Here is a 230,686-nt window from a genome sequence, read left to right as displayed (position 1 = left end):
TGCTTGAGGAACCGCGCCACGCGCGCCAGGCCCTTCTCGTCCTTCACCTTCGCCAGCGCGTTCTCCACGGTGTAGACGGCGTTGTAGTAGGTGAAGTCGAGCTCGGCGAAGGTGTCGGACTTCTTCGCCTTATACAGGATGTGCTTCTTCTCGGCGGGGCCGTGGAACACGATGTCGCGCTCCTTGGGCGTGAGCTGGTTGAACGGCACGTCGGTGCGCACGCCCATCTCGCGCGCAACCTGCTTCATGAGGTCCCACATGAGCGTGCCCCACGACGCCACCGCGCCCTCGTCGATGGTGAGCGACTCGTCGGGCACAAGGGAGCTTTCGTCCACGGTGCGCACGATGCCGGTGCCGTCGCATTCGGGACAGGCGCCGTCGCCGTTGAAGGCCAGAGCCTCGGCGCTCGGGCCGAAGAACTCCACGCCGCAGACGGGGCACGTGATGGGGCGCTCGGCAGCCACGTTCAGCGTGGGCGGCACGCGGTGGCCGTTGGGACACACATGGCTGCCCACGCGCGAGAACAGGAGTCGGAGGCTGTTCAAGAGCTCGGTGGAGGTGCCGAACGTGCTGCGCACCCCGGGCACGGCGGGTCGCTGGTGCAGCGCGAGGGCGGCGGGCACGTGCAGCACCTCGTCCACGTCGGCGCGCCCTGCCTGCGTGAGACGGCGGCGCGTGTAGGTGGAGAGAGCCTCGAGGTAGCGCCGCGAGCCCTCCGCGTACAGCACCCCGAGCGCGAGCGACGACTTTCCCGAGCCCGACACGCCCGCGATGCCCACGAGCTGGTTCAGCGGGATGTCCACGTCGAGGTTCTTCAGGTTGTGCACGCGGGCGCCGCGCACCTGGATGTGGTCGGGCGCATACGGAGCGGGCGGTTGGATGTTTCGAGAAGTATCCATTCCGCTATTGTAGCGCTCGGCCCGTTTCGTCGCGAGATGCCTGCTCTTCTCCACCTGCGCCTTACAAAGAAGTAAGCGCGCCGTAAGCGACAGGCAAGGCCGACGCAAGGAGGCTGCACCATACTGGAACCCGCGCGCGGGACAACGGGGAAAGGAGGAGGAGATGGGATACCTTGCGCAGTTCCTCGGACGATTCAGCGAGAGCTTCGCGGCGGCGGTGGCGCTTTGGCCGCTCGCATCGATGGTGCTCACGCTGCCCATCCTCGCCTACCTGTACCATCGGGACGGGCGATTGCGCGCGGCTTCGGCGGTATCGGCCTACCTCGCCGTGCTCTACGTGCTGGGACTCGGGTGCTTCACGCTCTATCCGCTGCCCGACGGCGCTTCCGGCCCCGGCATCACCTACGGCATCGAGCCGCGGTTCAATCCGCTCGGCTTCTTGGACGACCTCGCGAAAGACGGCGTCCGCGCCTTGCCGGACATGGTGGCGAACGTGGCGTTCTTCGTCCCGCTCGGCTTCATCGCAGGGCGCCTGCTGCGCTGGCGGTTCGCACCGACGCTCGCCTTGGGCTTCGGCGCCTCTCTGCTGATTGAGACGGCGCAGCTCACCGGCTTGTTCGGCCTGTATCCCTATGCGTACCGGATGTTCGACGTGCTGGACCTGTTCTGCAACACGATGGGCGCTGCTTTCGGGTGGTCCGGCACCGTGCTCGCCGGGCGCCTGCTGCCGCCGAGCGAGTCGGCCCGGGAGGGACGCGTGACTGACCGGCCCGGCTTCGTGCGTCGCGCTGTCGCGTACTGGATCGACCTGACCGTCATGGGGGCCGTCCTTGTCGTCCTGCTCGCCGCCGCGAGCGTCGTGCTGCATGCGGCGGGGGACTCCTCGTGGACCGACGGCGGCTGGTGGGAGCGAGCGGCCGCAATTGCGGTGTTCGTCGTGTTCGAGGGCGTTGTCCCGTGGCTTCGGCAGGGCCGCACGCTCGGAGGCGGCTTCGTGCGCATGACGTGCGAGACGCGCCCCCGCGCAGGCTGGCAGCGGCTCGCCTTCTACGTGGCGCGGGTGCTGACGCTGGCTGCCGCCGTAGCGCTCCCGCCGCTCGTTGCCATGGCACTGCTCCTGTTCTACGCCTTCGCCCGCCGCATGCCCTATGACTACCTATGACGGGGGACGGGCGGCTACCGCCCCCTTACGCCTTTCCCTTCACCATGGAGAGCGAGATCTTGCCGCGGTCCTTGTCGATGGCGGTGACCCAGACGGTGACAGTGTCGCCCACGGCCACGACCTCGCTCGGGTGCTTGACGAAGCGGTCGGCCAGCTTGGAGACGTGCACGAGCCCGTCCTGCTTGACGCCCACGTCCACGAACGCGCCGAAGTCCACCACGTTGCGCACGGTGCCGGTGAGCTCCATGCCGGGCACGAGGTCGTCGAAGGAGCGGATGCCCTTGCTGAACACCACCTCCGGCGCGCCGTCGCGGGGGTCGCGCCCCGGCTTCTCCAGCTCGGCCACGATGTCGCGCAGGGTGGGCAGGCCCACTCCCAGCTCGGCCGCGAGGGCGGGCAGGTCGCCGAGGCGACCTGCGATGTCGGGGACGCCGCCGCGCGCGAGCGCTTCCGGCCTCACCTTCGCGCGCTTCAGCAGCTCGCGCGCCACGGGATAGCTCTCGGGATGGACGCTCGTGGCATCGAGCGGGTTCGCGCCGCCGGTCACGCGCAGGAAGCCGGCGCAGTTCTGGTAGGCCTTGGCGCCGAGCTTCGGTACTTTCTTGAGCTCCCGCCGGTCGGAGATGCGCCCGTGCTCCTCGCGGTAGGCCACGATGTTCTTCGCCACGGCGGCGCTCACGCCCGACACGTAGCCCAGCAGGCTCGCGCTGGCCGTGTTGAGGTCGACGCCCACGCGGTTCACGACGCGCTCCACCACGCCCGCGAGTGCGCGGCCGAGTTCCGCCTGGTTGAGGTCGTGCTGGTACTGACCCACGCCGATGGACTGCGGCGGTATCTTCACCAGCTCGGCGAGCGGGTCCTGAAGGCGGCGGCCCAGGCTCATGGCGCCGCGCGTGGTGACGTCGAGGTCGGGGTACTCCTCGCTGGCCAGCTGGGAGGCCGAGTACACCGACGCGCCGGCCTCGTTCACGATGGTGTAGCGCAGGGGCGCGTCCGACTTGGCGATGAGGTCGGCCACCACCTCCTCCGTCTCGCTGCTGCCCGTGCCGTTGCCGATGACGATGGTGTTGGCGCGGTGGCGCTTCACGAACCCGGCCAGCTTGTCCTGCGTCTTGCGCACCTCGCTGCGCGGCGGGGTGGGGTAGACGGTGGTGAAGTCGAGCAGCTTGCCGTACTCGTCGAGCACCGCCACCTTGCAGCCGGTGCGGTAGCCCGGGTCGATGGCGATGACGCGCGCGCCGCGCACGGGGCGCTGCGAAAGCAGGCTCTCGGTGTTCTTGGCGAACACCTTGATGGCGTCGGTCTGCGCGCGCTCGGTGAGGAGGCTGCGCATCTCGCGGTCGAGCGCGGGGGCCATGAGGCGCTTGTAGCCGTCGGCCGCGGCCTCGCGCAGCACGGGGGCGAAGGGGCTTGCCGGGTTCCTGACCACGCGGCGCTCGAGTTGTTCGATGGCGGCGTCTGCGTCCACGCGCACCTTCGCGCGCAGCTTGCCCTCCTTCTCGCCGCGGTTCACGGCGAGCACGCGGTGGTTGGGGATGCGCGAGAGCGGCTCCGAGAAGTCGTAGTACGCCTCGTAGACGGTCTTCTCTTGCGGGTCGACCGCTTCCACGGCCAGCGCGCCGGTGCGCTTGGTGAAGCTGCGCAGGGCCTCGATGTGCTCGGCGTCGTCGGCGATGACCTCGGCCACGATGTCCTGGGCGCCCTGCAGCGCCGCCTCGGGCGTGGGGAAGCCGGCCTCGGCGTTCACGAGCCCGGCCGCGAGGTCGAGCGGCGTTTTGTCGGAGCGGCCCTGCGCCAGGATGAGCAGCGCAAGGGGCTCCAGCCCCGCATCGCGCGCCTTCGACGCCCGGGTGGCGCGTTTCTTCTTGTATGGCTTGTACAGGTCCTCCACGCGCTGCATGACCGCGGCGTTCTCGATCTTCGCGCGCAGTTCGGGTGTGAGCTTGCCCTGCTCGTCGATGGCGCGCAGCACCTCGTCCTTGCGGGCCTCGAGGTTGCGCAGATAGGCTAGGCGCTCGTCGAACGCGCGCAGTTGGGCGTCGTCCATGCCGCCCGTGGCCTCCTTGCGGTAGCGGGCGATGAATGGGATGGTGTTGCCCTCGTCGACCAGGGCGATAACGGCCGCGACCTGCGCCGCGGTCAGGTTGAGCTCGCACGCGAGCGTGGTTTGGATGGTGGGCATGGAGCGAACTCCTGAGGTCTCGAGCGGCTGATTCGTCGGCCTTGCATTATAGCGCGACTCTCCCCGCTACCTCTGCGTGGGATTGGACGAGCTTGGCTGCGCTGTCTGGCACCCCGTGTTGGGGTCCTTCGCAGAATCGCGGGCTTCTGGTCACAGTTTTGGCCGCTCTGAAGCTTTTCGGCGGTTAGCAGGTGCTTCGGCGCAATTCGCGACCTGCGCAAACACGCAGAGGACAGCCGTCCGGCCGTCGAAACCGAACTCTGCGCGCACGAAAAGGCTTCAGAGCGGCCAAAACTGTGACTAGAAGCCCGTATCGGCGCTAAGGCAAGATCGACATGTTGTCATGCCGAGCAAGCGGAGCGACCGCAGTAGCCACCCTAATAGAAAGTGCCGTGCTCGCGTCCCCATTCGCACATGGCCTCCATCAGGGGGTAGAGCGACTTGCCCTTCTCGGAGAGGCGGTATTCCACCTTCGGCGGGATCTGGGGGTACTCGGTGCGCACGACAAGCCCGTCGGCTTCCATGGCCTTGAGCTGGCTGCTGAGCGTCTTGTCGGTGATGCGGCCGATCTTGCGCTTGAGCTCGTTGAAGCGCATGGTCTCGCATTCCACGAGCCAGTACATGATTACGAGCCGCCACTTCCCGCCGATCATCGACAGCGTGTAGCCGAACGGCGTGTCGGCGAGCGACGAGAGGCTTCCCTCGTAGGGCTCCATGCTCATAGCGCTTCCTTTCGGGATAGTACCTGTTCTAAAAGACCGTACTTCCTTTGCGGTCGTCCCATACAGTATAACGAGAGGCGGCAAAGAAAGGACGATGTTCGCGAAAGGATGCGCCATGTCCATGACCAAGGTGAGGATCACCGTTTTGAAGGCCACGTTCGACGAGGAGCTGGCTGCCGAGTACGGCGCCGAGGGGCTCGCGCCGTGCCCCATGATGAAGGCCGGGCAGGTCTTCCTCGCCGACTACGCCAAGCCCAAGGACTTCTGCGACGAGGCGTGGAAGGCCGTCTACCAGTACGTGTTCGCGCTTGCCCATGGCGGCGGCGACTTCACGTTCTACTTCGACGACTGGATGCGCGTGCCCGGATGCGCCATCGTCAGCTGCAACGACGGCCTGCGCCCCGTCATCATGAAGCTCGAGGCCACCGACATTCCCGCCGAGTTGAACTACGATCCGGTGCGCTAGAGGCGCATCCTCAAATACACCATGTCCATGAGCTTGTGGCCGTCCTCGTACATGGGATGGTCGTAGTTGTCGACGAAGAAGTTCTCCACGACATGCGAGCGCTCGAACCCGCACCGCTCGTAGAAGCGCAGGATGCCGGGCACGTCGCCCGTGCCGACGAGGAGCCAGCCCCCTCGGTTCCGGTAACGCTCGGCGACAAGCGCGATGAGCCGCCGCCCGTAGCCCTTGCGCCGGTGCTCGGGCACGGTGACGATGTTCTTGATCTCGAACACGTCGGGCTCTTCCTGCGTCACCACGCAGAGCGCCCGCGCCTCATCGTCCTCGATGAGGGCCAGCAGATCGCCGCGGTGCAGGTACCGCTCGATCATGTCCGCCGACTCGTCGGCGATGAGCAGCAGGTCGAGGTGCCTCTCTTTGTCGGCTTCGGGGATTTCGACGAGTTCCATGCGCGGCTTCCCTTCGTGACTTAAAATCTTAGGTGGAGTGTTTCGAGAAACAGTATAAGCGCGGTCGAGCGGGAAGGCGAAGGCGATGAACATCCAGGTGTTCGGCAGCTCAATTGAAATCAGAATTGCAAAGCCGTTGCAATAAGTCTTTCAACGTAGGGCATCGCGAACGGCAAGGCGGGAAAGCGACCGCAAGGCGAGCCATGCCGCGGTCGAAAGACGAGGGCCTGGGTCAGGAGCCGGCGGGCCTGACACGCTCGATCGAGAGCCCGCCGCCGTCGCCTATCGAGACGACGACCTCTCCCTCGTCGGGGACGCCGTCCAGCATGGCCCGGATCTCGCCGGCGCTCGCGAGGACGCTCCTCCCGCCGTCCAGCACGGCGAGCATCCGCTCTATCTGGTCCTGGATAGGCTCGGAGGCCTTGGAGTGCCCCTGTTCGAGACGAAGGAGGGAGAAGAAGCTCCCCGGCCTCGCCAGCTGCAGCGTGGCGGCCCTGCCGTAGCCCTCGGCCATGGCGATGTCGATCGCCGTCTGCGAGAGGTTGTACTCCGAGGGCCTCCCCTCTATCCCCGCTCGCCTGAAGGCGCCGTTGATTATCACCGATATCGACACGTCGGTGAGCCTGGTGCCGCGATGCGAGTTCGAGCATGCGGCCACGAGAGGGTCTTCCGGGCCCGCTTTCCTGAAAGCCGTGTAGCGGGCGACCGCCGAGGCCGCCGTAGGGGGCAGGTAGGCGACGGTTCCGGGCCGGCTGGCCGAACCTCGAAGCCTGATCAATGCGAAGTCGCGGACGTAGGACACGTCTCCCACGTCGGCTCGGTACAGCTCGCATTGGCGCAAGGTCCCGAGCAGCATGAGCTTGACGACCATGGAGTCTCTAAGCGAGACCTCCTCGCCCGGCTGGTCCCCCGCGGCGTCGATGACCCGCCGCGCGTCGTCGACGCCGAGCGGGGCGCGAGGGGTCGAGTTCCTCTTGGCTGCAGGCGCGGTCAGATTGCGGGCGGCATCGTCGCAGTACCCTTTGGCCTCAAGCCAGCGATAGAAGCATTTGACCCCTCCCGCTATGGTGGATATGGAGTTCGCCGAATAAGCCTCTTCCGCCCATGCCATGAAGCGTTTAAGGGTAGCGGGGCTCACCTTGTCGAAGGAGACGCCCGTATCTTGCAGGTACCGGGAGAAGATCCTCACGGCGTTAAGGTAGGGCCTCGGATTGTAGCCTTGCGACCTGCGCTCCATCTCGAAGGACTCCATGATCTGGAGGTCGATTGACCCGAAGCGGCCCCTTCGCTCGCCTCGCGGCGCATCTCCTTTGGCGGACTTCATCGAGCGGCGGGTGTTCGGCCCGTGGCCGCCGCGCCGCCCGACCCTTCCCGCGGCATCGGCGAGGATTCCCTCGGACTCTAACCACCTGAAGAAGGATCTGACCGCCGAGCGGACGTTCTCGCAGGAGTGCTGCCCGCTACTCCTCGCCAGCCTCTTGAGAAAGGACTCGAGCAAATCCGGCGTGACGTCGTCCAGCCCGATCCCCTTCGCCTCGAGGTCGCGCACGAACCTCAGCGCGTTGTTGGCGTAGGCGTACGATACGGCGCTCGTCAAGCCGCTGTCCTTGCGGAAGCGCATGACAAGGGCCTCCGGATCCTCCAGGCTGTCCGCCATCGCCGCATGCCCCCTTCCTCGCTACTCCCGTTGCCCGCAGTTCATCCGTAGTGTAGCATCTGCGTAACCGCTCGGGCTCGGAAGGGGGTGATCGAGCATGCCCGACACAGGAAGAAACGCTCAGATCGGCATCGACGACAGGCTGCATATCGAACGGGGGATTGCGAGAAAGGACTCGATGTCGAAGATCGCGAGGGAGATCGGCGCTTCCCCCTCCAGCGTGATCAGGGAAATCAAGCGGAACCGCGTTCCGGAGTCCTCGAGGTACCTCGTGGCGCAGGCCAGGAACATCTGCCTTCGCGCCCGCCTGTGCAAAAAGGCCGGGCTATGCGATAACGGCTGCATGATGTTCTGCAGGAACTGCCAGGGTGGCAAATGCAACGAGCTGTGCTCCGACTTCCTGGCGGACCCGTGCCCGATGCTGGAAAAGCCGCCGTACTGCTGCAACGAATGCGCCAACCGCTACGGGCACGGGTGCGATCACCCCTACATGTTCTACGATCCTTACATGGCAAACGAGCTTGCCAAGAAGCGGAGGTCCGAATCGCGGGCGGGAATCGACTGCACTGAGGAGGAGCTGGAGCGCATCAACTTCATTGTGACCCCCCTGGTCCACCAGGGACAGAGCCCCGAGCACGTCTGGGCCTCCCATGCCCAGGAGCTTTCGATAACCCCCCGCACCTATCGCAACTACGTCGAGGCCGGGATCGTGGACGTCATCAACTTCCACCTTCCTAAACGCAACCGCTACAAGCCCCGCAAGAAGAAGGACGGGCCGAAGGAAGAAGCGCCCAGCATGGAAGGACATCTGTACGAGGACTTCCTCGCCCTGCCGGAGGAGAAGCGCGCCAAGGCGGTGCAGATGGACTGCGTCGAGGGGAGGCAGGGAGAGGTGCCGGCGATATTGACGCTCACGTTCCCCTTGCTGGAGTTCCAGGTGCTGATGTACCTGGAGCGCAAAGACCAGATCCATGTGAAACTGGCGATCGACCAGATTCAATCGCTGCTGGGGGACTCGTTCGCCGAGCTCTTCGAGGTCATCCTCACGGATCGCGGGAGCGAGTTCAAAGACCATCAGAAGATCGAATACGGGAAGAACGGCGTGAAGCGCTGCAGCGTCTACTACTGCGATCCGCAACGCTCCGATCAGAAAGGCTTCTGCGAGCGAAACCATGCCGAGCTGAGGCGTATCATCCCGAAGGGGACCTCGCTCAGGAAGTTCGAGAAGACGGACATGGCCGTGCTGGGCTCGCACCTCAACTCGTACCTGAGGCCACGGCTCAACTACACGTCTCCCATCTCCAATGCCAGGAAGGCAGGGCTGGGTGAGCTGGTGGACGGTCTCAGCTACGCGCTCCTCGAACCCGACGAAGTGGTCATGAGGCCTTATCTGATCAAGGACATACTGGCCCGATAGGACAAGGAAAGCAACTGCCAAGCCGCCCGAGCGGGGGGACAACCGAATAGGAACATCTGCGCCGTCCTGCGGAATAATCGTTGCATTAAGTCTTACGATTTTATAACAGGGGGTCTAAACAGGTATGTCTATATTCGAAAGAGTCTTCACAATCGAAAGCAAAAAAAACGACTTTGGAAATAGTAAACGCAAAAACGAAACTGCCTCTTTCCACGAAGTCGAATAACTAAACGCAAAATACCTGTTCATCTACACAATTCATTGCTTTACAAAATTCAATTAACCCAGGTGTTCGGCACCAAGAAGAGCTTCGACACGAAGAAGGCGCAGCGCTACTTCAAGGATCGGCGGGTGAAGCTCCAGTTCATCGACCTGGCGGAGAAGGGGATGAGCAAGGGCGAGCTGGAGTCGGTGCGCCGCGCGGTGGGCGGCATCGACGCGCTCGTCGACCCCAAGGCGAAGGACCAGGACACGGTGGCGCTGCTCGCGTACCTCGCGCCCGACCAGAAGTTCGACAAGCTGCTGGAGAACCAGCACGTGCTGGCCGAGCCCATCGTGCGCAACGGCAAGCAGGCCACGGTGGGCTACGCGCCCGACGTGTGGAAAGGGTGGGAGTAGCCCGCCGGAGCAGTAGCACGGCGGCGACACGCCGTGCGCGTCGCTCGCGTGATCTTCGTTACGTTGTCCGGGTGCCGTCCGGGAGTCGGACTTCAGCGCTTCCGTCGAATAATCGCGCCGTTTCGGTGTCGCTTCGCCCGGTGTGGGCCTGATGCGGGTACCATAGGGCCGTGCAAGCGCGGCAACACCCACAAGGAGGCCCTACATGGATGCGATGGAAAAGCGGTACCTGGAACTTCTCTCGCGGTCGTTCCCCACCGCCGCCAAGGCTTCGGCGGAGATCATCAACCTGAGCGCCATCTTGAACCTGCCGAAGGGCACCGAGTTCTTCGCCTCGGACATTCACGGCGAGTACGAGGCGTTCTCGCATATCCTGCGCAACGGCTCGGGCTCCATCAGGCTCAAGATCGACGACGTGTTCGGCGACACGCTGAGCGCGGCCGAGAAGCGCTCGCTGGCCACGCTCATCTACTACCCGCGCGAGAAGATGGAGCTGGTGCTGTCCCAAGTGGACGACCCGCAGGCATGGTACGAGACCGTGCTGCCGCGCCTCGTGGCCGTGTGCAAGCGCGCCGCGCAGAAGTACACGCGCTCCCGCGTGCGCAAGGCGCTGCCGCGCGATTTCGCGTACATCATCGAGGAGCTGATGACCGAGAACAGCCAGGGCGCCGACAAGAAGGCCTACTACGCGGCCATCATCGACGCCGTCATCCGCACCGACCGCGTGGGCGCGCTCATCGAGGCGCTGTGCCTGCTCATCCAGCGTCTGGCCATCGACCATCTGCACATCATCGGCGACATCTACGATCGCGGGCCGTACCCCGACGTCATCATGGACACGCTCATGGGCTACCACTCGCTCGACATCCAATGGGGCAACCACGACATCGTGTGGATGGGCGCCGCGCTCGGCCAGCGCGGCTGCATCGCGCACGTGGTGCGCAACTGCGCGCGCTACGGCAACCTGTCCATACTGGAGGACGCCTACGGCATCAACATCCTGCCGCTCGCGGCGTTCGCGACGAGCGCCTACGCCGACGACCCGTGCGTCGCGTTCGGCCTCAAGGGCAACCCGGACCTGCCGCCGCAGGAGCTGGAGATGAACGTGAAGATCCAGAAGGCCATGGCCATCATCCAGTTCAAGGTGGAGGCGCAGCTCATCGACGAGAATCCCGGATTCGGCCTTGCAGACCGCAAGCTCTTGGACAAGATCGACCACGAGCGTGGCACGGTCATGCTGGACGGCGTGGAGTACGCGCTCACCGACACGGTGTTCCCCACGGTGAACCCGGACGACCCCTACCGCCTCACGCCCGAGGAGGAAGAGGTCATGCAGCGCTTGGAGCAGGCGTTCACGGGCTGCGAGAAGCTGCAGCGCCACATGCGTTTCTTCCTGGAGGCCGGCAGCCTCTACAAGGTGTACAACGGCAGCCTGCTGTTCCACGCCTGCGTGCCGCTGAACGCCGACGGCTCGCTTAGGGAGACGGACGTGTTCGGCCGGAAGTACAAGGGGCGCGCGCTCTACGACGTCATGGAGCGCTACGTGCGCGCGGCGTTCTACGACCCCGACCCCGAGATGCGCAAGCGCGGCCGCGACCTGCTGTGGTATATGTGGCTGGGCGAGGGGTCGCCCCTGTTCGCGAAGAGCAAGATGGCCACGTTCGAGCTGTATCTCATAGCCGAGAAGGAGGCGCGCAAGGAGGTCAAGAACCCGTTCTACACCTACCTTGACGACGAGCGCGTGATGGCCGGCGTCTTCGAGGACTTCGGGATGGACCCCGAGACCTCGCGCATCGTGTGCGGCCATATTCCCGTGAAGGTGAAGGACGGCGAGGATCCGGTGAAGTGCGGGGGCAAGGTGCTCACCATCGACGGCGGCTTCTCGAAAGCCTACCAGCCCACCACGGGCATCGCCGGCTACACGCTCATCTCGAACTCGTACGGCTTCGTGCTGGCCGCCCATGAGCCGCTCTCGTCGGCGCGCGCCGCCGTGGTGAACGAGCTGGACATCCACTCGTCGCGCAGCGTGGTGGAGCAGCCGGACAAGCGCACGCTCGTGGCCGACACCGACAACGGAGCCGAGCTCAAACGGCAGATCGCGGAGCTTGAACGATTGCTGGAGGCGTATCGCACCGGCGAGATCGCAGAAGGCGCCATGTAGGGGAGCGGCGCGCAGCAGGGGGCGTCGTGCGTATTGGCGCCGTCGCGCACCCCCCCCCTCCCTGACCCCGTTTCTCGTCGCCCTGCGTCTGCCTATAGGGGATTTGCCAGGTATTCCTCGAGGATCCTCCTGAGCTTCGCCGTGTCGATGGGCTTGGTCATGAAGCCGTTCATGCCGGCTGCGAGGGCACGCTCTCGGTCCTCGTTGAAGGCGTTGGCCGTCATGGCCACGATGGGAACGGGCTTTCGCCCGACCTCGCGCTCCTGCTCGCGTATGGCGCGGGTTGCCTCGATGCCGCCCATGACGGGCATCTGCACGTCCATGAACACGAGGTCGTAATACCCTTCGGGAGCGTTCGCCATGGCATCTACGGCCTTCTGCCCGTCGCTCGCCTGGTGGACTTCGGCGCCGATGCGCCGAATAAGCTCCGAGGCTATCTCGAGGTTCAGCTGGTTGTCCTCTACGAGCAGCACGCGTCCCTCAACATGCGCCTCGGCTGGCTCGCAGGAGTCCTCGGCCGGGTCGTCCGGGTGGGAGAAATGCTTCAGAACGCGATGTAAGCGCGATTTGAACAGGGGTTTCGATACAAAAGCCGACACGCCTGCGGCGCGTGCGTCATCTTCTATCTCGTGCCAATCGTAGGCTGTCAGCAATACGATGGGCGTGGAGTCTCCCACTTCCGAGCGGATGCGCCGGATGGTCTCGATGCCGTCCATGCCCGGCATGACCCAGTCGACGATGATGAAGCGGTAGTCCCTCCCCTCGCGATGGGCACGTGCAACCAGCGGCACGGCGTCGAGGCCCGAAGAGGCTGCGTCGCCGCAAAGGCCGAGCTCGTCTAGGATGAGCAGCGTTCCTTCGACCACATCCCGGTCGTCGTCTACCAGGAGGACGCGTGCAGACTCCAGCCCTGCGAGCGAGAAGTCCTCCTCCTCGTCGATCGGGGCGAGGGGGACCGTCATGGTGAAGGTCGATCCCTTGCCCAAAGCGCTCTCCACCTCGATGGAGCCGCCCATCATATCCACGACGTTCTTCGTGATGGCCATGCCCAGGCCGGTGCCCTCGATCCGCTCCGTCATGTCGCTTTCCTCCCGCTCGAAGGGGTCGAACAGGCGCTCGATGAACTCCGGTGACATGCCCAGGCCCGTGTCCTGCACCACGAAGCGGTAGTCACGACAGCCGGGGCGGCGGGACGGCCCCTCGCTTAGGGAAAGGCGCACCGATCCGCCGTCGGGCGTGTATTTCAAGGCGTTGCTGACAAGGTTGATGAGCGCCTGGTTCATCCTCATGGAGTCGCCGATCACGGTTTCCTGCTGGATGGTGCCCACGGTGATGTCGAGCGACAGGTTCTTCGCGCGGGCCTGGGGCTGGACGATGGCGATAACGCCGTTGACGAATTCGGGAAAGCTGAAGCGGTCCTCGTTCAGCACGATCTTGCCGCTTTCGATCTTGCCCATATCGAGCACGTCGTTTATCAGGCTCAGAAGGTGCTGTGAGGAGGACTGGATGCGGTCGAGGCAGGCGGCTATGCGGTCAGGTTCGTGCAGGTGGGTTTTGGCGATGGCGGTGAGTCCGACGATGGCGTTCATAGGGGTGCGGATGTCGTGGGACATGTTGGAGAGGAACTGCGATTTCGCCGCGCTGGCGGACTGCGCGAGGGCGAGCGCCTCCTGCAGGTCGGCCTTGAGGCGGCCTTCCCGCATGCGGTTGCGGTACATGAGCGTGAGGTACACCGCCAGCGACACGGTTACTCCTGCCATGAGCACCACCGCCCAGCCTACCGTCTGCCGCCCCCTTTCTTTCACGATGCTATAGAGCTGCTCCACCGACTCGGTCGACTCGTCCAAGATGCCGGCGTCTATGCGCAGAAGCTCTTCGACGGCGGGGTCGATGATCCCGTCCACATAGGCCTCGATCTCCTCGTCAGTTACATCGGCGTTGCGGCACAAGGCGACGTATTCCCGTTGCGCGACGTCGAGCGATTCATAGCCCTGCTCAAGCTTGCGGGCGGCTTCGGGGTCGGACTCGTGTGCCGTTGCCATAAAGGACAGCTTCTCGCGCAAATCGGCGTCAGCTACGGCGTAGGAGCGCTCGATGTCGTTGATGGCGCTGTCCGTGCGCGTGAACAGCGGCCGGTCTGCAAGGGTCCGGCACTGCACGAGCAGCGTTTCCACGCGCCCTGCTGCCACGGACACGGGGTAGGGGCCGTTCTTTGTCCGGTCCGTTTCGGCGCCGAGGGTCATCGTGTTGTTTATGGTGATCGCGAAGAACAGCGTCATCAGAGCGGCTAGGATAACGGCGATTGCCCTCGGCAGCCAGACCGATGCGTTCGCGTTCTGCTTCATAGCATTGTCCCCTCTACGCGCGCGTTCAGGTGCGGAGGCACGCGCTTCCGCGTTTGAGATCGATCACGTTATCATGATTGGCTAGATTATGAATACATGGTAGCACGCGCATCGTCCCCTCGAAGGTTTCGATGAGGATTTCGTTCGCCTTGATGCTGCCCGTTGGCGATCTTGCCAGCGAGTCCGCTCCTCTTGATGGCGGCCCGCCTCGTCATCTGGAATTGCCGAAATCTGGATGCGCGTTAGGGGAGAAGCTACGGCAGCGAGGCCCTGGCTTTTCCTTTTGCCCTCCCTTCCTCGTCGAGCAGCTGGCGCGCGTACGCTATGGCGTCGTCGATGTTGCTGCGGAAGTGATCCTCGCCCACAAGGCCCACGAAGCCTGCGCGGCGCATGGTCTTCATCGGCTGCTCGTTCGCGTGCGAGAAGATGAGGCTGACGCCGTTCTCGCGACAGTACTCGTAGAGGTTCTCGAGCGCGTTCATGCCCGTCGAGTCGAGCGAAGGCACGCCGCGCATGCGAATGATCAGGTACTTCGTGAACTCCTTCACCGAGATGTCGGAGATGCGGTCCGACATGCCGAAGAACATGGGGCCGTTGATCTCGTACACGCGCACGCTTGCGGGCAGCTCGCGCAGGTGCGTGACCTCGGAGTCCTCGTCGCAGTAATATTTCCAGCCGCGCACCTCGGTCTCCTCGCTCACCGTCTTCATGAACAGGACGACCGTGATCAGCATGCCCACGCCTATGGCCACCACCAGGTCGAACACGATGGTCAGCCCGAAGGTGAGCAGCAGCGTGGCAACGGCGCCGCGCGAGGCCGTTTTGCATAGGTGCACGAAGTTGCGCCAGCCGGACATGTTGTAGGCCACGTGCAGCAGGATGGCCGCGATGGTGGGCATGGGGATGAGGGCGGCGTAGGGCATGAAGAACACCAGGACCACGAGCAGCACCAGCGCGTGGGTCATGCCGGCAACGGGCGTGCGCCCGCCGTTCTTGACGTTTGCCGCGGTGCGCGCGATGGCGCCGGTGGCCGGGATGCCGCCGAAAAGCGCCGAGCCGATGTTGCCCACGCCCTGCGCCACCAGCTCCATGTTGCTGCGGTGGTGCGAGCTGATCATGCTGTCGGCCACGACGCAGGACAGGAGCGACTCGATGGCCGCCAGGATGGCGATGGTGATGCCGTTCGGCAGCTGGTCGCTTAGCAGCTCCACGCTTAGCTGGGGAACGTGGAGCGTGGGCAGGCTGCTGCCGATGGTGTACAGGTCGCCGATGGTGCTCGCCTGCATCCCAAGGCAGCTTACCATGCCGATTCCCACGATGAGCGCCACCAGGGATCCGGGGATCCTCTCGCTCACCTTGGGCCAGAGGAAGAGGATGGCAAGGCACACCGCGCCCACGGCGAGGGCCTGCCAGTTCGCCGTGCCGATATTCTGGGCGACGGCTTGCAGCTTGTCCATGGTCTCGACGGTGGGGGTGCCGGTGGGGAATGCCAGGCCGGCGAAGTCCTTGACCTGCCCGATGACAAGGGTCACGGCGATGCCCGCCGTGAAGCCCGTGGTGATGGTGTAGGGGACGAAGCGGATGAGGGATCCCAGCTTGAAGAAGCCCATCAGCACGAGCAGCACGCCGGCGATGACGGTGGCCGCGGCCAGGCCGTCGATGCCATCGGTTGCCACGATGCCCGCCACGATGGTGGCGAACGCCGCCGTGGGCCCCGAGATCTGCACGCGGCTGCCGCCGAGGAAGGCGATGAGGAACCCGGCGACGATGGCCGTGTAGAGCCCCTGTTCGGGGTTCACGCCCGAGGCGATGGCGAGCGCGATGGAGAGGGGCAGCGCCACCACGGCCACCATGACGCCCGAGAGAACGTCCTTGGGCAGCTGCCGCTTGAGCTCTTCTTTGCTGGAGTGCTTGATGATGCTGAAAAGTATCGGTTTGATCTTGTCGCGTTGCATGCCCTGCTCTTCTTGGTGTCGGTCCGTCCGGCGCGCGCGAAAAAGCGCTCCGTCCAGGTTGGAGGCCCGGACGGAGCGCGAGCGAATTCTATGCGGTTGGGTGCGGTGTTCGGTCTTTTCGCGTCCATTATACCGTCAGATAACGGGTAGGTTGCAAAATGAGCAGAAATAGGGACTTCGGTGAAGAGGTGGATACCAGGGGCGGTTGCAGGATCCGCAGACTTCAATGTGCCGACGGATCTGCAGGATGCATGCGTATGCGCTAGCATGTTCTGGACACGCAATCGAAGCGAAAGGCGGCCTGCGATGGAAGCGACGGCTATGGTCTTGGAGAACGATGCGCTTGCGGTGCGCATATCGAGCAAGGGCGCGGAGCTGCAGAGCGTCGTGTGCGAGGGGATCGAGCGGATGTGGTCGGGCGACCCTGCGGTATGGGGCCGTCGGGCGCCGCTCCTGTTCCCGCTGATCGGGCGCTTGCGCGACGGCTGGTACGCGAACGGCGGCGAGCGCGTGGACGCTCCCATGCACGGATTCTGCCGCGACCGCGCGTTCGCGGCCGAGCAGGTGTCGGGCACGCATGCGCGCTTCGAGACAACCTCCGACGAGGGGACGCGGGCGGTCTTTCCCTTCGACTTCCTCCTGCGCGTGGATTTCTCGCTCGAGGGTGCAACCATCGTGAAGACGCACACCGTGGAGAACGCGGGCGAGGTTCCGATGCCGTTCGAGCTGGGCGGCCACGAGGCGTACGAGACGCGCCTGCTGCCGGGCGAGCGCATGGCCGACTACTACGTGCGTTTCGAGGGGGCCGACGCGCTCGGGATGTTCGACATGGACGAGGAGGGTATCCTCGCACTGCCGAAGATCGAGGTGCCGCTCGAGGACGGGCGCCTGACGAAGACCCCCGAGCAGCTGGGCATCGACACCGTCGTGCTGGAGAACGTGCCCGGCGGCAGGGTCGTGCTCGCCAGCGCCGCGAATCCGCATGAGGTGGAGGTGGAGTTCCCGGACTTCCCCTACCTGGGCATATGGACGAAGGCGGGTCAGGCCGATGCCCGCTACCTGTGCCTGGAACCGTGGTCGGCGCTGCCCGACGCGCTTTTCTCCCCGCGCGAGCTCGCCGAGAAGCCCGGCGTGCGCGTGCTCGCGCCGGGCGAGCGTGCGACGCTTGCGTACCGGATGACGTTTCGCTAGGAGGCTCAGTGGAGGAGCGGACTAGGTGCTCGTGGGCGGGCGACACGCCGATCTACGTTGACTACCATGACAACGAGTGGGGAAGACCCACCCATGACGACCGCGAGCTGTTCGAGCTGCTGGTTCTGGAGGGCGCGCAGGCGGGCCTGTCGTGGCTTACGATCCTCAAGAAGCGGGAGGCGTACCGCGAGGCCTTCGACGGCTTCGATCCCGCCAAAGTGGCGCGCTACGACGAGGCGAAGGTCGAGGAGCTCATGGCGAACGCAGGGATCGTTCGCAACCGCCGCAAGATCGAGGCGGCCGTGGCCAATGCGGGGCTGTTCTTGGATGTGGCTCGAGAGTTCGGCAGCTTCGACGCGTTCATCTGGGGGTACGTGGACGGCGAGCCTATCGTGAACCATTGGAAGACCCAAGCGGATGTGCCGGCCACCACGCCGCTGTCCGACCGTATCAGCAAGGACCTCAAGAAGCGCGGCTTCAAATTCGTCGGCTCCACCATCGTGTATGCCTATATGCAGTCCATCGGCATGGTGAACGACCACGTGGCGGATTGCTTCGTGCGGAGGGAGATGGTAGGAAAGTCTTCCGATGGGGGGATCAGCTGAACCTATGTCGAGGGGCGGCAAGGTCGACCGTCGCCGACCCGTAGCTCCCTTCGGCGTCGCGCGTGAACGCGCACTTTGCGGTCTGGCAAAAGCGCAACGTTGGCTTGTCGGATGGCGTTTCGGTAGATGCCGCAAGGGCAGCGGACTGGCTCTGCGGCTTTTAGCGCGGTAAACGGCGCGCTTACCCCCTGCTCGCCTTTGCGTCACGGTTCATCGCGCCCGCGGGGGCCTCGAATGCCTCGATCTATCATCGAGTTGCAGAGATTCCCATCCGCGAACACGAGGGTGCTCGATGAACGTGAAGGCCGGTACGCATAGACGCATGGTGCAGAAGGCATCGGTGCACCAGGGAGGCGACAAGCGCCATGCGAGGCCCATCGCTATAGTGGGGCGCATAGCCTCGGTGCTGTCGGTGTGTATGTACGTCTCCTACATTCCGCAGATCATGGACAACCTGGCCGGGCACCCCGGCAATCCTGTGCAGCCCCTGGCAGCGTTCTTCAACTGCCTGTTCTGGACCATCTACGGCCTCTTCAAGAAGGAGCGGGACTGGCCGATCGTGGTGGCCAACGTGCCGGGAATCTTTCTCGCGGCCGCCGCGTTCTTGACCGCCGTCTTCTAATGCCGCTCCGGATGCTCTCCCGTGCGCAGGAAGCTGCTCGCACGGATGGCGAGCGACAGCGGGAGTTGCGTAGTTCGAAAGCGGGTATAGCAAGCCTGTACAGCGGGGGCTGCGCGTCGCAAGGTACGCAGCCCCCGTTTTTCGCATCGATGGCTCGTGATCGTTTATCGGACTCGGTGGGAGGCTCCGATATCTCGCTATCAGAGCTCTATGCGGTCGAACTTCGCGAGGATCTCCGTGGCTGCGGAGCATGCCTCGCAATCGCAGTACTTCGCACCCGCCTCCTTGCGTTGCTGTTGGGCTGCAAGCGCGCTTGCAGCCGCGTCTTCGCCAAGCATCTCGATTGCCGGCCCTTGCAGGAAGGCTATCACGCCGTCGATCGTCGTCGGGCGCCCTTCGAGGACGTCGAGCAGGTCGTTCGTTGCCGTGTCGATAGCAGCGTCGCTCGAATCGGCTGCTACCGCATCCCTCCATGCCTGTGCAGCATCCTTCGTCACCTGCGTGCTGAATTCGGAATCCTCGAGCGCGTCCACGCGCTCGGCCACGTAATCGAACGTCTCCTTGTTCATGACAACTCCTTTCAGCGATTCTTCTATTCCCACTCAATCGTCCCGATCGGCTTCGGCGTGAGGTCGTAGACCACGCGGCAGATGCCGGGGACTTCGGCGAGGATCCTCGCGGTGATCTTCTTGAGCAGCGCCCAATCCAGCTCGGGGACCTCGGCGGTCATGGCATCCACCGTGTTCACCGCGCGGATGATGGCGGGCCACTCGAACGCGCGCACGCCGTCGCGGACGCCGGTGGCGCGGAAGTCGGGGACGCTCACGAAGTACTGCCACACCTTGCCCTCGAGGCCGGCCGCGGCGAACTCGTCGCGCAGGATGGCGTCGGCCTCGCGCAGCGCCTCCAAGCGGTCGCGCGTGATGGCGCCGAGGCAGCGCACGCCCAGGCCCGGGCCCGGGAACGGCTGGCGCTCGACCATGCCCTCGGGGAGCCCCAGCTCGCGGCCGATGACGCGCACCTCGTCCTTGTACAGCAGCTTCACGGGCTCGCACAGCTCGAACTGCAGATCGTCGGGCAGGCCGCCCACGTTGTGGTGCGCCTTCACGCCGTCGGACTCCAGGATGTCGGGGTAGATGGTGCCCTGCGCGAGGAAGCTCACCTCGTCGCCCACCTTGCGGGCCTCCTCCTCGAACACGCGGATGAACTCGGCACCGATGATCTTGCGCTTCGCCTCGGGCTCTGCCACGCCGTCGAGCAGCGCGAGGAAGCGGTCCGTGGCATCGACGTACACGAGGTTCGCGTCGAGCTGGTTCTGGAACACGTCCACCACCTGCTCGCTCTCGCCCTTGCGCATGAGGCCGTGGTTCACGTGCACGCAGATGAGCTGCTTGCCGATGGCCTTGATCAAGAGCGCCGCCACCACGGACGAGTCCACGCCGCCGGACAGCGCCAGCAGCGCCTTCTGGTCGCCGATCTGGGCGCGGATGGCCTCCACTTGCTCGTCGATGAACGCGTTCGCCAGCTCAGGCGTGGTGATTCGCTCCATGTCCTCGGGGCGCTTGTTGGGATCCATGCGGCATCCTCCTCGTTCTCGGTGATGTTCTGGGGAGATTATACGTGAAACGGCGCGCGCGTCCATGCAGGTCGCGCGTTCTTTTCCGGAAACGCCTAATAGCCCATCTCGCGCAGGCGCGCGTCGTCGATGCCGAAGTAGTGGCCTATCTCGTGCACCACCGTCTTGCCGATCTCCGCCACCAGTTCCGCGCGCGAGCCGAAGCAGCGCTCATGCGGTCCCTTGAACACGGTGATCACGTCGGGCAGGTCGCCGTCGTAGCCGTCGGCGCGGCCGGGGAGGGACACGCCGTCGTACAGGCCCAGTAGCTCGTCGCCGCGTATCGACGCGCCCCGGCATTCGGGCTCGTCAAGGATATCGAAATGGTAGTCGTCGGGCTCGTCCTCCACCACCACCGCCACGTTCTCCAGCGCCTCGAGGAACCGCTCGGGAATGCTCTCCAGGGCCTCTTCGACCGCGGCCTCGAACTCCTCGTCCGTCATGCGGGGCATGGCTGCCTCCTGTCGCTTGTTCGCGAATTCCATCGCCTCCGAGTATAGCCGAAGGCGTGGGCATGCGGTCTGTACGGCAAAACGGCCTTAACTGTCAAAAACGAGCCGTTTTGGCAATCGGCCGAGAGCGCCGATTGGCAGGCTGGGAAGCGATGCGGGGCTGCGATCTGGAGAAACCATGACCTGTGATCGCGAGGGCCATCTTCGCGATTGCGCGCAAAGGGCCTGAAAACCCATCGTGATTGCCAAACCGGCTCGTTTTTGGCAGTTGGGCCGATAAAACGCGACAGGCGCCCCTAAGCTGCCCGCAGGGTGCCCTGAAGTTGTCCGCAGGGTGCCCCAAATCGTCCGCGGGCGTCCGCAGATGCTCCGAAGTTGCGTGCAGGGCGCCCCTAAGCTGCTCGCAGGCGCCCGGGGCGCCCGAAATCCCTCGGCTGCAGTTCCTTTTACTGTGCGCCACACACTACTGTGCAATATATGTTATAGTGTGCAACACACAGTAAGCGAGAGGAGGGGGCATGGGACACGACGACGTGGTGTCGAGCATGGTGCTGGAGCTGCGCCGCGGCACGCTGGTCATGTTGGTGCTTGGCCAGCTGCGTGAGCCGGCCTACGGCTATGCGCTGGTGAAATCGCTGGCCGACCACGGCATTCCCATCGAGGCGAACACGCTTTACCCGCTCATGCGGCGGCTCGAGTCGCAGGGGCTGCTGCAAAGCGAATGGGACAACGGCGGCTCGAAGCCGCGCAAGTACTACCGAACCACTGACGAAGGCCTGCGCGTGCTGCGCGAGGTCGAAGCCCAGTGGCGCGCGCTCTGCGGCGGGGTGGACAAGCTGTTGGAAGCCGGAGAGCGCGAGGGAGACGCGGCCGCTCTGGCCGAAGGAGAGGAACGGGACCATGTTGAACGATAACGACCTGATCGAGCGCTACTTGTACGCCATCACGCGCCGGCTGCCCGCCAAGCAGCGCGCCGACGTGGCCGAGGAGCTGCGCACGCTCATCTCCGACATGCTCGACGAGCGCTGCGGGAACCTGCCGCCCACGGCGAAGGACGTGCGCGTCGTGCTCACCGAGCTGGGAACCCCCGGCGAGGTGGTGCGCAAGTACACCGCCGACGAGGACGCGTGCCTCATCGGCCAGCCGTACTACGCGCAGTACCTCTACGTGCTGAAGATCGTGCTGGCCTGCGTGGCCGGCGGCATGCTCGTGGCCGGCGCGCTGTCGCTGGCGACGGGCGCGGAGGGCGGCGTGCTCGGAAGCGTGCTCGAAGCGGTCGGCTCGCTGATCGCGGCGCTCGTCTTCGCCTTCGCGTTCGTCACCTTGCTGTTCGCCTTCTTCTCGCGTCGCGGCGTCGACGTGGAGGTGATGGGCTCGCTCGACGATCTGCCGCCCGTGCCGCGCGAGTCGAAGAACCCGGCGCGCGGCGACGCGGTGGCTGGGATCGTGTTTTCCATCGTGGGCGCCATCGTGTTCCTGCTGTTCCCCGACGTGCTGAACGCGCTCAGCCATCGCGGAGACGGCGTGCCGTTCGACCCCTTCAACACCGAGGCCATCCGCTCGTCGGCATGGGTCATCATCGCCTGGACGGTCGTGTGCATCGGGGCCGAGAGCTTCAAGCTGGTGGAGGGCCGCTACACACCGCGCCTGCTGGTTGTCACGCTCGCGAGCGACCTCGTGGTCGCGGCGCTCGCCGTCTTCTGGCTGACGAATTTCCAGCTGGTCGACAGCCAGGCGATCCTCCAGGCGATGCAGGCGTCGGGCGCTGCGCCGAACGGGCCTGTGCTCTGGGCGGTGTCGAACGCGCAGACCGCGTTCTGCGGCTTCATCGTGCTCGCGCTCGCCATCGACGCCGTCGACTCCATCGTGAAAACGGTGAAGGCGAGCCGCTGAGAGGGGACAGGCGCGACGGCGGGCGTGCGCGACGGTTCCCGACGCCGGAAAAGGAGCGGCTTGCTGCCCGGCTGGGCGCCGTGCGCCGCACAGCCCGGCCAAACTCCGCGTGTCGTGCCGCCGGCCAGACGCCGCGCGCCGCGTGCGCCTTCCGACGGGAAAGCAGGACGCTTTCCCCCGTTGCCGCATCCGACGGGCCTTTCTTGTAGCATAATATCGAAGGTTTGCGCGCGCCCGCGGCCGGGAGGCGGCGCCGCGCGCAGGGGAGCGATACGAGAGGGGTTTTGCCGATGAGCAAGGATCGACCGGTACCGACCATGGGAGCCAAGGACAGCCCGGACGCGGTGTATGACGCGCGCCCGCTCGGGGTGCCGAAGATGGGCGTGTTCGGCCTGCAGCATATGTTCGCCATGTTCGGGGCCACGGTGCTCGTGCCGGCGCTCACGGGGCTTTCCGTGTCGGCGACGCTCCTGTTCGCGGGCTTGGGCACGCTGCTGTTCCATTTCCTGGCGAAGGGGAAGGTGCCGGCGTTCCTAGGTTCCTCGTTCGCGTTCATCGCCGGCTATGCGGCCATCGCGCCGAACGGCGAGGCGAACCTTTTGCCCTACGCGTGCCTGGGCGTCGCGTGTGCGGGCCTTCTGTACCTGGTGCTGTCGGCGCTGTTCCGCGTGTTCGGGCCCGACCGGGTCATGCGGTTCTTCCCGCCGGTGGTCACGGGGCCTATCGTCATCTGCATCGGGCTCATCCTGGCTTCCTCGGCCATCACGAACGCCTCGTCGAACTGGCTCATTGCCGTGGTGGCCATCGCGGTCATCGTGGTGTGCAACATCTGGGGCAAGGGCATGGTGAAGATCGTCCCCATCCTGCTGGGCGTGATCGTGTCGTATGCCGTGGCGGCGTTTGCGGGCGAGGTGGACTTCTCCACCGTGGCGGCGGCCCCGTGGGTCGGGCTTCCGGTGGCGTGGGACAACACGGTGTTCTCGCTGTTCGGTGAAACGTTCGACGCGGGGCTCGCCATCACGGCCATCATCACCATCATGCCGCTCGCGTTCGCCACGATGATCGAGCACATCGGCGACATGTCGGCCATCAGCTCCACCTGCAACCGCAACTACATCGCCGAGCCGGGGCTGCACCGCACGCTCTTGGGCGACGGCCTGGCCACCATCATCGCATCGCTGTTCGGCGCACCGGCGAACACCACGTACGGCGAGAACACCGGCGTTTTGGCGCTGACGAAGGTGTTCGACCCGCGCGTGATCCGCATTGCGGCCCTCTTCGCCATCGTGTTCTCGTTCTCGCCGAAGTTCGCGGCGCTCGTGGCGGCCATGCCGGCGTGCGTGGTGGGCGGCGTGTCGCTCGTGCTGTACGGCATGATATCGGCCGTGGGCATCCGCAACCTGGTTGAGAACCACGTGGACTTCATGAAGAGCCGCAACGTGCTGATCACGGCGTTGATCCTGGTGCTGTCGCTGGGCATTGCCTACAGCGCGGCGGGCGCTATCGTGCTGCCGATGGGCGGCATCACCATCTCGCTGTCGGGCCTGGCCGTGGGGTCGATCGTGGGTATCCTGATGAACGTGATTCTGCCGGGCCACGAGGAGGCTGTCGGCGCGCCGCGCGAGCCCGAGGAGATGCCGGACGTGCCCATGCCGCTGGAGGATATCCGCCCGGCGAACGGGTAGGGCAGCCGGCAGGGCTGCAGCCGTCTCGCTTGCGCGAAGCGCCTCTCCCGCCCGCTGCGGGGGAGGCGCTTTTGCGTGCTGGGGGGCTAGAACGTCGTGCCCTTGTAGAGGTCCTCCACCTTCTTGCGGGCCCACGGGGTTCTGCGGAGGAACTTGAGCGAGCTCTTGATGCTGGGATCCTTCGCGAAGCAGTTGATGCGGATGCGGCGGGCCAGCTCGTCCCAGCCGTACTTGTCCACCAGGCGGGTGAGCATGGCTTCCAGCGTCACGCCGTGCAGCGGGTCTTTGGGGTGCGGGCGCTCGGCGGGGTTGTCGTTCGGCATGGGTGCGGTCCTCCTCGGTTCGTTCGTCGGCTCTCATGATGCCACAGTTGGGCGTCGAGCGGTGCGGCGGATCGGCGAGGATCGGCTGCACCGTGCCCGCGCCGTGGGCGATCCGCCGGTTGGTGGGCGGCGCCCGAGCAGGTTCGGGACGGAGGTTGCGGGCCGTGCTATACTCGCGCGTGCGAAGATAAAAACACGACCCCGTCGGGTAGTCGGGGTGCGGCAGGGCGGCGCGCGGCCGTCCGGAGCGCGCGGCCGGTTGGCAAAGCGCCCCGGCGCGCGTCTCCCTGCTGCCAGTAACCTGCCTCCTGGTTGTCCCTTCTTCGTTCGTTCACAACGACATAAGGAGGAATCATGCAGGTCAGCATCTCATCGACGTTGACGATACTTCACGACGGCCAATTCTGGATAGGCATATGCGAGCGGCGCGACGGCGCGCTCTACGGCGCGTGCCGCTTCGTGTTCGGCCCCGAGCCGGCCGACGAGGACGTGCTCGCCTTCGTGTGCGGCCAATGGGGCCGGCTCGACTTCAGGATGTGCGCGGACGGCGGGGAGGAGGCCGGTGCGTCGGCCGCGTCGGCCGTGGCTGCGGGCGGCCGCAATCCGAAGCGCGCCCAGCGCGAGGCGCGCAAGACGCTGGAGGCCGCACGCCACGGCGTGGGAACGAAGGCCCAGCAGGCGCTCGCCGCCGCCTACGAGGAGCGTAAGGAAGAGCGCCGCGCCGACGCCCGCACGCGCCGCGAGGCCGAGGCCCGCCGCGTCTTCGAGCTGCGCACCGCCAAGCGCAAGCGGAAGCACCGCGGCCGCTAAGGAGGCGATCAAGCGGGAGGGGGGACCTCTGTCGGCGGATGCCGGGCCGCTGGAATGGTCCGGCCCGTCAACGGACGCCTGACGCAGCCGAAACGGCTTGCCCTACGATGGCGCGCCCGGGGACTGCTCCCGTGCGACAACCCATACCATAACCGGATAGCATATCGGTTGCGGCTAAGGAGTTGCATGAAACGGGTAATCGTGGTGGGGGCGGGCGCCGCCGGGTTGGCGGCGGCCGTCCGGTTGCGGCATGCCGGGTACGACGTGGCGCTGTACGAGAAGGAGCCGCAGGTAGGCGGCAAGATGAGCCGCATCGTCGGCGACGGGTTCACCTTCGACGTGGGTCCCACCATCGTGATGATGCCCGCGCTGTATCGCGAGGTGTTCGAGCTTGCCGGCCGCGATCCTGACGACTACATCCCCCTGCAGAAGGTCGAGCCGCTCATGGAGATATCCTTCGGCCCAGGCGAGCGCGTGCGGCTGTCGAACGACCTGTCCGACCTGACGGCCACGCTCGAGGGCGTGAGCGAGGCCGACGCGCAGGGCTACTTCGAGTACCTGGCGCTGCTTTACAAGCGCTTCCGCATTGCCAAGGACAACTTCCTGCAGCGCCCGTTCCGCAAGCCGACCGACTTCTACAACCCGAAGAGCCTGATCGCCGGCTTCCGCCTGCACACGCTGGGCGACGCGTACTCGTCGGTGTCGCGCTACGTGTCCGACGATCGGCTGCGCAAGGCGCTGGCGTTCCAGACGCTCTACATCGGCATCTCGCCGTACGAGGGGCCCTCGCTGTACATGATCATCCCGCTGATCGAGCTCCTGTACGGCGTGTGGTTCATGCCGGGCGGCATGTACGCCATGGCCGAGGGTATGGCGCGCCTGTTCGAGGAGATGGGCGGCGAGCTGCACACGTCGGCGCCCGTGGAGCACATCGCGGTGGAGGGCGGCCGCGCCGTCGGCGTGGTGGCAGGCGGCGAGCTGGTGCGCGCGGACTACGTGGTGTGCGACGCCGATTTCCCCTACGCCATGGAGAACCTGCTGGCCGACGAGGCCCGTGGGCGCTACACCGACGAGAAGCTCGAGGGCATGGAGTACTCGTGCTCGTGCTTCATCCTGTACCTGGGCCTGGACAAGCGCTACCCGGCGGAGGCGGTGCACTCCATCCGGTTCGCGCCCGACTTCGAGCGCAACATCGCCGACATCTTCGACGACGGGCGCTTCCCCGACGACCCCTCGTTCTACTGCTACGCGCCGTGCTCGCTCGATGCGTCGCTCGCACCCGAGGGCTGCCAGACGCTCTATGTGCTGGTGCCGGTGCCGCCGCTGGCGGAGGGCGGCCCCGCATGGGGTGCGGAAGAGGTGGCCGCGTACCGCGAGCAGGTGCTCGACCTGGTGGAGCGGGAGACGGTGTACGAGGACGTGCGCGACCACATAGCGTTCGAGCGCGTCTTCACGCCGAACGACTTCGCCGAGCGGTTCAACGCCGCCCGGGGCGCCACGTTCGGGCTGCGGCCCACGTTGCGGCAGAGCAACTACTGGCGGCCGCACAACAAGGCCGAGGCGTGCGACAACCTGTACTTCTGCGGCAGCAGCACGCATCCGGGGGCCGGCGTGCCCATCGTGCTCTTGAGCGCGCGGCTGGCGGCCGAGGAGCTCCTGCGCGACGACGCCGAGGCCGCCTCGGCCGAGCGCGAGGTGGCCGGCCAGGTGGCCGTGGTGGCCGCGCGCGGTGCCGCCGCCGAGGCCGCGGCAGGCGGCTCGGTGGCGCCGGGAGGCGCGCCGGGCGCCGCGACCCGCGCGGTGCCCGGCGATGCGGAAGGCGGTGCGTGATGTACGCCGCACGCGACCCGTTCGAGGAGCACGCGGACGACTTCGCCTGGTGCGAAGATGTGATCAGGCGAAACTCGCACAGCTTCTACCGCGCGTTCTCGCTTTTGCCCCCGCGCAAGCGCAAGGGCGTGTATGCCGTGTACGCGTTCTGCCGCGCAGCCGACGACTGCGTGGATGTGGAGGCCAGCCGGGAGCGGCTGGACGGCCTGCAGCGCGACCTGGAGCGGTTCGACGCCGGCGGCATGCCGCACGGGCCGCTGTGGCAGGCTCTGGGCGTGGTGTTCGGCGCCTTCGACGAGGACACGGCCCCTTTCTTCGATATGCTGGAGGGGCAGCGGCGCGACCTGTCGTTCCGCCAACCCGCCGATCTGGGGGAGCTGGAGGACTACGGCTACTACGTGGCGGGTTCGGTGGGTCTCATGCTGCTGCCGCTGCTGCGCGCCGGGCGGCCCGTCGACGACGCGCTGCGGGCGGATGCCGTGGCGCTGGGCGTGGCCATGCAGCTCACGAACATCCTGCGCGACGTGGGCGAGGATTGGGACGCCGGCCGCGTCTACCTGCCTGCCGCCGTAATGGAGGAGGCCGGCCTCACGCGCGACGATCTGGCGGCGCACCGGGCGAATGCCGCCTTCCGCAGCGCATGGGAGCGCGTGGCGCGGAGGTCCGAGGAACTGTACCTGCCCCTGCAACGCGATATCCTGCGGCTGGACGAGGACAGCCGGCTGCCTGCGCTCTCGTCGCTGTTCCTGTACCGGGGCATCATGGACCAGGTGCGCGCCGACGGCTATAGCTGCCTCGAGCGGCGAAGCGCGGTGACGAAGGAGCGCGCGGCCGCGCTCGTGGACGAGGCCCGGGCGCTGCTCGCGCGGGACGAGAAGGCGGCGCTGGCCGCGGAAGGCAGGTGACGGTCATGCAGAACGCCGTGGGGATGGGGCTGTCCCTCGTGTACGTCTTGGCGGTGCTGGCGGCTTCGAGCCTGCTCGCACGGCGCGGGATGGGCGAGGAGGGTACGCGCAAGCTCGTGCACATAGCGCTGGGCGGCTGGTGGGTGGTCGCGGCCCTGTCCTTCACCTCGCCCTGGTGGGCGGCTGCGCTGCCGGCCGCGTTCATCGTGGTGAACGCGCTGGCCTGGCGCAGGCAGAAGCTCGCCTTCACGGCGCGCGGCGAGGGGGAGGACACGCCGGGAACCGTGTACTACGCCGTGTCGCTCACATTGCTCGCGCTGTTCTCGTTCGGCCTGGGCGCACCGTACGCAGGCGCGCTCGGCGTGTTCTGCATGGCGTTCGGCGACGGCCTTGCAGCCGTGCTGGGCAGGCGCTTCGGTAGCCGCCCGCTGCCGGGCGCGGGCGACGGGAAGTCGCTTGCGGGCAGCGCCGCCATGCTGGGGGTGAGCTTCGTCTCGTGCGCAGGCGTGCTGTTGGCGGCTGCCGCGGCGGGCTGGGAGGGCGCGGTGCCATGGTTCGCGGCGGGCCCGGCGGCGGGCGCGGGCCTGACGCCGGGCGTTGCGGCGGCGTCCGTGCTCGCCGCGTTGGGGCTGGCCGTTGCCGCTACGGCGCTGGAGGCTGTGTCGCCGGCGGGGCTCGACAACCTGAGCGTGCCGTTGGGCGTGACGGGGCTGTACGCGGTGCTGTTCCTGCCCGCGAGCCCCTTCACGCCGGCGCTTGCGGGCTTGCTCCTGTCCGGCGCTGTGGCGCTGGCCGCGTTGCGGCTCGGGCTGCTCACCGTGCCGGGGACGCTGGGAGCCGTGGTCGTGGGCGTGCTCGCCTTCGTGTTCGGCGGCTGGCCGCTGTGGCTTCTGCTCATGTGGTTCTTCGGCAGCTCGAACGTGGCTTCGAAGCTCATACGGCGGGTGCGCGGGGCGCATCCGGCCGAGAAGGGCGGCGGCCCGCGCAAGCTGCGCCAGGTGCTGGCGAACAGCGTGCCGTTTCTCGCGTGCGCGCTGGCGTACGCGGCCACCGGCGAGGCATGGTTCCTCATCGTGTCGGCCGGTGCGCTGGCCGCGAGCACGGCTGACACGTGGGCGTCCGAGGTGGGCATGTACAGCCGCAAGCCGCCGGTGAACATAGTCACGCGCGAGCCTATGCAGCGCGGCCTTTCGGGCGGCGTGAGCCCCCTTGGGCTGGCGGCCACGGCCGTGGGCGCCGTGAGCTCGGGGTTCTTGGCCATGCTGCTGTTCCATGCGTTCGGCTTCGCGGTGCCTGCGGGGCCGACAGCGTTCCTGTTCGTCATCGCATGCGGCATCGTGGGCTCGGTGGTGGACAGCTACCTGGGCGTGCTGCTGCAGGCGAAGTACCGCGTGCCGGGCGGCTCGGGCGCGGGCGGCCCGGCCGGCGACGGCGGCGGCCCCGGCGCGGCCGTCGAGGCCGGGTCACTGTCCGGCGCCGGCGCCGCGGCCCTCGCCGCCGACGGGGCGCTCGTGGAGGCCGCGCCCGCGCGCGGGGCAGCAGGCTACACGCTGGTGTCCGGTTACGCCTGGGTCACGAACGACGCCGTGAACCTGTTGAGCGGCATTGCCGTGGTGGTTCTGGGCCTGCTGGTGGCGCTGCCGTAAGGAGGTCGAAGGTTGTCGCGCGCCTTTCACGCCGCCGATTACTATCATTAACAATAGAAATTAATTTTGATAGTCTCTCTTCCTCATAGTATACTATCAAATAGTAAATCTAACATTAATGAGAGTGATTGCCTATGAGCGCTCTGGACATAATCGACTTCTCCCAATTCGAACGTGGCGCAATAAACTACGGCGGGTCAGAGCGCAAGGAGTCTGTCCGCGTTCCCAATGGGGATGGAACGTTTAGCGAGTACATGATAAAGTTCCGAAAAAGAACGCCGTTCGGCGCACGGTTCAACCATGTTTCGGAATACCTTGGATCTCATATTTTCGAATTGCTCGGGTTCGATGTGCAGAAAACTTTCCTCGGTACGTTCGCGGGTGAGGAGGTGGTTGCCTGCAAGAGTTTCGTTGGGATCGGGGAGCAGTTCGTCCCCTTCAACGAGGTGGGTGAGAGCACGCTCGATCAGGACAAGGAGCGGTACCAGTACGAATATGCCGACATCATGCAGATGCTCCGCGACAACTCCAAGCTCACCGACGTATCCGGAACCATAAGCATGTTTTGGGAGATGTTCGTCGTCGATGCCTTGGTTGGCAACTTCGACCGCCATGGCTCGAATTGGGGGTTTATCAAGCAAGGCGGCGCTTATTCGCTCGCGCCCGTTTTCGACAACGGGTCGTGCCTCTTTCCCAGCCTTGTCGACGAGGACGAGATGGCGCACATCATGGATTCGGAAGATGAGACGGCCAAACGGGTGTACCGGTTCCCCACAAGCCAAATTCGACTGCGAGGTCGGAAAAGCTCGTATTACGACGTTATAGCGAGTCTGGAATTCGACGAGTGCAATCGCGCTTTGCAGAGCGTCTTGGGGCGGGTTGACCGCAGCTCGATCCATCGGCTGATAGCATCGGTGCCGGGTATAAGCGATCGCCGAAGAGACTTTTACAACCATATCATCGAAGCGCGTCTTGAGCTCATTCTCGAAACGTCCTATGCGGCGCTTGCGGGGAGGAAGGTATGAAGGAAAAAACGACGAAGGGCACGATAAGTCTGGACGGGCCGGGAGGCTTGGTTTATGACGTGGGAACGATAGCGTGCACGGTGCGCGAGGACGAGACGTTCCGATACGTCTTTGTGCCCAATTGGGCGGTTATCGACTTGCTGCAACCGCCGGATTTCCAGGGCGTTCCGGGATTCGATCTCTCGTTGCGCAAGGAAGAATATGTTCGCGAAAACCTGACTCCGACATTCGTGAGCGAGCGGGCTCCTTCGGAGAATCGCGAAGATCTCTGGCGGCTTCTCGATGCATTGGATATGGAGTACCTTGACAAAATCGAGTGGCTTATCAGGACGGATACACGCTACATCGGAGACGGTCTTTACGTTCGAGAGGCTCGCGAAGACGGCGGCGCGGCTTGCGTCGACGTATCGGGATCGATCGGGCGTGCGGTGAGCTCCGAGCAGGCTCTCAGGGTGCTGCTCGTTGCGCTGTGCCGAGGTGACGGACTTGTTTTGGATGGCGAGGACGTCTCCGCTGAAGGTCGGGCGGCGCTGCATGGAGTGCTCTTGCCCCTGTACGAGAAGGCCTACCGCTACCGGGAAAAGGCTCGTGTTTCGGGCGTGCAGGCTGCTGCCGAGCGAGGCGCCTATCATGGTCGTAAGCGCAAGCCGATCGATGAGCTGGTGCTACGCGAAACGATAGCCTCGTATGAGGCGCGCGAGGCGAGCGCCGAAGAGGCCGCAGCGCAGCTCGGTATCAGCGTCTCGACGTTTTTCCGAAGGCTAAGGGAACTGAGAGACAAGGAGTAGCCGGGCAACCGTCTGCGCAGGGCGTATAATGGCCGGCAGCACAAGGCATCGCCCCCGCCCCCTGCGCTTGCCGCAGGGGGCGGGGCTGTCGGCCGCCTGCACGAGCCGGGCGTCCAAGGAGGGGGTTCCATGGTTGTTCTCATCGTTCTGGCGGCGGCGGTCGCCGTCTTGGCGGTCGTCCTCGTGGCGAACGCCGCCCGACTCAAGCCAACGCCCGTGCCCGATCCGCTGCCGCCGTCCGCGGCGGCGGGCGACGACGCCGCGGTCGAGCGCTTCCGCGCGTTGCTGCGCATCCCCACGGTGTGGGACCTGCGCAACCCCGATGCCGACCGCACGGCCTTCGACGGGTTCGTGCCCGCGCTGCGCCGGCTGTACCCGGCCGTGTTCGAAGCCTGCGAGCTGGAGCTGATCGACGGCCGCGGCATCTCGCTTCTGTGGAAGGGCGCCAACTGCGAGCTCGCGCCCATCGTGCTCATGGCGCATCACGACGTGGTGGACGCAGACCCCGTGGGCTGGACGCACGAGCCGTTCGCGGCGGACATCGACGACGGCCGCATCTACGCGCGCGGCGCGGTGGACACGAAGTGCGTGTGGGCCGGCCTCATGGAGGCTGCCGAGCGCCTGATAGCCGAGGGGTTCACGCCCCCGCGCGACGTGTACTTCTTCTCGTCGAACACCGAGGAGGACGGCGGCGACACGGCGCCCCACATGGTGGAGCACCTGCAGCGCATCGGGCGCGTGCCGTACATGGTGGTGGACGAGGGCGGCGCGGTCATCGACAACCCGCCGCTCGGCGTGGACATCCCGTTCGCCGTGGTGGGCGTGTCCGAGAAGGGCGTGTTCAACGCGAGCATAACCACGAACGCCGACGGCGGCCATGCGGCCACGCCCACGCTCCAGGACGCCACGGCGAAGCTCGTGTCGGGGCTGGACGCGCTGCAGAAGAACCCGCCGCGCGCGGCGCTGTCGGCCCCGGTGGCGGCCATGCTGCGGGAGCTGGCCTCGCACGGCAGCTTCGCGCTGCGCATCGTGTTCGGCAACCTCTGGCTCTTCCGCCGCCTGGTGGTGCGCATCATGAAGGGCAACCCCGAGACGGCGGCCATGGTGCGCACCACCTACGCGCTCACGCAGCTCGCGGGGGCGCCGGCGCACAACATCATCCCCAAGCAGGCCAAGGCCACGGTGAACGTGCGCGTGGACCCCGGCGAGGGCGTGGCGGCGGCCCTCGCGCGCATCGAGGAGCGCTTCGACGGCCGCACGGAGTTCTCGACCTTCGAGGTGAGCGAGCCGTCGCCCGTGTCGCCGTTCGAGGGCGACGCCGCCTTCGACTACCTGCGCCGCGCGATAAACGCCGTGTACCCCGAGGCCGGTATCGCGCCCTACGTGCAGTCCAGCTGCAGCGACGCGCGCCACTTCGCGCGCGTCTGCCCGCGCACGTACCGCTTCGCAGGCTTCCTGTTCAAGGGCGACCAGCGAGCCCGCATCCACGGCCAGGACGAGAACCTGGACGTGGACAGCTTCAAGCGCGGGGTGGGGTTCTACGTGGAGTTCATACGGCATCTCGACCAGTTGGGGAAATGAGGAACCATGGCCGATCAGGGGCGTAAACAGGGGAAGTTCTTCTACGGGTGGTGGATCGTCATCGGCGGCCTGCTGATCATGGCCACCTGCTACACGGTGTTCGTGAACTGCATCCCGCTGTTCCAGACGCACATCGTGGAGGACCTGGGCCTCACGGTGGGGCAGTTCAACACGGGCGTGTCCATCACCACCGTGGTGGCGGTGTTCGCGTCGCTTGTCATCGGCAAGCTCACGGACAAGTGCTCCGCGCGGGTGCTGGGGGCGGTCACGGTGCTCACGAGCTCGGTGGTGCTCGTGGGATTGTCGCAGATCACCGCCGTGTGGCAGCTGTACGCGCTGTGCGTGGTGGCGGGCATGGTGGTGGTGGCCGGCACGCGCCTTCTGGTGTCGGTGATCATCTCGAACTGGTTCACGCTGAAGCGCGGGCTGGCCGTGTCCATCGCGCTTTCGGGGTCGGGCATCGGCGGCGTGATACTCTCGCCGGCCACGAGCGCGATGATCGAGGCGTCCGGCTGGCGCGCGGCGTTCCTGCTGCTGGCCGTGGTGTGCCTCGTGGCGGCCCTGCCGCTGGCGGTGGCGGCGTTCCGCACGCGCCCGAGCGAGAAGGGCCTCGAGCCCTACGGTGCCGGGCAGACCGAGCAGGCCAAGGCCGACCGCTCGCCCGATGCGCCCGTCACGGTGTCGGTGGGATGGAAGCCGCTGCGCAAGAGCGCCGCGTTCTGGCTTTTGGTGGTGGGGTTCGTGGCCATGGGCATCACGAACGGGTGCATCATCACGAACTCCATCGCCAACATGACGAGCGTGACCGTGGGCGGCACCGAGGTGGTGACCGGCGGGCACTCCACCCTGTGGGCGGGCTCGGTGTGGTCGTTCTACCTGGCCGTGGTCATCGTGGCGAAGGTGGCGCTCGGCGCCATCTACGACCGCTGGGGCATGCGCATGGGCACCATCCTGGGCACGATCACGTCGGTTTTGGCCGGCGTCATGCTGCTGTTCCCGGCAACGGACTGGGGCCCTATTCTTGCCTGCCTGTTCTTCGGGTTCGCCACGTGCATGGGCACGGTGGCGCCGCCCATCATGGTGGTGAAGGAGTACGGCAAGAAGGATCTGGGCACGGTCACGGGCATCGTGACGGCGTTCGAGCTGTTGGGCGCGGCCGTGGGCGCGGTGTTGTCGGGCGTGATGTTCGATGCGTACCTGTCGTTCGCGCCGGTGTGGATCATGGTGATCGCGGCGAGCGTGGTCATGGGGCTCGCGCTGCTGGCGTCCATCCCCGCCGCGCGGCGCCTGGTTGAGCGCCGCCGGGCCGAGGGCGCGCCGGAGCTGGACGCGGAGGGCTTCGAGATCGCTGTGTAGGGAGTGTTCTGCGGAGAACGCGTCGGCTGCGGCTGCGCTGCGGGCCTGGCTGCGAGATGCGGGTATGGCTGCGCGGGCGCACGTCGGGGGGGGGGTGGATGCCGCCCCCCCCACCTCGCTTCTGCAGTAGGCGTTTGGGCGCGTCCTAAGGTTTCGCAACGGCCGGGGCGGCCGGGCGCCTCGCACGGTGCATATGCGGTAAGATGGGCAGGACCGTACGACGATAGCCGGAAGGGGGCGACGGGCTGCCATGGACGATGGGAACCGTGCCGAGGACGAGGCCGCGGGCGCCGCTGCAGCGGGTGCGGACGATGGGGCCCGCCCGTCTCCGGACGCCCTCATGCGGTTCTCCGAAGCCGTGCGCGGGTGGTTCCTCGACGCGTTTCCGGCTGGCCCCACGCCCGTGCAGGAGCAGGCTTGGGAGGCGGTGGAGGGCGGCGAGAGCGCGCTCGTCATCGCGCCCACCGGGTCGGGCAAGACGCTGGCAGCGTTCCTGTTCGCGCTCGACGCGCTCATGCGAGAGAAGGCGCGCCCCGCTGCCACGAAGCCGCCGCGGGGCGTGCGCGTGCTGTACGTGTCGCCGCTCAAGGCGCTCGGGGCGGATGTGGAGCGCAACCTGCAGGCGCCGCTCGCGGGCATCGCGCGGCGGCTCGCCGACGAAGGCGCCCCCGCGCCGGCCGTGCGCACGGGCATGCGCACCGGCGACACCACGCCCGACCAGCGCCGGGCCATCCAGCGCAACCCGCCGGACATCCTCATCACCACGCCCGAGTCGCTTTACCTCATGCTCACGTCCAAGGCGCGCGAGGTGCTGCGCGGCGTGGAGACCGTCATCGTGGACGAGGTGCACGCGCTCGCCGGCAACAAGCGCGGCGCGCACCTGGCGCTTAGCTTGGAGCGGTTGGACGACCTGCTGGAACGCCCGGCGCAGCGCATCGGGCTCTCGGCCACGGTTCGCCCACGCGAGGAGGTGGCGCGCTTCCTGGGCGGGCCGCACCCCGTGCGCGTGATCGCTGCTGAGGGGCGGCCCGACCTGGACGTGCGCGTGGTGGTGCCCGTGCGCGACATGACGGCCATCCCGGCCTTCCCCGGCGCCGACGCCGGCGGGCTGCGCGCCGGCCGGGGCGGCGGGCCGCGCCGCGCGCCGGCCGAGGAGGCGTGGAAGTCCGACCGGGCGCTGCGCTCGCTCATGGCCGGCGACAAGCCCCGGGGAGCCACGCCCGACAGCCGTGCGGGCACGTCGTCCATTTGGCCGCTCATCGAGGCGTCCATCCTTGACGAGGTGCTGGCGCACCGCACCACCATCGTGTTCGTGAACTCGCGCGGGCTGTGCGAGAAGCTCACCGCGCGGCTGAACGAGCTGTACGCGAAGCGCGAGGGCCTCATGGCGCCCGGCGGCCAGGCGGACGGCGGGCCGTCGTCGCACCTGCGCTCGGACCTGGGGTCCACGAGCGAGCTCGCGCAGGGCGCGCCCGAGATCATCGCGAAGGCCCACCACGGCTCGGTGTCGAAGGAGAAGCGCCTGCAGGTGGAGCGCGAGCTGAAGGCCGGGGAGCTGCCCTGCGTGGTGGCCACGTCCTCGCTCGAGCTGGGCATTGACATGGGGTCGATCGACCTCGTGCTGCAGGTGGCCGCCCCGACGTCGGTGGCGAGCGGCTTGCAGCGCATCGGGCGCGCGAACCACCAGGTGGGCGGCCGGTCGACAGGCTCCATCTATCCGCGCACGCGCACGGAGGTCATCGACGCGGCCGTGGTGGCCGAGGGCATGCGCGCCGGCGCCATCGAGGCCACCGCGCTCGTGCGCAACCCGCTGGACGTGCTGGCGCAGCAGACGGTGGCCGCCGTGGCCATGGGCGGCGCCACCGCCGACGGCTGGTACGCCACGGTGCGCCGGGCGGCGCCGTTCTCGGAGCTGCCGCGTCGCGCGTTCGACGGGGTGCTGGACATGCTGTCCGGGCGCTATGCCTCGGCCGACCTGGCCGAGTTCGCGCCGCGCATCGTGTGGGACCGCGAGAGCGGGGAGCTCTCGCCGCGGCCCGCCGCCCAGCGGCTGGCCGTGACGGCGGCGGGCACGATCCCCGACCGCGGCATGTTCTCGGTGGTGCTGCCCGAGGGCGACGGCAACGAGGGCCGTCGCCGCGTGGGCGAGCTGGACGAGGAGATGGTGTACGAGTCGCGCGTGGGCGACATCATCGCGCTGGGCACCAGCTCGTGGCGCATCAGCGAGATCACGCGCGACCGCGTCATTGTGGAACCCGCGCCGGGCCGCTCTGCGCGTTTGCCGTTCTGGCACGGCGAGGGCGTGGGCCGCCCCGCCGAGACCGGGCGTGCGCGCGGGGCGTTTTTGCGCGCCGTGGCCGCCGGCCTGGACGAGGGGGCCGGGGGCGGGGAACTTGGGGACGGAGCCGCCGCCGGGGCGGACAAGGCGCTCGCAGGGGCGGCGGGTGCGGCTGCAGCCGGCGCGGACTTGCTCGCCGATGCGGCTTCGCGCCTCGACCCCGCCCTGCGCGAGCGGCTGACGGCTGCAGGCCTCGACGAGGACGCGCAGAACAACCTGGCCGCGCTCGTGTGCGCGCAGCGCGAGGCTACCGGCGTCGTGCCGGACGATAAGACGCTCGTGGTGGAGCGCTGCGAGGACGAGACGGGCGACTGGCGCGTCATGCTGCATTCGCCCTACGGCCGGCAGGTGCACGAGCCGTGGGCCATGGCGGTGCAGGATCGCGTGGAGCGCACGCTCGGCTTCGATCCGCAGGCCATGGCCGCCGACGACGGCATTCTGCTGCGCGTGCCCATGACCGAGACGCGCCTGCCGGGGGCGGAGCTGTTCGCGTTCGACCCCGACGAGCTCGTGCGCATCGTACGCGACCGGGTGGACAAGACGGCGCTCTTCGCCGCGCGGTTCCGCGAGTGCGCGGCGCGCGCCCTGCTCATGTCGCCCACGCAGCCGGGCAAGCGCGCCCCCTTGTGGCAGCAGCGCCTCAAGGCGGGCCAGTTGCTGGAGGCGGCACGCGGCGAGCGCGACTTCCCGATACTGCTGGAGACGGCGCGCGAGTGCCTGCAGGATGTGTACGACCTGGATGCGCTCCACGAGCTCATGGAGGGGCTTGCGGAGGGCACCGTGCGCATGGTGGAGGCGCAGACGAGCATCCCGTCGCCCTTCGCCGGCCCGCTCCTGTTCGGCTACGTGGGCGAGCACCTGTACCAGGGCGACCTGCCGCACGCGGAGCGCCAGGCGTCGCTGCTGTCGCTGGACCCGGCGCTCTTGGGCGAGCTCTTGGGCTCGGCCGACCTGGGCGAGCTGCTGGACCCGCAGGTGGTGGCCCAGGTAGAGGCGCAGCTGCAGCGCCTGGCGCCCGACCGGCGCGCCCGCGGCGCGGAGGGCGCGGCCGACCTGCTGCGCGTGCTGGGCCCGCTCACGGCGGAAGAGGTGGCCGCGCGGCTGGAGGCGCCGGGGGGATCGCCTGGACCCGGGCAAGAAGACGAGTGCGATGCCGATGCTTCCGGCCGCCTCGCCGGGCGGGAGCGCCCATGGGACGCCGCGGCCGAAGACTCAAACGCCTCGCCAGCTGAAACCTGCGAAGGCGCGGCAGCCGCTCCCACGCCTTCGCGTTCTGCCACCCCTGCCGAGGCCCGCACCCTGCTGGAGGAGCTGCGCGACGCGAAGCGCGCCTTCCCGGCCATGATAGGCGGCGTGGAGCGCTGGGCGGCCGTGGAGGATGCGGGGCGCCTGCACGAGGCGCTGGGGACGGAGGCGCCCGCGTGGGTTCCCGCAGCGTTCCTCGAGGTGCCGGACGCGGGCGACGGCCCGGGACCGCTGGACGGCCTCGTCGCGCGCTACGCCCGCACGCACGGTCCCTTCGGGGAGGCGGAGGTGGCGGCACGCCTCGGCATCGGGCCTTCGGTGGCGCGCGAGAGCCTGCGCCGCCTAGTCGCGGCCGGCAAGGTCGTGCAGGGCCGGTTCGGCTGCGCGGACGGGCCGGGGCCTGCGGGCGTCGGGGCCGTGGCTGCGATCACGGGGGCCGAGCGCACTTGGGTGTCGGCGGAGGTGTTCCGCCGCCTGCGCTCGCGCTCGCTCGCGAAGGCGCGCGCCGCCGTGCGCGCGGTGCCTGCGAGCGCCTATGCGCGCTACGTGCTGGATCTTCAGGGAGCGGGCACGGGCGGGGGAACGCTCGAGGGGACGGAAGGGGTAGCCCAGGTCATCTCCCAGTTCGAGGGCGTGTTCCTGCCGGCCGCGGCTTGGGAGGGCCACGTGTTCCCCAGCCGGGTGCGCGACTACCGGCCTTCGATGCTCGACGAGCTCGTCGCCGCAGGCGAGGTGGTGTGGGCGGCGAGACGCCGCGAGGACGGCGCCCCGCCGGCGGACGGGGGCCCGCGGGCGCGCAAGGCGGGGAAGGCTGCCGCGGCGCCTGCGCTCGTGGCCTTCTACCCCACGGATTCGCCGCTCGCGCCCGTGCAGGCCGATGCGGCGTTGGCCGGAGCGGAGGACGTGGAGCCGGCCGTGCGCCCGTCGGTGGAGGAGGCCGTCGTGGAGGCGCTCGCCAGCGGCTACGGGCTGTTCTTCCGCCAGATAGCCGATGCGGTGCGGCGCCGGATGGAGCCCGAGCGCGTCGACGAGGCGTCCATCGCCGCGGCGCTGCAGGAGCTGGTGTGGAGCGGGCGCGCCACGAACGACACGTTCGCGCCGGTGCGCGCGGCCGAGGCGGCGGCCTCGGGCACGCGTCCGCGCCCCGCGCCGAAGCGCCGCGCAGGCAGCCGGCGCTCGCGCTACCGCGGCGCTGCGGCCGGCGGGCTGCGGGCCGAGGCCGCGGAGCGCGCCTCCGTGGTGGGTGTCGGCTCCGCAGGCGCGGCGCTCTCGGGCCGTTGGTCGCTGCTCGCGCCGTCGCCGGAGAACGATACCGTGCGCGCCGTGGCGCTGGTGGAGTCGATCCTCGACCGTTACGGCGTGCTCGCGCGCGACGTGGCCCTGCTCTCCGGCGTACCCGGCGGCCTGGGCGCCCTCATGCCGGTGCTGCGGTCGATGGAGGACGCCGGCGACCTTCTGCGCGGCATGTTCGTGAAGGGCCTCGGCCCGGCGCAGTTCGCCGCCCGCGAGACGGTGGACCTGCTGCGCACCTATGCGGCCGAAGGGGATGCGCGGGACGGCCGCTCCGGTGCCGGAGGATGCGTGGTGCTGGCGGCCGACGACCCTGCGTGCCTGTTCGGAGCCGGCCTGCCGTGGCCGCCCCTCTCGGGCGGCGATGCTCCTGCATCTGAAGCCCCTGCTAGCGGCGATGCTACCGCGCCTACGGCTCCTTCCGGCGCCGCTTCCTCTGCCTCGCCTGACGGCATGCCCTCGGTTGCGCGCCCCGCGCGCCGGCCGGGGAGCCTCGTGGCCATGCGCGACGGCGTGCCGGTGCTCTACGCCGCGGCGGGCCTGCGCTCCGTGTTGGCCTTCACCGCGGACGAGGTGGCGCTCGAAGAGGCCGCTCGCGCCCTCGTCGCCCACGCGGCGCGTGCGGTGCGGCGCGACGGGGCGGAGGGCTCCCGCAAGAAGGTGGTGGTGGAATCGTTCAACGGCCGGCCCGTGCTGGACACGCCGTTCGCCGACGTCCTCCAGCGGGCGGGCCTCGTCCGCCTGCCCGACGGCATGCGGCTCTACGTGGACCCGTTTTAGGCACCGTCGGGGGGCGGCTTGCTGGGGCGGCGCCTACAGCCCCAGCACGCAGTGGGAAATGATGTTGTCGAGCCGATGGATATCGAGGCCCTTCTTCAGGTTGACCTTGATGTGGCCCGCACGTGTCCAGAACTCCATCTCGGTGTTGAGGTCGAGGTGCCCGGCCGTCTCCGACGACCACATGTCCACGGACTTCCACGGCAGCGAGTAGATTTCCACCTTCTTGCCCGTCATACCCTGGGCGTCGCGCACGATCAAGCGCTTCGTGGTGAAGATGGCCGAATCCCGCAGCGTCTTGTACGCGGCGATGGGCTGCTCGCCCTGCACGAGCACGTTCGCCACATCCTGGGGGATAGGGCATTCCGACACGAGCGTCCATTCGAGCAAGCTTGCTTCCATGTGCTTTCCTTTCCCTAGGTTGCGATTCTACGCGGGCCGAGCAGTACCCCTCCCGCCTTTCGCATGATACCAGTCGCGCGCCTTTGCCAGCTGAGGACAAGCGAAAGCGGTGCATGTTCTGTGGCGTGCTGATAACGATTGGATGGAGTGCGCGAGGGTTCCACAGGCGTGCGGTATGTTCGGATGGGGTGAGGGCCCCGGAACGGACGCGAGGCGAACAGGAGGTTGCGGCATGGCGCGAGATGCGGGCGGCGGGAAGGCGAAGAGGGGCAGGCTGTTCGACGACCTGTCGGTGGCGCAGGTCGTAGCCGGTGCGCTGGCGGCCGTCACCTCCATGCTGCTGGCCTCGCAAATAGGCATCTACGGCTCCGTGATCGGCGTGGGCGTGGGCTCCGTCGTGTCGGCGGTGGCATCGCAGCTGTACAAGAAGTTCTTCACCGCGTCGGCCGAGAAGCTGCGCGAGCTGAAGCCGGGCGAGACCGGCTACGTGCCTCCCGCAAAGGGCGCCTCGGACGATGCGGGGGCGGAAGGGCCGGACCCGTCGGGGTGGACCGCCGCCCGGCATGCTGCCGGATCGGCGGGGAGGACGGCAACCCTCCCGCAGTCGGAGAAGACGGCGCGCCTCTCGCCGCAGGACTCCATCGAGTCGCGCGAGGCGGCGCGGCGCTCGCGCACGCCGCGCGCCGACGATGCCGGCCTGCGCGACGACCCCACGGTGCAGCGGGCGCGCGAGCGCCGCGAACACAGGAAGAAGCTGCAGCGACGTGTGGTGGCGGTGTCCATCGCGTCCGCTATCGTGGCCGTCGCGCTGTCCGCCCTCGTCATCGACCTCGTCACCACCGGGCAGGGCGTGGGCGCGAAGACGCAGCCCCTCATCCCCTCGTCATCGCAGGCCCAGAAGTCGGACTCCTCGGGAAGCGGGGATGCTTCGGATGAGCCGGCGGACAAGGGAACGTCGTCGGGCTCGAACGATTCCTCCACGACCGACCCTTCGAAGGACACGGCGCCGAACGGGTCCTCGGGCTCGTCGGGCGACAACTCGTCGTCGGGCGGAGATCAAGGGGCATCGGGCGGTTCGGGGTCTTCGGGCTCGTCGGGTTCCTCGGGCGACTCTTCGGGCTCGTCGGGCTCGTCGGACGGCTCCGGCAGCGGCAGCACGGGCGACAGCAGCGGGTCGGGCGGCAGCGGGCAGTCCGGCAGCGGCTCGCACGATTCCGCCACGCAGCCGAATTCGGGCGGCTCGTCCTCCAGTTCGACCCAAAGCTCGGCGACCCAAAGCTCGGGCAGCGCCGCGGTTGCCGTAACCCGGTGAGCGGCGGGAACGAGGGCGCCCTGCGCGAGAGATCGCTGCGGGGGCGCCCCTGCTCGGGTTCGCCCGCTGCCTAAAGGTACTTCTCGCGCAGGTACGCCAGGCACTCGTCGTTGCCGTTGACGAGTCGCTCGCCGTCCCACAGGTAGGGGATGAGGTCGGCGTTGCCGCCCAGCTCGAGGAGCTCCTGGTAGGGGGCCTCCTGCTCCACGTCGCGCTTGTCGAGCTCTATGCCGTGCTCTTCGGCGAAATGGGTCAGGACGGAGCAGGTGGGGCACGGGGCCCAGTAATACAGAATCGGCTTCTCCATGGTAGCGTTTCCTCTCTCATCTCGTTCGGCTACGCCGCGGTATCGCATCCCCCAGGAGAGCCCGCGGCACGGCTATAATACTCCCATGGGCACCCTGACGGCCAACATATCCGACGTCGCGCTCGTCATCGAGGGCGGCGGCATGCGCGCCAGCTACACGGCGGGCGCCATGGTCACGCTGCTGGAGCGCCAGCTGCACTTCGGGCGCGTGTACGGCATCTCCGCCGGCTCGAGCCACGCGGTGAACTACGTGTCGCGCGACATCGCACGCACGAAGGCGTCGTTCGTCGATCTCGTGCGCGACCCGCGCTTCGGCGGTGTTGGCAGCTTCCTGCGCGGGCATGGCTACTTCAACGCGCCGTATCTGTACGAGGGCGTTGCCGAGGAGCTGGCGGGAACGGACGCCGTGATGGCGTTCGACTTCGACACGTTCGCAGCCAGCGACGCCGACGTGCACATCGAGGGCTTCGACTGGGACACCGGCGAGACGGTGGCCTGGACGAAGGCCGACTGCCCCACGCTTCGCGACATGATGCTGCGGGTACGGGCCAGCTCCACCATGCCCCTGTTCATGCCGCCTACGGTAATCGATGGGCGCACGTTCATGGACGGCGGCCTGGGCGAGAGCCGGGGCATCCTGCTGGACGCGGCGCGCCGCGACGGGTTCGAACGGTTCTTTATCATCCGCTCGCAGCCGCGCGGCTATCGCAAGAAGCCGCCGCGGCCGGCCGCGGCGGCGCTGTTCCGCACCGCCTTCCGGGCCCATCCGCAGGTGGCCGAGCGCACCATCGAGCGCTGGCGGCCCTACAACGCCCTCTGCGACGAGGTAGACCGCCTGGAGCGCGAGGGCGCCGCCTGCGTGTTCCACCCCGACGAGATGCCGGTATCGAACCGGGAGACGGATCACGCGAAGCTGTCCCGCTCCTACGACCAAGGCTACGCCCAGGCCCAACGCGAGGCCGACGCCTGGGAAGCGTGGCTGCAGCGCGGCTGAGGCGCTGCGGGAAAGGAGGAGGCGGAGCGGTGCAGCTGGGCATCACCATACCGTTGCAGCGGCATCTGCGGCTTGCGCGGCCGCCTTACGGCGAGCCGGAGGAGCCGCTCTTCTGCTGGGAGGCGCACCGTGTGGCGCTCGGCGGGGCCGACGTGCTGCTGCTGGCGAACGCGTGCAACCGGTTCGCGGCCTTCGCGTGCATGCAGCCGGGGGATTGGCGCGATTGGGAGGCCGTCGCGCTCGCAGCGTTGCGCGCCTCGCTTGCCGCCTCGGGGTTCGACGAGGACGCGATCGGGGCGTACCGGTTCCTCGCCGGCGCGGCCGAGGTCACGCGCACGCACGGCCGGCGTTCCGTCGCGTTCATGAACGTGCTGGTGGACAAGCTGCTGGCGCTCCCGCTCGCGCTCGACGCGGCGGCCGATCCGTTTCCGGCGGAGCTGTGCCGCCTGGCGAACGAGCGAATGCCCTGTAAGGCGGCCGGCTTCGAGGGCCTCGGCCTGCCCGTCGAGCGCTTCGTCGCCGACCTTGCGCGCTTGGGGATAGGCGCGCAGACGTAATCCGCGGAGGCATCTTCGCTATAAAACTCGCGCCTCGGTGGCTGAATCGTTTTTTTGAGGCGAAGATGGGCTCTCGGCGGCTTTTCGGACGGTCGGCCACCCTGCGGTGCTACCATGGTCGCCGACAGAAAGGAAGCGCATGACGGCAACCGGCGACACCGCCACCTCGAAACTCGAACTGATCATGGGGCGCGACGGTCTGGCGCGGCTCGCGGATTCCACCGTCATGGTGCTCGGCGTGGGCGGCGTGGGCTCGAACTGCGTGGAAGCGCTTGCGCGCGGCGGCGTGGGCCGGCTGGTCGTGGTCGACCACGACGTGGTGCAGGCCAGCAACATCAACCGGCAGGCCATCGCGTTCCACAGCACCATCGGGCACAAGAAGGTGGACGTGGCGCGCGCGATGGTGGCCGACATCAACCCTGCGGCGCAGGTGGAGGCGATCGACGAGTTCCTGCTGGCCGAGAACGTGCCGGCGTTCATCGCCGCGCATGCCGGCGGCGTGGACTACGTGGTGGACGCCATCGACACGATATCGGCGAAGCTCGCCATCGCGCAGTACGCCGACGAGCGCGGGCTTCGCCTGATCAGCAGCATGGGCGCGGCGAACAAGCTGCGCCCCGAGTGCTTCCGCGTGGCGGACGTGTACGACACGGTGAACTGCCCGCTCTGCCGCATCATGCGCAAGGAGGGGCGCAAGCGCGGCATCCGGAGCCTGCGCGTGCTGTACTCGTGCGAGCAGCCGGTGGACGTGCCCGTGCGCGAGGGCGCCGCGCGCCGCGAGCGGTCGAACCTCGGCACGGCGTCGTACGTGCCGCCCATCATGGGCCAGATGATCGCCGGCGAGGTGATCTGCACGCTGGCTGGGATTGGGCGCGCATGAGGTATCGCCTGTTCGATATGCACTGCCACCTGGACTTCGACGCCGATCCGCGCGCGCTTGCGGACGGGTTGGCGGCATGCGGGACGGTCGCGCTCTCGATGACGGTGACGCCTGCGGGCTTCGACCGGGCCGCGCGGCTGCTCGCGCCGTGCCCCAACGTGCGCGTGGGGGCGGGGCTGCATCCCTGGTGGGTGGAAGAAGGGCCGGCGGGCGAGGCGGCCGCCGAGCGCGCCGCCGCGAACGCAGGCGCGTCGCGCTACGTGGGCGAGGTGGGACTCGACTTCAGCCCCAAGCACGTGGCGACGCGCGGGGCGCAGGTGGCGGCGTTCGACCGTATCGCCGCAGCCTGCGCGGCGGAAGGCGGCAAGGTGCTCTCGATCCACGCCGTGCGCTCGGCGGGAACCGTGCTCGACGTCCTCGAGCGCCACGGCGTCCTCGACGGCGGCGCCTGCCTCTTCCACTGGTTCTCCGGCACGTCCGACGAGCTGCAGCGTGCCGCGAAGCTCGGCTGCTTCTTCTCCGTGGGCCCGCACATGCTGGCCTCGAAGCGCGGCCGCGCCTACGCGCAGGCCATCCCGCGAGACCGCTTGCTGCTGGAAACCGACGAGCCGCCCGAGGCCGGCCCGGCCGTGCCGGCGGGGGAGTTCGCCCGCCGGCTGGAAGGCGCCCTCGACGAGATCGCCCGCCTGCGCCGCGAGGATCCCGAAACCCTTGCGGAGCGCATTGCGCACTCGAGCCGCGACCTGCTCGGTCTCTAGCCGTCGTGTTCGACTCCGCTATTGCCCGGCGCCTGCTCCTCGATGATCGAGGTACCAGCCGAGCAATCTCCATTGAGCCAACGCCATGTTTCGCGAAGCCGCAGGCGGCCGTCGGGCAGCTTCTGCGGAATGCTGTTGCATTCGCCTGCCCGCAGCTCTCCTGCGGTATTCAGGTGATGATAGAGGAAATGCAAGCGACCATCTTCATCCGTCGTGCCCACAAGGTGGCCGCGCACTATATCGCCGCCCGCATAATCGGCCTATACGCTGAAGCCGTTTTGGTGATAGGCGAATCGCGTCCGTTCGTCTACTTCGCCGTTCTCCGTGTTTTCGAGTGATACGAACACGCGGCCGTCGTAGTTCGGCATGGGCATGGCGCTCCTTCGCTGTCGCGTGGGTTTTCGCAATTCATCTTATCATCGGCACGAAGCGAACGCGCACTGAATCTGTGCCGTGCACGCAGGGCGGCGTGGGCTCCTGCGGGCTTGCGGTGACCACGGGGGTGTGACGAATGCGTCCGTGAGTGCGTACCATCTTGCAGGCGCTTCTATAGTGGCTCAAAAAGAGCTTGCGAAAAGGAGGAGCCATGGAGCTCGGGTCGCTGCCGGAGTGGTTCACGGCGTGCGCAGAGGTGCTGGCCGTGTGCACGGCGCTGTTCCTGCCGCAGTACCGGGCGTACCGCGACCGAAAGGAGAGCCTTGCGCGCATGCGGCGCGTGACGAAGGGCATGCTGGCCGCCCTCGTGGACGAGCGGCAGGCCCGCCCCTCGGCCGACCCCGCGCAGCTGGAAAGCGCCCAAGAACTCGAGCTGTACCTGCGCGTGTCGTTCTTCGTGCTGAGCGAGGCGCGCGAGATAGCGCTGCGCGGCCAGGTGGAGCGCCTGTACCGCCGCCTCGTGGGCCCGGCGCCCGACCTCGCCGCGCTCCGCCGCGAGGTCGCGGCGCTGTGAGGCGCGCAGGCACTGTTCCGGCGACGGGAAGAAGGGAGGGCGGCCCGATGGAGAGCACGGTGCGCGACGTTGCCCTCATCTTCGAGGGCGGCGGGATGCGGAACTCGTACTCGGCCGGGGCGCTTGCGGTCATGTTGGAGAACGGGCTGTTCTTCGACGACGTGTACGGGCTCTCCGCGGGGGCGACGAACACGATCGACTACCTGTCGCGCGACGTGCGGCGGGCGGAGGCGTCGTTCACCGCATCGCTCGACGACCTGTCGCTGCGCTGGTGGATAGCGCCGTTCGCGGGCGCGGACGGCGTGCGCGCGGCCCTGCACGGCCATGCGCTCGCACGTCCCGGGTACGCGCTTCCGTTCGACTTCGCAGCCTTCCAGGCGAACCCGGCGCGCGCCACGCTGCAGGCCATCGACCGCGACAGCGGCGCCACGGCTTACTTCACGCGCCGGGACTTCCCCGACGAGCGGGCGCTCATGGAGCGCGTGCGCGCCTCCACGAGCTACCCTGTCATCCTGCCTCCCACCTGGATAGGCGGACGGGCGCTGTACGATGGCGGCATCGGCGACGGCGCCGGCATCATGCTTCCGCGCGCGGAAGCCGACGGGTTGCGGCGCTTCTTCGTCGTGTGCACGCGCCCTCGCGGTTTCCGGCGCCGGACGCGCCCCCAGCGCCTCTACGACGTGTTCTTCTGGCGGCGTCCCGCCATGCGCGCGGCTCTGGACACCTGGGCGCGTCGTTACAACGCCGAGCTCGACCGCCTCGCACGTCTGGAGGCGGAGGGCCGCGCCTACGTGTTCTACGCGAACGACCAGGGCGTGGCCAACACCGAGCGCGACCGGGCGAGGCTCCAGGCGAACTTCCGGCGCGGCCGCGCGCAGGCGCAGGCGGAGCTGCCCGCCTGGGAGCGCTTCCTCGGGCGGTAGCGCGCACGCGCCACGCTCGCGTTCGGCATGCAGATGAGCGGATCATGGCCTGCCTTCCTCGGAGGCTGGCTGCTCACGCTGGCCGTGCTGGCAGCGGTGGTCGTGGCGTGCACGGCGGTGGCGGTTCGGTTCTTCCGGTGGGAATAGGGCAAAAACGGTCGAGCGCCCGCGCGTGCGTCCGGTAGAGTGGACGGGTGCAGGCGTCGGGTGGTGGAAAGCGAACGGCGGAGAGGGGCGTGCGGCGTGAACGAGCAGGTGCAGGCAGTGCAGCGGATGCAGGACTACCTTGAGGAGCACGTGGAGGACGAGGTGACCCTTGAGGACCTCGCTGCCGTGTCGTTGTTCTCGCCGTGGCATTCCTACCGGCTGTTCCGTCGGCTCACGGGCATGACCCCCGCCGACTACCAGCGCCGGATGCGCCTCACGCATTCGGCCGCGCGGCTGCGCGAGGAGGGCCGGCGCGTGGCCGACGTGGCCTTCGAGTCGGGGTTCGGCAGCGTGGACGGCTACCAGCGGGCGTTTCGCCGCGAGTTCGGCTGCAACCCCGGCGCCTACGCGGCCGACCCGGTCCCCATAGGCCTGTTCGTGCCTTACGGCGTGAAGTTCGACGAGCTGCGCCGCGCCCACGTGCCCGCCCCTGCGAACGCGGCGAGAAACGTGCTGGTGCAGACGATCGAGAAGCCGGCGCGCCGCGTGGTGCTGAAGCGCGGCGTGTCGGCGCACGACTACTTCTCGTACGGCGAGGAGGTGGGATGCCAGGTGTGGGGCCTTGTCACCAGCATGGAGCAGCTGGGCGGCGAGCCGGTGAGCCTGTGGCTGCCGCCGCGCTTCCGCCCCGCCGGCACGTCGGTGTACGTGCAGGGCGCGGAGATGCCCGCCGGCTTCGAGGGACCCGTGCCCAACGGCTTCGACGTGGTCGACCTGCCCGCCGCCACGTACCTCTCGTTCCAGGGCGAGCCCTTCCGCGAGGAGGACTTCGTGGACGCCATGGAGTCCGTGCAGCGCGCCATGGACCGCTACGACCCGGCCGTCATCGGCTATGCCTGGGACGACGACCACCCCCGCGTGCAGTACGAGCCCGATCCTGCGGCCGGCTACCGTGAGATGCGCGCCGTGAGGCCGCTCGCAACGGGGGAGCGGCCCGCTTGCGCCGCCCCTACCGGCCCTGCCCCTGCTCCCAGCGCTTGAGGTGGGGAAGCAGCGCGCCCATGAACGACACGGCCTCGTCGCGCGATATGCGGCAGGCGGCGGCCATGTGGGGGGCGGCCTCCTCGATGAGCTCCTCCATGGTCTCGTCGCGGACGAACGCGCCGTCCTCGTAGCACATCGAGCAGAAGTCGCGCGAACGGCCGCCGCCTGCCTCGCTGCCGTGGTCGGCCTCCTGGTAGAACGGCATGCCGCAGCTTTGGCAGTAGTCTCCGTCGGGCATCTCCAGCAGCTCCATGAGCGGCATGTCGAACGTGGCGGCGATGAGCTTGCACATGTCCACGCCCGGCTCGGTCTCGCCGGTCTCCCAGCGCGAGACGGCTTGGCGGGTGACGTAGAGCCTGCGCGCCACGTCCTCCTGCGTGAGGTTGCGCTCGCGGCGCATGCGGGCAAGCGTCTCTCCAACACTCATGCGGCATCCTTTCATCGGGGCAGGCGGCCTTCCCGCCGTGCACCCATTGAACCATGCGCCGCGCCACGCGTAAAGCAACGAATCATTGCGCGTGGGGAAGGGCTTCCGACCGAGCGTGGCGGCCGCGGAGCGCGCCAGCTTCTCGAGTGTTGCGAAACTCGGTATCGCTGCTCCTTCGTTTCACGCGTTCGTGTGAAATATGCTCGCATTACTACAAATTCATGCGAACGCGTGAATCAAGGAAGGCTGTTGAAGCGTCACGGCGAAAGCGATCCGTCCGTCCGCCGTTACCCGCCCGGGGCGCCTTACTCCGGGGCGGCCACCCCGGAGTCGAAGGCGAGCAGGCGGCGGTAGCGCTCGCTCGTGCGCTCGAGCTCGGCAGGCGAGCCCTCCATCTCTATGCGGCCGTCCTCCACAAACACGACGCGGTCCATGGCGGACACGCCCTGCAGGTGGTGGGTGACCATGATGAGCGTCCTGCCCTCCGCGTTCTCGATGAACGTCTTCAGCAGCGCGCGCTCAGTGGCGGGGTCGAGGCCCACGGTGGGCTCGTCCAGCAGTATGACGGGCGTGTCCTGCAAGAGCACGCGGGCGAGCGCGATGCGGTGGCGCTCGCCGCCCGAGAAGCGCATCCCGGCTTCGTCCACCATGGTGTCGAGCCCCTCGGGCAGACGCTCTACCAGGTTGGACAGACCCACGTGCGCCAGCACCTCCCGGATCTCGTCGTCGGTGGCGGCGGGGTTGCCGATGCGCAGGTTCTCGCGCAGCGTCATGTTGAAGAGGTACGTCTGCTGCTGGATCACGCCGATGCAGCGCGCCACGCCGTCGCCGAAGCTGCTGGTGGGCACGCCGTTCAGCGTCACGCTGCCGGATGCAGGCGCCAGATCGCCGCGGATGAGGGAGGCGAGCGTGCTCTTGCCCGAGCCGCTGCGCCCCAGGATGGCGACCTTCTGGCCTTGCGGGATGGTCAAGCTCACGCCGTCGAGCACGGCGCGCGCGGAGCCGGGGTAGCGAAACGCCACGTCCTCCACGGCCAGGGTGAGGGGCGCCTCCACCGTTGGCGCGGGGCCCTCTTCCGGCGCGGGCTGGGGCAGCTCGTTCAGCCGGCGGATGGAGTCGCGGTAGACGCCCGTCTCGGCCGCGGCCGCGGGCAGGGGCGCGAAGGCGTCGATGAGCGGGAAGAACCCGAGCACGAACGCGGCGATCCAGTTCGCCGCCTCGCCTGGTTGGCCGCCGAAGTAGCCGCCGGCCCACACGAGGAGCAGGGCCGCCGCAATGCCGAACACGGCCGTGGACGCGAGGTCGCGCCGCCGCGCGAAGCGGTTCAGCCGCGCCTCGATGTCGTGCCGGGCCTGCTCGGCGGCCTGGTAACGCGACAGGTACTCGTCGCCGCGTCGCGCGAAGATCCAGTCCGAGGCGCCCAGCACGTTGTCGGTGAGCTCGCCGTACAGCTCGTTCTTCAGCGTCTTGCGGCGCTCGATGCGCGCCCGGTTAGCGAGTGCGGACACGAGCGGCACCAGGAACACCTCCACGCCCAAAACGAGCGCGAGCGCCAGCGCGAACCACGCGTCGAAGAACCCGAGCACCGCCACGCCCAGCGCGTACACGAGCCAGGCCACCACGGTGGGGAACACGGCGCGCAAGTACAGGTTCTGCAAGTGCCCGATGTCTTCGGCCAGAAGCCCCAGGATATCGCCCGTGCGGTGGCTGTGGCGGAAGAACACGGCGTCGTGCTCCAGCGCTTCGTAGAGCTTGAGGCGCAGGCCGCTCGTCATGCGCAGCACCCAGTCGTGGCTGGTGAGACGCTCGAGGTACTGCAGGATGGGCTTGCCGATGCCGAAGATGCGCACGAAGAGCGTGGGCAGGTGGATCATGAGGATGCTGCCCGGCAGGGCCGCCGCCGCGCTGATGAGGTAGCCGGACGTCACCATGAGCCCGCTCGCGAACCCGAACGTGGCCACGCCTAAGAACAGCGCCAGCGCGAGCGCCTTCCAGTACCGCTTGAAGAAGGGCGAGACCCAACGGTCGGCCTCGCGGGGGCTTCGGCGGTTGGCCCGGTGTCCGCCGGCCTGCGTCGCAGGGACCGCTTCCCGCCGCCCGCCGTCGTTGCGGCTCATAGCGCACCCCCTTCCAGCTGGGCGGCAAGGCGTGCGAACGCGCCGCCGCCGGCGCGCAGCTCCTCCGGCGCACCTTGCTCGGCCACGCGCCCGCCCTCCATGACCACCACGAGGTCCATGTCGTCCACCCAATGCAGCCGATGCGTGGCGAAGAACACCAGGCGCCCCTCCATGAGCGGCAGCATGCGCTCCTTCAGCTCCATCTCCGTCTCGATGTCCAGGTGCGCCGTGGGCTCGTCGAACAGCAGGATGCGCCGCGAGCGGTCGAGGAACGCCCGCGCGAGCGCGATACGCTGCGCCTGCCCGCCCGAGAGCGGCCGCGCCCCCTCGCCAATGCGCGTGTCCAGCCCGCGGGGCAGCTCGTCCACGAGCCCCTCGAGCCCCATCACCTCCACAGCGCGCGCCACCTCGTCGTCGGTCGCGTCGGGGCAGTAGAACACGAGGTTCTCGCGCAGCGTGGCGTGGAAGAGGTAGGGGTCCTGCGGGATGTAGGCCACCTGGCTCTGCCAGGCCGCCTGGCGCAGGCTTCCCGCCCGCACGCCGTCCACGTCGATCTCGCCCTCGTCGGGCGAGGCGAAGCCGCCGAGCAGGCTCACGAGCGTGCTCTTGCCCGAGCCGCTTGCGCCCACGATGCCCACCTTCTGGAACCCCTCGGCTGCAAGCGTCACGCCCTCGAGCGCCTTGAACCCCAGGTACGAGAAGCCCACGCCCTCGAGCCCGAGGCGCGCATCGGCGTGCCAGGCGGGCAGCGGCAGCTCCGCAGGCGGCTCGTCGGGCGCGTCCACGAGCGCCTGGATGGACGCGAGCGCGTTCTTGCCGTCGAGCGAGGCGTGGTAGTCGGCCGCGAACTCGCGGATGGGGCGGAAATACTCGGGGGCTATCACGAGCAGCGCGAGCGCCGGGAACAGCGTGACCGAGCCGTCGATCAGGCGGAATCCCAGCATGAACGCCACGGCCGCCACCGAGAGCGTCGCGAACGTGTCCAGCACCAGGCTCGAGAGGTTCGCCACCTTGAGCGTGCGCATGGTGGCCTCGCGGAAGCGCTCGGACACCTCGTAGATGCTCTTCCCGTAGCGCTTGGACACGCCGAACAGCTTGAGCGTGTCGATGCCGCGCAGCGTGTCGATGAAGTGGTTCGACATGATCTCGAACGTGCGGTGCTGCCGCGACGCCTTCTCCTTGGCCGTGTGGCCCATGATGACCATGTACAGGATGATGAACGGGAACGCCACGAACATGATGAGCCCCGACACCCAGTCGAGCGCGAACGAGGCCGCCAGCAGGATGGCGGGGATGAGGGCGATGCCCGTGACCTTGGGCAGGATGAGCTTGAAGTACGTTTCCACCTGGTCGGCGCCCTCGAGCACGGCGGCGGTCACGCTGCCGGTGCCGTGGTCCTGCACGAGCCGGGCGTTCGTGGTGAATATCTTCTCGAGCAGTGAGCGGCGCAGCGCGTTCGCCTGCTCGTAGGCGTAGGCGTCGAGCAGGGCGGACTGTGCGCAGAGCACGCCCTGCCGCCCGATGAAGCATACGAGGAACACGGCCACGAGCAGGGCCTGGTCGACCACCGCGCCGCCCAGCCACAGGTTCGTGATGGCCGTGGACAGCGACCACGCCTGACCCAGCACCGCGAGCGCCTGCAGCGCCGCGGACGCCACGAGCAGCCCGAGGATGCGCCCCACCCCCGGAAGCGCGAAGATGGCCTTGTCGATCATGGCTCGCTTCCCTTGCGATCCGGGGCCCGCGGCGGCTCCGCGCTGCTGCCCTGCCGTTAAATGATACTACTATAGTAACATAAAGGGAGGGGGCGTGCCAGCCGATCTGCGTGGGCGCGCCTGCGGGCGCCGGGGCCCGTTGACGGCGCTGCGGCCTTCAACGCGGGCGGCGCGGCGGTCCGCTACGGGCCGGTCGACGGTCGGCACGACCCCTCCGGGCGCGCCCTTCCACATGGGGCGCGTGCCGCACGGCCGCTGCCCTGCCGCCCGGGGCGCGTGCCGCGCGGCTGCCGCCCTGCTGCACGGGCGCCGCCTTGCCGCACAGGCGCCGGGCGGCACCTCCCTTAGCGCCAGTCTTCCTCGTCGGCGGACTCCCATCCCAGAAGCGCATCGCCTATCAGGCGGAACGTGAAGGGGAGCGGCTTTGCCAGCGCGCCCTCGTCGATGAGCACCGCGATGCCCTCCAACTCGTCGAGCAGGTCGAAGAACGACACCTCCTCGAGCGACGGCATGCCGGCGGCTATCTCGTCCGCCGAGATGGTCATGATCGCGAGGACGATGTCCAGGTAGCCGTCCAGCCGGTCGTTGCTGGCGCGCAGCGCCTCCACGTCGTCCTTGCCGAAGAACGACTCCTCCACGCAGTACCAGCCGATGACGCCCTCGTCGTCGGCCTCCTCGTCGTCCAGAAGGTCGCTCGGCACGATGCCGTTCGGCGCGAGGTCGTCCACGGAGAAGCACGCCGAGGCCAGCAGCTCGGGCGTCACAAGGGGCTCCTCGCTGTCGTCCAGGTCGCTCATCACGTACACCACGCGCGCGACCAGCCCGTTCTCCATCACGTTGAGCGACACCCCGAAATGGTACCCCGGCATCGCCTGGCGCGTGCCCCAGTACAATTCGCCGCTGTGCTCGATAAGGGTCTTGACGGTAGCGGCCATGCGGCCTCCTTCGCATCGGATGGATCGGTTGGGAAGAGTATAGGGCAAACGGGGCCCGGGCGATGCGCTAGAATGGGCGGAAACGCCGAATACGGAAGGAAGCGCTCATGGACGTTGTCGAGACGAAGGAGGCCCCCGCGGCCATCGGGCCCTATTCCCAGGGGGTCGTGGCGGGAGGGCTGCTGTTCGCCTCGGGGCAGATCTCGCTCGACCCGGCCACGGGCGAGCTCGTGGGCGACACGGCTGCCGAGCAGGCCGAGCAGGTCATGCGCAACGTGGGCGCGCTGCTCGCGGCCGCCGGCACCGATTTCGAACACGTGGCGAAGGCCACGTGCTTCCTCGCCGATCTGGGCGACTTCGCGGCGGTGAACGAGGTGTACGCCCGCTCGTTCGGCGCTCATTTGCCCGCGCGCTCGGCGGTGCAGGTGGCGGGCCTGCCGAAGGGCGCGCTCGTGGAGGTGGAAGTGGTGGCCGAGGTGCCGGGCGCGTAGCCGGCGGCCGCGCATGATGCCGGCGCGGGCAAAGCCTCGCGCGCTTGACGTCGCACGTGGTGGGAGAAGGGGCGGCTTGGCTGCCGCCGCTTCCCGGCGCGCGCATCCGGGCGACGAAACGACCGGGCGCGACGTGGCGGAACCGGGCCGGCTCGGGTATGCTGTAAGCCGCATCCGGCGGACGTGCGGGAGGCGTTCGGGAAACGTTCGAGAAGAGGGGTTGTACCTATGTATGTGACCTGCCTTGACCTGGAGGGCGTGCTCGTGCCCGAGATATGGATCGCGTTCGCTGAGGCGAGCGGCATCCCCGAGCTCAAGCGCACGACGCGCGACGAGCCCGACTACGACAAGCTCATGGCCTTCCGCCTGGACACGCTCGCAGAGCACGGCCTGGGCCTTCCCGAGATCCAGCGCACCATCGCCGCCATCGACCCGCTGCCGGGCGCGAGGGAGTTCTTGGACGAGCTGCGCTCGCAGATGCAGGTCATCATCATCAGCGACACGTTCACCCAGTTCGCGAGCCCGCTCATGGAGAAGCTGGGGTGGCCGACCATCTTCTGCAACGAGCTGGACATGACCGCCGACGGCCGGATCGCCGGCATCCGCATGCGCTGCCCCGAGTCCAAGCTCACCACGGTGCGCGCGCTGCAGTCATGCGGCTTCGACACCATCGCCGCCGGCGACAGCTTCAACGACCTGGGGATGATCCGTGCGAGCAAGGCCGGCTTCCTGTTCCGCAGCACCGACGCCATCAAGGCCGACAACCCCGACCTGCCGGCCTTCGAGGAGTTCGGCGACCTGCTGGCCGCCATCAAGCAGGCCGCCGCATAGGGAGAGGGCGACCTGTGCCGATCATCCATCTCGACGGGTTGGACGACCCGCGGCTCGCGGTGTACTCGGGCATGACCGACTCCCAGCTGCGCGACTGCCCCGACAGCGCGAACGGCCTGTTCATCGGCGAATCGCGCAAGGTGATCGAGCGCGCGCTGGCGACCGGCGTGCACATGTGCTCGCTGTTCATGGAGGAGAAGTGGCTCGACCAGACCATGCCGGTCGTCGAGCGCGCGCTCGCGGCCGACCCGGATATGCCCGTGTTCGTGGCCACGCGCGAGCAGTTCCACGCGCTCACCGGCTACGAGGTGACGCGCGGGGCGCTCGCGGCGTTCGAGCGTCCCGCGCTGCCGAGCGTGGAGGAGCTGTTGGCAGGCGCGCGCCGCGTGGCCGTGCTCGAGGACGTGGTGAACTACACGAACATCGGGGCCGTCTTCCGCTCGGCGGCGACGCTCGGCATCGACGCGGTGCTGGTCACGCCGTCGTGCCACGACCCGCTGTACCGCCGCGCCGCGCGCGTGTCGATGGGGACGGTGTTCCAGGTGCCATGGACACGCATCGGCAGCGTGCGCGACTGGGCGGCCGAGGGCGTGCCGCTGCTGCGCTCGCTCGGCTTCGTGACGGCCGCGCTCGCGCTGTCCGACGACGCCATCTACCTGCACGATGCACGCCTGCGCGACTGCGAGCGCCTGGCGCTGGTTCTCGGCACCGAGGGCGACGGCCTGGCCGCCTCCACGATAGCCGCCTGCGACTACACCGTGAAGATACCCATGGACCACGACGTGGACTCCCTCAACGTGGCCGCCGCCAGCGCCGTTGCGTTTTGGGAGCTGAGGACGAAGTGGCGATGAACGGCCCGTCTGGGCGGAGCGCCCCGGGCGCGGAGTCGAAGGAGTCCGTGCGACGACAGCCGTGATATTCCCAGCTGCTCCCGTGCGCCATCCGAACGAATGCGTTCCGCTCGCCCAGGCCGTCGCCTCCCTTGCTGCAAATTCGCCGAATTCGGCGGTTTGTGCCCTGTCTGAAGCCGATCTCGGAAGGTCGCCTGTGAGAAACGCCTGTTCACGGTAATTAGCCTTCAGGCTGGCTCGTTCGATATTGCCGAATTAGGTGAATTTGTAGCAAGATGACGTCTTTCATGTTGGCTATGGGCGTGTGCGGCGGTAGCGTCGCCTCAATCCAACGAGCATGCCTCGCTTGTGCGGAAAGGCGACGCTGTTCTAGTCCAGATTCAAGTCCAACCCGCCGATGATCCCCTGCAGCGTATTCGCGGACGCATGCAGCCTTGCCAGCTCGTCGTCGGAGAGCGGGCAAGGCACCTGGTACTCGATGCCGTCTTTGCCCACCACGGCGGGCATCGACAGCACCACGTCGTGCAGGCCGTGTACGCCGTGCTGGAAGTTCGACACGGGCAGGATGGGCTTCTCGTCGCGCACGATGGCCTCGCAGATGCGCTTCACCGACATGGCGATGCCGTAGTAGGTGGCCTTCTTCTTCGCGATGATCTCGTAGGCGCTGTTCTTCACGTCCTCGGCGATGCGCTGCATGGACTCGTCGTGGTCGAAATGGCCGCGCAGCTCGCAGAAGTCGTTCACGGGGATGCCGGAGACGTTCGCCGTGCTCCAGGCCGCGATCTCGCTGTCGCCGTGCTCGCCGATGATGCGCGCGTGCACGTTGCGCGGGTCCACGCCGAGGTGCTCGCCGAGGATGTACTTGAAGCGCGCGGTGTCCAGCACGGTACCCGAGCCGATCACGCGGTTCTCCGGCATGCCCGAGAGCTTCAGCGCCACGTGCGTGAGGATGTCCACCGGGTTCGACACTACCAGCAGGATGCCCTGGTAGTCGCGTCGGGCGATCTCGGGGATGATGGACTTGAAGATGCGCACGTTCTTGTGCACGAGGTCGAGGCGCGTCTCGCCGGGCTGCTGGTTCGCGCCGGCCGTGACGATGATGATGGCCGCGTCCGCCGCGTCGTCGTAGTCGCCCGCGTAGATGTTCATGGGTCCGGCGAAGGGCATGCCGTGCGCGATGTCGAGCGCCTCGCCCTCGGCTCGGTCGCGGTCGACGTCGATGAGCACCATCTCGGTGAACAGCTCGCTCTGCATGAGCGCGAACGCCGTGGCCGATCCCACGAACCCGCATCCGACGATGGCGACTTTCCGGTTGTTGGCGGCTTTGGCCATGTGAAGCCTCTCCCTAGTGTGGCGGTAGCGTATGAGCTCGAACCTACTGCAACGACGTGCCGGCGTCAAGGCCTCAAGGGTTTCGCCAAGGTTTCCCCGTTTGACAAAGCGCTGCGGGCGGGGGTATGATGCCAGCCAGTTTGAACCAAACCGTTGAGGTGGAAGTCAAAGCAGCTGTGCACGCACAGAGAGCCCGGGGTGCTGGGAACCGGGTCGGACGCAGGTTGCCAAATGGGCCACGGAGGGCGCGGTGAACGGTGGCGGGGTATCCCGGCCGCCCAGTATCTTGCGACGTGGGGGCATACGTCAGTTGCCGGAGATATGAGGGTATCTCGCAAAGCGCACGGCAGGACCGTGAAACAAGGTGGCACCGCGGGCTACAAGCTCGTCCTTGGCAAAGCAGACGCTTGTCGGGACGGGCTTTTTTCATGCCCTTCCGACGAAGAGGGCGACGCGGCGACGCGCCCCGCACTTGGGAAGGAACGGCGTGAGGCCGGCAGACTTGGGGCTGGTCGGCGCGCTGCAGACGGAGAGGGCAAGGAGGAGAGGCCATGGCCAAGGGAAGGTTCGGCATCCACGGGGGCCAGTACATCCCCGAGCTGCTGATGAGCGCCGTGGGCGAGCTGGAGGAAGCCTACGAGGACTGCAAGCGGGATCCCGCGTTCAACCGCGAGCTCGCCGACTTGCTGAACAACTACGCGGGGCGCCCGTCGCGCCTCTGCTTCGCCCGCCGCATGACGGAGGATCTGGGCGGCGCGAAGGTATACCTGAAGCGCGAGGACCTGAACCATACGGGCTCGCACAAGATCAACAACGTGCTGGGCCAGGCGCTGCTGGCAAAGCGGATGGGGAAGACCCGCCTCATCGCCGAGACGGGCGCCGGCCAGCACGGAGTGGCCACCGCCACGGCGGCGGCGCTCATGGGCATGGAGTGCGAGGTGTTCATGGGCCGCGAGGACACCGAGCGCCAGGCGCTCAACGTGTACCGCATGCGCCTCTTGGGCGCGCGCGTGCACGCGGTGGACGAGGGCACGGCCACGCTCAAGGACGCCGTGTCGGCCACGTTCCGCGAGTGGACGCAGCGCATCGACGACACGCACTACGTGCTGGGCTCCGTCATGGGCCCGCACCCGTTCCCCACGATCGTGCGCGACTTCCAGGCGGTCATCTCGCGCGAGATCAAGCAGCAGCTGGCCGAGGCCGAGGGTCGGCTGCCCGACGCAGTGCTGGCGTGCGTGGGCGGCGGGTCGAACGCCATCGGGGCGTTCTACCACTTCATCGACGAGCCGTCGGTGCGGCTTGTGGGCTGCGAGGCCGCCGGGCGCGGCGTGGACGGCTTCGAGACAGCCGCCACCGTCACCACGGGCAAGCTGGGCATCTTCCACGGCATGAAGAGCTACTTCTGCCAGGACGACCAGGGGCAGATCGCACCTGTGTACTCTATCTCCGCCGGGCTGGACTACCCGGGCGTGGGACCCGAGCACGCGGCCCTGCACGACGCCGGGCGCGCCGAGTACGTGGCCGTGACCGATGACGAGGCCGTGGACGCGTTCGAGTACCTGAGCCGCACGGAGGGTATCATCCCGGCCATCGAGTCGGCCCACGCGGTGGCGCACGCGCGCGTGCTCGCGCCTACCATGGGCCGGGATCAGATACTGGTGGTGAACGTATCCGGGCGCGGCGACAAGGACTGCGCCGCCATCGCCCGCTATCGAGGGGAGAACCTCCATGAGTAGCATCGAAACGGCATCTGCGCCTTCGACTGTCGCATCTGCTTCGGCATCGGTTGAGCTTTCGACCGCGGCGGGCACCGCTTCTGCTGCATCGTCGGCCGTATCCGCCGCCACGGGCGTCGCCCGCATCGCGCGCGCCCTCGAGGGCGGCGAGGCGCTTGTGCCGTTCGTCACCTGCGGCGACCCGGACCTGGAAACTACCGAGGAACTGGTGGTCGCCCTCGCCGGGGCAGGAGCGGCCCTGGTGGAGCTGGGCATCCCGTTCTCCGATCCCACGGCCGAGGGGCCCGAGGTGCGGTGCGACCGTCGATAAGGCATTCCAGCTGGTGAAGCGCGTGCGGGAGCGCACGGACGTGCCGCTCGCGTTCGTGACGTACGCCAACGTGGTGTTCTGCCATGGCGTGGAGCGGTTCGCGCGCCGCATGGCCGAGGCGGGGGTGGACGCGCTCGTCCTGCCCGACATCCCCTTCGAGGAGAAGGAGGAGTTCGCCGGCCCCTGCCGTGCGGCGGGCGTGGCGTTCGCCTCGATGGTGGCGCCTACGTCGGGAGACCGCGTGCAAGCGATCGCGCAGGGAGCGGACGGGCTCGTGTGCTGCGCCTTGTCGCTGGGGGCGGTGGGCGCGCAGGGGGATCCCGCCGAGGCCAAGGACCTGGTGGAGCGGGTACGGCGGGCGAACCCGGACGTCCCGTGCCTCGTGGACGCCGGTACCGCCACGCCCGAGGACGCCGCAGCGCTGGCGGCCGTGGCGGACGGCATCGTGGTGGGCGGCGCCATCGTGCGCCTGGCGGCCGAGCACGGCCGCGCGAGCGCGGGCCCGGCGGCGGAGTGTTTACGCACCCTGAAGGCGGCTATCGCAGAGGCTGCGGGCCGGGCGTAGGCTCTGAGCTCGTCCCGGCGAGGGCGCCCGCTCCCGGGCGGCACCTATCCGCCGCCCGTCGAAATTCCCGTGGGGTTTGCGGTTCCCGACGCGGCGGCGGCCGGGCGCGCGGCTGCTCTGCTATGATGCGGAGGTGTGATGGCGAAGCGAGCGGGGGAGGGTCATTGGCAAGGTTATCGGTGGCGCCCGGGGCGAAGGACGACGGGCGCATCGCCGCCTTTATAGAGAAGTACGCGCGGCGCGTGGAGGCCATGCCGCCGGGCACGTGCCCGGTCGTGGTGCAGCAGGCGCTTCTGCAGGCGGCTGCGGCGCAGACGTGTGGGAAGTGCGTGCCGTGCCGCGACGGGCTGCCGCGTCTGGCGGCTCTCGTCGGGCGCGTGGCGGACTGCGAGGCGGACGCGGGGACGCTTGCCGAGGTCCGCGCGCTGGCCGAGATGGTGCGCGGCACGTCGGACTGCGCCATCGGCTTCGAGGCGGCGAACGCCCTGCTCGAGGGCTTGGACGACTTCGCCGACGAGTTCGCGCGCCACGTGGGTGCGCGCTCTTGCGCCGCAGGCGTGGGCCAGACGGTCCCCTGCGAGACGCTCTGCCCGGCGCACGTGGACGTGCCCGGCTACATCGGCCTCGTGGCGGCCGGCGACTATGCCGGCGCCGTGAACCTGGTGCGCAAGGACAACCCGTTCCCCACGGCCTGCGCGTTCGTGTGCGAGCACCCTTGCGAGGCCCGGTGCCGCCGCACGCTCATCGACGCTCCGGTGAACATCCGCGGCATCAAGCGGTTCGCCGTGGACCAGGCGCCCGCCGACCAGGTGGCACCGCCGCCGCACAGTGTGGACACCGCGCGGAACATCGCCGTGGTGGGGGGCGGCCCGAGCGGGCTCACCTGCGCGTACTTCCTTGCGCTCATGGGGCACCGCGTGACGGTGTTCGAGGCGCGCAGCCAGCTGGGCGGCATGCTGCGTTACGGCATACCCGCCTACCGCCTTCCGCGCGAGCGCCTGGACGAGGACCTGCGCGGCATCCTCTCTGCCGGCTCCATCACGGCGCTCTGCGACACGCCGGTGGGCGCGCGCGAGATGGCCGAGATCGCCGAGAACTACTATGCGGTGTACGTGGCCGTGGGCGCGCAGGCGGGCAAGACGCTTGCGTTGCCGAACGCGGACGCCGCGGGCGTCATGTCGGCCGTTGAGCTGTTGGGCGCCATCGGCGATGGCGACTACCCCGACTTCACGGGCAAGAGGGTGGCCGTGGTGGGCGGCGGCAACGTGGCCATGGACTGCGCGCGCACGGCGGTGCGTGCTGGCGCCGAGGAGGTGTCCGTGGTGTACCGCCGCCGCAAGGAGGATATGACGGCGCTTCCGGCCGAGGTGGAGAGCGCCGTGGCCGAGGGCGTGGAGTTGGTGGTGCTGCAGGCGCCCGTGGGCATCGAGGTGGACGGCGAAGGGCGCTGCACGGCGCTCGCCACGCAGCCCCAGATGATCGGAGCCGTGCGCGCAGGCCGCCCTGCGCCCGTGGCGGCCGACAAGCCGCAGGAGCGCATCGCGGCGGACATCGTGCTCATAGCGGTGGGGCAGGGCATCGAGACGGAGCCGTTCGAGGAGTTCGGCATGGAGACCGTCCGGGGCTGCTTCGACGCCGACGAGGGCTTGGCGGCCGCGGGGTATGACAACGTGTTCGTGGGCGGCGACTGCCAAACGGGGCCGGCCACGGTCATCCGCGCCATCGCGGCGGGCAAGGTGGCCGCGCGCAACATCGATGCGTACCTGGGCTGCTCGCACAAGCTGGCCTGCGAGGCCTCGGCCCCGCAGGCCCCGCCCAACGACCGCACGCCCAAGGGTCGCGTGGAGCTGGTGGAACGGCCGGCGCGCGAGCGCAAGCGCGATTTCCAAGACGTCGAGTGCGGTATGAGCCGCGAGGAGGTCGAGCAGGAGTGCGGCCGCTGCCTGCGTTGCGACGTGTTCGGCTGCGGCTCGACCGAGGAAGGCAGGGAACAGTATGCCTAGCGTCACGATAGACGGCATCGCGCGCGAGGTGCCTGCGGGCACGACCGTGCTGGAGGCGGCGCGGGAGGCGGGCATCCGCATCCCGACGCTCTGCTACTTGAAGGATGTGAGCGCCGTCGGCTCGTGCCGCGTGTGCGTGGTGGACGTGGAAGGCCTCGACCACCCGGTGCCGTCGTGCTCGACGGCCGTATGGGACGGCATGGCCGTGACCACCGACTCGCCGCGCCTTGCGGCCTACCGCCGCATCGCGCTCGAGCTGATCATCGCCGACCACGGGCAGGGCGCGGGCGCCCCGTGCTTCTCGTGTGACAAAAACGGCGCCTGCGAGCTGGCCGACCTCTGCCGCGAGTATGGCGTGGAAGGCCCGGCGCACCCGGCGCCGCGCGCGCCGGAGCCCGTGGTTGAGGGCAACCCGTTTTTGCGCTACGACCCGAACCTGTGCATCCGCTGCCAGCGCTGCGTGGGCGCCTGCAACGCCGCCGCGCGCAACCATGCGCTGCGCACGGGCAAGCGCGGAACGCGCACGACCGTCGAGGCCCCGTTCGGGCCGGACTGGCGCGCGAGCGCCTGCGAGTCGTGCGGCAACTGCGCGCAGGCGTGCCCTACAGGCGCGCTCGTGGAGAAGCGCCGCGGTGCCTACCGCTCGTGGGAGACGGAGCGCGTGCGCACCACCTGCCCGCACTGCGGCGTGGGCTGCCAGCTGGACCTCGTGGTGAAGGACGGCCGCATCGTTGATGCGGAGGGCGCGCCGGGGCCGTCGAACAAGGGGCTGCTGTGCGTGAAGGGCCGCTCCGGCAGCTTCGACTTCGTCGATGCGCCCGACCGCTTGACCGCGCCGCTCGTGCGCAATGCCGCCACGGGCGAGCTCGAGCCTGCCAGCTGGGACGACGCGCTCGACCTGGTGGCGCGCCGCTTCGCCGAGCTGCGCGACGAGTACGGCGGGGAGGCGCTTGCGGCCTTCGCCTGCTCGCGGTCCACCAACGAGGACATCTACCTGTTCCAGAAGATGGCACGCATCAGCCTCCACACGAACAACGTGGACTGCTGCGCGCGTGTTTGACACGCTCCCACCGTCGCCGGTCTGGCGACCATGCTTGGCTCGGGAGCGATGACGAACTCCATCGACGACGTGTGCCGGAAGGCGGACGTGGTCATGCTCGTGGGGTCGAACCCCGAGGAGGCCCATCCGGTCATCGGCATGCAGCTGCGCGCCGCCGTGGAGCGGGGCTGCCGCCTCATCGTGGTGGACCCGCGCGACATCGGGCTGGCCGCGCAGGCGGACCTCCATTTGAAGCTGCGGCCCGGCACGAACGTGGCGTTCGCGAACGGCATTGTGAACGTCCTTTTGGCCGAGGGCCTCTACGATGCCGAGTTCGTGCGCGAGCGCACGGAGGGCATCGAGGTGCTGGCCGCCACGGTGCGCGACTACACGCCCGCGCGCGTGGCCGAGATCTGCGGCATCGACCAGCGCGACCTCGTGTCCGCCGCGAAGATGTACGGAGGGGCGGGCGCGGCCGCCATCGTGTACTGCCTGGGCGTGACCGAGCACTCCACCGGCACCGACGGCGTGATGGCGCTCTCGAACATCGCCATGATCACGGGCAACCTCGGCAAGCCCGGCGGCGGCGTGAACCCGCTGCGCGGGCAGAACAACGTGCAGGGAGCCTGCGACATGGGTGCCGGCCCGGACGACCTGCCGGGCTACCAGAAGGTGGCCGACCCCGAGGTGCTGCGCCGCTTCGAGCGCGCCTGGGGCGCGAGCCTGCCGCGAGAGCGCGGACTCAAGGCTACCGAATGCTTCCCCGCCATGCTGGAGGGGCGTGTGCGCGGCCTGTACCTGTTCGGCGAGGACCCGGTGCGCACCGACCCGGACACGGGGCACGTGCTGCGGGCGCTCGCGGCGCTCGACTTCCTCGTGGTGCAGGACCTGTTCCTCACCGAGACGGCGAAGCTGGCCGACGTCGTGCTTCCCGGCCGCAGCTACGCGGAGAAGGAGGGCACGTTCACGAACACCGAGCGCCGCGTGCAGCGCGTGCGCAAGGCCGTGGAGGGGCCGGCGGGGCCGCGGCTGGACACCGACGTGTTCACGGAGGTCATGAACCGCATGGGCTACGGGCAGCCGCGTTTGACCGCCGCGGAGGTCATGGAAGAGATAGCCTCGGTCACGCCGTCGTACGGCGGCGTGGGCCATGTGCGCCTCGACGGCGACGAGGTGGCCGGGCGGGGCCTTCAGTGGCCGTGCCCGCACGCGGGGCACCCCGGCACGCCCATCCTGCACCGGCACGAGTTCGCGCAGGGGGTGGGCGCGTTCTCCACGCCGGACTACCGGCCGTCGGCAGAGCTTCCCGACGAGGAATACCCGCTGGCCATGATGACGGGCCGCGTGCTCGCCCAGTACAACGCCTGCGCGATGACCGGGCGCACCGAGGGCCTGGGCGCGCTGTCCGGCAGCTCGTTCATCGAGCTGAACGATGCCGACGCCGCCGCTCTCGGCATCGCCGACGGCGACCGGGTGCGCGTGACGTCGCGCCGCGGCTCCCTCAAGACCACGGCCCATGTGTCGGACAAGACTAACCCCGGCCAGACGTGGATGCCCTTCCACTTCCAGGACGGAAACAGCAACTGGCTCACCATCGCCGCCCTCGACCCCGTGTCGAAGGCTCCCGAGTACAAGGTGTGCGCCGTGCGGGTGGAGAAGGCATAGAAAAGCGGCGGCCGAAGGGCCGCCGCTCGCGTTGCGGGGAGATGGGGTAGGCTTGGACCGCCCCTTGCTCGCTTTCGCCTAGTCGCGGGTGAGCTTGCGGTGGAGGCGGTGGGGCTTGGAGGCCTCGGGGCCCAGGCGCTCCAGGCGGTTCTCCTGGTAGGCCTCGAAGTTGCCCTCGAACCACGTCCAGTTGCCGGGGTTCTCGTCGGTGCCCTCCCAGGCCAGGATGTGCGTGGCCACGCGGTCGAGGAACCAGCGGTCGTGGGACGTCACCACGGCGCAGCCAGGGAACGCCAGCAGCGCCTCTTCCAGGCTGGCCAGCGTCTCGGTGTCCAGGTCGTTCGTGGGCTCGTCGAGCAAAAGCAGGTTGCCGCCCTTCTTGAGCGTGAGCGCCAAGTTCAGGCGGTTGCGCTCGCCGCCGGAGAGCACGCCGGCCGGCTTCTGCTGGTCGGAGCCCTTGAAGCCGAAGCTGGCCACGTAGGCGCGGCTGGGGATCTCCGTGTCGCCCACGATCATGAAGTCGTTGCCGCCGGAGACGACTTCCCACAGCTTCGTGTTCGGGTCGATGCCCTCGCGGTTCTGGTCGACGTAGCTGATCACCACGGATTCGCCGATGTCGAGCGTGCCGCCGTCGACCGGTTCCAGGCCCATGATCATCTTGAACAGGGTGGACTTGCCCACGCCGTTCGGGCCGATGACGCCCACGATGCCGTTCGGGGGCAGGTCGAACGACAGGTCGTCGATGAGCACGCGGTCGCCGAAGGCCTTGTGCAGGTGGCTCGCCTCGATGACCTTCGCGCCCAGGCGGGGCGGCACGGGGATCTGGATCTCGTTGTAGTCGAGCTTCTTGTTCGCGCGCGCCTCGGCGGCCATCTGCTCGTAGGCGGCCAGGCGCGCCTTGCTCTTGGCCTGGCGGGCCTTGGGGCTCGAGCGCACCCACTCCAGCTCCTTCTTCAGCTTCTTCGCTAGCTTCTCCTGGCTCTGGCCCTGCGCCTCGATGCGGGCGGCCTTCGTCTCCAGGTAGGTGGAGTAGTTGCCCTTGTAGGGGAAGAGGCTGCCGCGGTCCACCTCGCAGATCCACTCGGCCACGTGGTCGAGGAAGTAGCGGTCGTGCGTGACCGCCAGCACCGCGCCGGGGTAGTTCCGCAGGAACTGCTCAAGCCAGAGCACCGATTCCGCGTCCAGGTGGTTCGTGGGCTCGTCGAGCAAGAGCAGGTCGGGCGCTTCCAGAAGCAGGCGGCAGAGCGCCACGCGGCGCCGCTCGCCGCCGGAGAGGTGGTCGACCTTTTCATCGGGGTCGGGGCACTGCAGCGCGTCCATGGCCTGGGAGAGCTGGCTGTCCAGGTCCCAGCCGTTCGCGGCGTCGATCTCGGTCTGGAGCTGGCCCATTTCCTCCATGAGCGCGTCGAAGTCGGCGTCGGGCTCGGCCATCTCCATGCCGATGGCGTTGAAGCGCTCCACCTTCGCGAAGATGTCGCCGAAGGCCTGCTTGATGTTCTCGAGGACCGTCTTATCCTCGTCGAGGGGCGGTTCTTGGAGCAGGATGCCCACGGAGTAGCCCGGCGTGAGGCGCGCCTCGCCGTTCGTGACCTCCTCGATGCCGGCCATGATCTTGAGTAGGGTGGACTTGCCCATGCCGTTCGGCCCCACGACGCCGATCTTCGCGCCGGGGTAGAACGACAGCGTCACGTCGTCGAGGATGACCTTGTCGCCGTGCGCCTTGCGGGCCTGATGCATCTGGTAAATGAATTCTGGCATGTCGAGCTTTCTGGGTCGGGGTTCGTTCGTGCACGCGCTATTGTCGCACGAGCGCGTGCGTTTGGCCACGTGCGCGCACAGATTCCGCACCGTCTCCGGTGGACGCCCTGCTCCCTGGAGAGGGCGTCTCCCGTGTTTTTTGCAAGGATGTACCGAAAAGGGGATAGATAGGCTATACTGGCAACCTGCCGGTCCGAAGACGGGCCGCACCGCATCGCTCGAAGGAGGAACCCTATGGCCGTCAACCGCCAGAAGCTCAAGCTCCTGTACCTTATGCGGATGCTCGAGGAGGAGACCGACGCTGAGCAGGGCCTCACGATGTCGCAGATCCTCGAGCGGCTGGAGGCGCAGGGCATCACGGCCGAGCGCAAAGGCATCTACCGCGACATCGAGGCGCTGCGCGAGTTCGGCCTGGACGTGCGCACCTACCAGCGCGCGCCGGTGGAGTATGCGCTGGAACGGCGCGACTTCGCCTTCCATGAGCTGTTGCTGCTGGTGGACGCCGTGCAGAGCTCGCGCTTCCTCACGCAGCGCAAGAGCGACGCGCTGGTCGAGGCCGTGAAGAGGCTCGCGTCCGCCCGCCAGTGCGCGCTGCTCGACAAGCGCCTGCATGTGGAGGGCCGCATCAAGATGCAGAACGAGTCGGTGTTCCACAGTGTCGACCGCATCCAGGAGGCCATCGCGCAGAAACGGCAGATCTCGTTCGTCTACTTCAAATACGACGCGGCCAAGGAGAAGGTGCTCCAGCACGGCGGCGAGCGCTATGTCGAGACGCCCGTGCAGCTCGTGTACGCCGAGGGTTACTACTACCTGGTCGTGTTCAACGAGAAGCACGACGACTTCGCCACCTACCGCGTCGACCGCATGGATCGCATCAAGATCACGGACGCGCCCGCCGTGAAGAACGAGCGCATCGCCACGTTCGACGCCCAGGAACTCGAGGGCCGCGCGTTCGGCATGTATTCGGGCGAGTCCGTGGCGGCTACCCTCCTGGTGAGCGGCGAGGCCATGGGGGCGATCATCGACCGGTTCGGCAAGGACGTCGAGTCCCTGCCGGCGGGCGAGGGCTGGGCGCGCGTGTACGCCACGGTCATGAAAAGCCCCGTGCTGTTCGGCTGGCTCGCGCAGTTCGGCGACCGGGTGCACATCGAGAAGCCCGCCTCGCTCGCGGCCGAGTATCGCGACTACCTGGCGGGCATCGTCGCCTCGTACGGGGAGTGACGCCTCGGCGCGGCCGCAGCTAGACCGCGTGGGCGAGCGGCCATGCGTCGCGGTTGCCCAGGAACAGCCGTCCTCCATCGTCGAGCACGACCTCCACGTCCTCGAGCAGGCCGCCTCGGCCGGTGACGAGCACGAGGTCGGCCACCGTCCGCCCGATGGCGTACGAGCAGGGGCGGAAGCTCTCCCAACGTAGGCCCGTCACGGGGGCGTCCGTGGCGATGCAGCCGGAATACAGGGCGATGCACGGCTCCCTCATGGCGAACGCTGCGAGGTCGCCCGACTCGAGCCGCAGGATGGTCGGCGCGTTCGGCAGCCATGACCGCTCCCGCTCATTCCAGAGCGTCACCACGTCGGCCACGCATGCGCCGATCGCGCCCCGTGCTTGCCGACGGTTGGCCTCCGCGAGGCCGCGGGCATCGTCGAACCAGCGCTGGTACAGGTTCGCGAACGCCGTCGCGGCCTCCACCGGCATGCTCATCGCGCGTCCTTCACGAAGGTCTCCCTGCGCATCTTGCTTTGCGGGGCGTGACGGTTCGTCCACGGTGCCTCCTAGGTCTCGGTTTTCGCCTGTATCGCCATCATACGCGCGCGGCTCGGAGCGGCTGTCCTTCCTATGGGACAGCTCCGCACATTTCTCGCGCGGCGGCCGACCCTCTCGGCCGCCAAGGTTTCCAACGTGTTTCGATGCGATGGGGCTTTCTTGGAGTTGACCTGCGCGCATTGACGGGATGGGCGCAGTTCGTGGATGATCGTTGCAACACGTACGGACACTTTGGCAAGGAGCGGAACTATGGCGAAGACGCGCATCGGCATTTACGGATACGGCAACCTGGGGCGTGGCGTGGAGCTGGCCTGCCGGCAGAACGAGGACCTGGAGCTTACGGCGCTGTTCACGCGGCGCGATCCGGCGAGCGTGCAGCCGCTGACCGCCGGCGTGCCCGTGTACGCGGCCGATGACCTGGCGGCGCACACGGGCGACGTGGACGTGCTCGTGCTGTGCGGTGGCAGCGCGCGCGACCTGCCCGAGCAGACGCCCGCTTGCGCGAGCCTGTTCAACGTGGTGGACTCGTTCGACACGCACGCGAACATCCCCGCCCACTTCGCCGACGTGGACGTGGAGGCGAAGGCGGGCGGCAAGGTAGCCTTGATCTCCGGCGGCTGGGATCCGGGCATGTTCTCGCTCGCGCGCCTGTACGCCACGAGCATCCTGCCCGAGGGGCACGACTACACGTTCTGGGGCCGCGGCGTGTCCCAGGGCCACAGCGACGCCATCCGCCGCATCGAGGGCGTGGCCGACGCACGCCAGTACACCGTTCCCGTGCCCGCGGCGCTCGAGGCCGTGCGCGCCGGCGAGAATCCCGAGCTCACCACCCGCCAGAAGCATACGCGCGAGTGCTTCGTCGTGGCGGAGGAGGGCGCCGACACGGCCGCCATCGAGCGCGCCATCGTGGAGATGCCGAACTACTTCGCCGACTACGACACCACGGTGACGTTCGTGTCGCAGGAGGAGCTCGACCGCGACCACGCCGGCATCCCGCACGGCGGTTCCGTGATCCGCTCGGGCGTGACCGGCCAGGACGGCGAGCACGGCCACGTGGTGGAGTACTCGCTGAAGCTGGATTCGAACCCCGAGTTCACCGGCAGCGTGCTGGCGGCCTGTGCCCGTGCGGTGCACCGCCTGTCCGTCGAGGGGCAGACGGGCTGCAAGACGCTGTTCGACGTCCCGCCCGCGTATCTGTCGCCCTTGAGCGCCGAGGAGCTGCGCGCGAGCATGCTGTAGGTTTCGCGCAGCAGAACGGCGAGAGGCTGGCAAACGAGCTGCGCGGCCATGGGGCCGCGAGAACAACCTTGGACGGGCGGGCTGCGCAAGCGGTCCGCCCGTTCTCGTCTCAGAGCAGGATCGTTGCCAACGCCGCGGCCGCGAACAGGATGCCGGCCCCGGTGGCGAACGTGCGCTCGCGGGCGGTCAGCCCGAACGCGGTGCCTTGCAGGCAAAGGGCCGTGCGCGCTGCGTGGGCGGGGGACGGGAAGTCCGGGCGGCAGGTGTCTTTCGGCCGGGCCGCCGCCTCGCGGCTTGCAGCGGGAAGCGCCGCCGCCGGCAAGGCGCGCGCATGCTGCGGCAGACGGCCTGCGCCGCCGGGGCAGGCGATCACGCGGATGGCGGGGGCATCCTGCCCGGTGCGCGCATGCGCTCCGCGGACGGTGGCGCCGTGCGAGGGCGCTTCGGCAAGGGGGAAATTCGTGGCAAGGGCGGCGTTGGCGACCATGGTGCCTCCTGGGGTCGTGCGTTGGATGGTGGCCCCATCATACGCGCCGCCGCCTGCTTGCTTGTCCTACTACCGGGACGGTTGATGTAAATCCTCTCGTTTCCGCGCATAAAAAAGCGGCGCGCAGGTTTCTGCGCGCCGCCGTGGCCGAAAACCTATTCCTTGCCCGACCAGCAGTACGTGCATACCTTCTCGCGGTCGATGCCGATGGCCTCCAGCATGCCGTCGAGCGACTGGTAGCCCAGCGAGTCGAAGCCCATCTTCTCGCAGATGGACTTCAGCATGCACTGGCCGCGCTCGGTGGAGCTGTCGGCATACTCGTCGAGGTGCTTCTGCCCTTCGTCGCCTTCAAGCTCCTGCACCACGCGGCGCGCGATGAGCTCCATCTCGGAGCGGCTGCGCGAGAAGCTCAGGTACTTGCAGCCGAACATGATGGGCGGGCAGGCCGAGCGCATGTGCACCTCGGTTGCGCCGCATTCGTGCAGGTAGTTCACTGTGCCCTGCAGCTGCGTGCCGCGCACGATGGAGTCGTCCACGAACAGGAGCCGCTTGCCGTTGATGAGCTCGGGCACGGGGATGAGCTTCATCTTCGCCACGCGGTTGCGCACGTCCTGGTTCGCGGGCATGAACGAGCGCGGCCAGGTTGGGGTGTACTTGATGAACGGGCGGCCGAAGGGGGCCTTGCTCTCGGTGGAGTAGCCGATGGCATGCGGCACGCCCGAGTCGGGCACGCCGGCCACGTAGTCCACGTCGGGCACGCCGCCCGCCGCCGCCTCGTCGCGCGCCATGATCGCGCCGTTGCGGTAGCGCATGACCTCTACGTTCACGCCCTCGTAGTTGGAGTTGGGGTAGCCGTAGTAGACCCACAGGAAGGCGCAGATCTTCATCTGCGTGCCAGCGGGGGAGATGGTCTCGTAGCCGTCCGCGTCCACGCGCACGATCTCGCCCGGCCCCAGCTCGTACTCGTCGTGATAGCCCAGCTTGTGGTAGGCGAACGATTCGAACGAGATGCAGAAGCCCTCGCCGTCCTTTCCGATGAGCACCGGCAGGCGCCCCATGCTGTCGCGTGCGGCGATGATCGTCCCGTCGCTCGTCATGATGAGCAGGGTGAGCGAGCCCTCGATCTCTTTCTGGGCGTGCTTGATGCCCTCCACGAAATTGTCCTTCTGGTTTATAAGCGCGGCCACCAGCTCCGTGGTGTTCACGGCTCCCGAGCTCATGGCCATGAACTGTCGGCTGCCGCTGGAGAAGTAGCGCTCCACCAGCTGCTCGGCATTGTTGATGGCGCCTACGGTGGTGATGCCGAACGTGCCCAGGTGCGAGCGCACGAGCAGCGGCTGCGGGTCGGTGTCGCTGATGCAGCCGATACCGCTCATGCCCTTGAATCCGGGAAGATCGTCCTCGAAGCGGGTGCGGAAGGGCGTGTTCTCTATCGAGTGGATCTCGCGCTGGAAGCCCACTTCCTCGTCGTGGAAGATCATGCCTGCGCGCCGTGTCCCCAGATGCGAGTGGTAGTCCACCCCGAAAAATACGTCCAGCACCACATCGTGATGCGATGCAGCCCCGAAGAATCCGCCCATTGGTTTGCCTTTCGTCTTGCCCGTAGCCTGCAGTGCCAACAAAGGTACCAGTATAAGGCTCCCGGCGCGCGTCTGGGGCGAGGCGGGCAGGCGATTCGCGGTTTCTGCACGAGAAGCCCCGAGAGCGGCCGGGCGGTCGCGGCGGGTCGGCCGCGGCGTGGGCTGCCCGCTAGCCGCCGAGGTGCGTCGTGTGAAGGGGCTTGTAGACGGCGCCGGTGCGTTCGAGGGTGCTCTTGCAGAGGGTGACGGCGGCGGCCCGGTCGTCGCGGGGGAAGGCGAGCGGCGGCAGGCTCGCCTTGGGGATGCGGGCGCGGCGGGCGAGGGTGATGTGCGGCTTGAAGGGCTTCGCGTCGAAGGGCACGCTGCGGGAGGCCAGCTCGTCGCGCAGGCGCTCGGCAAGATCGTCCAGCTCGCGGGTGGGGGCGATGCCGAGCCAGAGCGTCGCGTCGCTCGCGCGCCCGAACTTGCCCAGGCCGTCGCTCGCCAGCGCGACGGGGGCCGTGTTCGCGCACGCGGCGTCGAGGGCGTCAGCCGCGCGGGCCGCCTGCGCCTCGTCGACCTCGCCGAGGAAGGCGAGCGTGAGGTGGTAGGTCGAGCGCGGCAGGAAGCGGCCCTCCACAGCGGCTCCCAGCTGGCGGGCAAGTGCGGCGACGTCGTCGGCGAAGTCCGGCGGCAAATCGAGCGCGACGAACGTCCTCATGAGGTTTCCTTTCCGAAGCCGTCGAGCAGCGGCGTGAGCGGGCCCTTCGCCAGCACGTCGACGCGGCGGGTGGCGCGCGAGATGGTGGTGTAGAGGCGGCGGCGCGAGAGGTCGTCGCCGGGGAAGACGCGCGCCGAGGCGTCCGGCACGACGACGTGGTCGAACTCGAGGCCCTTCGCCAGCTTGAGCGTGATGAGCACGACGCCGCTCGCGGGGAGCTCGTCGTGCTCGTCCAAAAGCGGCGGCGCGTCCTCGCCGAGCAGCTGCTGGAGCCGTTTGGCCTCGTGCTTCCACGGCACGATGACGGCGTCGAGCCCCTCGCCTGCGCGCGCCCCGGCCACGGCGGCGCGCAGGGCGTCCGCGTAGGCGGCGGCGTCGTCGAAGGCGCGGAGGGCCGGCGGCTCGTCGGCGCGCTGGATGGAGGAGACCTGGAGCTGCTCCTCGGGCGGCAGCAGGCTCGCGAACAGGGCGGTGATCTCGGGCGTCGAGCGGTAGCTCGTCATGAGGCGGCATTCCTCCACCGCGCCGCGCGCGGCCTGGAACACCTCGCGCACCTCGTCGAACGAGGCCGTGTCGGGTGCGATGGCCTGGTTCGGGTCGCCCAAGAGCAGGAAGTTCGCGCGGCGGAAGTAGCGCGCGAGCACGGCCAGCTGGGCGGCGGTGTAGTCCTGCACCTCGTCCACCATCACGTACTTCGCGTCCGGGTTGCCGAGGCCCGTGAGCGCCATCTTCAGGTAGAGCCACTCGAGCGGCGCGAGGCCGTCGGTTTCGAGAAGGCGCATGCCGATGCGGTCGATGCGCAGCCAGTCGTCGTTCTCCACGGCGGCGAAGGCGTCGGCATAGTGATCGGTCAGGTAGCGCAGGGCGAGCGCGCGCTCCTCCTGCTCGTCGGTCGGCGCGATGAGCTCGCCGAAGATGCGCAGCTGCTCGTCGGCCTCGAGGGCCTCCAGCTCGTCGAGCGCCTCGTCGGTTCCGGCCATCTGCTTGAGGCGGCTCTCCAGGCGCGCGTGCAGCTCCTCGCGCATGAGCGTGATGCGATGCGGGCCGGCGGGGATGCGGCCGAGCTTGTCGGCCAGCTTGCGGATCTGGTCGGCGGCGATGAGGCGCTTGTCCTCCACGCGGACGTCCTTGAAGTCGTTCGCGTCGAACTCGAACGATTCGACGGCCCTATCGATGCGCGCGAGCGCGGCGAGCGGCACGTCCACGCGGCCGCTGCCGCGGTCGGGCGGCAGCAGGCGGCGCGCGAACTCGTCCCAGGTGAGGCTTTCCGGGTTGCGCTCGCCCAGGTCGGGGAGGACGCTCGCGATGTAGTGGCTGAACACCGGGTTCGGCGAGACGAGGAAGACCTCGCTCGGGTCCAGGCTGCCGCGCTGCTGGTAGAAGAGGTAGGCGATGCGTTGCAGCAGCACCGACGTCTTCCCGCTGCCCGCGATGCCGCTCACCAGCAGCACCGGCACGTCCTCGTGGCGCACGACGGTGTTCTGCTCCTTCTGGATGGTGGCCGTGATGGCCTTCATCTGCGCGGTGCGCTGCTTCGAGAGCGACGCCAGGAGGAGCGAGTCCTGGATGGCGACCGTGGTGTCGAAGTAGGCGTTCAGGCGGTCTTCCTCGATGTCGAACTGGCGGCGCAGTTTGAGATCGGCCGTGATGGTGCGGCCGTCGGCCACGTAGGAGGTGCGGCCGTTGTCCTGGTTGTAGTAGGTCTCGGCCACGGGCGAGCGCCAGTCCACCACGAGGCGGTGGTAGTTCTCGTCCGAGATGCCGGCCGTGCCGATGTAGAGCTCCTTGGGCTCCTGCCCGGGCTTGAACTGCAGGGCGACCTTGGCGAAGTAGGGCTGCTTCAGGAGCAGCTCCACCTTGGCGAGCTCGGCGGCGTCGGCGTCCTGCGCGAGGTTGTACCCGTCGATCACGCGGTTCATGGCCGCGAAGTCGGCGTAGGTCTCCATCGCGTCGGCGTAGGTGGCGAAGTTGGGCGCGAGCTCCTCGGCCATCGCCTTCTTGTCGGCCGCCGCCTCGCGCTGCGCGCGCTCCATCTTGCGCACGAGGGCGCGCCCGATCTGCTGGAGCTTCGCGTAGGTGCCGGCGAGGTGCTGTTGCTCCTGGTCGAAAACGGGGTCGGCGCTGTTGTCGGCAGGGTTCTGGAAGGGTTCGGTCGGCACGGGTTCTCCTTGCGGCGCGCATCGGTCAGGTTGAAAAGTTCGCCGAAACATTCTACCGGATTCGGCCGCACGAATGCAGGCTGTCAGCGATTCGTGGAGAGGGGGAGGCTCGAGTGAGCGGAGCCGTCTCTGTCGCCTATGGGAGCGTCGGTCAGATCAAAATGCCGTTGCAGTGGTCGATCTCGTGCTGGATGATCTGCGCGGTGAAGCCGGTGAACGTTTGCTCGCGCGGTTGGAAGTCTCGGTCCTCGAAACGCACCTTGATGGTGCGGTGGCGCGTCGCGCGGCGGCTGCCAGGAAGCGACAGGCAGCCCTCCTCGGCCTCGTACGCGCCAGAGCGGCTGACGATTTCCGGGTTGAACATGACGCGCTGTGTGCCCCCGTCGTCGAAGACGATGATGCGCTTGGCCGTGCCGATCATGTTGGCCGCCATGCCGACGCATTCGTGGGCGTGTGCCGCGAGCGTGTCGAGCAGGTCCTGCGCCGTCTGCGCGTCGGCCGCCGTGGCGGCCGATGAGGGCAGCGAGAGGAACATCCGATTCGTCATGATGGGCCTGATCATAGTCAAAAGCCTCCTGTTGTGTTTCGGGCGCACGACGAAGCTTGAGCTACGTCAGCTCGCTCCACCATGGTTCGTGCGCAATATCCCTGACTTCCGGCAGCGAAGGGAAATCAACGCCAAGGGTCTTCGCCATTTTCTTGAGAGCCACGCGGAATATGCCCGCCATCGTGGCTGCGTTGAAATATGGCTGCCCATAGTGAATACTTGCTTCTTGGGTTGCCCTATCGAGATGGTCGTTGAAAAGCTTTTGTGCCAAAGGGGAATCCACGGGGATTCCCGCAGATTCCAATATGGCCTCCGCCTCTTTCAGTACACTGTGCCTGTATATGAAGCGGTATTCCTTCATTCCGACGATTTTCCAAAACGTGCCATAGTATGAAACACCGTAAGCTTTCAGCCAGTCCCACATGATTTCCGGGTCGTTGACGTTTGGTCCTTCTGCATGGCATCGGTGGCAGAGAAGAACTATGTTCGATGGTTCGTCTTTTCCACCTAGGGCGTGGGGCACAATATGACATCGCTCCAGGTTTCTCTTGCAGCCACACCTCCAACAGTGAGTTTCAGCTTCGCTCCAGTCTACGCTCAGTCCGCATTCGTTTACATGTCCCGACCAATAGTCTATCGACTCCTGAACGGTTGTCTTTATGCGTTGTCTATCATTCATGAGACGATCTTTTCCGAGGGAGCTCTCGTATTTTTGCGCGGATAACGCGTCCCCTCATTTCATCAAATTGCGTTGATTGAGCGAGAAGGCGAGCGTAGACATTGGCTGATAATTCAGGAGAACAAGGCTTAAAGGGATCTCCTGTTGCTCATATCCTCAGACCAGCTTGCCCTTGCAGTGGTCGATCATGTGCTGGATGAGCTCGGCGGTCCAGCCGGTGAAGTCGCGCTTGCGGCTGACCAGGGCGCCGTCCACCAGCTCGTCGTAGACCACCTTGACGCGCTCGTAGCGGGTGACCTTGGACTCGGCCTCCAAGGTGAGGCAGCCCTCGACCGTCTTGTACGCGCCGAGCGCCTGCTTGAGAACCGGGTTGTACATGACGTGCGGCTGTTCGTCCTCGTCGTGGTAGACGACGACGGCCTTCGCCACGCCTATCTGGTTGGCCGCCAGGCACGCCGCCTCGTCGAGCGAGGCGAGGGTGTCGAGCAGGTCCTGCGCCACGGCGGCGTCCTCGGCGGTGGCGGGCTCGCACGGCTGCGAGAGGATGGCTTCGTCGGTCACGAGTTCTTTGATCATGATGCGGTTGCTCCGTCCGGTTGGCTCTGCGTCTCGCCGGCTTGCGGCGCTCATCGCGCCGGGCCGGCTTCGGTTCGGATGAATTCTACCATGAAGAGGCTTAAGGTTCGCGCATCAGGTGGCGGTCGAGCCGAGTGCGCGCACGGCCTCGAGGGCCGCGGCGACGTCGGCGGCGACGAGCGGGGCCGTGCTGTCGGGATAGCGGCCGGGATCGACGCTCTCGAGCGCTTCGGCGATGCGCGGTGCGAGCGACGGCTGTGCCTGGGCGAGTGCGGGCGCAGCTTGGACGCACTGGCGCGCCGTGGTGGGCTTCGGGTCGCTGAACAGGCGCGCGAGGTCGTCGAAGATGTCGGCCGTGCGCCCCTCGGCGTCCCAACGTGCGTTCGCGACGATCAGCAGGAAGCCGCGCGTGCGGGCGAAGGCGCTCTTCGCATACAGCAGGCGGGCGAACGTGTCGAAGTGCGCGGAGACGGCGTCGGTGGCCTCGCTCAGCGCGAGGAGCTCTTTGAGTGCCGCGTGGGCGTCTGCGTTGTCGCGACCCTGCAGGCGCTCCGTGAGGAGCTCGATCTGCGCGTTGTCGCCGTTGCCTCCCACAGCTTCAGCCCTCCTTTTTCTTGCGCTTGAACTTGCCAGTCAGGCGCGACGCCTTGTCGGCGGCGGTGCGGCCGAGTTTGGGGGCATCGTCATGGACGCGGGTCGCGGCGGCCTTGGCCCCGTCGGACACCGCGTGCCCCAGCTTGGGGGCCGTCTCGCGCACGTGCCCGGCGACCGTCTTCGCGCCCGACGCCGCCGCCCGCGCGCCGGTCTGGGCCCCTGCAGCGACGGTCTTCGCGCCCGCCTTCGCAGCCTGGGCCACCTCGGGCGCGACCTCTTTGGCCTTGGCGGCGGCCTTGCGCACGTAGGGCTCGGCGGCCGGCGCCACCATGGGGGCAACCTTCGCCGCCTTCTTCACCGTGGGCATGGCGCGGGTCGCCACGCGCTTGGCCCCGGCGGGAAGGGGAGCGAAGCGCAGCACCTGCTCGGCGACGTCGACGGCCTTGTTGAAGGTCGCGGCGTACTCGGCCGCCGTCTTCTTCGGAGCGCCTTCGCCCTGCGCCGACGCGGCGTCGGTGGCCTGGCATTCGGGTCGGGGCCCTGTGGCGTCGGGTGCGTTCTCGTCCATATGGCGGCTCTCCTTTCGCGCGGCGCAGCGGAATCGGTTCGCGTCCATTGTGCCACAGGCGGCCCTGCGATGCGCGGCCTCAACCGAGCTTTGCAAGCTCCTCCATAAGCGCGCGCCGACGCGGGTAGCGTTTCTTGAAGTCCTCCGCCATCTCCTGCGCGACGGGTCTTCCGCCCGCGAAGTACGGGCAGTCGTAGCGCGCTTCGCACAGGTCGGCGGGTGCGCCGGGGACAAAAGCGCGGTAATCGTACGTGCCTTCGACGACGGCTGTCCAGCCTTTGTCGTTGGCCTTCAAGCCCGACACGCAGCCTTCGCGCTGGTAGGCGAGCCCTTTGGCAAGGCTTGCCGGGGGGGGGGCTTTTCCAGCCGAGGTCGAGCTGCATGACGGCCCCCCGTCGATCGCTTGCGAAGATGGACGTCAGTATGTCACAAAAATTCTTGTCGCGAGGTGCGCTTTGGGGACAGGCGGAAAACTTTGAGCGAAGAAGCGTCGATGGTTACTTCTCCTGTCCTAAATATGCGAACACGCTGCGCGTGGCCAGGAAGACGCCGATGAGGGTCGTGCCGATGCCGATGCCGAACAGCACGCCGCTGATGAAGTCGGTCAAATCCGAGCCGCCGAACAAGGGCGAGAGGGCCAGAAGAACGAGGCCCATCACGATGAGCGCGATGGCGATGATGGTGATGCGCTGGCTCTCGAGGCGCTGGATGCGTGCGAGCATCTCGATCATCTGGTCGTTGTCGTACATGCGCAGGTTCTCGCGCTCGTTCTCCTCGCCGTCGAGCAGCTCGCTCACGGTGATGCCGAGGGCTTCGCACAGCTCGTTCACCACGGCGTAGTCGGGCATGCACTTGCCGCGCTCCCATTTCGAGACGGACTTGCTCGAGATGCTGAGGCGCTCCGCTAGCTGCGCCTGAGTGAGGTTGAGCTCCTTGCGCTTGCGGGCGATGAACGTGCCGGTTGCTATCTGGTTCACGGTGGGCCTCCTGGGGCGGTGCGATTGGTTGACGGGGCCATTGTCGCGTGACGGGCGCGGCGAGTCCACCTCCCGGAGGGCGAATTTGGGGGAAATAGGGGATGCTTTTGCTGCTCGGCGGGAAGCGGTATCATGGATGAGATTATTGGACGGGAGGAGTGAAAGGACGTCTTCTTAAGTCTGGGGAATGGGCGGCGAATCTTGACGTCCCGTCATTCCATGCAAAGCTTGCGAGCAACCATTCGTACAAGCCGATAACCGTAAATGGTAGAGAAGGGGAAACCGATGGTGAAGGAGCATTGTACATGGACAGGCTTCTATTCAAGGTTGGCGGACAAGCTATTGACGTTCAAAAATGATCGCCGCAGCCTGATGAACAAGCTTCTGTCTCTCTACGAGGGAGTCGACATGAAGCTCCCGAAACTCGATAGCTCATCAACTCCTGCCGACATCGACCCTTATACGGTCTTCGGACTCTTCAACAAAGGCATCTCGGATACCAATAGAAGAAAGATCGTCTCAGCTTTCGCGGAAGCTTTCGGAATCGAAGCAGACCAGCCTAAAGATTTTCAAGGTGTTCCTACGCTCAATAATCTCAACGCGACGTTCTACGCCTTTAAGGGGGATGGACGGCGTGGGGAGCACGACATCGACAATCTATGGCGAACCTTCGAAGCCGAGATTAAGCTCGCTGCGGAAGACAGTGAGCTCAATCGCGCTGAATTCGTCGAGGCGTACGACGCGACTATCGGGCAGTTCGGTCTGGGGTGGAAGCTTACCATGGGCCTGTATTGGGTTCGACCGTACGCCTTCGTCAGCCTCGACTCTCGTAATCGCTGGTATCTGGGTGACATGAAAACAGCGGGACCCGTTGTTGCCTCCGCTTTTCCAAAAGAAAAGGGCTCGCCTATTCCGAGTGGAGCAGAGTACCTCGCTATCTGCGATGTCGTTCGCTCCCAACTTGGCTCGAAAGACTGCCCCTATCAGGATTTCCCGGCTCTCTCCAATGCCGCGTTCATCGAATCCGAGCGTGTCAATAAAGAGAGGAAGGCTGCTGCAAAAGCCGCCGATAAGGAGGCCGAGGAAAGCGCGCTGGGCGATGCCGGCGTGGAGACGGTGCATTATTGGCTTTATGCGCCTGGCGAGGGTGCAAGCATGTGGGAAGAGTTTTACCGTCGCGGCATAATGGGGATGGGCTGGTGCGATCTCGGCGACTTGAGTGGCTATGCGACCAAGGAAGACATGCAGCTCAAACTGCAGGAAGTTTGTGGCGGCGCGACGACGCAAAAGAACTCCGCCCACGCAGTCTGGCAGTTTGTCCACGATATAAAGCCTGGTGACGTGGTCTTCGCGAAGCGGGGGCGCACCGAAATTTTGGGACGTGGCGTAGTTGTCGGTGATTACGAATACGACGAGGGCGAAAGCCGCTATCCGAATATTCGCAAAGTTAAGTGGAGTCATAAGGGCAGCTGGCGGACCGGCGAGATGTTTGCCATGAAGACCCTTACCGATATGACCGACTATCCTGACTTTCTGGCCAAAATAGATCCCTTTTTCGAAGACGCCGCCGTGGGGGAGGAGGGAGTTGTTGCGCTCGAATACCCTTTGTACGGTGCAGAGGATTTCTTGGCTGAAGTGTACATGGACGAGACGGCTTATGAGGCTCTTACGAACGTGCTGAGCTCCAAGAAGAACGTCATCTTGCAAGGCGCTCCAGGCGTTGGCAAGACGTTCGTGGCCAAGAGGCTTGCGTACTCGATGATGGGCGCGAAGGACGTCGATCGCGTGATGATAGTGCAGTTTCACCAAAGCTACAGCTACGAGGACTTCATCGAAGGCTTCCGTCCTTCTGCTGCAGGGTTTGAACTGACCAAGGGCGCTTTCTACAGCTTTTGCAAAAAGGCAGCTGAAGATGAAGATAATGACTACTTTTTCGTCATCGACGAGATAAATCGTGGCAACCTCTCAAAAATCTTCGGCGAGTTGTTTATGCTCATCGAGAATGATAAACGCGGACCTAAGAACAAATTGCAACTGCTGTACTCGCGCGAACTCTTCTATGTACCGAGCAATGTTTACCTCATCGGCATGATGAACACAGCGGACCGATCGCTCGCGATGCTTGATTACGCGCTGCGCCGTCGTTTCGCGTTCGTCGACCTGAGGCCCGGGTTCGGTTCTGACGGCTTCGCCGAATATCGCGACGGACTTTCAAGCCCCAAGTTTAACGAGCTCGTCTCATGTGTTGTGCGGTTGAACGCGGCAATAGCTGACGATGATTCTCTGGGCGAGGGCTTTTGCATCGGCCATAGCTATTTCTGCGGACTCAGGGTCGAAGATGTGACTGATGCGGCGCTCTCTGCGATCGTGGAGTTCGAGCTGGTGCCTCTGTTGAGGGAGTACTGGTTCGACGAGCCGTCCAAAGTGCGTGAATGGGCCGATGCGCTGCGCAGGGCCATCAAATGATCCGCATTCAGAATATCTACCACATGCTGGCGTATGCTTTCCAGGTGCTGAGAGGGCGGGGTTACCGCGACGTTGCAACCGAGCAGTTTGACAACGCAGCGGAGCTTTGCGCGGCCATCCTTTCGCGAGGCATAAGCTCGCAGATCAAACGCGGGTTGGGGCGCGAGTATATGGACCGTACCGAGGCGATCTCATCCCTGCGGGGCAAGATCGAGGTGTCTGAGTCGGTGAAGACGCGCAGCGTGATGCGCCGACAGATGATATGCGCCTATGACGAATTCAGCGTGGACACGCGCATGAACGGCATCCTCAAGGCGACGTGCAGGTTGCTTCTTCACGCCGACATAAGCAAGGCTCGCAAGAAGGAACTCAGGAGCCTGATGGTCTTCTTTTCCGATGTGCGCGACGTTGACCTCGCCACGGTAGATTGGCATATGCGTTTCGATCGGAATAACCAGACATACCGCATGCTCATGGGCGTGTGCTGGCTTGTTGCCAAAGGGCTGCTCCAGACGCAGGCAGATGGAAGTGCCAAGCTCATGGACTTCTTTGACGAGCAACGCATGAGCCGTCTGTATGAAAAGTTCATCCTGGAATACTATCGGCAGGAGCATCCGGAGCTTGCCGCTCAAGCTTCTTGTATCGGTTGGGCTCTCGACGATGATTTCGACGACCTGTTGCCAACGATGAAGAGCGATGTCATGCTTTGTCACGGGGGCGCTGTGCTCATCATCGACGCGAAGTACTACTCATGCACGACCCAGCGGCGGTTCGACAAGCGCAGCATCCATTCAGGCAACCTATATCAGATCTTCGCCTACGTGAAGAACAAGGAGGCCGAGCTTGCCGAAGTGCCGCATACTGTATCGGGCCTGCTGCTCTACGCCAAGACGGACGAAGAGATTCAGCCCGATGGGGTCTACCGGATGAGCGGCAACCGCATAAGCGTGCGCACGCTCGATCTGGGATTGCCGTTCGAAAGCATACGCATGCAGCTTGACGAAATCGCGGAGACGCACTTTGCGAGGGAGGCGCACTGCTCGGACGTTGGTTGAGTAAGGTCGACTAGGTATCACCGAGGTTGCGAGGGGCAATTGCGGGTCGAGTCCCCCTCGTAGTATTCTGATGCGAGCTGTTCTTCGAGACGGGAGCCCGCATGGACGATGGTTCGCCGCAGGCCGCACGCACGCTGATCGCCGGCGTCGAGTATCGCTTCGTCGAGAAGCTGGCTTCGGCGACGGTCGATGGCGAGGTCGTGGTGTGCGAGGCTCTCGACGGCGCGAGGCGCTACGCGACCTGCGAAACGTGGGAGGCGGGGCGCGCTCGTTTCGAGGCGAGCCGGTTGGCGGACGAAGGCGTCGTGACCTCGGCGAGCTCATCCGCCGAGAAGCTCGCGCTGTTCAACTCGCTGTTCGCCATGCGCAGCGACGTGCACGCGAAAAGCTACTTCAACAAGAAGACGGGGCGTGTCGGCTACACGCCCGCATGCGCCAACGAGTGGAAGGGCAGCGTGTGCGGAAAGCCCCGCGTCAAGTGCGCGGACTGTGCGAACCGCGAGTTCTTGCCGCTCGACGACGCTGCGCTGCTGGCGCATTTCCGAGGCTCGGGACGGGATGGCGTGGGAATCGTCGCGGGTTATCCGCTTGTTGATGACGACAAGATGCGCGTGCTCGCGGCCGACTTCGACAAGGACGACTGGCAGCAGGCGGTGGGCGCGTTTCGGAGCGTGTGCGAGCGGGAGGGCGTGCCCGTCGCCATCGAACGCTCGCGGTCGGGCAACGGCGCGCATGCGTGGATGTTCCTCGGCGAGCCGGTGGCCGCATCGGATGCCCGAAAGCTCGGATGCGCCCTGCTGACGCGCGCGATGCGGGTCGATCCGAGGCATGCTTAATGTTGTTGTCTGTTAGAATGTATTTCGACGTGTATTTACAATGGCGTTACTTGGTAGGGGTTCATATGAAGTACTCAGAGCTTGTCGAATCGGGCGCTCCGACCTCGGAACTGCAATCCTATCTCGTTGACTCGGAGCTTGTCACTGTAACACTGAGGCTTCCGCGCACTATGCGCGAGTCGGCGAAGGAGTATGCCAACCTCAATGGCCTCACCTTCACCTCGCTCGTAAAACAATGCCTCATTGAGCGACTGACGGAGAAAGATTGACCACGGTGTACGCAGTTACCTGGATTCATACCCATCGGCGACTTACGCTGGATTCCGGCGAGAACAGGAGTAGTGGATGAACAAGCAGCAGCTAGCAGCAAAAATCTGGGCCTCGGCTAACGAGATGCGATCGAAGATCGAGGCAAGCGAGTACAAGGACTACATACTCGGGTTCATCTTCTACAAGTTTCTTTCGGAAAAGGAAGAGTCGTGGCTGCACGGTCAGGGCTTCGAGGACGCAGACATGGTGTCCGTGACCGAAGCAGACCCCGACATCGTGGGCTTCGTCCGTCCGAACCTCGGCTACTTCATAGCCTATGAGCATCTTTACTCCACATGGCTCGCCAAAGGTTCCGACTTCGACGTGTCCGATGTGACAGATGCACTCAGCGCGTTCTCGCGCCTTGTTGACCCGCACCACCGGCACGTATTCGACCGCATCTTCGAGACGCTGGAGACGGGCCTCTCCAAGCTGGGTGACACCTCGGGTGCCCGCACCAAGGCCATCAGCAGCCTTCTGCACCTCATCAAGGACATTCCGATGGATGGGCGGCAGGGCTACGACGTTCTCGGTTACATCTACGAGTACCTGATTTCCAACTTCGCCGCCAACGCTGGCAAGAAGGCGGGCGAGTTCTACACGCCCCACGAGGTATCGTTGCTCATGAGCGAGATCGTGGCCCACCATCTGCGCGACCGTCACGAGATCCAGATATACGACCCCACAAGCGGTTCGGGCAGCCTGCTCATAAATATCGGCCAGGCCGTGGCACGACAAATGGGCAGCGAAGGGCGCATCAAGTACTACGCGCAGGAGCTGAAAGAAAACACCTACAACCTCACGCGCATGAACCTTGTGATGCGCGGCATAGACCCGGCCAACATTGTGACGCGAAACGGCGACACTCTGGCTGACGACTGGCCGTGGTTCGAAGAGGGACACCCCGAGACCTACGAGCCGCTGTTCGTGGATGCCGTCGTATCCAACCCGCCCTACTCGCAGCGCTGGGACGCGCCGGATGCACCCGACCCGCGTTTCGACGACTACGGTATCGCGCCAAAGTCCAAGGCGGATTACGCATTCCTCCTGCACGACCTCTACCATCTGCAACCGGACGGCATCATGTGCATCGTGCTGCCCCACGGCGTGCTCTTCCGCGGCGGCGAGGAGGGTCAGATTCGGCGCAATCTCGTGGAGAGCGACAAGATAGACGCCATCATTGGGCTTCCGGCCAACATCTTCTTCGGCACGGGCATCCCCACCATCGTCATGGTGCTGCGCAAGACGCGCGAACGCGACGACATCCTGATCATCGATGCGTCGAAGGGCTACGTGAAGGAGGGAAAGAACAACAAGCTCCGCGCCTCCGACATCCGGCGCATTGTGGACGCCTACGAAGCCAGGGGCGACCAGGACCGCTACTGCCGAGTGGTGAGAAAAGACGATGTGCGGGCCAACGACTACAACCTGAACATTCCGCGCTACGTTGACTCCTCCGAGCGAACGTGCGGCTGGGACATCTATGCCACCATGTACGGTGGTATACCCACATCCGAAGTGGATGCGCTCAAGCACTACTGGCGCGCGTTACCAGGTCTACGCGAGGAGCTGTTCGAACAGGTCAACCCCGCAAGTATGCGTCTGGCGAGCGAGGATATTGAATCGACCGTCCGCAAGAGCAAGGCCGTAGGTGCCTGGCGCGAAGAGTTCGCCGGACGTTTTGCGGACTTCGAGCCGTGGCTTTACGAGGAGCTGGTAGACGAACCGTCGCTTGTTGTCCGCAGCTCCGAGGAGGCACAATTGTCCTCGGAGCTGTTCAGTCGCCTCGAGGGTATCGATTTAATCGACCGTTACGACGCCTACCAGGCGCTCGATGACGAGTGGCAGCAGATTGCCATTGATCTCGAAGTGCTGCAGACCGAGGGCTTCGACGCGGTGCGGCGCGTAGACCCACGTATGGTCTTGAAGAAGCAGCGCGGCAAGGACGTCGAGGTGCAGGACGGATGGGTCGGACATGTCCTGCCCTTCGAGCTGGTGCAGCGGGAACTGCTCGCCGAGGATGCGGCGGAAGTGGCCGCGATGGAGTTCAGGCTTCCCGTTGTCGCATCTGAGATCGCGGAGATCCTGGAAGGTCTGACCGACGAGGAGAAGTCGGACGCAGGAGACGCTGTCAACGAGTCGGGCGATGCCTTCGTCGCATCCAAGCTCAAGGGGATGGCCAAAACCCTGCGTGCCGAGATGGGTGACGAGGCGCGCTCTGCGGACTCGCTGCCAAGCCGACTTGATGCAGCGGCGCGGTTCTACGATGAGGAGCGCGACTTGAAACGCCGGCTCAAGGAGGCAAAGTCGGTGCTCGACGGCAAGTCGAAGAAAGCCATCGAAGAGCTTAGCGACGACCAAGCGCGTTTGCTGCTTTCGGCAAAATGGATTGATCCGCTTGTCCGACGTATCGAAACCATGCCGGATACTGTCATCGGATCGCTTATCGACGACATCCGCGCTCTAGCTGACAAATATGCCACGACCTATGCTGATATAGACGAGCGGATCCGCGAGTCTGAACATGAACTTATTAGCATACTGGAACAGCTCACCGGTAACGAGTTCGACATGGCTGGTATCCGAGAGCTCGCCACGCTGCTGGGCGGTGATGCTCGATGAACCACGTGCCTGCCATTAGATTCGCCGGTTTCACTGACCCTTGGGAACAGCGTAAGCTGGGGGAGCTCTGTTCTTTCGCAAAAGGCCGTGGGTACAGCAAGGCCGATATTTGCGATTCGGGAGTCCCGCTGATTCTCTACGGACGCTTGTATACGCGATACCAAACGCGCATAGACGACGTCGATACGTTTGCTGTTGAGCGCGAAGGTTCTTTGTTCTCTTGCGGCAACGAGGTGATTGTGCCTGCCTCTGGCGAAACCGCAGAAGATATAGCGGTCGCCTCGTCCGTTCGCAGATCAGATATCGTATTAGGTGGCGATCTGAACGTTTTAACCCCTGGAGCGGAATTGGATCCTGACTACGTTGCACTGGTTATCACGTACGGAAAGGCGCATGTAGAGCTAGCGAAAAGAGCGCAAGGCAAATCGGTCGTTCACATTCACAATGATGATATCGCCGATGTCGATTTCCCATATCCAACGACAAGGGAGCAGCAGGCAATTTCATCGTTGGCGCTCAGCTTCGACGACCTCATCACCCTTCACCAGCGTAAGTACGATAAGTTTGTCGTACTCAAGAAGGCATTGCTCGAAAAGATGTTTCCGCGAGACGGTGCATCCGTTCCCGAAATCAGATTCGCCGGTTTCACTGACCCTTGGAAACAGCGTAAGCTGGGGGAGGTGGCCGATATCGTTTTTCGGACGGTCGAAATAGAGGATGATAAGGAATATCAGCTAGTCACAGTAAAACGCAAGAACGCAGGGGTAGTACAGCGTTCCGTGGTTAAAGGCCGCGATATCCTAGTTAAGAATTATCAGGAATTGCAGACTGGGGATTTTTTAATATCAAAAAGACAGGTTGTCCATGGCGGTAATGGTCTAGTACCTCCATCCTTATCTGGAGCGATAGTTTCAAACGAGTATCTTGTTCTTGTTGGAAATGCGAAAATATCAAGCGAATTTTGGGCTCTTCTTTCCATGACAAAAACAATGTGCACATGCTATTTTTTGAGCTCATTTGGGGTTGATATCGAAAAGCTAGTTTTTGACGTTGACGATTGGAAAAAGCGACAAATTGCAATCCCAACGCAGACTGAGCAAAGCCAAATTTGCTCCTTCTTCCGCGACCTCGACGATCTCATCACCCTTCACCAGCGTAAGCTCACTTTGCTAAGGAACCTAAAAGCTGCGTGCTTGGAAAAGATGTTCGTATAGTAGGCAGGAATATATGATGTCAGATGTATTTACTAACGAGCTGGCCTTTGAGGATGCTCTCGTCGGGGTATTGAAGAACGACTACGGCTGGAAGAACGGCACGCTCAACCATCCCACTGAGCAGGATCTGCTCGACAACTGGGCGCAGATCCTCTTCGAGAACAACCGTGGCATCGACCGGTTGAACGGGCAACCGCTTACCGCCGGCGAGATGTCTCAGATTATCGAGCAGATAGTCGAGCTGCGCACACCCATGCGCCTCAACGGCTTCATTAACGGCAAGACCGTGTCCATAACGCGCGACAACGAGGCCGACCTGCTTCACTTCGGCAAGCAGGTGAGCCTTCACATCTACGACCGCGCCGAGATAGCGGGTGGGCGCTCCCGTTACCAGATTGCTCGCCAGCCCTACTTCTCCACCAAGAGCAAGATGCTTCCCACGCGTCGCGGTGACGTGATGTTGCTCATTAACGGCATGCCACTCATCCACATCGAGCTCAAGCGCAGCGGTGTGCCCGTGAGCCAGGCTCGAGACCAGATACGAAAGTACGCGCACGAGGGCGTGTTCACGCGGATGTTCAGCCTGGTGCAGGTCTTCGTGGCCATGAACCCCGACGAGACAGTCTACTTCGCCAACCCCAGTGCGGACGGCGACTTCGAGGCATATAACTTCCACTGGGCGGACTTCGACAACGAGCCGGTGAACTACTGGAAAGACGTCGCGCGCGACCTGCTGTCCATCCCCATGGCACACCAGCTCATTGGCTTCTACACTGTAGCCGACAGCAAGGACAACACGCTCAAGGTCATGCGCAGCTACCAGTACTTTGCCGCGTCGCGCATATCAGGGCGGGTTCGGCAATCCAAGTGGGACAAGGCGAGTAGCCGAGGTGGACACATATGGCACACTACGGGCTCCGGGAAGACGATGACAAGCTTCAAGAGCGCCCAGCTCATCGCCTCATCCAAGGATGCTGACAAGGTCATATTTCTCGTAGACCGCATAGAGCTGGGCACGCAGTCGCTCGACGAATACCGCAACTTCGCAGGGGCCGACCTTTCCGAGGAGCAGAGAAGGCAGGCAGTGGCCGAGACCGAGAACACAGACGTGCTCGTCGCGAAGCTCAAGAGCGACAACCCCGACGACACTCTGATCGTAACCTCCATACAGAAGATGAGCAACATCGGCGAAGAATCCAGCCGTATTGCCGACTTGGAGCGTATGCGTTCTAAGCGCATCGTGTTCATCGTGGACGAGTGCCACAGGTCCACCTTCGGCGACATGATGCAGACCATCCGCAAGACCTTCCCCTGAGCGATGTACTTCGGCTTCACGGGAACGCCCATCCATGACGAGAACCAAAAGAAGCAGAACACGACCGTGGACGTGTTCGGTGACGAGCTGCACCGCTACTCCATCGCCGACGGCATCCGCGATAAGAACGTGCTGGGATTCGACCCGTACAAGGTGCTCACCTTCCGAGACGACGACCTGCGAGAAGAGGTGGCGCTACACCACGCCAAAGCGGGAAGCGTTGCCGAGGCTCTGACCGACCCCGCCAAGAAAAGGGTCTATCTGCGCTTCATGGCGCTGCCCATGGCATCCGACGCCACAGATGGGGACGGAAAACCTATCCACGGCATCGAGTATTATGTGCCCCGCAGCCAGTATTGCGGCGCGGACGGCACGGGTAATTCGGAACACCTGCGGGCCGTGGTGGACGACATCTGCGGCGGCTGGCAGCGGCGCTCGCTGGCGGGCACCTTCCATGCGATTCTCGCCACGAGCAGCATTGCCGAGGCGATCAGCTACTATCGCATCTTCCGGGACGAGCACCCGGGACTCAAGACAACGGCGCTCTTCGATCCGAACATCGACAACAACGGTGGTGCTGTCTACAAGGAGGACGGACTGGTAGAGGTGCTGGAGGGCTACAACGCGACCTTCGGCAAGCACTGCACCATACCGAGCCATGCTGCTTTCAAGCGCGACGTGGCGGCTCGTCTCGCTCACAAGAAGCCTTACGCGGGCATTGAGAAAAAGCGCGATGAGCAGCTTGATCTGCTCATCGTGGTTGACCAGATGCTCACCGGCTTTGACTCCAAGTGGGTGAACACGCTCTATCTCGACAAGGTGCTGGAATACGAGCACCTGATCCAGGCGTTCAGCCGCACGAACCGCCTTTTCGGCCCCGAGAAGCCCTTCGGCACCGTACGCTGGTACCGCTACCCGCATACAATGGAGCAGAACATGCACGCCGCGTTCGGCCTGTACTCAGGCGACCGGCCCTTGGGCCTCTTCGCGAGCAAACTCGAGGGCAATCTGCGTTGGGCGAACGACGTGTACGGACAAATCGTCGGTGTCTTCAAGATCGCGGGCATAGAAAGCTTCGACCGCCTGCCCGACTCGGATGAGGCGTGCGCGAAGTTCGCCAAGCTCTTCAAGGAGCTTACCGACACGCTGGAGGCGGCAAAAATTCAGGGGTTCAACTGGGATGAGCTCACATACGAGTTCGAGCACGAGGATGGCAAGACCACCGTGGCACTCTGCTTCGACGAGAGCGCATACCTCGTGCTAGCGCTGCGCTACAAGGAGCTATTCGGCCCTGGCGGCGAGGCGGGCGGCGAGGACGTGCCCTACGATATCCACGGCTACCTGACCGAAATAGACACTGGTCACATCGACACTGCCTACATGAACGCCAACTTCGAGAAGTGGCTCAAGCGTCTGACGGCCGGTGGCGAGCAGTCCGAACTCGACGCGATGCTAGACGATTTGCATGGCTCGTTCGCGACCCTCGACCAAGAGCAGCAGCGCCTCGCAGAGATAGTGATACAAGCCGCGCAGGGCTTCGACCTCGCCATCGAACCCGGCAAAACGTTCATGGACTACATCAACGAGTTTGCGGTGCGCGGCAAAGCCGGACAGGTTACGGCCCTCGTTGAGGCGCTTGGCATCGATGAAGGAAAGCTGCGCCGACTCATGGCTGGACATGTGACGGAAGGCAACATCAACGAGTTCGGACGCTTCGACTCACTCAAGAGAACAGCAGACCCAAGGCGGGCCAAGGCATTCTTTGAGCAACGCGAGGGTAAGACCATACCACCCTTTAAGGTCTCTATCATGCTTGATAAGCTTCTGCGCGAGTTCGTTCTTTCCGGCGGTTTCGACCTCGGCTAGACTGCGTCAGCCATTTAGGTTTCCAAGTACGACAACGTTGCTGTGGTGCTTGGGGACAGCGTAAATTAGGGGAGATGTATGCCCGTCGCGACGAAAAGAACGACGGACGTTACGGCTTGGACAAAGCAATCTCCGTCGCTAACATGCGATTCAATCCCTCGGCGACAACGCGCGATGATGATTATCTGCACACATATAACGTCATGAGGATTGGCGACATTGCACTTGAGGGGAACAGGAGCAAATTGTTCGCACACGGACGCTTTGTCGAAAACGACATCGGTGACGGCATAGTCTCTCACGTATTCGATGTTCTCAAGCCAATATCGCCTCGTTGGCCTCGACCTCCTTCTTGGCAACCGGCTGAACGGGATCATGGATGCGATGGGTTGGACGAAGAGCGAATACTTGAAGTTCTGCGCGACGACCTCTGGGAGCCGTCGAGCGCAGGCGAGGTCGGGCGCTGCAATCTGTCTATCGACATCATGTCCCGGATCGCCTGGGAGCTCGACGTCGAGATTCGCGAGCTTTTCTAAAACTTGTTTCTTGGATTAATCAACGCGCGTTCCGTTTGGTGTGGGCGCATTCCAGAATACCCAAAAGACATTATAAGCATGTCTTTTGGGTATCAGCTGGCCTGGGTAGTTAAGAAATGGGTATCAATTCGTAGGTCGGCTTCGTTGGTCGCACGAGGTGATAGTGGCGCTCCCGTTTTGCGAATCAGGTCCTTCATTATGCGATTCTTGCATCGAGGTATTCGGTTTTCAAAGGCTTGTAGCTTTTCCAGCTGTGTTGTGTATAACGAAAATGCTCCAGAGCGAACTCCGGAGCACTAGCTAGAAATAAGACGTTTTTTGTGTGGAATCACTCCCACTCGATCGTTTTATTTGTTGACGAAGTCGGATGAAAGCAACTTAGTTGAACCAGATCATATGCATTCATTCATTTGTCCTATTGTCCATTCAGATGATACTCATTCGGTACCTAATGGCTTTTTCTATCAAGTTCCCAAAGGAAATACATGGAATTATTCTTTACGTTGGCTGCTTGTAGATGATTAACTACTTGCGTCGCAACCGAACCAGCACCTGCTGCGCCGAAAATAGTCATTGCCTCAGCTGGTGATACTATACCGTACTGCCCTAAAGCGAAGCTTGCAATACCAATAGCCGCTTCGATGCCTGTCGATGTAATCAAGCGTGCCCTGTTGTTCTTCATGGCCAGATTTATCTTATTTATCTCGGGATCAATCAGTTCGGTTTTTAGTTCCGAGATTGTTGAGCTATCTATCGGCTTTCCTTTTAGACCTTTAGTTATAGTATCTCGGAACACAGCAAAGGATTCTTCGTTTCTTGCGCGAAAATCCAAGATGCTTTTTATAGAAGCGTTCTGAACAATGGGAAACGAGCATGACAACTGGCGGAATGAATCCATCTGCTTTCTCTGAGAATCAATAGTCAGTGCTGCTGATTCTAAAAACCTGATTTGAGCAGGGCGTGTTGTTAAGTACGATCCTCCTGTAAAGTATGAATTAGTGAGCGCAGTAAAAGAATCGCTCAATAAAGGTATGAGGAAGGCAAGTACACCTCCCCTTGTCAGCATATCTTTATCGAGTATCGTTTCGCCATGTTTCTTAAACAGAGATTTGTACACAGGAGGAATTTTGATAAAGTCGATATCAACCTCTTCATGAGAACCGTATGCATCCATTCCATTAATGGCCACATACAAGGCTCCGTCTCGAGCGATTTTTAACGTACAGACAGTTGAAGCGCAGAACTGATCTATCAAGTTATTCCAGAAATCAGAGATTAAATTTTCGGCTTTGGATTCCAATTCTATTTGCCGAGCAAGACAGTGATTGCAGAGGGGGACGTAGTTGCTTACAAATCCCACAATGCCTGCTTTTACAATGTTTTCAAGTCGCAAAGTTAGATATATTCCAAAAGCAAGCTCATCAACTGAAACGAAATCATCGTGCGCATTCTCAAAAGCTGATTCAATCGGGCAATGGATCAGAACTTTATCAGCATACAAAGCAGAAAACTTTGCTAGATCATATAGATTCTTCTCGCGGCAATCATGGGCAGTACAGGGAAAGCTGCCACCTTCAAGAGTTGAGTCAACTGCGAAATTGAAAACCGATTCATTTTCAAATCCCTCCACAAATATTAGGGGTGCAACGCCTTCGACAAAAGAATCGAATCTTTTCTGTCCTAGCTCTCCTAGGTATAGAGCTATCTCTTGTGGAGAGTCGTTTTTGAAAGCAGCTAGATAATTGTACAAATCGTCATATTTATGAGCACTCACGATATTGCTCCTTACGCTTTCACCAGCATTTCGGTCAGGGCATCAATCCTAAATCACCCAGCCTCACGGCTCTCATGTTCTTCCTCGCTGCTCGTCACATCAAAAGCATGACGCCAGTGTCAGAGCTACTCCTGTTCTTGCATTGAAGGATAAGCAACTACTTTGTCGTTCTCTTTCGCAAATCGGAAGGTGGCCCATTCGAGTCAATTCCCATTCGTTCGAGGATCGGCTCCCGTCTCGACATCGACGACAGGGGTAAGTTTGGATTTGACATGCAGTAATACCATGCAGTGCGCTTTTGCGAGCTTGCGGGCGGGAAGGTGGGATCGAGGCAGGCGGAGAAAATGTGCCACTGGACGAAGTCAGAGTATCTACTTTAACTTCAGCGATACGGTAATGGGCAAGATCGTGTCGTTCAGTGCCCCACACTCGTAATTGTTTATTTGTTTCCGCCGAAGGGCTCATCAGCCGCATCATTCGGTTCGTTGTCCGATATGTCGTCTACTTTCCAATGAGACTTTATGTATTCATCATACGAAGGGTAATTCTCCTCATATTCCCTCATCAGTTCTTCACATATCGGTTGAATCACTGATAAGAAGGGTCTTTCTGGATTCATTTCCAATCCCGAAGGGGTCTCTATCCAGTTCTCCAGTTTCTCAAAATGGCGCGATTGTGTGTACTCGTAAACAGCCGACCAGAAGTCAGCAAGTTGCGAGATGATCGCCCCTCGCGCATAGGAATGCACGCCGAATTGCGTCAATACCTCGTTTCTTCCATGGCTTAGGTCGATGAATTCATAATGGCCTTGAATGGGGATGTGAACATACTTCGAGAGAACCCCGTACATTTTTCCAACAGATTTGATTTTCTTTTTTAACTTGCCAATTGCCTTCGTGGGAACGATTGCCTCCGCTAAGCCGCACTCATCCACCTCGCAAGCGGCGAATGCCCATGCAATCTGCTCAAGCATCAACCTGCTCATTGCGTGTGCCTCGATCGTGTGACCCTCTCGATAAAGCAATGCGGCAACGTAATAGGTGTTAGCAGCTCGCACCAATGCGACATCCGCGAAGGTCTCTCCGGCGCTTGGAGCGCCTATTGGCTTCATTCGCTCGATAGTTGCGTCAATATGATTCTTGCCGGTGAAGTACATCTTTTGAAACAAGGCGTAGATGGGTGGAATATCCACTTCCGAATCGGAGACGTACTTCTCGAGGGCATAATCCATTCGGACGCCAAGATCGTGCGCAAAGATCGCCGCTTCAACATATTGAGTCAGTTTTTTCGGGGCGGTTCTAGGTACGAGCGCCATGTTAGCTCCGACGCTCAATCCTATATGATTTTCAAGTAAGGATCGCTTGCTGAAGACGAAGGTTTTGTCCAGGTCATCGTTCGAATCTTGCTCTAGCTGTTTTGCTGATGTTTCAGGCAAAGAACGGAGTTCCTGATTTTCTTTAGTTAAAAGGAGCGAGTCGTCGAGACTCGCTCCGTTGTCGGCGCTTCGATTATCTTCGATGAAACTCGAATTGTCGGCGTTGTCGCATGGCAAGAGTGTTCCGTTGTCGACGATTTTGTAAAGCAAAATGCCCGACTCGCTGGACGTGTATCCATTGTTGGCAAATAGCTGCGGCGATGTTTCGTCTACGGATCTGCGATCGTAGCTTGTTTTGGAAGCGGCTTCTTCGTAATATCCTTCAACGCTCGCGATCTGATAGTAGACGATTTGCGGCATCACATTGGTGTATTGAAACACATACCAAGGGATCCGGTCGAAGAACCGGTGGAGGTTGCTCGCATCCATCAATGTACTGGAAAGCTCAAGACTATGGATATACAGGATGTTGCATTCTAATACGTCAGGGCTTTCAAGCAAACCCTCGCAATCAAGTTCTTCAATCGCTTCGTAAAGGTCGCAGTTGCAAGCGTCGCAGATGTCCTTTAAATCTTCCCCATCTCGCAAGGCCTGTTCTCCCAGTATTAGCGCGCCGAACAAACGCGCGGCATCGTCAGCCTTTTCCGCCTCGCCATAAATGAAGACGCTTGACGAACCGGCTTCGTTTTCAAGGGCGAAATCAATGGAAAGCCATCTGATGTATGGATCGCTTTCTTCAAAAGTGGCAACGCTTTCGAATTCGTTTTTGGAGCCATATGGATTAGAAATAAGAAGTTTTTCAAGATTGACTGCGTCGTTCATGACCGCCCCTCTTCTTCGGTTCGCGAATTAAACCATGTAAAAATGCTTCGCGAGAACTTTGCTGTATGCAGCTCCGTTGTTTGAATCGATGCTTATGTTTTCAGGGTGTGGGTAGTTGTCTGCCTCGCTGAAGAAAACGTTAGACGAGAGGTGTTACTCCCACTCGATGGCAGCAGTTCTGATGTCCCGTCATTCCAGTTGCATCCAGTTTTCGGTGCCGTCTCGAATCGAGTGCCGCCAGGTAACGCCATGTCGCGCTTCGTCGGCTTCGGGGACAAAAGTCGGGACAACTTCAAATACTTTTTTCGAACTCAGGGCTTTGAGTTTTTATTTTTGTCCCAAAGAGTGCAGCGGGCCGACTTTGGAGGCTCAATAGCGCCGAAAGCGCCCGTTTTGAAACTCAACCGCCCTTTAACCCGCAAGCCGCCAGCTGCAATCGTAAGTGAATCAGCGCGGGTGGTTTGCGCGCCATTTGCAAAACCCCAGGTCGCGACCCTTCGCCATTCGTGGGAAAAGTGAGTAGTCTCAGGTGGCTTACTCATGAGTTGAACCGCTTTCGCGATTAGGGGCCTAATAGCGGCTTCTCCACTAACTGCCCCTGGGTTTGCCTTTGTCCGCCGCACGGGATGGCTCCCGAGGCAACGCGGTGAGATAATGCCATCCAACGCAGGCAATGGAGCCTGAAAATATAGGTGACGGCGGCATGGCCCGAGCCAGCACTTTTGGCCCGCCTCCGTAGCCTCCTTTTTCATATGCGGTCCGCGATACGCCTATGGGAGCGATTCGCTCGTGCAAGGCTGTAAACACGCAGAGAAAACGAGGTATTGGATGAATAGCGAACCGATCTACAAAGAATTCCTTCTTGGAGAAGGCTTAAGCGAGTTGAAGAAAATTCGAGATGGCTGGAGGGATGAAAGCGGCTATTCCGAGTCGAGGGGAGGAACCTCTTTAATACCTGAAAATCTATGCAATGTCTCAGGGTCCGAACGGCTTAACTATACCTTCATCATGGACAGAGCCAATGAGTGCATGTATCGACTGATTTGCGAGTCGATTTCCATGCTTCTTACAGAATATGGATACATAACACTACGTGCCCGCGTTCGCAGAAGCGATGCTTACCAATATCTCCCAAAAGACGGCCTAGCCGGGCCGACCGTCCTCAAAGCGAGCAAGAGGGTGGTCCGCATAATCAAGGTGGATGTCGATGGCTCCCCGAGCGTTTTTGTATTCAAGGAACCTGGATTAGACCAGAGTCTCCCGAAAGAGCTTGAGGATTCGCTGAGGGAAAACTTTGGGGTATCGAAAATCACCTACGTCTCTTTGGTTATGGACGGAGCGAAGAGGGAGGTTCTCAATTACGAGTCGGTGAAGGACGCTACGCCCTACATCTCGGTTAAAGAGTTCTTCCGCCTGTTCTTTCCACAAGAGGAGTTCGACAAATTCGAGGAGGCTGTGGTTGAGCTTAGGCAGAAAGCGCGTTCCTACTATGGCTTGAGCATAACCAAATCGCTTAACCATTTGCGCATGGGCCATTTCAGGAGAGACATCCGAGACCGTCTGATCGGCTACAAACCAGACGTGGAATTGGGGTCCGAACAGAGAATGGCCATAGACAAGAGCTTTGTCGTAGACGGCAGATACTCGGCGTTGACCGGTGACACGGATTTCGCAGTAAGCTTCCAGACCGCAGAATGGCTAAGGGATTCTTTAACGCATGCAGGATGCATAGATTTCGCCCCCATCGCGTTGGAGTACTTCAAATCGCTCGAACAATTCCTGTACAGATTTCTTTACGCCATACATAAGACTTCGAAATCGAAGAGTAGGCGTATTTACTACGGCAAAAAGCTCGGAGAAAACCCTTACTACCTGCCTGCGAAAAGAGATGGCGTTCCCGACAAATCGCGACACATAGAAGTCAAGGACGGAGAAATCGAAATCAACGATGAGCTTTTCACGGATGGTTTCGAATATGTCTTAGACCTCGGTAGGCTCACAAGGTTCTTCGGCGACTATGTTTGCGAGAAGCAGCAGCTGTACAGCCGCAATGAAGACCTTCTCGATACGGCGATAAGCGAGGATACGTACGAGTCGATAATTCGCGCACTCCAAAGCGCTCGAACGATGAGGAACGGCATTGCTCACAAAGACAATCTCTACGATTGGACCGAGATGGAAAGCGCCCGGTCGTCAGTCCTCTTGGCTTTCTACTTAGTCCTAGGTTCTTACAGCATCGATACTGAAATGCGAAGCCTCCTCGGCATCGAAAGCGATTGCGTGCAGAAAAGCGAGGAGTGGAAGCTCTGCAACTACGTGGCATCGGCGGCCGTTCCTAAAGGCAATCCTCTTGAGTTTCCCGTTTTTTATCTCGATGGCGACGATTCCCCCGAGGCCGCCTTGTTTGCTTGCCCCGACGACGAAGAATCCGATCCCGACCGATATGGAAAAGCCCAATCGTTCTCGGGTGTGTACTTCAAGAGAATCGGATCGCATAAGCGTTACGATATCTCGTACCCAACTGACCGTCTTCCCTCATTGGTTGAACAAGGGATGCTGATTATCTGCGGTGAGGGGCTGAAGCTCATGGGGCCTCAAAAGGTCATCTACAGAGACGGAAATTACCTTGGGGACACGAGCGCAGAGTGACTTCGAACCCAGGGCGTGGACCTCGCGCTCCCGCCCTAAAGACCATCGTGGCCGGTTTTAAGGGCGGGAGCGCGAGGAATGTCCGTAGGGTTCATGCCTTCCCGGGCGCAAGCCACCAGTCCGTAACCGCAGGTGAGGCAGCGCCGTGGCTTGCACGCTGGTGGCAAATTCGCAGGTCAAACATCTCCGTCATCTATCGACGAAACGAGAAGCCCCACGTTGACGCGTCTATGAGTTGATGACCTGAACGACGGTCGTCCTAGTTGCCAGCTTCCGCATCAGAGAAACCACTTGGAGCAGAAGCCGATCTGGAAGACCGAATGGACGAGCATCGAGATTCCGAGGCAGACCATCATCGCGCAAAACCCGATTCCGGCCCATTTCAAGAAAGGGTCTTTTTCTTGCTTGTCGGAAGCTCGCTCCATCCAGTCGCGCGAATACGTATCGCCGTACTCGTCGCTCTTTGAGGCCTCTTTCGAAAGCAGCTCGAGAGCTTCGTCGAGGTCATCAGCAAGCTTGTTTCCGTCGATTCCGACCTTGAAAAGATGAGTCTCATCATGCTGCTTGAGCGCCGATTGGTTCTGCAAAAGGTAGAACCTCTCGCCGTTCACCCCGTTCGCCAGAGCGGTCCTCTCGCTCGAAAACGACCGAATCTCCTTCTTGAGCCTTGAGAAGGCCCCCCTTGCCCTCGATTCCGAACTTCTGCGCGAGCGACTCAAGCTGCCAGAGCAGGTCGTACAGCCCCACCGCGGGCAGGAGCCCGGCCCCGTACGCCTTCTCGAGCATCGACCGCTCGAAGCGATCGTAAACGGGGATCGCCTCCCCGTACGTCAACCTGGTGCCAACTTCGGGGAAATCATTGCATTCCATATCGTCTCCTATCATTCGAATCGAGAGTTAATTCCTTGGGGCGCGTCACGCGTCGACGACGCCGCGTCCCACAACAGCGGTTGTTGCTTCCGCGTGGGCGCATCGCCTAGCACGCAGGGCGCAGATCAAGCCTGAAATCACCTTTGGCGATAGAGAGGCTGTAGTTCGACCCGACTAAAACAGCGATGCCCATCAAGGCCAGACCGCAAGCGGCGATCAGCTGCTCCGGCGAAAAGCCGAGGATCCTCCTTCCGTTATCGCACGCCGCCTCCGCTACGGCATCGGCTGACGAAATCGTCGGGGCGTTCACCGCCCGTCCGGCGTCGTTCATAGTTGGCTCCCTACTCTCTCTTCCATTGCTTCGACCCTTATTTTCAACCGTCATCGGAATTTCGTCTCCTCTGACTGGTTTGGATTGCCTACAATTTCATAGGCAATAAAGCTGTTTATGGAGGACCTGCAATGTCTAGGACATTCACCGAGGAGGAGATCTCCGAGTTAAAGGAAGCCGGATTCGCGGCGAGCGGCACATCGAGAAGCAGGATCCTGTCCGTTCTCGACCTCCTCGTCCGCTTCACCGATGAGAGGACGGGCATATCCGCATCGGAAATCGCGCGCGTCATAGGCATTTGCTCCGAGAGGCCGACGTCGGAGAATGCCATTCTCAAGGACCTCCACCAGATAAGCGAAAGCATGCCAATGGGAATCCGCGTAGCGATACCAAGCCACGGTGAGAACATTGGGTTCAGAGCTATAAACAAGCCCTTGTCATCCGAGGAGGCAATCCTGATTTCCGACGTAGTGGGGACAAGCTCCTTCATCGGCGAGGCGCAGAAGGAAGCAATTTCCTCGAAGGTGCTCGTTTTCTCCTCCGACTACGACGTTGACGAAAGCATAGAAACCGTGTTTGTCGACCGCAAAGCCGGTAAAGACACTGATATGTTTTTTGGCGTCCTCCATGCCGTATCCCGAGCAATCCGGATGAACGAAAAGGTCGCCTTCAAGAAGCAGGTTCACCTGATGAGCGGACCCACCGTAAAAGTCGGGTTCTATGAGGAGGACCCGGTTGCGATCGTGTTCAGCTTCGGCCGTTACTATCTCGAGAGTATGCATCTCGATGAAAGCGGCTTTCCCATCCCCCACTTCCATCGACTAGACGACATCACAGACCTAGTTATCACAGGAAAACCGGTGTCGGATCGGGATAAGGTAGAGGCGCTGAGGACGCGCGTGGTCGCGGACACGCGCCAGCGGGTCGACATGTTCGGCTCGGGCACCGCCAGAAAGCTGTTCCTGGAAGTATCCGGCACTCATGCCAAGTACGTTTACGAAAGGTTCGGCCACGACCTCAAATTCTGTCACATCGACGAGAGCGACGAAAGAAACGTCATCGGCTACGCCTGCGTCAGCGTGATGCCGTCTCCGACCTTTTACAGGTGGCTATTCGGGATGGACGGCGCGGTGAGGCTGGCGAAGCCTAAGGGGAAACGGTGGGTCGAGAGCTTCCCGAATGCCGTCGCCTCCGACCTAGAATCCTATATCCAAGATTACGAAGCAGCATCAGAGGGCTACAAAGCCGCACTGGATGCAGCTATTTCACGATTGGACTCGAAGAGCTGCCGGCAATGAGGCAATCCCAATCGGTCCGATTCAAAAGCCAATATTGACTAACTCGAATTCGGCTCGCATCCTCGCGCCGTTCGTCTGCTCCCATTCGTCCGAAATGACAACCACAGCAGGTCGTGTCCCAACGGATGGGTACCATTTATCCGGGTGCACCTGGGGCAACGGGTTGAAGAACCTGCACAAGGTCGCTCGCAGAACACGCAACATCAAACACGACAGAAGAGGCGAACGACAGATGCCGGACCCCGGACGACAGCACCGCGGAAGACGAGCATTCCGACCACAACCGAACAACTCCAGCTACTAGGCAGGCGCCCGCATGGGTGCCTTTTACTTTTCAGGGACTTAGCCGCGAGCTAAGGCACGCGGCTCATGGCCGTTTCGTGAAGGCACGACCAGCTCGACCCACTTCGACCCGTCTCCGCTCCTGCCGTGCTCACCAATCGCCATCAGGCGGTTCAATCGTCGTGCAGACGAAAAGGCACACGGTGTCGTGCGGTGTCCTCGCGCGGTGCCGCACGGGAAGATTGGAGGAACCATGGCACGCACAGCCGAATGCGCCGCGCCCGAGGGAAGCCGAGATCGGGACGAATGGATGACGGTGATCGAGATGCAGGAGTACATGAGGGCGAGCCGAAACAAGGCGTACGACCTCATCTGGTCGGGAGAGATCGACTCGTACAGGCTCGGAAGGAAGCTCCTGGTGTCGAGGGCGTCAGTGGACGCCTACATCGAGTCGAGGAGCGGCAGGAAATGACGGCGGCGACCGCCCCGGGAGCCGCCCGCGGCCGGGCACGCGAGGGAGCCTCGAGACGAAAGGAGCTCGAGGACGACCATGACCAAGAGCATTAGCAGGAGCCAGGTGAGGCTCATCGCATCGACCAACGCGATATTCGGCGCCGACGAGGCGTGCGCGATGCTGCGCATCAGCCGCGACGCAATGTACCGGCTCGCCAAGGACCCCGACGACCCGTTCCCGATCCGCTACATCGGCGGCAAGACGCGCGACGGCATCGTTCTGCACGACGAGCTCGTCGCATGGGTCGAGCGGAACAGCATCGTCGGCTCGCCCAGAAGGGATTAGCGCCGATGGCAGCCGCAGGCCCGAGGGGACGCGACGGCCCCTCCCCGCGCGAGTTCACGGCGGTACGGCACTTCATGATGGCGGACCTGGGCCTCTCCGGCCTTCCCCTGCTCGTCTACGCGCGCATCTTCGGCTTCTGCGACGCCGGGTGCGGCTACTTCGAGAGCAAGGGTGGCCTGGCACGATTCCTCAACGTGCAGGAGCGCAGCGTCCACCGCGCCATCCGCGACCTGCTCGACCGGGGCCTCATCGAGGAATGCGGCGTGCACGCCCCGGCGCGCGGGCACGCCACCAAGCGGTACCGCATCGTGCGCGAGAGGCTGCCGCCCGGAGCGCTGGCAACCCCTGACGATTCGTCAGGGTTCCCGGCGCGAAAGGGTGACGAAATGACAGGGTTCGCCGAGAACAAGGGTGACGAACCGTCAGGGTTCGCAGCCCGAACCCCTGACGAGATGACAGGGAAACCCCTGACGATATGCCACCCAATAAGCAAAAGGGACAACAAGGACTTCAGAAGATAAGGAAGGGGCGCCCGATGGACCGAGCGGGACTCATCACCCTGGAGCAGGCCCGTGCGGCCGGGCTCTCCTTCGACGAGCCGGAGCCGAGGGCGTGCCCGCACTGCGGCGCCGCCCTCGATCCGCTCGGCGCGGCGCTGGCGGGCAGGGTCGCCTGGGTCTCCGCCGCCCCCTGCCCGTGCGAGGGCGCAGCCAGCGAGCGGGAGTCCGAGGCGCGAAGGCGCGCGGCCCTCGCCGCCAAGGAGGAGGCCGCCCGCCGGGAGAAGGCGCTCTCGCGCGCGGGCATCCCCAGGCGCTACTGGGCCGCCGAGGCCGACCGCCCCGAGTTCGCCGAGTACATCGCCTCGTTCGCGGGCAACGGGGGCGCCGGGCTCTACATACACGGGGGCGTCGGCGCCGGCAAGACGCACGCCGCCTCCGCCATGGCCAGGCTGTTCGCCGAGGCCGGCTACGACGTCGCCTTCACGACGGCCAAGGGCATGCTCGAGCGCGTGAAGGCCACGTTCGACGAGGGCGGCACCGAGGCCGCCGTCGCGCGGTACGCCAAGTGCGACGTCCTCGTGCTCGACGACCTCGGCAAGGAGGACGCGACGGAATGGTCCGTCGGCACCGTGTTCAGCGTGCTCGATGCGCGCTACGAGGACATGCGCCCGACCATCGTCACGTCGAACTACGCGCCGGGCGCGCTGGCGGACAGGCTCGCAAGGCGCGGCGAGCGCGTCACGGCAGAGGCGATCGCGAGCAGGATCTCCCAGACCTGCAGGACCGTCTACCTGGGCGGAAGGGACAGGCGCCGCCTCGGCTAGCTTGTGCGCTTCCCGTGGAGGCGCGGACGGCTCGACCCAGCTCGACCCATCGCAGGCGGCCCCGATGCCCGCCGCAATCGAAATCGCTATACACGTCTTGGGCGGCGCCGACGCGCCGGCACGCACGCCTGCTCCGACTCGCACCGTGCCCCCATCGCGAGGACGCCGCCCGCCAAGCAACAAACGAAAGGCGGAGGGCCCATGGACGGCTTCGAGAGGATAACCGGCCGCGAGCACGACGGGCTCGTGGAGAAGTGCCAGGAGAACGGCTGGCTCAAGGTCGGCGGCTTCGACTGGCAGGACGACCCGTTCCTCGAGGAGTACCCCTACGAGTTCTCCCGCACGGACAGCGTCGACAGGCTCCGCGAGGCGCTCGGCTCGGGCAACTGGGCCATACGCCAGGGGTTCTGCTACCGCGACCTCGCGTTCATCCAGCAGGTGAACGGCGGCGACGAGTGGTGGACGCTCAAGCGCGACGGCGACGCGTGGACCGGCTTCGAGAGCTGGAGCTTCGGCGCCATCGCCCAGGAGCCCGAGCGGTTCGAGCGCGCCATGCGCGACATGTGCGAGGCGACGCCGGAGCAGTGCCGCAGCGGCGAGTGGGCCCATCTGCACGAGAAGGCTCCCGAGCCGCTGGCGCAGCGCGCCGCGTCCGCCCGCGAGGCGAGCCGCGCGCACGCCGGGCAGGAAGCCCGCGCCCCAATGGCGCGCGAGAGGGCCGTCGGGGCCGAATAGGGACGACCGGGGCGCGAAGGCGCCCTTTTTCATCTCGACTGGAAGGGAGGCGCGGGATGGCGAGCGACTACGGGGACGAGGCGGGCGGCAAGCTGCTCGACTGGATGCTGAGGATCGGCCAGGAGGCCGGCGCCGAGGCAATGGCGCGCAGCGCGAGGGAGCTCTCCGAGCGCCTCGCGGGAATCCGCGGGACCATCGCCGGCGGGCGCGCCGAGCCCATCGCGGCCGACGGCGTGCCGGCCTACGCGAAGCTCAGCCTCGAGGAGCTCTCTGGGCTTCCCGAGTACGCGACGATCAAGGAGGTCGTCTCCGACAAGCTGCGCGCCGCGTCGGTCGAGCACCACATCATCCCCGGCGAGGGCCGCGACTGGCTGCTCTTCAAGGTGGAGGACGCCCCCGAGGTCGACGAGGCCTTCCGCCAGCTGGAGCAAGAGACGGGAAAGGCCGCCGATCGCGCAAGGGAGCGGCTCTCCGAGATCGCCGAGAGGCGCCAGGCGCCCGAGCGGCTGGCGGAGCGCGCCGAGCGGGCGCGCGAGGCGTCGAGGGCCCACAGCCAGGGCATCGGCCGGGACCGCGGCCCGCGCCAGATCGAGGGGCCCGAGAGATGAGGTGGCAGGCGGCGGCCGCGCTGGCCGCGGCGGCGTTCGCCGCGGGAGACTTCGCGGCCGCGGCAATCGCGGCGTCGGGCACGAGCCCGATCCTCGACCCGGAGGCCGCCATGGCGGCGATCCCCGCGGCGCTCCGCGCGGGGCGCGTCTTCTCCGCGGAGGCGGTTCCCCTGTGCGCCGGGACCGCCTGCGCGTGCGGCGCGCTCCTCGCCTGGGCCCGCTCACTGGGGACCAAGGGGGCCCGGCGCGACGGCGAGGAGCACGGTAGCTCCAGGTGGGCCACGCGCAAGGACATCGCGCCCTTCGGCGACCCCAAGGACCCCGACAACAACATCATCCTCACCGACAACGCGCGCATCCGCCTCGTGAGCCGCAGGTTCGACCTCTCCACCGACACCAACGACAACGTGCTCGTGGTGGGAGGACCCGGCACCGGCAAGACGCGCTACTACGTCAAGCCGAACCTCCTGCAGGCCAACGCCAGCTTCTTCGTGACCGACCCGAAGGGCACGCTCATCCGCGAGATGGGCAGCGCGCTGGCGGAGCTCGGCTACGAGATCCGCGCGTTCGACACCATCGACTTCACGCGCTCCATGCGCTTCAACCCCATAGCCTACATACGCGACGAGGCGGGCGTCATCCGCTTCGCCCGCGGCATCGTCGCCAACACCGAGGGCGACGCCGACCACAAGGGCGACCCCTACTGGGAGAAGGCCGAGCGCCTGGTCTACACCGCGCTCACGGCCTACCTCGTCATGCACTGCGAGCCCGCCGACCGAAACCTCGACGGGCTGCTCACGCTGCTCTCGCTCGCCGACGCCCGCGACGACCCGGGCTACATGAGCCCGCTCGACATGGTGTTCCGCGAGCTGGAGACCGGCGAGCGCTACGTCAGGCGCGGCGGCGCCTCGGCGGAGGGCGGATCGCTGCGCGGCTTTTCCGAGGAGGACGGCGCGTGGGAGTGGGTCAAGGTCCGCGAGCCCGCGCCGCCCGACGACTTCGCGCTCGCGAGCTACCGCGAGTTCCGCGTGGCCGCCGGCGACACCATGAAGTCGATGCTCTCGAGCTGCAACGTCCGCCTGAAGCCGCTTTCCATCCGCGCCGTGCGCGACCTCACCTCCAAAGACGAGCTCGACCTCGCCCACATGGGCGACGAGGGCGCCAAGGTCGCGCTCTTCGCGTCTATGAGCGACACCGACTCGACCTTCGACTTCCTGTTCGCCCTGCTCATGGATACGGCCGTGAGCGCGCTTTGCGCCGAGGCGCTCGAGGCGCACGGCGGCTCGCTGCCCACGACGGTGCACTTCGTCTTCGACGAGTTCGCCAACATCGGGCGCATACCCGACTTCGAGCGGACCATCGCCGTCACCCGCAGCAGGAACATCGCCGTCTCGATGATCGCCCAGTCGCTCTCGCAGCTGAAGGAGACCTACGGCGACAACAACGCCGAGACCATCGTGAACGCCTGCGACACGCTGCTCTACCTGGGCGGCAAGGCGAACGAGACCAACGAGGAGATCAGCAAGATGGCCGGCAAGCAGACGGTGGCGAGCGAGACGCAGAGCGACTCGCGGGGCGCCGGCTGGACCCGGACCGTGAACCGCGGCATCTCCGAGCGCGACCTCATACAGCCCGCCGAGGTGGCGCGCATGCCGCGCGAGGACGCGCTCGTGCTCGTGAACGGGTGCATGCCGCTCATGGACCGGAAGTACCGGCTCGAGCGCCACCCGCGCTCGCGCCTGCTCGAGGAGGCCACGCGCCGCGGCCCGTTCGACTTCGCGGAGTACCGCAGGCGGAAGGACGGCGCCTCGTGACGGGGCCGCGGAGGGCGCGGGCCTCCCCCGCCGCGGGGGAGGAGCAGCAAGGAACATCGTCAACCGAAAGCAAAGGAGAGCAGCATGCTCGCAAACGTCATCAAGCTCGTGTCGGGCTGCGTGACCTTCCTCGGCGGCTTCCTGGTCGTGTGGGGAGCGGTCTCGCTCGGCCTGGCCATCAGGGAGCAGCAGGGCGGCCCGCAGATCGCGACCGCCATTTCCACCATCGCCGGCGGCGCGATCATCATCGCCGCGTCGGTCTACTTCGGGCAGCTGGACACGTCCTGGCTGCCGGCATAGGGGGCGTCGCGGATGGCGCTCCGGATACCGGTGCAGAAGGACATCGGGGAGTACGAGGAGAAGATCGTCGGGAAGATGAGCCTGCGCACGCTCGCATGCGTGTCGCTCGGCTTCGGCAGCGCGGTCGGGGCGGCGGCCTTCGTCCACCTGGGCCTGCACGCCGACGTCGCGGACGCGGCCTTCCCGATCATGCTCTGCAGCATGCCGTTCTGGCTCGCCGGGTTCTGGCGGCCCTTCGGCATGCGCGCCGAGGAGCTGCTGCCGCTTTTGGCGGCACACGAGCTCTCCCCGCAGCTGCTCGCGTACGAGCCCTGCCTCGCCGGGAGCCTCCCCGAGGGCTCGCCGCGCCCGGGCCGCCCGGGACGTCGCGCGAGGCGCAGGGCAAGGAAGAAAGGAGCCGAGCTCTATGAGCCGAGCAAGAAGCAACAAGGAGAATAGGCCGAAGCGCCCGAGCACCCTCGGGCTGCTCCTCGGCGGCACGGGCGGGCGCAAGGACGCCTCGAAGGGCGCGGAGGCCGAGCGGCAGAGGCGCCGCCGGGAGCGCGACCGCTCGCGCGAGATGGCCGCCTACGTCGGCTACGACGCCATGTACAGGGACGGCATCGCCCAGGTGATGCCCGGGGTGTTCAGCCAGACGGTCGAGTTCTCCGACATCAGCTACCAGTCCGCGCGCAAGGAGGCGCGCGAGACGGCCTTCACCGTGATGAGCTCGCTGTTCAACTACTTCCCGGCGGACTCCCACGTGCAGCTCCAGGTAGTGAACGCGCCCATCCCCGCCGACGAGGTCGGCCGCAAGGTCTTCTTCGAGCCCGGGGAGCGCGCCACCGCCGGGCTCGCCGAAGAGTACAACCGGATCCTCAACGACAAGATGCGCGAGGGCGTCTCGAACCTCGTGCGCCACCGCTACCTGACCTACGCCGTGGGCGCCGACGACGTCGACGCCGCGGTGCCCAAGCTCGCGCGCATCCGGGGCGACGTGGAGCAGACGCTCGCGCGCATACGCTGCTCGTCGCGCGCCCTCGACGGCGTCGAGAGGCTCGAGCTTTTGCAGGGGCAGCTGCGCCCGGGGTCGCGCTTCGAGTTCTCCTGGGACAAATTGTCCCCGACGTCGGGAGCGCGCACGAAGGACTTCGTCATGCCCTCCACGCTCGACTTCAAGCCCGAGGGCAGGTCCGACTGCTTCCGCAGCGACGGGCGCTACGGCGCGGTGCTCGCGGTGCGCAGCTTCGGGTCAGTCATCGAGGAGACCTACCTCGCCTCCATCATCGACCTGCCGCTGCCGCTCAACGTGACGCTGCACGTGCAGCCCATCGCGCAGAGCGAGGCGCTCGCGCTCGTGAAGCGCCAGATCGACTGGATGGACAAGGAGATCATCGACGAGCAGATGAGCGCCGTGAAGAAGGGCTACGACTACCAGATCCTGCCGCCCGAGCTGCGCTTCTCGAAGGAGGAGGCCGAGGAGCTGCTCGACTTCCTGCGCAACAAGTCCGAGCGCCTGTTCGTCTACACGGGCCTCGTCTACACCTGGGCCGACAGCCTCGAGGAGCTCGACCGCCGCGTCCAGCAGGTGACGAGCGTCGCGCAGGGCTGCACGATCGGCCTCGAGCCGCTCCACTTCCGGCAGCGCCAGGCTCTCAACTCGGTGCTCCCGCTCGGGGACAACCACGTCACCGTGAGCCGCTACCTCACCACGGGGCAGGTGGCCATGCAGATGCCCTTCGCCAGCCAGAGCCTCGACGAGGCGGGCGGAGGCTACTACGGGCAGTCCAGGGAGAGCGGGAACCTGGTGCTGTGCGACCGCAAGCGCCTGGCGAGCCCCATGGGCTTCGTGTGCGGCAAGCCCGGATCGGGCAAGAGCTTCTCGGTGAAGCGCGAGATAACCAACACCGTGCTCGCGCACCCCGAGGACGAGGTCGTGATCTTCGACCCGGCCGGCGAGTACGGCAACCTCGTCGGCGCGCTCGGCGGTGCGAACGTCGAGCTCGCCCCGGGATGCTCGGCGGTGCTCAACCCCCTCGACACCGCCGACGTCGCGGACCGCGCCGACGCCGCCAAGCTCGCGTACAAGACCGACGCGGTGCTCGCGCTCTCGAGCGCGCTCATGGCCGAGGGCCGCGAGGGCCTGCCGGAGCGCGACCGCTCGATCATCGCCCGCTGCGTCGGCGAGGCGTACCGGGAGTGCGCGAGGGACGGCCGCCTGCCCACGCTCGGCGACTTCCACGCGGCGCTGCTCGCTCAGCCCGAGCCCGAGGCCGCCGACATCGCGCTGCGCTACGAGCGCTACGTGAAGGGCGCGTTCTCCTTCTTCAACGGCCAGAGCAACGTGGCGCTCGACAACCGCATCACCAACATCGACATGCACGGCCTCGGCCAGAACATGCGCGTGTTCGGCATGATCACGGCGCTCGAGATGGTGCGCAACCGCGTGATGGTAACGCCGCCGCGCCCCAACTACACCTGGCTCTACATCGACGAGGTGCAGAGCCTCTTCGCGCACCCGACGGTGGTCGAGTACTTCGCCCGCCTGTGGCGCGAGGGGCGCAAGTTCGGCCTCATCTGCACCGGCATCAGCCAGAACACGAGCCACATGCTGGCCAACGCCGAGGCCCGCGACATGGTGCTCAACTCCGAGTTCTTCCTGCTGCACAAGCAGTCCACCGCCGACCTCGACGCATGGGCGGAGATGCTCCAGCTCTCCGCCACGGAGCGCGGCTACATCGGCGACGCCGTCAAGCCCGGCGAGGGCCTGCTCATCAGCGCCGGGATCCGCGTGCCCATCACCGACGACTTCCCGAAAGGCCCGCTCTACGACCTGTGGAACACCAAGCCCGCAGAGGTCGCCGAGCGCGAGATGCGCCGGGCGGCGCGAGAGGCGGAGGAATAGGAATGGCCGGCCCGAGCGAGGGCGGCGGGATGCTCGAGGTGGTCGGGGCGCAGCGCCGCGACGTGCTCACCGCGGGCGACGTCGCGGAGACCGAGCGCGACGCCCTGGGAAACGTCTCGGAGGGTGCCGGCCCGCTCGACGAGGCGGGAGGCCCCGCCGCAACGGCGAAGGGGCGCCCTTCCAGGCCCGACGCGCCGGAAGGCGGGCTCGGGGACAAATTGTCCCAACCAGCCGGCGACCGGCGCGCGGCGGCCGCGATGCGCTCGCGCGTCGATGCGGCGAAGCTGGCGATCGCCCGGGAGGCCGTCTCCCAGCTCGACGACTCGGAGGAGCTCGAGGGCGCCTCGGGCATGTACGACGCGGGGCGTGCGGCCAAGAAGGCCGCGGGAAGGCTGCGGCAGAGGAAGGCGAAGAAAGCAGCCCAAGGCAGCCGCAAGGCGGCGACCGCGCTCGGCGCCCCAAAGGGAGGCGCGCGCGGCCCCGAGGCAGCCGGCGCGACCGCCCCGGCCAAGCACCAGGCGGCCCAGGCGGCCGCGCAGGCGTCGGGCGAGGCGGCCCGAGCCGCGGGGTCGAAGGGCGCCGCCTCCGCGATCGCGGGCGCGGTCTCGGGCGCAGCGCCCGCCCTGCTCGGGGCGGTGGCCGGCATCGTGGCCTTCGTCGCCTGCGCGCTCGCCGTCGCGCAGCTGCTGAGCGCGCTGTTCGGCTTCTGGGACGACGCGGCCTCCAAGCAGGGCCTCGAGGGGCTGCCGCCCTACATCACCTACGAGATGGTCGAGGCGGCGCTCGAGTGCCAGGAGGAGTACGGGCACCCGGCGGGCTGCACCATCGCGCAGATCATCCAGGAGTCCGGCCAGGGCGACCGCATGAGCCAGCTCGCAGAGCGCGACCACAACCTCTTCGGCATGAAGTGGTGGTCGGGCTACGCGGGCTGCCCCGAGGTGGCCGGCAAGGCGAACTGGGCCACCAGCGAGGAGTACGTGCCCGGCGAGCACACCCAGATCACGGCGAGCTTCATCCGCTTCACCGGCGACGCCGAGTGCATCCGCTTCCGCAGCAGGGTCTTCCTGCAGGCGGAGCGCTACTCGGGCAACGCCCTCATCCGGGAGGCGATCGAGAGGCACGACTCGGACAGGATGGCCGAGGGGCTCAAGGACGCCGGCTGGGCGACCGACTCGTCCTACGTCGAGTCCCTGAAGTCGATCATGGCGCAATGGGGCCTCTACCGGCTCGACTCCATGACGGTCGAGGACCTGAAGGACTCGACCGCGAACGGGAACGCGATCGTCGAGGCGGCGTACAGCCAGCTCGGCGTGCCCTACGTGTGGGGAGGCTCGACCCCCGGCAAGGCGCTCGACTGCAGCGGGCTCACGCAGTACTGCTACGCGCAGGCGGGCATCCGCATAAGCCACTACACGGGTTCCCAGTACGAGGAGCTCAGGCGCATACCGCTCTCGGAGGCGAAGCCCGGCGACATCCTCTACCGCTCGGGCCACGTGGCCATCTACATCGGCGACGACAGGTACATACACGAGCCGCGAACGGGCGACGTGTGCCGCATAGCGAGCGGCATCGGCAGCTTCAGCTGCGCGCTCACCGCGAGATAGGAGAAACCAATGCAGGGAAAGTCAAGGGTCATGGCCGCCGTCGCGGCAGGCGCGCTCACCGTGGCGCTCGGCGCGGGCGCGGCGCGCTGCGCCATCGCCCCGCAGGAAGGCGCGCAGGATAGTCCCCAGGAGCAAGAGCAGCCCGCGGCTGCAGGCGCCGACGCGGCAACCGGGAAGGCCGCCTCGGGCGCCGAGGCGCTCTGGAACACCGCATGGACGGGCGCCGACGACCCGACAGCCACGCTGCGGATCGTCGAGGGCGCCATGGTGGAGAGCGCGGGCGGCACCGAGCGCGCCTGGTTCTTCTCGGCCGAGGAGCCCTCCGAGGCCGGCGGCGTGCTCAGCGTGCCCATCGAGGTCAAGGGAACCGGCGACAAGGCGGGAGGGCTCTCGCTCATCCAGGTCTCGGGCGACGGGGACGCCCGCACCCTGGCATGCGACCTCCTGACGCAGGCCTACGTGCCCCAGAAGGCGCAAGACGGAGCGTTCTCCGTGACCGGCACCGACGACCGCCTCTCCGAGGCGCTGGGCGCGGATGCCGCCGCCATCGAGGAGGCCGTCGCCGGGAAGGCGGCGGAGGTGTCCCCGCAGGCGGCGGGAGCCACCTGGGACAAGGAGGTGTGGCTCGACTACGCCGGGAACGTCGCGTCGACGACCTTCACGCTCGACGACCCCGCCTCGACGGTGGTCACCGTGGTCTCGCGCGGCGGCTCGCTGGAGGCGATGTAGCCGTGCGGGCGCTCAAGGCGCAGCGCCGCAGGGCGTTCGCCATCTCCGCCGCGGCGGCGTTCGCCCTCTGCGCGCTCCTGCTCGTCCCCGCGCAGCCGGCATACGCCGACATAGCCGGGGACGTCAACGATTGGCTGTGCGGCCTTCTGCGCGACTGCTGCAACTGGATGTTCAAGGCTCAGACGGGCGTGCTCGGGTCGATCGGCGCGAACGGGATCCTCTCGGCCGACTTCGCGCACATGCTCACGAGCTCGAGCGACCTGACCATGCACGACGTCGCCCGGGGCGTATGGCAGGTTGCCATCCTGCCGATCGGGTGCGGGGTGCTCGGCCTGGTCTTCACCCTGAAGCTCATCGAGATCTCCCAGCGCATGGACGGCAGCCAGAGCCTTCCCGGCGTCAAGGAGGTCGTTTTCCTCCTCGTGTTCTTCGCCGTGTTCCTGTTCCTCATACAGAACAGCTTCGACCTGATGGCGTCGATCTACGAGGTCTGCGGGCTCGCCATCGACCGAGTCGAGGCGCTCTTCGGCGCCGGAGGCGCGCTCGACCTGCCCGAGGTGTCCGTCGTCACCACCGACGACGACATCCCGTCGCTCATCGCCATGCTCGTCGTGAGCCTCATCAGCTGGGTCGTGGTGCTGGCGGCCTACGTCGTCGCCCTCGTGGTCTGCTGGGCCCGCGCGCTCCAGCTCTACATCATGGCCGCGTTCGCCCCGATCCCGCTGGCGTTCCTCGGCATGGACGCCACGCGCCAGATAGGCCTTGGCTACCTGAAGAGCTTCGGGGCGGTCTGCATCGCCGGCGTCATCATCCTCGTGCTGCTCATATCGTTCCCGCTCGTGCTCGGCGGGCTCACCGGGGCGAACCCCGGGACGGGCACCCCGGCCGACGCGGTCGCAAACGGGCTCACCTACGCGCTGCAGTACCTGGCCATGTGCGTGCTGCTCATCCTGGCCCTCGTGAAGAGCGGCTCCTGGGCGCGCGACATCGTGAGCGGCTTCTAGCGGAAAAGCGAGGAAGGGGGCGGTCGCCATGAGATAGGGGCACCGCGCCGGGGCACGCGTCCCGGCGGATGAAGACAAGGACCGATTGAAAACGAAAAGGAGGAAAGACATGGAAGAGAGGAAGAACGTGTACCTCTCGCTGCACAAGAGCTTCGTGCGCGAGGGCATCGAGTACACCGACCGCGCGACCGGCGAGACCAGGACCTTCAACTCGGCGACCCTTCCCAAGGGCACCGTCGTCGACGGCGTGGACGTGGGAGGCTACGAGTTCAGCCCCATGTTCGTGAACGAGAGCCGCTTCAAGGGGGCCGACTTCCGGGACATACCGCTGCTCGCGAACCGCGAGGTGTGGCTGAGGAAGACGGTGATGGGCCCGGACGGCCAGCCCGAGCTCGACGAGGACGGCCGCGCGGTCAAGGACACCGTGAAGGTCATGCCCGCGCAGCTCAAGGAGGCCGTTGACGCAGGGCGCTCGCGCTACCTCGCGGAGCGCGCCGAGCACGCCCGCCAGGCGAGCCGCGCCGCCGAGCACGAGGCGCCCCGCGCACAGCGAAGCGTCGAGAGATAGGGAGGCGGAAAGATGAACGCAGCGAAAGACTGCACCCTGCAGGAAAAGCTCCTCCGATGCGCCATGGCGCTCATCCTGGCGGCGGGGGCGCTGCTCGCCTCCGTGGCGGCCTCGCCCGCCTACGCCGCGCCGAGCACGGTAGACGTGTCCATCGGCGGCAAGATCCCCTACGGCGGCTTCGCCACCACGTGGATGAGCGCCGACGGGAACATCGCCTACTGCGCCGAGCCCTCGTCCCCGACGCCCGCGCCGGGCTCCTACTCGACGAGCCCCGTGCCGAGCGGCGACGTGACAGCGGCGATCTGGTACTCGTTCGGCTCTCCCGGCTTCGACGCGTCGATGTTCCCGGGCAGCTGGTACGACGGCGGCGGCTGGGACGACGCGAAGTACGCCGCGGCGAGCCATGTGCTCATCGCCTACGCCTACTCTGGGTCCGAGTCGGCTGCCACGCACGGCACGAGCGCCGAGTTCGCCTCCTGGGCGAAATCCGAGCTGATCGGCGGGACCTTCGCCAAGATGAAGGCGGGCGCCGGCAAGGTATCCGCCGGGTTCGAGGCATTCTGCGTCAGGACCGGCGGCGGCTCTCAGACGCTCGTGAGCTTCAGCTGGTCCACGGGCGGAGTCAAGGTCGCCAAAACGGACTCCGAGGCGGGCGCGGAGCCCCAGGGCGACGCCTCGCTCGACGGCGCGAGCTTCTCCGTCGTTAACGAGACCGGCCGCTACGTGCTGGTCGGCGGCAAGTACTACGCCGACGGCGAGGTATGCGCCACGATAAAGACCGCGCCCGAGGACGGGTCGCACGTCGCCGCGACCGGCGCCGACACCCTCCCCGCGGGCAATTACCGCATCGTCGAGTCCGGCGCGCCCGAGGGCTACGACGCCAGCGACGCCTCCGTCACGTTCACCGTGAAGGCCGACGAGATGCGCGACCTCACGGGCGACCCCGTGACCGACGAGGTCTTCCGCGGCGGCGTGCAGGTGACCAAGTCCGACAAGGAGCTGCAGGCGTCCGAGGCGCTCGCGGGCAGCGGCCACAAGGAGGCGCCTGGCGAGCACCCCGGCCTCGACGGGATCGAGTTCACCGTCACGAACCGCTCGGCGCACAAGGTCCTCGTTGACGGCGAATGGCGCGAGCCGGGCGAAGCCGTGGCCACGCTGACCACCGCATGGAACGACGAGGCCGGCGCCTACACCGCGCAGACCGCGGCCGACGCACTGCCGTACGGGACCTACGACGTGCGGGAGACGGCGACGAACGGGAGCTACCTGCTGACCGACGGCGAGCCCCGCACCTTCGAGGTCCGCACCGGCGGCGAGATCGTGAGCGCCTCCGCGGACGGCGCCGCGCTCGAGTTCCGCGACCAGGTGGTGCGCAACGACCTCGAGCTCTCCAAGAAGAGCGAGTCCGACAACGCCGGCCTCATGGTCCCGTTCGCCATCGAGAACGCGGCCACCGGCGAGACTCACGTGCTGGTCACGGACCGCAACGGCGACGCGTCGACCGCGAGCAGCTGGAACAGGCACTCGAGGGACACCAACGCCAACGACGCCCTGCTCGGCCATGAGGGTCCGATCGAGCCCGCCGAAATGGACCCGAAGGCCGGCATCTGGTTCTCGCTCGGCGAGGACGGCTCCTCGGCGCCGGTCGACGACTCGCTGGCGGCCCTGCCGTACGGCGCCTACACCATGACCGAGCTGCGCTGCGATGCCAACGAGGGCCTCGAGCTCATCACGAGGAGCTTCTGGGTCGATCGCGACTCGACGGTCGCGAAGGCCGTGTGGATGGGCCTCGACGACCAGGAGGGCCCGCGCATCTCCACCACGGCAAAGGACGGGGCGGACGGCGACAAGGACGTCTCGGCCGACGCCGAGGCCAAGGTCGTCGACACCGTCGCCTACGAGGGCCTGAAGGCCGGCGAGGAGTACGAGCTCTCGGCCACCCTCGTCGACAAGGCGACCGGCGAGCCCGTGGCCGACGCCTCGGGCGTGCCCGTGGAGGCCAAGGCCGAGTTCGCCCCCGCGCTCTCGACCGGCAGCCAGGACGTCGAGATCGCCTTCGACGCGAGCCTGCTCGGCGGCCGCGACCTGGTCGCGTTCGAGAGCCTACGCAAGGACGAGGCCGAGGTGGCGTCGCACGCGGACCTCTCCGACGAGGGCCAGACAGTCCACGTCGCCGTCGAGGTGGGCACGCAGGCGGCCGACGCCGCCGACGGCGACCAGGTCATCGAGGCCGGCAAGGCCAAGGTCATCGACACGGTGGCCTACAAGGGCCTCGTCCCCGGCGAGACCTACATCGCCGTGGGCACGCTCATGGACAAGGGCACCGGAGAGCCGTTCCTCGACAAGGACGGCAACGAGGTGACCGCGCGCACGCCCTTCGAGCCCGAGGCACCCTCCGGCACCGTCGAGGTGACCTTCGAGTTCGACACCGAGGGCCTGGCCGAGGGAGACGAGCTCGTCGTCTTCGAGAAGGTCCTGGACTCCGCCGGCAACGTCGTGGCGGCCCACGAGGACATCGACTCCGCCGAGCAGAGCGTCGTCGTGGACAACCCCGGCACGCCCGAGGTCCCCGAGGAGCCCTACGCCAAGACCGGGGCCGACGCCCCCGACGGCACCGGCTACGCCGTGGCCGCGGGCATCGCTCTGGCAGCTGCGGCGGGTGCGGGCGGGGCGCTCGCGTACCGCAAGCGCAAGACGGCCGGCGCAAGCAAGGACGCGGCAGACGAAGAGCCGGAAGAGTAGCGGCGCCGCATCGATACCGAACCGGAGGCCCTGGGCGCTCGCCCGGGGCCTCCCCTGCGAACGGGGGAGGACATGAACAAAGGGAAAGCCGCCACGGCGCTCGCCATTGCCGTGGCGTTGCTGGCGATGGGGGCGCTCGCCGTCCTGCCGCTGTCCGAGAGGAACCCTTACGAGGTGCACGAGGTGCCTACTGCGGAAGAGGACGCGACAATGGAGGCTCAAGAGACGGGAGGCGGCATCGACTGGGACGCCCTTCCCGCCTCCGTCGTCGCTTGGGTGCGCGTGCCGGGCACGACCGTCGACTACCCGATCGTCCAGGGCCGGCCCGAATCGCCCGACTTCTACCTCACGCACGACGCCGGCGGCGAAAGATCCGCGTGGGGCGCTCCCTACATAGATGCCGGGTGCGCGCAGGGTGCCGAGAGCCCGCTCGTCATCGTCTACGGGCACCACATGTCCGACGGCACCATGTTCGCGCCGCTCGCGCAGTACTCGTCGCGCGACTTCGCCGAGGGGCACCGCACCATCCGGATCTACACCCGCGAGAAGGCGATCGAGCTCAAGGTCTTCGCGGCCGACGTGGTCGACGCGAGCTCGGAGGGCAAGCGGACCGACTTCGCCGACGCGGCGGAGCTCGCCGCCTACCTCGGGGACAAATTGTCCCGGTGCGAGGTCGTCCTGGAAGAGCCGGCGGACATCGCGCAGGCCTGGGCCTTCGTGACGTGCAGCTACCAGACGAGCAACTCGCGCACCGTCGTCTACGCGAAGGAGGTGGAAGGATGGGATTCGCGCCCTTCGGAATAGGGCTCCTCATGGGGCTCCTCACGCTCACGGCCTACGCCTGCTGCGCAGCCGGCGACGACGACCGGGACTAGCCGTGGGAAATCGAAATCGCACAACGGAAAGAGGCGGGCAATTGCCCGCCTCTTCTCACATCACCCACTTGAACACGGCACGGAACAGCCAGACGAAAAAGCCCAGCGTGACCTTAAGCGCCGCCATGAGGAACCTACCAAGCCTCTTCATCGACGTCACCCCAATCTTCCTTGACCTTGCGGGCGCCCTCGTCGGCGCCCTCCTCCTTCTCTTGCGCGAGCAGCCTCGCCAGCTCGTCGGGCACGCCCGGGACCTCTGCCCTCCCCAGAGCGCGCTGCAGGTCCCTTATCTGCGATTTCAGCGGTTTTGAGGGAGGGCCCACGTGCTCGCGGTAGCAGGCGCCGATCGCGGCCGCGTCGCACAGGAAGCCCCGCACCCGGGCGAACGCCTCGTCGCCGTCGAGCAGGACGCGGCGGGCTCGCCCCAGCTCGGCCTCCGAGGCCAGCATGAAGCGCCAGCCACGGGACCTGCGCGCGGCCGGTATCCCGTCCGCGGGCGCGTCGGCGCGCCAGTCGTCGCGCACCTGGTGCCAGTTCGCCGTGAGCCAGAGCCCCTTCTCGGGCTCCTCCCGCATCTCGAGCTCGAACTCCGTGAGCATGTTCGCGCCGGAGAACGGCGACCCCTCCGTGAACGAGAGCGTGTCGAACAGCGTCGTCCTGCCGCCCTCGTACTCTATCCTCACCATCATCTCCGGCCCCTCTCCCTGCGCTGGTCCTGCTGGGCCCGCTGCCGCTCGGCGGCGAGGATGCGCTGTTGCTCGTCCGCTCGGTGGCACTGGCGCGAATTGCCGCTGGCATCGTCGCGCCCTTCACCGTCCCCGTAGCGGGTCTTGAGCGGCATGAGCCCGTTCTCGGCCATGTAGGCGCGGGCGGCCTCGAGGCGACGGTATCCCTCGCCGCCCGCCTGGCCGCGCCGCTCGAGCGTCGCCATCCTGAGCCCGAACTCCTCGATGGACTCGACGTCGAACTTCGCGCACGTCTCGAGCGCCGAGGAGAGCCTGCTCAGCTCCGAGAGGTCGTTGAGCTCGAGGGCTCGCTCGGCGGCCTCGCGGATCCGCGCGGCGCTCGCGTCCGTGGGGCGGTAGGCGCCTTCGCGCTCGAAGCGCCGGCGCAGCATCTCCTTGCCGTAGACGAACCCCAGGCGCTCGCCGGTTACCTTCTTGGACGGTTCCTCCGCCAGGCTGAACACCCAGTCGTCCCGCCGCGCCTTGGCCGAGTTGTCGGCGACGTGCACGCCCAGGGCGTCGAGGATGCCGAAGAACTCCGCCTCGTCGCGCGCCGTGGTCTTGGCGAGCGCGACGCGGGCGCGGATGTCGCCGACCCACGAGTAGCCGCCCGAGCGCATGATCTCCTTCTCGGCCCGGCCCAGGTAGACGCTCCTGCGGCTCCTGGGCCCGCCCGCACCTGCCCGCCCGCGCGCCTTCGACGGAGATTCGGGCGCCCGGTCGTTGGAGAGCCCCGACAGCCCGCGCTCGCGCGCCATGTCCTGCAGGTCTCGGTTGAGGTCCTCGGGGTGCTGGGTCTGCATGCGGTAGCCGGTGCGGAGGTTGGCGTTGTTCACGACGATGTGCGCGTGCGGTATGCCGCGGGCGTTGTCGTCGTGGTAGACGATGGCGATCTCGTGGTCGTCGAAGTGCCTGAGCGCCCACGAGCACGCGAGCTCGCGCAGCGTCGCCAGGTCGATGTCGTCGCCGGGGTCCGGCGAGAGCACGAAGTGCTTGAACGTGCGCGCGGGCTTGCCCCTCCAGGGTGCGTCCGTGCCGAACGCGGCGCGCGTGGCGTCCATCTCGGCGTCCCAGGCGCAGGCCTCCTTGGCGTCTTCCCCCAGCGCGCCGGCGTCGCGCTCGTCGTAGCTCAGGTTGAACAGGTCGCGCGCCAGGGCGCGGCCTCCCTTCTCGAGGTAGCGGCGGATGCCGCCCGTCGAGCCGTGGCCGCTTATCGGCTTCAGGATCGGCATGGCGAGCCCTCCACGAGCGAGTCGGCGCCGATGCGACCGAGCTCCGCCGCCATCTCTCGGGCCGCGGCGTTCACGTCGGCGAGCTCGCGCTCGATCGTCGGGATGCTATCCGCGACGAGGTCGCGGTCGACGTGCCCGTGGCGGGCGTGGAAGTTGATGAGGTTCATCGCGTGCACGGCCTGGTTGTAGTGGTAGCCCCACTTCGTGAGCTCTCGCGACATCGCCCACAGGGCTCTGCGGTCCACGAGTATGCGGTGCTCGTCTCCCGCGTTGGCCTCCGTCGACAGCGGTATGCGAACGAGGTAGCGCAGGTACTCCGACTTGCTGAGGCCGGCACGCTCGCACCGCTCGCAGAGCGCGTCGTAGTCGCCTCCCTCCATGCGGAACGTGACGCGGCGCTCCTTGCCTTTGGCGGCGCCGGCTTCCTCTTCCATGGCGGATTCCTTTCCTCGGGCCCGCCGCGCGGCGGGCGCGTCTCTCTAGGGGTGCGGGGGATCCCCCGCAGGCGGCGGCCCGGCTCGGGCGCCGCCTCTGGGACCGGGCCTCGCGAAAGCGGGCTCCCGAACGGCCCGCGGCATGACGGGTCCGAGGCCGCCCGGTCCCCAAGTGCTATGGACGCCCGACGCGATGTCGGACGCCATAGGCTACTTGCTGGATTTCGGGCCTGAGGCCCTTCTGCGGCGCTTTCGGGCATCGGTGCCCGCATCCGTGTAGGGCGCGGTCATGAGCGCCATCTCCCGCAGCAGCGAGAGGTCGGCCGGGCTCGGGCTCTCGGGCGGGCTCTCCAGGAAGTCGGCGACGAGCCTCGCGGCCTTCGCGATGCGGCCGTCGGGGCCTGCCTGCGTCTTGCCCTCGCTCCTCACGTAGTCGGAGAGCTCGCGCTTGGTGCGCCGCCAGGGCTCCATCGCGGCGTGCATCTCCGCCTGGCGCTCCTTCGGCATGCCCGCGAGCGTGCGCACCGCCTCGGCGCTGAGGTTGCCGCGGTCGGCCTCGGCGGCCCACTCGGGCGAGAGGTCCTCGGCGATGCGGCGGGCAAGCCTCTCCTCGCGCGCGATGGTCTTGCCGGAGACCTTGCGGCCCGTCTGCCGCTCGATGATGGCGGCCTTCACGTCGTCGACGCGCATGCCGGAAAGCGACGGGTCCTCGGAGCGCAGGCGCACGGCGTCGCCCCTGAGCGCCTCGGTCGCTGCGGCGCGCTCGGTCACGGTGAGCGCGCGGGTGAAGTAGTTCGCGGCGTGGAGCAGCGTCACCGCCCGCTCGTCGTCGATGCCCTCTATCACGCGGCAGGGCATCTTCTCGTAGGCGGGGTCGTCCTTGGCGAGCAGCGCGTAGGCGGCCTTGCGCCGGTGCCCGGAGACCATCTGCCACGAGCCGTCGCCGACCTTGCGCACGAGCGGCAGGTCGGTGAGGCCGTCCTCGCGTATGGACTCGGCGAGCTCGGCTATCCCCGTTGGGTCCATGGAGTAGGCGGCGTTCGCCGGGTGGTCGGCGATGTCGGCCACCGCTATCTCGGACACCGGGTAGCGCCCGCGGGTGCGCGACGCGCCGTCGAGAAGCCCCGTGATGGTGAAGCCCGCGGCCACCTGGCTAGGCGAGCTCACGGGACACCTCGTCGGCGAGAGCTTCGTAGTCGCGTGCGGGGCGGCTCCCCGGCTCGAAGGCCGCCACCGGCTTCCATTGCCAGCTGCCCTCGCAGACCTTGCTGCTCGCGTGGATGACCGTCTCGAACTGCTCGCCCGGGAAGAACCCGTCGAGCACGGCCGCGCCCGTGGCCTCGGCGTTGGTCATGCGGCCGGGCACGCAGGTGCGCAGTATCTTCCATCTGGGCGTGGGCATGCGCAGAGCGTCCGCGATGGAGCGCGTCGCCTCCACGGTGAGCGCCGTGCCGCGCATCACGGTGGAGTCGAGCTTCACGGGGATGACGACCATGCCGCCCTCCGTTGCGGCGAGGTAGGCGTTGAAGGCGAGCCTGCGCATCACGGGGCTGCAGTCGATGAGGCAGACGTCGTAGGAGCCCGAGGCGTCGTCGAGGGCGAACTTGAGGCGCTGCTCGCGCAGGAGCATCTCGTTCTGGTCGACGAGGTCGATGGTCGAGGCCACCACGTCGAGGCCCTCCCCGGCGGCGTAAGCGACCTCTTCCACGGGCGCGCCGCCGTAGAGCAGCTCGACCGAGGTGCGGCGCTCGGAGGCGGCGCGGTCGTAGAGGCCGAAGAAGTCGGTGGCAGACGCCTGCGGGTCGAGGTCGACGAGCAGGGTCCGAAGGCCCCTGGCGGCGAAGATGGCCGCCAGGTTGACGGCGGTCGTCGTCTTGCCGACGCCGCCCTTGTAGTTGGAAATGGCTATCGTGCGCATGGGTCGCGTCCTCTCTAGCGTGGGGCGCGCCTCGCCGCATCCGGTCCGGCGCGCCCCGAGTCTCGGAGCGTCGGGACAAAACCGTACGGATTTGTCCGACAAGCGGAGTGTACCACGAAAACGTACGTATATGTACGTTTTCGTGGTACAGGGGCCGGTTTCGGGGGAAAGCCCGGCCCCGGGAGCCCGGGGCCGGGCGCGCCGCCTAGGAGAGCGGCTCCATCTCGCCGAAGCAGTTGATGTGGTGGCGAAGGAGTGCGCGGTTCTCCTTGACGACCATCATCGCCACCTCGTCGAAGCGGACCGGGGTGTCGGCGTAGTCGTCGCCGTTGCCGGCGAGCCACCTCGCCGCCAGCGCCTCGCGCAGCCCGCGCGCCCTGTGGGCCTCGGGGAAGCCGTCCGTCCCGATCCGGACCGTGGCGTCGACGAAGACCAGGGTCCCGTCCTCGTCCACCGCCACGAGGTCGATCCCGCCGATGCCCTCGGGTCCCTGCCAGGCCTCGTCGACGATCTCGTAGCCCTTGCGCTCGAGGAAGGCCTTGACCGCGCCCATCGCCTTTTCCTTCATGTCGTTCATGTCTTGCTCCTTAGACTCTGAGGCCCGCCCCTGTGGCGTGCCTTGCGCCGCGTGAGTCGCATGCAGCGCGGGCGTGCCTGCAAGGGAGGAAGCGAAGTCGGGCATGGAAATAGAAGTCTCCCGACGGCAGTTTTTCGCGTTGTTCGCGCGCGGAGCGCATGGGGCGAAGAACCCGAAAAAGTGTCGCGGCCCTTGCTGGCCGCCTGCCGGCGTGCGACCCTGCGCGTCCAAGGAGCGCCGGGGCGGGTATTCGGATCAAAGGGGCGCAGGCGTGCGGCATGGAATCCGGCGTGGGCGCCGAGACCCTCCGGGCATGGGATGCGGCCCATCGGCGGTTGCTGGGCTCCCGCGGGGATTGACGACGACGTCGTGGCGGGGACGGAGGCGGGTTCCCGAGTCGCGGCGCCGCGGCATGAGTCGGGACGGACGGCTTTCCCGTGCCGCTTGCGGCCGATATGCGCACGGGACCGCGGGCGGCGAGATGGTTCTCCGCATGGAACGGCTACGGTGCTGCGCGACACGTCCGTTGAGAGAAGGAGGCGAGCTGATGTTGAGCCACGAAGAGAAGTTGGAGCGCATCGAGCTCATCGATGCCGTGTGCGATGCCGGGAGGCTGGCGAGGGGCCTGGACCAGCTGCTCGAGTCCCTGGCGCATGCCGACCAGCTGGACCCGCTCGACGTCGAGGGGATTCTGGCCCTGAAGTCGATAAGTGAGAGGTGCGCCGAGCGCATCGGCGACGCCGCGCGAATCTTGGAGGCTCAGAACGAGGTTCTCTACGCCGAGGAATGGGCAAACGCCAAACCTCGCGAAAACGAGAGATGAGGACCCGAACGAAAGCGGCCATCCAAGCCCGATCAGGGCGTCCATCGCCGTCCGCGCTCATATAAAGCCTGGACATCGGCTGTCCTCGCATTCCCAGTGCCGCCGCGTGCCGTCGCGTTATAATGCTGCAAACGCATTTGTATTGCATTTCGAGCGATGGGAGCGCAGATGCCCGACAGCTACAAGGAGCTCATCAAGAGCAATCCCGACGAGACCGAGATCAGAAGCTTCCTGGTGGACGGCGACCAGGTCTCCGTGACCCTGCGCATCCCCGACACCCTGCGCGACGCGGCGAAGGAGGAGGCGGCCCTGCGGGGCATGAGCTTCTCCGCCTTCGTGCGCACCTGCATGATCGAAGAGCTCGCGAAAAAGGGGGCATAGAGGCGTGAAGTCGCTAAGCAACGTCGGCGCGGAGCGCCTGGGAGACGCCCTCGGCGAATCCATCGACGACGGCGCGAAGTTGTCGATAATCAGCTCGTATTTCACCGTGTTCGCCTACGGGGAGCTCAAAGAGGAGCTCTCCAAGGTCGACGAGGTGCGCTTCCTGTTCAGCGAGCCCACCTTCATCAAGCGCATGGCCGACTCGAAGGAGCCGCGCGAGTTCGAGGTAGCCCGCCGCGCGCGCGAGGTCGGCGTCGGCGGCTCGGGGCTCGAGCTCACGCTGCGCAACAACCTAAACCAACGCGCGCTCGCCCGCGAATGCGCCGAGTGGATCCGCGAGAAGGGCGTCTTCAAGTCCGCCAAGACGTCCGGCGCCATTCAGCCGGGCGGCACCTACGTGGTGGAGAACCCATCCGGCGACGACCACGCCTTCATGGGCGCCGCCGCGAACTTCACGCAGGAGGGCCTCGGCTACGAGCGCCGTCCGGGAACCGTGACCTGCGTGAGCCATTTCGAGAACGCGACCGAGGCCGTCGGCCTCAAGATGATGTTCGAGTCGGTCTGGGACAACCCTGCCATGGTCGAGGAGGTCACCGCGCAGGTGGCCGCCCAGGTCGAGACGCTCTACCGCGAGAACCCGCCCGAGTTCATCTATTTCCTGACCCTGTACCACCTGTTCCGCGACTTCATGGAGGACGACGAGGACAACGGCATCCGCCCCGGCCTCAAGTTCGAGGAGTCCGTGGTCTGGAGCAAGCTCTACGACTTCCAGAAGGACGCCGTCGTGGGCGCCATCCGCAAGCTGGAGAAGTACAAGGGCTGCATCATCGCCGACTCGGTGGGCCTGGGCAAGACCTACGAGGCGCTCGCCGTCATGAAGTACTACCAGGAGCGCAACGACCGCATCCTCGTGCTGTGCCCGAAGCGCCTGCGGGACAACTGGACCCTGTGGACGCAGGACAACGACGACCGCAACCCGCTGGCCGACGACCGCTTCAGCTACACGGTGCTCAACCACACCGACCTGTCGCGCTACCACGGCATGAGCGGCGAGGTGGACCTCGAGCACCTGCGCTGGGGCCACTTCGACCTCCTCGTCATCGACGAGAGCCACAACTTCAGGAACAAGAGCACCGACGCGGACAAGACCGACCGCTACACGCGCCTCATCGAGGACGTCATCAAGTCGGGCCAGCGCACGAAGGTGCTCATGCTCTCTGCCACCCCGGTGAACAACCGCCTGCTCGACCTGCGAAACCAGATCGAGCTCATCACCGAGGGAGACGACGCGTACCTCGCCGATACCGATGGCATCCCGTCGATCACCCACGTGACGCGCGTCGCCCAGCAGAGGTTCAACGAGTGGAGCAAGCTCTCCGACTCCGAGCGCACGACCGAGAGCTTCGTGAACGCGGTGAACGCCGACTACTTCAAGCTGCTCGACGTGCTGACCATCGCGCGCAGCCGCAAGCACATCACGAAGTACTACGGCGCCGCGAGCGGTACCTTCCCGGCGCGCCGGCCGCCCCTGTCGTTTCAGACGCCCATTGACCTAGAAGGCGAGCTGCCGCCGATTGCCGTGCTCAACGACATGATCGCCCAGCTCACGTTCGCCCAGTACCAGGTGCTCTCCTACGTGCGCGCCGACCAGCGCCGCAAGTACGAGGACCGCTACGGGGACACGTGGGGCAAGGACTTCGAGAGCCAGGTCCACCGCACGACGGCGGTGGCCAACCTCATGCGCGTCAACGTCCTCAAGCGCATGGAGTCCTCCGTGAACAGCTTCCGCATCACGCTGCGACGAATCCTCGACGGCTGCGTCGACCTGCGCGCGAGGCTCGACGCCGACGCGTCGGGGGTCGCCTACGGCACCGAGGGCCTCGAGGACGGGTTCGACGACGACGATGCCGAGGAGTTCGAGGCCGGCGGCAAGGTGCGAGTCGACCTGCGAGACGTCGACGCCCTGCGCCTGGGCCAGGACCTCGACTTCGACATCCAGGTGCTCCGGGCCCTGCTAACCTATGCCGACGCGGTGACGCCCGAGCGCGACGCCAAGCTCGTGAAGCTGCGCGACTTCATCGCGGGCAAGGTCAGCGAGCCGTACAACCCCGGCAACCGCAAGGTGCTGGTGTTCAGCGCGTTCGCCGACACGACGGCGTACCTTTTCGAGCAGCTGGCGCCCTGGCTGAAGCGCGAGCTCGGAATCGAGTGCGCCGAGGTGGCGGGCAGCTCCAACCGGACCTACTCGCTGAAGCTTCCCAGGACCACCTTCGAGAACATCCTCGCGAGGTTCTCTCCCGTCTCAAAGGAGCTGCCGGAGAGCCAGCGGGAGCTCGGCGAGATCGACGTCGTCTTCGCGACGGACTGCATCTCCGAGGGCCAGAACCTGCAGGACTGCGACTGCCTGGTGAACTACGACATCCACTGGAACCCCGTGCGTATCATCCAGCGCTTCGGCCGCATCGACCGCCTGGGATCGAAGAACTCCCAGATCCAGCTGGTCAACTTCTGGCCGGACATCGCGCTCGACGAGTACATCCAGCTCGAGGGCCGCGTGAAGGGGCGCATGGCGCTGCTCGACGCGTCGGCAACCGGCGAGGAGAACGTGCTGGAGGCCAAGGGCAATGGAGAGATGAACGACCTCAAGTACCGTCGCCGGCAGCTCCAGCAGCTCAAGAGCGAGGTGCTCGACCTCGAGGACATCTCGGGCGGCATCTCGATCACGGATTTCGCCTTCGACGACTTCCGCGTGGAGCTCCAGCGCTACGCCAAGGAGCATCCCGGCGCGTTGGAGAACTCGCCGGCGGGACTGCACGCCGTGGCCCCCATCCCCGACGAGCTTCGCAGCGACGTGAAGCCAGGCGTGGTCTTCTGCCTCAAGCAGAACGACGAGGGCAACGATCCCAGGGACACGAACCCTGTCTTCCCGTACTACGTGGTGTACGTGTCGGCCGACGGCGAGGTCATGACGAAGCACACCCAGCCCAAGCCGGCGCTCGACATCATGCGCGCCGTCTGCTCTGGGCATCCCGAGCCCATCGCTAAGCTGTGCCGCGAGTTCAACCGCGAGACCCGCGACGGGACGAGGATGGACGCCTACACCCACCTGCTTGACGATGTCGTTGCGGCCATCACCGGAACGCAGCAGGACAAAGGCATCGAGAGCCTGTTCAGCCTGGGAGAGGTCGGCAGCGGCACCGTCATGGGCTTCAACGACTACTCGTTGGTATGTTTCGCGGTGCTGCGATGAGCGGCATCGACTGGAACGGAATCCTGCGCCTGCCCGAAGCGGCGCTCGCGGGATGCCGCCGCATTCCCAAGACGGTGCTCGTCAAGCAGGCCATGCTCACCAAGACCGAGCAGAAGAGGCTCGACAAGGTCGCGCGCCTCGAGCACTTCGCCACGGTCCAGAAGTCCACGACGCGCATCCCGCCGTACGAGGACGACGAGCGCAACGTGCAGAGCGTCGTCTTCCTCCGTTGCGAGATGACAGCCGGGACCATGGCGGTGGCCGAGGTGGCGGAGCTCGTGCACAAGTGCTTCCCGAACCCGACGGTGCTCCTGGTCGAGGCGGGCGGCTGCGCGTGCATATCGGTCGCCCTCACGCGGAGGAGCCAGGCCGAGCAGGGCGCGACGGTCGTCGACCGAGTCGAGTCGACGGGCGCGTTCGATCCTGGCCGTTCAGAATACGCGGACTTCCTAGGCGCGCTGGCATTCGGGCGGCTCTCGCAGGGCGACCTCTGGGAGTACCTGGTCGACCTGTCGCGCACCGTAGCGCTGTCCCGCGCGATTGGCGGCCTGGGGTTCTACCCCGTATGCCCCGCTCGAGACCGGGAAAAGCTGATCGCCCTCACGTCGCGCTACGATGAGATGGGAGCCTCCGTCAAGCGGCTGAAGGAGCAGCGGCGGTCGAAGGACATAACGCTCAACGAGTCCGCGAAGCTGAGGATGGAAATGAAGGAAGAGGAGCGACGCCTGAGGGCGGTCGCCGATGAGATAAAGGAGATCTGCAATGGCCGTTCTAGATGAGTATATTTTGCGAGCGGCGCGCCTTTTGAGTGATGCTGCAGATGAGGATGTTGATGCGCTCTGCCGTGAAATCATGCAGGTCTTCGACCTCGACTACACTAACCCCGAGGCTTTAAAATATATCAATTCCTCAAGCTCATTTCGCTACTCGAAAAGCGACCTAGGGATGATTCTCCAGAAGCTGCGCCTAAAGCGGGAAGACTCAGACGACAAAGCGTTCGGTGCCGCATTCTGCGCAACTATAACGCAGCATATCAGGAGACTGGAGCAAGCTCTTGAAGAGGGCGTGAAAGACGACGAGCTCAAAGCCGTATACGACTCAATCGACTACGTCTACGCAAACGCGAGGGGCTACGACTCCTACACGGACGGACTAGCCTCCTATTCCTATGGGTCTTCCAATCGCAATGATTTCAACGATGAACAGACGCAACTACGTATCGACAAACTGAAGCATTTCCGTGATGAGGAGCTCCGTAAGCTGAAAATCGCCGAAGCGCAGGGCGCTAGCGTCAGCCTCACGGCATCCGCCACGAGCAACGTACAGGTCACGTTAGAGGCAACCTTTGAACAGATTGACAAATTGCCAGAGACAACGCTTTCCGATGACGAGAAGACGCTGCTCAAAGGGATGATGGGCGATCTCAACACAAAAGATAAAAGCAAACGGGGCAGCAAGCTTGACAAACTCCTGAGCTGGCTTGCCGGCAAGGGCACCGACGTTTTTATTGCCGCCATGCCCTACATAGTTCAACTAATCAAATCTCAACTTTCCTAGGAGGAGACCTCATGGGCGAGATAGAAAAGATGACTCTTGAATCGGAGAGTCTTATTGACGACCGCCTGAATAAGCTCAAGGAGCTGATGCCCGAAGTGTTCTCCGAGAGCGGAATCGACTTCGACAAACTGCGGCTGGAGCTTGGCGACGAGGTAGACGAGGGCCTGGAGCGCTATGCGTTCACGTGGCCCGGCAAGGCCGATGCCATCCGCCAGTCGCAGATGTCCAGCACTGCTACTTTGCGTCCCCGTATCGAGAAAAGCCGCAGCCGCGATGGAGAGGATGGGTCCTTCGACTCGGACAACATTTATATCGAAGGCGACAATCTCGAGGTGCTGAAGCTCCTACAGCGCGGCTACCACGGCAAGGTCAAGATGATCTACATCGACCCACCCTACAACACGGGTCACGACTTTGTCTACAAGGACAATTTCGGCAACTCTGTCGATAACTATAAGGAGCAGGCGGGACTCGCCGGCCAGTCCAACGCCGACACAAGTGGCCGCTACCATAGCGACTGGTGCTCGATGATGTACCCTAGGTTGAGACTGGCTCGAGAGCTCCTAACCGACGATGGCGTCATTTTCATTTCGATTGACGATAACGAAGACCGCAATTTGCGCATCCTCTGTGACGAGGTGTTCGGAGAGGCAAATTTCGTTTCTCAGCTAATCTGGGAACGAGCTTACTCGCCCAAGAATGACGCCAAATACGTTTCAAATAGCCATGATTATGTTCTCGTATACGCCAAATCCATTGAGCGCTTTGTGATTGGACGCCTGCCGAGAACAGACGAGGCAAACGCCCGCTACAAGAATCCAGACAACGACCCTCGAGGCGTTTGGAAGCCAAGCGACCTCAGTGTAAAGACTTACAGCCCAGATTCCGACTATCCAATCACAACGCCCTCGGGGCGTGTTGTAGAGCCTCCAGCAGGACGCTGCTGGAGGCTCTCGCGAAACGCGTTTCGCGAGAGACTCCAGGATAACCGCATTTGGTTTGGCCCAAACGGCGACAGCGTCCCTTGCATCAAGCGTTTCCTAACAGAGCTCAAATATGATGGAATGGCTCCAACTTCAATCATGTTTTACAAAGAAGTGGGTCACAGCCAGGAAGGCGCCAAGGAGCTCGTATCTCTATTTGACGGAAAGGGCTATTTCGATGGACCGAAACCGACGAAACTACTTCAGCGCCTGATAACCCTTGCGAATCTGCTAATGTGCGATAAAGAAGTAATAGAAGTGTAAAAAATTTTGCCGTTCCTATCCGGCACTTAGGGCTGTGTCGGATAGGTCAGGCGTTAGGCTTCCGGCAAGTCTATCTTGCCGACAAAGCTGTAATAAATCTCAATGTCCTGCCTGCGGGTGCCGTTCTCGTCATAGCTGCACTCATGCACGACGATTTTCTCAATCATTTCCCGCAAGAGGGTGGGGGTCAATTCTTCAAAAGCAAGGTGCTTTCTCACAATCCCCATGAATTTCTCGGCGTTGACGGTGGCGGCCTGCGACTTGGAAAGTTCCTCCTGCAAAGCGGCAGCCCGGTCTTTCAGTTCCCGCTGCTCCTGCTCATAGTCCGCCGACAGCTCCATGAAACGCTCGTCGCTGATTTTGCCGCTTACATTGTCCTCATACAGCCGCTTGATAATGCGGTTCACTTCGGCAATGCGTGTCTGGGCCTGTTCAAGCTGCTTCGTGGCTGCGGCGGTCTTTCTCTTGCCGCCGATTTCGTTCTGCTGGATGAGCAGCTTTACAAAGCGGCTCTCATGCCTGGCGGCGTATTCCGTCACTTGCCGGAGATTGGAAAGCACGCCCGCCGTCAAAAGGTCGGTGCGGATAAAGTGTGCCGTACAGTCACGGGTACGCTTCTTGTAGCTGCCGCAGATATAACAGTCCTGCTTGCGGTTCTATTCGTCTGTTCCTGGTTCAAAATAGTTTCTCCTCTCTGATACTGATTTTATCAATGATATTTCGCAATAGCCAGCAATGAACGCTTGCATTGCGCAAGACGTTACATTATCTTCTGAAACATATAGCGCACCTTGTCCAGGCGGCTGTTTGGACGGCGGGGCTGGATGACTGGCTTGCCGACAGCGGCCTGATACCCTTTCAGTTCTGTAAGGCATACGCTCTGCCCGTTGGTGTAAAAGGCCAGATCAGTACGGTATGCCTGTATACAGCGGGCGGGAATCTCGCCAGTAAAGACAACTTCATCCTTTTTTACCTGGACCGTTTCGATGGTGGCACAGTATTTCGGTGCATCATGATAAGCCCTGGAAAGATATTCCCGGGGCGCATAGAGGGTGAAGGAGAGATAAGGTTCCAGCAGTTGCGTCCCTGATTCCTTCAATGCCTGTTCCAATACAATCGGGGCCAATGAGCGGAAGTCCGCCGGCGTGCTGACCGGACTGTAATAAAGCCCGTATTCAAAGCAAATCTTACAGTCCGTTACGTTCCAGCCGAACAAGCCCTGCTCCAGCCCGTAACGGATACCATCCCTGACAGCGTTTTGAAAACTCTGGTTCAAGTATCCCAGCGAAACCCGGCTCTCGTATTGTACACCGGAGCCAAGCGGGAGTGGTGTAACAGACAGTCCGATGGATGCCCAAAACGGGTTGGGCGGCACCTCGATATGGATGGTGTGGCTGGCTGCTTTGAGCGGCCGCTCCATATAAATGACGGTGGGTTCCTTTACCACTGTTTCAAGCTTGTATTTTTCCGACAGCAAAGCGGAAACAACCTCCAACTGCACCCGGCCCAAAAAAGAAAGAATGATCTCATGGGTGATGGAATCCACCTCGCAGCGCAAAAGCGGGTCAGTATCCGCAAGTTGCGTAAGAGCGTCCAGCAGCCGTTCTCTTTGCGCTGCCGTTTTCGGCGCAATCGACGTCCGCAGCATGGGGAGGGGGTCCTCACGCCACCTTTTACGAGGGAGCCGGGTTGGGTCCCCTAATACATCGTTTAACCTCACGCTGTCGCTGGGAAGGATAACAATTTCACCCGGATAAGCGGTGTCTGTCCGAACAATTTCCCCTTTGGATGGAATACGCATCTCTGTGATTTTCAGCTTTTCTCTCCCGGCCAGGGCCACCGTATCCCGCAGGCGCAGCGTTCCGCTGTATAGCCGTAGATAGACACGCCGCTGGCCGCAATCTGTATACTCCACCTTGAAAACGCTGCCGCATAGGGCGGCGCTCCCCTGTTCCCCAATCGGTTGGAACAGCCCTGTCACCGCATCCATCAACGGTTGAATGCCAAGGCCCTTTTTGGCGCTGCCATAATAGACCGGGAACAGGGAGGCGTCTTGAACCCGCCGCTGTTCCTCCCGCACAAGTTTTTCCCGGCTGATTGGTTCTCCTGCGATATACTTTTCCAATAATTTATCGTTATTTTCGATGACCGCATCCCATGCTTCTATGTCGGTATTTTCCTCCAGGACTATTTCCGGGGACAGCGACACCGTCTGCTTGATGATAATATCGGCGGAGAGCTTATCCCGAACAGACTGAACCACGCTCTGCAAATCAACGCCAGCCTGGTCGATCTTGTTGATAAAGATAACGGTGGGAATGTTCATTTTCCGCAGGGCATGGAACAGAATACGGGTCTGGGCCTGCACGCCATCTTTAGCGGAGATCACCAAGATGGCCCCATCTAAAACAGCCAAAGAGCGGTACACCTCCGCCAAAAAATCCATGTGGCCGGGCGTATCCACAATGTTGACTTTACATCTGTGCCACTGGAAGGAAGTGACTGCCGCTTGAATGGTAATCCCACGCTGCCGCTCCAAAAACATGGTGTCCGTCCTCGTTGTCCCTTTTTCGACGCTCCCCGGTTCTGAAATGGCTCCGCTGGCATATAGCAGGCTCTCCGTCAAGGTCGTCTTTCCAGCGTCTACATGGGCAAGAATTCCAATATTGATTATTTTCATGTGATTGTCCTCCCTTTACTGCCCCGAAGGGCATAAAAATCCCCAGCAGTAAAATACTTTTACCACTGGGGATGATAATTTGCGGACATACACATATGCAGCATACACCTGTTTGTGAGTGCTGTTTTTGGGGATATGTCAAAATTGATAAGGCAAAAGTATTCTTAAATTGGGTACAAAAAACTAAGCCCCTACAAAAGGGACTATCATAATCCTTTGTTCCCACTATTTGATTATAGTTTTATTTAAGAATACCTTGCCGCATATTTTTTACTCCTTTTCTGGACTTGAATTATTATATCACATCAGTTTTAGGAAAACAAGTATCTAAAAGAAATTTTTCTTCCCCTTATATGTAACAATCATACCGGCTTCCTAACGTTCAGAATGGTTTCTACTGTCTGCTGCGGTGTTTGGTTGGAATTGTCCAGCCAAAAGCCGATCCGTGGTGTTGTCTGCATTTTACTAAATACAAATTCAATGTATACAGAAAGAAATATATAAGGAGTGGGAGGGATTCCGCCGTAGTCGGCATTGTAGGAAAATCCAAAAGTTTAGATTTTCTCAAAATGCTTATCTTTTGGTCTTTGGTTCGGAATAGTGTAGTGCTGGCGGTCTATCTATTGTTTTCGGTTGCTTGCTTCTTTACCGTACATGAGCATTTAAGCACGGGTGATATTGTGCTTGATTTTTTCTCAGGCTCAGCATCGACCGCCCATGCCATGTTCCTGCAGGAGCTCGGAAAAGATGATCGCTATCAGTTTATCCTTGTCCAGCTTCCAGAGCCTTGTGACCCGAAACGCGACGCCTACAAGGACGGGTATGAGACTCTCTGCGACATAGGCGAAGGACGCATTCGCCGCGCAGGCGACAAAATCAAAACCGAGCTCGAGGAATCCAACCGTCAACTCAAGCTTGGCGAGGGACCCAAGCAGCTTCCCGACATCGGCTTCCGTGTGTTCGAGCTCGATGAGTCCGGCATTGAGAAGCCCGAGCCCGGTCAGCTCCTCTTCGACGTGGTCAAGCCCGATCGCTCCGATATGGATATCGTCTTCGAGATGATGCTCAAATGGGGCCTCGAGCTCACGCTGCCCGTCGAGAAGTCTGAAGCCGCGGGCTATCCCATCTGGTCCGTCGCTTGCGACGAGCTCGTCTGCTGCATGTCCCGAGGCCTCACCATTGAGGCGCTCGAGGCCATCGCCGACATGGAGCCCAGGCGCGTTCTCATCCTCGATTCCGTCCTCGACGACACCCTCAAGCTCAACGCCGTGCAGATCTTCAAGCACGCCGGCGAGCGCATGGGCTGTGAGATCGAATTGAGGACGGTCTAGCATGGCGGCGCTCGAGTTCAAGTTCTCATCCGACCAGCAGCACCAGCTGGAGGCCATCGAAGCAACCTGCGACCTGTTCCGCGGACAACAATTTATTGGCAGCGTATTCTCCGCCGATTCCGGCCGCAAAGGCCAGACGGCAATCGGCGAGCTCATGGTCGGCCACGGCAACGAGCTTCGCGTGGCGCCGGGCCAGCTCCTCGACAACCTGCACGCCGTGCAGGAGGAGGGCTGCCTCCCGGCAACCGACGTCCTCACCGATGGGCGCCTGCGAGACTTCACCGTCGAGATGGAGACCGGCACCGGCAAGACCTACGTCTACATCCGCTCCATCTACGAGCTAAACCGCCGCTACGGCATCACCAAGTTCGTTATCGTCGTGCCGAGCGTGGCCATCCGCGAGGGCGTCCTCAAGAGCCTCCAGACCACCCGCAGGCACTTCGAGACGCTCTACGACCGCACGCCGCTCGACTACTTCGTGTACGACTCGAAGGACATGGGGCCGGTGGGTAACTTCGCCACGTCGAGCTCCATCCAGGTCATGGTCATCAACATCGACGCGTTCAACAAGGGCCTCGAGAAGGATGGCACCGCGAAGGAGGGCAACCTCTTCCACCGTCCCAGCGAGAAGCTCACCGGCGGCTTCAGCCCTCGCGAGCTCGTGAGCGCCTGCAAGCCCGTCGTCATCATCGACGAGCCCCAGAGCGTCGACAACACCAAGCAGGCCAAGGCCGCCATCAAGAGCCTGAACCCGCTGTTCGTGCTGCGCTACTCGGCCACGCACAAGCAGGCCTACAACATGATCTACCGCCTCACGCCGGTCGACGCCTTCGAGCGCCACCTGGTGAAGGGCATCTGCGTGGACTCGATCAAGGCCGAGGCGAACCTCAACGGCGCGTACGTGAGGCTCGAGTCCGTCAAGTCCGACCCGTTCTCCGCCAAGGTGTCCATCGACGTGCGCCAGGCCGACGGCACGCAGAAGCGCAAGGCCGTCACGGTGAAGACCGGCAACGACCTCTACCAGAAGAGCGGCGAGAACAGCGACTACGAGAGCGGCTGGGTGGTCAACAACATCGGCGCCGCAGTGGGCGACGAGTTCATAGAGTTCCAGAACGGCGAGGTGCTCGAGCTCGGCGAGGCGCTGGGCGACGTCAACGAGGAGGTCGTCAAGCGCGCGCAGATCCGCCGCACCATCGAGGACCACCTGGCCCGCCAGTTCGAGCTGTGGCCGCGCGGCGTGAAGGTGCTCTCGCTCTTCTTCATCGACCGCGTCGACCGATACCGCGTCTACGAGCCCGAAGTCCACGGCGGCCTGTACGCCCTGATGTTTGAGGAGGAGTACGCAGGTGCCCTGAACTCGAAGGCGCCTCGTCGCATCGCAAAGGCGGCGGGGATCGGCAAGGGCACGTGGCTCGAGTGCTACGAAGCCGTCGGCGCCCCGCTGGTGCGCGACCCCCACGCCGTGCACCAGGGATACTTCGCCAAGGACAAGAAGGGCAAGTTCAAGGACTCCAAGGGAGCCGCCGGCACCGCCGACGACGCCGGGGCCTTCGAGCTCATCATGCAGAAGAAGGAGACGCTCATCTCCTTCCCGGACGGCAAGGACGCGGACAAGGACGTCTCTTTCGTCTTCAGCCACTCCGCGCTCAAGGAGGGCTGGGACAACCCCAACGTGTTCCAGATCTGCACGCTCGTCGAGACAAAGGACAACCTGACCAAGCGCCAGAAGATCGGCCGCGGTCTGCGCCTGTGCGTGAACCAGGATGGCGAGCGCCTGTACGACCCAGAGGCGAACGTGCTCACCGTCATCGCGAACGAGAGCTACGACGACTTCGCCAACGGCCTGCAGAAGGAGCTTGAGGCTGAGGACTTCAAGTTCGGCGTCATCACTCCGGAGAGCTTCACGAAGGTCACGGTCAAGGGCGATGATGGCGTCGAGGAGCGCCTGGGCTACGAGAAGTCCAAGCAGGTCTACGACCACCTCGTCGCGACCGGCATGGTCGACGACAAGGGCGCGGTGACGCCCGAGCTGAAGGCGGCCGCCGAGGAGGGCAAGGTCGAGCTCCCCGCCGAGCTCGAGCCTGCCAAGGAGCAGGTCGAGGCGATCATCATCCACAAGTCCCAGAGGGTCCAGATCCGTGACAAGGCCAAGGAGGTCTCGGTCGAGCTGCAGAAGGACGTCACGCTCGACCCTGCGTTCCAGGCCCTGTGGGACCGCATCCGCCAGCGCACGCGCTTCCAGGTCGAGGTCGACTCCGGCAAGCTCATCGAACATGCCATCGAAGCTGTCGACGGCATGCTCGCCGTGCGCCCGCCCCAGGTGACGAGCGAGCGTGCCTCGCTGGGCATCGACGACGCGGGCGTGAGCGCCGAGGGCACGGGCACCTCCGTGGTGTCCGTTTCGGGAAAGGTGAAATACGACCTTCCCGACCCGATCGCAGAGCTGCAGGACGCCGTCGGGCTCACCCGCGGCACCATCAAGGCGATCCTCGAGGGCTGCAGCCGCCTCGACGAGTTCGAGATCGACCCCGCGACCTTCCTCGCGCAGGTCGGCGACAAGATCAACCGCGTGAAGAACGACCTCATCGCCCAGGGCATCAAGTACGTGCGCCTTCCCGAGGACGAGTGGTACACCATGCGCGACCTCGAGCTTGACGACTACACGGCCTACCTTGGGCAGAACGCGTGGAAGCCGGACATGACGAGCAAGAGCCTGTACAACTACGTGGTCTACGACTCGGCGGGGGTCGAGCGCTCCTTTGCCGAGGCTCTAGACAAGCAGGAGGAGGTTCTCGTGTTCGCGAAATTGCCCTCGGCGTTCAAGATCGACACGCCGCTCGGCAGTTACAACCCCGACTGGGCGTACGTCGAGGAGGCCGACGGCGAGCGCCGCGTGTACTTCGTGACCGAGACCAAGGGCGGCAAGAACGGCGAGCCCGCCCTGCGCGACGCGGAGAAGATCAAGATCGGCTGCGCCAAGAAGCACTTCGAGGCGCTGGACCTCGGAAACGACTTCCATTACAACGTGCGCACGACCTACCAATACGAGGCGGTGAAGGCTTAGGATGTCGAAGCTGCCCGGAAAGATGACGCGAAAGCAGCACTGGGTGCCGCGGTTCTACCTGCGCCATTTCGCGGATTCCTCCGGGCAGCTTCATGCCTACAGCAGACAGAAGGGCTCCTTCTTCCGCACGAATTGCGAGAACCTTTGCAGCATGCGCGATCTTTATGAGGTCGAGCATGCCGATGCGACAGGCGATGCGACAGACAGATTCTATGCGCAGAACCTCATCGAGGTTAAGCTATCTGAGCTCGAGAGCCGCATCGCGCCGCTTTACGATCGCTTTTTGGAACGCCAGAAAGAAGACCAGTGCGAAGACGAAGGGTATTCTGATGGGAAAGCCGCCGTTTGCGAGCTGGCAGCAAATATCATCGTCCGGCACCCTATCAGTATGCGCGTCGACAAGAAATGGTCACGCGAGACTGCCGAAGAGCTGCTCAGAAACGTTCATCTGACACCCTATGAGCTCGGCTTGCTCGATTGGTCGGATTGGCGCGGGGATTCCCAAGCGGTGGTCGAGCTTGCCGCCGCCGCAACCATGCTCTTCTCCAACGATGATATTGTGCCAGTTAACCGTATTCGAAAGGCTTTTTTTGAGAAGAGCTTCTCCATCCTTAGGGCACCCGTCGGCTCAGGGTTCGTTACGACGTCGATGCCTATGTTCATCATCGGGCCCGAGGACGACTCGTACGATTTTCATCTCGCGTATATGCCGTTGAGCAGTGAGTATGCTGCGGTCTTTTCAGATGACCCTCTATTTCCGCCGTTTGCGAGACTCGGTTTTTCGGGCGTCGAGTTCATGAACCGACTTCTTCTGCTTAACTGCGAGCATTGGGATGTCGCCATATCGAGGGGAAGCGGCCCGCTCGAGCACGCGGTACGCGATTGAAGTCAAGCGAACAGTGCCGAATTCATGCACGAGATGTTCACGCGCGACGGCAGGGAGCTATCCCTCGACACAGTGATCTACGACCGCTCGAAGAAGAAGGGGCAGACGATGATCGATACCATCGACCGTGGCTGCCTCGAGGGCGGCTGCCTTGATGACGAGGACCTGCGCATCATCTTCGAGCACCTTCTGGGGAGAAGACGGCAAGGACCGGGAACATTAAAGGGTCAAGCAGCGTATTGATAAAATTGACCCCGCCAGCAATAACCGCAAAGGATAGATAGGGCTTTAAGGATGGATGCAGGAAAAGCAACGATAAGCGGCGTGTTCAACGGATCGCGCCTGCTCGAAATACCTTTTTACCAAAGGGCGTACGTCTGGGGAGAAGAGCAATGGGAGCGTTTCCTCGGCGACATGGAGTTCGTCACGGCCTCGAAGCGGCCCTATTTCCTGGGCTCCATCATCCTGAAGCAGGCCTCCTCCGGCAACACCTGGTCCGAGGTCTCCGAGGTTCGCACCGTCATCGACGGCCAGCAGCGACTCACGACCATGGTCATCTTCTTCAAGGCACTCTGTGCAAAAAACGGCACCAACAATTTGTTTGAGCGAGATTTCGTCCTGGAGACCGGCGATGTCGCCTTGCGGCACGGCAAGTACGACCGGCAGGATTTCGAAAAGGTCGTCAGCGCCACGGGCTGCGAACCCCTCGAGGGCTCCTCGGCCATCGTCCTTGCCTACAACTACTTCCTCAAGAATATCGACCCGGAGAAGGTCGACAGGAACACGATCAAGTCGAACGTCCAGTTCGTCTGCATCGATCTTACCGAGGGCGAGGACGAGCAGCAGATATTCGACACCATCAACTCGCTCGGGGTGCGCCTGACGACGGCGGAGCTCCTTAAGAACTACTTCTTCAACCGCGAGAACGAGCAGGCGTTCAAGGAGTGCTGGGAAGACGTCTTCGAGCCCACGGCTGAGAAGAGGGAGTATTGGGAGCAGGAGATCGTTACCGGGCGCATCAAGCGCACGCTCGTCGACCTCTTCTTCGACGCGTTCCTCCAGATTCTGGTCCAGGACAAGAGGCGTGGCGTCACGACCGAGGACAAGCTCTTCTATTCGCGTACTTCGAACCTCTTCCAGTCCTACAAGGATTTCATCGGCAGGTACTGCAACGGCGACAAGGTCGAGATTCTCGACAACATGAAGGCGTATGCCGAGGCGTTCGAGTCCACGTTCGACCCTGGCTACTGCGACGCGGACATCCCCTCCGCTTCCGGCGTCGAGCGCCTGAACGTGCTGATATTCGGCCTCAAGAACTCGACGCTCATCCCGTACGTGCTCTACGTTCGAAAGAACGCGGAGTCTTCGAGCGAGGAATCTAAGATCTACGCCCTGCTTGAGAGCTACATCGTCCGCCGAATGCTGGTTCAGGCGACCACGAAGAACTACAACAGGCTGTTCACCTCGCTGATCTTGAACGAGGTGAAGGACGCGGAGGCGCTGAGGAAGGCTCTCGAAGCCAATGACGAGGCGACGACGTACATGCCCGGCGACGCCGAGGTTCGAGCGGCATTCGAGGAATCGTGTCTGTACAACCTCCAGTCCAAGGGCGTCCTCTATCTGCTGGAAAGCGCCATTCGTCCGGGCATGAGCAGCACGGCCCTGCTCGGGTTCAACCAGTACACCCTCGAGCACATGATGCCCAAGAAGTGGCGCAACAAATGGGGAGCCCTCGACGATGAGGCTGCCACGCGAAGGGACCGGAAGCTCCTCACGCTCGGCAACCTCGCCATCATCACGCATTCGCTCAACGCCTCCATCCGCGATGCCGATTGGCCCACCAAGAAGCAGGGAAAGGGATACAAGGACGGCCTTGCCCTCTGCGCCGCCGGCCTTGCGACCATGGCCGGCGCCCTAGAGAAGGAGTCTTGGAACGAGGGCGATATCGCCGATCGCGCCGAATGGCTTGCGGACAAGGCGTTGGAGGTCTGGCGCTAGGCCCTACCTGCGTCCCATCTCGAAGATGCTTGCGGTGTCGGAACCCGCATCGATGACGGATGGAACCGGCTCTTCCAAAAACGTAGTTCGTGGCGATGTCTCTTCCGTCGGCGCGTCAAGAGGCTCGCCGAGCGCTAGGAAGAACCTCATCACGTGCTCAATTCTCTGTTGCAGGGACTCGCTCAGCTCGCCGTAGGAGGCCGCCAGCCGCACCTCCTTGGCCAATTCCGCCATCGAGTCCCTCAGTGCCTTCTGCACGCTCACGGAGGGCCTCACCTCGACCTGGGTATCGGTGAGCTTGGCGATGATGTAGTCCTGCCTGTTCATGCCGCTCCAGGCTGCCATCTCGCATATGAGCTTGCGCTCCTCGGGCGTGCAGCGGAACGCCATCGTCTTGCTGCGCTTGCGGGCGCTGTTCTCGCACGGCATCCTTCTTACCCCCTCGCCCCGTCGAGCGCGGCGGCCATCTCGTCCTGCTTCGTGGGGAACAGGTGCGCGTAGCGGTAGGTGATGTCCACCGCCTCGTGGCCCATGCGCTCGGCGATGGCCAGCGCGGAGAAGCCCATCTCTATCAGCAGGCTCACATGGCTGTGGCGTATGTCGTGTATGCGGATGCGCTTCACGCCCGACGCCTTGCACCCGCGCTCCATCTCGTGGGCCAGGAAGTGCTTGGTCACGGCGAACAGGCGCTCGTCGGGGGCGACGTCGTCGCGCATCTCGATGAAGTCCGCCATCTCGTCGCGCAGGAAGGCGGGCATGACGATCGTGCGCACGGACTTGGGCGTCTTGGGGTCGGTCACGGTGTCAACGCCGTTGAGGCTCTGGTACGACTTGTTGATGCGCAGCCGCGAGCTCTCCAGCATGAAGTCGGACGGCGTGAGCGCCAGGAGCTCGCCGCAGCGTATGCCCGTCCAGTAAAGCAGCTCGAAGGCGTGGAATGAGAGAGGCTTGTCCATGACGGCCTCGCTGAACCTCAGGTACTCGTCCTTGGTCCAGAACTGCATCTCGCCGCCCTTCTTCGAGCCTATCTTGTCGACCCTGCGCACCGGGTTGTCGCTGAGGCCGTAGTAGCGCTCGGCGTGGTTGAAGATGGCGTTGAGCTGGTTGTTCACTGTGCGCAGGTACGTCGGTGCCCAGGGCTTCCCGTCGGCGTCCCGGTGCTCGGTGAGCTCGTTTTGCCACCTGATGACGTCGATCGGCCTCACGTCGCACATGCGCATGTCCCCGAAGAACGGCACGAGCTTGTCGTTGATGATGTACTCCTTGGTGATCCACGTGTGCTCGCGTATGCGCGGCTTCACCTCGGAGGCGTACACCTCGACGAACTCGGAGAACGTCATGTCCATGGCCCCGCCGTTAAGGCTCTTGAACTGGCTCTCCCACACTGCGGCCTCCACCTCGGAGGAGAAGCCGCGCTTCGTCTTGTGGCGCTTCGAGCCGCGGGCGTCGCGGTAGTAGCACTGCACGTAGAACGTGCCGTTGCCGTCGTCCTTGTACACGGGCATGTCAGTCCACCTCCGGGAAGTACAGGGCGTCGAAGACGTCGCTTCGAACGCGCCCGCGGATGACCACGCGCCCGCGCGCCTCCTGCTCGGCGTTTATCTTCCTGATCACCTCGTAGGCGCTGCCTTTCTTGATCCTCAGCAGCTCCGCGACCTCGTCGGCGTCCAGCATGTGCGGCCTCGGCGTCTTCGCCACCTTCTCGTCCATGGCTCCTCCAATCAATGGCGTACGGATACGTACGGTTCACAGATTCAGAGTAAACGTACATATCTGTACTGTCAATAGAATTGCGTACATTTGCGTACGCTGATAAGATGTGCTGGTACGTAATTCCAGGAGGAGGGCTCATGTCCGTAGGCGAGAACATAAGGCGGTACCGCAAGTCGCGCGGCATGACGCAGGCGCAGCTCGCCGAGGCGGTCGGCCTGACCGAGGGGGCCGTGCGCCACTACGAGAGCGGCATCCGCGCCGTGAAGCCCGAGCTGCTCGAGTCCATCTCCGCGGCGCTCGGCGTGTCCGTCAACGCCCTCAAGGATTACGGCGTCGAGACTGCGGGCGACCTCATGTCGCTGCTCGTGCGGCTCGAGGACTCCTTCGGCATCGTGCCCGCAGCCGACGGCACGGGCCTCTCCCTGAACCCCAAGGCGCCGCACGCGCCCAAAGCCGCGATGGCGATCGAACTGTGGGCAGAGAAGCGCGCGCAGCTCGAAAACGGCAAGATCGACGCCGACGAATACGAGGACTGGAAAGCCTCGCTGTAGCGGCTCTCCGCATTTCGCGATCAACGCAACCGAATCAGGACGGTGGACCAGGCGGCGAGCGCCGCTCGGGCCTGCGTAAGCTGAGTTTTTACTCCCCATTGCATGCCAAGGCATTTCCGGCGCACCTGGGGAGTAAATGACGCGGTGGCTTACACGGCGGCACGCGGCAGTACGCCGCGGCATTTCCCCTGGTTACTCCCGTTTTCATTGAGGCGGCGAGATTCTTTACTCCCCATTAACCACCTGGGAAAACGCTGTGAGAAGACCGCCGAAAAGCCTATTGAGTTCGATTTGAGTTTCACAGGCCCCGAAACGGCCCCGTTTGGCTCTCGGAGACAAAAATCGCGCGTCTACTCACTTGGGATGAATCCTTACTCCCGTTCCTCCGAATGCCGCACCGTGCCTTGCCGTCTTGAAACACGGGGGAGTAAATTGCGAAATCGCAGGTGAAAGGGAGTAAAACGACAAAGAAAAAGCCTCCGTCCCAACGCGGGAACGGAGGCTCGGTTATCGTATTTACTCACCAACATCGCTGGCGGCTTTGCCATGACTCTCGTACGAAACGAAACTCAGCGGCACAGTGCGGCACTCAAAAATGCAGGTCAGAACCCTATCAGCCTACTCCCACTCAATCGTCGCGGGGGGCTTGCTGGTGATGTCGTACGCTACCCGGTTGACCCCCGGCACCTCGGCCACGATGCGGCCGGACACGCGGGCCAGCACGTCGTAGGGCAGCTTTGCCCAGTCGGCGGTCATGGCGTCGCTTGACTCCACGGCGCGGACGACGATGGGGTAGCCGTACGTCCGCTCGTCGCCCATGACGCCTACGCTCTTGATTTCGGGCAGCACGGCGAAGTACTGCCATACGCTGCGCTCGCTGTTTCGCTCGCCGGTCTCCTCGAAAACGCGGGCGTTGTAGGCGTCCAGCTCCTCGCGGACGATGGCGTCGGCGTTCTTCAAAATCTCCAGCTTCTCTCGCGTCACGGTGCCGATGATACGGATGGCCAGGCCCGGCCCCGGGAAGGGCTGGCGGTGCACGATGTGGTCGGGCAGCCCGAGCGCCGTGCCCAGCGCGCGCACCTCGTCCTTGAAGAAGTGATCCAGCGGCTCGATCAGGTCGAACGACACGCCGTCGGGGAAGGGGATCAGGTTGTGGTGGCTCTTGATGGTGGATGCCTTGCCGCCGGTCTTGCGGGCGCCGCTCTCGATGATGTCGGGGTAGATGGTGCCCTGGGCCAGGTACTTCACCGGCCGGCCGCCCTCGGCGAGGTCCTCCGCCACGGCGAAGAACTCCTTCCAGAACTGCGAGCCGATGATGCGGCGCTTCTGCTCGGGCTCGACGACGTCGGCCAGCAGGGCGGCGTAGCGATCCTCGGCGTGCACGTGCACGAAGTCCACGTCGAACTGCTTCGTGAACACCTCTTCCACTTCTTCGGGCTCGTTCTTGCGCAGCAGGCCGTGGTTGATGAACACGCAGGTCAGCTGTTTGCCGATGGCCTTCGCGCACAGCGCGGCCACCACGGAGGAGTCCACGCCGCCCGACAATCCCAGGATCACGCGGTCGCCGCCCACCTGCGCGCGGATGGCTGCGACGGCGTCGTCGATGATGGAGTCCATCGTCCAGCTGGCCTCGAGGCCGCAGATGCCGAACAGAAAGTTGCGCAAAAGCTCGTCGCCGTGCGGCGTGTGGCGCACCTCGGGGTGGAACTGCGTCGCGTACAAACGGCGCTCGGCGCACTCCATCGACGCCACGGGGCACGTGGCGGTCGAGGCCGTCACCGCGAAGCCCGCGGGCACCTCGACCACGGCGTCGCGGTGGCTCATCCACACCGTCTGCTCGACGGGCGTCTCGCCGTACAGCGCGGACGCGCCCTCGTCGCGGCGCGTCAAGGCGGCCGCCCCGTACTCGCCGGCGTCGGTATGGCCGACCGTGCCGCCCAGCGTCACGGCCATGATCTGCTGCCCGTAACAGAAGCCGAGCACCGGAATGCCCAGCTCGAAGATGCCCGGATCGATGGAAGGCGCGTCCTCGGCGTACACGCTGGCCGGCCCTCCCGACAGGATGATGGCCGCCGGCGCCAGCGCGGCAACCTCGGAGGCGGTGACGTCGCACGGGACGATCTCCGAGTACACGTGCAGATCGCGCACGCGGCGGGCGATCAGCTGCCCGTACTGCGCTCCGAAATCGACGACGATGACCAACTGGCTGGACGGGGTGGCAGGCATGGGGCTCTCCTTCGCGCGGGCGGCGGCCAAGCGGAGGCGCCCGCAGTACGCATCTCTCTTCTCAGCGTCCCATCTTACACGAATCACCGTCTCCGGCGCAGGTCGCAGCTTCATATACGCGCACTGCACAAAAAACAGCATGAGCCGCCGGCCTGACAGCCTTTATAATCAAATTGAGCCATCACTCGCCATGCGAAGGGGAATCCAATGGGAGACATCAAGCTGTTCAACATCAAGCCTTCGGTGCGCGCCATCGAGCTCAAGCCGGCAAAGCTCGAGAAAGGCGTGCAGCAGCTCATCGAGGCGAACATGGAGGCCTTCTTCGGCATCAGGTTCTTGCAAACGGAGTACGTCATCAACCATGCGGGGGAATACGAGAACCAGGCCGGTCGGATCGACAGCCTCGGTATTGACGAGAACAACTCTCCGATCGTGTTCGAGTACAAACGCGACTCCAACGAGAACGTCATCAATCAGGGACTGTTCTACTTGGACTGGCTCATGGATCATCGTGCGGACTTCTGGCGGCTAGTGCTCGACAAGCTCGGCAAGCAGGTCGCCGACTCGATAGACTGGAGCTCTCCGGCGGTGTACTGCGTCGCCAGCTCCTTCGGAAAATACGATCTCCACGCAATCAAGCAGATGAATCGCAACATCCGGCTCGTCCGCTACGCGAAGAGCGACGACGTCATCCTGTTCGAGTTCTTGAACGCGCCGTCGACCGCTCCGTCGGTTTCGGCGACGACGGGCGGATCGCTCGGCAAGAAATACGTGGACAAGACATTCGCCGAGCAGCTGGCCGGAGCGCCGGAGAAGCTGCGCGAGGTGGTCGACGAGGTCCGCCATTACATGGCCTCGTTCGGCGACGACGTGTCGGAGAACGAGCTGAAGCTCTACCTCGCCATCAAGAAGGTGCGCAACATCGTGTGCATAGAGGTCAACCAGAAGCGGGTGATCCTTCATTTGGCGCTCGACGCCTCGACGGTTGCGGAGACGAGTTTGGTGAGGGACTGCTCGGGCAAAGGCCATTGGGGAACAGGCGATATCGAGGTCGGCCTCACCTCGCTCGACGAGCTCGAAGAGGTGAAGCCCCTTCTCGAGCGCGCCTACCTGGAGAACTAGCGTCCTCCTGGCATCCGCGGCGTCCCGATCACCTTCCCAATCCGCCCGTGTTCCCCCTGTGGTTTCTTCGACCTCGCCGGTCGGCGTCGTGTACAATGCCCGGCATGGAGAAAGCGAACAGGGACAGAGGCGAGCTCGACGAGGAGCGCAGGCGCGACCTGCATGCCTCGTTCAACCGGCGCATCTCGTACCTGTGCAAGCTGGCGGCGCTTGTGATAGCCGTCGTGGCGTTCGCCACCATCGCCGTGGGGCAGGAAGCCCCCAAGTTCGTGCTCATGGGGCTGTGCCTCTCGGTCGCCCTGCTGGCCATCGCCATGCTGCAGGACCATTACCAGCACAAACAGTAATATCGAAGGACAACGAGGAAGTACTCGCGCATGATCATCGAAGCATTGAAAGCGTTTCTCATCGGCATCGTGGAGGGCATCACCGAGTGGCTGCCCATCTCGTCCACCGGCCACATGATTCTCGTGGACGAGTTCGTGAAGCTGCAGGTGTCTGACGAATTCCTCAAGCTCTTCCTCGTGGTCATCCAGCTGGGTGCCATCATGGCCGTGCTCATCCTGTACTTCCATAAGCTCAACCCCTTCTCGCCGAAGAAGACGAGCGTGCAGAAGAAGAGTACCTGGCGCCTCTGGGGCATGGTGGCCATCGGCTGCATCCCGGCCGCCATCATCGGGCTTCTGTTCGACGACTGGGTCAACGAGCACTTCTACAACAAGGTGACCGTCGCGGCCATGCTCATCGTGTACGGCGTGGCGTTCATCGTGCTGGAGCGTCGCAACCGCCGCCGCCTGCGCGAGGCGGAGGCGGTCCTCGCCGCGCCGCGCGGCCGTCACGCGCGCCAGCCGTACGGCGACGTGGCCGACGAGGCCGAGGCGCAGCTGTTCAAGATCACCGACGTGGACGAGATCGACTGGAAGACCGCTCTCAAGATCGGCTGCTTCCAGGTGCTCGCCATCATCCCCGGCACGAGCCGCTCCGGCGCCACCATCATCGGCGGCATGCTGTCGGGCTGCTCGCGTACCGCGGCGGCCGAGTTCACGTTCTTCTTGGCCATTCCCATCATGTTCGGCTGGGGCCTGGTGAAGTGCCTCAAGTTCTTCGCCGCGGGCCTGGCCATGACCATGACGGAGGTCGTCGTGCTCGCGGTGGGCATCGTGACGGCGTTCGTCATGTCGGTGGTAGCCATCAAGTTCCTCATGGGCTACATCAAGAAGAACGACTTCACCGCGTTCGGCTGGTACCGCATCGTGGTGGGCGTGCTGGTGCTGGGCTACTTCGTGTTCGAGTCGATGGGCATGCTGCCGTAGGGCGGCGTCCGCAAGCGAGCGCTCGGCGAACCCCCGACCTGTCCGCTTCCGTGGTTCTTCCCGCTAAATCCCAGCGGCGCGCTTACCGGGCGCGCCGCTTTTGCTATCATGTCAGGCACACGAGGGCCGCACGCCGCTTCCGGCGCGGCCACGCTCGTTATCGCATGAGAGCCATGAGAGGAAAGCCGATGTCTGAGAAAGACACCTCCCTTGCGGAGATTCAAGAACATCGTGCCAAGATCGACGAGATCGACCGCCAGATCGTCGCGCTGCTCAACAAGCGCGCCGGCCATTCGCTGGTCATCCGCGGTCTCAAGCCCGGTGCCCATCTGGGCCTGTACGACGCCAAGCGCGAAGAGGAGATCTTCGCCAAGGTGAGCAGCTACAACGAGGGTCCCCTGTACAACGAGAACCTGCGCGAGATCTACGCCACCATTCTCAAGATCATGAAGGAGACCCCGTCGGTATGAGCGAAGTCAACATCCCCTCTATCCCCGATCTCGGATCGCGCTCCGACGAGATCACCATCTTCGCCGGCCCGTGCTCCGTGGAGTCGGTCGAGCAGTTCGACGAAGTGGCCGCATGTGTGGCCGGCCTCGGCCTCACCTGGATCCGCGGCGGCGCGTTCAAGCCGCGCACGAACCCGCACTCGTTCCAGGGCCTGGGCGAGGAAGCCCTCAAGATCATGCGCGACGCGGGCGAGAAGCACGGCCTGAAGACGCTCACCGAGGTCATGGACTCCGCGCACTGCGAGCTCGTGCACTCCTACGTGGATGGTCTACAGGTGGGCGCGCGCAACTTCCAGAACTTCAGCCTGCTGAAGAAGATCGGTCAGGTGACCGCCGAGTCGCACAAGATGGTGCTGTACAAGCGCGGCTTCGCGGGCACCATCGCCGAGTGGCTGGCCGCCACCGACTACCTCACCGCCGAGGGCAACGACAACGTGGTGCTGTGCGAGCGCGGCATCCGCACGTTCGAGACGGCCACGCGCTTCACGCTGGACATCGCGGCCGTGCCCGTGATCCACAAGCAGTCGCTGTGCCCTGTGTGCATCGACGTGTCGCACCCCGCCGGCCAGCGCGACCTCGTGCCGTCGCTCGCCTACGCCGCCGTGGCGGCCGGGGCCGACTCCCTCATGATCGAGGTGCACCCCAACCCGCCCGCGGCCCTCTCCGACGGCCCGCAGCAGCTGACGCCCGCCCAGTTCGAGGTGCTCGTCGCCAAGCTCCGCGAGATCGCCGCCGTCTTCGGCAAGCGCATCGTGTAAAGGATCGGACGCGTCCGACGGGCGGAAACCCGGCGGACACGCCCCGTTCGTAAAAACTTTACCCGAGCTTTACCTTCCCTTGACGAAGGCCTTACCGTCCGCCCGGTATCCTTTCGACTCACGTGCACTGACGCTGCAACCGATGAAGCGAAGGGGAGTCCCGCGTGAACGCTCCGATGGAAACCGTGTTCGGCCTCTTGGGCGGACTGGCCGTGTTCCTGTTCGGCATGAACATGATGTCCGAGGGCCTGCAGAAGGCCGCCGGCGCCAGGATGAAGTCGATCCTGTCTCTGCTCACCTCCAATCCCGTGCTCGGCGTGCTGGCCGGCGCCGTGGCCACCGCCGTGCTGCAGAGCTCGAGCGCCACCACGGTCATGGCCATCGGCTTCGTGAGCGCGCGCCTCATGACCATGCGCCAGGCCATCGCGGTCATCTTCGGCGCGAACATCGGCACTACGATGACGGCCCAGCTCATGGCCTTCAAGATCAGCGACTACATCTGGCTCATCGTGTTCGTGGGCTTCATCGTGTGGTTCGTGGCGAAAGACGAGCGAATCAAGAACATCGGCCAGACCGTGTTCGCGTTCGGCCTCCTGTTCGTGGGTATCGACACGATGGGCGCCGTCATGAAGCCGCTCGCGCAGAGCGACGTGTTCCTGACCATGATCGACCAGGTGAAGGACATCCCTGCGCTCGGCGTGGTGGTGGGCACGGTGATGACGCTCGTGGTGCAGAGCTCGAGCGCCACCATCGCCGTGCTGCAGAGCTTCGCCTCCCAGCCCGGCCCCGACGGCGTGACCAGCGTGCTGGGCCTGCAGGGCTCCATCCCCATCCTGCTGGGCGACAACATAGGCACCACCATCACCGCGCTTCTGGCCTGCATCGGGCAGTCGCGCGACGCGAAGCGCACGGCCGTGGCGCACAGCGTGTTCAACGTCACGGGCGCGTTTCTGTTCATCTGGTTCGTGCCAGTGCTCGCCTCGTTCGTGCAGCTCATCACGCCGGGTCCCGAGCTTGACGTCATCGCGCGGCAGATCGCGAACGCCCACACCACCTTCAACGTCGTCTGCACGCTTCTGTGGCTGCCGCTTCTGGGCGTGATGGTGAAGATCGTCACGTTCCTCGTTCCGGGCAAGGAGGAAGAGCACGGGCCGGGCGCGCTCGTCACGCTCGACGAGAACATCCTCGGCCAGCCGGTGTTCGCCATCCGCATGTTCGGCGAGGAGCTGCAGAAGTTCTGCGACAAGGTGGGCTCCATGCTGGAGACGCTGCCCGGGGCCGTCGCGAGCCGGGACGCCGCCGCGCTCAAGGCCCTGCAAGGCGACTGCGCCCAGGTGGAGGCCGCGGAGGTGGAGCTTGCGAACTACGCGGTGGAGCTGCTGAGCGCCGGCGCGACCTCGGAGCGGCAGGCGGCCGAGATCACCGACCTCATGTCCATCGTGGACGCGGTGGGCCGCATCGGCTCGCGCTGCGGCGAGGTGGCCGGGCTCTACGGCGAGAACCTCGCATCCAAGAAGCCGTTCTCGGACGAGGCGCGCGAGGAGCTGGCCGAGAGCGCTGCCATGGTGTCGGAGATGTACGATGCGGTGCTGCGGTTCCTAAGCGACCAGGATGCGGCATCCGAGCAGGTGCTCGACGAGCGCCGGCGCGCCATCATCAAGCGCCAGAGCAAGGCCCGCAAAGCCCACTTCCGCCGCGTGAGCAGCCGCCAGTGCGCGCCCGAGAACAAGGCCGTGTACAACCAGCTGCTGCTCGGGCTCGAGCGCGCGGGCAACGAGTGCTCGAACCTCGTGGAGCACGGCGCGGAGCTGTCCATGTGGCGCGACTCCCTCGGCGCCGGCCGCCCCGGCGGCGACGAGCCCGCCGGTCCGCTCGACGAGCTGGCCGAGGCGTGCGCATAGCGGGCCGGCAGCCTGGGGCGAGATGGGGAGACGTGGTGGGGAGACGGAGACGCAGGACGGAGACGCAGGGACGGGGATGACGTCTCATAGTCGTGTTTTCTCACGTTGCCCTGCCGCTTTCGGTGCGAAAGCGCGCGAAACGACGTCTCGTGGCAGTTTTTGACGTTAGTTGATCATTCCCTCGGCTCCCTTGCTGCGTGGGTATGAGGCGCCACATCGCTGAGCTGGGGCGATGGACGGGCGAGATGTTGGCGGCGATGCTGCGGTGCCGCCCGATGATCGACTAACGTCAAAAACTGCCATGGAATCAGGTTCTCGGCGCTCTCGGCGAACCTACCGACGTTGCCCCTTGCGCAGATTGCGCGCGTTTGTCCGCGGCCCTGCGGGAAAAGCGGTAGAATACGGAAGCTTGATTTCACCTCCATCCGTAGGAGACTGCTCACATGCCAATCGACATCGAAACCCTGAACGGGCCGCAGCGCGAGGCGGTCGTCACCATCGACGGGCCGCTGCTCGTGCTGGCGGGCGCCGGCTCGGGCAAGACGCGCGTGCTCACGTACCGCATCGCGAACCTCATCGAGAACCACGGCGTTGCCCCGTGGGAGATCCTGGCCATCACGTTCACGAACAAGGCGGCCGCCGAGATGCGCGAGCGCCTGAACGGCCTCGTGGGCCCGCGCTGCCGCGGCATGTGGGTGTCCACGTTTCACAGCATGTGCGTGCGCATCCTGCGCGCCGACGCCGAGAAGCTGGGCTTCACGCGCAACTTCACCATCTACGACGTGGACGACCAGAAGCGCCTGTACAAGGAGATCATGGCCGAGCTGGACATCGACCCCAAGCGCTTCCCGGTGAACGCGCTCATGAATCGCATTTCCACGGCGAAGAACGAGCTCGTGGTGCCGGGCGACTTCGAGAAACAGGCCTCCGACCCGGTGGGGAAGGTGGCCGCCCGCGTGTACGCGCGCCTGCAGGAGCGCCTGCGCGCCGCGAACGCCTTCGACTTCGACGACCTCCTGCTCTACGCCTACCTGCTGCTCAAGAACCACGAGGACGTGCGCGCCGCCTACCAGCAGCGCTTCCGCTACCTCATGGTGGACGAGTACCAGGACACGAACCACGCCCAGTACGCCATCACGCAGCTTCTGGCGGAGGGGCACAAGAACATCATGGTGGTGGGCGACGACGACCAGTCCATCTACTCGTGGCGTGGCGCCGATCTGCGCAACATCCTGGAGTTCGAGCAGGACTACCCGAACGCCCACGTGGTGAAGCTGGAGCAGAACTACCGCAGCGTGGGCAACGTACTGGCCGCGGCCAACGCCGTCATCGCGAACAACCAGCACCGCAAGCAGAAGAAGCTTTTCACGGCCTCAGAGGATGGCGAGAAGATCAACGTGTACCTGGCCTCCGACGAGCGCGACGAGGGCCGCTGGATAGCCGGCGAGATAGAGAAGCAGCGCTCGGCGGGCCTTTCGTACAACCAGATGGCCGTGTTCTACCGCACGAACGCCCAGTCCCGTATGCTGGAGGACATGCTGCTGCGCGCCGGCGTGCCCTACCGCATCGTGGGCGGCACGCGCTTCTTCGACCGCGCCGAGATCCGCGACGTCATGGCCTACCTCACGCTCATCGTGAACCCTGCCGACGACATCGCCGCCAAGCGGGTGGTCAACGTGCCGCGCCGCGGCATCGGCAAGACCACCATCGAGCGCATCGAGCAGTTCGGGCGCGAGATGGACATGCCGTTCATCGAGGCGGCAGAGCTCGCCATCGTGGACCCGGAGCTGCGCGCCTCCACGCGCCAGTCAGTGGCCTCGTTCGTGGGCCTGATCAACGAGGCGCGCACCTACGGCGGCGACTTGCGCAAGGTCATCGAGGCCGTCATCGACAAGAGCGGCCTCATCGGCGCCCTGCAGGCCGAGAACACCGACGAGGCGCGCGGCCGCATCGAGAACATCCAGGAGTTCCTGGGCGTGGTGGACGAGTTCGTGGATACCCATGACGACGAGGATGCGGATTACGCGGCCCCTACGGCGGAGGGCGACGACGAGGCTGCAGATGCGGCCCCCGCGCGCGTGTTGCGGGGTGATTCGCTCGCGGACTTCATCGAGTGGGTGCGCCTGCGCACCGACCTCGATACCGTGGCGGAGGACGGCAACGCGGTCACGCTCATGACCGTGCACTCGTCGAAGGGCCTCGAGTTCGACTGCGTGTTCGTGGCCGGCATGGAGGAGACGCTGTTCCCCCACATGAACTCGGTGGGAGACGCGGCGAGCGTCGAGGAGGAGCGCCGCCTGGCCTACGTGGCCATCACGCGCGCCCGCAAGCGCCTGTTCCTCACCTGCGCCTCGCAGCGCCAGATCTTCGGGCAGACGTCGGCGAACCCGGTGTCGCGCTTCATCCAGGAGATCCCTGCCGAGCTGCGCCAGTCCTCCGGCGTGGGGTCGGCGGGCTTCAGCGGCACGGGCTGGGAGAAGCGCGGCAGCCGCCGCGGCATCGCGGGCTCCGGCGCCGAGGCGGGGGAGGGCCGCGTGTTCGGCCGCTCGAGCGCCTCGGGTTCCGCCGGCCGCTCCGACCGTCGCGCCGAGGCGTACGCGCGTCCCGACGCGGGAAAGAAGGCTGCGGCGAAAATGGCGTTCGCCGCCGGCGACTCCGTGGACCACAAGACGTTCGGCCGCGGCAAGGTGACGAAGGTGGACGGCGACACGCTCTACGTGAAGTTCGCCAAGTCGGGCCAGACGAAGAAGCTGCTGAAGGACTACGCGCCCATCGTGAAGATCGGCGCTTAGGCGGCAGGTGCCGACGGTGCGGTGACGCGCGCTTTTTTCGCAGCGGCCTTGCTTGTTGCGGCTTGATCCTGCATGATGGAATTCAACGGGGGTGCGCGATACCGCGGGGGGGGGGGCGGTGCGTACCCTGACGACGACGAGGAGAAAGCAGGCCCGCATGAGGATCGTGGCCGACTCATCCGTGATGTTCTCCGTGGAGGAGGGGGCGAGGCGCGGCATGGCGGTGCTTCCGCTGACCGTGTCCATAGACGGAGCTACCTGGCTTGAATACGAGGATATCTCGTCGGAGGAGTTCCTGGCCCTCGTGCGTGCCGGAGCCCTTCCCCAGAGCGCCTCCCCGCCGCCCGCGCTCACGCTGGCAGCTTACGACACGGACGAGGAAGTGGTGCACCTGGCCATGGCCGACGGCCTGTCCGGCGCCTACGAGATGGCCTGCGGCCTGCGCGATCAGGCTCGGCACCCCGAGCGCGTTCACGTGCTGAACACGCGGACGCTCTGCGTGCCGCACCGTGCGCTCGCGTGCTATGCCGTGAAGCTGGCTGCACAGGGCCTCGGCGCGGCGGAGGTCGTGGGGCGGCTGGAGGCCATGATGGGCACCGCGCGCTCCTGCCTCATACCCGAGGATTTCGACTACCTGCGCCGCGGCGGCCGGCTCACGCCCCTTGCGGCCAAGTTCGCTCACCTGGTTAAGGCGTTCCCTGTGATGGAGCAGACCGACGACGGTCGGAGGCTGGGCAAGCTTGCCATCGCCCGCTCGTTCAAGAAGGCCATCGCCGCCGTTGCGGCCGACTTCGAGGGACGCGGGGTAGGCGAGGGGTATTACGTGGGCGTGAGCCACGCCGACAACCCCTGCCAGGCAGCCGAGGCGCTCGCCTACCTGGAGGAGCGCTTCCCGGGCTGCCGCTTCGGCCTGTTCGAGCTCGGCCCGGCCTTCATCACGCAGGGCGGCCCCAGCTGCATCGCCATCCAGGCAGTCGACCTGGCCGCATGCCCTGACTTGGATCTCTCGTAAACAGGCTGGCAGGTAGAGTGCAGGGCAAGGGCTCTGCCCTTGCAGCAGCGTGGCGAATGGCCCCGGTCGGCGGCAAGGGCAGAGCCCTTGCCCGCGAGGCGGTCTCGCCGCGGCTGCAGCCATAGCCGCGCCTAAAGCTCGTCGCGCGCCTCCTCCACCATGGACAGCAGCTCCTGCTGGTTGTGGATGTCCAGCTTGCGGTAGATATGGCTGATGTGCGTCTTGGCCGTACTCTTCGAGATGCACAGCTTGTCCTGGATGTAGGCGGCGTTGTGGCCCTTGGCCAGCAGGAACATGACCTCGGCCTCGCGGCGCGACAGCAGGTAGCGGTCGGCGATGACCTCGCATTGCGAGCGGAACCGCCCGCTCTTGCGCGAGCGCTCGGCCTCCGACGAGGCCGCGTCCGGATCCTTGACCGCCTCTTTCGCCGGTTCCTTGGCCAGCTGGGTGTCCGCCGCCAGCTTGGACGGCGTCGCGCTTCCTATGCTGGCGGCGCGCCAGCCGGGAGTGCCGGCCGAGCCGTAAGAGGGAAGGTCTGACGGCGTCTCGGCCGCCACGGAGTCCATGCCGAAGAGCGTTCCGGGCGTGGGCATCGGCAAAGCCTCCATCTCGGCGCTGTCGTCGGATGCCTCCGTGCTTGCCCGGCGCGAAGCCCAGACAACCCTCTCTATCTGATGGTTGAAGGACTCTATGGCGTCGAAATCGCGTCCGCCCTTCACCACGATGCGCTTGATGTCGCGTACGCGAGGCAGCAGCGCGTACGCCACCACCATGGCCATCATGATGAGCACGGCGCCACCGGCCTCGCCGAACGGCGTGAGAGACGACAGGAACGTGAGGTCGGCCATCGACAGCGACCCGGCTATCGAGCCCAGGGCCAGGCAGCCGCGCCCGATGCCGAACACGAAGATGGGCGACAGGCGGAACTCCTGCGACAGCTCGCCGAAGAACACCCACATGAGCGCCTCGAAGCACATGTAGCCGGTGAGCAGCACGAGTGCCGCGATCATGGAGTTGTCCAACGCGAGGGACGGCAGGAAGAACAGCGTGATGGCGATGAACGGTACAAGCGGCCGGAACAGGAAATCCCAGTGGCTGCGCTTGTCGATGGAGAACGTGGTGACCAACAGCAGCACGGTGGCCGCGCCGCCGGCGAACAGCGCCAGCAGCTGCGTGGTGAGGTCGGACGACGGCAAGATGACCTGCGTGGACAGCGAGCGGAGCGCGCCCAGCGCGAAGCCGAACAGCAACACTGGGAGCGCGAAGCGCAGGCAGAACGGCCCTTTGTGCACCGGCAGCGGGTTGAAGATGGGTATGGCGTGGCGCACGGCATAGCTCACCGGCGTGAGGTGCCACAAAATGGGCAGCTCCAGCAGCGGCAGGCAGGCGGTGAGCACGCCCGAGTAGGGCGCGGGCACCATATGGAGCGCGATGGAGTAGATGGCCACGGCTATGACGATGGCCACGGCCGTGTTCATGACGATGGTGGCGGCGCCGTGGCGCGAATAGGCGGTGCCCCAGAACAGCAGCAGCAAGGCCGATCCGATGCCCGTGGACACACCGGCGAACACGGTGGCCGCTATGCCCAGCGTCCCGGGCAGCGTGGCGGCGAACACGGCGAACGTGCCCGCCGAGGTGAGGATACCCGCTCCGAGCAGCACGCGCTTGGCGGTGTAGAGCTTGAGGAGTTTCTGGTCGGTTATGGCGGCGAACAGAAGCGACAGCCCGAACACCACGATGGAGATGAGGAAAACATACGATACGAAGGAGTGCGACTGGCCGAAGAACCCCTCGGGCGAGGGGATCTGGAAGATGGAGTTCGTTCCGAACATGGCAGCGTAGATCCATGCCTGGTGTATGCCGAAGCCCAAGGACAGGATGTTGAGCTCTCCCTGCGTCCCCATGCCTCGGTGGTCGTCTACGGTGATGCTGATGCGCGGGAGGTTGATGGCCATGGGCGTTTTTTCCTCGCATTCCCCTGTCGAGGCGATCATCGGACATAGTCTTCTCGGTCGGATGCTGTCCTGCTGCTGCCTCCGTGTCTGTCGGCGTCGCCTGCGGCGCCGATCCGGCCGATGGGCTCCACTATAAACGTTTCCGCGGTTCTGTTCAAATGACGCGATCGCGTGGCTACCACCCTTATCTGGGGATATTGGGTTGTCTATGCCGTAGGGACGATAAAAATCAACCTCTCGGGACGATGCTTCCCCGTGCGGCGCCGTAAGGGGCGCGGCCGTCCTGCAAGGATTGGGCCGGCCCGCGCGCGGGATAGCTGCAGGCGGGGAGGCTTGCGCTGCCGATCGGCCTAGGTCGGGGCGACGGCCCACCGACCGCCCTCCAGCGCCCGCCGGTGTCTGCACAGTCCTGCGCCCTGCGCCCGCCCGGCCCTCGGCCGTCCGGCCAGCCCGGGCCTGCGCGAAACGACCTGAAAAGGCGCGTCCGATAAATCGATCCCAGGGGTCGATGCCCGGTCGGTAAAGCGTACCCGCGAGAGGATGACCGCTCGCCCCGTGTTTCGTACCCTTCGACTTGGATATTTCTTTTGCATGCTCACGGCCGTTTCGGTCTCCTGCGCAAAAGGAAATAACGCGATCAGGCAAGAGAATCGGGGAAGGAGGGTGCGCGCAGTCGTTTCTTCTGGAGACGGCACGGTCTTGTAGGCGGGTTGCGAACGCCGTTGAGGGACGGCGGTCGAAACTACGGAAGCGTCGGTTATTCAAGCAATACTGAAGCGTCCGTAATTTCCTGAAGGCACGTTGCGGTTCCGGTCTTGCCACTGTGCAAAGGGGAAGAGTTAAGCGCCGGAGGCGCACGCACCCGCTTCGAGCGGGGGCGGGCGACCCGGTTCCTTATCATACGAGTTACCTCAAAAGGAGGGACTGATGGATAAAAAAGAGTTCACGGTCTCGGAAGTCATCGACTCTATCGGCATCAGCAAGCACACGTGGGTCGTGTTCGTGCTGCTGGCCTTTGCCATGATCTTCGACGGCTACGACTTCATGATCGTCAATTCGACCAACCTGTTCGTGGCCCATACGTTCTGGCCCGACAACGCGAACCCGGGCGCGCTCATGGGCTCGCTGACCACGTGGGGCCTGCTGGGCATGGTGCTCGGCGGCGCGTTCGGCGGCATCATGTCCGACAAGATCGGCCGCAAGAAGACGCTGATCGCGGCCGTCATGTTCTACGGCCTGTTCACGCTGCCGCAGGCGTTCGCGAACGACCTGGCGTTCTTCGCCGCGTTCCGCCTGATCGCCGGCTTCGGCGTGGGCTCCTGCATCCCCGTTGTGACGACGGTGTTCTCCGAGAGCATGCCCTCCAAGCAGCGCGGCATCTTCGTGACGTTCGGCATGGCGTTCATGGTCGTGGGCTGGGTGCTCGCGGGCCTCATCGCCAACCCCATCTGCAACGCGGCCACGCCGCTGCTGGGCGACTTCACGAACCAGGTGACCTACACGCTCGCGGACGGCGGCACCGCCACGATGTACGCCAACTGGCGTCTGTGCTACCTGATCGGCGCCATCCCGCTGCTCTACGGCATCGTGCTCATCTTCGCCATGCACGAGACGCCGCACTGGTACGCCAACTCCGGCAACAAGGCCATGGCCTGCAAGCGCCTGACCGAGATCGAGCAGGCCACGCGCCACACGTCCCATGAGTACGACCCCGCCCTGCTCATCGTGCCGCCGAAGCCGGCCAAGACGGGCCCGAGCGTGCTGTTCTCCAGCAAGTTCATCGTGGCGACCTGCGCTATCTGGGCCGCCTACTTCGTGGGCCAGTTCTGCGTGTACGGCATGAACGCCTGGATCCCCACGTGGTTCGTGGGCCTGGGCTACTCGCAGGCCGACTCGGTCGCCCTCCAGACGTGGAACAACGTGGCGGCCATCGCCTCGAACATCGCCGTGGGCTTCGTGTCCGACAAGGTGGGCCGCAAGCGCAACCTGGCGTTCTCCTGGCTCTTCTGCATCGTGGCCATCGTCCTGTGCTCCATCTTCGTGGCCCCGAACAACATGGGCCTGTGCATCGCCCTCATGCTGCTGTTCGGCTTCGCGCTGAACTACGCCATCACGGCCGTCCAGCCCCTCATGCCCGAGAGCTATCCCACGGCCATTCGCAACACCGGCACGTCCTGGTGCCAGGCGTTCGCCCGCTTCGGCGGCTCCGCCTCCTCCATCGTGCTCGGCGGCATCGCCGGCATGGCGTTCTTCCAGACGGCCACCGGCGCCACGAACTGGTCGACGGTCGTGCTCGTGCTCATCGTGCCGTTCGCCCTGGGCTTCGTCTGCACCGTGCTGTTCGTGAAAGAGACGGCTGGCAAGACCATGGACCAGCTGGCGGCCGAGGAGGAGAAGCTCGGCGCCTCCGAGCGCGACGGCAACATGCGCTTCATCATCATGCTGGTGATCGTGGCCATCCTGGCCGTGCTCTGCATCGCCTGCCCGCTCATCGTGCCGAACTGGGCGAAGCAGCCCTACGCCCTGCCGCTCATGGCAATCGGCCTGCTGCTCCCGTTCGTGTACTTCTTCGTGTTCGGCGGCGCGCAGCTCGCCAAGAACAAGGCCGCCAAGGCCTCCGCTTCCCTGGGCGACGAGGCCTCCACGAAGGCTTAAGCGCTCTTTGACCTGCCGCGCATACGCGCGTTGAACGAGAAGGGCCGGAACCTGCGGGTTCCGGCCCTTTCTCATGGTGCTCGGTGCGGGAAAGGCTGCAGCCCTTAGGCGTTGCCCCCCTCCTCCTGCGCCAGCAGCTCCTCGTAGGTGTAGCCCTTGCCCGAGAACAGCCAGTTCTTCGCCTTCTCGAGCTTGGTGGCGCCCGGGTTCTTGAGGCCCTCGCTCAGGCCCTTGTACTCCTCCTTGATGCCCATGGCGATGACGGCCGCCGTGGCGATGCGCAGCTTGGCCACGTCGCGCACCCGTATCTCGTAGCACGCTCCGCGGTTCTTGAAGTCCACCACCTGCACGTGCACCTCCTTGCGGCCGTCCTCCTCGTCCACGAAGTCGAAGGGCGGGTTGCTCAGGCTGCCGTCGATCTGCCACTTCATCCCGTTGACGTAGTAGTGCTCGAACAGGTGCAGCGTGTGGAACACGTACTCCCATCGCTCCAGCTTCAGGTAGTAGGTGAGCGCCTTCGCATCGGGCTTGATGGAGCCCATCTCTCCGCCCATGCGGCCGAAGATGGCCACCCGGTCGCGTTCGCCCGACCAGGCTCCCTTGAGGCTCAGGAACACGTCGCCGTCCTCGTACCACACGTCGAAGTCCTCGTGGCGCGCGATGGCGTCCACCGGAAAGTACACCTTGTTGTTCTTCAAAGAAATCCCCCTTAAAAGGCGCGTTTTCGCTTGCTTCGATTATAGCGCAGGGGTGCTTGGCGCAGGGCGCTCGGGGCTGTTTTCAGGGGCTTCGTCGGGGTTTGAGCGCTTTGGTGACGAAAGTCTAAAAATGGCCTTTGAACAGGTAAAATAACAAACAGTAACCCACCGGGTTGACGAAAATCAACCTCCGGGGACGATGGTATGATCCTCAAAATTGTCCCCGTGATTCGATGCCCCATCCGCCCAGGCAACTAAGCTGTTTCCCGTCAGGCTTTCGCTGACGAACATTATGGCAAGGGGTTGGCAGCAAGACGGCGCGATGCGCCGCCCGAGCCGGCCGAAGAAATGAGACGGAGGATTCCCCTATGTGCTTCAGACCAGCAGATGCAGGTGCGAGCGGCGGCATGAACAAGTGCCCCGAGTGCGGCAAGACCATCCAGATGATGGCCGGCGTTACGTTGAAGGCATGCCCGTTCTGCAAGGCTGACTTCACGCCGTACATCAACGGTGAGAAGCCGCTGCCGAACGCGGCTCCCGGTGCCCCCGCGGCCCCCGCAGCTCCCGGCGCCCCGAAGGCACCCGCGGCCCCCGGCGCTCCCAAGCCTCCCACCGCGTAAGCGGACGCGATGCTTTAAGCGGCGCCTGCAAAGGGGACGGGCGCCGCGACCACGGAAGGGGGTGGTCCCCAGCACGAGGATCTACACGAGGTTTCGCGCGATGACAAGCGCAGAGATGCTTCTACCGAAACACGAGTGAGAGTGTAGAAAGAAGGAGAACATGGCATACGGTAAACAGTGGCAAACCGTGATGGAAGACGGGACTGTCGTAACCCGCAGCAACACGTGGTCGCCTCCGGGAAGCCACCCGGTGGGATACGGCGTCAAGGTTGTCACGAAGGACGGCGAGCTCGTCCGCATCGAGGGCGACGACGACAACCCCATCACCACGGGCCGCGTGAACGCGATGAACCTCGCGCTGCGCGAGTACACCTACGCGCCTTCCCGCATCATCCACCCGATGAAGCGTAACCCGGAGGACCGCGGCAAGGACAAGTGGGTTCAGACCACGTGGGACGAGGCTCTGGACACCATCTGCGACAAGGTTCGCTACTTCCAGAACACCTACGGCCCCGAGTCCATCGTGGTCTTCGGCGGCACCGGCCGCGAGGCTTGCATCTTCTACTATGCGCTGACGTTCTCGGTGCTGCAGTCGCCCAACTGCTGCTACACGCAGTCCGGTTGGTCCTGCTACGGCCCGCGTTGCTCCATCTCCGACTACGTGCTGGGCGCCGGCTACCCCGAGCTCGACTACGCCGGCCACCTGCCGGGCAGCTACCAGGACCCGCGCTACACCGTGCCGAAGTGGATCGTGGTCTGGGGCAAGGAGCCCCTGCCCTCCAACGGTGACGGCTTCTTCGGCCACTGCCTCGTCGACCTGATGAAGCTTGGCACTAAGATCATCTCCATCGACCCCCGCATCACGTGGGTGGGCGCGCACGACGGCAACATCAACCTGCAGGTCCGCCCGCAGACCGACACGGCCCTGGCCCTCGCCATCATGAACCTCATGTTCGAGAACGGCGAGTACGACCAGGAGTTCGCCGAAAAGTGGATCTACGGCCTCGACGACATGAAGGCCCGCGCGGCCGAGTACCCCGTCGACAAGGTTGCCGAGATCACCGGCGTCGACGCCGAGGACATCAAGCGCGTCGCGCACATCATCGGCACCGAGCGCCCGATCGGCTGGGCGTGGGGCCTCGCGTTCGACCAGAACAAGAACGGCGTGCAGCTGTCCCAGGCGTTCATCGTCCTGGCTGCCCTCGCCGGCTCCATCGACCGTCCCGGCGGCCTGACCCTCGGTCCTCCGTCGGCCCTGCTCGGCAAGTGGCGCATGGAGCAGCGCGGCGCCATGGCCGACGAGGTGTGGTCGAAGCGCATCGGCGCGGCGGCGTGGCCCGGCCTGTCCACCGGCATGGCTACCACCCAGCCCGACGAGACGCTGAACACCATGGAGACCGACCAGCCCTACGCCCTGAAGATGGGTTGGTTCAACAGCTCCAACTTCCTCACCCCGACGTGCTCCGCGCAGCCTAAGCGTTGGCACAAGGCCCTGCAGAAGCTCGAGTTCGTCGTGGTCCAGGACCTGACCATGACCCCGACGGCCATGGCCGTGGGCGACTACTTCCTGCCGATGGCCACGTGGGCCGAGCACAACGGCATCGTGCTCACGCACTACGGCCGCAACACCGTGTTCATGGGCCCCATGAACAAGGCCCTGCAGGTGGGCGAGTGCAAGTCCGACGTGGAGATCTGCCTCATGTTCGGCCAGCGCCTCAACCCGTCCTGGTGGCCGTGGTACAAGCCGGCCGACGGCAAGTCCCTCGACCTCGACGCCTTGGCGGTTGCCGTGGAGGACTTCTACAGCGACCAGCTGAAGGAGCTCGGCATGGACTGGAACCAGTTCCGCGAGGAGGGTCTCTACCAGCCCGGCGCCCATGGCTTCGAGTACGAGAAGTACGAGAAGGGCCTGCTCCGCTTCGACGGCGAGCCCGGCTTCAACACCATCACGGGCCAGATCGAAGCCTACTCGATCCTGTACGAATCCTGGGGCGAGGATCCGCTGCCCTACTACGAGGAGCCGAACTACAGCCCCATCAGCAAGCCCGACTTCGCCGGTCAGTACCCGCTGATCACCACGTCCGGCTCGCGCCGCTACAGCTCGTTCCACTCCGAGCATCGCCACGTGCCCTCGCTGCGCCAGATCGATCCGTGGCCGTGGGTCCAGATCAACCCGGAGACGGCTGCCGAGTACGGCATCACCGACGGCGACTGGTGCGAGGTGTACAACATGTTCGGCGAGGCCCGCTTCAAGGCCGAGGTCACCCCGGTCATGAAGCCCGGCATCCTGAACTGCGCGCACGGCTGGTGGTTCCCCGAGCAGGACGGCGAGGAGCCCAACCTGTTCGGCGTGTGGAAGTCCAACTTCAACAGCCTGGTGCCGCACTTCAACGTTGGCAAGCTCGGTTTCGGCGCCCCGTACAAGGGTGTCATGTGCAACGTCCGCCGCGTCCGTAGCCTGGACCAAGACTAACCCGAAAGGAAGTGGCGATAATGGCAGACCAGAAATACGCTTTGCTCGTTGATTACACCTACTTCTCCGGCAACCATGCCGCAGAGATCGCCTGCAAGGAAGAGCTGGGCCTCCCGCTCGACCAGTTCGGCATCAAAGAGGTCGAGGTCGGCCCGTTCCGCAAGGGCGAGGGTTCCGACGGCGACGCGTGGGAGTGGTTCTACATCCCGTGCCCGACGTCGATCTTCTCCGAGCACTGGGGCACCGGCGGCGACAAGGCCGGCCAGCGTCCCCTGGCCGTCCAGGTCGAGGAGTCCGCGTCCATGTACTACGGCACGCTCGAGGAGATGCAGGCCAAGATGGCGGAGTTCGACCGCCCGATGGTCCTGTTCCAGCTCTAAGCTGAAAATGCTATGATTGTCGTGGCCGCCGCCTTCGCGGTCGGCGGCCACGACTCTGTAACGACTGACAAGGAGGGCACAATGACGCATGATGAGTTCATGGATCTCGATCCTCAGGCAGCAGCCGACAAGCTGAACGCTCTCATGGCCGAGGGCAAGAGCCAGGACGAGGCTGCGGCCGAGTTCGAGCTTACCAAGCCGGACCTGCTGAAGCTGAACGTCTTCTTCGTGAAGGACAAGTACATCGCTCGCGCTTGGGGCGGCTACACCTCCACGAAGGCTACCGGCAACGAGGGTGCTGGCGAGCTTGGCCTCGGCGGCAGCTTCAAGGACATCAAGCCGGTGAGCTAAGCTTTTAAGCAGTAAAGCTTGCGCAGAGGTAAAGGGAGGACTCGCTTGTTGCTCGAAGTGGGTCCTCTTTTAGAATGGCGAGCACTACGGCGCCTGCAGCGCTTTGCTGGCGATAAAGCCTTACGGGCACCGTATTGGGAACTGTGGGAACCATTGGGAACGCGGGCACCGAACCGCACAAGGAGACGAGGGCTTATGGGAACCGAAGACGTCATCAGGGCCGAGATCGAGGAAATGGGTCGCCTGACCCCCGAGCAGGAGGACATCCTGTACAACATCTCCCTCAAGCAGGACGAGCTGGGACGCGAGTCCACGAACCTGCTGATGGAGAAGGTGAAGGGCAGCCCCCTCTACGAGCCCATGATCGAGCGCGAGTACCTGACGTACGACGTGTTCAACCACGGCGGCAAGCACGAGATAGCCTGCCTGTACGTCACGCTCAAGGGCCTGCGCTACTGCATCATGTTCGCCGACGAGCTCTCCGCACGCCGCAAGCTCAACCCGGCGGGCGCGCCTTGGAAGCGGGCCTGCTAGATCCCCCTCCCTGCACGAAGGGCCCGCACCTCGGGGGCCGATCTGCAAACATCGTTACGGGAAAGGCCCGCGCCGCAAGCGCGGGCCTTTCCCGTAGTGCGCGGCGTGCTGGCTGCCGGTGCCATGCCCTACGCCGGGCGCAGGGCGACGTCGATGAGGTAGCCGCCGTCCTCGCCGGTCTCGTACACGAGGAAGCATCTTTGGAGCTGTACCGGCTCGCCGTCTGGGCGCCGGACGCTCCGCACTGTCTCGAGGTAGCGCGGCGGGAACGCGAGCGAGCCCTCCTCGGCATCCTCCATGAAGTCCGTGCAGCCCTCCGCCTCGAGCGCGGCGCGCACCGGCTCCACGTCCGGCCCGAAGGCCTTCGCCGTCTTCAGGAAGAAATCGCCCTCGTCGAACGCGACGCACGGGTGCGCATGCGCGGCGCGCTCGTTCTTCTGGCGCATCTCGCTGCGGTGCTTGTTCTCCAGCGAGCAGTAATGCATGCCGAAGCCCAGGCCCTCGCCGAGCGCCCACAGCATGAGCTCGAGCGCCAGCTCCTCGCTGCCCGCAACGGCCAGGCCCCCCGAGTAGCCGTAGTCGTACATGACCTCGAACGGCGGGTTCTTGAGCGTGAGGCCGCGCCGGGCGAACTCGTCCCAGTTGCAGAAGGGGAAGCAGAACTCCAGCAGGTTGATGCCGTCGATGCCCACGTCCTCGAACTGGCGGAACAGCTGTTGAAGGTGGGTGCGCGCCCCGGGGATCACCGGCATCTCCACCATGACCGAGGGGATGAACTCCTTGGCGAGCCGCATGGCCGCGATCACGCGCTCCTGCTGCTCCGGGGCGTCGTCGTCCTTCACGCTGAAGCGGATCTCGTCGAGGCCGGCGTCGCGCAGGCGCGCGGCGGCCTCGACGGTCAACAGGTCGCCCGAGGTGTAGAGGCGCTTGTGGGCGCCGGGCCACAGCTCGCCCGCGCGGCCGAGGAAGCGCAGGGCGTTCTCCAGGTCGAGCAGCGGCTCGCCCCCGGTCAGGCCCACGCAGGCGAGCGCGCCGTTCTCGGCCGCCGCCCGGTCCACGCCCTCCTCCCATGGGCAGCCCTCGCGGAAGAACTTCTCGTAGTCGGGCTGGTTGTGGTTGAAGCAGAAGTAGCAGTCGCGGTGGCACTTGAACGTGGTGGAGAACGTCTCCGACCCGCGATTGCCCGTGCACTCCACGCAGGCAGGGGACAAGTGCCCCGCGCTCAGGCTGGCGCCCGCGTTGCGCACGGCCACGCCGCGCGCCGCCAGCTGTGCGCGCAGCTCGGCGCGCCGCCGCTCTCCCGCACCTTCCTCGGCGAACACGAGGCCCTTCTCCTCGAGCGCCGCAACGTAGCGCGCACCCACCGCCTCGTACTCTGCGAGGGCTGCGTCCAGGGCTTCATTCGACATGGGGATTCTCCTTCGTTATCTGCGGCTTTCCATTATAGGGCACGAGTCGCCGTTCGTGGTAGACTGTGGTCGGAAAACGGAAGCGAGGACGGTATGGCAGAGGTTTCGATAGAGAGGCGGTTCCGCGGCTCGGTGCGCCTCGTGACGCTGCATCTCTGGCGTGTGGCGAGGTCCACTGACGTAGAGGATGGCTTCAGGGAGGCGCGCAGGCTGGGCATGCTCAAGCCCGAGGACGAGGCGTTCGTGCGCTCCTGCTTCGAGCTTGACGGCCGGATGGAGGCGGGCGTGCCCCTCGACGCGCCGCCGAGCCAGGACATGGTGGACGAGCTGCAGCGGTGCGCCATCCGCCTCAACACGGCCGATCCGGCGTGAGGGCGGGGGCCGGTCGGGCGAGGGCGCCGATTGGCGCCGGCACGGCGGGCAGGGGCGGCGTCCGTGTGCTACAATGGAGTCCACTCGGTAGAACTGTCAAAGCGGTCATTCGTTCCCAGCCCGTTCGTCGTGCTGCGTCCCGGCGTGCCGGGGCCTTGCGGGACGCGCGGCTTACCTGAAGGCCGGCCGCGGGGCCTCTGTCCCTCCTGCGGCATCCAATCGAAGGCGACCCGACGGCTCGCGGACCCTCGGCGCTGCATGCGCCGCGTGGTCGCGGGGAGGGGAGGGCCCCTGCCCGCGCCTTGCCGTCGGTTTACGTTCCTGTCAATGCGAAAGAAGGAGATCAAGACGATGCAACTTGGCTCAACGGTAACCCTGGTGTACACGGGCAAGCTCGACGACGGCACGGTGTTCGGCTTCGCCACGGAAGAGAAGCCCATGAAGTTCCAAACGGGCATGGACATGGCCATCGAAGGCTTCGAGAAGGCCATCCTGGAGATGAACGAGGCGGGCGAGAAGAAGACGTTCACGGTGGACGAGTACGGCGCCTACGGCGAGTACCTCGAGGGCCACGTGGCGAAGATCCCCCTCGAGCAGATTCCCGTGAACGACGTGAAGGTGGGCAAGCGCATCATGCTGTCGAGCAGCGAGGACGGAGCGCCGATGCCCGCCACCGTGCTGGACATAACGGACGGCCTGGTGACGTTCGACCTGAACCACCCCCTGGCAGGCAAGAGCCTGACGTTCGAGGTGGAGCTGCTCGAGGTGGAGGACGCTCCCGAGGACTTCGTGTCCGCCGCCGAGAAGGCGCAGCACCTGAAGGAGCAGGCGAAGCTCTTGGGAGGCGACCAGGGCGAGGACTTCCGCTAATGTGCTGGTCGTGCAATCCCATCTGCGGCGGCTGCCGGCCGCCGCGCAAGCGCCCGGTGAAGTGCCCCGAATGCGGCATGTTCAACGCGGTTGACCTCGAGCACTTCTCGAAGCCCAACCCGTGCACCAAATGCGGCTTCGACCTGACCGACCTGGCCCTGCCGGAGCCGGTGACCTGCACGATCTGCGGCGAGGTGTGCTACAACCCCTGCCGCAAGGGAAAGACCGAGCAGCCCGACGGCGAGCTGCGCCCGTGCCAGGTGCGCGTGAGCGAGCCGCTGTAGGCTTCGCCCGGACCGGCGCCTCTTTGGTTCGCCCGCCGCTTCTCCGACGGGCTCCGGCTTTCCGGGCAGAATGCCCGGAAAGCCGGAGGCCGTGCGGCTCTCATGCGCCCGGACGGCTCGCCCGGGCGTCCGGCTAGGCGTGCGCGGCGCACCAGGCGCAGGCGCTCGGGGCGGCGGCGATGCCGCCGAGGGCGCTCTCGCGCAGCTCGAAGGGCAGCGTGCGTCCCACGGCATCCATCGCGGCCACCGTCTCGTCGAAACCCACGAGGTTGCCCACGCCCGCAAGCGCGATCTGCGCGCTCACGAGCGCCGTGGCCGCGGCGGTGGCGTTGCGCTTCTGGCAGGGCACCTCCACGAGGCCGCCCACCGGGTCGCACACCAGCCCCATGAGCGAGGAGAGCGCGTTCGCGGCCGCATCGAGCGCCTGCGCCGGCGTGCCGCCCGCCATCTCCACGGCGGCCGCGGCGGCCATGGCGGCGGCTGCGCCGATCTCCGCCTGGCAGCCGCCTTCGGCGCCCGACACCGTGGCGTTGCGGGCTATGAGGTACCCCACGGCACCGGCGGCCAGCAGCCCTCGGCGCAGCGCGGCGGCGTCCAGGCCGCGCTCCTGCTCCAGGGCCAGCAGCACGCCGGGCACGACGCCGGCCGAGCCGGCGGTGGGGGCGGCCACGATGCGGCCCATGGACGCGTTCGTCTCCAGCACGGCCAGCGCGTACTCCATGGCCGCGCCCGCAAGGCCGTCGACCACCGCGGGCCCCTGCTCGCGCGAGCGACGCACGTCGCGCGCCTCGCCGCCGATGAGCCCGCCCATGCAGGGCACGGGCTCGCGCAGGGGCTCCGTGGCCGAGGCTCGCATGACGGCGAGCACCCGGTCGGCGTAGGGGAGGGCGTCGCACGCGCGCCCGTCGAGGGCGGCGAGCGCCTGCTCGCGCGCCAGGAACGCGCCGGCCAGCCCCGTGCCCTGCTCGGTGCAGCGGGCGAGCAGCTCGGCGCCCGAGGCGAAGTCGCAGGCGGCGAAGCGCTCCTCGGCCTGCTCCGCACCTGCGGTCGCACACGAGCCCGTGCCGCCCGCGGGCCGTCCCGCGGCATCGCCCGCCGCCCGTCCCGCTGCGCCGTCGGCGGGCACGATGCGCACGTCGCGCACGGCGGGGTGGCGTTCGATGGCGGCCTTCGCCTCGGCGGGCGCCGGGCCGTCCAGCTCCATGACCGTGAACGCCTCGGACCCGCGGCGCGTGCGGTACATGCGCGCCGTGGCGATGTTCACCGCGCAGTCCGAGAAGCAGCCTGCTATGTGCGCGAGCACTCCCGTCTCGTCGCGCTGGCGCACGACCACGCTCGTGTGCTCGCCGGTGACGTTCACGTCGATGCCGTCGATGCGCGTGACGACGGCCGCGCCGCCGCCCACGCTCACGCCCCGCACCTCCAGCGCGCCGCCTTCCGCGTCCACGATGCGCGCGTCCACCGTGTTAGGATGCTCCACGGCGGCTTCGCGGTCGCAGCAGAACGAGAAGGCCAGCCCGGCTGCATGCGCGCGCTCGAACGAGTTGCGCACGCCCAGGTCGTCGGGCTCCAGGCCCAAAAGGCCCGCGACGAGCGCCTTGTCGGTGCCGTGGCCCGACTGCGTGTGCGCGAACGAGCCGTACAGCGTGAACTCCGCGCGCACCGGCGCCGCCGCCAGCAGGCTGCGCGCCATGCGCGCGATGCGCAGCGCGCCCGCCGTGTGGGAGCTGGAGGGGCCCACCATGATGGGGCCGACGATGTCGGCGAACCCGAACGTATCCATGCGCGTCCTTTCGTGTGCCGTTGCTGCGGGGCTGGCCCGACCGCCCTCCGTGCAGCCCTGCGTCAGCAGGCGGGGCAGGGCGGTCTCCGGCTGCCCTGACCTCATCGGCAGGGCGCCTGCTGCGCTGCCATGGTAGCGCAAAGACGGCAAGCGCGCTCCGCCGACCGCTCATTTCGTGAGATTCCACGACGAAACGATGGTAAAACCGCGGTGCCCGCCCCTTCGTCGCTATACTGTTATCCCATCAAGGCCGCGGGCATGCCCGCGCAGCCCTACTCCGATACGAAAAAAGGCAGACGAAGGCGCCCCGCCCGGGGCGCCGCGCGGCGAAGGAGCGAGCATGGCCACAGCGGCACCCATCATCGTGGTGGGCCACAAGAACCCCGACAACGATTCCATCTGCGCTGCGGTGGGCTACGCCTACCTGAAGAACGAGCTGGCGCGCCGCGAGGCGCGCGACGGGGAGGTGCCGGCCGTGTACGTGCCCGCGCGCCTGGGGCCGCTGCCCCCCGAGAGCAGCTGGATCCTGAAGGAGAACGGCCTGCCGCTGCCCGAGGTCGTGGGCCACGTCCATGCGCGCGTGTCCGACGTCATGACGCCCGACCCCATCTCCATCGCCCACGACGCCACGCTCCTGGAGGCGGGGCGCCTGCTGCGCCAGCACAACGTGCGCGCGCTCGTGGTGACGAACGACGACGGCACCTACCGGGGCCTCATCACCACCCGCATGATCGCCGAGCGCTACATCGCGGCCACCGACGTGCTGGAGGAGGGCGGCGCGAACGAGATGGCCGTGGCGGGCGACCTCATTGCGTCTCTGGGACAGAAGGTCAACGACATCACCGAGACCGACGTGCTGGAGCTGGCCAAGGACGGCCTGCTGAAGGAGGCCGTCGAGGACCTCATGGCCAGCGCCCTGCGCGAGGCCGTGGTGCTGGACGACGACGGGTTCGCCATCGGCATCGTCACGCGCTCCGACGTGGCGGTGCACCCGCGGCGCAAGGTGGTGCTCGTGGACCACAACGAGACGCGCCAGGCTGCCAACGGCATCGAGGAGGCCGAGGTCGTGGAGATCGTCGACCACCACCGCATCGCCGACGTCATGACGGCCAACCCCATCAAGTTCCTGAACCTGCCCGTGGGCTCCACGGCCACCATCGTGGCCATGGAGTTCCGCCGCCACTGCGTGGAGATGCCCCCCGCCATCGCGAGCGTGCTCCTCTCGGCCGTCATGACCGACACGGTGATCTTGAAGTCGCCCACTGCCACCTACGTCGACCACGAGATCGTGGACTTCCTGGCGGACGTGGCCGGCGTCGACCCCACCGCGTTCGGCCTGGCCGTGTTCAAGTGCCGCGGCGGCGAGGACAACATGCCCGTCGCGAAGCTCGTGGGCGCCGATTCCAAGGAGTTCCAGCTGGGCGACTCCACCGTGCTCATCGCGCAGCACGAGACGGTGGACCTGCCGGCCGTCATGAAGCGCGAGGACGAGATCCGCGCCTACATGCGCCGCCTGAAGGACGACCGCGGCTACGAGTTCGTGCTGCTCATGGTGACGGACATCCTGGCCGAGGGCAGCCAGTTTTTGTGCGAGGGCAACCCGCGCACCGTGAACCGCGTGTTCAACATCGACTGCTCCGCCGAGGGCGGCGCCTGGATGCCGGGCGTCTTGAGCCGCAAGAAGCAGGTGGCCGCGAAGATCCTGGGAGCCTAGGAGTTCCGGCGGCCTGACGGCCGCCGGAATCGCCCGACGCTGCGGCCGCCTGCAGCGCCCGATCTTCGTGCGATCTCGGAGGCTCGCGTGCCCAAGGCACGCTTCGCCTCCGCGATCCCGCGAACCTCGGGCACTGCAGGCGCCCTCGCTGACTTGCTGCGCCAACCGGGGCGGCTGTTTTCGCGCCGGCGCGCGAATAGATGAACTTGCGACACTGCCACAAGAGAAAGAAGAGGACCCATGAACCCCACCCGCCTGCTCGACCTGTTCTGCGAGATCGTCCGCATCGAGAGCCCCTCGCGCCACGAGGCCGCCATGGCCGCGCGCTGCGCCGACGAGCTGCGGGGCCTGGGCTTCTCCGTGCGCTTCGACGACTCGGCCGCGCAGACGGGGGCGGACACGGGCAACCTTGTGGCGCACCTGCCGGGCACGGCGCCGGGGCACGTGGTGCTCTCGGCGCATATGGACACGGTGCAGCCCTGCGCGGGCATCGAGCCGGTGGTGGAGGGCGGCGTAGTGCGCTCGGCCGGCGACACCATCCTCTCGGCCGACGACAAGGCCGGCGTCGCGGCCATCCTGGAGGGCGTGCGCTCGGTGGCGGAGGAGGGCGCGCCGCGCCCCGACGTCACGGTGCTCCTCACCACCTGCGAGGAACTTCACCTGCTGGGCTCCGGCGCGCTCGCGCCGGATGCGCTGCCCGCCGGTGCGCCGTGCTACGTTCTGGACGCCGACGGCGCGCCCGGCACCGTCATCACGGGCGCGCCCTGCCACTGGACGCTGGAAGCCGCGTTCGCCGGCCGCGCGTCGCACGCGGGCGTGGTGCCCGAGGCGGGCATCTCGGCCATCCAAATGGCCGCGGCGGCCATCGAGGCCATGCCGCTCGGGCGCATCGACGAGGCCACCACGGCCAACATCGGCGTGATCGCCGGCGGCCGCGAGACGAACGTCGTGCCCGAGGCGTGCATGCTGCGCGGCGAGTGCCGCTCGCTCTACCCCGAGCGCGCCGAGGCGCAGAAGGCCGCCATGACGGTCTCCCTCGAGCAGGCTGCCGCGCGCTTCGGCGGCACGGTGGACATCGACTGGACGCCGAGCTACGGCGCCGTGCTCTACGACGAGGACGACGCGCTCGTGCAGGCGGCCGCCCGCGCGGCGCGCGCCGCCGGCCTGGAACCGTGCTTCCGCCACGACGGCGGCGGCTCCGACGCGAACGTCCTGGCGGCCCGCGGCGTGCGCGCTGTGACGCTCGGCGTGGGCATGACGGCCTTCCACTCGCCGGAGGAGCATATCTCCGTGGCCGACCTCGAGGGCACCGCCCGTCTCGTGGAGGCGCTGGTGAGGGAAGGCGCCGAGTAGCGTCCGCCGCCGGGATCCGCCTACCGGCGGCGTCCTTCTCTGTGCTATACTATATAGCAGCAAGCAGCCTGACCGCAAAGGAGGCGCCATGCCCGCCGTGCAGATGAACGTGCGCATCGACGAGGAGACGAAGGCCCGCGGCGACGAGGTGTTCGCCCGCTGGGGGCTCACGCCCTCGCAGGTGGTGCGCGCCGTGTGGGAGTACGCCGAGGAGAAGGGCGAGCCGCCCGCGTTCATGCGCCCCGCGCTCGACGCCGAGCACGACGCTGAGGTGCAGCGCCGCCTGGCCCTCGTGCGCGAGGGGGCCGGCATCTGGCGGAAGTTCTTCATCGACAACGGGCTGCCCGTGCCGGGGCCGCGCAAGATCACGCCCGAGGACCTGCGCGAGGACGAGTACTTCGGCAAGCCGAAGGAGGAGCTCGACGACGACGAGGTCCACGAGGCCTACTACGACGATCTGCGCTACGAGGCGTACCTCGAGAAGGCGTGCGAGAGGGGCCTGCTATGAGCCTGCCGCTGAAGCTGCTCGTCGATACGAACGTATGGGTCGACTACTTCCTTGAGCGCAGGCCCGAGGCGCATGAGGCGGCGATGGGATTCGTGGCGGAGGCGACGGCGGCCGATGCCGCGCTGTACACCTCGTCGGCAACGATGCCCGACCTTTTCTTCCTGCTCTGCCAGGAGACGAAGCGGTATCTGCGGGAGCACGGCGAGCCTGTTGACGAGCGTTTTGCCGCGGCGGTGCGCGAATCGGCGTGGTCGAGCGTGCGCAACGTCATGGGGCTCTCGTTGATCGTGCCCGTGGGGCAGAACGAGGCCCTGCGCGCCATGACCTACCGCGACCTCCACGACGACTTCGAGGACGACCTGCTGCTGGCCGCCGCCGCGCGCGTCGATGCCGACTACGTGGTCACGTCGGACCGGGCGCTGCTGCGCCACGCGCCCGTGGCCTGCCTCGACCCGGTCGACATGCGCGCGCTCCTGCGCGCCCGTGCCGCGGCGGCCGACGCGGAATAAATTCGAGATTACGTGGAGGCTCCCGCCCATCGAATCGCCTATCAGGCGTTCCATCAGGCGAAACGCAGAGCAAGACTATAGATACTCCCGGGTGCGTGGCGTTTGACAAGCTGCGGGGGCGATGATAAAGTTCTCGTTCGCGTCCCACGTGGGCGTATGTTTTCCTGTGCGAATCAGCTGAGCGCACAGGGAGGCACCGCAGAAGCGATTCCCTATCTATATAAAGGTAATCGGAACAAGCAAGAGGTAAAAGGAGAGAAGCTTTGCCTACTATCAACCAGCTGGTCCGCAAGGGCCGCAAAAAGACGGTCGACAAGAGCAAGACACCGGCCCTGAAGGGCAACCCGCAGAAGCGCGGCGTGTGCACCCGCGTGTTCACGACCACGCCGAAGAAGCCGAACTCGGCTCTCCGCAAGGTCTGCCGCGTGCGCCTCGTCAACGGCATGGAAGTGACGGCCTACATCCCGGGCGTCGGCCATAACCTGCAGGAGCACTCCATGGTGCTGCTGCGCGGCGGCCGCGTGAAGGACCTCCCCGGCGTCCGCTACAAGGTCATCCGCGCTGCGCTCGACTGCGCCGCCGTGGACAACCGCAAGCAGGCCCGCAGCCGTTACGGCGCCAAGCGCCCCAAGTAAGCAACCGATAAGACGCGCGGGCCGCTAAGGCCGCTTCCGCCCAAAGGGGGCGTGGGGCGGCGGCCTAATGGGCGGGACGAAGAGCCGCCCGGAAGCGTGCAGGAACCAGAAGGAGAAATACATGCCGCGTCGTGCAGCAGCAGTCCGTCGTGAAGTTCAGCCGGACGCACAGTACAACAACCGTTTGGTCACGCAGCTGATCAACAAGGTCCTCCTCGATGGCAAGAAGGCCACCGCCGAGGGCATCGTCTACGGTGCGTTCGCCATCGTGGAGCAGAAGACCGGCGGCGACCCGCTGGCCGTGTTCAAGAAGGCCATGGACAACGTCCGCCCGACCCTCGAGGTCAAGCCCAAGCGCGTCGGCGGCGCCACCTACCAGGTGCCGATGGAGGTCAACTCCCGCCGTTCGACGACGCTCGCCATCCGCTGGATCGTGGACTTCTCGCGCAAGCGCAAGGAGCACACGATGAAGGAGCGCCTCGCCGCCGAGATCATGGACGCCGCCGAGAACACCGGCGCGTCGGTGAAGAAGCGCGAGGACCTGTACAAGATGGCCGAGTCCAACCGTGCGTTCTCGCACTACCGCTTCTAAGGGGGACCCAGTCTATGGCTAAAATGTCTCTACAAGACACGCGCAACATCGGCATCATGGCCCACATCGACGCGGGCAAGACGACGACGACCGAGCGCATCCTCTACTACACGGGCAAGACCCACAAGATCGGCGAGGTGCACGATGGCGCCGCGACGATGGACTGGATGGTGCAGGAGCAGGAGCGCGGCGTGACCATCACGGCCGCTGCCACCACGTGCTTCTGGAAGTACCCCGGCGGTGCCGACGACGGCAAGGAGTACCGCTTCCAGATCATCGACACGCCCGGCCACGTTGACTTCACGGCCGAGGTCGAGCGCTCCCTGCGCGTGCTCGACGGCGCCGTCGCGGTGTTCGACGCCGTGGCCGGCGTGCAGCCGCAGTCCGAGACCGTGTGGCGCCAGGCCAGCAAGTACGGCGTGCCCCGCATCGCCTACATCAACAAGTACGACCGCGTGGGCGCCGACTTCTTCAACGCCATCCAGACCATGAAGGACCGCCTGGGCGCGCCGGCCGTGGCCGCGCAGGTTCCCATGGGCGCCGAGGACAACTTCTGGGGCGTCATCGACCTCGTGACGATGACGGCCTGGGACTTCAAGGCCGACGACAAGGGCATGACCTACCCCGAGCCCATGGACGCCATCCCGGCCGAGTTCGCCGAGGAGGCCGAGCTGCGCCGTCAGGAGCTGCTCGAAGCCGCCGCCGACTGCGACGACGACCTCATGGAGAAGGTGCTCATGGAGGAGGAGGTCACGGTCGAGGAGCTGAAGGCCGCCCTGCGCAAGGGCACCATCGCCTGCCAGATCCACCCCGTGTTCGTGGGCTCGTCCTACAAGAACAAGGGCGTGCAGGAGCTGCTCGACGCCGTGGTGGACTACATGCCCTCCCCGGTGGACATCCCGGCCATCAAGGGCACGAACCCCGACACGGGTGCCGAGGACGAGCGTCCCTCCGACGTGAAGGCCCCGTTCTCCGCTCTCGCCTTCAAGATTATGACCGACCCGTTCGTGGGCAAGCTCACCTATCTGCGCGTGTACTCGGGCAGCCTGGATTCCGGCTCCTACATCCTGAACGCGTCGAAGGACAAGAAGGAGCGCATCGGCCGCCTTCTGCAGATGCACTCGAACCAGCGCGTCGACATCGATGCCTGCCAGGCGGGCGACATCGTGGCCGTGGTGGGCCTGAAGGACGTGTCCACGGGCGACACGCTCTGCGACGAGAAGCACCCCATCATCCTGGAGTCCATGGAGTTCGCCGACCCGGTCATCGACATCGCCGTCGAGCCGAAGACGAAGGCCGAGCAGGACAAGATGGGCGTGGCGCTGCAGAAGCTCGCCGAGGAGGACCCCACGTTCCGCGTGTCCACGAACCACGAGACCGGCCAGACCATCATCGCCGGCATGGGCGAGCTGCACCTCGAGATCATCATCGACCGCCTGCTGCGCGAGTTCAAGGTCGAGGCCAACGTGGGCAAGCCCCAGGTTGCCTACCGCGAGCGTCCCGGCAAGGAGGTCATGAACGCCGAGGGCAAGTTCGTGCGCCAGACCGGCGGTCGCGGCCAGTACGGCCATGCGGTCATCAACATGTACCCGCAGGAGGCCGGCGAAGGCTACCTGTTCGAGAACAAGATCGTGGGCGGCGTGGTGCCGAAGGAGTACATCCCCTCCATCGACAAGGGCATCCAGGAGGCGCTGAACTCCGGCGTGCTCGCGGGCTACCCGGTCGAGGACGTGCGCGTGGAGCTCGTCGACGGCTCGTACCACGACGTCGACTCCTCCGAGGCGGCGTTCAAGGTGGCGGGCTCCATGGCCATCAAGGAAGCGCTCCGCAAGTCCAGCCCGGTCATCCTCGAGCCGGTCATGGCCGTGGAGATCGAGACGCCGGAGGAGTACACGGGCTTCGTCATGGGCGACATCCCCTCCCGCCGCGGTATGATCCAGGGCCAGGAGAAGCGCGGCAACGCCATCGTGGTCAGCGCGAAGGTGCCGCTGGGCAACATGTTCGGCTACGCCACCGACCTGCGCAGCGGCACGCAGGGCCGGGCTGTGTACACCATGCAGTTCGACTCCTACGAGCCGGTGCCCAAGAGCGTGGCGGAGGAAATTATCAGCAAGGCCGGCGGGAACGCGTAAGCGCGCGCGACCTGAAGCATAACGGAGGTAAGTAAGTGGCTAATCAGAAGATTCGCATCCGCTTGAAGGGGTACGACCATGAGATCGTGGACCAGTCCACGAAGCTCATCGTCGATACCGCGCAGAAGACGGGTGCCAAGGTGTCCGGTCCCATCCCGCTGCCGACGGAGCGCAACCTGTACTGCGTCGTCAAGGGCCCGCACGTCGACAAGGATTCGCGCGAGCAGTTCGAGATGCGCACGCACAAGCGCCTCATCGACATCCTGGAGCCCACCCCGAACACGGTGGATTCCCTGATGCGTCTCGATCTCCCCGCCGGCGTCGACATCGAAATCAAGCTGTAAAGGGGGTCAGGCGATAATGATCAACGCAATCTACGGTAAGAAGATCGGCATGACCCAGATCTTCGGCGAGGACGACCGCGTCGTCCCGGTGACGGTCATCCAGGCCGAGCCCAACAAGGTCTGCCAGGTGAAGACGAAGGCCACCGACGGCTACGAGGCCGTGCAGATGGGCTTCGGCGCCATCAAGGAGAAGAAGGTCAACAAGCCCATGAAGGGCCACTTCGAGAAGCAGGGCGCGGCTCCCGTGCGCTACCTGCGCGAGGTTCGCGTAGAGGATGCCGGCGAGTACAAGGTGGGCGACGAGCAGACGGTCGCCGCGTTCGCCGAGACGAAGAAGGTCGACGTGACCGGCACGTCCAAGGGCAAGGGCTTCGCCGGCGTCATGAAGCGCTACGGCTTCCGCGGCGGCCCGGGCGGCCACGGCGCGCACTTCCACCGCGCTCCCGGCTCGGTGGGCCAGTGCGCCACGCCGTCCCGCGTGTTCAAGGGGCTCAAGCTCCCGGGCCACATGGGCTGCGACACCGTGACGGTGAAGAACCTCGAGGTCGTGCGCATCGACGAGGACCAGAACCTCATCCTCGTGAAGGGCGCCGTCCCCGGCGGCAAGAATGGCATCGTTCGCGTCCGCATGGCGTAAACGTGGATCGAAAGTAATAAGGAGTTTAAATGACCACGATTGAGATCAAAGACGCGAGCGGGAAGAAGGCCGGTTCCGCCGACCTCGCCGCTACCGTTTTCGGCATCGAGCCGAACATGACCGTCATGCACACGGTCGTTCGCTCGCAGCGCGCGGCCTGGCGCCAGGGCACGAGCAACACGCTCACCCGCGGCCAGGTGCGCGGCGGCGGCAAGAAGCCGTGGCGCCAGAAGGGCACCGGCCGTGCCCGCCAGGGCACCATCCGCGCCCCCCAGTGGGCCGGCGGCGGCACCGTGTTCGGCCCGCATCCGCGCAGCTACGCGTTCCGCGTGAACAACAAGGAGGTCAAGCTGGCGATGCGCTCCGCGCTGTCCGCCAAGCTGGCCGACGGCGAGCTGGTGGTGGTGAAGGACTTCGAGTTCGAGAAGCCCTCCACGAAGGCCGCCGTGGCCGCGATGAAGGCGCTCGGCCTCGAGGGCCGCGTGGCGCTCGTCATCGCCGACGACGCGGTGAACACGTACCTGTCGTTCCGCAACATCCCGAAGGTGAACATCATCCCGGTGTCCGACATCAACACCTACGAGCTCATCGACAACAAGAAGCTCGTGGTGACGGCCGACGCCCTCAAGTACATCGAGGAGGTGCTCGCATAATGAAGGATCCCCGCGAGGTTATCATCCGCCCCATCATCACGGAGCATAGCTACGACATGATGGAGAAGAACACGTACACGTTCGAGGTGGCGAAGGACTCCAACAAGGTGGAGATCGCCCAGGCCGTCGAGGCCATCTTCAACGTGAAGGTCGTGAAGGTGAACACGCTGAACGTGAAGCCGAAGCCCAAGCGCGTCCGCTACCAGCTGGGCCAGACCCGCACTTGGAAGAAGGCCATGGTCACGCTGAAGGAAGGCGACACGATCGAGCTGTTCGCCAGCTAGGCTATCGAGCCGTCCGAAGCTTTGGAGCGCCCCGCATCTGCGGGGCGCTTTTCGTGTTGGGGGAGGGCCGGGGCGCATGGCGAGTTTGTATGCTCGCGTGCGCGGACGGGACGGTTGGTGTATGGTGGGGCAAACGCAGCTGCGAGGGTGAAGAGAGGGATCGATTTGGCATTCGTGGAGTTCCGCGACGTGCGCAAGGTGTACACGATGGGCGAGGTGGAGGTTGCGGCCGTCGACGGGATGACGTTCGACATCGAGCGCGGCGAGCTCGTGGTGGTGGTGGGGCCCTCGGGCGCCGGCAAGACCACGCTCCTGAACATGCTGGGCGGCATGGACGGGTGCTCGTCGGGCACCATCATGCTGGACGGGCGCGACATCAGCGCGTTCAACAGCAAGAAGCTCACCTACTACCGCCGCTACGACATAGGCTTCGTGTTCCAGTTCTACAACCTCGTGCAGAACCTCACGGCGTTGGAGAACGTGGAGCTGGCGAGCCAGATCTGCAAGGACCCGCTCGATGCGGCCGAGGTGCTTGCCCAGGTGGGGCTGGGGCATCGGCTGGACAACTTCCCCGCCCAGCTCTCCGGCGGCGAACAGCAGCGCGTGGCCATCGCCCGCGCGCTGGCGAAGAACCCGAAGCTGCTTCTGTGCGACGAGCCCACCGGTGCGCTGGACTACCATACCGGCAAGGCCATCCTGCGGTTGTTGCAGGACACGTGCTACGACACCGGCAAGACCGTCGTGCTCATCACGCACAACTCGGCGTTCACGGCCATAGCCGACCGCGTCATCCACATCCGCGAGGGGCGCGTGGCGGGCGTCGAGATCAACGAGGCGCCGCTGTCGGCCGACGTCCTGGAGTGGTAGGGGAGCGGGCTTGAGGGGCGCATTCAACAAGGACGTCCTCCGCTCCGTCACGCACTCGCTCGGGCGCTTCCTGGCCATCGCCGGCATCGTGGCGCTGGGCACGGGATTCTACGCGGGGCTGCGCATGACGGCCCCCGACATGAAGCTCGCGGCCGACCAGTTCTACGACGGCGCGAACCTCATGGACATCCGCGTGGTGTCGACGCTCGGCCTCACCGACGGCGACCTGGCCGCCCTGCGCGGCGTGGAGGGCGTCGCACAGGTCATGGGCGCCTACGAGACGGACGTCATGGCCACGGTGAACGACGAGCAGTACGCCATCCGCGTGCACTCGCTGCCCGCCGCCGCTGCGGAAAGCGATACGGGCGACGGCGTGAACGCGGTCTCCGGCGCCGCCGACTACCTGAACCGGCCCGTCCTCGTGGAGGGCTCGTGGCCGGTGCGCGAGGGCGAGTGCGTGCTGTCGGCCGACAAGGTGATGAACACGCCCACGAAGATCGGCGATACGGTGCAGATCACCGAGGGCTCGCAGGACGTGGACGACGTGCTGGCCACGCGCACGTACCAGGTGGTGGGCTATGTGCACTCCTCGTACTACGTGTCGTCCACGTCCATGGGCACCACCTCGCTCGGGTCGGGCTCGGTGCAGCAGTTCATGTACGTGCCGGAATCGGATTTCTCGAAGGATCTGCCCTACACGGAGGCCTTCGTCACGGTGGCGGGCGCGGCGGGCGAGTTCTCGGGAAGCGACGCCTACTTCGAGCGCGTGCACGAGGTGGAGGACCGCATAGAGGCCCTCGCCCCCGCGCGCGAGCAGGCCCGCGTAGACGGGCTGCGCGCCGATGCCCAGAAGGAGCTCGACGAGAAGCGCGCCGACTACGAGCGCGAGCGGGCCGATGCCGAGCAGCAGCTCAACGACGCGCAGCGCCAGCTGGACGAGGCCGCTGCGGCCATCGCCGAGAACGAGCAGAAGCTCGCCGACGCGCAGGCCGCCTACGATCGCAGCGCGGGCGAGCTGGCGAGCCAGCGCGCGAGCGCCGAGGCGCAGCTTGCGGAGGCCGAGCGGCAGCTCGCCGACGGCCGCGCCCAGACCGACGCCGCCCGCCCCGCCATCGAGCAAGGTCAGGCCCAGCTGGCCGACGCCTGGGCGCAGTGGCAGCAGGGAGCCGACGCGCTGGCGGCGGGGTGGGGCGAGTGGCAGGGCCGGCAGGACGCCCTGTCGGCGAAGGCGGCCGAGTGGCAGCAGGGCATGGCGCTTTGGCAGGCGGCGTGGGATGCGAACGAGGACCACCCCGAAAATCCCGATTACGCCGAGAACAGGGCGAGGCTGGAAGCCCAGAAGCAGGTTCTCGATGCGGGCAAGGACGAGATCGACCGAGGGCAGGCGGCTCTCGACGGAGCTCGCGGCGAGCTCGAGGCGCAGCAGCAGGCGGTCAATGCGGCGCGTGGGGAGCTCGATACCCAGCAGGCCGCGTTCGACGCCCAGAAGGCGCAGTTCGACGCTGCCGTCGCGCAGGTCGAGCAGGGCACTGCCGACCTGGCGTCCGCGCGCTCTCGGGCCGACGCGCAGATCGCGGCGGCGCAGCAGCAGCTCGACGAGGCGGCGGCGCAGATAGCGAGCGGGCGCTCGCAGCTCGAGCAGGGCAGGGCCGACTACGAGGGCGCCCTGGCCGAGTACGAGCGCCAGAAGGCCGACGCCGACGCGCAGTTCGCCGATGCCGAGCGTCAGATTGCCGACGCGCAGCAGAAGATCGACGACTTGGAGAACCCGTCGTGGCTCGTCATGGACCGCGACCAGAACTACGGCGTGGCGAGCTTCGAGTCCGACGCGAACCGCGTGGACTCCATCGCGCAGGTGTTCCCGTTCATCTTCTTCCTCGTGGCGGCGCTCGTGGCGCTCACCACCATGACGCGCATGGTGGAGGAGGAGCGCGTGCTCATCGGCACGTTCAAGGCGCTCGGGTACAGCCGCGCGCGCATCGCCTCGAAGTACCTGCTGTACGCCGCCGTGGCCAGCGTGACGGGCAGCGTGCTGGGCATCGCGGTGCTCTCCCAGGTGCTGCCCGCCGTGATCTCCGAGGCCTACGCCATCATCTACTTCGTGCCGAGGGGGCCGCTGCCCATCGACCTGGGGCTCGCGGGGTTGGCGGCCGGTCTCGGCGTGGGCGTGACGCTTGTCGCCACCTGGGCGGCCGCGTTCGCCACGCTGCGCGAGCGGCCGGCCACGCTCATGCTGCCGCGCGCGCCGAAAGCCGGCAAGCGCATCCTGCTCGAGCGCATCGCCCCGCTGTGGCGGCGGCTGTCGTTCTCGTGGAAGGTCACGTTCCGCAACCTGTTCCGCTACAAGAAGCGGTTCGTGATGACGGTCATCGGCATCGCCGGCTGCACGGCGCTCTTGCTCACGGGCCTGGGCCTGCAGGACGCCATCAACGACATCATCGACAAGCAGTACGGCGAGATCGTGCACTACAACGCCGTCGTGACCACGGAGGACGACCTGCCGGCCGCGTCGCAGCAGGAGCTGGACGACCTGCTGGGCGCAGGCGGCGCCGTGGAGTCCTCCACGCGCGTGCAGAGCGCGAGCATGGTGGCCAGCGGGCCGGACAAGGCCGACGTTCATGCGTCCGTGGTGGTACCCGAGGACCCGGGCGGCCTTGCCGACTTCCTCACCGTGCGCACGCGCGTGGGGCATGAGCCGTTGTCCATCGGCGATGACGGCGTGGTGTTGGCCGAGAAGCTGGCGAACGAGCTGGGGGTGGGCGTGGGCGACACGGTGCGCCTGGCCGAGCAGGACGAGATGGGCAACGCCACGGACAAGACGTTCGACCTCACGGTCACGGGCGTCATGGAGAACTACATCTACAACTACGTGTTCATCGGCCCGGGCGAGTACGCGCGCATGGAGGGCGGCCAGCCGGCATTCTCCACGTACTACGCCGTGACGAGCTCCGACGCCGGGGAGCGCGCGCAGTTCAACGATGCGGTGCGCGCTATCGACGGGGTGAAAACCGTGGCCTACAACGACGAGGTGATCGACGCGTACAAGTCCATGCTCAAGAGCGTGGGGCTCATCGTGATCGTGCTCGTGGTGGCCGCGGCGGCGCTCGCGTTCATCGTGCTGTACAACCTCACGAACATCAACATCACCGAGCGGCAGCGCGAGATAGCCACGCTCAAGGTGTTGGGCTTCACGCCGCGCGAGGTGAGCGCCTACATCTACCGCGAGACCATGCTGCTGTCGGTCATCGGGTGCGCGGTCGGGCTCGTGCTCGGCGTGTTCATGGAGGGCTTCGTGGTGGTGACGGCGGAAGTGGACCAGGTGATGTTCGGCCGCACCATCCATGCGGCGAGCTTCGTGATAGCGTTTCTGCTCACCATGCTGTTCACCGTGCTGGTGATGCTGGCCATGAGGCGCAAGCTCGCGCGGGTCGACATGGTGGAGAGCCTGAAGTCCAACGAGTAATCCTTCCTGGTGCGCCTTGGGGCGGCGCTTGCTGCTCGGGCAGTCCTGGCTCGCACGAACGCCCCGCTGGGGCGTTCGGCTTGTGCGGAACTCGCATCAAGCGCCGCCCCAAGGCGCTCTCCGCAAGCGCGACCCGCTTGACGTTCGGCAGGTGAGAGGGGGGCGACCTGCGCGGGGGTGCTTGCTGCGGTACTCATTCTTGGAAACTTCTTCCGCAAAACTACTTTGGGAGCAAAACCGCAGGTCGTGGAAATGAATCAGACCATAGGTATTACGGCTTTTCAACTATTTAAGCGCTTATAGGGGATGCTCGGCCCCGGTACTGAACGCTAGAGTAGTCTGCGAGAGGTCGAGTTCGCTTCGAGGATCGGCCCGGCGCAAGCCCCCCTGCACGCTCCGGGCCGATCCTCGAAGACCACGCAAGCCCGAGCAGGGCCCGGGGTTTCGCGACGGACCGATCGGACCATAAAAGAGAAAGGATCTCCTCATGTGCTTCAGACCAGCAGCGGTTGACCTGAACGGCCCCATCAAGTGCCCCAAGTGCGGCGCGGAAGTGGGCCCCAGCCTGGACGCGTGCCCGAGCTGCGGCGCCAAGGCGACGAAGGCCCCCGGCATGCCCGGCGCCCCGGGTGCTCCCGGCGTGCCCGGCGCTCCCGGCGCCCCGAAGGCTCCCGGTGCCCCGGGCGCCCCGAAGCCCCCTGCCGCCCCCGGCACCCCCGGCAAGTAGCTATCCCCTTTCGCCGACCTCCTCTTCAACGGCGAACGCAGACCCCCGGCCTCTCTATGCCGGGGGTCTTGTCGTATCGGGTGCGGTGGAAGCGGAGGCGTGCGGAGGGAAGGGGTGCGGCGGCAGCGCGGTCGCAGGGACGCGGGACGGAGCCGGATGGGGTCTTCCAAGAGGGCCTATGGCGCGCGTTTCCCCGCGTGCGGCCAGGAATCTGGTACGTCTGGTATGAGGCCGGGGCGCAAAATAGGCCCCTTGGTATAATGCACTTGGAGCGGCCTTTCCGTATAGTACGGAGCGTGCTGCACGGTATGCGCCGCGCGGGCGCGGAGGTTGAACCCCCTGAATAGACCTCCCGCGCCTCGTTCGCCTTTCTTGGGCTTCGCGGAACGCATGCCGTGCAGTCTCTTTTTCCCGGAGGGCAGCCGGTTGGACATCGCCTTATATTTGCGGGCATCTCGTCGCGGTGGGCGACGATGTGCGTTACAATTGCAAGCTAGCAAGGTATTGGAGGGGAACGTCCGTGCACGGTTTCTGCGCGTATCGCATTGCGGTCGGCACGCCGTTTCCGCCTCCACCCGGCACCCTGTGCCGCAGTGCTCGTAAGAAGGAGACGGAACCAAGATGAAAGTCACGCAGAAGAAACTCGACGACGGCCGCCTGCTGATCGACGCCGTTGCCTCGACGGCCGAGGTGAGCAACGCGCTCAACAACGCGCACCTCGCGTTCGCCCAGCAGATGGGCATGCGCCCCGAGAAGGACAAGACGGTCGCCCAGGCGGCCGAGGAGCGCATGGGCATCAAGGACTTGGACTCGGTCGTCATGAACCAGGCGGTCGAGGCCCTCGTGCCGTTCGCCATCGACAAGGTCGGCGTCATCCCCGCGTTCCCGCCGCAGCCCGAGCCCAAGACGGCGCTCAAGCGCGGCCAGACGTTCCAGTTCGGCCTGCACCTCACGCCGAAGCCGGACTACGAGCTGACGTCCTACGAGCCGGTCTCCATCACCATCCAGGAGGTGTCGATCGACGAGCGCCAGGTGGACGAGCAGATCAACCAGGTTGCCGAGCGCTACGCCGAGTTCGTGGCCGACGACCCGCACCCCGTGCGCAAGGGCGACAGCTGCCTTTTGGCCATGGAGTCCTACGAGAACGGCGAGAAGCTGCCCGGCCTGACCACCGACGCGCGCACGTACTCCGCCGGCGCCGGCCTCATGCCCGACGGCTTCGACGAGAACATCATCGGCATGGACGTGGGCGAGACGAAGACCTTCACGTTCGAGGGCCCCGGCATCGACGACGAGGGCAACGAGATCGTCGAGACCATCGAGTGCACCGTCACGGTCAAGGAGATCCAGAAGAAGGTCGCCCCCGTCATCGACGACGCCTGGGTGGCGAAGTTCATGCCCATGTACAAGGACGTGGCCGCCATGCGCGACGACATCCGCCGCGGCCTGAACCGCCAGCTGTCGGGCGAGTACGAGAACTACAAGCGCAACATGGCCGCCGGCGAGCTGGCGAAGCGCTTCAAGGGCAGCATCGCCGACGAGGTGTACGAGTCCATGTCCCGCAACCTCATGAACAACATGCGCGCCGAGGTGGAGCAGCAGAACATGACGTGGGACCAGTTCGTCGAGCAGCAGGGCGGCGAGCAGCAGTTCAACATGATGATGATGATGCAGACGCGCCAGATGCTCGTGCAGGGCTACGCGCTGGACGCCCTGTTCCGCCACGAGGGCCTGGTGGTGAGCGACGAGGACGTGCAGGAGGCCTGCGCTGCCATGAACCCGCAGAACCCCCAGGGCGTGCGTCGCCAGATGGAGGAGTCGGGCCGCGGCTTCGCGCTGCGCGAGGCGGCCGAGCGCATCAAGGCGAACAAGTGGCTCCTTGAGCACGCGGACATCACCGTGAAGGACCCGAACGAGGCCCCTGCGGCCGAGTAGCGGCAGGGCAGCATCGTTTATGAGGGAGGAACCGGCTCTTGGGCCGGTTCCTTTGCTTTTCGCGCGCGCTTTCTCGTCCGGCTGGGGATGGGCGTGCGTAGCTGGTTCGTGCGACGTTGGTTGAGGGTGCGTGGCGCTCGCTCCGAGGGCGTGCGAGGTCGGCGGGCATCAAGAGTCACCGGGGGTGCTTCGGACGGCGCTCATCGCATAGGGGCGATGTCGGCGCTAGGTGGTGGCGCAGTCTCCCTCTTCCTCGCCCTCGATGCCGGCGAACAGGTCCATGGGCGGCACACCGAGGGCATCGGCTATCCGGAAGAGCTTGTTGACGCTGATGTTGCTGATGCCGTTCTCTATTTCCGAGAGGTACCCCTTGTTGATGTCCGACATGAGGGCGAGCTGCTTCTGCGAGATGCGCTGGGCCTTGCGCATCTCCACGATGTGCTGGCCCAACTGCCTTCTTTTGTCGAAATAATCCATATGGTGAAGGCTATCTAAGCTGCGCTGCAGAAGGACGGATATATCCGAACAGTCGGCAAAAAGATCGACAATTCCCGATTATGATGACTGGTCAGCGCAGATATTTGGATGCAGCCCCGAAGGGACGCCCGAGCACCGCAGGGAGCCCGTTCGTTGGGCGAGGCTTTCGGGATCGTTGACTTGATCGCGCAGAAGGGGTCGCGTTACGGTGTGGTGCGGCTGCTTCGGGAGAAGGGGCCTTGAAAACGTAAGGAGCAAGGCATTACGCGCCCGGAGGCGCGTAATCCTTCATGCCTGAAACTGGGGAACTGCTGCGGTCGGGGGGAGTCGGCCTTCTTCCGGCGTACTATCATTCGGGGTACGGCGATGGTCGGGCGCATCGTCAAGCAGGTGTATGAAACCGTCAACGGGGGTGACTGTTTTCATGGATCGGGAAGGGTTGAAAGGGGCTTCTTCCAAGGCCAAGCGCCGGGAGAAGAGAAACGAGTGGCTGTTCGTCAATCCCTATCTCGTGGCCGGCGTAGTGGGGGCGTCGTTTTGCTTCGCCTGGTTCTTCTCGGTCCTCACCACGAGCGACTTCGTGGCGGGTCCGGGAGGAACGTCCTTCGGCAGCAGTTTGCTGCACCCGGTTTTCGTGGCCGCCCTCCTTTTCGCCTACGCCGTCCTTTGGCTGTTGTCGAACCGGCTTCAGACCCATCGCGTCGCCCTGGCCGTCATATCGCTCGTATGCGGGGCTGCTCCTCTCATCGGCGTTTTCTCCGGGGCCTTCCCGGTGCTCGGCCTTGCGGCGGCCGCGCTGTCGGGTGCCGGCGTGGCCGTCCTTGCAACGCTGTGGGTGGAATTCGTCTGCGTGCTCATGAAGGTGCAGATAAGGGCGGCCGTCGCCTCGATGCTGGCGCTGTCCTTCCTCTGGTATGCAGGGACCGTTTTCGTCGATGGGCGCTTCGTGCCCTATGCCATCATGCTCTACGCCCTTGCCTCCGTGTCGACGTACCTCTTCCTTCAGGTGCGCTTCTCGTTGATGGACGACCTCCCTGCGGTCGATGCTGCGGAGTCCGACGAGAGGCTGCAGATAACCTGGAAGCCCTCCCTGCTCACCGTGATGGGATCGGTGGCCCAGGGTTTTGCCCTGTACTGGCTGCTTACGCCCGAAGTGCACACCTTCGGGGTGTCGGCCGCCATCCAGGGGGGATCGCTGGCAGTGCTTGCGCTGCTGCTGGTCGATTCGCGCAGGTCGTTCTTCCTCAAGGAGTCCTTTATCAGGAGGATGTTCCTCCCGGTGCTCGCGGCCTGCATCCTGCCGTTGTTCTTCCTGCCGGAGACCTTGTGGGCAGGGCCGTGCGTCTTGGCGTTCCTGTTCTCGCTGCTGCCGTATTCCAGCGCCCTGTTCGCGACCTGCGAGCACATCGTGCGGTGCGGCCTTTCCTCCATGAGGACGTTCGGCTGGGCGCGGCTGTTCTCGTCGGCGGGGCTGCTGCTGGGGCTTTCAGCGGGCTGGCTGGCGTTTTCGACCGAGGTGCTCGGCTCGGTCACGCTGCCGGTCATGGTGGTGGTCGTGGTCATGTTCTTCATCTTGGTTTCGGAGGCCATAAGCAAGCAGAGCTATTACCCCGGCGAGTCGCAGGAGCCCGCGCGGCGCATCGTCATCGGTCCGCGCGGCGAGATGATGTTGGAGGCTAGCTGCGAGGATGCCGAATCCGGCGTGAGGTTCTTCCATCTCAAGTGCGACGCGGTGGCAAAGCAGTGCGGCCTGTCGAAACGTCAGACCGAAGTGCTCCATATGCTGGCCAAGGGCCGCAACGCCGAGTATGTGCAGAAGCAGCTCTTCATCTCCCCGCATACGGCCAAGGCCCATATCTACAACATCTACCGGAAGACAGGGGCCCATTCCCGGCAGGATCTGATGGATCTCGTGGAGAAGGCCGTCGTAGATGAAGATGCCCCGGTCGGGCTGTCTTAATACGGTATCGGGGGGCATGATGCATGAGGCAAAGGGGATGCTGGCGGTGGGGTCGACGAGGCTCGGGCTCGACATGCTCATAGGCTTCGCGGGGTTCGCCTCGCTCGTTGCGTCAATCGTGGCCCTCTTCGCGATCGCGCCGGAGGTGTCGCCGGGCGGTGCGAGCCCGTTCGCGATACGGGCGGTATGCGCGCTCGCCCTTGCCGCAGCCAGCCTGGTCGTGGGCCTCGCCGCACATGCCATCGTCTTGCACAGGTGCCGGGCGCTTGCGGTCGCCGCGCTGGCGGGGGTTGCCTTCGCAGGCGCTGCGCTGCTTGTGCCGGCGCTGACGGAAATGCTCGCGCTCCTCGCCTATGCGGCGACTGCCATGGGAACGGCCGCGCTCGCATCCCTCTGGTTCTGCTTCGTCTGCGTGCGCCCGCACAAGTCCACCCCCCTGTTCGTTTCCGCTGCGGTTGCCGCGGGGCTCGTCATCTGCCTGGTGGAAGGCAGCTTGCTGGCCGAGGCGGCACGCGTCGCCGTCGTGCTCGTGCTGGCGGTCTCGGTCGTCTGCGTGCTCGTGTTGGCGAAGGCGAAGCCCGAGGGCGTTCTCCCCGAGGCGGTAGGCAACCGCGAGTCGGACAAACGGTCGAAAATTCTCAAGACATCGGCGCTCATGCTTTCCATCAGCAATTTCGAGTTCGGGTTCGTGGCGAGCGCGACGTCAAGCGATTTCGAGCGCGCGGCATGTCTGGCCTCTGCGGCGATGGCTGCCCTCGTGCTGGCGGTGAGCTTCGCCCGCAAGGGCCTGGTGAACGAGCGGAGCCTGTCCCCTTTGACCCCGCCCTTGACGATAGGGGCCTTTCTGTCCGCGTACCTTTTCGGGGAGGCGCTGCGCGTGCCCTCGCTCTGCGTGCTCTCCGCGCTGTGCACGGTGTACCTCTCGTTCGGCATCGCCGCAGTGGCCGAGCATGTGCGCCTCTCGCATCTCTCGGCGCCCCGGGCTCATGGGAAGGCGCGGGCGCTCGACTATCTCGGCATGGCCGCCGGTTTCGCGACCGGGTACGTCGTCGCCGCGGCGGCCGCTTCCGACATGGTGCTGGCTGCGCAGATGACCGCCGTCATAGCCGTCGTCTACGGCTTCATCGCGGCGTTCTGCCATAAAGCGCGTTTTCCCGAGGAGGGCATGGAGGGAAGCTTGGGCGGGCACGAGGCGAAGGGCCTTTGGAAGAAGCGCTGCCGGGTGGTGGGCGAGCAGTGCAATCTTTCAGAACGGCAGTTCGAAGTGCTGATGCTCGTGGCCCAAGGAAGAAACGCCAAGTACATCGAGCAGGCTCTGTCCATATCCCTGAGCACGGCGCAGACGCACATACGCAACATCTACCGCAAGACGGGCGTTCATTCGCGCCAAGAGCTGCTCGATCTCATTGAGGGCACGAAGCTCTACGGCGAGGAGTAGGGGGCCTTTTCCATCCCGGTCCCTACGCAGGGCTTACCGGGGGCTTAGGCGCGCCCTCTCTACCCATCCGCTTTGCATCGAGGCTTATTTTCCCGCGTTTCGCCTGATGGACCATCGTCAAAAACAGGGTAGCGGCACGAACACCAAGAACGCCACGATGACAGCCGTGCCGGCTTCGCGTTATTCTCCCCGGCATCGGCGCCTCCCGGCGCCCTGGACGAGAAGGAGGAAGGACGAGGCCATGAGCGAAGACGAGTTCTACCAAAGAGCCGAGGCGGTCAAGCTCGATACGCTTTCAGACGTCAACGACATCGGCAAGCCGTGGCGATACGAGGAGGACGGCCTGACCGTCACCCGTACGAGTCCGTGGTCCCCACCCGGATGTCATCCGGTGGGATGCGGCCTCAAACTGTACGTGGACGACGGGGGCAGGCTCGTGCGGGTCGAGGGCGACGAGAACAATCCGGTGACCCAAGGTCGCCTGTGCCCTCGGTGCCTTGCGCTCAAAGACTACATCTACAACCCGGCACGCCTTCTGCATCCCATGAAGCGCGATCCGAAGGAGCGCGGCAACGCCGATGCTTGGGAGCGGATTACCTGGGACGAGGCGTTCGACATCATCAAGGATGAGTACGACCGCATCACCGCCGCCTATGGGCGCGAGTCCATCGTGGTGTTCGCCGGCACCGGACGCGAGGGCGGCACGTTCGCGCCGTACGGCACCATGTGCTTCGGTACGCCGAACTTCTGCTACACGCAGTCGGGTTACGCCTGCTACACCCCGCGTTTGGCGGCCATCGCCTACATCGCGGGTACGACGTACCCCGAATGGGACTACGCGGGCGCATTGCCGGGCCGGTGGGAGGACGAGCGCTACGAGCTCACCGAATGCCTGGTGGTATGGGGCAAGGCTCCGCTCGAGTCGAACCCAGACGGCTTCTTCGGCCATGCCGTCATCGATGCCATGCGCCGCGGCACGCGCCTCATCGTCATCGACCCGCGGGTGAACTGGCTTGCCACGCGCGCCGACATCCACCTGCAGCTGCGCGCCGGAACGGACACGGCCTTAGGGATGGCATGGCTGAACGTCATCATCAACGAGGACCTCTACGACCATGACTTCGTGGAGTACTGGTGCTACGGCTTCGACCAGCTGGCCGAGCGCGTGCAGGAGATGCCGCCGGAGAAGGCTGCCGAGATCTGCGGCGTGCCCGTCGAGGACATCTGCGCCGCGGCGCGCATGTACGCCCAGGCCAAGCCTGCCGCCATCCAGTGGGGCCTGGCTGCCGACCAGAAGACCGACGGCATGCAGAACGGTCAGGTGACGGTGGACCTCATGGCCATCACGGGCAATCTGGACGTTCCCGGCGGGCAGATCCTGCCGGGTGCGGGAGCGGGGCACAACGAATCGGGCTTCGGTTTCGAGAAGGGGGTGGGCGACGAGCTGCAGAAGAAGATGATCGGCCTGGAGCAGTATCCCGCCTACTGCATGATTATCCTCAACGCCCATGCCGACCTCATGCTGCATGCATTGGAGACGGGCGACCCCTATCCCATCAAGATGGGATTCTATGCCGGGAACAACCTCATGAGCTGCACGTCCATGGAGCCGCAGCGCTGGCATGACGCAATCGTGAAGTCTCTGGAGTTCTGCATCGGCTTCGACACGTTCATGAACCCATCCATCGAGGCGTCCTGCGATATCTTCCTGCCGTTGTCCACCGTGGCGGAGCGCGAGGGAACCGTGTTCACGCATTACGCGCCCTGCACGGTCACGGCCGGTTTCATGCACAAGGCCATCGAGGTGGGCGAGACCATGACCGACTTCGAGCTGTGCTATGAGCTGGGACGGCGTCTGCGCCCGGAGGTGTGGGAAGACTTCGCGAGTGCGAAGGAGTTCATGGAGGCGCTGCGCCTGGGCAAGAAGGAGGGCGGCGCGTACTTCGACAAGGTTTCGCAGAACGTGGTCTGCCAGATCCCCGTCGAGTACTACAAGTACGAGCGCGGCCAGATGCGCCAAGACGGCCAGCCCGGCTTCGCCACTCCCACCGGGCGCGTGGAGCTGTGGTCGACGGCGTTCAACCAGTTCGGGGACGATCCGCTGCCGTACTATCTGGAGCCGGAGTTCGGCCCCGCCGACCCGGAGCTCATGAAGGAGTACCCGTTCATCCTCACCACGGGCGCGCGCACGACCGCGTTCTTCCATTCAGAGCACCGCCAGATAGCCTACCTGCGCGAGCTGAACCCCGACCCCATCGTGGAGATTAACCCGCAGGTCGCCCTGGACCTGGGCATAGCCGATGGGCAGTGGGTGCGCTTGCGAAGCCCCTTCGGCGAATGCGTGGAGAAGGCGCGGGTCACGGAGACCGTCGACGAGAAGACCGTCCACGCGCAGCACGCGTGGTGGTTCCCCGAGGAGGACGGCAGCGAGCCGAACCTCTACGGCAACTTCCGCTCGAATATCAACAACCTGCTTCCCAACGACCACTACGGCAAGCTCGGCTTCGGGGCGCCGAACAAGTGCCTCGTCTGCAGCATCGATCCCCTTGTCGAGAACTACGACACCGACATGAACCTCATCTGGGAAAAATTCGGAAAGCTGGTGTGACTTATGGCCGCATATGGACTTCTGATCGATTACGAGTACTGCACGAACTGCGGATCCTGCCAGGTGACGTGCAAGGAGGAGCACGGCTACCCGGTGGGGAAGACGGGTATCAAGGTGCTTTCCGACGGACCCTGGAAGATTGACGGGAAGCGGTGGAACTGGAACCACTTCCCGGTGCTCACCGACCTGTGCGACCTTTGCGCCGAGCGCACGGGGCGGGGACGCGAGCCTTCGTGCGTGCACCATTGCCTGGCGAACGTCATCTCGTACGGCACGGTCGAGGAGCTCTCCAAGAAGCTCGATCGCAAGCCGAAGCAGTTCCTCATGGTGCCCCAGTACAACCCCCTCGAGGCGAAAGGCGCTTTCGTGCCCTCCCGCAAGAGCGCGCACCGGGCGGCCCATATCGAGGTCCAGGGGACCGGGAAGGCCTCCTATGCCGTACATCGCCACGACACCAAGGTCGGCGAGATCGACGAGACCGCGGTGCTCGAGGGGGAGCAGCCGACCTCGGCTTGCGAATGAGAGCGGGGGAGGCAATGGATCGCGCGAACAAGGCGGGGAGAACCGCTTACCTCAGGTACAAGGGAGGTGTGCTCGGCGAGGAGCCGCTCGACGACCGTTCCACAGGCGATCCTTTGGCCGTCGTGATCGGGACCATGCAGCTTCCGCGGGGAGTGGAGGAGGCTGTGGTGGGCATGGAGGTGGGCGAGGCGCGGTCCATCGAGGTGCCGCCCGAGCTCGGCTACGGCGCGTACCAGGACAAGCTCGCGTCGTGGCACCTCAAAGGCATGGTGGAGCACGGCTACGACCTCAAAGCGGGGGACGTGGTCTTCTGGACCAACCCCGACGACGGAAGACGCATGCCCGCTTGGGTGACGGAGGAAACCGCCGACATGGTGAAGCTCGATTTCAACCATCCCTTCGCCGGCAAGACGCTCGCGTACTGGGTCGAGCTGGTTGACCTGAGGTAGGGCGAGGGCGTTGTGCTATCCGTGCACGCGATGCGGCAGGTGCGGCAAGTACCGCGAAGGCAGCCCCTTCTACGTTTCCCCCGCCACGATACCGTGCCTTGCGTGCGGCGGCACGGTCGACCCCGTGTCGGGGCGCTGCCCGGCATGCGGTGCGCTTGCGTTCGCACCGAGCGGGACCCGACGAGCCGCGGGCGAAAGCCGCGGCGACGTTGAGTGCGGGCAGGAGCCGCACCTGCCTTAACGAAGAGACGAAGAGGCTTATTTATCCGTGTTTCCCGAGGTCGGGCATCGTCAAGTTCAGGGTACGGGCCAAAACACCGAGAACGCCACGATGACAGGCGATTTCCGGCTACGTATCCTTCGCGCCATTGGCGGCATCGGCCCGGGATGATAAAGGAGGAGAGTCCATGATTGACTACGAGGAGTTCTTGGACGGCATCGATCGCAAGGCGTACCACGAAGGGGAGGTGGAATGGGAGGAGGACGGCTGCACCGTCACGCGCACCTACAACTACAGCGCTCCCGGCTGCCACGACTCCTGCGGTGTCCTGCTGTATACCAAGGACGGCAAGCTGGAGAAGGTGGAGGGTGATCCGCTCGACCCGTATGCGAACGGGAAGCTGTGCATGCGCTGCCTGGACCTGGACGAGATGGTGAACCATCCCCAACGTCTGAAGTACCCCATGAGACGCGCGGGCGAGCGCGGAGAGAACAAGTGGGAGCGCATCTCGTGGGACGAGGCGCTCGACATGATCGATACCTACATCAAAGAGGAGATCGACGGCAAGGGCCTGGGCCGCGAATCCATTCTGGTGGGCCATGGCACGGGTCGCAACATCAACTGGCAGGTCCCGTTCATAGCCGGGGCGTGCTTCCGGACTGCGAACGTGGGCGGTATCTACTTTTCGGGATGGTGGTGCTACATGCCCCGCGTGTGCGGTGCCGCCGGCCCCTTGGGAGACTATCCTATCGTCGACGCGTCGGAGACGTTGCCCGAGCGCTACGCCCATAGCGAGTGGGTGCGCCCTGATGTGCTGGTGGTCTGGGGCAACGAGCCTTTGAAATCGAACGGTGACGGCTACCTGGGCCATTGGCTGAACGTGTGCGTGCAGATGGGCACCAAGGTAGTCTCCATCGATCCCGTTCTCACCTGGTGGGGGGCGCGTGCCGAGCACTGGCTGAGGCCGCGACCCGGCACGGACTGCTGTATCGCGCTCGCGTGGCTCAACGTGATCATGGGCGAGGATCTGATCGATCATGAGTTCGTCGACAACTGGTGCGCCTACTACGACGAGCTCAAGGAGCATGTGCAGCAGTTCTCGCCCGCCTGGGCGGCATCGATTACCGGCGTTCCCGAGGACGAGATCGTCGCAGCGGCGCGCCTCTACGCGAGCGCCGACCGCGGGGCCATACAATGGGGCCTCGTATTCGATGCCGGCACGAGGTCGTCCATGCATTGGGTGGAGGCCGTGTGCGATCTCATGGCCATCTGCGGCAACATCGAGAAGCCCGGCACGCACGTGCTCGTGCACAACTCGTTCGACATCAACGCCGGCTACTCTTCGGTGGACCTCTACGCCGACCCGCAGGCCCTCGAACGCAAGTTCCGCAAGTGGATGGTTGGCGACCAAGGGCTCGATTTCGTGGGCATGTCGAACTGCGATGCGATGGCCTCGGTGCTCGAGGCGGGCGAGGTCCCCGCAACGGGCGAGCCGTACCCCATCAAGATGCTGTGGGCGCAGAGCTGCAATGCGTTCGCTGGCCACGAGGGGCAGGTGCCGCGTGCCTACAAGTACATGAAGGAGATACCCTTCATCGTGTATGCCGACCCGTTCGTCACGCCGACGATGGTCGCCATCGCCGACCTTGTCCTGCCGGTATCCATGTCGGTGGAGCGCGATTCGGCTCGTACCTGGTGGACGCCGTTGCGCGCCATGAAGAAGGTCACGAGTTTCTACGAGGCGAAATCCGACGAGGAGATAGCGCTTTGGCTGGGCCGCCGTCTGAACCCCGACCTGTTCGTGCGCTGGGAGTCTGCCGAGGACCTCATCAACGACTACCTGCTGACCGACCTCGCGGTCGTGGGGCCCGACGGCAAAGTGCAGAAGGCGAACTTCTCGGCCGCCACGGACGACAACTGGGGCCACACCTCCGTGACCGAGGACGGGGGCCCGTCCGTCACCACGAAGTGTCCTTACACCTTCGACCAGCTGGTCGAAGCGGGCGGCCATGCCTACGACGAATGGAACGCAACCTATTTCAAGCACGAGAAGGGAATGCTGCGCCCCGACGGCCAGGTCGGGTTCAACACGCCCTCCGGCCGCATCGAGCTGGTGCCGACCATCTTCCAATCGTGGGGGATACCGCCGTACCCGGTGTACACGCCTGCTCCCGAGACCTGGGAGACCACCCCGGAGATCATGGAGAAGTTCCCGTTCTATCTGATAAACGGCGCTCGCTCCTACGAGTTCTTCCATACGGAGCACCGCCAGGCGCCCACGATGCGCGAGTTCCACCCCGAGCCGCGCGTGAAGGTGTCGCCCGGAACGGCCGCCGAATACGGCCTGCAGGACGGCGATTGGATCTGGATGGAGAACGACGAGGGGCGCTGCAAGCAGATGGCCGAGGTGTTCGCCGGCATTCCCGACGACTGCCTATCGGCCGAGCACGGTTGGTGGAAGCCCGAGGAGGAGGGGGCCGTGCCGCACCTGCACGGGTGCTTCGACTACAACGTGAACAACCTCACGCGCAACTTCCAATCCGGTCCCGGCGGCATCGGGTCGCCCATCAAGTGCACGCGCTGCCGTATCTACAAGGTAAAGGACGGCGACGTCATGCCCGGAGAGCAGATCACGCAACTCGGTGGCTGGCGCGACGACTACCAGCCCATGCAAGCATAAGGAGGAGGCTATCATGACCAAGGCGATTCTGATCAACTACGAGTACTGCACCGGCTGCCATTCGTGCGAGGTGGCTTGCAAGAAGGAGCTCGGGCTGCCCAAGGGCGAGTTCGGCATCAAGCTCACCGAGACCGGGCCCTACGCCTACGAGGGCAAGGAAGGACCCGAGCGTTGGGAGTGGACCTGGCTCCCCGTTCTCACCAAGGCTTGCGATATGTGCGCTTCTCGCACGGAAGCCGGGAAGATGCCCATGTGCGTGCAGCACTGCCAGGCATGGTGCATGTACTACGGCGAGGCCGAGGATCTGGTGAAGAAGATGGGCGGCGAGACCCGCTGGGCGCTCTACACGAAGTAGCAGGCCGAGCCCGGCCGGTTCCCCGTCTTGGGGCAGGAGGTGCCGTGCCGGGCCTACCGAAACAGGGGAATGTCAAGCTTTAAGGAGGATATCGTTATGTCTACCGATATAGATGCGCGCAGCAAGAAAAGGGCCATGCTCGTGTTCGTGGGCTGCTGCGTCATGCAGGCGTGCGGCTTGGGGACCGTGCTCAACTCGTCATCAGCGTTCTTTGCCATCGTCCCCGCTGCCGTAGGCGTGGATATGGGCGTGTTCGCCATGTGGATCACCTGCTACGGCATAGCCGCGCTGTTCGGCACGTTCTTCGCGGGGATACTCATCCCCAAGTTCGGGGCGAGGATAGTCATCTCCCTCGACGTCGTCGTCACCGCCCTGTGCGTCGTCGCGTTCACGTTCGCCGACGCAAGCTGGACATGGCAGTTCATGGCCATAGGCGCGGTTATGGGCTTGACGGGCGGCATGTACTTCCTGTACGCCACGCCGCTGCTCATGGGGGCCTGGTTCGGCAAGAAGGTGCTCGGGCGCTACCTGGGCATCGCGCAGCTGATGTCCGGCGTCGGAGGCGCCCTCTTCCCGTTGGTGTTCACGTCGCTGTCCACGGTCATGGGGTGGCAGAGCGCCTATTACCTGAACGCCATCCTGCTGCTGTGCATCCTCTTCTTCTCGCTCACGGTGTTCTGCGAGGATCCGGCGAAGATTGGGCTCCATGCGTTCGGTGCCGAAGAAGACGAGATGGGCGAGTCCAAGAGCCTGCCGGGCGTGCCCTTGAAGTTCGCGCTGCCGACGCTCGCCTTCGTCCTGCTGTTCCTAGGTTGCATGCTGTCGGCCTTCCCGGGCAGCTTCAACTCCTTCGTGCAGGCCAACGCCGTGGAGGTGCTCGGCCCCGAGGCGCTCATCTTCTCATCGACGCTCATGATCGCGTTGCAGGTCGGCTATATCATCGCCTCGCTCGTCGGCGGCATCCTGGTCGACAAGATCGGCGTGCGCTGGCTCACGGTCATTCTTTACGCCATCCTGATCGTCTGCTATGTGAGCTTCTCCATGGCCTCTACCGAGCTCGCCCTCATGGTCACGGCATTCTTCTTCGGCATGAACAACGCCATCGTCACCATCTCGGTGCCGATGCTGGCACGCGAGCACTTCGGCATGAAGGCCTACGATAAGATCTTGTCCTACTGCATGATGGGCGTGGGGCTGTGCGGGTCCATGGGCGCCCCGGTCATCGGCATCATCTTCGACATGACGAAAACCTATAGCGGCTCGTTCCTGGTCGGAGCGGTAATCGCAGTCGTTGCCATTGCCATCATCCTGTTGTCGTTCGTCCCTGCCAAGAAGGTCAGGGAGGCGCACTGGGAGGCGTGACGGACAATCGATTCAGCAGCCTTTCCGCCTAGCTAGGCGGAAAGGCTGCCTTCTAGGAGGTGTTTTCCGTGTCGGAGAAATCGCAGGGCGTCCATTATGCATGGTGGGTGATGATCGGGTGCTTCTTTCTTCAGGCCGGGGCTTTGGGGGCCATCATGAACGCGGGCGGGATTTTCATCGTGCCCGTCTGCAACGAGCTGGGGTTCGATCGCGGTGCGCTTGCGCTGTACCTCACGTTCTACTTCATTGCCACGACGGCCACGTATCCGCTGGTTGCGAAATACCTTCCGAAATGGGATTTTCGCGTGTTCCTGACAACGTGCTTTCTGGTGCTGGCGGCCACCGAGGCTGCGATGGGTATTATGAACGAGCTTTGGCAGTGGTATGCGGCAGGCGTCGTCCTCGGCGTCGCGGGCGCCCTCGTGTTCGTTGTGGCCTCGACGGTTCTCATCGAGAACTGGTTCGTGGCCAAGCGCGGTACCGCGCTCGGCATCGCCATGTGCGGGTCGGGCATCGGCGGGTTCTTCTTCCCGATATTCGGCAATTTCCTGATAGAGACCGTAGGCTGGCGCATGGCCTACCCCAGCATCGCGTTGGCCATGTGCGTCATCGTCCTCCCGTTCACGTTGTTCGTATTCCGCCTCCATCCCTCCGATATGGGCCTGCGGCCTTACGGCGCGGAACAGGGCGAGGCGATGGCCGAGACCCGGGCATCGGAGAAGGGCATGCCCGCCCGTAAGGCGATCGTCACGCTGGCCTTCGTCTGCGTGTTCCTGTATGCAGGCATCGAGGCTCTGTTCAGCGGATACAACAATCACCTGCCGGGATTCGCCGAGTCCATCGGGTACTCGGCTGCGTTCGGTGCCGGCATACTGTCGATGGCCCAGCTCGGCTACAGCGTGGCCACGCTGGTCATGGGGTGGGTTACCGACAAGATAGGCGTTGCCGCATCCACGTACATCACCTTGGGGGTGACGGCTGCCTCGTTGCTCGGCTTCTCGTTCTTGCAGGCCGAGGTGCCGCTCATGGCATGCGCTTTCGTGTTCGGCATGAACTCGGTCATCATCACCATCTCGGTTCCGACGCTCATATCGGAGTTGTTCGGGAAAAAGTACTTCGCGCAGATACTGTCGTACTCGCGCATGTCGGGGATCATCGGCTGCTTCGGAGCTGCCGCAGTGGGGGCCTGCTTCGATCTCACAGGCAGCTACATCGGCTCGTTCTTCGCGGGGATTGCCATTCTGGCCGCTTGCGCGGTGCTGGTGGGCATAGCCCTCACCCAAAAGAAGAAGCTGCGGGCGCAGTGGGAGTAACGGGCGCGCCTCAAAGCTTCGATTGCGATGCGGCTACAAGGAAAGGAGAGAACATTGGCTGATTACCAGGAATTTCTTGATGGTGTTGATCGCGCTGCCTATCATGAGGGGGAATGGCGCTGGGAGGAGGACGGCTACACCGTCACGCGCACGTACCACTACTCGCCTCCGGGCTGCCATACCTCGTGCGGGATCCTGCTTTACGAAAAAGATGGCAAGGTAAGGCGCGTGGAGGGCGATCCGCTGGATCCGTGCACGAACGGCAAGCTCTGCATCAAATGCCTGACGCTCGACGAGTCCCTGAACCATCCCGACCGCCTGAAGTACCCCATGAGGCGCGCCGGAGAGCGCGGCGAGAACAAGTGGGAGCGCATCTCGTGGGACGAGGCATACGACGAGATCGAGGAACGGGTGAGGGGCATTTGGGAGACGGACGGCGGCAACGCCATCATCTGCGTGCACGGAACCGGGCGCAACATCAACTGGCAAGTGCCGTTCTTCGGCCAAGCAGGCCTGAAGACGCCCAACATCTCGACCTTCGGCTTTACCGGCTTTTCCTGCTACATGCCGCGCATCTGCGGCAGCATCGCGCCTTTCGGCGACTTCCCCATCGTGGACGCGTCCGAGACGCATGCGGACCGCTACGGCAACGCCGAGTGGGTACCGCCGGAGGTGCTGGTGGTGTGGGGCAACGAGCCGCTTGCGTCGAACGCTGACGGCTACGTGGGCCACTGGCTGGTGCAGTGCGTGCAGATGGGGACGAAGATCATCTCCATCGACCCGAGGCTGACGTGGTGGGGCGTGCGCGCCGAGCATTGGCTGCAGATACGACCTGGAACCGATGCCGCTCTTGCCTGCGCTTGGCTGAACGTCATCATCGGGGAGGAGCTGTACGACAAGGAGCATGTCGAAGCCTGGTGCTCCGGCTTCGACGAGCTTGTCGAGTCGGTGCGCGAGACGACGCCCGAATGGGCGGCGGCGATTTGCGATTTGAATCCCGACGACATCCGTGATTCGGCGCGTTTGTACGCGCGGGCCGAGCCGGGTGCCATCCAGTGGGGCCTCGCGTTCGACCAGCAAGTTTCGGCAATGGCCTTGTGCCTTGCAGGCTGCGACCTCATGGCCTTGTGCGGCAACGTGGACGTTCCGGGCGGCAACATCCTCGTGCACAACGCGTTCGAGATCAACGCCGGTTACGCGTCGGGCGAGCACCTCACGCCGCCCGAATGGCGCGCCAAGAAGCTCAACAACAACTTCGCCCTGTCCATCGAAGGCGGCGACTTCGTGGCCCATGCGAGCTCGGACGGGCTGCTCCAGGCCATCGAGGACGGGTTCCCGTATCCCATCAAGATGATGTGGATACAGTCGTCCAACACGCTGTCGTGTCCGAGCCAGGATGCTCCTCGTGTCATGAAAGCCATGCAGAACATACCGTTTATCGTGAATGCCGATCCCTACCTTACGCCGACGTCGGTGGCTCTGGCCGACATCGTCTTGCCGGTTGCCATGAGCGCCGAGCGCAATTCGGCGCGTACGTGGTGGTCGCCTTGCCGCGCCATGGTTAAGGTGGTTGATTTTTACGAGGCGAAGTCGGACGAGCAAATTATTCTCGATTTGGGCAAGCGCCTGAACCCCGAGGTGTTCGGCCAGTGGGAGACCGATATCGACTGGCTCAACTGGTATCTGCACGACGGCACCGGCTCCTTCTCCGCTACGACGGAGGCCACCGACCAAGGCGGGGCCAAGAACACGGGCAAGACGCTGTTCACGGCTTCGTGGGAAGAGCTCGTACGCGATCCTTCCATGGTGGGGCACGCTTACGACGAGTTCAACGCGACGTACCACAAGGCCGAGAAGGGCATGTTCCGCGAAGACGGCTCGGTGGGCTACGGGACGCCGTCGGGTCGCTTGGAGCTCGCACCCCTTCTGTATCGATACTGGGGCTTGGATACCACGCCGTTCCATACCGAGCCGCCGGAGGGCCCCTTGTCCACGCCAGAGCTCATGGATGAGTACCCGCTGATCTTGACCTGCGGTGGCAGGTCGTTCGAGTTCTTCCATAGCGAGCATCGGCAGTTGCCCACCATGCGCGAGCTGCATCCCCAGCCGCGGGTGCTCATCAACCCGGCCACGGCCGAAAGGTACGGCATCCAGGACGGCCAGTGGGTGTGGATAGAGAACGACCATGGCCGCTTCAAACAGCAGGCGAAGGTCTCGCCGGTGGTCAACGAGAAAACCGTTCATGCCGAGCACGGCTGGTGGTTCCCCGAGTCCGATCCGTCCGCTCCCTATCTGTTCGGCACGTTCGAGTCCAATCCGAACAACTGCACGCGGGCGTTCGTGACCGGCCAGGGAGGCGTGGGGTCGCCTATCAAGGGAATGATCTGCAAGGTCTATCCGGTGAGGGAGGGCGATACGATGCCCTATGAGCAGATCGCCGCGACGGGAAACTTTCCTTGGTACCGAAAGGTCGAGTCGCCGCGACAAGGGGAGATCGAGCGTTTCCGCAGGGCGCGGGAGGCGGGCATGGACTACGACGTCATGGCCAACCAGCTGGTTGACCCCGCAACGGGCGAGCGCACCGACTTGAAAACCGGCGAGCCGGTCGAGGCGTAAAGCCGGCAGATGCGAACGCGGGCAATCTTACTAGGAGGCAGACGGCTCTCAAACGGCTGTCTGCCTTCCTTTGCCAGGGCTCCCTGCCAGCCGCAGCCGGCCTGGGCATTGCCGATCTCATACGCAGCGGCATACCCCTTCTGGTATGAGTTGCGGCCTTCATACTCGCCTTGGGTCGGCGGCCTTGCTACTATGAATGGCGGTACATCGCAGCGGAGCGCGCCCCGGCGGCGCGGCTTCGCGGCCGGTCAGGCAAAGAAGGCGAAAGGGGAGTCATCACCATGAGAATGCCACTGGACGAGTTCGTCAAGACCGACGGCAACCGCGAGGCGTTCGAGCGCATCGCGAACATCACCCAGCCGCACGACAAGCCCGAGAAGATATTCCTCGTGGGCCCGAAGGAGTCCGGCAAGACGACGCTCGTGCGCGGGCGCCAGCTGGACAAGGACCTGCTGTCCACGAAGAAGGTGCTCTACCGCCCCTGCTCGGAGCTGCCCGAGGCCATGCGCGCCGAGGTCTACGACGGCTACTTCGAGGATCTGGGCACCTACGAGGTGCTGTTCCTGGATGACTTCGAGGGCTTCTTCGACGATCCCGAGATGGGGCCTATGATGTGCAAGCTGCTGCTGGGCGAGCGCCTGAAGCGGCGCCTGGACACCGTCATCACCTCCACCAAGCCGCTGTCCGAGTACGACCTGTCTGATTTCGGCGGCATGCTGGGCGACTTCGAGGAAGTGACCATGGAGGCCCTCGACGACGCCGGCCTCGAGGAGTACGTGCGCGGCCTCGTAGAGGACTACACCGAGGAGGGGAAGAGCCCCGTGCTCTCCCCGGAGGCCATCGCCTACATCGCGCACGACCTGGGCCAGACGCCCACGATGATCCGCAAGGCCACGCACTTCCTCATGACGCAGTACGAGGGCGAGCCAGGCGCCGAGCTCTCCCGCGCCTTCGTGGAGCAGGCGCTGGCGTAGCGCCGACCGCCGCCCGCGCGCACGCAACGGGGCCCGCCGCGAAAGCAGCGGGCCCCGTTGCGTGGAAGGGCCGGTGGAGGGCCGTTTGGCCCTTGCGTACGAGATGCCGCTCGGCCCTCGGAGTGCGGGCTACCGCCCTTGTGCATCGTCAGGCGGTCGGATCGCCCGCCGCCGGCACAACGTCGATGAGCTTGACCCAGTAGACGAGGTCCTTCCCGGCGAGGGGATGATTGAAGTCGAGCGTCGCCACTTGGTTCTCTACACTCACGACGGTGGCGGGCACCGGCTCGGCGCTGCGCGGCGTCTTCCAGGCGATCATCTGCCCCACGGGCAGGTTCTCCCCGTTCGGAATACGGTAGGTGGGCACGCGCTGCAGCGCCGATTCGTCGTAGGCGCCGTACGCCTCGGCGGGGGAGAGCTCCAAGATGCGCTCCTCGCCCGGCTCCATGGCGGAAAGCGTCTCCTCGAGCGCCTTCATGACCTGCCTGCGCCCGAGCACGATCTCGTGCGGCACGCCCTTGCAGTCGTCGAACGTCCTCCCGTCGGGGAAGCTCCCCCGGTACAGGAATCGGACGCGTTGCCCTTTGCTCGGCATGGTGAAGCCTCCTTGTTCCGGACACGTGGCCCTTCTCGACTCGCGGCCATCCGCTGCCCTGCGTCTAATGCCAGCGCTGCGACGTGAGGAAGAATCCCTCGACGGGCCTGATCTCGCTGTCGTCGTCCACGAGCGCCGCTGCGCCCTCTTCCGCATTCCCGCAGATCTCGCTGACGGGAGCCTTCGCCTCCTTGTTCTTTTCGGCCGTCTCGTCTTGAACGGGCTTCTTCTCGTCTGCCATGTTTTCTCCTCCTTGTCGCGGGGGTTGCACGGGGAAGCCGGGCGGCCGTCCCGAACGACAACGGTTGGTATCCCGGTTCCGCTTGGATCAGATGGTAAACGTAAGCGCACGGCATGCCTATCGTATGTGAAGTATGAGACGACCGGCCGATATCGGACTTCCTTTTCGATAGCGGGCGGCCGAGCGATCGCCTATCGTGTTCTCGAACCATCGAGAGAGGAGTCTGCGTGGACAGGGAAGCAGGCCGTTCGGAGAAGAAGGGCGCCTATCGAAGTCCCGTTCGGGTTGGGACGGTGCTGCTGGCTGCCGGCGTAGCGGTTGCCATGATCCAATACAAGGTCCCCACCATCCTAAGCTCTCTCATGGCGCTTTTCGCCATGGATGCCGAGGCGGCTTCCTGGCTCATGTCGATATTCACGCTGGCGAGCGTGTTCGCGGCATTGCCGTCCGGGTTGCTGGCGCAGCGGTTCGGCGCGAAGAACATGATGGTTGCGGCGTTGGGCATCGCCGTGACCGGATCGTGTATCGGGCTGGCTGCGGGCTCGAGCGCGGCGCTCGTCGCCTCGCGTGCGGTGGAAGGGGTCGCCCTGACGATTCTGACCACGTGCGGGCCCTTGGTAGTCAGGGCGTGCGTGGATTCGGACAAGGTGGGCACGGCCATGGGCATCTGGGGCGTTTGGGGTTGCGTGGGCTCCACGGCGGCGGCCGTGGTGACGCCTACCGTGTTCGAGGCGATGGGGTTCGCGGGAGTGTGGACGGTGTTCGCCGTCGGCGCCGTCCTGGCCGCCGTGCTCGTTCTGGCGGCCATCAGGATGCCGCGCGCCCGGACGGCGGCCGAGGAGGCGAAGGCTGCAAAAAGCGGTGCCGCGTCCGGACGATCCCGCGGTTGCGCCGCGTGGGGGCTTTGGCGGATGCTGCTGACGCGCGACATCCTGCTTTTTCTCGGAGGCTTCGCGATGTTCAACGTCTGCCTCCTGGCCGTGCTCTCCTTCGTTCCGACGATCCTGCAGATGCAGGGTGTCGACCCTACCTGGTCGGGGCTCGTCAGCACGGCTCCCATGCTGCTATCGGTGGCGTCCTCGCCCTTGTTCGGGGCGATCTCGGATCGCAGGGGACGGCGTAAGGCCCTGCTGGTCGCGGCATCGGCCGTGATGGGGCCGTGCACCTTCCTCCTGTATACCGATACGGGCGCTCTCATGTTGATTGCCGTGGCGGTGATGGGCTTGGTCGGCATGGGCGGCGTGGGGCTGTTCTTATCGGGGTTCGTAGGGCTCGTCCCGCGTCCCGAGCTCGCCTCGGTCGGCATGGGCCTCATGGTCACGGTCCAAGGGGTCGGCCAGTTCCTGGGAACGTTCCTCGTCCAGATGCTCCTCGGCCCGTCCTTGGATCATTGGTTCCTTGCGGGCGGCGTGCTCATGGGGCTCGGGCTTGCGGGCACGATCCTCCTTGCCCTCTGCCGCATGCGCTAGCACCTCGCTTAGGAGGCGGGCAAATCGTTTCATACTTCGCGTACGATGGTTTGACCAGGCGCAGGATAGTAAAGTCGAAGGCGGGGATGAGGCCCGCGTGAGTGTAATGAGCGTGCCTCGAGGGCGCCGCCGCCGAAAAACCGCGTTGTTCTCCGGTGGCTGAAACGTTCGATGCCGTAAGGTGAAAGGGCAAATGATCAGGCTTTTAACCTGATCTTGCCGCTGGTATATAAGTTTCGCGCAGGTAGGGGGACCGCTATGGATACTTCGTATTCTTGCGAGGATGTCTGCGAGGCGCCCGCCAAGCCCATCGGGGAGAACGGCGGGGATTTCGAGGCCGTGCTCGTGGACGGCTGCCTTGGCTTCGGCGTGGGCGTGGGCAACGCCGCGCTGATCCTCGTTGCGGCGCTGTGCGCATCACCTGGCCTCGTACACGGCAGCGTCGTCGCCGTGTCCATGGCGCTCGTTGCAGCCGTGGCCCTCCGCGCGGGCCAGCTTGCCTGCGATGCGCTGCAGTCCGGGGCGGGGAGGCGCGCGACCCTCGCCGTCCAGACGATCGCCTCGCTCGCGGCCATGGGCGCGCTCGGTTTCGGGCTCCCGCTTGCCGCGGCCTCGCTCGCCGGGGTCGGGGTCGTGGCGACGGCCTTCTTGTACGGGCGCTTCCTCGAGCGGTTGGCACGGCGGGCGCTCATGCTCGTGTTCGACCTTGCGTTCATGTACGTGGGCGTCATGTTGCTGGTGCTCTCGCAGATGGGTTTCTGGTACGCCTATGCCATGCTGTTCGTGGCCGTGGCGCTCTGCGCCGCCCTCTCGCTCCTGTTCTCCCGCAAGCCCTACCGCTACAGCGATTTGGTGGGCGCGGAGGACTCCAAACGGCGCAGCATCAAGGTGAAGGGCAACAACCACACGCTGCTCATGCTGGGGTTCATGCTCGGCGGCTCGCTGCTCGCGTTCTTCCTCGGCTATCCCCCCGATGTCGCCCTCGTGGCGCTTGGCGCCTCGGTTGGGCTCGCGGGCATCTTCTCGCTGCTCTTGGAGCAGACCGACGAGCGCACCTACAAGGAGGCGCTGAAGAAGAGCCCTGCGTTCGCGGCTGCCCTGCTGCTGCTTCCGCTGCCCGCCGTTCCCAGCGAGGTGCAGCTCGGGCTCGTCTGCCTCTACACCTGTTTCGTCAGCCTCAACGTCATCGTCCTCTTGAATGCGGTGGTGGAGACGTCGCGCTTCGACATGATCTCGCCGGTATGGCTGTTCGGGCAGGAGGGCTCGGTGTTCTTCGCGGGCATCTTCGCCGGGGGCGTCCTCTTCTCAGTTGGCGGCCTGGCGTCGGAAGGCAGCCCCTCGGCGCTGTACGCCACCTGCGTGGCGGCAGCCGTGGTGTGCGCCTGGATGCAGATACGCGTGAACTACCAGATATACCCGTTCGAGCCGGTCATCGAGACAGGGCTCGACGACGAGACGCGCGCGCACCTCGAGTACGAGGGCCAGCGTAAGACGCTGTGGCAGCAGAAGAGGGCGATCGCCTGCGAGCGCTACGGACTTTCCCCGCGCGAGCGGGAGATACTGCAGATCTTGCTCAAGGGACGTGACGCCAAGTACATCACGGACACGTTCTACATCTCGCAGTCCACCGCCAAGACGCACATCTACAACATCTACCGCAAGTTCGGCATCCACTCGCGCCAAGAGCTGCTCGACTTCATCGAGGATATCGAGGTGCCTGTCGACGAGGAGGCCTCGGGCGGTCTGTCCGAGCAGGTCTCCGCCTCAAGCGCGTTGTGACGTTGGTGCGAGGCCTCGTACGGGCGGCATGAGACCGCGTAGTGCCGCCTCATTACCCGCGGCGAGCGTCTTTTCCTCATTTGCGGCCAATTCACAGGCGACCTTCCTGCGCGGAATAATCGCGCTGTGCTCCGGGCTCTGCGGCCCTGGCGGCGATCTTGTTTATGGGGGAGCCATAAACGAAGGGGAGACATGGCGGTCATTCTCGAAGGAGGGCTCTTATGGCAGTAAAAACCAAGAGTACGGACTCAAGTTACGGCTGGGTCGTGCTGGCCGTGACGTTTTTGGCCGGCTTCACCGCCCCGGCCAACATGGCCAAGGTGACCGCGCTCGCGCCGGTCGTCATGCAGACGTTCGGGTTCGGTCCCGACACCTTGGGATGGGTAATCGCCCTGTTCTACGTGCTCGGCTTCGTCATGGCGTTCCCCACGGCGGGTCTCATCAACAAGCTGGGCATACGCAACGTCGTGCTCATAGCCATCGGCTGCGCCGCAGTAGGTTCGGTGATGGGTGCGCTCACCGAAAACGTGACCGTGTTCATGGTCAGCCGGTTCCTCGAGGGCGCCGGCATGGGCGTCATGGGCGTGGCGGGCGCCTCGGCCATCGCCCCATGGTTCGCCCCCGAGAAACGCGGCTTCCCGCTGGGCATCTGGGCCATGTGGGTGGCGCTTGCCATGTGCATCTGCCCGGTGCTCTACGGGTACGTGGTGGACACGCTCGCCCTGCCCTGGCAGACCGTGTGGTGGGGCACGTTCGTGTTCGACATCGTGGTGGGCATCGTGTTCGTCGTCTTCTACCGCGAGCCGGAAAGGCCTTATCAGACCGAGGAGGACCAGGTAGCCGGCAAGGCCGACTTCAAGCGCGCCCTCAAGAACCCGATGCTCTGGGCGCTCGGTATGATCTTCTTCTTCGACGAGGCTGCGTTCATGGCCATCAACGGCTTCTTGACCACGTACCTGACCGAGCAGCTGGCGACGACGCTGGTGTGGGCCACGGGCATCGCCTCGGCGTTCGGCGTGGCGGGCGCTATCTGCGCGCCGCTGTGCGGCAAGATCTCCGACTGGCTGAAGACGCGCAAGTGGGTGCTGCTGTTCGCTCTCATCGGCGGCGTGGCCTACACCGCCGTGGTGTTCACCTGCCAGGTGCCTGAGCTGTACTGGGGCATCATGATCCTCGCCGGCATCGCGGGCGGCTTCGTGCCCTCGATCATCTGGGCGGCCACGCCCGACACGGTAGACCCCGACGACGTCCCCGTGGCGAACGGGCTCGTGGCCACCACGCAGAACCTCGGCATGTTCGTGGGCGCCATGTTCATGGGCAACGCCGTTGCGGCGTTCGGATGGGCGACGGCATCGTATGCCGTGCTCGTGCCATGCTACCTCATCTGCATCGTCATCTTCTTCATCGGCCTGCGCAAGCTGCGCTAGCCGCATCGAGGCGCTGCACGGCGGAAACGGTCCCTTTCGAGGGACCGTTTCTTTTTCAGCGATCTGATCAGGTAAGACGTTGTCGCCATACCGTCATTCGGACGTGGAGTACGAGGGGTTTCCCGCCGTATCGGCGTTTTTCGCAATTCGCGTACGATTCCCAGCCGGGTGTTTGCGGCCTAGATTGCAGTCAGTGCCATGTTCCCCATCGCAGGGGCCATGCAGGCAGCGTTGCCGCGAGCCGGATCGTGCGGGGGCGCGCTGTGCCGAGCGGGGCGTCGCGCCCGTCGGCGCTCGAGACAAGGAAAGGAGCATCATCGAAGCCTTGACGGCATGCCCGGCTGCGGCTCGGCCGGGGCTCCCCCTGCCGGAAGGCGCGCGTGGCCGCTTCGCGCCGCGCCCGGCCCGTAGGCCGGAGCGTCGGCCGACGGCCGACATGCAAAGACGAGAAGAGGAGAGGGCATGAAGATTTTCAAAGGCCAGGGAACGTCCGACCTCGGCAAGCCGTGGCGCTACGAGGAGGACGGCCTCACCGTCATACGCGGCTGTGCCTGGTCGCCACCGGGCTGCCATCCTACCGGCTGCGGCATCAAAACCTACGTGAACGATGCGGGCGAGCTGGTGAAGGTGGAAGGCGACGAGAACCATCCGATCACGAACGGACGCCTGTGCGTACGGTGCCTGACGATCCCCGACTACGTGTACAACCCCGACCGCATGCGCTACCCGATGAAGCGCGCCCGCGAGGACCGCGGCAAGGACAAATGGGAGCGCATCTCGTGGGACGAGGCATTCGACCTGATTGCGGAGAAGGTTGCTTACTACAAGGAGACCTATGGCGCCGAGTCCATCCTGCTCATGGGCGGCACTGGCCGCGAGGGCGGCCCCATGCTGCCGGCATACGCTCATTCGGCGCTCGGCACGCCGAACGCATGCTACACGCAATCGGGCTACTCGTGCTACATTCCGCGCGTGGCCGGCACCACCTACGTGCTGGGCGCGACCTACCCCGAGATGGACTACGCCGGCGGACTGCCCGGCCGCTACGACGATCCGGCGTTCACGTTGCCGGAGCTCATCGTGTTCTGGGGCAAGGAGCCGCTGCCGTCCAACGGCGACGGCCTGTTCGGCCATGCGGCCATTGACATGATGCGCCGCGGCGCGAAGCTCATGAGCATCGATCCGCGTGTGAACTGGGTGGCCACGCGCGCCGATTGGCACCTGCGCCTACGTCCCGGCACCGATGCCGCGCTCGGCATGGCCATGCTGAACGTCATCATCTCCGAGGACCTCTACGACCACGACTTCGTGGACAAGTGGTGCTACGGCTTCGACCAGCTGGCCGAGCGCGTGCGGGACATGCCGGTGGAGAAGGCCGCCGGGATCTGCGGCATCGATGCCGACCTCATCCGCGAGGCGGCGCGCGTGTACGCCACGTCGAAGCCCGCGCAGATCGCCTGGGGCCTGGCCATCGACCAGAAGTCCAACGGCGTGCAGGCCGGCCACTGCGTGTTGGCGCTCGAGGCTATCACCGGCAACATCGACGTGCCGGGCGGGCAGCTCATCGGCGATGTGAACGACGGGCTGGAGCTCGGCTTCGGCTGGAACAACCTGGGCCCGGAGCTGCAGGGCAAGATCATGGGCATCAAGGAGTACCCGGCCTACGTGGGGCTCGTGCTGAACGCCCAATGCGACATGGTGCTCGATGCGCTGGAGACAGGCGAGCCGTACGCGTTCAAGATGGGCGGCTTCGAGGACACGAACTTCCTCGCCGGCACCTGCGCCGCGCAGCCCAAGCGCTGGCACGACGCCATGGTGAAGAACCTGGAGTGGTGCTTCGGCATCGACGTGTGGATGACGCCCACCATCCAGGCGTGCTGCGAGCTGTTCCTTCCGCTTTCGACCACGGTCGAGCACGACACCGTGGTGTACACGCACTACGGCGCGTCGCCCATCATGGCCGGTGCCGTGAACAAGTCGATCACGGTGGGCGAGGGCAAGGGCGACTGCGAGATCATGTACGAGATCGGCAAGCGCTGCATGCCCGAGAACTACGAGCGCTTCGAAGACTACTACGACTTCCTCGAGTACTACCGCCTGAACAACAAGCAGACGTTCGCGGAGCTGCGCGAGGAAGTGGTGCACCAGAAAGTGGAGACGCTGTCCTACCGCAAGTACGAGTCGGGCAAGCTGCGCCCCGACGGCAAGCCGGGCTTCAACACGCCGACGGGCCGCGTGGAGCTGTACTCGACGATGTTCCGCCAGTTCGGCGAGGACCCGCTGCCCTATTACGAGGAGCCCCAGCTAAGTCCCGTGTCCACGCCCAAGCTCGCCGAGCAATTCCCGCTCGTGCTGACCACCGGTGCGCGCACGTACTGCTACTTCCACTCCGAGGGCAAGCAGATTCCCTACCTGCGCGAGATGAACCCGGATCCCCTCATCGAGATCAACCCCGACGACGCCCTGCGCTTCGGCGTGGCCGACGGTCAGTGGGTCGAGGTGGAGAACCCCTTCGGGAAGTGCGTGCTCAAGGCCAAGGTTTCGCAGATCGTGAAGCCCGGCGTGGTGCATGCCCAGCATGGCTTCTGGTTTCCCGAGAAGGACGGCGAGGAGCCGAGCCTCTACGAGGTGTGGCGCTCTAACATCAACGAGCTCGTGCCGCACAAGTACATTGGCAAGCTGGGTTTCGGCTCGCCGTTCAAGTGCCTGCTGTGCAGCGTGAAGCCGGCAGAGAGGAACTACGACACCGACCTGCAAGAGGTGTGGGATCGATTCGGGAAGTTGGTGAAATAAATGGGCGCCTACGGTTTGCTGATCGACTACGAGTTCTGCACGGGATGCCAGTCGTGCGAGGTCGCCTGCAAGGAAGAGCACCGCATCCCCGTGGGGCAGTGGGGCATCCACCTGCTCGACGACGGCCCGTGGGAGTGCTCGGACGGGAAGTTCAACTGGAACAAGATCCCCGTTCCCACCCGCCTGTGCGACCTGTGCGCCGAACGCACGGCCAAGGGCAAGCAGCCCAGCTGCGTGCACCACTGCCTGGCCGGCGTCATGCAGTACGGGCCGGTGGAGGAGCTGGCGCGGGAGCTTGCGGAGAAGCCCAACCAGGTGCTGTTCGCCCCGAAGCCCTACCGGTACTAGGGCTTGCGCGCAGCCTGCGGAAGGCGGCGGGGCACGGCTTGGGCCGTCCCCCGTCCTGCAGGCCGGCAAAGGCAGCAAGGCAAACGAGAAGGAGAGTGAGATGCGGGAAGAAGACTACAAGGCCGCCGAAGCGGTGAGGCTCGAAACGCTCGCGGACGTGAACGACCTGGGCAAGCCCTGGCGCTACGAGGAAGACGGGCTCACCGTGACGCGCACCTGCCCGTGGTCGCCCCCCGGGTGCCATCCCGTGGGATGCGGCCTCAAGCTTTATGTGAACGACGAGGGCCGCTTGGTCAAGGTCGAGGGAGACGAGAACCATCCGGTCACGCAGGGACGTTTGTGCCCGCGGTGCATCGCGCTGAAGGACTACGTGTACAATCCGGCGCGCATCCTCGTGCCGCTCAAGCGCGACCGCGCCGACCGCGGCAAGGCCGATGCCTGGGAAGAGTGCTCGTGGGACGAGGCCTTCGGCATCGTGAAGGAGAACTACGAGCGCATCTGCGCCGAGTACGGTCCCGAATCCATCATCGGCATGTCGGGCACCGGTCGCGAGGGCGGCACGATGTCGCTGTACCCCACCATGGTGTTCGGCACCCCGAACTACTGCTACATGCAGTCGGGCTACGCCTGCTACACCCCGCGCTTGGCAGCGGCGGCCTACATCACGGGAACGACGTACGCCGAATGGGATTATTCCGGCGCGCTGCCCGGGCGCTGGGACGACGAGCGCTACGAGCTAACGGAATGCCTGGTCATATGGGGCAAGGCGCCGCTCGAGTCGAACCCCGACGGCTTCTTCGGCCATGCGGTGGTCGACGCCATGCGTCGCGGCATGCGCATCATCCAGATCGACCCGCGCGTGAACTGGCTGTCCGCCCGCGCCGACATCCTCCTGCAGCTGCGCAGCGGCACCGACACCGCGCTCGCCATGGCCATGCTGGACATCATCATCGAGGAGGACCTCTACGACCACGACTTCGTAGAGTACTGGTGCTACGGCTTCGACCAGCTGGCCGAGCGCGTGCGCACGATGCCGCCCGAGAAGGCCGCCGAGATCTGCCAGGTGCCGGTGGAGAAGATCTACGCCGCCGCCCGCATGTACGCCACGGCCAAGCCGGCCGCCATCCTATGGGGCCTTGCCGTCGATCAGAAGACCGACGGCATGCAGAACAGCCAGTGCATCATCTCGTTGCAGGCCATCACCGGCAACCTGGACCGCCCCGGCGGCCAGCTGCTGCCCGGTTCGGATGCGGGCCACAACGAGCTGGGCTTCGGGTACAAGGAGTGCATACCCGACGAGCTGTTCCAGAAGATGATCGGCATGGCCGAGTACCCGGCCTACTGCAACATGATCTTGAACTCGCAGGTTGACCGCATGCTCGAGACGCTCGAGACCGACGAGCCGTATCCTATCCGCATGGGCTTCTACATGGGCGACAACGCGCTGACGAACTGCTCCATGGAGCCGAAGCGCTGGCGCGCCGCGCTGCTGCGGTCGCTGGAGTTCTGCATCGGCATCGACACGTTCATGAACGCGTCGATCCAGGCGACCTGCGACCTGTTCCTGCCTATCGCCACGGTGGCCGAGCGCGAGGGCACGGTGTTCACGCACTATGCGCCCTGCACGGTCACGGCCGGGTTCATGCACAAGGCCATCGACTGCGGCAACCTGCCCTCCGACATGGAACTGGCGTACCGTCTGGGCAAGTACCTGCATCCCGAGCGCTTCGAGAAGTGGGCGAACGAGCACGAGCTGGTGGAGGCGTTCCGCTTGGGCGTCGAAGAGCACGGGGAGTACTTCGACCGCGTATCGCAGTGCGTGGTGGCGCAGGTGCCCATCGACTACTACAAGTACGAGAAGGGGTTGCTGCGTCCCGACGGCCAGCCCGGCTTCGCCACACCCACCGGGCGCGTGGAGCTGTGGTCGACCGCGTACAACCAGTTCGGCGAGGACCCGCTGCCGTTCTACATCGAACCGGAGTTCAGCCCGGTGAGTAAGCCCGAGCTGGCCGAGGAGTACCCGCTCGTCCTGACGACGGGTGCCCGCACCACGGCCTTCTTCCATTCCGAGCATCGCCAGATCCCCTATCTGCGCGAGTTGAACCCCGACCCCATCATGGAGATCAACCCGGTGACAGCCCAGCGCTACGGCGTGAGCGACGGGCAATGGGTGCGCATGTGGAACATGTTCGGCGAGTGCTTCATGAAGGCGCGGGTGTCCGAGATCGTCGACGAGAAGACCGTGCACGCGCAGCATGGCTGGTGGTTCCCCGAAGAGGACGGCAGCGAGCCCAACCTGTACGGCAACTTCCGCTGCAACATCAACAACCTGCTTCCCAACGGGCATATGGGCAAGCTGGGATTCGGCGCGCCCAACAAGTGCCTGATATGCAACATCGAGCCCGTCTCTGAGAGCTACGACACCGATATGGCCGTCGTCTGGGAAAAATTCGGAAAGCTGGTGTGATATGGCAACGTACGGACTTCTGATCGACTACGAGTACTGCACGAACTGCGGCTCGTGCCAAGTGTCGTGCAAAGAGGAGCACGGCTACCCGGTGGGAAAGACCGGCATCGCGGTCCATGCGGACGGGCCGTGGGCCATTGACGAGGACAACTGGAACTTCAACTACTTCCCGCTGCCCACCGATCTGTGCGACCTGTGCGCCGACCGCACGGAGCGAGGCCGCGAGCCGATCTGCGTGCACCACTGCCTGGCTAATGTTATGTGCTACGGCGAGGTGGAGGAGCTGGCGAAACGGTTGGCCGACAAGCCCAAGCAGCTGCTGATCGTGCCGCAGTACCTCCCGCGTGAGGCGCGCGGGGAGTTCGTGCACGTGGACAAGGGCGATGCGCACCAGGCGGCGCATGTGGAGGTGAAGGCCACCGGCGTGGCCGCGTTCGGCGCACACCGCCACGATGCCAAGGTGGGCGAGATAGACGAGTCGGATGTGATCGAGGATATCTTGTAGGTCAGGGCGACGCATCCCCGCCGCCGGCCCGGGTTCCTCCGGGCCGGCGGCCACGGGCTGGGCTGTGTCGGCCCTTGCTGCATGAGGAGGGGGTGCTGACGGGGCAACGCATGAGAAAGGCGGGATACCATGGAGGATACTGATCGTTTGGGCAGGACGGCTTACATCCGCTACCGGGGCGGCGTGCGAGGGGATCGCCCTTGCGACGACCGATCCGACGGGGAGCCGCTCGCCGTGCGCATCGGCGGGCACCGGGTTCCGAAGGGGGTCGAGCGGGCATTGCTCATGCTGGAAGTGGGCGAGAGCTGCACGCTCGTGATTCCTCCGGAGGAGGGCTACGGTGCGGCGGATCCGAAGCTCGTGCAATGGTACCCGCGCTCGGTGCTCGACCATGGTTACGACCTAAAGGAGGGCTCGATGGTCATGTGGCAAAGCGCCGACGGCCTTGCGGCCAAGCCGGCCTCGATCGTCGATGCGACCGAGGACGCCGTGAAGATCGACCTCAACCATCCATACGCGGGCAAAACGCTTGAATACTGGGTCGAGCTCGTGGGTTTGGAATAGGCGGCGCTCCATGTGCTACCCCTGTACGATGTGCGGCCGCTGCGGCAAGTTCGACCCGGACAGCCCGCTCTACACTCCGCCCCCGACCATACCCTGCCTTGCCTGCGGCGGCGACGTCGACCCCGCCACCGGCATCTGCCGCGACTGCGGCGCCTCCGCCTTCGCCCCGGTGGGAACCAAGGCGGAGGCTGACTCCGAAGGTCGGAACTGAAAGCCCCCCATGCAAGCGGCTGGCTTCGCTGAGAGAGGGCTTGGGGGAGGGTCTTCTGCGAACCTGACTTGATCGCGCAGAGGATGGTGCGCTACGATGCTTTGCCGCCGCCGTTCCGGTCTCTGCGAGAATCGCTTCCGGGCTCTTGTGAAAGTCACGAAAAGCCGGTGCCAAATTGCCGAAAACGACGGAAGAGGCGCTGGAATCGGTCATCGAGCCCTATGCTACACTGGCCGTGCCGTAGGCGAAGTCGGCCAGGGGGGAAGACTTTCATGCATCATGAGCAAGCCGGACAGTCCGATATTTCCATCGATATGAGGTTCCTTCAGCGGGACGACGAGCATGAGGCATCGAGGGAGTTCACGCTAAGGATACCGCTGCTCTGCGTGCTCGGGCTCGCGTTCTACTTCGGTTGGATATTCTGCCTGTTCTGGAGCCCGGTTCTGCTTCCATCCGCTGCGGTGGGCGATTTCGAGGCCCATGCGATCCGCACGGTGATGACGGTCGCCATGTTCGTCGCCTACGTGGCGTTCGGGTTGTTCGCGCGGTTCTTTGCGTCACGGAGAGGCGAGCTGCTGCTGCGCTTGACGTCGCTTCTGTGCTGCCCTTTCGGCTGCGCTGTTGCGGTTCTGCCGCCTGCAGGCGACCTCGCGTTGCCTGCCCTGCTTTGGTGCGCAAGCGGCGTGGGCAGCTCGGCCCTGCTGCTCGTCTGGTCGAAAAAGCTCGTCATCCTCAATCGCAAGCAGATCATCTTCTCGGCTTCGGGCGCATTTCTCGGAGGGTCGCTCCTGCTCCTCACGATGTCGTTCTTGCCGACGGGCGTGGCTGCACTGCTCGTGTCGTCGCTGCCGGTCGTGTCGGTGCTGCTCGCGTGGCTTGTCCTGTCGCCTTCCGTTACCTTCGCGCCACCCGACGAGGACGGTGCGGGTTTCACTCTATCGGGGAGAGAGGATCCCATCGCCTGTGCGGGCCTTGACGAAGCGCCTCCTGAGCCGAGCGGCCCGGCTGACGGAAATGAAGCGGACGGGACCGATCGGTTCTCCTTCATGCGCACGGTCTTGTTGGCGTTCGCCTATAGCGTGGGCATTGGCTTCGTGGGATCGAGCGCTACCGTGCATGCTTACTATCCCTATGCAGTGTACGTCATAGCCGCCGCCAACGCGCTTGCCGCGGTTTTCACGGTGCTCTTCCTCGTGCGCAAATCGAGGGATATCGCGCTCATCCTGACCGAGGTGTTCCTCCCCATCATGCTCGTCTGCATCTTCGTGTTCTCGTTCGCAAGCTACGTCGGCCAGCTAGCGTGCCTCTTCGCCATGTTCGCGCTCTTGGCATGCCACGATATCGTGGACATCGCCAGCGTCTCGAAGAGCTTCCGGTTGTTCGACGAGAACTATGTGAAGACGTTTGCGGTCGGGCGAACGTTGAACGGCTTGGGCTGCACGCTCGGCTGGATCGTGGGCACGGTTATGTGCTTCGCCTTTCCGGGTGATCCGCTCGGGCGCATGTTCATCTGCTTCGCCTTGGTGGTGCTCCTGGTGGTTGCGACGAGCTTCGCCGTGTTCCATCCCGGTCCTCTTTCCTACGTGAGGGAGGTGAGGCTCGAGGCTGAGCGGTCGGCACGCAGCATCGCCCTCGAGGCGGGGGCGGGAAGGGCGCTCGAGCTGAGCACGAGGATCGTCGCCGGTCGATACGATTTGACGCCGCGCCAGGCGGAGGTTCTGTACTGCCTGGCGCAAGGGCGCAACGCCGGTTATATTGCCGAGAAGTTCACCATATCAGCCCACACCGCCAAGAGCCATATCTACAACATCTACAACAAGCTGGGCGTCCACTCCCAGCAGGAACTGCTGGACATCGTGGAGTCCGAGGGCGTGCCGGAAGGTCCGCAAACTGTCCTTGACGTGCACTGACTACGCTTAGTACCCAGAGTCTGATTTCCCTGCGTCAGGTTTTGCGTGCCTTGGCCGGCCGTTTCGACGGCACTAACCTGCCTCACGTGGGATGCGGGGCACGAGGGACCCGCATCAGGGACATAAGGGGGGCGCATGGATTCGAAAACGCAACATCGGTCGAAACTCGGCACGAAGGCGACGCTCTTGCTGTGCGCTTGCGACAGCAACGCGCTTGGCTCGGAGATGACGCCTATCCTGGCGGTCATTGCGCTCGCTTTCCCTGGCGAGAACGTGAACTTGCTGGTGGCGCTGCCGCCCCTGTGCATCATTCCGGCCTCGCTCATTGCCGCCAAGCTGTCGTACCATATCAGCCGAAAGACCATCCTCACCATCGGCCAGATACTGTTCATCATCGGCGGTATAGGCGGCGCCTTCGCTCCCAACTTCGAGTTCCTGCTGGCCACACGCGTGTTCTTCGGGTTAGGCTGCGGCTTGGTGTATCCTATCGTGCCCACGCTCATATCGCATTTCTTCGCGGGCCAGGAACGCGTCGGCATGATGGGCGCTGCGAATGCCGTGGGGTCGGTCATCGCCATGGTGTTCTCGACGCTATCGGGCACGCTCGCGGTCATCGGATGGCATGTACCGTTCTTCGTGAACATCTTCTTCGTCTTCGTTCTTATCATGCAGCTGGTGTTTCTGCCCAAAGTGCCGCCCGAGAAGGATCTGGAGTTCTCCCGTAAGGCGAGCGAGCTCTCTCCGCAGCAGAAGAAGATCGGTGCCCGTGCATGGGCGGGCATCCTTCTCATGTTCGTGTCGATGACGATAGGCATGGTGTACCTTCTGAAGATGGCCATCTTCATCCAGGAGGCGGGTATCGGCGACTCGGTCATGGCGGGCTTGGCCTCGTCTTCAACCACGCTCACGGCCCTCGTCGTCTCGTTGGCTTTCGCCCAGCTGTTCAAGCATCTGCGACGTTCCACCGTGCTGGTTCCCATGGCGGCGATCGCGCTGTCGTTCACCTTGCTCGCCTTCGCCACATCGCCCGTTGGCGTGTTCGCCGGCGCCATCGTCTACGGCGTGTACCTCGGGACCATCATCCCGTACCTGCAGACTGCCCTCTCGGGGCTCGTGCACCCGTATCGCCGGACCTATGCGCTGTCGCTGCTGTCCATGGCCATGTTCGCCGGGCAGGCGTGCTCGTCGGTTTACGTATCCCTTGCCGAGGGGATAGCGGGCGGTAGCACTGCCGCGCTGTTCGAGCTGATGGCAGCCATGTTTGCCGTGCTGTTCGTTATCGTCCTCGTGTATCTGGTCGCCACGCGCCGACAGGCGGCGTACCCTTATGGCGACGTGACGGAGTAGGCCATGTGCTGTCCGTGCATCCATTGCGGCAAGTGCGCCGATCGCATGGGACGCTGCGTGGCCTGCCGTGAGAAGCTGCCCGAGCCATTTGCGAGGCGCTGCCCGTTATGCGGTGCCGAGCAACCGCCGCCGCCGGGAACGAGGCTGCCTGTCGGGGGCATTCGGAAGAAGTGAGGGCACGGGGACGCTGCGATGCAAAGGGGGTTGCATGATGGGCGTGGAGAAGGCTCTTCTGATCGATTACGAATACTGCCTCGGCTGTTCAGAATGCGAGACGGCGTGCCTTGCGGCCCATGGGAGCGGTCCCGAGGCGCTGGGGATCAAGGTGACGAAACTGGGCCCGTGGAAGACGCGTGACGGCTCATGGCAGTACGACTTCGTGCCCATACCCACCGATTGGTGCGACCTGTGCGAGGAGCGCACGGATCGGGGAAGCCGTCCGGCCTGCGCGCGCCGTTGCCGGTACGGTGCCATCACGTACGGCACGGTGGACGAGTTGGCTGCCTTGTTCAAGGGCAAGTCGAAGATGCTGCTGTTCTCGCCGAAGAGCTCTGACAGGCGCTAGCGATGCCTGCTTGGCTACCTGTTCGGCTCCAGGGAGCCGAACAGGTGCTTGTCGATGTTCAGCAGGGGGGCGTTCCTTGCGGGTACCGAGAGCAGCGATCGGTGTAGGGAGCCCCAAACGGCATCGATGTGCGTGCGGTAGAACGCGCGCAGGTCTTTCTCGTCGAACGTCCCCTTCTTCCTGAAGCGGTAGAGGTCGTTGCAATGGCGGTAGAGCCCCATGACGATGGAGGCGCACAAGGCCACCATCTCGTTGGGTTCCATACCCTCCTTCAACTGCTCCTGTTTGAAGAGATTGCAGTAGATGGATTCGCTCGCAAGGATGTTCTCCAGCTCGAACCGCGCGAACATGCCGCTCTCATCGCGCGCGGAATGCAGGATGTAGCTGACATCGAACAGCCCGAACATCAACTTGAAATCCTGCACCATGGTTTCGATCACCTTGTCCTGCAAGGGCATGTCGAGTGGGAGCTTGCCAGAGAAGGCTTTCAAGGCCAGGATGTTCTCCTTCCCGAACTTCCTTAGGATGGACTCCTTGGTGGGGAAGTACTTGTAGAGCGTGCGCGTGGACACCTCGGCTTCGGCTGCGATGTCGTTCAGCGTGGTCTTCTGGTATCCGAGCTCGCAGAACAGCTCGATGGCGGCATCGTAGAGACGCTGCTCCATCGCCATTTTGTTCTCTTTGCGGCTCGACATGCCCACCCCGTTTCCCCGGACGCCCGTGTAGGCCCATTCTATAGGCCCTTGCCGATTCTGCCAAGCGGACCCGCCTGTCGCCGGGAAAGTATGACGCATCGGGCGCGAAAACTTACTTTTTTCTTGCTAGGCTCCAACAGCGGACGCAATCAAGGAGGAGCATATGCCAAACGACATTAAGACAACGTTCAAGACGATGGGGTTCTGCGGGCCTTGCACGGCGTCGGATACGGCGGAGATCGACGTGCGTGATGGACGCATCCTGCGCACGCGTCCGTTCAGCTACGTGGCGCATCAAAGCGAGGACGGACTGAACCCATGGAGCATCAAGGCCCGTGGCCGAGAGTTCAAAGCCAAGGAGAAGACGGAACTCTCGCCTTTCGCCTTGGCATACAAGCAGCGCGTTTACTCGCCGAACCGCATCCTCTATCCCATGAAGCGCGTGGACTGGGATCCGCAGGGCGAGCGCAACCCGCAAAACCGGGGCAAGAGCAAGTACGAACGGATCAGCTGGGACGAGGCGACCGATATCGTCGCGGCCGAGGTGCTGCGCATTAAGGAATCGTATGGCCTGAACTCTATCCTCGTGCAGTCGGACGGGCACCATCTGATCAAGACCATCCACGGTCCCCGCGGCACCGAGGGCTACCTGCTCGACCAGATAGCACTCAAGGAGACCGGAGTCGAGCTGGCGAACGACTTCTGGATGCACGGTGACGGTGAGGGGGCCGTCCGAACCGGCCGCGCCAAGGGAGGCGGCTACACCATGCAGGCGCGCAACCCCGATTCTTGGGAAGGCTGGTACTGGGGCGCCAAGCACATGTGGGGCCAGGACCCGGTGGGCGAGGGCGACCAGTACAACCTGTTCAAAGATGTGGCGAACCATGCAGAGTCGGTGCTGTTCTGGGGCTGCGATGTGGAGACCACGCCTTGGGGCTGGGGCGGGTGCTTTCCGAGTCGCTACTGCTTCTTTCTTACCGACATCGGCGTCAAGCAGATCTATATCTGCCCCGATGCGAATTACGGCGCTGTCGTCCACGCCGACAAATGGATTCCTGTGCTGCCCAATACCGATTCGGCTCTGCAGCTCGCCATAGCCTACGTTTGGATAGACGAGGGCCTCTACGACGAGCAGTACCTTGAGACGCACGCCATCGGGTTCGATTGGTTCGTCTACCATGTGAAAGGCGGTGACGACGGCATCCCGAAAACCCCGAAGTGGGCCGAGGATGTATGCGGCGTTCCCTCGCGCATCATCAAGGCGCTCGCGCGGCACTGGGCAAAGCGCAACGTGTCCATAGCCCATTGCAACGGCGGCTCGATGATCCGCTCGGCCTATAGCCACGAGCCGGCCCGCCTCGAGGTAGCCTTGCTCGGCATGCAGGCACTTGGTGCGCCGGGGCGCAACCAGGTCAAAATGATGGAATGGCAGCTGTTCGGCTTGGCGAGCCAGATGCCCGCCCCGCGCTCGGAGGTCATCCCTACGCTGAACGACATCCTGTGGCCCTATGCCGCCGACCAGCGCGAATCGTTCGTCCCCGAGACGCTGGTCCCCGAGGCGCTCGCAGGCGACTTCGACCACGAGCGTCCGCTTACCTGGTACGGTGTGACCTGCGCCGGCCTACCCACCGAGGACCAGTTCACGGAGTACCGGTATCCCGTGGAGGGCAGCGAGCGCATACATATGGTATGGACCGACGCTCCCAAATGGACGAGCTCGTGGAACGGCGGCTTCGCGTTTATGGATGCCATTCGCTCGGAGCACATCGAGTTCGTGGTGGCCCAGCACATCTGGATGGAGGACGACTGCCTGCTGGCCGACCTCATCCTACCCATCAACACGAAGTTCGAGGAGCGCGACATCAACTGCGACATCTCGTCGGGCAACTACAATGTGCTGATGGTCGAGGATCGTTCGATCGAACCCTTGGGTGAATCGAAATCGGACTACGAGAGCACGCTCGAGGTGGCGCGGAAGCTGGGACTGTACGAGGCGGTGACGGGAGGCGAGACCGTCGAGGATAAGATCAGGCGCGGCTTCGCAGGGTCGGGTATCCAGGATCGCCTGTCGTTCGAAGAGTTCTTGGAGCGGGGATGTTATGTCGTGCCCACCGCCAAAGATTGGGAGGGCGACAAGGCGGGGTTCCAGCGCTTCTACGAGGATCCCGAGCGCTACCCGCTATCCACGCCCTCGGGCAAGATAGAGTACTACTCTCCGCGCCTTGCCAAGCATTTCCCAGACGATGGCGAGCGTCCCCCTTACCCGCATTGGATTGAGAAGGGCGAGACCCATCCCGACGAGCGTTTGAGCACGCCTCGGGCACAGCGCTATCCCTTCCTGCTCGTGTCCAATCATCCGCACTGGCGCCTGCATTCCCAGATGGACGACTGCGCCTGGTTGCGGGAGATCGAGACCTGCAAGGTGATGGGGCCGGACGGATACCGCTACGAGCCTCTGTGGATCAATCCTGCCGACGCGGCTGAGCTGGGTATCGGACACGGCGACATCGTGCGGGTTTACAACGAGCGCGGCTGGACTTTGGGAGGCGCCTACGTGAGTGAGCGCGTCATGCGCCACGCTGTTCTCCAAGATCATGGGGCGCGCATAGACCCTATCGTGGTGGGCGAGAGCGATCGAGGCGGCACGAACAACCTGATAGCCCCGAAGGCGGTTGCGTCAAAGAACTGTGCGGGCGAGGTGACCTCGGGGTATCTGGTCGGCGTTGAGAAGGTGGATGTGTTCGAGCTGGCTGCGCGGTATCCCGAGGCGTTCGGGAGACCCTACGATCCGGACTACGGTGTCCTGCAGGATGCTTGGTTCGACCTTGACTGAAGGAGTGAGGATGAAGGTATTCGTGATAGACGTGGCCAAGTGCAGCGGCTGCTACAACTGCCAGATAGCCTGCAAGGACGAACACTGCGGGAACGATTGGCCGCCGTACGCGAAACCGCAACCGGAGACCGGACACTTCTGGATGCGAGTGAAGCAGGAAGAGCACGGACAGGTGCCCAAGGTACGGGTGGAGTACACGCCCTGGCCCTGCATGCACTGCGAGGATCCGAAGTGCGGGCGGGTGGCTCCGGACGCCGTGGACGTACGCGACGACGGTCTTGTCATCATCGATCCCGAACGCGCTGTGGGCCGTCGGGAGTTGGTGGATGCCTGCCCGTACGGGGCCGTGTTCTATAACGAGGAGCTCGATGTACCGCAGAAATGCACGGGCTGCGCCCACCTGGTTGATGAGGGAAAACTGCCGCACTGCGTCGATTTGTGCGCCACGGGCGCGTTGCGCTTCGGTGACGAGGAGGAGTTCGCCGACGAGTTACCCCATGCGGAAACCTATCTGCTCGAAGAGGGGTGCAGGCCGCGGGTCTTCTACCTCAACCGGCCCCATCTGTTCCTTGCCGGCGATGTGTGGGATCCAGCCTGCGACGAGATCGTGGAGGGTGCCCGCGTGACGCTTGCAATGCCCGACGGCACCGTGCGTAAGACCGTCACCGATGATTTTGGTGACTTTTACTTTCGCAAGCTCGACGAGGGCGTCTACGACGTTGCCGTGGAGGCAGACGGATACCGGCCGGTTGAAAGGAGGGGCATCGAGCTGAAGAAGAGCCTGAATCTGGGCGATTTCGCGCTCGTACGCGCTTAAGAGGGCGAGAGGCAGGGGAATAACGAAGGGACGAGGAGGATATCATGCCAACATTGCATTTCAACGAGCACGCCTCGCCGGCGTGCACGGAGCTCGGGGACGGCACGCGGGTGTACCGAACGTGCTCGGCCGGCATCGGTTGCCATAACCTGGGCTGCGGCCTCAAAGTGCACGTGAGGGACGGCAGGCTGGTCAAGGTGGAGGGCGACGAGGAGAACCCCATCAGCAAGGGCCGGCTGTGCGTGCGCTGCCTGACGGCTAAGGAATACTACTACCACAAGGACCGGCTCCTCCATCCGCTCAAGCGTGCCCGCGAGGACCGGGGCCGCGACGTCTGGGAGCGCATAAGCTGGGACGAAGCACTTGAGACCATCGTGGAGGCATATCGCAGGACCGTCGACGAGCACGGCATCGACGCCGTGAGCGTGTGGTGCGGAACGGGCCGAGAGGCGAGCCAGATACACTTCCAGATGGCCAACGACGTGTTCGGCACGGTCAACGCCGTGCATCCCAACAGCGGCTGGTCGTGCATCGTCCCGCGCATGGCCGCCATGCTCTGGACCATGGGAAGCTCCTATATCGAGGCCGACAACGCCGTTGGATTCCCCGAGCGCTACGACGACCCTCGCTGGGAATGCCCGAAGTACGTGCTGGTATGGGGCCGCGACCCGCTGCGCTCGAACCCCGACGGCCTGTTCGGCCACTCGCTCGTGGAGATGATGAAGCGCGGCGCGCGTCTCGTGGTGGCCGATCCGCGGGTGAACTGGCTTGCCACGCGCGCCGAGGTGCACCTGCAGCTGCGGCCCGGCACCGATGGCGCGCTTGCGCTGGGGCTTCTGAACGTGGTCATAGGCGAGGACCTCTACGACCACGACTTCGTCGAGCGCTGGTGCTACGGGTTCGAGCAGCTTGCCGACCGGGTGCGCGCGTACCCGGTCGAGCGGGTCGCCGAGATCACGGAGGTGGATGCCGCCGACATCAGGGCGGCGGCCCGCTGCGTGGCCCAAAGCCCCTCGTCGCTTTCCATGGGGCTCGCGGTCGACCAAAACCCCAACACCCTCCAGATCGGCCATGCGCTGCTGTCGCTCTTCGCCATAACCGGCAACATGGACGTGCCCGGCGGCTGCTTCATGGGCCTGCCCCCCATCTTCGCCGGTATGGCCGAGAACGCGCCGGCCGCCGAAGCGGCAGGCGAGCCTGAGGGCCTTGCCAAGTTCGGCAACGTGGGCGTCGAGCCGCTCGGGCACGATCGCTACCCCGCCATGAGCGCTATCGTCAACACGACCCATCCCGATGCCACGCTCGACGCGCTGGAGACGGGTGCGCCCTGCAAGATACGCTTCGCCTACGCATTCGGGCACAACACCCTCGCCTGCATGGTGCCGCAGCCCCAGCGGTGGTACGAGGCCATGCGCGATATCGACTTCATCGCCGTTGCGGACCTGTTCATGACCCCTACCATCATGGGCCTCGCCGACATAGTGCTTCCGGCGTCAACGTTCTTCGAGAAGCAGGGCTATGTGTCGAACAACAACGCCTCGCAGCCCGGGCAGCTGGGCGCCATCGTGCCCGTGCTGGAGCCGATGGGCGAATGCCGAGCCGATCTGGAGATCATGCTCGAGCTGCACCGCCGCCTGTACCCGGCGAGCGTGAAGCCCGGTTGGGCCTCGCCGTCGGACTTCATCGACGGCCAGCTGGCGAAGATGCGCGGCGTGGATGCCACGTACGGCGAACTGAGCGAGCAGATCATCGGCCAGTACGAGATCGAGTACCGCAAGTACGAGAAGGGGCTGCTGCGCTCGGACGGCCAGCCGGGCTTCAACACGCCCACGGGCCGCATCGAGCTGTACTCGACCGTGCTCGAGAACCTAAGCGACGACCCGCTGCCGTACTACCTCGAACCAAAGTTCAGCGCCTTGTCGCGACCTGACCTCGCGAAAGCCTACCCGCTGACGCTCACGACGGGTGCCCGCCGCTTCACCTCGTTCCACTCCGAGAACCGTCAGATAGAGACGCTGCGCGAGATCCATCCCTGGCCTACCGTGGAACTGCATCCCGAGACCGCGCGAAGGCTCGGCATAACCGAGGGCGCCCGGGTGTACGTGGAGAACCATCTGGGCCGGGCGAAGCTGGCTGCCCACCTCACGCCCATCGTGAAGGAGGGCGTGGTGAGCTGCGACCACGGCTGGTGGCTACCCGAATCCGACCCCGAGAACCTGTTCGACGTGTTCGAGGTGAACGTCAACCAGCTCGTTCCCCACGAGGAGAACGGGCCGCTCGGGTTCGGCACGCATTACAAGAGCATGCCCTGCAAGGTCTACCGGGCTGAATAAGGAGGCGCAACATGACGCACTACGGTCTTCTGATAGACAACGAGTACTGCACCGGGTGCCACTCCTGCGAAGTGGCGTGCAAGAACGAGCACGACCTGCCGCTGGGGCAGTGGGGCATCAAGGTGCTGGAGTTGGGCCCTTGGAAGCTCATGGACGGCAAGCACTGGGAGTACCGCTACGTCCCCGTGCCCACGTCGTACTGCGATCTCTGCGCCGATCGGGTGGAGGCGGGCGAGCGGCCCAGCTGCGTGCACCACTGCCTGGCGAGCGCCATGGAGTACGGCACGCTGGAGGAGCTTGCCGTGAAGCTGGGGGGCAAGGGCAAGATGGCCTCCATCTTCGTTCCTTGATCGCTTCCTGATCGGCTTCGTTGGACGTTCAAAACTTACTTTTTAGTTCTTACACTCAAGCTGCACGGTAACGTGCAGGCAGACCTATCGAAAGGGGAAACCATGTCCGAGAAAACGAAGATCTCAAGCGGCCAGATTGGAGTGTTCGCCGCGCTCATGTGCATGTACTTCATCGCGCCCACGCACAGCGCCGTGAACGTGGCCTCTACGGGCCTCATGAGCACGTACGGGGTCGATGCGAACGCCATCTCCTATATGGTGTCCATCACCAACCTGCTCGAGATCCCGGCGGCGTTCGTCATCGGCCTGGTGGCGGGGCGCAAGCTCAGTTACCGCGCGTGCGCTCTGCTCGCCACGGCCCTCGTGTTCGTGGGCGGTGTGCCCACCTTCCTGGGCGCCGCGCTGCCGTGGGAGGGCATCCTGGTGACGCGCGCGATACTCGGTTTAGGCCTCGGCTGCTTCATGCCGGTCGTGCTCGGCGTGATCTCGCTCATGTTCCAGAAGGAGTCCGTCCGCGCGACCATGATGAGCGTGGCATCCGTGGTGTTCAACGTCGGTATGATCGTCACCACGAACGTGGCCGGCATCCTGGGTGCCATCTCTTGGAACCTGGCCTGGGGGATCTATCTGTTCTCGCTCGTGCCGTTCGTGCTGTGCATCTTCCTGCTCACGCCGAAGAACGTTCCGGCCGTGCCCGCAACCGATGCGTCGGGCGAGAAGGTGAAGATCAAGCTCCCGGTTTCCGGCTGGGTGCTGCTCGTGCTGTTCCTAGGCGGCATCATCATGAGCCAGTCGCTGTTCAACCTTGGCGGCGCCACCATCGGTGCAGTCGTGGACAACCCTGCCGTGATCGGCACCATCTTCTCGTTGTTCTCGGTCGGTGCCATTGCCTCGGCCCTGCTGTTCGGGCCTGCCTACAAGTTCCTCAAGGCGTATGCCATCCCGGCGTTCTGGGTGGTCGGCATCGTGGGCTATGTGCTGTGGTACGCGGCGCATGTGACGGGCAACGTTCCGCTGTTCTACGTCGCCATCGTCTTGGCGGGCTTCGGCACCAACACCATGACGGTTGGCGTCCCCATGCTGTTGTCCACCTTTGTCGCCCCTGCCATCGTTGGCACAGTCATGGGCTTCAGCTACGTGTTCCAGAACGGCGGCGGCTTCCTGGCCTCTCCCATCGACCAGGTGGTTTCCCTGGTGGCGGGTGCCGACGCCATCATGAGCTCCGTGTGGATCTTCGATATAGTCGTCGGCATCCTGGTGCTCGTGGGCCTCGTCTACGTAGCCAAGAAGGCGAGCGCCATGAAGGCGGAGGCTCCTGCAACCGACGAGTAATCGTTCTGCCCGGTACGACGGGGCCCTTCGGGGCCCTTTTTTCGGTAGTCGGGCGGGTGGCTTGCCCGCTTTGTGCCGGTCTCCCGCCTCTGCGAAGCTAGACGAGCGTCACGGAGCGGGACACGAAGAAGGCCCCGTCAAGGGGCCTTCTTCGTGCTAGGGTGCCGTGCGTCGGATCAAGGCAGGAATATCACCGCCTTCGAGCCCTTATCCTCGAGCTTCTTCGAGAGCTCGTCCACAGGCCCCCATTCTATGACGTTCGCGAGGCAGTGCAACGCACAGGTCGGGATGCCGCCCGACTCCACGCGCTCGGCGCAGAGGTCGCAGTAGCTGGTGGGGAAGGGGAGGTAGTTCCACTCGAGCTTGCCTTCCTCCATCTCGAACGGGCCGAATTCCATCATCTTGATGCCCCACTTGTCCAAGGGAAAGCCGTGCTCGTTCTTGCAGGCCAGCTCGCAGCTCTGGCAGCCGGTGCAGTATTCGTAATCGATCATCAGTCCGATCTTGCCCATGGGGTCCTCCTTATCCGAGCACGCATTCTTCGTGCGGGGTCTTGTACACCTTCACCGGCACCTGCTTGTAGGGGGCGCCGAACCCCATTTTCCCGAGCACGCGGTGGGGGACAAGGCTGTTCACGTTAGACTTCCACACCCCGAACAGGTGCGGCTCCTCGCCGTCTTCCTCGGGGTACCACCAGCCGTGGGCGGCCGCCACCACGTCCTTGCGTACGGTGGGCGTTACCTTGGCTTTCTCGTGCGCGCTGCCCCAGGGGTTCTCGATCGTCACCTCGTCACCCGACTTGATGCCGAGGGCCGCTGCCGTCTCCGGATGTATCTCCAGGTAAGGTTCGGGGGTGAGCTGGCGCAAGCTGGGTATCTGGCGATGCTCCGAGTGGAACGAGGCGAAGTAACGGGCGCCGGTCGTGCACATGAGCGGGTACTCACGTGCCAGGTCCGGACGTTCCTCGGCTCCCAGCTTGGGCGGGAAGTAGTAGGGCAGCGGGTCGTCGCCGAGCGACTGATAGCCGGTCGACCACAGTTCAACGCGGCCGGTAGCGGTCTGGAAGCCGGGCAGGCCGTCGGCGCGGATGAGCCCGCGTTCGTGCTTCCGGTACCCGCCGATGTCGTTGGTTGCCACCACCTTCTCGGACAGCTCCTCCCAGGTGGTGTCCATCTTGCCCACGTCGTCGGCCAGGTACTCCTCCACTGTCCTGAACGGGTACTCCTCGTGATAGGCGCGCTCGTAGAAAGCGTTGCCGAAGTGGATGAGCATTTCCAGGTCGGATTTGCACTCGCCCACCTGCAGGCCCTTGTTGATGGCTCCGGCTATGCCCATCTGGCAGCCTTGGTTCGTCATGACGATGCCGTCGTGCTCGGCCCAGGTGGCCAGGGGCAGCACCACATCGGCCAAGGCCATGACCGTCGGGGTCATGAACATTTCCTTGGCCACGGTGAATTCCATTCTCATAAGCGCGTCGTGCCACCGCTTGGGCTGGGCCGAGCAGGTGGGGGAGAGCAGGTTCGTCGAGTCGAGCCAGGCCATCTTCAACTCGTAGGGTCGGCCTGTCTCCAGCGCCTCGAGCGTGATGTCGGGATGGGTGGTGTTCAGCAGGACCTTGACGATGGGGTAGACGTCCCAGCCGATGCACTTGTTCTTGAGCTCTTCGCTCATGAAGTCCGTGGCTCCGGTCATCTCGAACTGCATCTGCACGCCCACCACGGTTCCGCCCGGCACATCGAGATTGCCGGTGATGGCGGCCATGGCGATGAGGCACTGCGTGACCTGGCAGCCGTTCGGGTTCTGGTCGACTGCCACGCCCATGAGTAGGCTCCAATGATGCACGCCGTCGTATCCGAGCTTTCGGGCGCACGTGCGAATGTCGTCTGCCGAGATGCCGCAGGTTGCGGCAGCGAACTCGGGTGTATACCCCTGCACGCGCTCGACCAGCTCGTCATAGCCGTAGCACCACTTCTCGATGAAGTCGTGGTCCACGAGGTCCTCGTCGACTAGCACGTTGAGAATGGCCAGGCACAGCGCCGCATCGGTGCCGGGCAGCACCTGCAGCACCTGGTCGGCGCGTGTGGCCAGCCAGTTCACGCGCGGGTCTGCCATGATAAGCTTGCTGCCGCGCTTCATGAGCTCGATGAGGGCATGGCCCCACAGGCCGTCCGGGTTCGACTTGAGCGGCTCCTTGCCCAGGCAGAAAACGTAGTCGGGAACCACGAATGCGGGGTCGTTCCACACATCGACGTACCCGCCTCCGTAGTCGAGCTCGATGTAGGCGCTTCCCAGCATCATGGTCATGGCCGTTTGGCGCGGGCCCATGCAGGACCAGCCGGACTGGGCGTAGCAGTTGTTGGGCGTGCGCAGCACCTTCGACGAGAGCGTGAAGCCGTAGCGCACGGCCTCGCGACCCGTACCCATGTACACGCAGATAGCCTCCGAGCCGTAACGGGCGCGGATGTCCTCCGTCTTGGAGACGATAAGGTCGGTGGCCTCGTCCCACGAGATGCGCTCCCATTTGTCAAGGCCTCGGTCCTCGCGGGCTCGCTTCATGGGATAGCGGATACGGTCGGGGTGGTACACGGCCTCCTTGAGCGCCAGGCAGCGGGGACAGAGCCGCCCCTGTGTCAGCTGGTGGTCGGGATCTCCCTCCACCTTTACCAGCTCGCCGTCCTTCACGAACAGGCGAATGCCGCAGCCCACCGCATGGCAGCCCGGCGGCGACCAGGCGCAGGTGCGGATGACCTCCGTACCGTCCTCGAGGACGGTTTTCTTGGGCGCGGGATTGTCCTTGAAATGGAATGCCATTTCATGCTCCTCTCTTGTTGGGGGACGATCAGGCCATAGTACGGAGGGGCAAGTAAGTTTCCCAGAGCCTGCGACTCGGGGCGTGACAGTGAAACAGCACTCCGAAACAGCCTCTCGTCCCTTCAGAACTTACTTTTTTACCCGTATTCTCCGCAGCGGAAGGGCAAGCCCTCTTCGCGCCTTCGGGCGTTGGGGGCGCGCCCTTGGCAGGACGGGCTCATCGAGAGGAGCGAGGAATGGTAAAACGCATCGACATGGAAGTCGAGCAGGGTGGGACCAACGAGGTGCGCCCTGACTTCTTCCGCGAGCCTCCGGTCAAGTACACCGGGGGCGACCTGCCTTGGCAGTGGGAGGAGGACGGCCTGGTAGCCACGCGCACGGGGGCGTGGGCGGCACCCGGTTGCCATGATGGCTGCGGCGTCATCGTCTATACCGACAAGGAGACCGGCGCGTTCGTCAAGGTGGAAGGCGACGAGGAGAGCCCCTATTACCAAGGCCGCCTCTGCGCTCGCTGCATCGCGCTCAAGGAGGCCGTGTACCACCCGGATCGCGTGCTCTACCCCATGCGACGCGACCCGCGGGACCGCGGAAAGGCCGACAAGTGGGAGCGCATCACCTGGGACGAGGCCTACGCCCTCATCAAGGAGAAGTTCGATGCCATCAAGGCCGAGTCTGGCGCAAAGGCCGTCGTGTTCCATTTGGGCACCGGCCGCGGAACCGCGCCCTACATGACGCGCCTGCAGTACGCGTTCGGCTCCGTTCAGTACGCCTACATGCTGTCGGGCAACAGCTGCTACGTGCCGCGCGTGGGCGCTTCCAACGTGCTCATGGGGACCTATACGGTTCCCGACTGCTCGCAGAACCACTACGACCGTTACGACCACGAAGGCTGGGTGCCGCCCAAGAACATATTCATCTGGGGCAACAACCCGCTCGTGTCAAACGCCGACGGCAACCTGGGCCATTGGATCGTGGACTGCATGAAGCGCGGCAGCAAGCTCGTGGTCATCGATCCCAAGCTCACGTGGCTCGCCGCACGCGCCGACCTCTGGCTGCAGATCCGATGCGGCACCGATGCCGCGCTCGCGCTCGCCATGGGGAAGTTCATCGTGGAGGAGGACCTCTACGACCACGAGTTCGTGGAGCGGTGGTGCTACGGCTTCGAGGAGTACTACGAGGCGACGCGCGGATGGACGCTCGAGCGCGCGGCGGAGGTCACGTGGCTGCCCGAGGATAAGATCGCCCAAGCCGCGCGCATGATGGCCGAGAAGCCCACGGCCGTGCAGTGGGGCCTTGCGCTCGACATGACCATGGAGTGCCTTGCCGGGTCGGCCGCCGTCATCGACCTGTGGTCCATCACCGGGCAGATCGACATCCCCGGCGGCATGGTGACGGTGCACCAGCCCTTCAATATCCAAACGTGGAACCCTCCCGATCCGGCCGAGTGCCTGACACCCGAAGAGCAGCGGCAGCGTATCGGAGGCGAGGATTTCCCCGCGCTGAAGTATTCCGGCGTGGTGCTCACGCAAGCTGACATGACGGTCGACCAGATGCTCACGAGCCGTCCCTACAAGATCCGCGCCAACTGGATACAATCCACGAATCCGCTCTCCTGCACGGCGCAGGAGCCGAACACGCGCATGGAGCAGGCTTACAAGAACGCAGAGTTCAATGTCATGGTCGATCCGTTCATGACCCCGACTGCCCAGGCGTGCTGCGACGTGTTCCTGCCCGTATGCATGTATCCCGAGCGCAACGGCATACGCTCGATCTACTACCACGTGCAGACCACGAACAAGGCCTGCGAGGCGCTTGGTGAGAGCAAGTCCGACATGGAGATTTGCTGGGAGCTCGGACGCCAATGGAATGCCGAGATGTGGCCGGGCGAGACGCTCGAGGAGTTCTTCACCTTCACCATGAAGGAAACGGGCATGACATTCGAGGAGGCGCGTGCCGAGAACTGGATCTATCCCGAGTACCATTACGAGAAGTTCCGCACGGGCGAGCAGCGCCCCGATGGAAAGCCCGGGTTCAACACGCCCACCGGCCGCATTGAGCTGTACTCGACGCTCTTCGGGCAATGGGGGCAGCGTCCGGTCCCGCACTACGCCGAGCCACCCTACAGTCCCAACCAGGTGCCCGAGCGTTTCGACAAGGACGACTACCTTTCCCGTTATCCGCTCATCATGACCACGGGCGCGCGCCAATGGGCCTCGTTCCATTCGGAGCACCGCCAGATCCCGCATCTGCGCGCACTGCATCCGAACCCTGAGTTCGAGATAGCGCCCGAGACTGCCGAGGAGTACGGCATCGGGCAGGGCGACTGGTGCTGGATCGAGAACCATCTAGGGCGCGTGCAGCTCAAGGCCAACGTCTCGCCCGTGCTCGACCCGTCTACCATCTCGCTCGACCACGCATGGTGGTTCCCCGAGAAGAACCCCGAGGACGAGGGCGGCGGTTGCTACGGCACGTACCTCTCCAACCCGAACGTCATCGTGGAGGCGGGTTGCGGGGAGAGCGGGTTTGGAAACAACTGCAAGTCGCATATGTGCCGCGTGCGCAAATGCGCGCCGGACGAGGCTATTGGCGATACCGACATGGACGAGATCGCGAAGCGTTTCGCGATGAACGAGGAGCTGGTGTAAATGGCTGACGACAAGGCATACGGCCTGCTGATCAACTACGAGTTCTGCACGGGCTGCCATTCGTGCGAGGTTTCGTGCCAGATGGAGCACGGCTTGCCGGTCGACCGCTGGGGAATCAAGATACAGAAGATCGGACCTTGGCAGATCGACGGTGATGCGTACCAGTACGATTTCGTCCCGGTGCCCACCGACCAGTGCAACCTGTGCGCCGAGCGCACCGCCAAGGGCAAGAAGCCGTTGTGCGTGAAGCACTGTCAGAGCCTTGCCATGCGCTATGGCCCCGTCGACGAGCTCGTGCGCAACTTCGATGGTTCGACCAAGTTCGCCGTCTTCGTGCCGAAGGCGGGCACGGTCTGCTAGCGTCTTTCGAAGGGCGCAAGGAAGGAAAGCCGAGGGACCGGAAGCAGCGAGACGTGCGAAGGCCGGTCCCTCCTCGCGATAAGGAGCGCATGATGACGAGCTATGGCAAGACCGCTCGGGTCCGCTACCGCGGCACGCTGGCGGACGGGACGGTGTTCGACAGCACCGAGGGCAAGGAACCACTGGAGTTCGTCGTGGGCTCGGGTGAGGTCATCCATGGGTTCGACGAGGCTGTGGCGTCCATGGAGGTGGGCGAGTCCCGGCACGTCGTCATGCCCGCATGCGATGCCTTCGGGGAGCGCATCGAGGAGAAAGTGGAGCTGGCGCCTATGTACGCCATTCCCAACGCGAAGGACATCGAGGTGGGCAGGCTCTTCTATTTCGTCACCGAAGAGGGGCTGCGCTTTCCGGCCAAAGTGCTCGAGGTGCGCGAGGGCATGGCGCGCGTCGACTTCAACCATCCGCTGGCCGGCAAGGAGCTGGCGTTCGACATCGAGCTTGTGGGCGAGCGGGAATGAGGTGCGGTGCGCTCAGCTCCTCGGTTGCGCGAGGGGCTCGATGTTGGACAGGCCATACAGGTCGATGAGCTTGAACGATATAAGCAGCAAGAGTCGTGTGTCGGGATCATCCAAGTCGAGTCCCAGCAGCCTGCGGGCTTTCTCCAAGCGGTAGACGAAGCTGTTGCGCTGCAGGGAGAGGCGCTTGCCTGCCTCGCTTGAATTGCAGTTCGACAGCAGGTACGTTTTGAGCGCGACGAACAGGTCATGGTCTTGCTGGGCGAGCTCGAGCAGCTCCTTCGGGCAGAAGCGCTCGGGCGCCATCTCCTTCATGATGAAGTTCATGCCTATTTCCAGTGCATGGGCAGGGAAGGGCACGAGTTCTTCGCTGCCGCCCACGTAGCCCATGCGCAGGGCGGCGAATGCCTGGCGGTAGCTGTCGCGCAGGTTGCGCAGACCAAGGTAAGGAGCGCTCGAGCCGATGATAAGGTGATGGTCCTCGGCGAAGCGTCCGAGGTCGTTGGCGAGCCGATCGTCCTCCATCCCCATGCG

Annotated in this window: 197 protein-coding genes and 2 pseudogenes (2 of these 199 running past the window's edge); 139 read left to right on the top strand and 60 right to left on the bottom strand. The window is 65.0% G+C overall.

What is annotated here, in order from left to right; all coding sequences use genetic code 11:
• A protein-coding gene (locus BN3560_RS04015; RefSeq protein WP_096227091.1) for an excinuclease ABC subunit UvrA crosses the window boundary here: on the bottom strand, window positions 1-899 show its 5' end (the start). 1,624 nt of this gene lie to the left of the window's left edge; 899 of the gene's 2,523 nt are visible here — the first part of the coding sequence; its start codon is at window positions 897-899; the stop codon falls past the left edge of the window.
• Window positions 900-1,062: 163 nt separating this feature from the next.
• Here BN3560_RS04015 and BN3560_RS04010 point away from each other — a divergent pair, with 163 nt between their 5' ends.
• Window positions 1,063-2,061: a VanZ family protein gene (locus BN3560_RS04010; protein WP_096227090.1), complete on the top strand. Its 999-nt coding sequence runs from the start codon at window positions 1,063-1,065 to the stop codon at window positions 2,059-2,061.
• 25 nt (window positions 2,062-2,086) lie between these two features.
• On the opposite strand, the gene BN3560_RS04005 is transcribed toward BN3560_RS04010, so the two are convergent.
• Both BN3560_RS04005 and BN3560_RS04000 read right to left on the bottom strand, forming a co-directional pair.
• On the bottom strand, window positions 2,087-4,243 hold the full coding sequence (locus tag BN3560_RS04005; RefSeq protein WP_096227089.1) for a Tex family protein: 2,157 nt from the start codon (window positions 4,241-4,243) through the stop codon (window positions 2,087-2,089).
• A gap of 377 nt (window positions 4,244-4,620) precedes the next feature.
• Window positions 4,621-4,965, bottom strand: coding sequence for a winged helix-turn-helix transcriptional regulator (locus BN3560_RS04000; RefSeq protein ID WP_096227088.1), 345 nt, complete (start codon window positions 4,963-4,965; stop codon window positions 4,621-4,623).
• Between the two features lie 115 nt (window positions 4,966-5,080).
• Between BN3560_RS04000 and BN3560_RS03995 the strand changes: the two genes are divergently transcribed.
• Window positions 5,081-5,431: a TIGR04076 family protein gene (locus tag BN3560_RS03995; protein ID WP_227114856.1), complete on the top strand. Its 351-nt coding sequence runs from the start codon at window positions 5,081-5,083 to the stop codon at window positions 5,429-5,431.
• Here BN3560_RS03995 and BN3560_RS03990 read toward each other — a convergent pair.
• Both BN3560_RS03990 and BN3560_RS03985 read right to left on the bottom strand, forming a co-directional pair.
• Window positions 5,428-5,877 (bottom strand): GNAT family N-acetyltransferase, encoded by a 450-nt coding sequence (locus BN3560_RS03990; RefSeq protein ID WP_096227087.1) that lies wholly within the window; start codon window positions 5,875-5,877, stop codon window positions 5,428-5,430. The two genes, BN3560_RS03995 and BN3560_RS03990, sit on opposite strands and share 4 nt — an antisense overlap.
• Before the next feature lie 232 nt (window positions 5,878-6,109).
• The gene (locus tag BN3560_RS03985) at window positions 6,110-7,534 is read right to left on the bottom strand and encodes a site-specific integrase (RefSeq protein WP_096227086.1); all 1,425 of its coding nucleotides are present in this window, start codon (window positions 7,532-7,534) and stop codon (window positions 6,110-6,112) included.
• 97 nt (window positions 7,535-7,631) lie between these two features.
• On the opposite strand from BN3560_RS03985, the gene BN3560_RS03980 reads away from it, so the two are divergent.
• The 3 genes from BN3560_RS03980 to BN3560_RS03970 all read left to right on the top strand — a co-directional run bounded on the left by BN3560_RS03980 (window position 7,632) and on the right by BN3560_RS03970 (window position 11,730).
• Window positions 7,632-8,951 (top strand): IS30 family transposase, encoded by a 1,320-nt coding sequence (locus BN3560_RS03980; RefSeq protein WP_096227085.1) that lies wholly within the window; start codon window positions 7,632-7,634, stop codon window positions 8,949-8,951.
• Between the two features lie 288 nt (window positions 8,952-9,239).
• Window positions 9,240-9,569 carry an arsenate reductase family protein gene (locus BN3560_RS03975; RefSeq protein ID WP_231897340.1) on the top strand — a complete coding sequence of 110 codons (330 nt, stop codon included), beginning with the start codon at window positions 9,240-9,242 and terminating at the stop codon, window positions 9,567-9,569.
• A gap of 205 nt (window positions 9,570-9,774) precedes the next feature.
• Window positions 9,775-11,730, top strand: coding sequence for a fructose-1,6-bisphosphatase (locus BN3560_RS03970; protein WP_096227084.1), 1,956 nt, complete (start codon window positions 9,775-9,777; stop codon window positions 11,728-11,730).
• 92 nt (window positions 11,731-11,822) lie between these two features.
• Here BN3560_RS03970 and BN3560_RS03965 read toward each other — a convergent pair whose 3' ends face one another.
• Complete coding sequence (locus tag BN3560_RS03965) at window positions 11,823-14,075, bottom strand: response regulator (protein ID WP_096227083.1); 2,253 nt, start codon at window positions 14,073-14,075, stop codon at window positions 11,823-11,825.
• 254 nt (window positions 14,076-14,329) lie between these two features.
• Window positions 14,330-16,030 carry a SulP family inorganic anion transporter gene (locus BN3560_RS03960; RefSeq protein ID WP_096227082.1) on the bottom strand — a complete coding sequence of 567 codons (1,701 nt, stop codon included), beginning with the start codon at window positions 16,028-16,030 and terminating at the stop codon, window positions 14,330-14,332.
• Between the two features lie 306 nt (window positions 16,031-16,336).
• Between BN3560_RS03960 and BN3560_RS03955 the strand changes: the two genes are divergently transcribed.
• From BN3560_RS03955 to BN3560_RS03945, 3 genes are all read left to right on the top strand, one after another.
• Window positions 16,337-17,221 (top strand): aldose 1-epimerase family protein, encoded by an 885-nt coding sequence (locus BN3560_RS03955; protein WP_227114857.1) that lies wholly within the window; start codon window positions 16,337-16,339, stop codon window positions 17,219-17,221.
• A gap of 8 nt (window positions 17,222-17,229) precedes the next feature.
• Complete coding sequence (locus BN3560_RS03950; protein WP_096227081.1) at window positions 17,230-17,826, top strand: DNA-3-methyladenine glycosylase I; 597 nt, start codon at window positions 17,230-17,232, stop codon at window positions 17,824-17,826.
• Between the two features lie 292 nt (window positions 17,827-18,118).
• Window positions 18,119-18,448: an SWEET family sugar transporter gene (locus BN3560_RS03945; RefSeq protein WP_224768032.1), complete on the top strand. Its 330-nt coding sequence runs from the start codon at window positions 18,119-18,121 to the stop codon at window positions 18,446-18,448.
• Window positions 18,449-18,648: 200 nt separating this feature from the next.
• On the opposite strand, the gene BN3560_RS03940 is transcribed toward BN3560_RS03945, so the two are convergent.
• The 3 genes from BN3560_RS03940 to BN3560_RS03930 form a co-directional block, all read right to left on the bottom strand.
• Entirely contained in the window at window positions 18,649-19,017 is a 369-nt protein-coding gene (locus tag BN3560_RS03940; RefSeq protein WP_087191685.1) for a 3-hydroxyisobutyrate dehydrogenase, read from the bottom strand.
• Window positions 19,018-19,040: 23 nt separating this feature from the next.
• Entirely contained in the window at window positions 19,041-20,024 is a 984-nt protein-coding gene (gene guaA, locus BN3560_RS03935; RefSeq protein WP_096227080.1) for a glutamine-hydrolyzing GMP synthase, read from the bottom strand.
• A gap of 95 nt (window positions 20,025-20,119) precedes the next feature.
• Window positions 20,120-20,515, bottom strand: coding sequence for a metallopeptidase family protein (locus tag BN3560_RS03930; RefSeq protein ID WP_096227079.1), 396 nt, complete (start codon window positions 20,513-20,515; stop codon window positions 20,120-20,122).
• Between the two features lie 518 nt (window positions 20,516-21,033).
• Between BN3560_RS03930 and BN3560_RS03925 the strand changes: the two genes are divergently transcribed.
• The 3 genes from BN3560_RS03925 to BN3560_RS03915 all read left to right on the top strand — a co-directional run bounded on the left by BN3560_RS03925 (window position 21,034) and on the right by BN3560_RS03915 (window position 24,093).
• A complete protein-coding gene (locus BN3560_RS03925) occupies window positions 21,034-21,429 on the top strand; it encodes a PadR family transcriptional regulator (RefSeq protein WP_227114860.1) in 396 nt (131 codons plus the stop codon).
• Window positions 21,416-22,408 carry an HAAS signaling domain-containing protein gene (locus BN3560_RS03920; protein WP_096227078.1) on the top strand — a complete coding sequence of 331 codons (993 nt, stop codon included), beginning with the start codon at window positions 21,416-21,418 and terminating at the stop codon, window positions 22,406-22,408. Before BN3560_RS03925 ends, BN3560_RS03920 begins: the two co-directional genes overlap by 14 nt.
• 290 nt (window positions 22,409-22,698) lie before the next feature.
• On the top strand, window positions 22,699-24,093 hold the full coding sequence (locus tag BN3560_RS03915) for a uracil-xanthine permease family protein (protein ID WP_096227077.1): 1,395 nt from the start codon (window positions 22,699-22,701) through the stop codon (window positions 24,091-24,093).
• Between the two features lie 86 nt (window positions 24,094-24,179).
• Here the strand turns inward: BN3560_RS03915 and BN3560_RS03910 are convergent, their stop codons facing one another.
• A complete protein-coding gene (locus BN3560_RS03910) occupies window positions 24,180-24,416 on the bottom strand; it encodes a VF530 family protein (RefSeq protein WP_096227076.1) in 237 nt (78 codons plus the stop codon).
• Window positions 24,417-24,770: 354 nt separating this feature from the next.
• On the opposite strand from BN3560_RS03910, the gene BN3560_RS03905 reads away from it, so the two are divergent.
• The 9 genes from BN3560_RS03905 to BN3560_RS03865 all read left to right on the top strand — a co-directional run bounded on the left by BN3560_RS03905 (window position 24,771) and on the right by BN3560_RS03865 (window position 40,010).
• Window positions 24,771-25,226, top strand: a complete 456-nt coding sequence (locus BN3560_RS03905) for a YjdF family protein (RefSeq protein ID WP_096227075.1) — start codon at window positions 24,771-24,773, stop codon at window positions 25,224-25,226.
• A 186-nt stretch (window positions 25,227-25,412) separates the two neighbouring features.
• Entirely contained in the window at window positions 25,413-27,056 is a 1,644-nt protein-coding gene (locus BN3560_RS03900; protein ID WP_096227074.1) for a phytoene desaturase family protein, read from the top strand.
• On the top strand, window positions 27,056-27,961 hold the full coding sequence (locus BN3560_RS03895; protein ID WP_096227073.1) for a phytoene/squalene synthase family protein: 906 nt from the start codon (window positions 27,056-27,058) through the stop codon (window positions 27,959-27,961). Before BN3560_RS03900 ends, BN3560_RS03895 begins: the two co-directional genes overlap by 1 nt.
• Window positions 27,962-27,966: 5 nt before the next feature.
• Window positions 27,967-29,607, top strand: coding sequence for a DUF92 domain-containing protein (locus BN3560_RS03890; protein WP_096227072.1), 1,641 nt, complete (start codon window positions 27,967-27,969; stop codon window positions 29,605-29,607).
• 134 nt (window positions 29,608-29,741) lie between these two features.
• Window positions 29,742-30,632: a HipA domain-containing protein gene (locus tag BN3560_RS03885; RefSeq protein ID WP_227153710.1), complete on the top strand. Its 891-nt coding sequence runs from the start codon at window positions 29,742-29,744 to the stop codon at window positions 30,630-30,632.
• Window positions 30,629-31,420 (top strand): hypothetical protein, encoded by a 792-nt coding sequence (locus BN3560_RS03880; protein ID WP_096227071.1) that lies wholly within the window; start codon window positions 30,629-30,631, stop codon window positions 31,418-31,420. Before BN3560_RS03885 ends, BN3560_RS03880 begins: the two co-directional genes overlap by 4 nt.
• Before the next feature lie 129 nt (window positions 31,421-31,549).
• Window positions 31,550-33,001 (top strand): M20/M25/M40 family metallo-hydrolase, encoded by a 1,452-nt coding sequence (locus BN3560_RS03875; protein WP_096227070.1) that lies wholly within the window; start codon window positions 31,550-31,552, stop codon window positions 32,999-33,001.
• A gap of 6 nt (window positions 33,002-33,007) precedes the next feature.
• Window positions 33,008-34,357, top strand: a complete 1,350-nt coding sequence (locus BN3560_RS03870; RefSeq protein ID WP_096227069.1) for an MFS transporter — start codon at window positions 33,008-33,010, stop codon at window positions 34,355-34,357.
• Between the two features lie 250 nt (window positions 34,358-34,607).
• Entirely contained in the window at window positions 34,608-40,010 is a 5,403-nt protein-coding gene (locus BN3560_RS03865; protein WP_147611930.1) for a DEAD/DEAH box helicase, read from the top strand.
• Window positions 40,011-40,043: 33 nt separating this feature from the next.
• Here BN3560_RS03865 and BN3560_RS03860 read toward each other — a convergent pair whose 3' ends face one another.
• Window positions 40,044-40,409, bottom strand: coding sequence for a PH domain-containing protein (locus BN3560_RS03860; RefSeq protein ID WP_096227068.1), 366 nt, complete (start codon window positions 40,407-40,409; stop codon window positions 40,044-40,046).
• Window positions 40,410-40,641: 232 nt separating this feature from the next.
• On the opposite strand from BN3560_RS03860, the gene BN3560_RS03855 reads away from it, so the two are divergent.
• Window positions 40,642-41,721 (top strand): hypothetical protein, encoded by a 1,080-nt coding sequence (locus tag BN3560_RS03855; RefSeq protein WP_096227067.1) that lies wholly within the window; start codon window positions 40,642-40,644, stop codon window positions 41,719-41,721.
• Between the two features lie 70 nt (window positions 41,722-41,791).
• On the opposite strand, the gene BN3560_RS03850 is transcribed toward BN3560_RS03855, so the two are convergent.
• Window positions 41,792-42,028 (bottom strand): glutathione S-transferase N-terminal domain-containing protein, encoded by a 237-nt coding sequence (locus BN3560_RS03850; protein WP_087190298.1) that lies wholly within the window; start codon window positions 42,026-42,028, stop codon window positions 41,792-41,794.
• Window positions 42,029-42,113: 85 nt separating this feature from the next.
• On the opposite strand from BN3560_RS03850, the gene BN3560_RS03845 reads away from it, so the two are divergent.
• From BN3560_RS03845 to BN3560_RS03830, 4 genes are all read left to right on the top strand, one after another.
• Window positions 42,114-43,022: a patatin-like phospholipase family protein gene (locus BN3560_RS03845; protein WP_096227066.1), complete on the top strand. Its 909-nt coding sequence runs from the start codon at window positions 42,114-42,116 to the stop codon at window positions 43,020-43,022.
• 29 nt (window positions 43,023-43,051) lie between these two features.
• On the top strand, window positions 43,052-43,579 hold the full coding sequence (locus BN3560_RS03840) for a DUF6933 domain-containing protein (protein ID WP_096227065.1): 528 nt from the start codon (window positions 43,052-43,054) through the stop codon (window positions 43,577-43,579).
• A 139-nt stretch (window positions 43,580-43,718) separates the two neighbouring features.
• Complete coding sequence (locus BN3560_RS03835) at window positions 43,719-44,459, top strand: tRNA threonylcarbamoyladenosine dehydratase (protein WP_096227064.1); 741 nt, start codon at window positions 43,719-43,721, stop codon at window positions 44,457-44,459.
• Complete coding sequence (locus BN3560_RS03830; protein ID WP_096227063.1) at window positions 44,456-45,217, top strand: TatD family hydrolase; 762 nt, start codon at window positions 44,456-44,458, stop codon at window positions 45,215-45,217. Before BN3560_RS03835 ends, BN3560_RS03830 begins: the two co-directional genes overlap by 4 nt.
• On the opposite strand, the gene BN3560_RS14660 is transcribed toward BN3560_RS03830, so the two are convergent.
• Window positions 45,214-45,411 carry a hypothetical protein gene (locus BN3560_RS14660; RefSeq protein WP_227153712.1) on the bottom strand — a complete coding sequence of 66 codons (198 nt, stop codon included), beginning with the start codon at window positions 45,409-45,411 and terminating at the stop codon, window positions 45,214-45,216. The genes BN3560_RS03830 and BN3560_RS14660 overlap by 4 nt on opposite strands.
• 392 nt (window positions 45,412-45,803) lie before the next feature.
• Between BN3560_RS14660 and BN3560_RS03820 the strand changes: the two genes are divergently transcribed.
• The 3 genes from BN3560_RS03820 to BN3560_RS03810 all read left to right on the top strand — a co-directional run bounded on the left by BN3560_RS03820 (window position 45,804) and on the right by BN3560_RS03810 (window position 48,277).
• Window positions 45,804-46,166 carry a transcriptional regulator gene (locus BN3560_RS03820; RefSeq protein ID WP_087190303.1) on the top strand — a complete coding sequence of 121 codons (363 nt, stop codon included), beginning with the start codon at window positions 45,804-45,806 and terminating at the stop codon, window positions 46,164-46,166.
• A 47-nt stretch (window positions 46,167-46,213) separates the two neighbouring features.
• Entirely contained in the window at window positions 46,214-47,089 is an 876-nt protein-coding gene (locus BN3560_RS03815; protein WP_096227062.1) for a patatin-like phospholipase family protein, read from the top strand.
• Window positions 47,090-47,332: 243 nt separating this feature from the next.
• Window positions 47,333-48,277 carry a helix-turn-helix transcriptional regulator gene (locus BN3560_RS03810; protein ID WP_172623277.1) on the top strand — a complete coding sequence of 315 codons (945 nt, stop codon included), beginning with the start codon at window positions 47,333-47,335 and terminating at the stop codon, window positions 48,275-48,277.
• Here BN3560_RS03810 and BN3560_RS03805 read toward each other — a convergent pair.
• The 4 genes from BN3560_RS03805 to BN3560_RS03790 all read right to left on the bottom strand — a co-directional run bounded on the left by BN3560_RS03805 (window position 48,246) and on the right by BN3560_RS03790 (window position 53,474).
• Entirely contained in the window at window positions 48,246-48,707 is a 462-nt protein-coding gene (locus BN3560_RS03805) for a zinc ribbon domain-containing protein (protein WP_096227061.1), read from the bottom strand. The genes BN3560_RS03810 and BN3560_RS03805 overlap by 32 nt on opposite strands.
• A 305-nt stretch (window positions 48,708-49,012) precedes the next feature.
• Window positions 49,013-50,824 carry a thiol reductant ABC exporter subunit CydC gene (cydC, locus tag BN3560_RS03800; protein ID WP_096227060.1) on the bottom strand — a complete coding sequence of 604 codons (1,812 nt, stop codon included), beginning with the start codon at window positions 50,822-50,824 and terminating at the stop codon, window positions 49,013-49,015.
• A complete protein-coding gene (gene cydD, locus BN3560_RS03795; RefSeq protein WP_096227059.1) occupies window positions 50,821-52,539 on the bottom strand; it encodes a thiol reductant ABC exporter subunit CydD in 1,719 nt (572 codons plus the stop codon). Before cydD ends, cydC begins: the two co-directional genes overlap by 4 nt.
• A 344-nt stretch (window positions 52,540-52,883) precedes the next feature.
• A complete protein-coding gene (locus BN3560_RS03790; protein ID WP_096227058.1) occupies window positions 52,884-53,474 on the bottom strand; it encodes a hypothetical protein in 591 nt (196 codons plus the stop codon).
• Window positions 53,475-53,581: 107 nt separating this feature from the next.
• Between BN3560_RS03790 and BN3560_RS03785 the strand changes: the two genes are divergently transcribed.
• The 3 genes from BN3560_RS03785 to BN3560_RS03775 all read left to right on the top strand — a co-directional run bounded on the left by BN3560_RS03785 (window position 53,582) and on the right by BN3560_RS03775 (window position 55,647).
• Complete coding sequence (locus BN3560_RS03785; protein WP_096227057.1) at window positions 53,582-53,965, top strand: RidA family protein; 384 nt, start codon at window positions 53,582-53,584, stop codon at window positions 53,963-53,965.
• Between the two features lie 228 nt (window positions 53,966-54,193).
• On the top strand, window positions 54,194-54,796 hold the full coding sequence (gene thrH, locus BN3560_RS03780; RefSeq protein ID WP_096227056.1) for a bifunctional phosphoserine phosphatase/homoserine phosphotransferase ThrH: 603 nt from the start codon (window positions 54,194-54,196) through the stop codon (window positions 54,794-54,796).
• A gap of 14 nt (window positions 54,797-54,810) precedes the next feature.
• Window positions 54,811-55,647, top strand: coding sequence for a TrmH family RNA methyltransferase (locus BN3560_RS03775; protein ID WP_096227055.1), 837 nt, complete (start codon window positions 54,811-54,813; stop codon window positions 55,645-55,647).
• Window positions 55,648-56,016: 369 nt separating this feature from the next.
• On the opposite strand, the gene BN3560_RS03770 is transcribed toward BN3560_RS03775, so the two are convergent.
• Window positions 56,017-56,979, bottom strand: a complete 963-nt coding sequence (locus tag BN3560_RS03770; protein ID WP_096227054.1) for an L-lactate dehydrogenase — start codon at window positions 56,977-56,979, stop codon at window positions 56,017-56,019.
• Between the two features lie 551 nt (window positions 56,980-57,530).
• Between BN3560_RS03770 and trpB the strand changes: the two genes are divergently transcribed.
• The 4 genes and pseudogenes from trpB to fdhF all read left to right on the top strand — a co-directional run bounded on the left by trpB (window position 57,531) and on the right by fdhF (window position 64,297).
• A complete protein-coding gene (trpB, locus tag BN3560_RS03765; protein ID WP_096227053.1) occupies window positions 57,531-58,715 on the top strand; it encodes a tryptophan synthase subunit beta in 1,185 nt (394 codons plus the stop codon).
• Window positions 58,708-59,590, top strand: a pseudogene (trpA, locus tag BN3560_RS14655) (tryptophan synthase subunit alpha). The gene trpB and the pseudogene trpA overlap by 8 nt, the downstream one beginning before the upstream one ends.
• A 164-nt stretch (window positions 59,591-59,754) precedes the next feature.
• Window positions 59,755-61,593 carry an NAD(P)-binding protein gene (locus BN3560_RS03755; RefSeq protein WP_194075073.1) on the top strand — a complete coding sequence of 613 codons (1,839 nt, stop codon included), beginning with the start codon at window positions 59,755-59,757 and terminating at the stop codon, window positions 61,591-61,593.
• On the top strand, window positions 61,586-64,297 hold the full coding sequence (fdhF, locus tag BN3560_RS03750; protein WP_096227052.1) for a formate dehydrogenase subunit alpha: 2,712 nt from the start codon (window positions 61,586-61,588) through the stop codon (window positions 64,295-64,297). Before BN3560_RS03755 ends, fdhF begins: the two co-directional genes overlap by 8 nt.
• 78 nt (window positions 64,298-64,375) lie before the next feature.
• Here the strand turns inward: fdhF and ettA are convergent, their stop codons facing one another.
• Window positions 64,376-66,055: an energy-dependent translational throttle protein EttA gene (gene ettA, locus BN3560_RS03745; protein ID WP_096227051.1), complete on the bottom strand. Its 1,680-nt coding sequence runs from the start codon at window positions 66,053-66,055 to the stop codon at window positions 64,376-64,378.
• Between the two features lie 234 nt (window positions 66,056-66,289).
• On the opposite strand from ettA, the gene BN3560_RS03740 reads away from it, so the two are divergent.
• Window positions 66,290-67,276, top strand: a complete 987-nt coding sequence (locus BN3560_RS03740) for a helix-turn-helix transcriptional regulator (protein ID WP_096227050.1) — start codon at window positions 66,290-66,292, stop codon at window positions 67,274-67,276.
• Window positions 67,277-67,295: 19 nt separating this feature from the next.
• Here BN3560_RS03740 and BN3560_RS03735 read toward each other — a convergent pair whose 3' ends face one another.
• Window positions 67,296-67,754, bottom strand: a complete 459-nt coding sequence (locus BN3560_RS03735) for a hypothetical protein (protein ID WP_087190320.1) — start codon at window positions 67,752-67,754, stop codon at window positions 67,296-67,298.
• A gap of 312 nt (window positions 67,755-68,066) precedes the next feature.
• On the opposite strand from BN3560_RS03735, the gene BN3560_RS03730 reads away from it, so the two are divergent.
• Window positions 68,067-69,056 carry a diaminopimelate dehydrogenase gene (locus BN3560_RS03730; protein ID WP_096227049.1) on the top strand — a complete coding sequence of 330 codons (990 nt, stop codon included), beginning with the start codon at window positions 68,067-68,069 and terminating at the stop codon, window positions 69,054-69,056.
• A 109-nt stretch (window positions 69,057-69,165) separates the two neighbouring features.
• Here the strand turns inward: BN3560_RS03730 and BN3560_RS03725 are convergent, their stop codons facing one another.
• From BN3560_RS03725 to BN3560_RS03675, 11 genes are all read right to left on the bottom strand, one after another.
• Window positions 69,166-69,543 carry a hypothetical protein gene (locus tag BN3560_RS03725; RefSeq protein WP_096227048.1) on the bottom strand — a complete coding sequence of 126 codons (378 nt, stop codon included), beginning with the start codon at window positions 69,541-69,543 and terminating at the stop codon, window positions 69,166-69,168.
• Between the two features lie 155 nt (window positions 69,544-69,698).
• Window positions 69,699-71,123, bottom strand: coding sequence for an amidophosphoribosyltransferase (locus BN3560_RS03720; protein WP_096227047.1), 1,425 nt, complete (start codon window positions 71,121-71,123; stop codon window positions 69,699-69,701).
• Between the two features lie 169 nt (window positions 71,124-71,292).
• Window positions 71,293-71,823, bottom strand: a complete 531-nt coding sequence (gene thpR, locus BN3560_RS03715) for an RNA 2',3'-cyclic phosphodiesterase (protein WP_096227046.1) — start codon at window positions 71,821-71,823, stop codon at window positions 71,293-71,295.
• Window positions 71,820-73,982: a HelD family protein gene (locus tag BN3560_RS03710; protein ID WP_231897339.1), complete on the bottom strand. Its 2,163-nt coding sequence runs from the start codon at window positions 73,980-73,982 to the stop codon at window positions 71,820-71,822. Before BN3560_RS03710 ends, thpR begins: the two co-directional genes overlap by 4 nt.
• Window positions 73,983-74,133: 151 nt before the next feature.
• Window positions 74,134-74,544, bottom strand: a complete 411-nt coding sequence (locus BN3560_RS03705) for a peptide deformylase (RefSeq protein ID WP_096227044.1) — start codon at window positions 74,542-74,544, stop codon at window positions 74,134-74,136.
• 46 nt (window positions 74,545-74,590) lie between these two features.
• On the bottom strand, window positions 74,591-75,208 hold the full coding sequence (locus BN3560_RS03700; RefSeq protein ID WP_096227043.1) for an HNH endonuclease: 618 nt from the start codon (window positions 75,206-75,208) through the stop codon (window positions 74,591-74,593).
• Window positions 75,209-75,364: 156 nt separating this feature from the next.
• The gene (locus tag BN3560_RS03695) at window positions 75,365-75,784 is read right to left on the bottom strand and encodes a peptide deformylase (RefSeq protein ID WP_096227042.1); all 420 of its coding nucleotides are present in this window, start codon (window positions 75,782-75,784) and stop codon (window positions 75,365-75,367) included.
• A gap of 114 nt (window positions 75,785-75,898) precedes the next feature.
• Window positions 75,899-76,378, bottom strand: coding sequence for a SufBD protein (locus BN3560_RS03690; RefSeq protein ID WP_096227041.1), 480 nt, complete (start codon window positions 76,376-76,378; stop codon window positions 75,899-75,901).
• A gap of 4 nt (window positions 76,379-76,382) precedes the next feature.
• The gene (locus BN3560_RS14650; protein WP_231897338.1) at window positions 76,383-76,946 is read right to left on the bottom strand and encodes a hypothetical protein; all 564 of its coding nucleotides are present in this window, start codon (window positions 76,944-76,946) and stop codon (window positions 76,383-76,385) included.
• Between the two features lie 79 nt (window positions 76,947-77,025).
• Window positions 77,026-77,241 (bottom strand): hypothetical protein, encoded by a 216-nt coding sequence (locus tag BN3560_RS03680; protein WP_096227040.1) that lies wholly within the window; start codon window positions 77,239-77,241, stop codon window positions 77,026-77,028.
• A 202-nt stretch (window positions 77,242-77,443) separates the two neighbouring features.
• Window positions 77,444-77,923 carry a helix-turn-helix domain-containing protein gene (locus tag BN3560_RS03675; RefSeq protein WP_096227039.1) on the bottom strand — a complete coding sequence of 160 codons (480 nt, stop codon included), beginning with the start codon at window positions 77,921-77,923 and terminating at the stop codon, window positions 77,444-77,446.
• A 285-nt stretch (window positions 77,924-78,208) separates the two neighbouring features.
• Here BN3560_RS03675 and BN3560_RS03670 point away from each other — a divergent pair, with 285 nt between their 5' ends.
• The 9 genes and pseudogenes from BN3560_RS03670 to BN3560_RS14270 all read left to right on the top strand — a co-directional run bounded on the left by BN3560_RS03670 (window position 78,209) and on the right by BN3560_RS14270 (window position 90,142).
• A complete protein-coding gene (locus BN3560_RS03670; RefSeq protein WP_096227038.1) occupies window positions 78,209-80,389 on the top strand; it encodes an AAA family ATPase in 2,181 nt (726 codons plus the stop codon).
• Window positions 80,386-81,444: a 5-methylcytosine-specific restriction endonuclease system specificity protein McrC gene (mcrC, locus tag BN3560_RS03665; protein WP_096228567.1), complete on the top strand. Its 1,059-nt coding sequence runs from the start codon at window positions 80,386-80,388 to the stop codon at window positions 81,442-81,444. The genes BN3560_RS03670 and mcrC overlap by 4 nt, the downstream gene beginning before the upstream one ends.
• A 101-nt stretch (window positions 81,445-81,545) precedes the next feature.
• The gene (locus BN3560_RS03660; RefSeq protein WP_227153717.1) at window positions 81,546-82,280 is read left to right on the top strand and encodes a TOTE conflict system archaeo-eukaryotic primase domain-containing protein; all 735 of its coding nucleotides are present in this window, start codon (window positions 81,546-81,548) and stop codon (window positions 82,278-82,280) included.
• Between the two features lie 65 nt (window positions 82,281-82,345).
• Complete coding sequence (locus tag BN3560_RS03655) at window positions 82,346-82,549, top strand: hypothetical protein (RefSeq protein WP_096228566.1); 204 nt, start codon at window positions 82,346-82,348, stop codon at window positions 82,547-82,549.
• 76 nt (window positions 82,550-82,625) lie between these two features.
• Complete coding sequence (locus tag BN3560_RS03650; protein WP_096227037.1) at window positions 82,626-85,211, top strand: type I restriction-modification system subunit M; 2,586 nt, start codon at window positions 82,626-82,628, stop codon at window positions 85,209-85,211.
• Between the two features lie 5 nt (window positions 85,212-85,216).
• Window positions 85,217-86,425 carry a restriction endonuclease subunit S gene (locus BN3560_RS03645; RefSeq protein ID WP_161959445.1) on the top strand — a complete coding sequence of 403 codons (1,209 nt, stop codon included), beginning with the start codon at window positions 85,217-85,219 and terminating at the stop codon, window positions 86,423-86,425.
• A 13-nt stretch (window positions 86,426-86,438) separates the two neighbouring features.
• Window positions 86,439-87,866: pseudogene (locus tag BN3560_RS14645) on the top strand (DEAD/DEAH box helicase family protein); the annotation flags it as partial.
• 144 nt (window positions 87,867-88,010) lie between these two features.
• Window positions 88,011-89,606, top strand: a complete 1,596-nt coding sequence (locus BN3560_RS14930; protein WP_331712901.1) for a type I restriction endonuclease subunit R, EcoR124 family — start codon at window positions 88,011-88,013, stop codon at window positions 89,604-89,606.
• Window positions 89,607-89,995: 389 nt separating this feature from the next.
• Window positions 89,996-90,142, top strand: coding sequence for a hypothetical protein (locus BN3560_RS14270; protein WP_157780540.1), 147 nt, complete (start codon window positions 89,996-89,998; stop codon window positions 90,140-90,142).
• 448 nt (window positions 90,143-90,590) lie between these two features.
• Here the strand turns inward: BN3560_RS14270 and BN3560_RS14265 are convergent, their stop codons facing one another.
• Window positions 90,591-91,916, bottom strand: a complete 1,326-nt coding sequence (locus BN3560_RS14265; protein WP_123649855.1) for a hypothetical protein — start codon at window positions 91,914-91,916, stop codon at window positions 90,591-90,593.
• Between the two features lie 439 nt (window positions 91,917-92,355).
• Complete coding sequence (locus BN3560_RS03635) at window positions 92,356-94,113, bottom strand: hypothetical protein (protein ID WP_096227035.1); 1,758 nt, start codon at window positions 94,111-94,113, stop codon at window positions 92,356-92,358.
• An 828-nt stretch (window positions 94,114-94,941) separates the two neighbouring features.
• Between BN3560_RS03635 and BN3560_RS03630 the strand changes: the two genes are divergently transcribed.
• A complete protein-coding gene (locus tag BN3560_RS03630) occupies window positions 94,942-96,762 on the top strand; it encodes a hypothetical protein (RefSeq protein WP_123649856.1) in 1,821 nt (606 codons plus the stop codon).
• 278 nt (window positions 96,763-97,040) lie between these two features.
• On the opposite strand, the gene BN3560_RS03625 is transcribed toward BN3560_RS03630, so the two are convergent.
• From BN3560_RS03625 to BN3560_RS03615, 3 genes are all read right to left on the bottom strand, one after another.
• Window positions 97,041-97,349 (bottom strand): hypothetical protein, encoded by a 309-nt coding sequence (locus BN3560_RS03625; RefSeq protein WP_096227033.1) that lies wholly within the window; start codon window positions 97,347-97,349, stop codon window positions 97,041-97,043.
• Entirely contained in the window at window positions 97,318-97,632 is a 315-nt protein-coding gene (locus tag BN3560_RS03620) for a hypothetical protein (protein ID WP_123649857.1), read from the bottom strand. The genes BN3560_RS03625 and BN3560_RS03620 overlap by 32 nt, the downstream gene beginning before the upstream one ends.
• A 106-nt stretch (window positions 97,633-97,738) precedes the next feature.
• Complete coding sequence (locus BN3560_RS03615) at window positions 97,739-97,963, bottom strand: hypothetical protein (RefSeq protein ID WP_096227031.1); 225 nt, start codon at window positions 97,961-97,963, stop codon at window positions 97,739-97,741.
• 131 nt (window positions 97,964-98,094) lie between these two features.
• Here BN3560_RS03615 and BN3560_RS03610 point away from each other — a divergent pair, with 131 nt between their 5' ends.
• From BN3560_RS03610 to BN3560_RS03525, 17 genes are all read left to right on the top strand, one after another.
• Entirely contained in the window at window positions 98,095-99,261 is a 1,167-nt protein-coding gene (locus BN3560_RS03610; RefSeq protein WP_096227030.1) for a WYL domain-containing protein, read from the top strand.
• 535 nt (window positions 99,262-99,796) lie between these two features.
• Window positions 99,797-100,015 (top strand): helix-turn-helix domain-containing protein, encoded by a 219-nt coding sequence (locus BN3560_RS03605; RefSeq protein ID WP_096227029.1) that lies wholly within the window; start codon window positions 99,797-99,799, stop codon window positions 100,013-100,015.
• Between the two features lie 78 nt (window positions 100,016-100,093).
• Complete coding sequence (locus tag BN3560_RS03595; protein ID WP_096227028.1) at window positions 100,094-100,342, top strand: helix-turn-helix transcriptional regulator; 249 nt, start codon at window positions 100,094-100,096, stop codon at window positions 100,340-100,342.
• 5 nt (window positions 100,343-100,347) lie between these two features.
• Window positions 100,348-100,863, top strand: a complete 516-nt coding sequence (locus BN3560_RS03590; protein ID WP_096227027.1) for a hypothetical protein — start codon at window positions 100,348-100,350, stop codon at window positions 100,861-100,863.
• 14 nt (window positions 100,864-100,877) lie between these two features.
• Entirely contained in the window at window positions 100,878-101,666 is a 789-nt protein-coding gene (locus BN3560_RS03585; protein ID WP_033500214.1) for an ATP-binding protein, read from the top strand.
• A 201-nt stretch (window positions 101,667-101,867) separates the two neighbouring features.
• The gene (locus tag BN3560_RS03580; protein WP_033500213.1) at window positions 101,868-102,401 is read left to right on the top strand and encodes a hypothetical protein; all 534 of its coding nucleotides are present in this window, start codon (window positions 101,868-101,870) and stop codon (window positions 102,399-102,401) included.
• Window positions 102,402-102,457: 56 nt separating this feature from the next.
• Window positions 102,458-103,009: a hypothetical protein gene (locus BN3560_RS03575; protein ID WP_051923562.1), complete on the top strand. Its 552-nt coding sequence runs from the start codon at window positions 102,458-102,460 to the stop codon at window positions 103,007-103,009.
• Entirely contained in the window at window positions 103,006-104,823 is a 1,818-nt protein-coding gene (locus tag BN3560_RS03570) for a VirD4-like conjugal transfer protein, CD1115 family (protein ID WP_096227025.1), read from the top strand. Before BN3560_RS03575 ends, BN3560_RS03570 begins: the two co-directional genes overlap by 4 nt.
• Before the next feature lie 84 nt (window positions 104,824-104,907).
• On the top strand, window positions 104,908-105,123 hold the full coding sequence (locus BN3560_RS03565; RefSeq protein WP_006234636.1) for a hypothetical protein: 216 nt from the start codon (window positions 104,908-104,910) through the stop codon (window positions 105,121-105,123).
• Between the two features lie 12 nt (window positions 105,124-105,135).
• Window positions 105,136-105,561 (top strand): PrgI family protein, encoded by a 426-nt coding sequence (locus BN3560_RS03560; RefSeq protein ID WP_073293314.1) that lies wholly within the window; start codon window positions 105,136-105,138, stop codon window positions 105,559-105,561.
• On the top strand, window positions 105,530-108,007 hold the full coding sequence (locus tag BN3560_RS03555) for a VirB4-like conjugal transfer ATPase, CD1110 family (protein ID WP_073293312.1): 2,478 nt from the start codon (window positions 105,530-105,532) through the stop codon (window positions 108,005-108,007). The genes BN3560_RS03560 and BN3560_RS03555 overlap by 32 nt, the downstream gene beginning before the upstream one ends.
• Window positions 108,008-108,009: 2 nt before the next feature.
• Window positions 108,010-109,611 carry an NlpC/P60 family protein gene (locus tag BN3560_RS03550; protein WP_198187152.1) on the top strand — a complete coding sequence of 534 codons (1,602 nt, stop codon included), beginning with the start codon at window positions 108,010-108,012 and terminating at the stop codon, window positions 109,609-109,611.
• A gap of 9 nt (window positions 109,612-109,620) precedes the next feature.
• Window positions 109,621-110,340, top strand: a complete 720-nt coding sequence (locus BN3560_RS14510) for a hypothetical protein (RefSeq protein ID WP_194075074.1) — start codon at window positions 109,621-109,623, stop codon at window positions 110,338-110,340.
• 2 nt (window positions 110,341-110,342) lie between these two features.
• Window positions 110,343-111,344 (top strand): hypothetical protein, encoded by a 1,002-nt coding sequence (locus BN3560_RS03540; RefSeq protein WP_216400469.1) that lies wholly within the window; start codon window positions 110,343-110,345, stop codon window positions 111,342-111,344.
• Between the two features lie 109 nt (window positions 111,345-111,453).
• On the top strand, window positions 111,454-111,912 hold the full coding sequence (locus BN3560_RS03535; protein ID WP_073293310.1) for a DNA gyrase: 459 nt from the start codon (window positions 111,454-111,456) through the stop codon (window positions 111,910-111,912).
• 12 nt (window positions 111,913-111,924) lie between these two features.
• Entirely contained in the window at window positions 111,925-114,654 is a 2,730-nt protein-coding gene (locus BN3560_RS03530) for a VaFE repeat-containing surface-anchored protein (protein ID WP_096227024.1), read from the top strand.
• A gap of 72 nt (window positions 114,655-114,726) precedes the next feature.
• Window positions 114,727-115,458 (top strand): class B sortase, encoded by a 732-nt coding sequence (locus BN3560_RS03525; protein WP_071128194.1) that lies wholly within the window; start codon window positions 114,727-114,729, stop codon window positions 115,456-115,458.
• Between the two features lie 205 nt (window positions 115,459-115,663).
• Here the strand turns inward: BN3560_RS03525 and BN3560_RS03520 are convergent, their stop codons facing one another.
• The 6 genes from BN3560_RS03520 to BN3560_RS03495 all read right to left on the bottom strand — a co-directional run bounded on the left by BN3560_RS03520 (window position 115,664) and on the right by BN3560_RS03495 (window position 120,415).
• Window positions 115,664-116,218, bottom strand: coding sequence for a hypothetical protein (locus tag BN3560_RS03520; protein WP_073293304.1), 555 nt, complete (start codon window positions 116,216-116,218; stop codon window positions 115,664-115,666).
• Window positions 116,215-117,486 (bottom strand): relaxase/mobilization nuclease domain-containing protein, encoded by a 1,272-nt coding sequence (locus BN3560_RS03515; protein ID WP_096227023.1) that lies wholly within the window; start codon window positions 117,484-117,486, stop codon window positions 116,215-116,217. Before BN3560_RS03515 ends, BN3560_RS03520 begins: the two co-directional genes overlap by 4 nt.
• The gene (locus tag BN3560_RS03510; RefSeq protein ID WP_015540324.1) at window positions 117,474-117,920 is read right to left on the bottom strand and encodes a CopG family transcriptional regulator; all 447 of its coding nucleotides are present in this window, start codon (window positions 117,918-117,920) and stop codon (window positions 117,474-117,476) included. The genes BN3560_RS03515 and BN3560_RS03510 overlap by 13 nt, the downstream gene beginning before the upstream one ends.
• A gap of 210 nt (window positions 117,921-118,130) precedes the next feature.
• Complete coding sequence (locus BN3560_RS03505; protein ID WP_096227022.1) at window positions 118,131-119,087, bottom strand: ParB/RepB/Spo0J family partition protein; 957 nt, start codon at window positions 119,085-119,087, stop codon at window positions 118,131-118,133.
• A complete protein-coding gene (locus tag BN3560_RS03500) occupies window positions 119,074-119,838 on the bottom strand; it encodes a ParA family protein (RefSeq protein WP_033499416.1) in 765 nt (254 codons plus the stop codon). The genes BN3560_RS03505 and BN3560_RS03500 overlap by 14 nt, the downstream gene beginning before the upstream one ends.
• Window positions 119,839-120,043: 205 nt before the next feature.
• On the bottom strand, window positions 120,044-120,415 hold the full coding sequence (locus tag BN3560_RS03495) for a YraN family protein (RefSeq protein WP_096227021.1): 372 nt from the start codon (window positions 120,413-120,415) through the stop codon (window positions 120,044-120,046).
• 547 nt (window positions 120,416-120,962) lie between these two features.
• On the opposite strand from BN3560_RS03495, the gene BN3560_RS03490 reads away from it, so the two are divergent.
• The 6 genes from BN3560_RS03490 to BN3560_RS03465 all read left to right on the top strand — a co-directional run bounded on the left by BN3560_RS03490 (window position 120,963) and on the right by BN3560_RS03465 (window position 127,673).
• The gene (locus tag BN3560_RS03490) at window positions 120,963-121,238 is read left to right on the top strand and encodes a hypothetical protein (RefSeq protein ID WP_052118776.1); all 276 of its coding nucleotides are present in this window, start codon (window positions 120,963-120,965) and stop codon (window positions 121,236-121,238) included.
• Between the two features lie 168 nt (window positions 121,239-121,406).
• Window positions 121,407-121,619, top strand: a complete 213-nt coding sequence (locus BN3560_RS03485; protein ID WP_227561562.1) for a YlcI/YnfO family protein — start codon at window positions 121,407-121,409, stop codon at window positions 121,617-121,619.
• 4 nt (window positions 121,620-121,623) lie between these two features.
• Window positions 121,624-124,869 carry a helicase-related protein gene (locus BN3560_RS03480; RefSeq protein WP_096227020.1) on the top strand — a complete coding sequence of 1,082 codons (3,246 nt, stop codon included), beginning with the start codon at window positions 121,624-121,626 and terminating at the stop codon, window positions 124,867-124,869.
• On the top strand, window positions 124,866-125,648 hold the full coding sequence (locus BN3560_RS03475; protein WP_033499419.1) for a DUF4391 domain-containing protein: 783 nt from the start codon (window positions 124,866-124,868) through the stop codon (window positions 125,646-125,648). The genes BN3560_RS03480 and BN3560_RS03475 overlap by 4 nt, the downstream gene beginning before the upstream one ends.
• The gene (locus tag BN3560_RS03470) at window positions 125,632-126,426 is read left to right on the top strand and encodes a hypothetical protein (RefSeq protein ID WP_033499420.1); all 795 of its coding nucleotides are present in this window, start codon (window positions 125,632-125,634) and stop codon (window positions 126,424-126,426) included. Before BN3560_RS03475 ends, BN3560_RS03470 begins: the two co-directional genes overlap by 17 nt.
• Window positions 126,427-126,437: 11 nt before the next feature.
• Window positions 126,438-127,673 (top strand): site-specific DNA-methyltransferase, encoded by a 1,236-nt coding sequence (locus BN3560_RS03465; protein WP_197702168.1) that lies wholly within the window; start codon window positions 126,438-126,440, stop codon window positions 127,671-127,673.
• Window positions 127,674-127,726: 53 nt separating this feature from the next.
• On the opposite strand, the gene BN3560_RS03460 is transcribed toward BN3560_RS03465, so the two are convergent.
• Window positions 127,727-128,233, bottom strand: a complete 507-nt coding sequence (locus BN3560_RS03460) for a DUF4368 domain-containing protein (RefSeq protein ID WP_431978847.1) — start codon at window positions 128,231-128,233, stop codon at window positions 127,727-127,729.
• Between the two features lie 200 nt (window positions 128,234-128,433).
• Window positions 128,434-130,353, bottom strand: a complete 1,920-nt coding sequence (gene tet(W) / locus BN3560_RS03455) for a tetracycline resistance ribosomal protection protein Tet(W) (RefSeq protein WP_000691721.1) — start codon at window positions 130,351-130,353, stop codon at window positions 128,434-128,436.
• A gap of 605 nt (window positions 130,354-130,958) precedes the next feature.
• On the opposite strand from tet(W), the gene BN3560_RS03445 reads away from it, so the two are divergent.
• From BN3560_RS03445 to BN3560_RS03425, 5 genes are all read left to right on the top strand, one after another.
• A complete protein-coding gene (locus BN3560_RS03445; protein WP_197702167.1) occupies window positions 130,959-131,684 on the top strand; it encodes a hypothetical protein in 726 nt (241 codons plus the stop codon).
• Window position 131,685: 1 nt separating this feature from the next.
• Window positions 131,686-134,748 carry a type III restriction-modification system endonuclease gene (locus tag BN3560_RS03440; RefSeq protein WP_033499421.1) on the top strand — a complete coding sequence of 1,021 codons (3,063 nt, stop codon included), beginning with the start codon at window positions 131,686-131,688 and terminating at the stop codon, window positions 134,746-134,748.
• Between the two features lies 1 nt (window position 134,749).
• Entirely contained in the window at window positions 134,750-135,634 is an 885-nt protein-coding gene (locus tag BN3560_RS03435; protein WP_022349656.1) for a DUF4238 domain-containing protein, read from the top strand.
• 24 nt (window positions 135,635-135,658) lie between these two features.
• Window positions 135,659-135,877 (top strand): hypothetical protein, encoded by a 219-nt coding sequence (locus BN3560_RS03430; RefSeq protein WP_022349657.1) that lies wholly within the window; start codon window positions 135,659-135,661, stop codon window positions 135,875-135,877.
• Window positions 135,878-135,958: 81 nt separating this feature from the next.
• Window positions 135,959-137,632: a DUF262 domain-containing protein gene (locus tag BN3560_RS03425; RefSeq protein ID WP_197702166.1), complete on the top strand. Its 1,674-nt coding sequence runs from the start codon at window positions 135,959-135,961 to the stop codon at window positions 137,630-137,632.
• Between the two features lie 3 nt (window positions 137,633-137,635).
• Here BN3560_RS03425 and BN3560_RS03420 read toward each other — a convergent pair whose 3' ends face one another.
• From BN3560_RS03420 to BN3560_RS03410, 3 genes are read right to left on the bottom strand one after another with little or no spacing between them, the layout of a single operon-like run.
• Window positions 137,636-138,061 carry a plasmid mobilization protein gene (locus BN3560_RS03420; protein WP_022349659.1) on the bottom strand — a complete coding sequence of 142 codons (426 nt, stop codon included), beginning with the start codon at window positions 138,059-138,061 and terminating at the stop codon, window positions 137,636-137,638.
• Between the two features lie 5 nt (window positions 138,062-138,066).
• Window positions 138,067-139,137 (bottom strand): site-specific integrase, encoded by a 1,071-nt coding sequence (locus BN3560_RS03415; RefSeq protein WP_022349660.1) that lies wholly within the window; start codon window positions 139,135-139,137, stop codon window positions 138,067-138,069.
• 1 nt (window position 139,138) lies between these two features.
• Entirely contained in the window at window positions 139,139-139,342 is a 204-nt protein-coding gene (locus BN3560_RS03410; protein WP_006681531.1) for a hypothetical protein, read from the bottom strand.
• Window positions 139,343-139,482: 140 nt separating this feature from the next.
• Here BN3560_RS03410 and BN3560_RS03405 point away from each other — a divergent pair, with 140 nt between their 5' ends.
• The gene (locus BN3560_RS03405; RefSeq protein WP_022349661.1) at window positions 139,483-139,896 is read left to right on the top strand and encodes a helix-turn-helix domain-containing protein; all 414 of its coding nucleotides are present in this window, start codon (window positions 139,483-139,485) and stop codon (window positions 139,894-139,896) included.
• 618 nt (window positions 139,897-140,514) lie between these two features.
• Here the strand turns inward: BN3560_RS03405 and guaA (BN3560_RS03400) are convergent.
• Window positions 140,515-142,122 (bottom strand): glutamine-hydrolyzing GMP synthase, encoded by a 1,608-nt coding sequence (gene guaA, locus BN3560_RS03400; protein ID WP_096227019.1) that lies wholly within the window; start codon window positions 142,120-142,122, stop codon window positions 140,515-140,517.
• 207 nt (window positions 142,123-142,329) lie between these two features.
• Between guaA (BN3560_RS03400) and BN3560_RS03395 the strand changes: the two genes are divergently transcribed.
• The 8 genes from BN3560_RS03395 (at window position 142,330) to BN3560_RS03360 (ending at window position 151,529) form a co-directional block, all read left to right on the top strand.
• A complete protein-coding gene (locus tag BN3560_RS03395) occupies window positions 142,330-143,244 on the top strand; it encodes a DUF5655 domain-containing protein (protein ID WP_096227018.1) in 915 nt (304 codons plus the stop codon).
• A gap of 104 nt (window positions 143,245-143,348) precedes the next feature.
• Window positions 143,349-143,591, top strand: coding sequence for a hypothetical protein (locus BN3560_RS03390; protein ID WP_227114948.1), 243 nt, complete (start codon window positions 143,349-143,351; stop codon window positions 143,589-143,591).
• Window positions 143,592-143,621: 30 nt separating this feature from the next.
• A complete protein-coding gene (locus BN3560_RS03385) occupies window positions 143,622-144,557 on the top strand; it encodes an undecaprenyl-diphosphate phosphatase (RefSeq protein ID WP_096227017.1) in 936 nt (311 codons plus the stop codon).
• 188 nt (window positions 144,558-144,745) lie between these two features.
• Window positions 144,746-145,027: a chorismate mutase gene (locus BN3560_RS03380; RefSeq protein WP_015540464.1), complete on the top strand. Its 282-nt coding sequence runs from the start codon at window positions 144,746-144,748 to the stop codon at window positions 145,025-145,027.
• Window positions 145,024-145,824: a 3-deoxy-7-phosphoheptulonate synthase gene (gene aroF, locus BN3560_RS03375; protein ID WP_096227016.1), complete on the top strand. Its 801-nt coding sequence runs from the start codon at window positions 145,024-145,026 to the stop codon at window positions 145,822-145,824. The genes BN3560_RS03380 and aroF overlap by 4 nt, the downstream gene beginning before the upstream one ends.
• Window positions 145,825-145,988: 164 nt before the next feature.
• A complete protein-coding gene (locus BN3560_RS03370; protein WP_096227015.1) occupies window positions 145,989-147,725 on the top strand; it encodes a Na/Pi cotransporter family protein in 1,737 nt (578 codons plus the stop codon).
• A gap of 443 nt (window positions 147,726-148,168) precedes the next feature.
• Window positions 148,169-150,517, top strand: coding sequence for an ATP-dependent helicase (locus BN3560_RS03365; protein WP_096227014.1), 2,349 nt, complete (start codon window positions 148,169-148,171; stop codon window positions 150,515-150,517).
• A 157-nt stretch (window positions 150,518-150,674) separates the two neighbouring features.
• Window positions 150,675-151,529 (top strand): DegV family protein, encoded by an 855-nt coding sequence (locus BN3560_RS03360; protein WP_096227013.1) that lies wholly within the window; start codon window positions 150,675-150,677, stop codon window positions 151,527-151,529.
• A 131-nt stretch (window positions 151,530-151,660) separates the two neighbouring features.
• Here BN3560_RS03360 and BN3560_RS03355 read toward each other — a convergent pair whose 3' ends face one another.
• On the bottom strand, window positions 151,661-153,484 hold the full coding sequence (locus BN3560_RS03355) for a response regulator transcription factor (RefSeq protein ID WP_231897337.1): 1,824 nt from the start codon (window positions 153,482-153,484) through the stop codon (window positions 151,661-151,663).
• A gap of 927 nt (window positions 153,485-154,411) precedes the next feature.
• Here BN3560_RS03355 and BN3560_RS03350 point away from each other — a divergent pair.
• Window positions 154,412-156,139 carry an MFS transporter gene (locus BN3560_RS03350; RefSeq protein WP_096227012.1) on the top strand — a complete coding sequence of 576 codons (1,728 nt, stop codon included), beginning with the start codon at window positions 154,412-154,414 and terminating at the stop codon, window positions 156,137-156,139.
• A 104-nt stretch (window positions 156,140-156,243) separates the two neighbouring features.
• Here BN3560_RS03350 and BN3560_RS03345 read toward each other — a convergent pair whose 3' ends face one another.
• Window positions 156,244-156,837 carry a hypothetical protein gene (locus BN3560_RS03345; protein ID WP_096227011.1) on the bottom strand — a complete coding sequence of 198 codons (594 nt, stop codon included), beginning with the start codon at window positions 156,835-156,837 and terminating at the stop codon, window positions 156,244-156,246.
• A gap of 368 nt (window positions 156,838-157,205) precedes the next feature.
• Between BN3560_RS03345 and BN3560_RS03340 the strand changes: the two genes are divergently transcribed.
• From BN3560_RS03340 to BN3560_RS03320, 5 genes are all read left to right on the top strand, one after another.
• Window positions 157,206-157,457, top strand: coding sequence for a hypothetical protein (locus tag BN3560_RS03340; protein WP_087190442.1), 252 nt, complete (start codon window positions 157,206-157,208; stop codon window positions 157,455-157,457).
• Between the two features lie 160 nt (window positions 157,458-157,617).
• Entirely contained in the window at window positions 157,618-159,930 is a 2,313-nt protein-coding gene (locus BN3560_RS03335; RefSeq protein ID WP_096227010.1) for a molybdopterin-dependent oxidoreductase, read from the top strand.
• 20 nt (window positions 159,931-159,950) lie between these two features.
• Window positions 159,951-160,310 (top strand): hypothetical protein, encoded by a 360-nt coding sequence (locus tag BN3560_RS03330; RefSeq protein ID WP_087190444.1) that lies wholly within the window; start codon window positions 159,951-159,953, stop codon window positions 160,308-160,310.
• 81 nt (window positions 160,311-160,391) lie between these two features.
• Entirely contained in the window at window positions 160,392-160,661 is a 270-nt protein-coding gene (locus tag BN3560_RS03325) for a hypothetical protein (RefSeq protein ID WP_096227009.1), read from the top strand.
• Window positions 160,662-160,856: 195 nt separating this feature from the next.
• Window positions 160,857-161,195, top strand: coding sequence for a hypothetical protein (locus BN3560_RS03320; protein WP_087190446.1), 339 nt, complete (start codon window positions 160,857-160,859; stop codon window positions 161,193-161,195).
• Between the two features lie 128 nt (window positions 161,196-161,323).
• On the opposite strand, the gene BN3560_RS03315 is transcribed toward BN3560_RS03320, so the two are convergent.
• The gene (locus tag BN3560_RS03315; protein WP_096227008.1) at window positions 161,324-162,604 is read right to left on the bottom strand and encodes a radical SAM protein; all 1,281 of its coding nucleotides are present in this window, start codon (window positions 162,602-162,604) and stop codon (window positions 161,324-161,326) included.
• Window positions 162,605-162,697: 93 nt separating this feature from the next.
• Here BN3560_RS03315 and BN3560_RS03310 point away from each other — a divergent pair, with 93 nt between their 5' ends.
• The 3 genes from BN3560_RS03310 to BN3560_RS03300 all read left to right on the top strand — a co-directional run bounded on the left by BN3560_RS03310 (window position 162,698) and on the right by BN3560_RS03300 (window position 164,130).
• The gene (locus tag BN3560_RS03310; protein WP_096227007.1) at window positions 162,698-162,976 is read left to right on the top strand and encodes a hypothetical protein; all 279 of its coding nucleotides are present in this window, start codon (window positions 162,698-162,700) and stop codon (window positions 162,974-162,976) included.
• Window positions 162,977-163,327: 351 nt separating this feature from the next.
• Window positions 163,328-163,846: an FKBP-type peptidyl-prolyl cis-trans isomerase gene (locus BN3560_RS03305; protein ID WP_157780539.1), complete on the top strand. Its 519-nt coding sequence runs from the start codon at window positions 163,328-163,330 to the stop codon at window positions 163,844-163,846.
• Window positions 163,846-164,130: a hypothetical protein gene (locus BN3560_RS03300; RefSeq protein WP_015540474.1), complete on the top strand. Its 285-nt coding sequence runs from the start codon at window positions 163,846-163,848 to the stop codon at window positions 164,128-164,130. Before BN3560_RS03305 ends, BN3560_RS03300 begins: the two co-directional genes overlap by 1 nt.
• A 133-nt stretch (window positions 164,131-164,263) precedes the next feature.
• Here BN3560_RS03300 and sdaAA read toward each other — a convergent pair whose 3' ends face one another.
• Window positions 164,264-165,913: an L-serine ammonia-lyase, iron-sulfur-dependent, subunit alpha gene (sdaAA, locus tag BN3560_RS03295; protein WP_096227005.1), complete on the bottom strand. Its 1,650-nt coding sequence runs from the start codon at window positions 165,911-165,913 to the stop codon at window positions 164,264-164,266.
• A 340-nt stretch (window positions 165,914-166,253) separates the two neighbouring features.
• On the opposite strand from sdaAA, the gene BN3560_RS03290 reads away from it, so the two are divergent.
• The 15 genes from BN3560_RS03290 (at window position 166,254) to tig (ending at window position 182,266) form a co-directional block, all read left to right on the top strand.
• Window positions 166,254-167,627 (top strand): putative manganese-dependent inorganic diphosphatase, encoded by a 1,374-nt coding sequence (locus BN3560_RS03290; RefSeq protein ID WP_096227004.1) that lies wholly within the window; start codon window positions 166,254-166,256, stop codon window positions 167,625-167,627.
• A gap of 240 nt (window positions 167,628-167,867) precedes the next feature.
• Entirely contained in the window at window positions 167,868-168,980 is a 1,113-nt protein-coding gene (locus BN3560_RS03285) for a M20/M25/M40 family metallo-hydrolase (RefSeq protein WP_096227003.1), read from the top strand.
• A gap of 88 nt (window positions 168,981-169,068) precedes the next feature.
• The gene (locus BN3560_RS03280; protein WP_096227002.1) at window positions 169,069-169,488 is read left to right on the top strand and encodes a type II toxin-antitoxin system RelB/DinJ family antitoxin; all 420 of its coding nucleotides are present in this window, start codon (window positions 169,069-169,071) and stop codon (window positions 169,486-169,488) included.
• Entirely contained in the window at window positions 169,485-169,997 is a 513-nt protein-coding gene (locus BN3560_RS03275; protein WP_096227001.1) for a type II toxin-antitoxin system VapC family toxin, read from the top strand. The genes BN3560_RS03280 and BN3560_RS03275 overlap by 4 nt, the downstream gene beginning before the upstream one ends.
• Before the next feature lie 263 nt (window positions 169,998-170,260).
• Window positions 170,261-170,632, top strand: coding sequence for a 30S ribosomal protein S12 (gene rpsL, locus BN3560_RS03270; RefSeq protein WP_041239796.1), 372 nt, complete (start codon window positions 170,261-170,263; stop codon window positions 170,630-170,632).
• A gap of 121 nt (window positions 170,633-170,753) precedes the next feature.
• Window positions 170,754-171,224, top strand: coding sequence for a 30S ribosomal protein S7 (rpsG, locus tag BN3560_RS03265; protein ID WP_041240690.1), 471 nt, complete (start codon window positions 170,754-170,756; stop codon window positions 171,222-171,224).
• A gap of 14 nt (window positions 171,225-171,238) precedes the next feature.
• Entirely contained in the window at window positions 171,239-173,356 is a 2,118-nt protein-coding gene (gene fusA / locus BN3560_RS03260) for an elongation factor G (RefSeq protein ID WP_096227000.1), read from the top strand.
• A gap of 35 nt (window positions 173,357-173,391) precedes the next feature.
• A complete protein-coding gene (rpsJ, locus tag BN3560_RS03255) occupies window positions 173,392-173,700 on the top strand; it encodes a 30S ribosomal protein S10 (protein WP_009304899.1) in 309 nt (102 codons plus the stop codon).
• Between the two features lie 16 nt (window positions 173,701-173,716).
• Window positions 173,717-174,337 carry a 50S ribosomal protein L3 gene (gene rplC, locus BN3560_RS03250; protein ID WP_096226999.1) on the top strand — a complete coding sequence of 207 codons (621 nt, stop codon included), beginning with the start codon at window positions 173,717-173,719 and terminating at the stop codon, window positions 174,335-174,337.
• A 29-nt stretch (window positions 174,338-174,366) separates the two neighbouring features.
• Window positions 174,367-174,990: a 50S ribosomal protein L4 gene (gene rplD, locus BN3560_RS03245; protein WP_087190458.1), complete on the top strand. Its 624-nt coding sequence runs from the start codon at window positions 174,367-174,369 to the stop codon at window positions 174,988-174,990.
• Complete coding sequence (rplW, locus tag BN3560_RS03240; protein ID WP_015540478.1) at window positions 174,990-175,274, top strand: 50S ribosomal protein L23; 285 nt, start codon at window positions 174,990-174,992, stop codon at window positions 175,272-175,274. Before rplD ends, rplW begins: the two co-directional genes overlap by 1 nt.
• A 165-nt stretch (window positions 175,275-175,439) precedes the next feature.
• Window positions 175,440-176,141 carry an ABC transporter ATP-binding protein gene (locus BN3560_RS03235; RefSeq protein ID WP_096226998.1) on the top strand — a complete coding sequence of 234 codons (702 nt, stop codon included), beginning with the start codon at window positions 175,440-175,442 and terminating at the stop codon, window positions 176,139-176,141.
• A gap of 10 nt (window positions 176,142-176,151) precedes the next feature.
• Entirely contained in the window at window positions 176,152-179,604 is a 3,453-nt protein-coding gene (locus BN3560_RS03230; protein WP_096226997.1) for an FtsX-like permease family protein, read from the top strand.
• Window positions 179,605-180,091: 487 nt separating this feature from the next.
• Window positions 180,092-180,331, top strand: a complete 240-nt coding sequence (locus BN3560_RS14635) for a hypothetical protein (RefSeq protein ID WP_157780538.1) — start codon at window positions 180,092-180,094, stop codon at window positions 180,329-180,331.
• A 621-nt stretch (window positions 180,332-180,952) separates the two neighbouring features.
• Window positions 180,953-182,266 carry a trigger factor gene (gene tig / locus BN3560_RS03220; protein ID WP_096226996.1) on the top strand — a complete coding sequence of 438 codons (1,314 nt, stop codon included), beginning with the start codon at window positions 180,953-180,955 and terminating at the stop codon, window positions 182,264-182,266.
• A gap of 225 nt (window positions 182,267-182,491) precedes the next feature.
• Here the strand turns inward: tig and BN3560_RS03215 are convergent, their stop codons facing one another.
• Complete coding sequence (locus BN3560_RS03215; protein WP_015540492.1) at window positions 182,492-182,743, bottom strand: helix-turn-helix domain-containing protein; 252 nt, start codon at window positions 182,741-182,743, stop codon at window positions 182,492-182,494.
• A gap of 424 nt (window positions 182,744-183,167) precedes the next feature.
• Between BN3560_RS03215 and BN3560_RS03210 the strand changes: the two genes are divergently transcribed.
• From BN3560_RS03210 to BN3560_RS03160, 11 genes are all read left to right on the top strand, one after another.
• Window positions 183,168-184,703 (top strand): response regulator transcription factor, encoded by a 1,536-nt coding sequence (locus BN3560_RS03210; RefSeq protein ID WP_157780536.1) that lies wholly within the window; start codon window positions 183,168-183,170, stop codon window positions 184,701-184,703.
• A 16-nt stretch (window positions 184,704-184,719) separates the two neighbouring features.
• Window positions 184,720-186,141, top strand: coding sequence for a helix-turn-helix transcriptional regulator (locus BN3560_RS03205; protein WP_015540493.1), 1,422 nt, complete (start codon window positions 184,720-184,722; stop codon window positions 186,139-186,141).
• 241 nt (window positions 186,142-186,382) lie between these two features.
• The gene (locus BN3560_RS03200) at window positions 186,383-188,749 is read left to right on the top strand and encodes a molybdopterin-dependent oxidoreductase (protein WP_096226993.1); all 2,367 of its coding nucleotides are present in this window, start codon (window positions 186,383-186,385) and stop codon (window positions 188,747-188,749) included.
• 3 nt (window positions 188,750-188,752) lie between these two features.
• Entirely contained in the window at window positions 188,753-189,271 is a 519-nt protein-coding gene (locus BN3560_RS03195) for a 4Fe-4S dicluster domain-containing protein (protein ID WP_096226992.1), read from the top strand.
• Between the two features lie 14 nt (window positions 189,272-189,285).
• A complete protein-coding gene (locus BN3560_RS03190; protein WP_015540495.1) occupies window positions 189,286-189,720 on the top strand; it encodes an FKBP-type peptidyl-prolyl cis-trans isomerase in 435 nt (144 codons plus the stop codon).
• Window positions 189,721-190,127: 407 nt separating this feature from the next.
• A complete protein-coding gene (locus BN3560_RS03185; RefSeq protein ID WP_096226991.1) occupies window positions 190,128-192,620 on the top strand; it encodes a molybdopterin dinucleotide binding domain-containing protein in 2,493 nt (830 codons plus the stop codon).
• Between the two features lie 13 nt (window positions 192,621-192,633).
• Window positions 192,634-192,975: a 4Fe-4S dicluster domain-containing protein gene (locus BN3560_RS03180; protein ID WP_015540497.1), complete on the top strand. Its 342-nt coding sequence runs from the start codon at window positions 192,634-192,636 to the stop codon at window positions 192,973-192,975.
• A 96-nt stretch (window positions 192,976-193,071) separates the two neighbouring features.
• On the top strand, window positions 193,072-194,337 hold the full coding sequence (locus tag BN3560_RS03175) for an MFS transporter (RefSeq protein WP_015540498.1): 1,266 nt from the start codon (window positions 193,072-193,074) through the stop codon (window positions 194,335-194,337).
• Window positions 194,338-194,405: 68 nt separating this feature from the next.
• Entirely contained in the window at window positions 194,406-195,650 is a 1,245-nt protein-coding gene (locus BN3560_RS03170) for an MFS transporter (protein ID WP_096226990.1), read from the top strand.
• A 54-nt stretch (window positions 195,651-195,704) separates the two neighbouring features.
• On the top strand, window positions 195,705-198,266 hold the full coding sequence (locus BN3560_RS03165) for a molybdopterin-dependent oxidoreductase (protein ID WP_096226989.1): 2,562 nt from the start codon (window positions 195,705-195,707) through the stop codon (window positions 198,264-198,266).
• A 281-nt stretch (window positions 198,267-198,547) separates the two neighbouring features.
• Complete coding sequence (locus BN3560_RS03160; protein ID WP_123649887.1) at window positions 198,548-199,240, top strand: hypothetical protein; 693 nt, start codon at window positions 198,548-198,550, stop codon at window positions 199,238-199,240.
• A 148-nt stretch (window positions 199,241-199,388) separates the two neighbouring features.
• Here BN3560_RS03160 and BN3560_RS03155 read toward each other — a convergent pair whose 3' ends face one another.
• Both BN3560_RS03155 and BN3560_RS14255 read right to left on the bottom strand, forming a co-directional pair.
• Window positions 199,389-199,835 (bottom strand): FKBP-type peptidyl-prolyl cis-trans isomerase, encoded by a 447-nt coding sequence (locus BN3560_RS03155; RefSeq protein ID WP_015540501.1) that lies wholly within the window; start codon window positions 199,833-199,835, stop codon window positions 199,389-199,391.
• Window positions 199,836-199,899: 64 nt separating this feature from the next.
• Window positions 199,900-200,076, bottom strand: coding sequence for a hypothetical protein (locus tag BN3560_RS14255; protein ID WP_015540502.1), 177 nt, complete (start codon window positions 200,074-200,076; stop codon window positions 199,900-199,902).
• 227 nt (window positions 200,077-200,303) lie between these two features.
• Between BN3560_RS14255 and BN3560_RS03150 the strand changes: the two genes are divergently transcribed.
• The 12 genes from BN3560_RS03150 to BN3560_RS03095 all read left to right on the top strand — a co-directional run bounded on the left by BN3560_RS03150 (window position 200,304) and on the right by BN3560_RS03095 (window position 215,461).
• Entirely contained in the window at window positions 200,304-201,545 is a 1,242-nt protein-coding gene (locus tag BN3560_RS03150; RefSeq protein ID WP_096226987.1) for an MFS transporter, read from the top strand.
• Window positions 201,546-201,803: 258 nt separating this feature from the next.
• On the top strand, window positions 201,804-203,324 hold the full coding sequence (locus tag BN3560_RS03145; protein WP_015540503.1) for a LuxR C-terminal-related transcriptional regulator: 1,521 nt from the start codon (window positions 201,804-201,806) through the stop codon (window positions 203,322-203,324).
• A 221-nt stretch (window positions 203,325-203,545) separates the two neighbouring features.
• On the top strand, window positions 203,546-204,751 hold the full coding sequence (locus BN3560_RS03140) for an MFS transporter (protein WP_041239814.1): 1,206 nt from the start codon (window positions 203,546-203,548) through the stop codon (window positions 204,749-204,751).
• A gap of 462 nt (window positions 204,752-205,213) precedes the next feature.
• On the top strand, window positions 205,214-207,544 hold the full coding sequence (locus BN3560_RS03135) for a molybdopterin-dependent oxidoreductase (RefSeq protein WP_015540504.1): 2,331 nt from the start codon (window positions 205,214-205,216) through the stop codon (window positions 207,542-207,544).
• The gene (locus tag BN3560_RS03130; protein WP_015540505.1) at window positions 207,545-207,892 is read left to right on the top strand and encodes a 4Fe-4S dicluster domain-containing protein; all 348 of its coding nucleotides are present in this window, start codon (window positions 207,545-207,547) and stop codon (window positions 207,890-207,892) included.
• A gap of 100 nt (window positions 207,893-207,992) precedes the next feature.
• The gene (locus BN3560_RS03125; RefSeq protein WP_015540506.1) at window positions 207,993-210,359 is read left to right on the top strand and encodes a molybdopterin-dependent oxidoreductase; all 2,367 of its coding nucleotides are present in this window, start codon (window positions 207,993-207,995) and stop codon (window positions 210,357-210,359) included.
• A 1-nt stretch (window position 210,360) separates the two neighbouring features.
• Complete coding sequence (locus tag BN3560_RS14925) at window positions 210,361-210,864, top strand: oxidoreductase (RefSeq protein ID WP_096226986.1); 504 nt, start codon at window positions 210,361-210,363, stop codon at window positions 210,862-210,864.
• Window positions 210,865-210,993: 129 nt separating this feature from the next.
• Window positions 210,994-211,428, top strand: a complete 435-nt coding sequence (locus BN3560_RS03115) for an FKBP-type peptidyl-prolyl cis-trans isomerase (RefSeq protein ID WP_041239815.1) — start codon at window positions 210,994-210,996, stop codon at window positions 211,426-211,428.
• Window positions 211,429-211,438: 10 nt separating this feature from the next.
• Entirely contained in the window at window positions 211,439-211,639 is a 201-nt protein-coding gene (locus BN3560_RS03110) for a hypothetical protein (RefSeq protein WP_041239816.1), read from the top strand.
• Between the two features lie 272 nt (window positions 211,640-211,911).
• The gene (locus BN3560_RS03105; RefSeq protein WP_157780535.1) at window positions 211,912-213,549 is read left to right on the top strand and encodes a helix-turn-helix transcriptional regulator; all 1,638 of its coding nucleotides are present in this window, start codon (window positions 211,912-211,914) and stop codon (window positions 213,547-213,549) included.
• Between the two features lie 135 nt (window positions 213,550-213,684).
• Window positions 213,685-214,896, top strand: a complete 1,212-nt coding sequence (locus tag BN3560_RS03100; RefSeq protein WP_015540510.1) for an MFS transporter — start codon at window positions 213,685-213,687, stop codon at window positions 214,894-214,896.
• Window positions 214,897-215,104: 208 nt separating this feature from the next.
• Window positions 215,105-215,461: a 4Fe-4S dicluster domain-containing protein gene (locus BN3560_RS03095; RefSeq protein WP_015540511.1), complete on the top strand. Its 357-nt coding sequence runs from the start codon at window positions 215,105-215,107 to the stop codon at window positions 215,459-215,461.
• Between the two features lie 14 nt (window positions 215,462-215,475).
• On the opposite strand, the gene BN3560_RS03090 is transcribed toward BN3560_RS03095, so the two are convergent.
• Window positions 215,476-216,132: a TetR/AcrR family transcriptional regulator gene (locus tag BN3560_RS03090; protein WP_157780534.1), complete on the bottom strand. Its 657-nt coding sequence runs from the start codon at window positions 216,130-216,132 to the stop codon at window positions 215,476-215,478.
• A gap of 187 nt (window positions 216,133-216,319) precedes the next feature.
• Between BN3560_RS03090 and BN3560_RS03085 the strand changes: the two genes are divergently transcribed.
• The 5 genes from BN3560_RS03085 to BN3560_RS03065 all read left to right on the top strand — a co-directional run bounded on the left by BN3560_RS03085 (window position 216,320) and on the right by BN3560_RS03065 (window position 223,821).
• Window positions 216,320-218,989 (top strand): molybdopterin-dependent oxidoreductase, encoded by a 2,670-nt coding sequence (locus tag BN3560_RS03085; protein WP_096226983.1) that lies wholly within the window; start codon window positions 216,320-216,322, stop codon window positions 218,987-218,989.
• A 10-nt stretch (window positions 218,990-218,999) separates the two neighbouring features.
• Complete coding sequence (locus BN3560_RS03080; RefSeq protein WP_096226982.1) at window positions 219,000-219,806, top strand: 4Fe-4S dicluster domain-containing protein; 807 nt, start codon at window positions 219,000-219,002, stop codon at window positions 219,804-219,806.
• 44 nt (window positions 219,807-219,850) lie between these two features.
• The gene (locus tag BN3560_RS03075; RefSeq protein ID WP_096226981.1) at window positions 219,851-222,139 is read left to right on the top strand and encodes a molybdopterin-dependent oxidoreductase; all 2,289 of its coding nucleotides are present in this window, start codon (window positions 219,851-219,853) and stop codon (window positions 222,137-222,139) included.
• Window positions 222,140-222,150: 11 nt separating this feature from the next.
• On the top strand, window positions 222,151-222,489 hold the full coding sequence (locus BN3560_RS03070) for a 4Fe-4S dicluster domain-containing protein (protein WP_015540515.1): 339 nt from the start codon (window positions 222,151-222,153) through the stop codon (window positions 222,487-222,489).
• A gap of 102 nt (window positions 222,490-222,591) precedes the next feature.
• Window positions 222,592-223,821, top strand: coding sequence for an MFS transporter (locus BN3560_RS03065; protein WP_015540516.1), 1,230 nt, complete (start codon window positions 222,592-222,594; stop codon window positions 223,819-223,821).
• Between the two features lie 176 nt (window positions 223,822-223,997).
• Here BN3560_RS03065 and BN3560_RS03060 read toward each other — a convergent pair whose 3' ends face one another.
• Entirely contained in the window at window positions 223,998-224,333 is a 336-nt protein-coding gene (locus tag BN3560_RS03060) for an oxidoreductase (RefSeq protein ID WP_096226980.1), read from the bottom strand.
• A gap of 10 nt (window positions 224,334-224,343) precedes the next feature.
• Complete coding sequence (locus tag BN3560_RS03055; protein WP_096226979.1) at window positions 224,344-226,632, bottom strand: molybdopterin-containing oxidoreductase family protein; 2,289 nt, start codon at window positions 226,630-226,632, stop codon at window positions 224,344-224,346.
• Window positions 226,633-226,868: 236 nt separating this feature from the next.
• Here BN3560_RS03055 and BN3560_RS03050 point away from each other — a divergent pair, with 236 nt between their 5' ends.
• From BN3560_RS03050 to BN3560_RS03040, 3 genes are all read left to right on the top strand, one after another.
• Window positions 226,869-229,277, top strand: a complete 2,409-nt coding sequence (locus BN3560_RS03050; protein WP_096226978.1) for a molybdopterin-dependent oxidoreductase — start codon at window positions 226,869-226,871, stop codon at window positions 229,275-229,277.
• Window positions 229,278-229,637 carry a 4Fe-4S dicluster domain-containing protein gene (locus BN3560_RS03045; protein ID WP_096226977.1) on the top strand — a complete coding sequence of 120 codons (360 nt, stop codon included), beginning with the start codon at window positions 229,278-229,280 and terminating at the stop codon, window positions 229,635-229,637.
• A gap of 89 nt (window positions 229,638-229,726) precedes the next feature.
• The gene (locus tag BN3560_RS03040) at window positions 229,727-230,155 is read left to right on the top strand and encodes an FKBP-type peptidyl-prolyl cis-trans isomerase (protein ID WP_015540520.1); all 429 of its coding nucleotides are present in this window, start codon (window positions 229,727-229,729) and stop codon (window positions 230,153-230,155) included.
• A gap of 12 nt (window positions 230,156-230,167) precedes the next feature.
• Here the strand turns inward: BN3560_RS03040 and BN3560_RS03035 are convergent, their stop codons facing one another.
• Window positions 230,168-230,686: the 3' end of a PucR family transcriptional regulator gene (locus BN3560_RS03035; RefSeq protein WP_157780533.1), read on the bottom strand. It continues 1,086 nt past the right edge of the window; 519 of the gene's 1,605 nt are visible here — the last part of the coding sequence; its start codon lies beyond the right edge, outside the window; its stop codon occupies window positions 230,168-230,170.

The organism is Gordonibacter urolithinfaciens (genome assembly GCF_900199375.1).
In the GTDB taxonomy this organism is placed as follows: domain Bacteria; phylum Actinomycetota; class Coriobacteriia; order Coriobacteriales; family Eggerthellaceae; genus Gordonibacter; species Gordonibacter urolithinfaciens.
This window is presented reverse-complemented; position numbering and strand designations above follow the sequence as displayed.

What these genes read in the sequence shown, in the direction of transcription:
- BN3560_RS03490 (WP_052118776.1), top strand. Translation starts at nt 120,963, where the DNA reads ATGTTGAGCCACGAAGAGAAGTTGGAGCGCATCGAGCTCATCGATGCC.
- BN3560_RS03410 (WP_006681531.1), bottom strand. Translation starts at nt 139,342, where the DNA reads ATGGACGAGAAGGTGGCGAAGACGCCGAGGCCGCACATGCTGGACGCC.
- BN3560_RS03725 (WP_096227048.1), bottom strand. Translation starts at nt 69,543, where the DNA reads ATGGTCGCCAACGCCGCCCTTGCCACGAATTTCCCCCTTGCCGAAGCG.
- BN3560_RS03475 (WP_033499419.1), top strand. Translation starts at nt 124,866, where the DNA reads ATGAGCGGCATCGACTGGAACGGAATCCTGCGCCTGCCCGAAGCGGCG.
- BN3560_RS03670 (WP_096227038.1), top strand. Translation starts at nt 78,209, where the DNA reads ATGGTGAAGGAGCATTGTACATGGACAGGCTTCTATTCAAGGTTGGCG.
- BN3560_RS03735 (WP_087190320.1), bottom strand. Translation starts at nt 67,754, where the DNA reads ATGAGCATGCCGGTGGAGGCCGCGACGGCGTTCGCGAACCTGTACCAG.
- BN3560_RS03870 (WP_096227069.1), top strand. Translation starts at nt 33,008, where the DNA reads ATGGCCGATCAGGGGCGTAAACAGGGGAAGTTCTTCTACGGGTGGTGG.
- BN3560_RS03140 (WP_041239814.1), top strand. Translation starts at nt 203,546, where the DNA reads ATGGCAGTAAAAACCAAGAGTACGGACTCAAGTTACGGCTGGGTCGTG.
- BN3560_RS03415 (WP_022349660.1), bottom strand. Translation starts at nt 139,137, where the DNA reads ATGCCCGTGTACAAGGACGACGGCAACGGCACGTTCTACGTGCAGTGC.
- BN3560_RS03960 (WP_096227082.1), bottom strand. Translation starts at nt 16,030, where the DNA reads ATGCAACGCGACAAGATCAAACCGATACTTTTCAGCATCATCAAGCAC.
- BN3560_RS03635 (WP_096227035.1), bottom strand. Translation starts at nt 94,113, where the DNA reads ATGAACGACGCAGTCAATCTTGAAAAACTTCTTATTTCTAATCCATAT.
- BN3560_RS03440 (WP_033499421.1), top strand. Translation starts at nt 131,686, where the DNA reads ATGGCGGCGCTCGAGTTCAAGTTCTCATCCGACCAGCAGCACCAGCTG.
- BN3560_RS04005 (WP_096227089.1), bottom strand. Translation starts at nt 4,243, where the DNA reads ATGCCCACCATCCAAACCACGCTCGCGTGCGAGCTCAACCTGACCGCG.
- BN3560_RS03595 (WP_096227028.1), top strand. Translation starts at nt 100,094, where the DNA reads ATGACCAAGAGCATTAGCAGGAGCCAGGTGAGGCTCATCGCATCGACC.
- BN3560_RS03380 (WP_015540464.1), top strand. Translation starts at nt 144,746, where the DNA reads ATGTCTGAGAAAGACACCTCCCTTGCGGAGATTCAAGAACATCGTGCC.
- BN3560_RS03980 (WP_096227085.1), top strand. Translation starts at nt 7,632, where the DNA reads ATGCCCGACACAGGAAGAAACGCTCAGATCGGCATCGACGACAGGCTG.
- thrH (WP_096227056.1), top strand. Translation starts at nt 54,194, where the DNA reads ATGTATGTGACCTGCCTTGACCTGGAGGGCGTGCTCGTGCCCGAGATA.
- BN3560_RS03705 (WP_096227044.1), bottom strand. Translation starts at nt 74,544, where the DNA reads ATGATCAGGCCCATCATGACGAATCGGATGTTCCTCTCGCTGCCCTCA.
- ettA (WP_096227051.1), bottom strand. Translation starts at nt 66,055, where the DNA reads ATGCCAGAATTCATTTACCAGATGCATCAGGCCCGCAAGGCGCACGGC.
- BN3560_RS04000 (WP_096227088.1), bottom strand. Translation starts at nt 4,965, where the DNA reads ATGAGCATGGAGCCCTACGAGGGAAGCCTCTCGTCGCTCGCCGACACG.
- BN3560_RS03045 (WP_096226977.1), top strand. Translation starts at nt 229,278, where the DNA reads ATGGCTGACGACAAGGCATACGGCCTGCTGATCAACTACGAGTTCTGC.
- BN3560_RS03955 (WP_227114857.1), top strand. Translation starts at nt 16,337, where the DNA reads ATGGAAGCGACGGCTATGGTCTTGGAGAACGATGCGCTTGCGGTGCGC.
- BN3560_RS03850 (WP_087190298.1), bottom strand. Translation starts at nt 42,028, where the DNA reads ATGGAGAAGCCGATTCTGTATTACTGGGCCCCGTGCCCCACCTGCTCC.
- BN3560_RS03495 (WP_096227021.1), bottom strand. Translation starts at nt 120,415, where the DNA reads ATGAACGACATGAAGGAAAAGGCGATGGGCGCGGTCAAGGCCTTCCTC.
- BN3560_RS03530 (WP_096227024.1), top strand. Translation starts at nt 111,925, where the DNA reads ATGAACGCAGCGAAAGACTGCACCCTGCAGGAAAAGCTCCTCCGATGC.
- BN3560_RS03325 (WP_096227009.1), top strand. Translation starts at nt 160,392, where the DNA reads ATGACGCATGATGAGTTCATGGATCTCGATCCTCAGGCAGCAGCCGAC.
- BN3560_RS03585 (WP_033500214.1), top strand. Translation starts at nt 100,878, where the DNA reads ATGGACCGAGCGGGACTCATCACCCTGGAGCAGGCCCGTGCGGCCGGG.
- BN3560_RS03555 (WP_073293312.1), top strand. Translation starts at nt 105,530, where the DNA reads ATGAGCCGAGCAAGAAGCAACAAGGAGAATAGGCCGAAGCGCCCGAGC.
- BN3560_RS03110 (WP_041239816.1), top strand. Translation starts at nt 211,439, where the DNA reads ATGTGCTACCCCTGTACGATGTGCGGCCGCTGCGGCAAGTTCGACCCG.
- thpR (WP_096227046.1), bottom strand. Translation starts at nt 71,823, where the DNA reads ATGAGGACGTTCGTCGCGCTCGATTTGCCGCCGGACTTCGCCGACGAC.
- BN3560_RS03180 (WP_015540497.1), top strand. Translation starts at nt 192,634, where the DNA reads ATGACCAAGGCGATTCTGATCAACTACGAGTACTGCACCGGCTGCCAT.
- BN3560_RS03650 (WP_096227037.1), top strand. Translation starts at nt 82,626, where the DNA reads ATGAACAAGCAGCAGCTAGCAGCAAAAATCTGGGCCTCGGCTAACGAG.
- BN3560_RS03340 (WP_087190442.1), top strand. Translation starts at nt 157,206, where the DNA reads ATGTGCTTCAGACCAGCAGATGCAGGTGCGAGCGGCGGCATGAACAAG.
- BN3560_RS03830 (WP_096227063.1), top strand. Translation starts at nt 44,456, where the DNA reads ATGAGGTATCGCCTGTTCGATATGCACTGCCACCTGGACTTCGACGCC.
- BN3560_RS03915 (WP_096227077.1), top strand. Translation starts at nt 22,699, where the DNA reads ATGAGCAAGGATCGACCGGTACCGACCATGGGAGCCAAGGACAGCCCG.
- BN3560_RS03200 (WP_096226993.1), top strand. Translation starts at nt 186,383, where the DNA reads ATGAGCGAAGACGAGTTCTACCAAAGAGCCGAGGCGGTCAAGCTCGAT.
- BN3560_RS03395 (WP_096227018.1), top strand. Translation starts at nt 142,330, where the DNA reads ATGGGAGACATCAAGCTGTTCAACATCAAGCCTTCGGTGCGCGCCATC.
- BN3560_RS03205 (WP_015540493.1), top strand. Translation starts at nt 184,720, where the DNA reads ATGATGCATGAGGCAAAGGGGATGCTGGCGGTGGGGTCGACGAGGCTC.
- BN3560_RS03470 (WP_033499420.1), top strand. Translation starts at nt 125,632, where the DNA reads ATGGCCGTTCTAGATGAGTATATTTTGCGAGCGGCGCGCCTTTTGAGT.
- BN3560_RS03090 (WP_157780534.1), bottom strand. Translation starts at nt 216,132, where the DNA reads ATGGCGATGGAGCAGCGTCTCTACGATGCCGCCATCGAGCTGTTCTGC.
- fusA (WP_096227000.1), top strand. Translation starts at nt 171,239, where the DNA reads ATGGCTAAAATGTCTCTACAAGACACGCGCAACATCGGCATCATGGCC.
- BN3560_RS03610 (WP_096227030.1), top strand. Translation starts at nt 98,095, where the DNA reads ATGTCTAGGACATTCACCGAGGAGGAGATCTCCGAGTTAAAGGAAGCC.
- BN3560_RS03320 (WP_087190446.1), top strand. Translation starts at nt 160,857, where the DNA reads ATGGGAACCGAAGACGTCATCAGGGCCGAGATCGAGGAAATGGGTCGC.
- BN3560_RS03560 (WP_073293314.1), top strand. Translation starts at nt 105,136, where the DNA reads ATGGCGCTCCGGATACCGGTGCAGAAGGACATCGGGGAGTACGAGGAG.
- BN3560_RS03405 (WP_022349661.1), top strand. Translation starts at nt 139,483, where the DNA reads ATGTCCGTAGGCGAGAACATAAGGCGGTACCGCAAGTCGCGCGGCATG.
- BN3560_RS03865 (WP_147611930.1), top strand. Translation starts at nt 34,608, where the DNA reads ATGGACGATGGGAACCGTGCCGAGGACGAGGCCGCGGGCGCCGCTGCA.
- BN3560_RS03050 (WP_096226978.1), top strand. Translation starts at nt 226,869, where the DNA reads ATGGTAAAACGCATCGACATGGAAGTCGAGCAGGGTGGGACCAACGAG.
- BN3560_RS03620 (WP_123649857.1), bottom strand. Translation starts at nt 97,632, where the DNA reads ATGGAATGCAATGATTTCCCCGAAGTTGGCACCAGGTTGACGTACGGG.
- BN3560_RS03080 (WP_096226982.1), top strand. Translation starts at nt 219,000, where the DNA reads ATGAAGGTATTCGTGATAGACGTGGCCAAGTGCAGCGGCTGCTACAAC.
- BN3560_RS03880 (WP_096227071.1), top strand. Translation starts at nt 30,629, where the DNA reads ATGAAGGAAAAAACGACGAAGGGCACGATAAGTCTGGACGGGCCGGGA.
- BN3560_RS14650 (WP_231897338.1), bottom strand. Translation starts at nt 76,946, where the DNA reads ATGGACGAGAACGCACCCGACGCCACAGGGCCCCGACCCGAATGCCAG.
- BN3560_RS03070 (WP_015540515.1), top strand. Translation starts at nt 222,151, where the DNA reads ATGACGCACTACGGTCTTCTGATAGACAACGAGTACTGCACCGGGTGC.
- BN3560_RS03275 (WP_096227001.1), top strand. Translation starts at nt 169,485, where the DNA reads ATGAGCCTGCCGCTGAAGCTGCTCGTCGATACGAACGTATGGGTCGAC.
- BN3560_RS03930 (WP_096227079.1), bottom strand. Translation starts at nt 20,515, where the DNA reads ATGCCCCGCATGACGGACGAGGAGTTCGAGGCCGCGGTCGAAGAGGCC.
- BN3560_RS03910 (WP_096227076.1), bottom strand. Translation starts at nt 24,416, where the DNA reads ATGCCGAACGACAACCCCGCCGAGCGCCCGCACCCCAAAGACCCGCTG.
- BN3560_RS03040 (WP_015540520.1), top strand. Translation starts at nt 229,727, where the DNA reads ATGATGACGAGCTATGGCAAGACCGCTCGGGTCCGCTACCGCGGCACG.
- BN3560_RS03615 (WP_096227031.1), bottom strand. Translation starts at nt 97,963, where the DNA reads ATGAACGACGCCGGACGGGCGGTGAACGCCCCGACGATTTCGTCAGCC.
- BN3560_RS03175 (WP_015540498.1), top strand. Translation starts at nt 193,072, where the DNA reads ATGTCTACCGATATAGATGCGCGCAGCAAGAAAAGGGCCATGCTCGTG.
- BN3560_RS03105 (WP_157780535.1), top strand. Translation starts at nt 211,912, where the DNA reads ATGCATCATGAGCAAGCCGGACAGTCCGATATTTCCATCGATATGAGG.
- BN3560_RS03570 (WP_096227025.1), top strand. Translation starts at nt 103,006, where the DNA reads ATGAGGTGGCAGGCGGCGGCCGCGCTGGCCGCGGCGGCGTTCGCCGCG.
- BN3560_RS03985 (WP_096227086.1), bottom strand. Translation starts at nt 7,534, where the DNA reads ATGGCGGACAGCCTGGAGGATCCGGAGGCCCTTGTCATGCGCTTCCGC.
- BN3560_RS14635 (WP_157780538.1), top strand. Translation starts at nt 180,092, where the DNA reads ATGTGCTTCAGACCAGCAGCGGTTGACCTGAACGGCCCCATCAAGTGC.
- BN3560_RS03100 (WP_015540510.1), top strand. Translation starts at nt 213,685, where the DNA reads ATGGATTCGAAAACGCAACATCGGTCGAAACTCGGCACGAAGGCGACG.
- BN3560_RS03965 (WP_096227083.1), bottom strand. Translation starts at nt 14,075, where the DNA reads ATGAAGCAGAACGCGAACGCATCGGTCTGGCTGCCGAGGGCAATCGCC.
- BN3560_RS03190 (WP_015540495.1), top strand. Translation starts at nt 189,286, where the DNA reads ATGGATCGCGCGAACAAGGCGGGGAGAACCGCTTACCTCAGGTACAAG.
- BN3560_RS03060 (WP_096226980.1), bottom strand. Translation starts at nt 224,333, where the DNA reads ATGGGCAAGATCGGACTGATGATCGATTACGAATACTGCACCGGCTGC.
- BN3560_RS03125 (WP_015540506.1), top strand. Translation starts at nt 207,993, where the DNA reads ATGCGGGAAGAAGACTACAAGGCCGCCGAAGCGGTGAGGCTCGAAACG.
- BN3560_RS03365 (WP_096227014.1), top strand. Translation starts at nt 148,169, where the DNA reads ATGCCAATCGACATCGAAACCCTGAACGGGCCGCAGCGCGAGGCGGTC.
- BN3560_RS03590 (WP_096227027.1), top strand. Translation starts at nt 100,348, where the DNA reads ATGGCAGCCGCAGGCCCGAGGGGACGCGACGGCCCCTCCCCGCGCGAG.
- BN3560_RS03845 (WP_096227066.1), top strand. Translation starts at nt 42,114, where the DNA reads ATGGGCACCCTGACGGCCAACATATCCGACGTCGCGCTCGTCATCGAG.
- BN3560_RS03510 (WP_015540324.1), bottom strand. Translation starts at nt 117,920, where the DNA reads ATGGAAGAGGAAGCCGGCGCCGCCAAAGGCAAGGAGCGCCGCGTCACG.
- aroF (WP_096227016.1), top strand. Translation starts at nt 145,024, where the DNA reads ATGAGCGAAGTCAACATCCCCTCTATCCCCGATCTCGGATCGCGCTCC.
- BN3560_RS03785 (WP_096227057.1), top strand. Translation starts at nt 53,582, where the DNA reads ATGGACGTTGTCGAGACGAAGGAGGCCCCCGCGGCCATCGGGCCCTAT.
- BN3560_RS03335 (WP_096227010.1), top strand. Translation starts at nt 157,618, where the DNA reads ATGGCATACGGTAAACAGTGGCAAACCGTGATGGAAGACGGGACTGTC.
- BN3560_RS03300 (WP_015540474.1), top strand. Translation starts at nt 163,846, where the DNA reads ATGTGCTGGTCGTGCAATCCCATCTGCGGCGGCTGCCGGCCGCCGCGC.
- BN3560_RS03720 (WP_096227047.1), bottom strand. Translation starts at nt 71,123, where the DNA reads ATGGGCGGATTCTTCGGGGCTGCATCGCATCACGATGTGGTGCTGGAC.
- BN3560_RS03185 (WP_096226991.1), top strand. Translation starts at nt 190,128, where the DNA reads ATGATTGACTACGAGGAGTTCTTGGACGGCATCGATCGCAAGGCGTAC.
- BN3560_RS03390 (WP_227114948.1), top strand. Translation starts at nt 143,349, where the DNA reads ATGGAGAAAGCGAACAGGGACAGAGGCGAGCTCGACGAGGAGCGCAGG.
- BN3560_RS03550 (WP_198187152.1), top strand. Translation starts at nt 108,010, where the DNA reads ATGGCCGGCCCGAGCGAGGGCGGCGGGATGCTCGAGGTGGTCGGGGCG.
- BN3560_RS03730 (WP_096227049.1), top strand. Translation starts at nt 68,067, where the DNA reads ATGGCGAAGACGCGCATCGGCATTTACGGATACGGCAACCTGGGGCGT.
- BN3560_RS03605 (WP_096227029.1), top strand. Translation starts at nt 99,797, where the DNA reads ATGGCACGCACAGCCGAATGCGCCGCGCCCGAGGGAAGCCGAGATCGG.
- BN3560_RS03315 (WP_096227008.1), bottom strand. Translation starts at nt 162,604, where the DNA reads ATGTCGAATGAAGCCCTGGACGCAGCCCTCGCAGAGTACGAGGCGGTG.
- BN3560_RS03815 (WP_096227062.1), top strand. Translation starts at nt 46,214, where the DNA reads ATGGAGAGCACGGTGCGCGACGTTGCCCTCATCTTCGAGGGCGGCGGG.
- BN3560_RS03655 (WP_096228566.1), top strand. Translation starts at nt 82,346, where the DNA reads ATGAAGTACTCAGAGCTTGTCGAATCGGGCGCTCCGACCTCGGAACTG.
- BN3560_RS03835 (WP_096227064.1), top strand. Translation starts at nt 43,719, where the DNA reads ATGACGGCAACCGGCGACACCGCCACCTCGAAACTCGAACTGATCATG.
- BN3560_RS03115 (WP_041239815.1), top strand. Translation starts at nt 210,994, where the DNA reads ATGGAGGATACTGATCGTTTGGGCAGGACGGCTTACATCCGCTACCGG.
- BN3560_RS03350 (WP_096227012.1), top strand. Translation starts at nt 154,412, where the DNA reads ATGGATAAAAAAGAGTTCACGGTCTCGGAAGTCATCGACTCTATCGGC.
- BN3560_RS03215 (WP_015540492.1), bottom strand. Translation starts at nt 182,743, where the DNA reads ATGGATTATTTCGACAAAAGAAGGCAGTTGGGCCAGCACATCGTGGAG.
- BN3560_RS03860 (WP_096227068.1), bottom strand. Translation starts at nt 40,409, where the DNA reads ATGGAAGCAAGCTTGCTCGAATGGACGCTCGTGTCGGAATGCCCTATC.
- guaA (WP_096227080.1), bottom strand. Translation starts at nt 20,024, where the DNA reads ATGGATCCCAACAAGCGCCCCGAGGACATGGAGCGAATCACCACGCCT.
- BN3560_RS03740 (WP_096227050.1), top strand. Translation starts at nt 66,290, where the DNA reads ATGGCCGTCAACCGCCAGAAGCTCAAGCTCCTGTACCTTATGCGGATG.
- BN3560_RS03280 (WP_096227002.1), top strand. Translation starts at nt 169,069, where the DNA reads ATGCCCGCCGTGCAGATGAACGTGCGCATCGACGAGGAGACGAAGGCC.
- BN3560_RS03820 (WP_087190303.1), top strand. Translation starts at nt 45,804, where the DNA reads ATGGAGCTCGGGTCGCTGCCGGAGTGGTTCACGGCGTGCGCAGAGGTG.
- BN3560_RS03435 (WP_022349656.1), top strand. Translation starts at nt 134,750, where the DNA reads ATGTCGAAGCTGCCCGGAAAGATGACGCGAAAGCAGCACTGGGTGCCG.
- BN3560_RS14255 (WP_015540502.1), bottom strand. Translation starts at nt 200,076, where the DNA reads ATGGCAGACGAGAAGAAGCCCGTTCAAGACGAGACGGCCGAAAAGAAC.
- sdaAA (WP_096227005.1), bottom strand. Translation starts at nt 165,913, where the DNA reads ATGGATACGTTCGGGTTCGCCGACATCGTCGGCCCCATCATGGTGGGC.
- BN3560_RS03970 (WP_096227084.1), top strand. Translation starts at nt 9,775, where the DNA reads ATGGATGCGATGGAAAAGCGGTACCTGGAACTTCTCTCGCGGTCGTTC.
- BN3560_RS14925 (WP_096226986.1), top strand. Translation starts at nt 210,361, where the DNA reads ATGGCAACGTACGGACTTCTGATCGACTACGAGTACTGCACGAACTGC.
- BN3560_RS03075 (WP_096226981.1), top strand. Translation starts at nt 219,851, where the DNA reads ATGCCAACATTGCATTTCAACGAGCACGCCTCGCCGGCGTGCACGGAG.
- BN3560_RS03515 (WP_096227023.1), bottom strand. Translation starts at nt 117,486, where the DNA reads ATGCCGATCCTGAAGCCGATAAGCGGCCACGGCTCGACGGGCGGCATC.
- BN3560_RS03565 (WP_006234636.1), top strand. Translation starts at nt 104,908, where the DNA reads ATGCTCGCAAACGTCATCAAGCTCGTGTCGGGCTGCGTGACCTTCCTC.
- tig (WP_096226996.1), top strand. Translation starts at nt 180,953, where the DNA reads ATGAAAGTCACGCAGAAGAAACTCGACGACGGCCGCCTGCTGATCGAC.
- BN3560_RS03855 (WP_096227067.1), top strand. Translation starts at nt 40,642, where the DNA reads ATGGCGCGAGATGCGGGCGGCGGGAAGGCGAAGAGGGGCAGGCTGTTC.
- BN3560_RS03065 (WP_015540516.1), top strand. Translation starts at nt 222,592, where the DNA reads ATGTCCGAGAAAACGAAGATCTCAAGCGGCCAGATTGGAGTGTTCGCC.
- BN3560_RS03195 (WP_096226992.1), top strand. Translation starts at nt 188,753, where the DNA reads ATGGCCGCATATGGACTTCTGATCGATTACGAGTACTGCACGAACTGC.
- mcrC (WP_096228567.1), top strand. Translation starts at nt 80,386, where the DNA reads ATGATCCGCATTCAGAATATCTACCACATGCTGGCGTATGCTTTCCAG.
- BN3560_RS03135 (WP_015540504.1), top strand. Translation starts at nt 205,214, where the DNA reads ATGAAGATTTTCAAAGGCCAGGGAACGTCCGACCTCGGCAAGCCGTGG.
- BN3560_RS03155 (WP_015540501.1), bottom strand. Translation starts at nt 199,835, where the DNA reads ATGCCGAGCAAAGGGCAACGCGTCCGATTCCTGTACCGGGGGAGCTTC.
- BN3560_RS03875 (WP_096227070.1), top strand. Translation starts at nt 31,550, where the DNA reads ATGGTTGTTCTCATCGTTCTGGCGGCGGCGGTCGCCGTCTTGGCGGTC.
- BN3560_RS03920 (WP_096227078.1), top strand. Translation starts at nt 21,416, where the DNA reads ATGTTGAACGATAACGACCTGATCGAGCGCTACTTGTACGCCATCACG.
- rplD (WP_087190458.1), top strand. Translation starts at nt 174,367, where the DNA reads ATGACCACGATTGAGATCAAAGACGCGAGCGGGAAGAAGGCCGGTTCC.
- BN3560_RS03805 (WP_096227061.1), bottom strand. Translation starts at nt 48,707, where the DNA reads ATGAGTGTTGGAGAGACGCTTGCCCGCATGCGCCGCGAGCGCAACCTC.
- BN3560_RS14510 (WP_194075074.1), top strand. Translation starts at nt 109,621, where the DNA reads ATGCAGGGAAAGTCAAGGGTCATGGCCGCCGTCGCGGCAGGCGCGCTC.
- BN3560_RS03085 (WP_096226983.1), top strand. Translation starts at nt 216,320, where the DNA reads ATGCCAAACGACATTAAGACAACGTTCAAGACGATGGGGTTCTGCGGG.
- BN3560_RS03130 (WP_015540505.1), top strand. Translation starts at nt 207,545, where the DNA reads ATGGGCGCCTACGGTTTGCTGATCGACTACGAGTTCTGCACGGGATGC.
- cydC (WP_096227060.1), bottom strand. Translation starts at nt 50,824, where the DNA reads ATGAGCCGCAACGACGGCGGGCGGCGGGAAGCGGTCCCTGCGACGCAG.
- BN3560_RS03700 (WP_096227043.1), bottom strand. Translation starts at nt 75,208, where the DNA reads ATGAATGATAGACAACGCATAAAGACAACCGTTCAGGAGTCGATAGAC.
- rplW (WP_015540478.1), top strand. Translation starts at nt 174,990, where the DNA reads ATGAAGGATCCCCGCGAGGTTATCATCCGCCCCATCATCACGGAGCAT.
- BN3560_RS03630 (WP_123649856.1), top strand. Translation starts at nt 94,942, where the DNA reads ATGAATAGCGAACCGATCTACAAAGAATTCCTTCTTGGAGAAGGCTTA.
- BN3560_RS03305 (WP_157780539.1), top strand. Translation starts at nt 163,328, where the DNA reads ATGCAACTTGGCTCAACGGTAACCCTGGTGTACACGGGCAAGCTCGAC.
- BN3560_RS03420 (WP_022349659.1), bottom strand. Translation starts at nt 138,061, where the DNA reads ATGCCGTGCGAGAACAGCGCCCGCAAGCGCAGCAAGACGATGGCGTTC.
- BN3560_RS03525 (WP_071128194.1), top strand. Translation starts at nt 114,727, where the DNA reads ATGAACAAAGGGAAAGCCGCCACGGCGCTCGCCATTGCCGTGGCGTTG.
- BN3560_RS04010 (WP_096227090.1), top strand. Translation starts at nt 1,063, where the DNA reads ATGGGATACCTTGCGCAGTTCCTCGGACGATTCAGCGAGAGCTTCGCG.
- BN3560_RS03055 (WP_096226979.1), bottom strand. Translation starts at nt 226,632, where the DNA reads ATGGCATTCCATTTCAAGGACAATCCCGCGCCCAAGAAAACCGTCCTC.
- rplC (WP_096226999.1), top strand. Translation starts at nt 173,717, where the DNA reads ATGATCAACGCAATCTACGGTAAGAAGATCGGCATGACCCAGATCTTC.
- trpB (WP_096227053.1), top strand. Translation starts at nt 57,531, where the DNA reads ATGGCCAAGGGAAGGTTCGGCATCCACGGGGGCCAGTACATCCCCGAG.
- BN3560_RS03900 (WP_096227074.1), top strand. Translation starts at nt 25,413, where the DNA reads ATGAAACGGGTAATCGTGGTGGGGGCGGGCGCCGCCGGGTTGGCGGCG.
- BN3560_RS03995 (WP_227114856.1), top strand. Translation starts at nt 5,081, where the DNA reads ATGTCCATGACCAAGGTGAGGATCACCGTTTTGAAGGCCACGTTCGAC.
- BN3560_RS03485 (WP_227561562.1), top strand. Translation starts at nt 121,407, where the DNA reads ATGCCCGACAGCTACAAGGAGCTCATCAAGAGCAATCCCGACGAGACC.
- BN3560_RS03465 (WP_197702168.1), top strand. Translation starts at nt 126,438, where the DNA reads ATGGGCGAGATAGAAAAGATGACTCTTGAATCGGAGAGTCTTATTGAC.
- BN3560_RS03660 (WP_227153717.1), top strand. Translation starts at nt 81,546, where the DNA reads ATGGACGATGGTTCGCCGCAGGCCGCACGCACGCTGATCGCCGGCGTC.
- cydD (WP_096227059.1), bottom strand. Translation starts at nt 52,539, where the DNA reads ATGATCGACAAGGCCATCTTCGCGCTTCCGGGGGTGGGGCGCATCCTC.
- BN3560_RS03360 (WP_096227013.1), top strand. Translation starts at nt 150,675, where the DNA reads ATGAGGATCGTGGCCGACTCATCCGTGATGTTCTCCGTGGAGGAGGGG.
- BN3560_RS03145 (WP_015540503.1), top strand. Translation starts at nt 201,804, where the DNA reads ATGGATACTTCGTATTCTTGCGAGGATGTCTGCGAGGCGCCCGCCAAG.
- BN3560_RS03535 (WP_073293310.1), top strand. Translation starts at nt 111,454, where the DNA reads ATGGAAGAGAGGAAGAACGTGTACCTCTCGCTGCACAAGAGCTTCGTG.
- BN3560_RS03520 (WP_073293304.1), bottom strand. Translation starts at nt 116,218, where the DNA reads ATGATGGTGAGGATAGAGTACGAGGGCGGCAGGACGACGCTGTTCGAC.
- BN3560_RS03940 (WP_087191685.1), bottom strand. Translation starts at nt 19,017, where the DNA reads ATGAACAAGGAGACGTTCGATTACGTGGCCGAGCGCGTGGACGCGCTC.
- BN3560_RS03790 (WP_096227058.1), bottom strand. Translation starts at nt 53,474, where the DNA reads ATGGCCGCTACCGTCAAGACCCTTATCGAGCACAGCGGCGAATTGTAC.
- BN3560_RS03355 (WP_231897337.1), bottom strand. Translation starts at nt 153,484, where the DNA reads ATGGCCATCAACCTCCCGCGCATCAGCATCACCGTAGACGACCACCGA.
- BN3560_RS03905 (WP_096227075.1), top strand. Translation starts at nt 24,771, where the DNA reads ATGCAGGTCAGCATCTCATCGACGTTGACGATACTTCACGACGGCCAA.
- BN3560_RS03160 (WP_123649887.1), top strand. Translation starts at nt 198,548, where the DNA reads ATGAGAATGCCACTGGACGAGTTCGTCAAGACCGACGGCAACCGCGAG.
- BN3560_RS03990 (WP_096227087.1), bottom strand. Translation starts at nt 5,877, where the DNA reads ATGGAACTCGTCGAAATCCCCGAAGCCGACAAAGAGAGGCACCTCGAC.
- BN3560_RS03285 (WP_096227003.1), top strand. Translation starts at nt 167,868, where the DNA reads ATGAACCCCACCCGCCTGCTCGACCTGTTCTGCGAGATCGTCCGCATC.
- BN3560_RS03945 (WP_224768032.1), top strand. Translation starts at nt 18,119, where the DNA reads ATGAACGTGAAGGCCGGTACGCATAGACGCATGGTGCAGAAGGCATCG.
- rpsG (WP_041240690.1), top strand. Translation starts at nt 170,754, where the DNA reads ATGCCGCGTCGTGCAGCAGCAGTCCGTCGTGAAGTTCAGCCGGACGCA.
- BN3560_RS03770 (WP_096227054.1), bottom strand. Translation starts at nt 56,979, where the DNA reads ATGGCCAAAGCCGCCAACAACCGGAAAGTCGCCATCGTCGGATGCGGG.
- BN3560_RS03330 (WP_087190444.1), top strand. Translation starts at nt 159,951, where the DNA reads ATGGCAGACCAGAAATACGCTTTGCTCGTTGATTACACCTACTTCTCC.
- BN3560_RS03310 (WP_096227007.1), top strand. Translation starts at nt 162,698, where the DNA reads ATGGCAGAGGTTTCGATAGAGAGGCGGTTCCGCGGCTCGGTGCGCCTC.
- BN3560_RS03925 (WP_227114860.1), top strand. Translation starts at nt 21,034, where the DNA reads ATGGGACACGACGACGTGGTGTCGAGCATGGTGCTGGAGCTGCGCCGC.
- BN3560_RS03695 (WP_096227042.1), bottom strand. Translation starts at nt 75,784, where the DNA reads ATGATCAAAGAACTCGTGACCGACGAAGCCATCCTCTCGCAGCCGTGC.
- BN3560_RS03580 (WP_033500213.1), top strand. Translation starts at nt 101,868, where the DNA reads ATGGACGGCTTCGAGAGGATAACCGGCCGCGAGCACGACGGGCTCGTG.
- guaA (WP_096227019.1), bottom strand. Translation starts at nt 142,122, where the DNA reads ATGCCTGCCACCCCGTCCAGCCAGTTGGTCATCGTCGTCGATTTCGGA.
- BN3560_RS03430 (WP_022349657.1), top strand. Translation starts at nt 135,659, where the DNA reads ATGCACGAGATGTTCACGCGCGACGGCAGGGAGCTATCCCTCGACACA.
- BN3560_RS03095 (WP_015540511.1), top strand. Translation starts at nt 215,105, where the DNA reads ATGATGGGCGTGGAGAAGGCTCTTCTGATCGATTACGAATACTGCCTC.
- BN3560_RS03210 (WP_157780536.1), top strand. Translation starts at nt 183,168, where the DNA reads ATGGATCGGGAAGGGTTGAAAGGGGCTTCTTCCAAGGCCAAGCGCCGG.
- BN3560_RS03885 (WP_227153710.1), top strand. Translation starts at nt 29,742, where the DNA reads ATGAGCGCTCTGGACATAATCGACTTCTCCCAATTCGAACGTGGCGCA.
- BN3560_RS03890 (WP_096227072.1), top strand. Translation starts at nt 27,967, where the DNA reads ATGCAGAACGCCGTGGGGATGGGGCTGTCCCTCGTGTACGTCTTGGCG.
- BN3560_RS03895 (WP_096227073.1), top strand. Translation starts at nt 27,056, where the DNA reads ATGTACGCCGCACGCGACCCGTTCGAGGAGCACGCGGACGACTTCGCC.
- BN3560_RS03575 (WP_051923562.1), top strand. Translation starts at nt 102,458, where the DNA reads ATGGCGAGCGACTACGGGGACGAGGCGGGCGGCAAGCTGCTCGACTGG.
- BN3560_RS03500 (WP_033499416.1), bottom strand. Translation starts at nt 119,838, where the DNA reads ATGCGCACGATAGCCATTTCCAACTACAAGGGCGGCGTCGGCAAGACG.
- BN3560_RS03385 (WP_096227017.1), top strand. Translation starts at nt 143,622, where the DNA reads ATGATCATCGAAGCATTGAAAGCGTTTCTCATCGGCATCGTGGAGGGC.
- BN3560_RS03290 (WP_096227004.1), top strand. Translation starts at nt 166,254, where the DNA reads ATGGCCACAGCGGCACCCATCATCGTGGTGGGCCACAAGAACCCCGAC.
- BN3560_RS14930 (WP_331712901.1), top strand. Translation starts at nt 88,011, where the DNA reads ATGGCGCTGCCCATGGCATCCGACGCCACAGATGGGGACGGAAAACCT.